Source organism: Streptomyces sp. NBC_00829, from assembly GCF_045161795.1.
Lineage (GTDB): Bacteria > Actinomycetota > Actinomycetes > Streptomycetales > Streptomycetaceae > Streptomyces.
Window position 1 is genome coordinate 6,530,756 of record NZ_CP108867.1, and the last position, 224,189, is coordinate 6,754,944.

Annotated in this window: 214 protein-coding genes, 8 tRNA genes and 3 pseudogenes (2 of these 225 running past the window's edge); 130 read left to right on the plus strand and 95 right to left on the minus strand. The window is 70.5% G+C overall.

Annotation, left to right across the window (positions count from 1 at the left end; all coding sequences use genetic code 11):
- Positions 1–464, minus strand: the 5' portion of a protein-coding gene (locus OG293_RS29110) for a glycosyltransferase family 2 protein (protein WP_406001750.1). It extends 442 nt beyond the left edge of the window; the window shows 464 of its 906 coding nt (coding positions 1–464); it begins with the start codon at positions 462–464; the stop codon falls past the left edge of the window.
- Between the two features lie 323 nt (positions 465–787).
- A complete protein-coding gene (locus OG293_RS29115; protein WP_406001751.1) occupies positions 788–1,264 on the minus strand; it encodes a hypothetical protein in 477 nt (158 codons plus the stop codon).
- 172 nt (positions 1,265–1,436) lie between these two features.
- Between OG293_RS29115 and OG293_RS29120 the strand changes: the two genes are divergently transcribed.
- Positions 1,437–2,246: an SGNH/GDSL hydrolase family protein gene (locus tag OG293_RS29120; RefSeq protein WP_406001752.1), complete on the plus strand. Its 810-nt coding sequence runs from the start codon at positions 1,437–1,439 to the stop codon at positions 2,244–2,246.
- On the opposite strand, the gene OG293_RS29125 is transcribed toward OG293_RS29120, so the two are convergent.
- The 4 genes from OG293_RS29125 to OG293_RS29140 are packed head-to-tail and all read right to left on the minus strand — an operon-like array spanning position 2,230 to position 8,475.
- Positions 2,230–3,897, minus strand: coding sequence for a protein kinase domain-containing protein (locus tag OG293_RS29125; RefSeq protein WP_406001753.1), 1,668 nt, complete (start codon positions 3,895–3,897; stop codon positions 2,230–2,232). The genes OG293_RS29120 and OG293_RS29125 overlap by 17 nt on opposite strands.
- A 42-nt stretch (positions 3,898–3,939) precedes the next feature.
- Complete coding sequence (locus tag OG293_RS29130) at positions 3,940–5,499, minus strand: nickel transporter (RefSeq protein ID WP_406001754.1); 1,560 nt, start codon at positions 5,497–5,499, stop codon at positions 3,940–3,942.
- Complete coding sequence (locus OG293_RS29135; RefSeq protein ID WP_406001755.1) at positions 5,496–6,905, minus strand: tetratricopeptide repeat protein; 1,410 nt, start codon at positions 6,903–6,905, stop codon at positions 5,496–5,498. The genes OG293_RS29130 and OG293_RS29135 overlap by 4 nt, the downstream gene beginning before the upstream one ends.
- Positions 6,906–6,942: 37 nt before the next feature.
- On the minus strand, positions 6,943–8,475 hold the full coding sequence (locus OG293_RS29140; RefSeq protein ID WP_406001756.1) for a DUF4331 domain-containing protein: 1,533 nt from the start codon (positions 8,473–8,475) through the stop codon (positions 6,943–6,945).
- Between the two features lie 280 nt (positions 8,476–8,755).
- Here OG293_RS29140 and OG293_RS29145 point away from each other — a divergent pair, with 280 nt between their 5' ends.
- A complete protein-coding gene (locus tag OG293_RS29145; RefSeq protein WP_406001757.1) occupies positions 8,756–9,019 on the plus strand; it encodes a hypothetical protein in 264 nt (87 codons plus the stop codon).
- 174 nt (positions 9,020–9,193) lie between these two features.
- Here OG293_RS29145 and OG293_RS29150 read toward each other — a convergent pair whose 3' ends face one another.
- The 4 genes from OG293_RS29150 to hmgA all read right to left on the minus strand — a co-directional run bounded on the left by OG293_RS29150 (position 9,194) and on the right by hmgA (position 13,738).
- On the minus strand, positions 9,194–10,387 hold the full coding sequence (locus tag OG293_RS29150; protein WP_406001758.1) for a CaiB/BaiF CoA transferase family protein: 1,194 nt from the start codon (positions 10,385–10,387) through the stop codon (positions 9,194–9,196).
- Positions 10,388–10,459: 72 nt separating this feature from the next.
- Positions 10,460–11,623 carry a type ISP restriction/modification enzyme gene (locus OG293_RS29155; RefSeq protein WP_406001759.1) on the minus strand — a complete coding sequence of 388 codons (1,164 nt, stop codon included), beginning with the start codon at positions 11,621–11,623 and terminating at the stop codon, positions 10,460–10,462.
- 32 nt (positions 11,624–11,655) lie between these two features.
- Complete coding sequence (locus OG293_RS29160; protein WP_406001760.1) at positions 11,656–12,405, minus strand: GntR family transcriptional regulator; 750 nt, start codon at positions 12,403–12,405, stop codon at positions 11,656–11,658.
- Between the two features lie 13 nt (positions 12,406–12,418).
- Complete coding sequence (hmgA, locus tag OG293_RS29165; RefSeq protein WP_406001761.1) at positions 12,419–13,738, minus strand: homogentisate 1,2-dioxygenase; 1,320 nt, start codon at positions 13,736–13,738, stop codon at positions 12,419–12,421.
- Positions 13,739–13,821: 83 nt separating this feature from the next.
- Here hmgA and OG293_RS29170 point away from each other — a divergent pair, with 83 nt between their 5' ends.
- The 6 genes from OG293_RS29170 (at position 13,822) to OG293_RS29195 (ending at position 22,710) form a co-directional block, all read left to right on the plus strand.
- Positions 13,822–14,436, plus strand: coding sequence for a TetR family transcriptional regulator (locus OG293_RS29170; RefSeq protein ID WP_406003745.1), 615 nt, complete (start codon positions 13,822–13,824; stop codon positions 14,434–14,436).
- Positions 14,437–14,715: 279 nt separating this feature from the next.
- Positions 14,716–16,929, plus strand: a complete 2,214-nt coding sequence (locus OG293_RS29175) for a molybdopterin oxidoreductase family protein (RefSeq protein ID WP_406001762.1) — start codon at positions 14,716–14,718, stop codon at positions 16,927–16,929.
- Between the two features lie 119 nt (positions 16,930–17,048).
- Positions 17,049–18,494, plus strand: a complete 1,446-nt coding sequence (locus OG293_RS29180) for a CitMHS family transporter (RefSeq protein ID WP_406001763.1) — start codon at positions 17,049–17,051, stop codon at positions 18,492–18,494.
- Positions 18,495–18,755: 261 nt separating this feature from the next.
- A complete protein-coding gene (locus OG293_RS29185; RefSeq protein WP_406001764.1) occupies positions 18,756–20,099 on the plus strand; it encodes an ABC transporter ATP-binding protein in 1,344 nt (447 codons plus the stop codon).
- Positions 20,100–20,215: 116 nt separating this feature from the next.
- Positions 20,216–21,610 (plus strand): aldehyde dehydrogenase family protein, encoded by a 1,395-nt coding sequence (locus tag OG293_RS29190; protein ID WP_406001765.1) that lies wholly within the window; start codon positions 20,216–20,218, stop codon positions 21,608–21,610.
- Between the two features lie 20 nt (positions 21,611–21,630).
- Positions 21,631–22,710, plus strand: a complete 1,080-nt coding sequence (locus OG293_RS29195) for a zinc-binding dehydrogenase (protein ID WP_406001766.1) — start codon at positions 21,631–21,633, stop codon at positions 22,708–22,710.
- A gap of 153 nt (positions 22,711–22,863) precedes the next feature.
- On the opposite strand, the gene OG293_RS29200 is transcribed toward OG293_RS29195, so the two are convergent.
- Positions 22,864–23,532 carry a TetR/AcrR family transcriptional regulator gene (locus OG293_RS29200; RefSeq protein WP_406001767.1) on the minus strand — a complete coding sequence of 223 codons (669 nt, stop codon included), beginning with the start codon at positions 23,530–23,532 and terminating at the stop codon, positions 22,864–22,866.
- Between the two features lie 239 nt (positions 23,533–23,771).
- Between OG293_RS29200 and OG293_RS29205 the strand changes: the two genes are divergently transcribed.
- Complete coding sequence (locus OG293_RS29205; RefSeq protein ID WP_406001768.1) at positions 23,772–24,059, plus strand: YiaA/YiaB family inner membrane protein; 288 nt, start codon at positions 23,772–23,774, stop codon at positions 24,057–24,059.
- 94 nt (positions 24,060–24,153) lie between these two features.
- Positions 24,154–24,780: a TetR/AcrR family transcriptional regulator gene (locus tag OG293_RS29210; RefSeq protein ID WP_406001769.1), complete on the plus strand. Its 627-nt coding sequence runs from the start codon at positions 24,154–24,156 to the stop codon at positions 24,778–24,780.
- 78 nt (positions 24,781–24,858) lie between these two features.
- Here the strand turns inward: OG293_RS29210 and OG293_RS29215 are convergent, their stop codons facing one another.
- Positions 24,859–25,320 (minus strand): MaoC family dehydratase, encoded by a 462-nt coding sequence (locus tag OG293_RS29215; protein ID WP_406001770.1) that lies wholly within the window; start codon positions 25,318–25,320, stop codon positions 24,859–24,861.
- Between the two features lie 110 nt (positions 25,321–25,430).
- Here OG293_RS29215 and soxR point away from each other — a divergent pair, with 110 nt between their 5' ends.
- Complete coding sequence (gene soxR / locus OG293_RS29220; RefSeq protein ID WP_406001771.1) at positions 25,431–25,913, plus strand: redox-sensitive transcriptional activator SoxR; 483 nt, start codon at positions 25,431–25,433, stop codon at positions 25,911–25,913.
- 69 nt (positions 25,914–25,982) lie between these two features.
- Here soxR and OG293_RS29225 read toward each other — a convergent pair whose 3' ends face one another.
- From OG293_RS29225 to OG293_RS29245, 5 genes are all read right to left on the minus strand, one after another.
- Positions 25,983–27,059, minus strand: a complete 1,077-nt coding sequence (locus tag OG293_RS29225; RefSeq protein ID WP_406001772.1) for an RNA ligase (ATP) — start codon at positions 27,057–27,059, stop codon at positions 25,983–25,985.
- A 14-nt stretch (positions 27,060–27,073) separates the two neighbouring features.
- Positions 27,074–27,835, minus strand: coding sequence for a 3-keto-5-aminohexanoate cleavage protein (locus OG293_RS29230; RefSeq protein ID WP_406001773.1), 762 nt, complete (start codon positions 27,833–27,835; stop codon positions 27,074–27,076).
- 179 nt (positions 27,836–28,014) lie between these two features.
- Positions 28,015–28,626 (minus strand): hypothetical protein, encoded by a 612-nt coding sequence (locus OG293_RS29235; RefSeq protein ID WP_406001774.1) that lies wholly within the window; start codon positions 28,624–28,626, stop codon positions 28,015–28,017.
- Between the two features lie 238 nt (positions 28,627–28,864).
- Positions 28,865–30,166, minus strand: coding sequence for a serine-threonine protein kinase (locus tag OG293_RS29240; protein WP_406001775.1), 1,302 nt, complete (start codon positions 30,164–30,166; stop codon positions 28,865–28,867).
- A gap of 379 nt (positions 30,167–30,545) precedes the next feature.
- On the minus strand, positions 30,546–31,784 hold the full coding sequence (locus OG293_RS29245) for an exo-beta-N-acetylmuramidase NamZ domain-containing protein (RefSeq protein ID WP_406001776.1): 1,239 nt from the start codon (positions 31,782–31,784) through the stop codon (positions 30,546–30,548).
- A gap of 205 nt (positions 31,785–31,989) precedes the next feature.
- Between OG293_RS29245 and OG293_RS29250 the strand changes: the two genes are divergently transcribed.
- The 3 genes and pseudogenes from OG293_RS29250 to OG293_RS29260 all read left to right on the plus strand — a co-directional run bounded on the left by OG293_RS29250 (position 31,990) and on the right by OG293_RS29260 (position 33,840).
- Positions 31,990–32,754: an SDR family oxidoreductase gene (locus OG293_RS29250; RefSeq protein ID WP_406001777.1), complete on the plus strand. Its 765-nt coding sequence runs from the start codon at positions 31,990–31,992 to the stop codon at positions 32,752–32,754.
- A 182-nt stretch (positions 32,755–32,936) separates the two neighbouring features.
- Positions 32,937–33,212: pseudogene (locus OG293_RS29255) on the plus strand (AMP-binding enzyme); the annotation flags it as partial.
- Positions 33,213–33,246: 34 nt separating this feature from the next.
- Complete coding sequence (locus tag OG293_RS29260) at positions 33,247–33,840, plus strand: TetR/AcrR family transcriptional regulator (RefSeq protein WP_406001778.1); 594 nt, start codon at positions 33,247–33,249, stop codon at positions 33,838–33,840.
- A 275-nt stretch (positions 33,841–34,115) separates the two neighbouring features.
- On the opposite strand, the gene OG293_RS29265 is transcribed toward OG293_RS29260, so the two are convergent.
- From OG293_RS29265 to OG293_RS29295, 7 genes are all read right to left on the minus strand, one after another.
- A complete protein-coding gene (locus tag OG293_RS29265; RefSeq protein WP_406001779.1) occupies positions 34,116–35,330 on the minus strand; it encodes an acyl-CoA dehydrogenase family protein in 1,215 nt (404 codons plus the stop codon).
- An 8-nt stretch (positions 35,331–35,338) separates the two neighbouring features.
- On the minus strand, positions 35,339–36,361 hold the full coding sequence (locus OG293_RS29270; protein ID WP_406001780.1) for a phosphotransferase family protein: 1,023 nt from the start codon (positions 36,359–36,361) through the stop codon (positions 35,339–35,341).
- 251 nt (positions 36,362–36,612) lie between these two features.
- Entirely contained in the window at positions 36,613–37,527 is a 915-nt protein-coding gene (locus OG293_RS29275) for an MBL fold metallo-hydrolase (RefSeq protein ID WP_406001781.1), read from the minus strand.
- Between the two features lie 80 nt (positions 37,528–37,607).
- Positions 37,608–37,904, minus strand: a complete 297-nt coding sequence (locus OG293_RS29280) for a hypothetical protein (RefSeq protein ID WP_406001782.1) — start codon at positions 37,902–37,904, stop codon at positions 37,608–37,610.
- Positions 37,905–38,229: 325 nt separating this feature from the next.
- Positions 38,230–38,547, minus strand: coding sequence for a DUF202 domain-containing protein (locus tag OG293_RS29285; RefSeq protein ID WP_406001783.1), 318 nt, complete (start codon positions 38,545–38,547; stop codon positions 38,230–38,232).
- Positions 38,544–38,942, minus strand: coding sequence for a YidH family protein (locus tag OG293_RS29290; RefSeq protein ID WP_406001784.1), 399 nt, complete (start codon positions 38,940–38,942; stop codon positions 38,544–38,546). Before OG293_RS29290 ends, OG293_RS29285 begins: the two co-directional genes overlap by 4 nt.
- 49 nt (positions 38,943–38,991) lie before the next feature.
- Positions 38,992–39,507: an NUDIX hydrolase gene (locus OG293_RS29295; protein ID WP_406001785.1), complete on the minus strand. Its 516-nt coding sequence runs from the start codon at positions 39,505–39,507 to the stop codon at positions 38,992–38,994.
- 116 nt (positions 39,508–39,623) lie between these two features.
- Here OG293_RS29295 and OG293_RS29300 point away from each other — a divergent pair, with 116 nt between their 5' ends.
- Positions 39,624–41,279, plus strand: a complete 1,656-nt coding sequence (locus OG293_RS29300; RefSeq protein ID WP_406001786.1) for an FAD-binding dehydrogenase — start codon at positions 39,624–39,626, stop codon at positions 41,277–41,279.
- Between the two features lie 49 nt (positions 41,280–41,328).
- On the opposite strand, the gene OG293_RS29305 is transcribed toward OG293_RS29300, so the two are convergent.
- A complete protein-coding gene (locus OG293_RS29305) occupies positions 41,329–41,784 on the minus strand; it encodes an ASCH domain-containing protein (RefSeq protein WP_406001787.1) in 456 nt (151 codons plus the stop codon).
- Between the two features lie 136 nt (positions 41,785–41,920).
- On the opposite strand from OG293_RS29305, the gene OG293_RS29310 reads away from it, so the two are divergent.
- Positions 41,921–42,586 carry a molybdopterin-dependent oxidoreductase gene (locus OG293_RS29310; RefSeq protein ID WP_406003746.1) on the plus strand — a complete coding sequence of 222 codons (666 nt, stop codon included), beginning with the start codon at positions 41,921–41,923 and terminating at the stop codon, positions 42,584–42,586.
- On the plus strand, positions 42,528–43,253 hold the full coding sequence (locus OG293_RS29315; RefSeq protein ID WP_406001788.1) for a cytochrome b/b6 domain-containing protein: 726 nt from the start codon (positions 42,528–42,530) through the stop codon (positions 43,251–43,253). The genes OG293_RS29310 and OG293_RS29315 overlap by 59 nt, the downstream gene beginning before the upstream one ends.
- On the opposite strand, the gene OG293_RS29320 is transcribed toward OG293_RS29315, so the two are convergent.
- Both OG293_RS29320 and OG293_RS29325 read right to left on the minus strand, forming a co-directional pair.
- Positions 43,239–44,636 (minus strand): gluconate:H+ symporter, encoded by a 1,398-nt coding sequence (locus tag OG293_RS29320; RefSeq protein ID WP_406001789.1) that lies wholly within the window; start codon positions 44,634–44,636, stop codon positions 43,239–43,241. The genes OG293_RS29315 and OG293_RS29320 overlap by 15 nt on opposite strands.
- Before the next feature lie 12 nt (positions 44,637–44,648).
- Entirely contained in the window at positions 44,649–45,158 is a 510-nt protein-coding gene (locus OG293_RS29325) for a gluconokinase (protein WP_406001790.1), read from the minus strand.
- A gap of 128 nt (positions 45,159–45,286) precedes the next feature.
- Here OG293_RS29325 and OG293_RS29330 point away from each other — a divergent pair, with 128 nt between their 5' ends.
- The 4 genes from OG293_RS29330 (at position 45,287) to OG293_RS29345 (ending at position 49,590) form a co-directional block, all read left to right on the plus strand.
- Positions 45,287–45,988 (plus strand): FadR/GntR family transcriptional regulator, encoded by a 702-nt coding sequence (locus tag OG293_RS29330; RefSeq protein WP_406001791.1) that lies wholly within the window; start codon positions 45,287–45,289, stop codon positions 45,986–45,988.
- Between the two features lie 242 nt (positions 45,989–46,230).
- Positions 46,231–47,691 carry an amino acid permease gene (locus OG293_RS29335; protein WP_406001792.1) on the plus strand — a complete coding sequence of 487 codons (1,461 nt, stop codon included), beginning with the start codon at positions 46,231–46,233 and terminating at the stop codon, positions 47,689–47,691.
- Positions 47,692–47,845: 154 nt separating this feature from the next.
- The gene (locus OG293_RS29340; RefSeq protein ID WP_406001793.1) at positions 47,846–48,961 is read left to right on the plus strand and encodes an S-(hydroxymethyl)mycothiol dehydrogenase; all 1,116 of its coding nucleotides are present in this window, start codon (positions 47,846–47,848) and stop codon (positions 48,959–48,961) included.
- The gene (locus OG293_RS29345; RefSeq protein ID WP_406001794.1) at positions 48,958–49,590 is read left to right on the plus strand and encodes an MBL fold metallo-hydrolase; all 633 of its coding nucleotides are present in this window, start codon (positions 48,958–48,960) and stop codon (positions 49,588–49,590) included. Before OG293_RS29340 ends, OG293_RS29345 begins: the two co-directional genes overlap by 4 nt.
- On the opposite strand, the gene OG293_RS29350 is transcribed toward OG293_RS29345, so the two are convergent.
- Together OG293_RS29350 and OG293_RS29355 are read right to left on the minus strand one after the other, a co-directional pair.
- Positions 49,575–50,504 carry an RluA family pseudouridine synthase gene (locus tag OG293_RS29350; RefSeq protein ID WP_406001795.1) on the minus strand — a complete coding sequence of 310 codons (930 nt, stop codon included), beginning with the start codon at positions 50,502–50,504 and terminating at the stop codon, positions 49,575–49,577. The genes OG293_RS29345 and OG293_RS29350 overlap by 16 nt on opposite strands.
- 77 nt (positions 50,505–50,581) lie before the next feature.
- Positions 50,582–50,669: transfer RNA gene (locus OG293_RS29355), tRNA-Leu, on the minus strand.
- A gap of 185 nt (positions 50,670–50,854) precedes the next feature.
- Between OG293_RS29355 and OG293_RS29360 the strand changes: the two genes are divergently transcribed.
- The 3 genes from OG293_RS29360 (at position 50,855) to OG293_RS29370 (ending at position 53,517) form a co-directional block, all read left to right on the plus strand.
- Complete coding sequence (locus tag OG293_RS29360) at positions 50,855–52,180, plus strand: M20/M25/M40 family metallo-hydrolase (protein ID WP_406001796.1); 1,326 nt, start codon at positions 50,855–50,857, stop codon at positions 52,178–52,180.
- A gap of 166 nt (positions 52,181–52,346) precedes the next feature.
- Positions 52,347–52,580 (plus strand): chaplin ChpH, encoded by a 234-nt coding sequence (gene chpH, locus OG293_RS29365; protein ID WP_406001797.1) that lies wholly within the window; start codon positions 52,347–52,349, stop codon positions 52,578–52,580.
- Between the two features lie 142 nt (positions 52,581–52,722).
- Complete coding sequence (locus OG293_RS29370) at positions 52,723–53,517, plus strand: chaplin family protein (RefSeq protein WP_406001798.1); 795 nt, start codon at positions 52,723–52,725, stop codon at positions 53,515–53,517.
- A gap of 102 nt (positions 53,518–53,619) precedes the next feature.
- On the opposite strand, the gene OG293_RS29375 is transcribed toward OG293_RS29370, so the two are convergent.
- Positions 53,620–53,808, minus strand: coding sequence for a DUF5703 family protein (locus OG293_RS29375; RefSeq protein WP_005319466.1), 189 nt, complete (start codon positions 53,806–53,808; stop codon positions 53,620–53,622).
- 47 nt (positions 53,809–53,855) lie between these two features.
- On the opposite strand from OG293_RS29375, the gene OG293_RS29380 reads away from it, so the two are divergent.
- On the plus strand, positions 53,856–54,500 hold the full coding sequence (locus OG293_RS29380; RefSeq protein ID WP_406001799.1) for a hypothetical protein: 645 nt from the start codon (positions 53,856–53,858) through the stop codon (positions 54,498–54,500).
- A gap of 68 nt (positions 54,501–54,568) precedes the next feature.
- Here OG293_RS29380 and OG293_RS29385 read toward each other — a convergent pair whose 3' ends face one another.
- Positions 54,569–56,902, minus strand: coding sequence for a helix-hairpin-helix domain-containing protein (locus OG293_RS29385; RefSeq protein WP_406001800.1), 2,334 nt, complete (start codon positions 56,900–56,902; stop codon positions 54,569–54,571).
- A complete protein-coding gene (locus OG293_RS29390; protein WP_406001801.1) occupies positions 56,899–57,882 on the minus strand; it encodes an aldo/keto reductase in 984 nt (327 codons plus the stop codon). Before OG293_RS29390 ends, OG293_RS29385 begins: the two co-directional genes overlap by 4 nt.
- 129 nt (positions 57,883–58,011) lie before the next feature.
- On the opposite strand from OG293_RS29390, the gene OG293_RS29395 reads away from it, so the two are divergent.
- Together OG293_RS29395 and OG293_RS29400 are read left to right on the plus strand one after the other, a co-directional pair.
- On the plus strand, positions 58,012–59,061 hold the full coding sequence (locus OG293_RS29395) for an LLM class F420-dependent oxidoreductase (protein WP_406001802.1): 1,050 nt from the start codon (positions 58,012–58,014) through the stop codon (positions 59,059–59,061).
- 241 nt (positions 59,062–59,302) lie between these two features.
- Complete coding sequence (locus OG293_RS29400; protein ID WP_406001803.1) at positions 59,303–60,088, plus strand: ferritin-like domain-containing protein; 786 nt, start codon at positions 59,303–59,305, stop codon at positions 60,086–60,088.
- 70 nt (positions 60,089–60,158) lie between these two features.
- Here the strand turns inward: OG293_RS29400 and corA are convergent, their stop codons facing one another.
- Positions 60,159–61,151, minus strand: coding sequence for a magnesium/cobalt transporter CorA (gene corA / locus OG293_RS29405; protein ID WP_406003747.1), 993 nt, complete (start codon positions 61,149–61,151; stop codon positions 60,159–60,161).
- A gap of 43 nt (positions 61,152–61,194) precedes the next feature.
- Between corA and OG293_RS29410 the strand changes: the two genes are divergently transcribed.
- From OG293_RS29410 to mshC, 4 genes are all read left to right on the plus strand, one after another.
- A complete protein-coding gene (locus tag OG293_RS29410; RefSeq protein WP_406001804.1) occupies positions 61,195–61,893 on the plus strand; it encodes a histidine phosphatase family protein in 699 nt (232 codons plus the stop codon).
- 114 nt (positions 61,894–62,007) lie between these two features.
- Positions 62,008–62,598 carry a DUF3090 domain-containing protein gene (locus OG293_RS29415; RefSeq protein WP_406001805.1) on the plus strand — a complete coding sequence of 197 codons (591 nt, stop codon included), beginning with the start codon at positions 62,008–62,010 and terminating at the stop codon, positions 62,596–62,598.
- Positions 62,562–63,380 (plus strand): SCO1664 family protein, encoded by an 819-nt coding sequence (locus OG293_RS29420; protein WP_406001806.1) that lies wholly within the window; start codon positions 62,562–62,564, stop codon positions 63,378–63,380. The genes OG293_RS29415 and OG293_RS29420 overlap by 37 nt, the downstream gene beginning before the upstream one ends.
- Positions 63,381–63,531: 151 nt before the next feature.
- Positions 63,532–64,761, plus strand: coding sequence for a cysteine--1-D-myo-inosityl 2-amino-2-deoxy-alpha-D-glucopyranoside ligase (mshC, locus tag OG293_RS29425; protein WP_406001807.1), 1,230 nt, complete (start codon positions 63,532–63,534; stop codon positions 64,759–64,761).
- A 206-nt stretch (positions 64,762–64,967) separates the two neighbouring features.
- Here mshC and OG293_RS29430 read toward each other — a convergent pair whose 3' ends face one another.
- The gene (locus OG293_RS29430) at positions 64,968–65,474 is read right to left on the minus strand and encodes a hypothetical protein (RefSeq protein ID WP_406001808.1); all 507 of its coding nucleotides are present in this window, start codon (positions 65,472–65,474) and stop codon (positions 64,968–64,970) included.
- Positions 65,475–65,516: 42 nt separating this feature from the next.
- Positions 65,517–67,292, minus strand: coding sequence for a S8 family peptidase (locus OG293_RS29435; protein WP_406001809.1), 1,776 nt, complete (start codon positions 67,290–67,292; stop codon positions 65,517–65,519).
- A 262-nt stretch (positions 67,293–67,554) separates the two neighbouring features.
- Between OG293_RS29435 and OG293_RS29440 the strand changes: the two genes are divergently transcribed.
- The gene (locus OG293_RS29440) at positions 67,555–68,082 is read left to right on the plus strand and encodes a hypothetical protein (RefSeq protein WP_406001810.1); all 528 of its coding nucleotides are present in this window, start codon (positions 67,555–67,557) and stop codon (positions 68,080–68,082) included.
- Between the two features lie 18 nt (positions 68,083–68,100).
- Complete coding sequence (locus OG293_RS29445) at positions 68,101–68,538, plus strand: hypothetical protein (RefSeq protein WP_406001811.1); 438 nt, start codon at positions 68,101–68,103, stop codon at positions 68,536–68,538.
- 97 nt (positions 68,539–68,635) lie between these two features.
- Here OG293_RS29445 and OG293_RS29450 read toward each other — a convergent pair whose 3' ends face one another.
- The gene (locus OG293_RS29450; RefSeq protein WP_406001812.1) at positions 68,636–69,640 is read right to left on the minus strand and encodes a PAC2 family protein; all 1,005 of its coding nucleotides are present in this window, start codon (positions 69,638–69,640) and stop codon (positions 68,636–68,638) included.
- 253 nt (positions 69,641–69,893) lie between these two features.
- Here OG293_RS29450 and OG293_RS29455 point away from each other — a divergent pair, with 253 nt between their 5' ends.
- Genes OG293_RS29455 through OG293_RS29475 form a run of 5 tightly spaced genes read left to right on the plus strand, consistent with a single transcriptional unit; the run spans position 69,894 to position 75,615 of the window.
- Positions 69,894–71,213, plus strand: a complete 1,320-nt coding sequence (locus OG293_RS29455; protein WP_406001813.1) for an enolase C-terminal domain-like protein — start codon at positions 69,894–69,896, stop codon at positions 71,211–71,213.
- Positions 71,210–71,986, plus strand: coding sequence for an SDR family NAD(P)-dependent oxidoreductase (locus OG293_RS29460; protein WP_406001814.1), 777 nt, complete (start codon positions 71,210–71,212; stop codon positions 71,984–71,986). The genes OG293_RS29455 and OG293_RS29460 overlap by 4 nt, the downstream gene beginning before the upstream one ends.
- 49 nt (positions 71,987–72,035) lie before the next feature.
- Positions 72,036–73,073 (plus strand): sugar ABC transporter substrate-binding protein, encoded by a 1,038-nt coding sequence (locus OG293_RS29465; RefSeq protein ID WP_406001815.1) that lies wholly within the window; start codon positions 72,036–72,038, stop codon positions 73,071–73,073.
- 2 nt (positions 73,074–73,075) lie between these two features.
- Positions 73,076–74,590, plus strand: coding sequence for a sugar ABC transporter ATP-binding protein (locus OG293_RS29470; protein ID WP_406001816.1), 1,515 nt, complete (start codon positions 73,076–73,078; stop codon positions 74,588–74,590).
- The gene (locus tag OG293_RS29475; RefSeq protein WP_406001817.1) at positions 74,587–75,615 is read left to right on the plus strand and encodes an ABC transporter permease; all 1,029 of its coding nucleotides are present in this window, start codon (positions 74,587–74,589) and stop codon (positions 75,613–75,615) included. The genes OG293_RS29470 and OG293_RS29475 overlap by 4 nt, the downstream gene beginning before the upstream one ends.
- A 96-nt stretch (positions 75,616–75,711) precedes the next feature.
- Here the strand turns inward: OG293_RS29475 and OG293_RS29480 are convergent, their stop codons facing one another.
- The 5 genes from OG293_RS29480 to OG293_RS29500 all read right to left on the minus strand — a co-directional run bounded on the left by OG293_RS29480 (position 75,712) and on the right by OG293_RS29500 (position 81,448).
- Entirely contained in the window at positions 75,712–76,383 is a 672-nt protein-coding gene (locus tag OG293_RS29480) for a FadR/GntR family transcriptional regulator (protein ID WP_406001818.1), read from the minus strand.
- Positions 76,384–76,481: 98 nt separating this feature from the next.
- Positions 76,482–78,092, minus strand: a complete 1,611-nt coding sequence (locus tag OG293_RS29485) for an FAD-dependent oxidoreductase (RefSeq protein WP_406001819.1) — start codon at positions 78,090–78,092, stop codon at positions 76,482–76,484.
- A gap of 6 nt (positions 78,093–78,098) precedes the next feature.
- A complete protein-coding gene (gene glpK, locus OG293_RS29490; protein ID WP_406001820.1) occupies positions 78,099–79,634 on the minus strand; it encodes a glycerol kinase GlpK in 1,536 nt (511 codons plus the stop codon).
- A 30-nt stretch (positions 79,635–79,664) separates the two neighbouring features.
- Positions 79,665–80,453: an MIP/aquaporin family protein gene (locus tag OG293_RS29495; protein ID WP_406001821.1), complete on the minus strand. Its 789-nt coding sequence runs from the start codon at positions 80,451–80,453 to the stop codon at positions 79,665–79,667.
- A 230-nt stretch (positions 80,454–80,683) separates the two neighbouring features.
- Positions 80,684–81,448 (minus strand): IclR family transcriptional regulator, encoded by a 765-nt coding sequence (locus OG293_RS29500; RefSeq protein WP_406003748.1) that lies wholly within the window; start codon positions 81,446–81,448, stop codon positions 80,684–80,686.
- A gap of 239 nt (positions 81,449–81,687) precedes the next feature.
- On the opposite strand from OG293_RS29500, the gene metH reads away from it, so the two are divergent.
- From metH to OG293_RS29515, 3 genes are all read left to right on the plus strand, one after another.
- Positions 81,688–85,200: a methionine synthase gene (gene metH, locus OG293_RS29505; protein ID WP_406001822.1), complete on the plus strand. Its 3,513-nt coding sequence runs from the start codon at positions 81,688–81,690 to the stop codon at positions 85,198–85,200.
- Positions 85,201–85,296: 96 nt separating this feature from the next.
- The gene (locus tag OG293_RS29510) at positions 85,297–85,998 is read left to right on the plus strand and encodes an HAD family hydrolase (RefSeq protein WP_406001823.1); all 702 of its coding nucleotides are present in this window, start codon (positions 85,297–85,299) and stop codon (positions 85,996–85,998) included.
- 503 nt (positions 85,999–86,501) lie between these two features.
- Complete coding sequence (locus tag OG293_RS29515; RefSeq protein ID WP_406001824.1) at positions 86,502–88,097, plus strand: ABC transporter substrate-binding protein; 1,596 nt, start codon at positions 86,502–86,504, stop codon at positions 88,095–88,097.
- 127 nt (positions 88,098–88,224) lie between these two features.
- Here OG293_RS29515 and OG293_RS29520 read toward each other — a convergent pair whose 3' ends face one another.
- Together OG293_RS29520 and OG293_RS29525 are read right to left on the minus strand one after the other, a co-directional pair.
- Positions 88,225–88,896 (minus strand): response regulator transcription factor, encoded by a 672-nt coding sequence (locus OG293_RS29520; protein WP_307664487.1) that lies wholly within the window; start codon positions 88,894–88,896, stop codon positions 88,225–88,227.
- 13 nt (positions 88,897–88,909) lie between these two features.
- Entirely contained in the window at positions 88,910–89,770 is an 861-nt protein-coding gene (locus OG293_RS29525; protein WP_406001825.1) for a RecB family exonuclease, read from the minus strand.
- A gap of 108 nt (positions 89,771–89,878) precedes the next feature.
- Between OG293_RS29525 and OG293_RS29530 the strand changes: the two genes are divergently transcribed.
- The 3 genes from OG293_RS29530 to OG293_RS29540 all read left to right on the plus strand — a co-directional run bounded on the left by OG293_RS29530 (position 89,879) and on the right by OG293_RS29540 (position 93,039).
- Entirely contained in the window at positions 89,879–91,132 is a 1,254-nt protein-coding gene (locus OG293_RS29530) for a site-2 protease family protein (protein ID WP_406001826.1), read from the plus strand.
- A gap of 258 nt (positions 91,133–91,390) precedes the next feature.
- Positions 91,391–92,278 carry a tRNA (adenine-N1)-methyltransferase gene (locus tag OG293_RS29535; protein ID WP_326648753.1) on the plus strand — a complete coding sequence of 296 codons (888 nt, stop codon included), beginning with the start codon at positions 91,391–91,393 and terminating at the stop codon, positions 92,276–92,278.
- A gap of 185 nt (positions 92,279–92,463) precedes the next feature.
- Entirely contained in the window at positions 92,464–93,039 is a 576-nt protein-coding gene (locus tag OG293_RS29540; RefSeq protein ID WP_406001827.1) for a hypothetical protein, read from the plus strand.
- Between the two features lie 4 nt (positions 93,040–93,043).
- On the opposite strand, the gene OG293_RS29545 is transcribed toward OG293_RS29540, so the two are convergent.
- On the minus strand, positions 93,044–93,355 hold the full coding sequence (locus tag OG293_RS29545; RefSeq protein WP_406001828.1) for a ferredoxin: 312 nt from the start codon (positions 93,353–93,355) through the stop codon (positions 93,044–93,046).
- Between the two features lie 253 nt (positions 93,356–93,608).
- On the opposite strand from OG293_RS29545, the gene arc reads away from it, so the two are divergent.
- The 5 genes from arc (at position 93,609) to prcA (ending at position 99,337) form a co-directional block, all read left to right on the plus strand.
- Complete coding sequence (gene arc / locus OG293_RS29550; RefSeq protein ID WP_406001829.1) at positions 93,609–95,375, plus strand: proteasome ATPase; 1,767 nt, start codon at positions 93,609–93,611, stop codon at positions 95,373–95,375.
- A 260-nt stretch (positions 95,376–95,635) separates the two neighbouring features.
- Positions 95,636–97,147, plus strand: coding sequence for a depupylase/deamidase Dop (dop, locus tag OG293_RS29555; RefSeq protein ID WP_406001830.1), 1,512 nt, complete (start codon positions 95,636–95,638; stop codon positions 97,145–97,147).
- A gap of 137 nt (positions 97,148–97,284) precedes the next feature.
- Positions 97,285–97,503: a ubiquitin-like protein Pup gene (locus tag OG293_RS29560; RefSeq protein ID WP_108147781.1), complete on the plus strand. Its 219-nt coding sequence runs from the start codon at positions 97,285–97,287 to the stop codon at positions 97,501–97,503.
- A 174-nt stretch (positions 97,504–97,677) separates the two neighbouring features.
- The gene (prcB, locus tag OG293_RS29565) at positions 97,678–98,523 is read left to right on the plus strand and encodes a proteasome subunit beta (protein ID WP_406001831.1); all 846 of its coding nucleotides are present in this window, start codon (positions 97,678–97,680) and stop codon (positions 98,521–98,523) included.
- Between the two features lie 49 nt (positions 98,524–98,572).
- Complete coding sequence (prcA, locus tag OG293_RS29570) at positions 98,573–99,337, plus strand: proteasome subunit alpha (protein ID WP_406001832.1); 765 nt, start codon at positions 98,573–98,575, stop codon at positions 99,335–99,337.
- A 204-nt stretch (positions 99,338–99,541) separates the two neighbouring features.
- Here prcA and OG293_RS29575 read toward each other — a convergent pair whose 3' ends face one another.
- Together OG293_RS29575 and OG293_RS29580 are read right to left on the minus strand one after the other, a co-directional pair.
- Positions 99,542–100,597, minus strand: a complete 1,056-nt coding sequence (locus OG293_RS29575; protein ID WP_406001833.1) for a hypothetical protein — start codon at positions 100,595–100,597, stop codon at positions 99,542–99,544.
- 67 nt (positions 100,598–100,664) lie between these two features.
- Entirely contained in the window at positions 100,665–101,717 is a 1,053-nt protein-coding gene (locus OG293_RS29580) for a LacI family DNA-binding transcriptional regulator (RefSeq protein ID WP_406003749.1), read from the minus strand.
- 491 nt (positions 101,718–102,208) lie between these two features.
- Here OG293_RS29580 and OG293_RS29585 point away from each other — a divergent pair, with 491 nt between their 5' ends.
- From OG293_RS29585 to OG293_RS29635, 11 genes are all read left to right on the plus strand, one after another.
- Positions 102,209–103,489, plus strand: a complete 1,281-nt coding sequence (locus OG293_RS29585) for an MFS transporter (RefSeq protein ID WP_406001834.1) — start codon at positions 102,209–102,211, stop codon at positions 103,487–103,489.
- A gap of 9 nt (positions 103,490–103,498) precedes the next feature.
- Positions 103,499–104,860 carry a Pup--protein ligase gene (gene pafA, locus OG293_RS29590; protein ID WP_406001835.1) on the plus strand — a complete coding sequence of 454 codons (1,362 nt, stop codon included), beginning with the start codon at positions 103,499–103,501 and terminating at the stop codon, positions 104,858–104,860.
- A gap of 119 nt (positions 104,861–104,979) precedes the next feature.
- Positions 104,980–105,918, plus strand: a complete 939-nt coding sequence (locus OG293_RS29595; RefSeq protein ID WP_406001836.1) for an FKBP-type peptidyl-prolyl cis-trans isomerase — start codon at positions 104,980–104,982, stop codon at positions 105,916–105,918.
- Between the two features lie 43 nt (positions 105,919–105,961).
- Positions 105,962–106,333 carry an FKBP-type peptidyl-prolyl cis-trans isomerase gene (locus tag OG293_RS29600; protein ID WP_406001837.1) on the plus strand — a complete coding sequence of 124 codons (372 nt, stop codon included), beginning with the start codon at positions 105,962–105,964 and terminating at the stop codon, positions 106,331–106,333.
- Between the two features lie 124 nt (positions 106,334–106,457).
- Entirely contained in the window at positions 106,458–107,414 is a 957-nt protein-coding gene (locus OG293_RS29605) for a helix-turn-helix transcriptional regulator (protein WP_406001838.1), read from the plus strand.
- A gap of 17 nt (positions 107,415–107,431) precedes the next feature.
- A complete protein-coding gene (locus tag OG293_RS29610) occupies positions 107,432–108,388 on the plus strand; it encodes a helix-turn-helix transcriptional regulator (protein WP_406001839.1) in 957 nt (318 codons plus the stop codon).
- A gap of 15 nt (positions 108,389–108,403) precedes the next feature.
- Positions 108,404–108,658 carry a hypothetical protein gene (locus tag OG293_RS29615; RefSeq protein WP_406001840.1) on the plus strand — a complete coding sequence of 85 codons (255 nt, stop codon included), beginning with the start codon at positions 108,404–108,406 and terminating at the stop codon, positions 108,656–108,658.
- A 20-nt stretch (positions 108,659–108,678) separates the two neighbouring features.
- A complete protein-coding gene (locus tag OG293_RS29620) occupies positions 108,679–108,876 on the plus strand; it encodes a hypothetical protein (protein ID WP_406001841.1) in 198 nt (65 codons plus the stop codon).
- A 291-nt stretch (positions 108,877–109,167) separates the two neighbouring features.
- Complete coding sequence (tatA, locus tag OG293_RS29625; protein WP_406001842.1) at positions 109,168–109,455, plus strand: Sec-independent protein translocase subunit TatA; 288 nt, start codon at positions 109,168–109,170, stop codon at positions 109,453–109,455.
- Between the two features lie 108 nt (positions 109,456–109,563).
- Positions 109,564–110,454 carry a twin-arginine translocase subunit TatC gene (tatC, locus tag OG293_RS29630; protein WP_406003750.1) on the plus strand — a complete coding sequence of 297 codons (891 nt, stop codon included), beginning with the start codon at positions 109,564–109,566 and terminating at the stop codon, positions 110,452–110,454.
- 309 nt (positions 110,455–110,763) lie between these two features.
- Positions 110,764–113,592, plus strand: a complete 2,829-nt coding sequence (locus OG293_RS29635; RefSeq protein ID WP_406003751.1) for a DEAD/DEAH box helicase — start codon at positions 110,764–110,766, stop codon at positions 113,590–113,592.
- A 91-nt stretch (positions 113,593–113,683) separates the two neighbouring features.
- On the opposite strand, the gene OG293_RS29640 is transcribed toward OG293_RS29635, so the two are convergent.
- From OG293_RS29640 to OG293_RS29650, 3 genes and pseudogenes are all read right to left on the minus strand, one after another.
- Positions 113,684–114,079 (minus strand): nuclear transport factor 2 family protein, encoded by a 396-nt coding sequence (locus tag OG293_RS29640; RefSeq protein ID WP_406001843.1) that lies wholly within the window; start codon positions 114,077–114,079, stop codon positions 113,684–113,686.
- A gap of 21 nt (positions 114,080–114,100) precedes the next feature.
- A pseudogene (locus OG293_RS29645) lies at positions 114,101–114,626 on the minus strand (hypothetical protein); the annotation flags it as partial.
- 13 nt (positions 114,627–114,639) lie between these two features.
- Positions 114,640–115,563, minus strand: a complete 924-nt coding sequence (locus OG293_RS29650) for an ADP-ribosylglycohydrolase family protein (RefSeq protein WP_406001844.1) — start codon at positions 115,561–115,563, stop codon at positions 114,640–114,642.
- Between the two features lie 450 nt (positions 115,564–116,013).
- On the opposite strand from OG293_RS29650, the gene OG293_RS29655 reads away from it, so the two are divergent.
- The 5 genes and pseudogenes from OG293_RS29655 to OG293_RS29675 all read left to right on the plus strand — a co-directional run bounded on the left by OG293_RS29655 (position 116,014) and on the right by OG293_RS29675 (position 120,563).
- Complete coding sequence (locus OG293_RS29655) at positions 116,014–117,282, plus strand: NAD(P)/FAD-dependent oxidoreductase (protein ID WP_406001845.1); 1,269 nt, start codon at positions 116,014–116,016, stop codon at positions 117,280–117,282.
- Entirely contained in the window at positions 117,279–118,010 is a 732-nt protein-coding gene (locus OG293_RS29660; protein ID WP_406001846.1) for a DUF1365 domain-containing protein, read from the plus strand. The genes OG293_RS29655 and OG293_RS29660 overlap by 4 nt, the downstream gene beginning before the upstream one ends.
- Entirely contained in the window at positions 118,007–119,272 is a 1,266-nt protein-coding gene (locus OG293_RS29665; RefSeq protein WP_406001847.1) for a class I SAM-dependent methyltransferase, read from the plus strand. The genes OG293_RS29660 and OG293_RS29665 overlap by 4 nt, the downstream gene beginning before the upstream one ends.
- A gap of 113 nt (positions 119,273–119,385) precedes the next feature.
- Positions 119,386–119,763: pseudogene (locus OG293_RS29670) on the plus strand (SAM-dependent methyltransferase); the annotation flags it as partial.
- Positions 119,760–120,563, plus strand: coding sequence for a DUF1295 domain-containing protein (locus OG293_RS29675; protein WP_406001848.1), 804 nt, complete (start codon positions 119,760–119,762; stop codon positions 120,561–120,563). The pseudogene OG293_RS29670 and the gene OG293_RS29675, both read left to right, overlap by 4 nt.
- 198 nt (positions 120,564–120,761) lie before the next feature.
- Here OG293_RS29675 and OG293_RS29680 read toward each other — a convergent pair whose 3' ends face one another.
- From OG293_RS29680 to OG293_RS29690, 3 genes are all read right to left on the minus strand, one after another.
- Positions 120,762–122,132 (minus strand): cryptochrome/photolyase family protein, encoded by a 1,371-nt coding sequence (locus OG293_RS29680; RefSeq protein ID WP_406001849.1) that lies wholly within the window; start codon positions 122,130–122,132, stop codon positions 120,762–120,764.
- Between the two features lie 72 nt (positions 122,133–122,204).
- A complete protein-coding gene (locus OG293_RS29685) occupies positions 122,205–122,951 on the minus strand; it encodes an anti-sigma factor domain-containing protein (protein ID WP_406001850.1) in 747 nt (248 codons plus the stop codon).
- Positions 122,948–123,586: a sigma-70 family RNA polymerase sigma factor gene (locus tag OG293_RS29690; RefSeq protein WP_406001851.1), complete on the minus strand. Its 639-nt coding sequence runs from the start codon at positions 123,584–123,586 to the stop codon at positions 122,948–122,950. Before OG293_RS29690 ends, OG293_RS29685 begins: the two co-directional genes overlap by 4 nt.
- Before the next feature lie 152 nt (positions 123,587–123,738).
- Here OG293_RS29690 and OG293_RS29695 point away from each other — a divergent pair, with 152 nt between their 5' ends.
- The gene (locus OG293_RS29695) at positions 123,739–124,398 is read left to right on the plus strand and encodes a PadR family transcriptional regulator (protein ID WP_406001852.1); all 660 of its coding nucleotides are present in this window, start codon (positions 123,739–123,741) and stop codon (positions 124,396–124,398) included.
- 172 nt (positions 124,399–124,570) lie between these two features.
- On the opposite strand, the gene OG293_RS29700 is transcribed toward OG293_RS29695, so the two are convergent.
- Positions 124,571–125,032 carry an ABA4-like family protein gene (locus OG293_RS29700; protein WP_406001853.1) on the minus strand — a complete coding sequence of 154 codons (462 nt, stop codon included), beginning with the start codon at positions 125,030–125,032 and terminating at the stop codon, positions 124,571–124,573.
- On the minus strand, positions 125,029–126,051 hold the full coding sequence (locus OG293_RS29705) for a hypothetical protein (protein ID WP_406003752.1): 1,023 nt from the start codon (positions 126,049–126,051) through the stop codon (positions 125,029–125,031). The genes OG293_RS29700 and OG293_RS29705 overlap by 4 nt, the downstream gene beginning before the upstream one ends.
- A 155-nt stretch (positions 126,052–126,206) precedes the next feature.
- On the opposite strand from OG293_RS29705, the gene OG293_RS29710 reads away from it, so the two are divergent.
- Complete coding sequence (locus OG293_RS29710) at positions 126,207–126,893, plus strand: MerR family transcriptional regulator (protein ID WP_406001854.1); 687 nt, start codon at positions 126,207–126,209, stop codon at positions 126,891–126,893.
- Positions 126,894–127,022: 129 nt separating this feature from the next.
- Here OG293_RS29710 and OG293_RS29715 read toward each other — a convergent pair whose 3' ends face one another.
- A complete protein-coding gene (locus tag OG293_RS29715; protein ID WP_406001855.1) occupies positions 127,023–127,865 on the minus strand; it encodes a siderophore-interacting protein in 843 nt (280 codons plus the stop codon).
- A 52-nt stretch (positions 127,866–127,917) separates the two neighbouring features.
- A complete protein-coding gene (locus OG293_RS29720) occupies positions 127,918–128,823 on the minus strand; it encodes a 5'-3' exonuclease H3TH domain-containing protein (RefSeq protein WP_406003753.1) in 906 nt (301 codons plus the stop codon).
- A 503-nt stretch (positions 128,824–129,326) separates the two neighbouring features.
- On the opposite strand from OG293_RS29720, the gene OG293_RS29725 reads away from it, so the two are divergent.
- The gene (locus OG293_RS29725; protein WP_406001856.1) at positions 129,327–129,902 is read left to right on the plus strand and encodes a helix-turn-helix domain-containing protein; all 576 of its coding nucleotides are present in this window, start codon (positions 129,327–129,329) and stop codon (positions 129,900–129,902) included.
- A 36-nt stretch (positions 129,903–129,938) separates the two neighbouring features.
- Entirely contained in the window at positions 129,939–130,655 is a 717-nt protein-coding gene (locus OG293_RS29730) for a helical backbone metal receptor (protein WP_406001857.1), read from the plus strand.
- On the opposite strand, the gene OG293_RS29735 is transcribed toward OG293_RS29730, so the two are convergent.
- Positions 130,582–131,844 carry a TDT family transporter gene (locus OG293_RS29735; protein WP_406001858.1) on the minus strand — a complete coding sequence of 421 codons (1,263 nt, stop codon included), beginning with the start codon at positions 131,842–131,844 and terminating at the stop codon, positions 130,582–130,584. The genes OG293_RS29730 and OG293_RS29735 overlap by 74 nt on opposite strands.
- A gap of 70 nt (positions 131,845–131,914) precedes the next feature.
- Between OG293_RS29735 and OG293_RS29740 the strand changes: the two genes are divergently transcribed.
- Entirely contained in the window at positions 131,915–132,841 is a 927-nt protein-coding gene (locus OG293_RS29740) for a LysR family transcriptional regulator (RefSeq protein ID WP_406001859.1), read from the plus strand.
- Between the two features lie 142 nt (positions 132,842–132,983).
- Here the strand turns inward: OG293_RS29740 and OG293_RS29745 are convergent, their stop codons facing one another.
- The 3 genes from OG293_RS29745 to OG293_RS29755 form a co-directional block, all read right to left on the minus strand.
- Complete coding sequence (locus tag OG293_RS29745) at positions 132,984–133,661, minus strand: gamma-glutamyl-gamma-aminobutyrate hydrolase family protein (RefSeq protein WP_406001860.1); 678 nt, start codon at positions 133,659–133,661, stop codon at positions 132,984–132,986.
- Positions 133,662–133,672: 11 nt separating this feature from the next.
- Entirely contained in the window at positions 133,673–135,118 is a 1,446-nt protein-coding gene (eat, locus tag OG293_RS29750) for an ethanolamine permease (protein ID WP_406001861.1), read from the minus strand.
- Between the two features lie 112 nt (positions 135,119–135,230).
- Positions 135,231–135,980 carry a FadR/GntR family transcriptional regulator gene (locus OG293_RS29755; protein WP_406001862.1) on the minus strand — a complete coding sequence of 250 codons (750 nt, stop codon included), beginning with the start codon at positions 135,978–135,980 and terminating at the stop codon, positions 135,231–135,233.
- 57 nt (positions 135,981–136,037) lie between these two features.
- Between OG293_RS29755 and OG293_RS29760 the strand changes: the two genes are divergently transcribed.
- Genes OG293_RS29760 through OG293_RS29775 form a run of 4 tightly spaced genes read left to right on the plus strand, consistent with a single transcriptional unit; the run spans position 136,038 to position 139,747 of the window.
- The gene (locus OG293_RS29760) at positions 136,038–137,402 is read left to right on the plus strand and encodes a glutamine synthetase family protein (RefSeq protein WP_406001863.1); all 1,365 of its coding nucleotides are present in this window, start codon (positions 136,038–136,040) and stop codon (positions 137,400–137,402) included.
- The gene (locus OG293_RS29765; RefSeq protein ID WP_406001864.1) at positions 137,399–138,778 is read left to right on the plus strand and encodes an aldehyde dehydrogenase family protein; all 1,380 of its coding nucleotides are present in this window, start codon (positions 137,399–137,401) and stop codon (positions 138,776–138,778) included. Before OG293_RS29760 ends, OG293_RS29765 begins: the two co-directional genes overlap by 4 nt.
- A gap of 5 nt (positions 138,779–138,783) precedes the next feature.
- Positions 138,784–139,569 (plus strand): 3-oxoacyl-ACP reductase, encoded by a 786-nt coding sequence (locus tag OG293_RS29770; protein WP_406001865.1) that lies wholly within the window; start codon positions 138,784–138,786, stop codon positions 139,567–139,569.
- A gap of 31 nt (positions 139,570–139,600) precedes the next feature.
- Positions 139,601–139,747 (plus strand): DUF2510 domain-containing protein, encoded by a 147-nt coding sequence (locus OG293_RS29775; protein WP_406001866.1) that lies wholly within the window; start codon positions 139,601–139,603, stop codon positions 139,745–139,747.
- Between the two features lie 44 nt (positions 139,748–139,791).
- On the opposite strand, the gene OG293_RS29780 is transcribed toward OG293_RS29775, so the two are convergent.
- The gene (locus OG293_RS29780; protein ID WP_406001867.1) at positions 139,792–140,994 is read right to left on the minus strand and encodes an amino acid deaminase/aldolase; all 1,203 of its coding nucleotides are present in this window, start codon (positions 140,992–140,994) and stop codon (positions 139,792–139,794) included.
- Between the two features lie 183 nt (positions 140,995–141,177).
- On the opposite strand from OG293_RS29780, the gene OG293_RS29785 reads away from it, so the two are divergent.
- Both OG293_RS29785 and mycP read left to right on the plus strand, forming a co-directional pair.
- The gene (locus tag OG293_RS29785; protein ID WP_406001868.1) at positions 141,178–143,016 is read left to right on the plus strand and encodes a hypothetical protein; all 1,839 of its coding nucleotides are present in this window, start codon (positions 141,178–141,180) and stop codon (positions 143,014–143,016) included.
- Positions 143,013–144,203, plus strand: coding sequence for a type VII secretion-associated serine protease mycosin (mycP, locus tag OG293_RS29790; RefSeq protein ID WP_406001869.1), 1,191 nt, complete (start codon positions 143,013–143,015; stop codon positions 144,201–144,203). Before OG293_RS29785 ends, mycP begins: the two co-directional genes overlap by 4 nt.
- Here the strand turns inward: mycP and OG293_RS29795 are convergent.
- Positions 144,190–144,777: a serine hydrolase gene (locus tag OG293_RS29795; RefSeq protein ID WP_406001870.1), complete on the minus strand. Its 588-nt coding sequence runs from the start codon at positions 144,775–144,777 to the stop codon at positions 144,190–144,192. The two genes, mycP and OG293_RS29795, sit on opposite strands and share 14 nt — an antisense overlap.
- Before the next feature lie 22 nt (positions 144,778–144,799).
- On the opposite strand from OG293_RS29795, the gene OG293_RS29800 reads away from it, so the two are divergent.
- Complete coding sequence (locus OG293_RS29800) at positions 144,800–145,531, plus strand: SseB family protein (RefSeq protein ID WP_406001871.1); 732 nt, start codon at positions 144,800–144,802, stop codon at positions 145,529–145,531.
- Positions 145,532–145,553: 22 nt separating this feature from the next.
- On the opposite strand, the gene OG293_RS29805 is transcribed toward OG293_RS29800, so the two are convergent.
- The gene (locus OG293_RS29805) at positions 145,554–145,916 is read right to left on the minus strand and encodes a DUF1844 domain-containing protein (RefSeq protein ID WP_406001872.1); all 363 of its coding nucleotides are present in this window, start codon (positions 145,914–145,916) and stop codon (positions 145,554–145,556) included.
- 352 nt (positions 145,917–146,268) lie between these two features.
- Between OG293_RS29805 and infC the strand changes: the two genes are divergently transcribed.
- From infC to OG293_RS29855, 10 genes are all read left to right on the plus strand, one after another.
- Positions 146,269–146,943 (plus strand): translation initiation factor IF-3, encoded by a 675-nt coding sequence (infC, locus tag OG293_RS29810; RefSeq protein ID WP_406001873.1) that lies wholly within the window; start codon positions 146,269–146,271, stop codon positions 146,941–146,943.
- Positions 146,944–147,061: 118 nt separating this feature from the next.
- Positions 147,062–147,256, plus strand: a complete 195-nt coding sequence (gene rpmI / locus OG293_RS29815) for a 50S ribosomal protein L35 (protein WP_142216133.1) — start codon at positions 147,062–147,064, stop codon at positions 147,254–147,256.
- Between the two features lie 101 nt (positions 147,257–147,357).
- Positions 147,358–147,750 (plus strand): 50S ribosomal protein L20, encoded by a 393-nt coding sequence (gene rplT, locus OG293_RS29820; RefSeq protein WP_266478373.1) that lies wholly within the window; start codon positions 147,358–147,360, stop codon positions 147,748–147,750.
- 127 nt (positions 147,751–147,877) lie between these two features.
- Entirely contained in the window at positions 147,878–148,720 is an 843-nt protein-coding gene (locus OG293_RS29825; RefSeq protein WP_406001874.1) for a TrmH family RNA methyltransferase, read from the plus strand.
- Between the two features lie 99 nt (positions 148,721–148,819).
- On the plus strand, positions 148,820–149,950 hold the full coding sequence (locus OG293_RS29830; RefSeq protein WP_406001875.1) for an ATP-binding protein: 1,131 nt from the start codon (positions 148,820–148,822) through the stop codon (positions 149,948–149,950).
- Between the two features lie 126 nt (positions 149,951–150,076).
- The gene (gene pheS / locus OG293_RS29835) at positions 150,077–151,216 is read left to right on the plus strand and encodes a phenylalanine--tRNA ligase subunit alpha (protein WP_406001876.1); all 1,140 of its coding nucleotides are present in this window, start codon (positions 150,077–150,079) and stop codon (positions 151,214–151,216) included.
- Complete coding sequence (gene pheT / locus OG293_RS29840) at positions 151,216–153,756, plus strand: phenylalanine--tRNA ligase subunit beta (RefSeq protein WP_406001877.1); 2,541 nt, start codon at positions 151,216–151,218, stop codon at positions 153,754–153,756. The genes pheS and pheT overlap by 1 nt, the downstream gene beginning before the upstream one ends.
- Before the next feature lie 133 nt (positions 153,757–153,889).
- Positions 153,890–154,156, plus strand: coding sequence for a hypothetical protein (locus OG293_RS29845; protein WP_406001878.1), 267 nt, complete (start codon positions 153,890–153,892; stop codon positions 154,154–154,156).
- 429 nt (positions 154,157–154,585) lie between these two features.
- Positions 154,586–155,926, plus strand: a complete 1,341-nt coding sequence (locus OG293_RS29850) for a transcriptional regulator (RefSeq protein WP_406001879.1) — start codon at positions 154,586–154,588, stop codon at positions 155,924–155,926.
- A 51-nt stretch (positions 155,927–155,977) separates the two neighbouring features.
- Positions 155,978–156,508: an NUDIX hydrolase gene (locus OG293_RS29855; protein ID WP_406001880.1), complete on the plus strand. Its 531-nt coding sequence runs from the start codon at positions 155,978–155,980 to the stop codon at positions 156,506–156,508.
- Positions 156,509–156,535: 27 nt separating this feature from the next.
- Here OG293_RS29855 and OG293_RS29860 read toward each other — a convergent pair whose 3' ends face one another.
- Positions 156,536–156,793: a hypothetical protein gene (locus OG293_RS29860; RefSeq protein WP_406001881.1), complete on the minus strand. Its 258-nt coding sequence runs from the start codon at positions 156,791–156,793 to the stop codon at positions 156,536–156,538.
- Positions 156,794–156,924: 131 nt separating this feature from the next.
- A complete protein-coding gene (locus OG293_RS29865; RefSeq protein WP_406001882.1) occupies positions 156,925–157,785 on the minus strand; it encodes a 3-hydroxybutyryl-CoA dehydrogenase in 861 nt (286 codons plus the stop codon).
- Between the two features lie 170 nt (positions 157,786–157,955).
- On the opposite strand from OG293_RS29865, the gene OG293_RS29870 reads away from it, so the two are divergent.
- Entirely contained in the window at positions 157,956–159,230 is a 1,275-nt protein-coding gene (locus OG293_RS29870; RefSeq protein ID WP_406001883.1) for a glycoside hydrolase family 10 protein, read from the plus strand.
- 1 nt (position 159,231) lies between these two features.
- Here the strand turns inward: OG293_RS29870 and OG293_RS29875 are convergent, their stop codons facing one another.
- Together OG293_RS29875 and OG293_RS29880 are read right to left on the minus strand one after the other, a co-directional pair.
- Entirely contained in the window at positions 159,232–159,423 is a 192-nt protein-coding gene (locus OG293_RS29875; protein WP_406001884.1) for a DUF1918 domain-containing protein, read from the minus strand.
- Positions 159,424–159,491: 68 nt separating this feature from the next.
- Complete coding sequence (locus OG293_RS29880; RefSeq protein ID WP_406001885.1) at positions 159,492–160,388, minus strand: DMT family transporter; 897 nt, start codon at positions 160,386–160,388, stop codon at positions 159,492–159,494.
- Between OG293_RS29880 and OG293_RS29885 the strand changes: the two genes are divergently transcribed.
- Together OG293_RS29885 and OG293_RS29890 are read left to right on the plus strand one after the other, a co-directional pair.
- Complete coding sequence (locus OG293_RS29885) at positions 160,387–161,823, plus strand: PLP-dependent aminotransferase family protein (protein WP_406001886.1); 1,437 nt, start codon at positions 160,387–160,389, stop codon at positions 161,821–161,823. The genes OG293_RS29880 and OG293_RS29885 overlap by 2 nt on opposite strands.
- 356 nt (positions 161,824–162,179) lie before the next feature.
- Positions 162,180–162,755: a histidine phosphatase family protein gene (locus tag OG293_RS29890; protein WP_406001887.1), complete on the plus strand. Its 576-nt coding sequence runs from the start codon at positions 162,180–162,182 to the stop codon at positions 162,753–162,755.
- A 62-nt stretch (positions 162,756–162,817) separates the two neighbouring features.
- Here the strand turns inward: OG293_RS29890 and OG293_RS29895 are convergent, their stop codons facing one another.
- From OG293_RS29895 to OG293_RS29905, 3 genes are read right to left on the minus strand one after another with little or no spacing between them, the layout of a single operon-like run.
- A complete protein-coding gene (locus tag OG293_RS29895; RefSeq protein ID WP_406001888.1) occupies positions 162,818–163,234 on the minus strand; it encodes a PPOX class F420-dependent oxidoreductase in 417 nt (138 codons plus the stop codon).
- Between the two features lie 14 nt (positions 163,235–163,248).
- The gene (locus tag OG293_RS29900; protein ID WP_406001889.1) at positions 163,249–164,469 is read right to left on the minus strand and encodes an RNA polymerase sigma factor; all 1,221 of its coding nucleotides are present in this window, start codon (positions 164,467–164,469) and stop codon (positions 163,249–163,251) included.
- An 8-nt stretch (positions 164,470–164,477) separates the two neighbouring features.
- Entirely contained in the window at positions 164,478–164,831 is a 354-nt protein-coding gene (locus tag OG293_RS29905; protein ID WP_406001890.1) for a YciI family protein, read from the minus strand.
- 243 nt (positions 164,832–165,074) lie between these two features.
- On the opposite strand from OG293_RS29905, the gene OG293_RS29910 reads away from it, so the two are divergent.
- Positions 165,075–167,294: an NADP-dependent isocitrate dehydrogenase gene (locus OG293_RS29910; RefSeq protein WP_406001891.1), complete on the plus strand. Its 2,220-nt coding sequence runs from the start codon at positions 165,075–165,077 to the stop codon at positions 167,292–167,294.
- A gap of 293 nt (positions 167,295–167,587) precedes the next feature.
- On the opposite strand, the gene OG293_RS29915 is transcribed toward OG293_RS29910, so the two are convergent.
- The gene (locus OG293_RS29915; protein ID WP_406001892.1) at positions 167,588–168,382 is read right to left on the minus strand and encodes a LysR family substrate-binding domain-containing protein; all 795 of its coding nucleotides are present in this window, start codon (positions 168,380–168,382) and stop codon (positions 167,588–167,590) included.
- Between the two features lie 58 nt (positions 168,383–168,440).
- Between OG293_RS29915 and OG293_RS29920 the strand changes: the two genes are divergently transcribed.
- Positions 168,441–168,857 carry a DUF5997 family protein gene (locus tag OG293_RS29920; protein ID WP_406001893.1) on the plus strand — a complete coding sequence of 139 codons (417 nt, stop codon included), beginning with the start codon at positions 168,441–168,443 and terminating at the stop codon, positions 168,855–168,857.
- 208 nt (positions 168,858–169,065) lie between these two features.
- Here the strand turns inward: OG293_RS29920 and OG293_RS29925 are convergent, their stop codons facing one another.
- The gene (locus OG293_RS29925) at positions 169,066–169,908 is read right to left on the minus strand and encodes a class I SAM-dependent methyltransferase (protein WP_406001894.1); all 843 of its coding nucleotides are present in this window, start codon (positions 169,906–169,908) and stop codon (positions 169,066–169,068) included.
- A 464-nt stretch (positions 169,909–170,372) separates the two neighbouring features.
- On the opposite strand from OG293_RS29925, the gene OG293_RS29930 reads away from it, so the two are divergent.
- On the plus strand, positions 170,373–171,788 hold the full coding sequence (locus OG293_RS29930) for an MFS transporter (protein WP_406001895.1): 1,416 nt from the start codon (positions 170,373–170,375) through the stop codon (positions 171,786–171,788).
- A 194-nt stretch (positions 171,789–171,982) separates the two neighbouring features.
- Here the strand turns inward: OG293_RS29930 and OG293_RS29935 are convergent, their stop codons facing one another.
- Together OG293_RS29935 and OG293_RS29940 are read right to left on the minus strand one after the other, a co-directional pair.
- Positions 171,983–173,194 carry a hypothetical protein gene (locus OG293_RS29935; RefSeq protein ID WP_406001896.1) on the minus strand — a complete coding sequence of 404 codons (1,212 nt, stop codon included), beginning with the start codon at positions 173,192–173,194 and terminating at the stop codon, positions 171,983–171,985.
- Positions 173,195–173,357: 163 nt separating this feature from the next.
- On the minus strand, positions 173,358–174,098 hold the full coding sequence (locus tag OG293_RS29940; RefSeq protein WP_406001897.1) for a VOC family protein: 741 nt from the start codon (positions 174,096–174,098) through the stop codon (positions 173,358–173,360).
- A 232-nt stretch (positions 174,099–174,330) separates the two neighbouring features.
- Here OG293_RS29940 and argC point away from each other — a divergent pair, with 232 nt between their 5' ends.
- From argC to OG293_RS29965, 5 genes are read left to right on the plus strand one after another with little or no spacing between them, the layout of a single operon-like run.
- Positions 174,331–175,359 (plus strand): N-acetyl-gamma-glutamyl-phosphate reductase, encoded by a 1,029-nt coding sequence (argC, locus tag OG293_RS29945; RefSeq protein WP_406001898.1) that lies wholly within the window; start codon positions 174,331–174,333, stop codon positions 175,357–175,359.
- Entirely contained in the window at positions 175,356–176,534 is a 1,179-nt protein-coding gene (gene argJ, locus OG293_RS29950) for a bifunctional glutamate N-acetyltransferase/amino-acid acetyltransferase ArgJ (RefSeq protein WP_406001899.1), read from the plus strand. The genes argC and argJ overlap by 4 nt, the downstream gene beginning before the upstream one ends.
- A gap of 6 nt (positions 176,535–176,540) precedes the next feature.
- Positions 176,541–177,440, plus strand: coding sequence for an acetylglutamate kinase (argB, locus tag OG293_RS29955; protein ID WP_406001900.1), 900 nt, complete (start codon positions 176,541–176,543; stop codon positions 177,438–177,440).
- Positions 177,437–178,633: an acetylornithine transaminase gene (locus OG293_RS29960; protein ID WP_406001901.1), complete on the plus strand. Its 1,197-nt coding sequence runs from the start codon at positions 177,437–177,439 to the stop codon at positions 178,631–178,633. The genes argB and OG293_RS29960 overlap by 4 nt, the downstream gene beginning before the upstream one ends.
- Positions 178,634–178,640: 7 nt before the next feature.
- On the plus strand, positions 178,641–179,177 hold the full coding sequence (locus OG293_RS29965; RefSeq protein WP_406001902.1) for an arginine repressor: 537 nt from the start codon (positions 178,641–178,643) through the stop codon (positions 179,175–179,177).
- Between the two features lie 73 nt (positions 179,178–179,250).
- Here the strand turns inward: OG293_RS29965 and OG293_RS29970 are convergent, their stop codons facing one another.
- The 5 genes from OG293_RS29970 to OG293_RS29990 form a co-directional block, all read right to left on the minus strand.
- Positions 179,251–180,024 carry an FAD:protein FMN transferase gene (locus tag OG293_RS29970; protein WP_406001903.1) on the minus strand — a complete coding sequence of 258 codons (774 nt, stop codon included), beginning with the start codon at positions 180,022–180,024 and terminating at the stop codon, positions 179,251–179,253.
- The gene (locus OG293_RS29975) at positions 180,024–180,911 is read right to left on the minus strand and encodes an FMN-binding protein (RefSeq protein WP_406001904.1); all 888 of its coding nucleotides are present in this window, start codon (positions 180,909–180,911) and stop codon (positions 180,024–180,026) included. Before OG293_RS29975 ends, OG293_RS29970 begins: the two co-directional genes overlap by 1 nt.
- An 8-nt stretch (positions 180,912–180,919) precedes the next feature.
- Positions 180,920–182,287 carry a ferric reductase-like transmembrane domain-containing protein gene (locus OG293_RS29980; RefSeq protein WP_406003754.1) on the minus strand — a complete coding sequence of 456 codons (1,368 nt, stop codon included), beginning with the start codon at positions 182,285–182,287 and terminating at the stop codon, positions 180,920–180,922.
- A gap of 111 nt (positions 182,288–182,398) precedes the next feature.
- Positions 182,399–183,106: a L,D-transpeptidase gene (locus OG293_RS29985; RefSeq protein WP_406001905.1), complete on the minus strand. Its 708-nt coding sequence runs from the start codon at positions 183,104–183,106 to the stop codon at positions 182,399–182,401.
- 203 nt (positions 183,107–183,309) lie between these two features.
- Positions 183,310–183,897, minus strand: coding sequence for a pyridoxamine 5'-phosphate oxidase family protein (locus tag OG293_RS29990; RefSeq protein WP_406001906.1), 588 nt, complete (start codon positions 183,895–183,897; stop codon positions 183,310–183,312).
- 168 nt (positions 183,898–184,065) lie between these two features.
- Here OG293_RS29990 and OG293_RS29995 point away from each other — a divergent pair, with 168 nt between their 5' ends.
- Complete coding sequence (locus tag OG293_RS29995) at positions 184,066–185,259, plus strand: argininosuccinate synthase (protein WP_406001907.1); 1,194 nt, start codon at positions 184,066–184,068, stop codon at positions 185,257–185,259.
- 147 nt (positions 185,260–185,406) lie between these two features.
- Entirely contained in the window at positions 185,407–186,834 is a 1,428-nt protein-coding gene (argH, locus tag OG293_RS30000; protein ID WP_406001908.1) for an argininosuccinate lyase, read from the plus strand.
- A gap of 12 nt (positions 186,835–186,846) precedes the next feature.
- Here argH and OG293_RS30005 read toward each other — a convergent pair whose 3' ends face one another.
- Positions 186,847–187,353 (minus strand): HAD domain-containing protein, encoded by a 507-nt coding sequence (locus tag OG293_RS30005; RefSeq protein WP_406001909.1) that lies wholly within the window; start codon positions 187,351–187,353, stop codon positions 186,847–186,849.
- An 84-nt stretch (positions 187,354–187,437) separates the two neighbouring features.
- Between OG293_RS30005 and OG293_RS30010 the strand changes: the two genes are divergently transcribed.
- Both OG293_RS30010 and OG293_RS30015 read left to right on the plus strand, forming a co-directional pair.
- A complete protein-coding gene (locus OG293_RS30010) occupies positions 187,438–187,989 on the plus strand; it encodes a TetR/AcrR family transcriptional regulator (RefSeq protein ID WP_406001910.1) in 552 nt (183 codons plus the stop codon).
- Complete coding sequence (locus OG293_RS30015) at positions 187,986–189,536, plus strand: MFS transporter (RefSeq protein WP_406001911.1); 1,551 nt, start codon at positions 187,986–187,988, stop codon at positions 189,534–189,536. Before OG293_RS30010 ends, OG293_RS30015 begins: the two co-directional genes overlap by 4 nt.
- A gap of 128 nt (positions 189,537–189,664) precedes the next feature.
- Here OG293_RS30015 and OG293_RS30020 read toward each other — a convergent pair whose 3' ends face one another.
- Positions 189,665–190,327, minus strand: a complete 663-nt coding sequence (locus tag OG293_RS30020; RefSeq protein WP_406003755.1) for a lysophospholipid acyltransferase family protein — start codon at positions 190,325–190,327, stop codon at positions 189,665–189,667.
- A gap of 248 nt (positions 190,328–190,575) precedes the next feature.
- Between OG293_RS30020 and OG293_RS30025 the strand changes: the two genes are divergently transcribed.
- From OG293_RS30025 to OG293_RS30035, 3 genes are all read left to right on the plus strand, one after another.
- Positions 190,576–191,727 (plus strand): glycerophosphodiester phosphodiesterase, encoded by a 1,152-nt coding sequence (locus tag OG293_RS30025; protein WP_406001912.1) that lies wholly within the window; start codon positions 190,576–190,578, stop codon positions 191,725–191,727.
- Positions 191,728–191,805: 78 nt separating this feature from the next.
- The gene (locus OG293_RS30030; protein WP_406001913.1) at positions 191,806–192,339 is read left to right on the plus strand and encodes an RNA polymerase sigma factor; all 534 of its coding nucleotides are present in this window, start codon (positions 191,806–191,808) and stop codon (positions 192,337–192,339) included.
- A gap of 36 nt (positions 192,340–192,375) precedes the next feature.
- Positions 192,376–192,879: a GNAT family N-acetyltransferase gene (locus OG293_RS30035; protein WP_406001914.1), complete on the plus strand. Its 504-nt coding sequence runs from the start codon at positions 192,376–192,378 to the stop codon at positions 192,877–192,879.
- 15 nt (positions 192,880–192,894) lie between these two features.
- Here OG293_RS30035 and OG293_RS30040 read toward each other — a convergent pair whose 3' ends face one another.
- A complete protein-coding gene (locus OG293_RS30040) occupies positions 192,895–193,317 on the minus strand; it encodes a hypothetical protein (RefSeq protein WP_406001915.1) in 423 nt (140 codons plus the stop codon).
- A 1-nt stretch (position 193,318) separates the two neighbouring features.
- The gene (locus OG293_RS30045) at positions 193,319–193,678 is read right to left on the minus strand and encodes a hypothetical protein (RefSeq protein WP_406001916.1); all 360 of its coding nucleotides are present in this window, start codon (positions 193,676–193,678) and stop codon (positions 193,319–193,321) included.
- Between the two features lie 71 nt (positions 193,679–193,749).
- On the opposite strand from OG293_RS30045, the gene OG293_RS30050 reads away from it, so the two are divergent.
- From OG293_RS30050 to OG293_RS30090, 9 genes are all read left to right on the plus strand, one after another.
- The gene (locus tag OG293_RS30050; protein ID WP_406001917.1) at positions 193,750–194,397 is read left to right on the plus strand and encodes an HAD family hydrolase; all 648 of its coding nucleotides are present in this window, start codon (positions 193,750–193,752) and stop codon (positions 194,395–194,397) included.
- A gap of 369 nt (positions 194,398–194,766) precedes the next feature.
- Positions 194,767–195,840: a methionine ABC transporter ATP-binding protein gene (locus OG293_RS30055; RefSeq protein WP_406001918.1), complete on the plus strand. Its 1,074-nt coding sequence runs from the start codon at positions 194,767–194,769 to the stop codon at positions 195,838–195,840.
- Complete coding sequence (locus OG293_RS30060; RefSeq protein ID WP_406001919.1) at positions 195,837–196,508, plus strand: methionine ABC transporter permease; 672 nt, start codon at positions 195,837–195,839, stop codon at positions 196,506–196,508. The genes OG293_RS30055 and OG293_RS30060 overlap by 4 nt, the downstream gene beginning before the upstream one ends.
- 76 nt (positions 196,509–196,584) lie before the next feature.
- Complete coding sequence (locus OG293_RS30065; protein WP_406001920.1) at positions 196,585–197,439, plus strand: MetQ/NlpA family ABC transporter substrate-binding protein; 855 nt, start codon at positions 196,585–196,587, stop codon at positions 197,437–197,439.
- Between the two features lie 147 nt (positions 197,440–197,586).
- Positions 197,587–198,234, plus strand: coding sequence for a GNAT family N-acetyltransferase (locus OG293_RS30070; RefSeq protein WP_406001921.1), 648 nt, complete (start codon positions 197,587–197,589; stop codon positions 198,232–198,234).
- 108 nt (positions 198,235–198,342) lie between these two features.
- Positions 198,343–199,563, plus strand: coding sequence for a precorrin-6y C5,15-methyltransferase (decarboxylating) subunit CbiE (gene cbiE / locus OG293_RS30075; RefSeq protein WP_406003756.1), 1,221 nt, complete (start codon positions 198,343–198,345; stop codon positions 199,561–199,563).
- A gap of 335 nt (positions 199,564–199,898) precedes the next feature.
- The gene (gene cobT / locus OG293_RS30080; RefSeq protein WP_406001922.1) at positions 199,899–203,363 is read left to right on the plus strand and encodes a nicotinate-nucleotide--dimethylbenzimidazole phosphoribosyltransferase; all 3,465 of its coding nucleotides are present in this window, start codon (positions 199,899–199,901) and stop codon (positions 203,361–203,363) included.
- Positions 203,364–203,680: 317 nt separating this feature from the next.
- Positions 203,681–204,916, plus strand: coding sequence for a uroporphyrinogen-III C-methyltransferase (cobA, locus tag OG293_RS30085; protein WP_406001923.1), 1,236 nt, complete (start codon positions 203,681–203,683; stop codon positions 204,914–204,916).
- Positions 204,917–205,035: 119 nt separating this feature from the next.
- Positions 205,036–205,854, plus strand: a complete 819-nt coding sequence (locus tag OG293_RS30090) for a TrmH family RNA methyltransferase (RefSeq protein ID WP_406001924.1) — start codon at positions 205,036–205,038, stop codon at positions 205,852–205,854.
- 91 nt (positions 205,855–205,945) lie between these two features.
- Here the strand turns inward: OG293_RS30090 and OG293_RS30095 are convergent, their stop codons facing one another.
- Positions 205,946–207,100, minus strand: a complete 1,155-nt coding sequence (locus OG293_RS30095; protein ID WP_406003757.1) for a serine/threonine-protein kinase — start codon at positions 207,098–207,100, stop codon at positions 205,946–205,948.
- Positions 207,101–207,304: 204 nt separating this feature from the next.
- Between OG293_RS30095 and OG293_RS30100 the strand changes: the two genes are divergently transcribed.
- From OG293_RS30100 to OG293_RS30115, 4 genes are all read left to right on the plus strand, one after another.
- A complete protein-coding gene (locus OG293_RS30100) occupies positions 207,305–207,562 on the plus strand; it encodes a hypothetical protein (RefSeq protein ID WP_406001925.1) in 258 nt (85 codons plus the stop codon).
- A 189-nt stretch (positions 207,563–207,751) separates the two neighbouring features.
- On the plus strand, positions 207,752–207,958 hold the full coding sequence (locus OG293_RS30105; RefSeq protein WP_355836245.1) for a hypothetical protein: 207 nt from the start codon (positions 207,752–207,754) through the stop codon (positions 207,956–207,958).
- Positions 207,959–208,417: 459 nt separating this feature from the next.
- On the plus strand, positions 208,418–209,389 hold the full coding sequence (locus tag OG293_RS30110; RefSeq protein ID WP_406001926.1) for a phosphotransferase family protein: 972 nt from the start codon (positions 208,418–208,420) through the stop codon (positions 209,387–209,389).
- 67 nt (positions 209,390–209,456) lie between these two features.
- Positions 209,457–209,729: a zf-TFIIB domain-containing protein gene (locus OG293_RS30115; RefSeq protein ID WP_406001927.1), complete on the plus strand. Its 273-nt coding sequence runs from the start codon at positions 209,457–209,459 to the stop codon at positions 209,727–209,729.
- 184 nt (positions 209,730–209,913) lie between these two features.
- Here the strand turns inward: OG293_RS30115 and OG293_RS30120 are convergent.
- From OG293_RS30120 to OG293_RS30140, 5 genes are all read right to left on the minus strand, one after another.
- Positions 209,914–209,988 (minus strand) — tRNA-Val (locus OG293_RS30120).
- Positions 209,989–210,030: 42 nt separating this feature from the next.
- Positions 210,031–210,102: transfer RNA gene (locus OG293_RS30125), tRNA-Val, on the minus strand.
- Positions 210,103–210,123: 21 nt separating this feature from the next.
- Positions 210,124–210,195, minus strand: a tRNA-Val gene (locus OG293_RS30130).
- Position 210,196: 1 nt separating this feature from the next.
- Positions 210,197–210,270, minus strand: a tRNA-Cys gene (locus tag OG293_RS30135).
- Positions 210,271–210,304: 34 nt separating this feature from the next.
- Positions 210,305–210,377 (minus strand) — tRNA-Gly (locus OG293_RS30140).
- 145 nt (positions 210,378–210,522) lie between these two features.
- Between OG293_RS30140 and OG293_RS30145 the strand changes: the two genes are divergently transcribed.
- The 3 genes from OG293_RS30145 to OG293_RS30155 are packed head-to-tail and all read left to right on the plus strand — an operon-like array spanning position 210,523 to position 213,291.
- Entirely contained in the window at positions 210,523–211,578 is a 1,056-nt protein-coding gene (locus tag OG293_RS30145; RefSeq protein WP_406001928.1) for a chorismate-binding protein, read from the plus strand.
- Positions 211,579–212,409, plus strand: a complete 831-nt coding sequence (locus tag OG293_RS30150) for an aminotransferase class IV (protein WP_406001929.1) — start codon at positions 211,579–211,581, stop codon at positions 212,407–212,409. It begins immediately after the preceding gene.
- Between the two features lie 42 nt (positions 212,410–212,451).
- Complete coding sequence (locus tag OG293_RS30155; protein WP_406001930.1) at positions 212,452–213,291, plus strand: GNAT family N-acetyltransferase; 840 nt, start codon at positions 212,452–212,454, stop codon at positions 213,289–213,291.
- Positions 213,292–213,319: 28 nt separating this feature from the next.
- On the opposite strand, the gene OG293_RS30160 is transcribed toward OG293_RS30155, so the two are convergent.
- Complete coding sequence (locus OG293_RS30160; protein WP_406001931.1) at positions 213,320–213,844, minus strand: DsbA family protein; 525 nt, start codon at positions 213,842–213,844, stop codon at positions 213,320–213,322.
- Between the two features lie 169 nt (positions 213,845–214,013).
- Here OG293_RS30160 and OG293_RS30165 point away from each other — a divergent pair, with 169 nt between their 5' ends.
- Both OG293_RS30165 and OG293_RS30170 read left to right on the plus strand, forming a co-directional pair.
- Positions 214,014–214,460 (plus strand): hypothetical protein, encoded by a 447-nt coding sequence (locus tag OG293_RS30165; RefSeq protein WP_406001932.1) that lies wholly within the window; start codon positions 214,014–214,016, stop codon positions 214,458–214,460.
- A 119-nt stretch (positions 214,461–214,579) separates the two neighbouring features.
- Positions 214,580–214,732, plus strand: a complete 153-nt coding sequence (locus OG293_RS30170; protein WP_406001933.1) for a hypothetical protein — start codon at positions 214,580–214,582, stop codon at positions 214,730–214,732.
- Positions 214,733–214,735: 3 nt separating this feature from the next.
- Here the strand turns inward: OG293_RS30170 and OG293_RS30175 are convergent, their stop codons facing one another.
- A complete protein-coding gene (locus OG293_RS30175; RefSeq protein ID WP_406001934.1) occupies positions 214,736–215,293 on the minus strand; it encodes a CGNR zinc finger domain-containing protein in 558 nt (185 codons plus the stop codon).
- Positions 215,294–215,484: 191 nt separating this feature from the next.
- Positions 215,485–215,898 carry an SsgA family sporulation/cell division regulator gene (locus OG293_RS30180; RefSeq protein WP_003959770.1) on the minus strand — a complete coding sequence of 138 codons (414 nt, stop codon included), beginning with the start codon at positions 215,896–215,898 and terminating at the stop codon, positions 215,485–215,487.
- Between the two features lie 190 nt (positions 215,899–216,088).
- On the opposite strand from OG293_RS30180, the gene OG293_RS30185 reads away from it, so the two are divergent.
- A complete protein-coding gene (locus OG293_RS30185) occupies positions 216,089–216,547 on the plus strand; it encodes a TIGR02611 family protein (RefSeq protein ID WP_406001935.1) in 459 nt (152 codons plus the stop codon).
- A gap of 55 nt (positions 216,548–216,602) precedes the next feature.
- Positions 216,603–216,674 (plus strand) — tRNA-Val (locus tag OG293_RS30190).
- Between the two features lie 57 nt (positions 216,675–216,731).
- On the opposite strand, the gene OG293_RS30195 is transcribed toward OG293_RS30190, so the two are convergent.
- Entirely contained in the window at positions 216,732–219,224 is a 2,493-nt protein-coding gene (locus tag OG293_RS30195; protein WP_406001936.1) for an SCO7613 C-terminal domain-containing membrane protein, read from the minus strand.
- Between the two features lie 92 nt (positions 219,225–219,316).
- Between OG293_RS30195 and OG293_RS30200 the strand changes: the two genes are divergently transcribed.
- Both OG293_RS30200 and OG293_RS30205 read left to right on the plus strand, forming a co-directional pair.
- Positions 219,317–219,763, plus strand: a complete 447-nt coding sequence (locus tag OG293_RS30200) for an SRPBCC family protein (protein WP_406001937.1) — start codon at positions 219,317–219,319, stop codon at positions 219,761–219,763.
- Positions 219,764–219,802: 39 nt separating this feature from the next.
- A tRNA-Val gene (locus OG293_RS30205) sits at positions 219,803–219,874 on the plus strand.
- Between the two features lie 87 nt (positions 219,875–219,961).
- On the opposite strand, the gene OG293_RS30210 is transcribed toward OG293_RS30205, so the two are convergent.
- Positions 219,962–220,135 (minus strand): hypothetical protein, encoded by a 174-nt coding sequence (locus OG293_RS30210; RefSeq protein WP_406001938.1) that lies wholly within the window; start codon positions 220,133–220,135, stop codon positions 219,962–219,964.
- 111 nt (positions 220,136–220,246) lie between these two features.
- Positions 220,247–220,972 carry a 3'-5' exonuclease gene (locus OG293_RS30215; RefSeq protein ID WP_406001939.1) on the minus strand — a complete coding sequence of 242 codons (726 nt, stop codon included), beginning with the start codon at positions 220,970–220,972 and terminating at the stop codon, positions 220,247–220,249.
- A gap of 171 nt (positions 220,973–221,143) precedes the next feature.
- On the opposite strand from OG293_RS30215, the gene OG293_RS30220 reads away from it, so the two are divergent.
- The 3 genes from OG293_RS30220 to thrS all read left to right on the plus strand — a co-directional run.
- Entirely contained in the window at positions 221,144–221,740 is a 597-nt protein-coding gene (locus OG293_RS30220) for a DUF4365 domain-containing protein (protein WP_406001940.1), read from the plus strand.
- A complete protein-coding gene (locus OG293_RS30225) occupies positions 221,740–222,960 on the plus strand; it encodes a hypothetical protein (RefSeq protein ID WP_406001941.1) in 1,221 nt (406 codons plus the stop codon). Before OG293_RS30220 ends, OG293_RS30225 begins: the two co-directional genes overlap by 1 nt.
- 195 nt (positions 222,961–223,155) lie before the next feature.
- Positions 223,156–224,189, plus strand: partial view of a threonine--tRNA ligase gene (thrS, locus tag OG293_RS30230; protein WP_406001942.1) — the 5' portion only. Its footprint extends 943 nt past the window's final position; only the first 1,034 of its 1,977 coding nucleotides appear in the window; its start codon is at positions 223,156–223,158; the stop codon falls past the right edge of the window.

The following is a 224,189-nucleotide window of genomic DNA, read 5'->3' on the forward strand; positions in this document are numbered from 1 at the left end:
ACATAGGAGACGATCTCCTGTCCGTCGGCCGAGCCGTCCGCGTCCACCATCACGATGATGTCGCCGGTGCAGGCGGCGAATCCGCTGATGAGGGCATCCCCCTTGCCCTTGCCGACCTGCTTCACGACCTTGACGTCCGGCCACAGTTCGCGGGCGACCTGGACGGTGTTGTCGCTGGAATTCCCGTCGACCAGCACGACTTCATGAATCCAGTCGGGCAGTGTCTTGAAGACGTACGGGAGATTTTCCGCCTCATTCATGGCGGGGATCACGACGCTCACGGGCGGAGTGATCGCGAGATGTGAGGAGATCGGCCGGTAGGCGGCTGATATTCGGCTGACCCCCTTCACCGGAACTTCCGGTTCGGGAACTGGTGCTGCGGCTGATTCGGTGCTGGTCTCACGGTGCGACGGTTCGAGATAAGGATCTTGCCCCGGAACGGCCGGGCGCAGGACTGAACTCATGAGTCTTTTCCCTCTCCACCGGTGGACCGCCCGCCCCCGGGCAGTCCGGATGAGTTTCCGGTTCGAAAGGGGGGTTGTTCTCACCCCGGCCATGACGGCATAGCGGCTCCGTGCCTGGTGGGTGAGCTGGTGAAAATGGCCGCGCGGCGTACGGCTCGGCAAGAGCGCGAAAACCGAGCACGGCACCCCCCTACCGCGCTCCGCTCCGGAACCATCGCGACGCTTGAGCCCTCCCCTAGAGTCGCCTTGCATGATGGACCGTTGCGGGTGGATGTACGACGGTATTGATGACGGGGACTCTATGGCAAGACCTGGACAAGGACTCACTTTTTTGCTTTTTTGATACCGATTCGGTGATCTGTTACGGACCGGCTTGATCGAATTCCCTTGATCCCTTTCATCAACCGGCTGGCCGGATCGATGTGTTCCGGGTTCCGCTTTCGGAGTGCCGGTGATCCGAGGAAGAGTAGGCCGGTGATCACGGCGACTGCCGTGATGCCTTGGCCGGTCGTCAGCGCGTGCGACGACGACAGCAATTGGGCGATCAGCAGGTCGATGACGACCGCGCCGGCCGCGGCCACGGCCGCACGCGCCGCCGGGTCCAGTCGCGGGAGCGCGGCGGCCAGGGCGCAGGCCGGTCCCGCGAAGAGGAAGAAGAGGATGAACGGCGCGCGCAGCGGCGACTGGACGCCGGTGAGCGCCAGACCGACGCCGACCCCCGAAACGGCGAACGCTGCCCCCGCGAGAACCGTCAGGAGATCCGTCCCGGGCGCGGGCGGCCTGTCTCTGATCGTCTGCATGACCGACTTGCCCCCCAAGGCGTCGGTTGCGTCGTTGCTGAGCCTCCATGCTCCGCAGCACGCGACGCCCCGTCAAGAAGCTCTCGCAGATTCTTCTTGGCATGGACACTTCCAGTGAAGTATGGGCTTTGCTACGAAAGTTGAGGCAGAGATCCTGCTAAAGGGAGGTTCCATGAAACTGTCCCGAATCGCGGCATTCTCATCCTCACTCCTCCTCGGCGCCGTCCTCGCTCTCACCGGAGCCGGCCAGGCACAGGCCTCGGACAGCGCCGCAGCCCTTGACTACGTGGCCCTGGGGGACTCCTACTCATCGGGACTCGGCGCAGGCGGCTACGACAGCGCAAGCGGCAACTGCAAGCGCAGCACCAAGGCCTACCCCAGGCTCTGGGCAGCCGCCCATTCACCCTCGTCGTTCGCGTTCACCGCTTGCTCGGGCGCTCGTACGGGTGATGTCACGGCCGGTCAGCTCGCCCCCCTCAGCTCGGCGACCGACCTCGTCTCGATCACCATCGGCGGCAATGACGCGGGCTTCTCCGACGTCATGACCACCTGCGTCCTGCAGTCCGAGTCCAGTTGCATCAGCCGGATCAACCAGGCAAGGAGCTACGTCGACTCGACCCTGCCCGGGAAGCTCGACTCGGTGTACTCGGCGATCAGCACCAAGGCCCCCTCGGCCCGGGTCGTCGTCATCGGCTATCCCCGCTTCTACAAGCTCGGCGGCAGCTGCATCGCCGGACTGAGCGAGAACGAACGGGCCGCGATCAACGGGGCCGCGGACTACCTCAACACCGCCATCGCGAAGCGCGCGGCCAACCACGGCTACGACTTCGCCGATGTCGTCCCCGCCTTCACCGGGCACGAGATCTGCTCCGGGTCGGCCTGGCTGCACAGCCTGAACCTGCTCAACATCGGTGAGTCGTACCACCCCACGGCCTCCGGACAGTCCGGCGGCTACCTGCCCGTCTTCACCGCTCACGCCTGAGAGCCGTGACCGCGCCGTTCGCGGTGTAGGAGGAGCCCGATCCGCTCGGGGTCCCGGGGTCACACGTGACCGAGAAGCCGATCCAGTTCGAGCGCACCTCGACCGGACTCCGGGTCTCCACCCGGATCCGGTCGTGGTACGTCCCGCCCTGCCGGTATGTCAGCTCGACATGGCTGACGTGCTTCTGCTTCGAGCCTCCGGAAGAGAATTCCAGCGTCTTCCAGCCGTCGTCGGAGCTTTCGCCGCTCTTCGTCGCCCAGCGGTAGTCGACGGTCTCCGGAGTGCGGCCCACAGTGATCGTCGCGCGGAAGGCCGGAGCCTCGGCCTCGGGCGGCGGACAGGTGCCCGAGTAACTGCCGTGCACGGTCCGGGCGTACACCTTGACCGTCTGCGGCGGGGTGTACGTACCGCTGTTGCCGCCCTCGTCCGTGCCGCCGCCCGAACCGTTGCCGCTCGAACCGTTGCCGTCCGAGTCGCCGCCGTCGGCCCCCGCGCCCGGCACTGAGGCGATGCTGCCCGGACCGGAACTCGGACGCACCGGTGCCGGGCTCGAACTGCCGGCGTTGTCGCCGCCGCCCCGGTTCCGCTCGACCAGCGCCCAGGCAAGTCCGCCGAGCGCGAGAAGCAGCACCGCCACCCCCGTCACCACCGCCAACGTCGCCCGCCGGGCGCGGTCGGGTGGGAGACCCGTCGTGTCCGTGACCACCTGGCCGGACACGGGAGCCGGAGCCGGTCCGAACGCCGGCCCCGGCCCGGCAGGTGTGGGGGATGCCGACGAGACGGTGGGGCTGTGCGGTCCCGGCGCCGCGGCCGTACCGACCGTGCCACCCGCCCCGATCACCCGCAGCCGGCGTTCGGCCTCCGCCGCGGACAGCCGTTGCGCCGGATCCTTGCGCAGCAGCTCCGCGATCACCGGTGCGAGCGCCCCGGCCCTGCGCGGTGGCGGCAGCTCCTCGTCGACGACGGCCCGCAGCGTGCTCAGCGGAGTGTTCTGGCGGAACGGGGAGTTGCCCTCGACCGACGCGTACAGCAGCACCCCGAGCGACCAGAGATCCGATTCGGGTCCCGGTGTGCGCCCCAGCGCCCGCTCGGGAGCGAGGAACTCGGGAGAGCCGATCAGCTCGCCCGTCATGGTCAGGTTGGAGGTTCCCTCGACCACGGCGATGCCGAAGTCGGAGAGCACCACGCGGCCGTCGTTGCCGATGAGGACGTTTTCCGGCTTCACGTCCCGGTGCAGCACTCCGGCCTCGTGCGCGGCGCGCAGAGCCGCGAGGATCTCCGCGCCGATGTGCGCGGCGCGCTGCGGAGTGAGCGGCCCCTCCGCGTCCAGCACGTCGGAGAGCGCGAGCCCGCGGACCAGCTCCATCACGATCCACGGCCGGCCGTCCTCGGTCGCCACGTCGTAGACGGTCACCACATTGCGGTGCGAGATACGGCCGGCGGCCCAGGCCTCACGCTCCAAGCGCGCGTAGAGACGCTGCTCGTCGGTGGTGCCGAACCCCGCCGGGGCGCGCACCTCCTTGACGGCGACCTCACGGGCGAGCACCTCGTCGCGGGCGCGCCACACCACGCCCATCCCGCCTTCGCCCAGAGGGCTCAGCAGTCGGTAGCGCCCTGCCACCAGCCGCTCATCGCCCGGAACTTCGCTCACAGCGGGCCCCCATCGGTAGCAGAGGAACTACCCCAAGTTAACTCACGCAAGAGCCGTTGCCGCCCCCCTGAGCGCCAATCCGCATCCGATCGCGAGCACCACGCAAGCCGTGCCGAGCGGCAGGGCGCGCTGCGCGGCGGAGAACAGGGGGCCCTTGCGGCGGGTCCGGTCGGCGAGCAGCCGGGTGGCGCGTTCGCCGAGCCTGACCGCGGCGAATCCCGCCGCGGCAAGGGTGAGGGCGAGTCCGGCGCCGTACGCGAGGACGAGCAGAAGCCCGAACCAGGCCCGTCCGAGAGCGGCGGCGCCGACCAGGACGACGACGGCGGAGGGGCTGGGGACGAGTCCGCCGGCGAAGCCGAGCAGGATGGTGGAGCGGAGCCCTAGGGAGCGGTGGTCGTGGGTGTGCCCGTGGCCGTGCGTGTGCCCGTGGTCGTGCCCGTGCTCTGGCTTCTGGTCGTCCCCGTGCCCGTGGGTGTGCTCGTCACCGTGACTATGGCTGTGGCCATGACTATGGCCGTGCCCGTGACCGTGGCTGTGCCCGTGTCCTGCGCCGCGGTTCCGCCACGCCCTGCGGACGAGCACGGCCCCCGCGAACGCCACCAGCGCCCCGCTCACCACGCCCAGCCACGCCACCACGGAAGGCGCGGCCGCCGACCCCACCGCGATCAGCCCGCCGAGCGCGAAGACCCCGAGCGTGTGAGTGATCGTCACCGATGCGCCCAGCGAGAGCACGTCCCGCAGGGAGTTGCGCCCGCCCGCCGCGGCTGCCGCCGCCATCACGGTCTTGCCATGGCCGGGCGCGAGCGCGTGCAGCGCGCCCAGCAGCAGCGCCGTTCCGAGGGCCAGGGCCGCGAACCCGGCGGTCAGGTCGCGCTTGGCCACCAGATCGGTCAGCGCCCGCGTCCAGCGGTCCGCGCCACGCGGCAGCACCGATGCCGGGGGCGCCGCCTCCTGCCGGTCCGCGGCCGCGGGTGCCCCGCCCGGCGTGACCGTGAGCGCCGCCTTCGTCGTATCCGGCGCCGAGTCCAGCTCGCCGCCGGGGTAGCGGGTCAGCCTCCGCGAGACCGAAGCCTTCGGTACGTCGGACGAGGTGAGGGTCATCCGGTCGCCGCCCGCGGTGATCTCCCGCCAGCCCGGTCCCTGGCCCTCGCCCGCCGCGGTGAAGCCGATCGGCTGCCGTCCGTCGGGCAGTTCGGCCGTCAGCCTGCACTCGACGCGGAGCGTCGGCAGTCCGGCCTGCCCCGGGCGGACCTCGGCACGGCTCGTGCCGGAGGCGAGTACCACCGTGCGCTGCCCGGCGGTGACCCGGCTGGCCCGGGCCGCGTCCCCGCACCGGCCGACCGCCCACTCGGAGAGCTCGCCCGGGGACATCTTCCTGTCGCCGTCGCGGTCGATCTTCGTACGGGCCTGGGCGGCGGGTATCTCCGCCAGGTCCTCGACGTGGTCGACGGTCAGCCGCCCGGGCGCGACGAGGAGCCCGTCGTAGCGGTTGACCGTGAAGTTGCCGAGGGGATGCGCCGCGGCAGTTCCCGCGGGCAGCACCGCCAGCGCGGCCCCGGCGACGAGGACCGCCGCGCCGACGGCGGTCGTACGCCTGTTCATGACGCCTCCAGAGCCTGCAGCGCGGCCCGTGCCGCGCGTGAACCGGTGGGGGAGAAACCGGGGTTGATCTTCAGCGCCGATGCGAGAGAAGCGCGGGCGGCGGCCGTCCTGCCCACAGCCCGTTCGATCATGCCGCGGTGGTAGAGGAACGCCGCGTTGCGGCAACTGCCCGGAGCCGAGGTGGCGAGCAGGGGCAGGGCCTCCTTGGAGCGGCCGTTGACGTGCAGCGCCCAAGCGAGGGCGTCCGCCGTGTGCACGGTCCTGCGCTGGGCCCACTCCGCTCGGGCGGCCCTCAGGGCTTCGGCCTTGTCACCGTGCTCGGCCAGCGCGAGAGCGGTGTCCAGATCGGTGTCCACGCCATTGGCGCGGGCCAGTTCGGTCCAGGTGCCGATGAGCTCGTACTGGGCGCGGGCATCGGCCTTGCGGCCCGTCGCCTCGTACAGCTCACCCAGCGCCACCAGCTGACCCGGCAGCGGCAGCCGGTCCACGACCGTCTGGAGCCCGGACACCGCGGATGTGAGATCACCCTGCGCCGCCTGTGTACGGGCCCGGCCCTCGATGGCGGGGAGGTAGCCGGGGTCCGCGCCCAGCGCGGTGGTGAAGTACCGCTGGGCCTGGGCGTACGCCCCCTGGCTCCACTCCAGCTGGCCCAGAGCGGTGGCCACGTACGAGGTGTCGCTGCGGGAGGACGCGGCCGAGTCGAGCGCATTGCGGAGCACCCGGCGGGCGCCCGCCGGGTCGCCCCGCAGCTCCAGGACATACGCGTAGCGGGTGAAGACCGGAATGCCCGGACGGCGGCCGTCGGCCTCCTCGGCCGCCGCCATCGCCTTGGGGTACTCGCCCAGTTCGACGAGGGCGTCGATCCGGGAGGCGAGGGGACGCTCGCCGTAGGGATTGACCTTCAGCGCCGCCTCCGACTCGCGCAGCGCGCCGCGGAAGTCGTGCCGCGCCGCCGCGAGCGCCGCACGACCCGCGAGTGCCGTGTCGTTGTCCCGCGGCTGGAGTGCCAGGGACCGGGCGAGGGCCTTGTCGGCCTGCGGATACCGGGTCGGGTCGCCGCTGGTCCTGGCCTGCTCGACATAGGCGGCGCCCAGCGTCGCCCATCCCCGCGCGTCCTTGGGCTGGGCGCGCAGATGCGCCTGGAGGCCGGTGATCCCCCGGGCGAGGTCACCGGTCCCGATCCGGTCGAACGGCGTGTCCGCCAGGGGCGCGGAGGTGCGGGCCGCCGGAGGCTCGTCGGCCGCACCTCCGCCCACGACGATGCCCACGGTCAGGGCGACGGCCAGCACCGTGGCCGGGAGTATCGCTCCCGCCAGCCGTCCTGCCCCGAACCGGGAGCCGGGCCCCCGGCTTTCCGGGTCGCGGCCGTCGGCCGCGGTCGTGTCTGTCGCCCTTCGCAGGGACATGTTCTCGACCTTTCCTATCGTCGGTGCGCCGCGCCGGTCAGACGTACGAGTTGCGGCGGCGCGTCCGCCACCAGCCGACACCGAGGCCGACGAGCAGGACACCGGCAGCAGCGGCGACCGCGGAGACGATCAGCGTGTCGTCGGCGAAGGAGCCGCTGGAGGAGGCCGTCGACGCGCCACCGCTGAGGAGATTGCCCTGGGCGTCCTTGGTGGCCGGCTTGGCGAGCGGCCCGCGGGAGCCTTCGGTCGGCACTGCCAGGTACGGGAAGGACTTCCCGAACTTCTGGTCGTTCTCGTTCACCGCGTCACCGAGGTCGTTCTTGGTTCCGACCAGTTCGCCCTCGACCGCCTGGAGCGCGATGTCCAGGACGTCGTCCGTGAGTCGGCGGCCGTTCGGGAAGCCCGCGTTGTCACCGTCCAGCACGCCCAGCCTCTTGGGCTTGGCGGTCGGCGGGATCGCCGTGTTGAGCCGCAGGGTCTCGGCGGGCTTGACCTTCGGCGGCTTGGTGAGCTTGTCGACGCCGGTCAGGAAGACCGAGACGAGGTCGTTGCGCGGTTCGGCCGGGGCCTTGATCTTGTAGATGCCCTCGATCAGCTTGGGCACCTCCGGCTCGGTGACGGACTTCAGGAAGTCACCGTCGTTCTTCGGGTGGGACGCGTTGAACTTGTCCTTGTCCTTCAGAGGTAGGACGACCTCGTTGACCAGCGGGTTGCCGAGCCGGGAGACCTGGCTCCAGTGACCGCTGGCGCTCTTGCGCTGGGTCGTCGCCCAGATGCCGACGATGGGCTGCTTCTCCGACTCACGGATGTACGCGGTCGGCACCTGCAGGGCGAGCGAGTTGACGCTGTAGCCCTTGAGCGTGTCGTTGCCGATCTCGGTGAGGTTCCCGCCGTAGAGCAGGTCGAAGACCCGCAGGTCCGCGAAGAAGGGGTCGTCGGCCTGGCCGGCGAACGACGTCGTCCCGCCGGGGAGTTTGCGCACGGCCTGGTCGCGCAGGGCCTCGTACTTCGGCATGGACGCCTTGCCCACGTTCGAGGGCGCCACCGGCACATCGTCGGCGATCTTCGTGCTGTGCTTCACACGCTGGTTCTTCAGCCGCAGCAGCTCGATGTCGTACGTCTGCGTGACGTTGAGGTCCGGGTCGTCCAGCGAGGTGACCGCGCCCGTGTTGTACAGGAACGTGTTGCCGTTCTTGATGTGGTCCTTGAAGGTCCAGCGGTAGATCAGGTCGCCCTGGGCGTCGCCGTCGCTGTCGATGTGGAGGTCGTACTGGGCGTCGTCCGCGAACTTGTAGAAGTTCGGTCCGCCGCCCGGCTCCTCGAACGGCAGCACGTTGGCCACGATGGTGGTGGTGTCCGGCTTGTCGGGGCTGACGAACGCGTACACGTCGGTGTTGTCGTACTGGGGCTGCCCGGAGATCAGCGGTGCCTCACGGTGGCTGGAGGCGCGGGCCGTGCCGGGCTCCAGGCCTGTCACGCCGGAGGCCACGAGTGTCCCGGTAGCCAGCGCCACGCCCGTAAGCGCGGCGAGCCGCCTGGGCCCCCGCCCGCTGCTGCTCGTTGCGGTCATCGAATCCGTCCTTCGCCAGTGCTGGTTCCTGCTTCGATGTCAGCCATTCGGAGCCGAGGGCGGAACGGATTGGTCGGGATCCCGAGAATTTTTGCGAGGAGGTTTTGATCACGCACTGTCCGACTCGACCAACTCGCCCTGGAATAGGTCAGATTCGGCAAAGTGGCGTCAACTCGCGTACGGGGGTGGTGAATCCCGTGACCGGGATACACGAGTGTCATGACGGGACGATAGGGTTAACCTGCCCGGGCCGGGTGCCCTCGTACGGGTGGGGAGTGACATGGAACAGATAACGGTGCGCAGCAGGCCGCGAGTGCCTGCGATCACGTGTGGGAGCAGCGCGACCAGCTCGCGTCTCGACCGCCATCTCTCGGTGCTCGGCGGCCCTGCCGTCCCGCAGCGCGAGTCGGCCGAGGCGACGTCGCTGATGCGCGAGCTCACCTCGCGTGATGTAGCGCACACCCGCAAGAGCAAGAGTGCGCGGGTCTCGCTCTTCGCGCCGCTCAAGCGGCTGCGTCGCTCACTCTTCGGCAGCCGCCGCTAGGGGGTCATCTTCCGGTCATACGAGCCGCGGAGGTCCGCGGCGGACGGTGCCCGCTCGTCGGCCGCGTCGCCGCCGCGCTCCCCGCTCCGGGCGCGACGGCGTAGCCTCCGCGCATCTTCACCCCACCCCGATCCACCGGAACCCGCTGACCCGACCGGGCCGTTCGGCCCGCGCTCAGGCGACCACCCCGTCCCGGCGAAGCGCCGCCGTCCCCGCCTCGGTCGTTCCCAGGGCCCTCAGCAGCGCGTCGGTGTGCTCACCGAGCGCGGGCACCGCCCCCATCCGTGCCTCGTCCCCGCCCGGCAGGATGATCGGCGGCAGCAGGGCCCGCAGCGGTCCGGCCGGTGAGTCCACCTCGCGCCAGCGGTCGCGTGCCGCGAGCTGCGGGTGTTCGGCCACATCCGCCACGCTGTTGAGCCGTGCGCAGGCGATGCCCGCCGCCTCCAGACGCCTGATCGCCTCGTCGCGCCTCAGGGTCGCCAGCGCCCCGGCCACCACCGCGTCGGTCTTCTGCCGGTTCGCCGTACGGGCCGTGTTGGTCGAGAAGTCCGGGGCGTCCGCCAGTTCCGGCCGGCCGATGACCTGTTCGGCCAGCCGCCGCCACTCACGGTCGTTCTGCACGGACAGCAGCACCTGGCCGCCGTCGGCCGTGGCGTAGGCGTCGTAGGGGGCGATAACGGCGTGCGCGACCCCGGTGCGCGCCGGGGACTCACCTCCATGCATCCCGTGGTTGAGCGGATGCCCCATCCACTCCGCCAGCGAGTCCAGCATCGAGATCTCCACCGGGCCGCCGAGTCCGGTGGTGCCGCGCCGCAGCAGGGCGGCCAGCACTCCCGAGAAGGCGTACATCGCCGCCGCGATGTCGGCCGCGGGGATACCCGCCTTGACGGGGTGCTCGCTGGTGCCGGTGACGGACACCAGGCCGGCCTCGCACTGCACGAGCATGTCGTACGCGCGCTTGTGGGCGTACGGACCCTCGGCGCCGTAGCCGGAGATGTCCACGGCGACCAGCCGGGGGTGCGCGGCGCAGAGGGTGGCCGCGTCCAGGCCGAGCCGGGCCGCCGCGCCCTGGGCCAGGTTCTGTACGAACACATCGGCGTCGGCGACGAGCCGGCGCACGATCTCCAGGCCGCGGCGGTCCTTCAGATTCACCGCGATGGACTCCTTGCCGCGGTTGCACCAGACGAAGTGCGAGGCGAGCCCGCGGGCGGCGGTGTCGTAACCGCGCGCGAAGTCGCCCCCGTCGGGGCGCTCGATCTTGATGACGCGGGCACCGAGGTCGGCGAGCTGGCGCGTGGCGAAGGGCGCCGAGACGGCCTGCTCGACGGCGACGACCGTGATCCCGTCGAGGGGAAGAGGGTGGCTCATGAGCCGTGCCTACCGTGTACGTACCACCTTTGTCACCCCGGACCGCCGTTGGGTGCCCCGCCGCTGCGGGTCTCAGAGCAGCGCAAACTGTCCCTCGGGACCCTCTTCGTGGTGATCGAGAACGGATGCGGGGCGCCGCGCCGCAGCGGGCGGCGGGAGCACGCCGGGCAGCTCGGTGATCTCCGCCCCCACTTTCAGCTCCCGCTGCTCCTCATGAAGTTCGCTCATGAGGGCCAGCACGGTGATGAGCTCCAACAGCTCGGAGGTCCACTCCTGGGGCCACACCGCGGGACGGACCGCCTCCAGCGAACCGGGCTCGGCCGGGGCGCTACGGCGCTCGAACCACAGTTCCAGGACGCGTACGCCGCCGACATGGAAGTCCCAGGCCGCCGCGGGCACGGGCGAGATGCGGCCGTCACCCAGGCCGAGCGTCTCCTCCTCGGCGTCGTAGGAGATCGTGCGGGGCCGGGCAGGCACGGCGGCCCGCACATAGGGCCTGCGTCCCCCGGGCAGCCGGGGCCGCTCCCCACTGTGCGCACCCCTCAGCTGGACCTCGATCATGCGCCGGCCCAACTCGACGCCGGACAGCCATACCTCGGGGTCGGCCGGAAGCGGCACCACACATCCCGCCGACGACGGCTGGGCCGCCGCGACGATCCAGGCCACGGCCTCGCCCGCATCGACCTCGTGTCCGTAGCGGCTGCCGAGTTCGGACAGCAGCCCGGGGGCGAGATTGGGATCGGCACCACCCGGCCGCCGGTAGAGCGGCCTGATCCGGCCCGGCCGTCCGGCGGGGGAGTGCCCGTCGGGCAGGGGCGCCGAGACGCTGACGGCCGGGCCGGCGGACCGGGCCACCCACCCCTGCTCCACCACGAAGATCTGGTGCCCGTCGGCCACCCGCCACAACTCCGGCCGGGCCACGTCGATGAGCCGGTGGTCGGGTATCAGCCACTGCTCGTCGAAGGCGCCGTGCGACACCCGCACCGGCGCCGGGCAGGGGCCTTCCTCGCGTGCGAACCTGCCCGTCCCGGTGGACTGACCGGGCAGCTGACTGACGGCGCCGTGCGGTGTACGGGCACGGGTGCACCCGAAGAGCGCGTCCCGCGCCGCGCCCTCGGCCCGAACCACGGCATCCCAGCGCGCCTTGAGGGTGGCGGCGTCCGGAGCCATCACCCAGGGCCGCCCCAGCCGCAGGGGTGCGGTGCCCCAGGGCATCAGCTCGTCCAGCTTCGGCATGCCGAAATGCTAGCGGCGGGCCCCGAGGGGGTTCACTCCGCGTCGACGGTGACCGTGAAGGAGAAACGGTCCCCCCGGTACCGGATCCTTGCCACGTCCACCACGCGGCCCGCCTCGTCGTAGGTCACGCCCGTGTAGTGCAGGATCGGGCTCAGCAGCGGCACCTTCAGCAGCTCCGCCGTCGCGGGGTCGGCCAGCCGTGCCTCCACCGTGTCGGTGATCCGGCTGATCCGCACCCCCACCCCGTCCCGCAGCACCTTCGTCATCGGCCACCGCTCCAGGTCGGCGAGGTCGAGCCGGGCGGCGACGTCGGGCCGTACGGCGTTCTCCGCCCAGTTGCTCGGCTCGCCGCTCTCGCCGTCCCAGCGCAGCCGCCGGTACGTGACGACCTCGGCGGCGTCCGGGAAGTACTCCGCCAGTTCGCCCGGAACCGGCTCGGGGCCGTGCCCCAGGATCGTCGTCCGCTCGCCCGACTGCTGGGCCACGATCGCGTCGATCGAGCCCAGCAGCCGCCTCGGAGCACTCCGCCGCGCCCCCGGCTCGATGAAGGTGCCGCGCCGCCGGTGCCTGCTGATCAGGCCCTCCGCCTCCAGCTCCTTGAGCGCCTGGCGCATGGTCAGCACGCTGACGCCGTAGTGCGCGGCGAGCTGCTCCTCGGTGGGCAGCCGCAGCGACGCCTCGGGCGTCCGGCCCAGTATCGAGGCGCGCAGCGACTGCGAGACCTGGTACCACAGCGGCAGCTTGCGGTTCAGGACCAGCGAGTCGGGGGCGAAGGCGGTCACGGGGTACTCCGTACTACGACCTGAAGTGGCGCTCAAGACCCTGCCACACGTCGTCGTACCCCTGCTGCAGATGGTCGGCGTTCGCCGCCTGCCCGGTCGCGGTCAGGGGCCACCGCGTCTCGAACATGAACGCCAGCCCGTCGTCGATCTTCTGGGGCTTCAGCTCGGCGGCGCTCGCGCGGTCGAAGGTCTCCCGGTCGGGGCCGTGCGCGGACATCATGTTGTGCAGCGAGCCGCCGCCCGGGACGAAGCCTTCCGCCTTGGCGTCGTACGCGCCCTCGATCAGCCCCATGTACTCGCTCATCACATTGCGGTGGAAGTACGGCGGCCGGAACGTGTTCTCGCCGACCAGCCAGCGGGGCGCGAAGACCACGAAGTCCACTCCGGCGAGGCCGGGGGTGTCGCTCGGCGACGTCAGCACGGTGAAGATCGACGGGTCCGGGTGGTCGTACGAGATCGTCCCGATCACATTGAAGCGGTGCAGGTCGTAGACGTACGGCAGATGGTTGCCGTGCCAGGCGACGACATCGAGGGGCGAGTGGTCGTACGTCGCGGCCCAGAGGTTGCCGCAGAACTTGTTGACGACCTCGACCGGGCGCTCCACATCCTCGTACGCCGCCAGGGGAGCCAGGAAGTCCCGGGCGTTGGCCAGACCGTTCGCGCCGATCGGGCCCAGGTCGGGCAGCTGGAACGGCTGCCCGTAGTTCTCGCAGACGTAGCCGCGCGCGCTCTCGTCGAGCAGCTCCACCCGGAACCGCACCCCGCGTGGGATCAGTGCCACGTCGCCGGGGCGGGCGGCGAGCAGCCCCAGCTCCGTACGGAGCAGCAGGCCCCCGCGCTCGGGAACGATCAGCAGTTCGCCGTCCGAGTCGCTGAACACCCGCTCCGTCATGGAGGAGTTGGCGTGATAGAGGTGCACGGCCATGCCGGTGCGCTGGGTCGCGTCGCCGTTGCCGCCCAGCGTCCACAGGCCCGCGAGCCAGTCCGTCCCGGGCGCGGGCTCGGGCAGGGGGTTCCAGCGCAGCCGGTTGGGGTCCGGGACGGTCTCGGTGAAGGGCGCGCTGCGTACGCCGCCGTTGTCGATGCGGACGAACGGCGGGTGGGCGGCCGAGGGACGGATGCGGTACAGCCACGACCGGCGGTTGTGGGCGCGCGGCTCGGTGAAGGCGCTGCCGCTGAGCTGCTCCGCGTACAGCCCGAGGGGGGCGCGCTGCGGGGAGTTCCGCCCGTGCGGAAGCGCGCCCGGTACGGCCTCCGAGCTGTGTTCGTTGCCGAAGCCGGCCAGGTGTCCAAGGCCCTCGGCCGTCTTCCGCGCCTGCTCGATGCCGCTCATCGTCCGCTCCCGGTGCCGAAGGAATCCTATGCATCACCGTAGGATTGCCGGACCCGCCCCGTCAACGGGGACGGGACGGCATGATGGACGGCGTGTCCCACGCCCATCTCCGCCGTACGCCCGTCCAGCAGCGCAGCGCCGAGCGGCTCACCCGGATACTGGACGCCTGCGCCGGGCTCCTCGACGAGATCGGATACGAGGAGCTCTCCACCCGCGCGGTGGCGGCCAGGGCCGGGGTGCCCATCGGTTCCGTCTACCGTTTCTTCGGCAACAAGCGAGCGCTCGCCGACGCACTGGCCCATCGCAATCTGGACAGATACGCCGAGCGCATCGGAGGCCGTCTCGCCGAGCTCCCGGCGGGCGACTGGCGGGGTCTCCTCGACGTGGCGCTGGACGAGTACCTGGCGATGCGGCGGACGGTTCCCGGCTTCGCGCTCATCGACTTCGGCCACCGCGTCCCGGTGGGTGTGCCCGCGGCCGGAGCGAACCATCAGGTCGCCGACCGTCTCGCCGCGCTGCTCGCGCGGCATCTCGGGCGCGACGCCGACGCCGAGCTGAGGCGGGCGGTCCTGGTCTCGGTCGAGGCCGCGGACGCGCTGCTGCAGCTGGCGTCACGGATGGGGCCTCAGGGGGAGGGGGAGATCGTGGGGGAGGCCAGGGAACTGCTGCGGGCGTATCTGGCGCGGGTGCTGGACTGACCGGGGCGTCCGGGGCCGGGGACCGTTCGGCGGACACCGCCCGAAGGATGGTCCGGGGGCCCGGTCCTGCAACGAGCACCCCGTACGCGGTCCCGGCCCGGTCCTGAAACGAGCACCCCGCAGCCGGTCCGGGGGCCGGTCCCGAGGCGAACCCCGCACGCGGGGCGGGGCCGGTCCTGAGACGGACACCCGTACCGCTCAGGCCCTCCCATCCGTCCGTACCGGTCGGTATGCTCGGTGGAGATCCGCGCGCCACTGCCGTCGCCCCGGGGAGGGCCCATGTCCCGCACCGCCGATACCCGTACCGCCCTGCGCGTCTGCCCCCTCTGCGAGGCCACCTGCGGGCTGACCCTCACCATCGAGGGCAGTCGCGTCACCGGCGCCCGCGGCGACCGGGAGGATGTCTTCAGCCGGGGATTCATCTGCCCCAAGGGTGCGTCCTTCGGCGAGCTCGACGCCGATCCCGACCGCCTGCGCACCCCTCTCGTACGCGAGGACGGGGAACTGCGGGACGCGACCTGGGACGAGGCCTTCGACCTGATCGCGGCCCGGATCAGGCCGCTGATCGAGGAACACGGGCCGAACGCGGTCGCAGTCGTCCTCGGCAACCCGAACGTCCACACCATGGCCGGTGCCCTCTACCCGCCCGTGCTGCTCTCGCTGCTGCGCACCCGCAACCTCTTCACCGCCAGCACCCTGGATCAGATGCCCAAGCACGTCTCCAGCGGACTGCTCTTCGGCAACCCCTTCGCGATCCCCGTCCCCGACCTGGACCGCACCGACCATCTGCTGCTGCTCGGCGCCAACCCCTTCGATTCCAACGGCAGTCTGTGCACCGCCGCCGACTTCCCCGGCAAGCTCAAGGCGCTGCGCAAACGCGGCGGCACGCTCACCGTCGTCGACCCCCGCCGTACCCGCACGGCCCAGCTCGCCGACCGGCACGTCGCCATCCGCCCCGGCGCCGACGCCCTGCTGCTCGCCGCCCTCGCCCAGGTTCTGTTCGAGGAGGAGCTCACCGACCTCGGGCCGCTCGCCGCACAGGTCGAGCAGCTGGCCGAAGTCGAGCACGCCCTACGGGAGTTCACACCCGAAGCGGTCGCCGAGGCGTGCGACATGGACGCCGAGGAGATCCGTGCCATCGCGCGCGAGCTCGCCGCCGCGCCCACCGCCGCCGTCTACGGACGCGTCGGCAGCTCCACCGTCGAGTACGGCACCCTCGCCAACTGGCTGGTCGACGTGCTCAATGTGCTCACCGGCAACCTCGACCGCACCGGGGGCGCGCTGTTCCCCCTCGCCGCCACCGACCACGCCCCCCGCCCCGCCGCACCCGGCAAGGGCTTCACACTCGGACGCTGGACCAGCAGGGTCAGCGGCCACCCCGAGGCCAAGAGCGAACTGCCCATGGCCGCGCTCGCCGAGGAGATCGACACACCGGGCGACGGACGGATCCGCGCGGTGATCTCACTGGCTGCCAACCCGGTGCTCTCGGCCCCCGACGGCGACCGGCTCGACCGCGCGCTGGACGGCCTCGACTTCATGGTCAGCGTCGACCCGTATCTCAACGAGACGTCCCGGCACGCGGATGTGGTGCTGCCCCCGCCGCCGCCCTCCCAGAGCGCGCACTTCGACTTCGCGTTCAACGCCTTCGCCGTACACAACCAGGCCCGCTACAGCCCCGCCGCAGTGCCCCTGGACGAGGGCAGACTCGGCGAGTGCGAGATCCAGGCGCGGCTGGTACTGGCCGTCGGCGGCATGCACGGCGCGCCGCCCGAGGCCGTCGACGACCTGGTCATCGAGAACACCCTCACCAAGGCCGTCGCAGACCCCCACTCGCCGGTCCACGACCAGGACGTCAAGGAGCTGACCGCTCAGCTCGGCGGCAACAGCGGACCGGAGCGACGGCTTGACATGATGCTGCGCCTCGGCCCGTACGACCTCACCCTCGACACGCTTCTCGCGCACCCGCACGGCGTGGACCTCGGGCCGCTCCGGCCCCGGCTGCCGCAGGTGCTCAAGACCCGCAGCGGTCATGTCGAACTGCTGCCGGAGCCCATCGCCGCCGACCTGCCCCGGCTGAGGAGCGCCCTCGCCGGGCGGCCCGGCTCCCTGCTGCTGGTGGGACGCCGTCATCTGCGCTCCAACAACAGCTGGATGCACAACGTCCCCACGCTGAACGGCGGCTCCAACCGCTGCACCCTTCAGGTCCACCCGGCCGACGCGGCCCGGCTGGGACTGGAGGACGGCGCTTCCGCCCGTATCACCGCGGACGGAGGCCAGGTCGAAGCGCCCGTGGAGATCACCGACGCGGTACGGACCGGAGTGGTGAGCCTTCCGCACGGATGGGGACACAGCCGGCCCGGCACCCGGATGTCGGTCGCGGCGGCGCGTCCCGGAGTCAATGTGAACCAGCTGCTCGACGGCTCGCGGCTGGACCCGCTGTCCGGCACCGCAGTGCTCAACGCATTCCCCGTCGAACTGGCACCGGTGCGATGACCTGGGGTTTTGCTCTTATTGCTCACACGTCAACATCTTGTTAACGGCTCTTGGCGGAACCTAACGTCATCCGCACCGCCGCTCCGGTGGGAGTTCAAGGATGAACGTTAGGTGTCCCCATGCTGACAGTCCTCGGCTTTGCCATGATCGCGACCTTCCTGGTCCTGATCATGATGAAGAAGATGTCGCCGATCGCGGCGCTGGTCCTCATCCCGGCCCTCTTCTGTGTGTTCGTCGGGAAGGGGGCGCACCTCGGGGACTACGTCCTCGAAGGCGTCGGCAACCTCGCCCCCACCGCGGCGATGCTGATGTTCGCGATCGTCTACTTCGGCGTGATGATCGACGTCGGTCTCTTCGACCCGGTCGTCCGCGGGATTCTGCGCTTCTGCAAGGCGGATCCGCTGCGCGTCGTGGTCGGTACGGCCGTGCTCGCCGCGATCGTCTCGCTGGACGGCGACGGCTCCACCACCTTCATGATCACTGTCTCGGCGATGTATCCGCTCTACAAGCGCCTCAAGATGAGCCTGGTCGTGATGACAGGCGTCGCGGCCACCGCCAACGGCGTGATGAACACCCTGCCGTGGGGCGGCCCGACCGCCCGTGCGGCGACCGCGCTGAAGGTGGACGCGGCCGACATCTTCATCCCGATGATCCCGGCACTCGCGGTCGGACTGCTCTTCGTCTTCGTGCTCGCCTTCGTACTCGGCAGGCGCGAGCGCAAGCGCCTCGGACACCTCTCCCTGGACGAGGTCCTGGCGCCGGAGAGCGAGACCCTCCTGGTCAAAGCAGGTGGCGGCGACGAGAGCGCGAACGCGGCCGGCGGAACCGGCGGCGCCCCGGCCACCGGCGCCGGTGCGGCTCCCGCTTCCGGCGCTGGTGCCGCTCCCGCGTCCGGCACGGGCTCAGGCTCCGATGACGAGGGCTTCCAGGGCCTCGACCCGCACCGCGCCACCCTGCGCCCGGGGCTGTACTGGTTCAACGCCGGGCTCACCGTCGCCCTGCTCACCGCCATGATCATGGAGCTTCTCCCCATCCCGGTCCTCTTCCTGATCGGCGCGGCCCTCGCCCTCACCGTCAACTTCCCGAAGATGGCCGACCAGAAGGCCCGGATCGCGGCCCACGCCGAGAACGTCCTCAACGTCGCCGGCATGGTCTTCGCCGCCGCCGTCTTCACGGGCGTCCTCACCGGCACCGGCATGGTCAAGCACATGGCGGACTGGCTCGTCGGTGCCATCCCCGAGGGCATGGGCCCCCACATGGGCCTTGTCACCGGGGTGCTGAGCCTCCCGCTGACCTACTTCATGTCCAACGATGGCTTCTACTTCGGCGTCCTGCCCGTCCTCGCCGAGGCGGGCGCCGCCCACGGCGTCTCCAACCTGGAGATCGCCCGCGCGTCCCTGGTCGGCCAGGCCCTGCACATGTCGAGCCCGCTCGTCCCCGCGGTGTACGTCCTCGTCGGCATGGCCAAGGTCGAGTTCGGCGACCACACCAGGTTCACCGTCAAATGGGCCGCGCTCACCTCGCTGGTGGTGCTCGGCGCCGGAATCCTCTTCGGCATCATCTGATGCGGTCCAGGGGCCGGCTGCTGGGCCTCGCCATCGCCTTCGGCTTCGCGCAGGCGGCGGCCCTCGCCGCCCGGCAGCCGAGCCGCCCCGACCCCGGGGGGAGTGAGTGTGACCGGGGCCGTGGGCGGCCGTGCCCGTCGGCCGAAGACGGCTCCGTACAAAAAGCCCGGCCCCAACCTTCGCGCGACTCATTCCCTGACCGGGAGTAGTCGGCTAGTTTCAGGCGTCTCAGTCGCTCCCCCTCTTCCCAGGCGGAACCCTATGAGTCGCGCCATTTCTCTGCGAAGCGTCAGCAAGAGGTACGAACGAGCACAGCGCGCCGTCGACCGGTTCTCCCTCGACATCGAGCCCGGGGAATTCGTGGTGCTGCTGGGGCCTTCGGGCTGCGGCAAGTCGACGGTGCTGCGCATGATCGCGGGTCTGGAGGAGATCAGCGAAGGGGAGTTGCTGCTGGACGGGGAGTACGCGAACCACATGTCGCCCCGCGAGCGCGACATGGCGATGGTGTTCCAGAACTTCGCGCTCTACCCGAGCATGACGAACCGCGAGAACATCGGATTTCCGCTGCGTCTGGAGAATCCGCGGCTGGACAACGGCCCGCAGATCGAGGCCACGGCCCGGATGCTCGGCATCGAGGACGTCCTGGACCGCTACCCCAGCCAGCTCTCCGGCGGCGAACGCCAGCGGGTCGCCATGGGCCGCGCCATAGCCCGGCGGCCCTCCGTCTTTCTGATGGACGAGCCGCTGTCCAACCTCGACGCCAAGCTGCGCAACCATCTGCGGGCCGAAATCGCCCAGCTCACCGCCGAGTTGGGGGTGACGACGGTGTACGTCACACACGACCAGGCCGAAGCGATGTCGCTCGGTGACCGGGTCGCGGTGATGCGCGGCGGCGTACTCCAGCAGGTGAGCACCCCGCGCGAGACCTACGCCCTGCCAGCGAACGTCTTCGTCGCCGCGTTCATCGGCACGCCGCGGATCAATCTGCTCCAGGCCGTGGTCCACGCGGCGCTGGACGGCCGGATGTCCATCGACCTCGGCAGACAGCGGCTTCCGCTCCCCGAACCGCTCAGTACCGACCACCAGTTGCTCCGTATCCAGCAGGGCAGGCAGATCATCGTCGGACTGCGTTCCGAGGCCACCCGGATCGCCCCGCGCAGCCAGGCCCGCCCCGGCGAGGTCGCGCTGACCGGGCTCGTCGAGCACATGGAGTACCAGGGGCACGAGGCACTGGTGCACTTCAACACCGGCTCGCGGCCCGCCGTCGTCGCCGACCTGGAGTCGCCCAGACCCCAGGCCCCGGCGCGCCGCCGAAGAGGCAGGAGCGGTCAGGGCGTGCTCACCCGGATCAGGGAGCGCGCGGTGGCGCATGTCCCGGGATCCGCGGTGGCGCTGGACGATCCGGAGCCAGGCCCGGCGACCGTGGCCCCCGAGCGGCCCTCCGTGGCCACGAGCGACCTGGTGGTGCGCACCGGACCCGATGTCCGGCTGCGCACCGGCGCCCAGGTGCCGCTCCTGGTCGACCTCGCGCATCTGTATGTCTTCGACCAACACGGCCGCAGGATCTGCCCCACGCCGATGGACCTCCCGGGCCTGGACGCCTGAGGGTTCCCCGTACGCTCCGAGTACCTCTGGCGTCCGCTCCGAGTACCTCTGGCGTCCCAAAATTAACACCGCTAGTTTGAGGGGCGGACGACGTCGGCAGGTTCTGGAGGAGTGCGATGAAGGCCCACGACGGGATGTACATCGGAGGTCAGTGGCGGCCCGCCGCGGGCCCGGACACGATCGCGGTGGTGAATCCGGCGGACGAACAGGTCATCGCCCATGTCCCGGCGGGTACGGCGGAGGACGTCGACGACGCCGTGCGCGCCGCGCGCGAGGCGTTCCCCGGCTGGGCGGCCACGGCTCCCGCCGAGCGCGCCGCCGGGATCTCGGCCCTGCGCGATGTGCTCGCGGCCCGCGCGGAGGAGATCGCCGAGACGGTCACCGCCGAGCTCGGGGCCCCGCTCGCCCTGTCGCAGACCGTCCACGCGGGCTTGCCGGTCCTGGTCGCCGGCTCGTACGCGGAGCTGGCCGCCTCGTACACCTTCGAGGAGAAGATCGGGAACTCCACGGTGTTCCTGGAGCCGGTCGGTGTCGTCGGCGCGATCACGCCCTGGAACTATCCGCTGCACCAGATCGTCGCCAAGGTGGCTCCGGCGCTCGCGGCGGGCTGCACCGTGGTGCTCAAGCCCGCCGAGGACACCCCGCTGACCGCGCAGCTCTTCGCCGAGGCCGTGGCGGAGGCGGGGCTGCCGGCCGGGGTGTTCAACCTGGTGACGGGCCTCGGCCCGGTCGCGGGACAGGCTCTCGCCGCGCACGAGGGAGTGGATCTGGTCTCCTTCACCGGCTCCACCGCGGTGGGCCGCCAGATCGGCGCCACGGCCGGGGCCACCGTCAAACGGGTCGCCCTGGAGCTCGGCGGCAAGTCCGCCAATGTCATCCTGCCGAGCGCCGACCTGGCCAAGGCCGTCAAGGTCGGCATTGCCAACGTCATGTCCAACTCCGGCCAGACGTGCAGCGCGTGGACCCGGATGCTCGTTCACAAGGACCAGTACGACGAGGCGGTCGCCCTCGCCGTGGATGCGGTCGCGAAGTACGTACCGGGGGACCGGGTCGGCCCGCTGGTCAACGCCAAGCAGCAGCGGCGCGTACGCGGCTACATCGAGAAGGGCGTCGCCGAGGGCGCACGGCTGGTCGCGGGCGGCCCCGACGCACCGCACGAGAGGGGCTATTACGTAAGCCCCACGGTCTTCGCCGACGTCACCGAGGAGATGGCCATCGCCCAGGAGGAGATCTTCGGCCCGGTCGTCGCCCTGATCAAGTACGAGGACGAGGAGGACGCCCTCCGTATCGCCAACGGCACGGTCTACGGCCTGGCTGGCGCGGTCTGGGCCGCCGACGACGCGGAGGCCGTCGCGTTCGCCCGCCGGATGGACACCGGACAGGTCGACATCAACGGCGGCCGGTTCAACCCGCTCGCCCCGTTCGGCGGTTACAAGCAGTCGGGTGTCGGCCGCGAGCTCGGCCCCCACGGTCTGTCCGAATACCTTCAGACCAAGTCCCTCCAGTTCTGACGCAGGAGCAACGAACCCTCATGGTCCGCGCCGCCGTACTGCCCGCCGTCGGCTCTCCGCTGGAGATCGCCGACATCGCACTGCCCGAGCCCGGCCCCGGCCAGGTGAGGGTCCGCCTGGCCGCCGCCGGGGTCTGCCACTCCGATCTGTCCCTCTCCAACGGCACCCTGCGGGTGCCCACTCCGTGCGTCCTCGGCCACGAGGGAGCGGGCACGGTCGTCTCCGTCGGCGAGGGCGTCGCACCGTTCGCCCCCGGAGCCGAGGTCATTCTCAACTGGGCACCCTCCTGCGGGAGTTGCGACTACTGCGCGATGGGCGAGGTCTGGCTGTGCGTCGATGCCCTCACCGGTGCGGCCAACGTCCACGCCATCGGCGCCGACGGGACCGAACTGCACCCCGGCCTGAACGTCGCGGCCTTCGCCGAGGAGACCGTCGTCGCGGCGAACTGCCTCCTGCCCCTCCCGGACGGAGTCCCGCTCACCGACGCGGCCCTGCTCGGCTGCGCGGTGCTCACCGGGTACGGGGCGATCCACCACTCCGCCCGGGTTCGCGACGGTGAATCGGTCGTGGTCTTCGGCGTCGGCGGGGTCGGCCTCGCCACCCTCCAGTCGGCGCGGATCGCGGGCGCGGCGACGATCGTCGCCGTCGACATCTCCCCGGAGAAGGAGTCCCTCGCGCGGGAGGCGGGCGCGACCGAGTACGTCGTCGCCTCCGACAGCACAGCCAAGGAGATCCGGAAGCTCACCGGCGGCCGGGGTGCGGACGTGGCCGTCGAATGCGTCGGGCGGGCCACGACGATCCGTACCGCCTGGGAGTCCACCCGCCGGGGCGGACGCACCACGGTCGTCGGCATCGGCGGCAGGGACCAGCAGGTCACCTTCAACGCGCTGGAGCTCTTCCACTGGGGCCGCACGCTCTCCGGCTGTGTCTACGGCAACACTCACCCGGCACGCGACCTCCCGATCCTGGCGGACCATGTGCGCGCGGGCCGCCTCGACCTGAGCGCGCTGGTGACGGACCGGATCGGGCTGGACGGGATCCCGGCGGCGTTCGACACCATGCTGGCAGGCAAGGGGGGCCGGGCGCTGGTGGTCTTCTAGGGCCACTCGTTTGGATCTTGCCGGGCTCGGCCGCGTCCGTGACGCCCGCGCCCGCGACCTGATCCAGCACCGAATCCAGCGCGGAACCCGGCACGGCCCCGACGCGGAACCCAGCACCGAACCCAGCACCGAACCCACGGCGGAATCCGACACTCACTGTTCGGCCGTCGCCGAAGCGTCCTTTCGTGCCAGGGCCGCGTACTGCACGTCCAGGCCGTCGATCAGCGCCCGCAGGCCGGTCTCGAAGGCACCCTCGTCCACCTTCTGCTGCCGGTCGGCGAGCAGATGGGCCTGGCCGAGGTGCGGATAGTCGGACGGGTCGTAGGCCGTTTCGTCGTCGACGAAGCCACGGGCGAAGGAGCCGAGGGCCGATCCGGTGATGAAGTACCGCATCAGGGCGCCGATGGAGGTTGCCTGGGCCGGCGGCCAGCCCGCCCGGACCATCGCGCCGAAGACCGCGTCGGCCACCTTGAGGCCCGCGGGGCGACGGCCCGGTCCGCGCGCGAGCATGGGGACGGTGTTGGGGTGGGCCTTGAGGGCGGCGCGGTATGAGACGGCCCAGTCGTGCAGGGCCGTGCGCCAGTCGCGGCCGTCGTCCTCCCCGAACATCGACAGATCGACCTGGGTGCTGACCGCGTCGGCGACGGCGTCGAGGATCTCGTCCTTGTTGCGGAAGTGGTTGTACAGGGAGGGCCCGCTGACGCCGAGTTCGGCGGCGAGCCTGCGGGTGGAGACGGCGTCCAGGCCCTCGGAGTCCACGAGCGCGCTCGCCGTCTCGACGATGCGTTCTCTGCTGAGGAGGGGCTTGCGCGGGCGGGCCATGCGGCACATAGTAGGGCCTGCCGAGAAGAAACTAGCACTGGTAGTTAAAAGGAGGTGTGGCGATGAGCCTGGCGATGAACCTGGAGCTCGGTGAGGAGCAGAGAGCCGTCCGCCGGCTGGTCGAGTCTCCGCCTTCTGGGCCCGCGCAGCCTTCTGGGCCGGCCCTCCCTTCCCTTTGAGTACGTCCTGAGTACACGAGCGGATGTGGCCGGGGCCACATCCCGCCGATCCTGTCCCGCATGAGTGAGACACCGGTCAAACAGCAGAACACCGCGGCCTTCTACGGACAGGCCGTCGCCTCCTTCGTCGTGGCCCTGGCTGCCGTGGGCCTCGGCATCCTTCGCCTCGACGCAAGCTCCTGGGTGCGCGGCTTCCTCGCCATCGCCGTGCTCTATCTGACGACCTCCGCCTTCACTCTGGCCAAGGTGGTCAGAGACCGCCAGGAGGCCGGGCAGATCGTCAGCCGGGTCGACCAGGCCCGGCTGGAGAAGCTGCTGGCCGAGCATGACCCCTTCCATAAACTCTGATCAGATGATCAGAGACGGCGCTCCGGCCGGAAGCGCTAAGCGCTTGCTCACCGGCGGGGTATGGTGTTCGCCTGCTGAACGGAAGGGGCGAGCGATGAGCACGGCGGAGGACACGGCCGGCGAGGACATGCCGTGGGGCGAGGTCACGCCCGAAGCGGCAAGAAAGCTGCTGGTCGCCGCCGTCGAAGCCTTCGCCGAGCGGGGCTATCACGCGACGACGACCCGGGACATCGCGGGCCGCGCCGGGATGAGCCCCGCCGCGCTCTACATCCATTACAAGACAAAGGAAGAGCTGCTCCACCGGATCAGCCGGATCGGGCACGACAGGGCCCTTGAGGTTCTGGCGGCGGCGGCCGCGGGTGAGGGCACGCCCTCCGAGCGGCTCGCCGAGGCGGTGAGCTCCTTCGTCCGCTGGCACGCGGGGCGGCACGACACCGCGCGCGTGGTGCAGTACGAACTCGACGCGCTCTCCGAGGAGCACCGGACCGAGATCATCGGGTTGCGGCGGCGCAGCGACGCCGTTGTGCGCGAGATTCTGCGCGACGGCGTGGAGTCGGGGGAGTTCGACGTCCCGGACGTGCCCGGCACCACGCTGGCCGTGTTGTCGCTCTGCATCGATGTGGCGCGCTGGTTCAACACCCAGGGGCGTCGCACGCCCGACGAGGTCGGCGCGCTCTACGCCGACCTCGTCCTGCGCATGGTCTCCGCCGAGACGAAGTAGCGGGCTCGGCAGAAGCGGCGGGCCTCGGCGGCGGCGGACCTCAGCGGAGGCAGCGGACCTCGCACGAGGCGGCGGACCTCAGAAGAAGTAGCGGGACACCGACTCGGCCACGCACACCGGCTTGTCGCCGCCCTCACGCTCCACGGTGACGAGGGCGGTCACCTGGACGCCACCGCCCGCGTCCTCCACGTTCTGCAGGACCGCCGTGGCGCGAAGCCGCGAGCCGACCGGTACGGGGGAGGGGAAGCGGACCTTGTTGGTGCCGTAGTTGAGGCCCATCTTCATGCCCTCGACGCGCAGCACCTGCGGGACGAGGACCGGCAGCAGCGACAGGGTGAGATAGCCGTGCGCGATCGTCGTCCCGAACGGGCCGCTCGCCGCCCGCTCCGGGTCCACATGGATCCACTGGTGGTCGCCGGTCGCGTCCGCGAAGAGATCGATCCGCTTCTGCTCGATCTCCAGCCAGTCGCTGTGCCCCAGTTGCTCGCCGACCCCGGCGCGCAGCTCGTCGGCGGAGGTGAAGATCCTCGGCTCGGCCATGTCCTGCTCCCTGTGTCTCGTCCCTGCCGGACATCACTGTGTCTAAGCGCTTGCTCAGCATGGTTGGACGGGCGGCGTCCTGTCAACGGACGGCCAGTAGGGTTCGAGGAGTGCCACAGATTCCAGAGAAGATTCACGAGCTCACGGTCGGCCAGCTCGCCGCGCGCAGTGGCGCCGCCGTGTCCGCCCTGCACTTCTACGAGTCCAAGGGCCTGATCAGCAGCCGCCGGACCAGCGGAAACCAGCGCCGCTACAGCAGGGACACGCTGCGGCGGGTGGCGTTCGTCCGCGCCGCGCAGCGCGTCGGCATCCCGCTCGCCACCATCAGGGAGGCGCTCGCCCAACTGCCGGAGGAGCGCACCCCCGACCGTGACGACTGGGCGCGGCTCTCCCATGCCTGGCGGGCGGGGCTCGACGAGCGCATCCAGCGGCTCGGCCGGCTCCGCGACCATCTCACCGACTGCATCGGCTGCGGCTGTCTCTCCCTGAGGACCTGCGTCCTGTCCAACCCGGACGATGTCTTCGGCGACCGGCTGACCGGCTCGCGACTGCTGCCGGAACGCCGCAGCGCCGCGAGCCCGTCCGCCGACTGAGGACGCGACCGGGAAGGCGGGGGCCCGCACCCCCGTGACAGGCCCACTGCCCTCCCGGCCGCGCCGGTCCTACTCGTACTCCGTGCCGCCCTTGCGGGTGAGATAGGCGGGGCTGACCGCCTTGGCTATCGCCCTGCCACCCACCACCGGGCTGTAACGCTCGGGCACGGGACGGATCACGACGCCCTCGCGCAGATGCAGCTCACGTCCGGACACGGTCTCCCGGCCGCTCGCCAGCTCCAGTACGCGGTCGATGTCGTACGGCCCCTCGTACAGCCGTGGGACCAGCGGCAGTTCACCCTCCAGCAGTTCGGCCGCATCCAGCCAGACGACCTGGCCGTCGATCTCCGCCGACACGTCGAAAACGGCGTAACCCAACTCCTCGGAACGGGCGTTGGCCCCGTAGGACAGGTCCTGCACGCCGGCGCCGAACACCTCGCCGAAGATCCCGACGCGGCTTGCCCCCAGCTTCTCGGCGAGGCGTGCCGCGGCCTCCGGGACGCCATGGCCGAGGACCGCGCGCCAGTACAGATTGCGCGGGTCCTCCTGGAGAGCCAGCCCCTTGGAACCGAAGCCCTTCGACGACACCTGGACCCGGCCGGGACCCTCCTCCGCGGCGGCGTACGTCAGCAGACAGGCCGAGCCGTGCAGCTTCTCGGTGAGCACCACAGGCTCCCCCGCCTCGAAGATCGCGGGAAAGCGCTGGATGTTCTCGATGTCGACCCAGGGAAGCAGACCGGGCGCCCGTTCCACATCGCCGTCCATCGTGGGCGGGATGGGCGGGCACCACTTGGCGATGGACAGCAGTTCGGCGAAGTCCGTGCCGTCGGCGGCGGCCTGCGCCAGATCCACGTCCGCGAGCGCCCGAGGCCTGCACACGATGCCCTGGGACAGCTCGCCGCGCAGCCGCACCGCCTTGACCCGGTTGGCCGCCCCTCCGGCCAGCCGCCCGGTCAGACCCAGTTCCTCGATCAACGTGTCGGGAAGCACGGCCTGTTCGGGGATGTAGAGCGCGGCGTCACCGCTGACATAGGCGCCCTTGGCGACCACGGCGCGGTACAGGCCCACCTGGGCCAGTTCGAGCGCGTCGGCGTTCGGATGCTCATGGACGGTCAGCAGTTCTGCGGTGACACGCAGCGTGGACATCGGCGTCTCCTCGGTTACGGATCTCCGCCACCACTGTGCGGGCCGTGGCCCCGTGGCGGCCACCGAATATCGAGCGGGCCACGGGCCGCGCGAACCAGTTCGGCGTTGGAGGCGGCACGCCGTCCGTCGGGGAGGAAGAGCACGTCCTCCAGCCCGATCCGGGTGTCCAGGCCCGAAGCCAGCGCGTGGCGCAGCACCGGCCACGCCCCGCCGTCCTCGCCGTGCAGCAGCACCGGCACACCACGAACCGCGGCGAGTTCGGCGAGGAGGGAGCGCGCCGACTCCTCGGCCGTGTCCGGGTCGGTGTCCATCACCTCGGCGAGCACCCGCAGGGCGCGCGGAGCCGACGTGGAGGCGAGGAAACGCCGAGGCCCGTCGGTGCCCGACCACAGCCCCGCCTCCACCGCGACACCGCGCTCCATGAGTGCTGCCGCGACCGACTCGGCTCCCGGCTCGTGCCAGTTCACCGAGGCATGGTCGGGCAGGACCGTCCAGGAGCGCACGCGGTCCACCCTGCGTCCGGGATCCGGCTCGGCCCACGCTCCGGTGGAGACACCGACGGGTACGTCGACCACGGCCCGGATCGCCGTGAGTGCCTGGGCCACGGCGCGCGGCGAGAGCGTGTCGTCACCGCAGGGGGTCTTGGGGTGTACATGCACCTCGGCCGCACCGGCGGCGACAGCGCCGGCCGCGGACTCGGCCATCGCTCCGGGGGACAGCGGCACGGCTGCGCCGTCGGCGGCCGACCGGGGCCCGTTCAGACAGACCTGGATCATGCGCTCAAGAGTGCCCGACGCCACTGACAACGCGGTACGCCTGACGGCCCGGCACGGCCCGTACGGACAACCTGCGCCGCGCCGGTGGCGCGGCGCGTCCCCCGACCGCCGGACAGGCAGCACTTCACCCCTCCGGCGATCGAGGAGCGGGCCCGGGGCGGGAGCCCCCGGCAGGGACTTCAGGCCACCGACGCCAGCGCCTTGCGTCCCGCCCGCTTGGCCGCCGCCACGGCCTCGGACGTCAGAACCGGCTGCGGCACCACGATCCCGCAGCCTGTGCAAACCGGCCCGAACCACGGCTCGTTCGCGAGGTCCTGCCGCCACACGATGTGCGTTCCCCCGCACACCGGGCAGCCTGCACCGGGCTCGGCCTCCAGTGCGGAAATCAGTTTCCGCAGCACCTCGTCGAGCGGTGCCGCCGGATGGGCGCGCGGGCGGGCGCAGCGCGCGACCCCGTAACCGCCCCAGGTCCGCCGGTGCCAGTCGTCGATGGACGCCGGCCGCCGCAGCCCTTCGTGCTTCTCCCGTTTGCGGCGGTCCGCGAAACTCTCCTCGTACGCGAGCCAGACGGCCCGCGCCTGCTCCAACTCTTCGAGCGCGGCCACCAGCCGCACAGGATCGGGCGCACGGTCCTCGGGTTCGATGCTGTGCCTCGCGCACAGATGATCCCAGGTTGCCCGGTGCCCATAAGGGGCAAATCGTTCCAGGCACTTGCGGAGCGAATAGCGCCGAAGCGCCAGATCGCACCGCGCGTCGCGCACCTGTCTCGCAAGACTCCGGAAACCGGCCATCGCACTGCCACCTCCGTCACGGGTACATCGGCGTCGAAGAATGGACGTACGAGTACCCGATCCGGCTCCATCGAATATTCGATGGGTGTCATCACTATCCGGTGGTGGCCGTCCGAGGGACGTGGCCTAAGATGCCCCGCCGTCCTCGCGGCGCGGCCCGCCGTGGGGTCCGTGGGGCGAGGCGGGCGCCGTGCCGCGATCCGGAAGAGGTGACGCATGTCGCGGACGCCCGGGAAGCTCAGCGTCCGATGCGGCCCGCCGCCAGCACCACGCGGGCCAGCTCCGTATGGCAGATGTCGCTGTGCGCACCCGAGGGCGGGCCGCCGCGCCGCACCACGGCCGCCGTGTCCACACTCACGCACCCCGAGCCCGGAATCCCGTGGACCAGCGCCTCGTCCAGGGTCAGCCTGGTCAGCGGTGCGACGGCCTGGATGCCGTCGTGGCCGATCGCCCACCACCGCTTGTCGAGGCCGACCGCGTTCGCGTCGTCCCCGGCCAGGCTGGAGGCCAGCGGATAGATCACCCCGAGGGCGCTGTCGTGCCGTGAGTAGCATGCCACGACCGGTCCGTCGACGCGGTGCTCCATGGCGCGCAGGGCACCGCCGCTGTGCGGCGCGTGCGGCAGATGCGCAGCAAACGCGTAGTGGGAGAACGCTCCCTGAAGGAGAGTCACCGACTTCACGTTGTGCACGCCGTCCGGAAGGCCGCGGAGCGCGAAGGAGACGAGCCGCGCCCCCTGACTGTGCCCGACCAGATGCACCCGCACACCGGGGGACGAGCGGCCGAGCTGCCCGAGCAGTGGCCCGAGCCCCCGCTCGCCCACTGTCCCGGCGCGCCGTTTCATCGCGTAGTACGTCGTCTGCCGCAGCAGTTCCTTCGCGCCCCTCCACACCTTCTTCAGACCCCCGCCGATGGAGAACGATGGGAGCGCCGGCTCCTTCTCCGTCACCTCCACGCTCTCCTCCAGAGCCAGTGCGAACCTGCGGCACATCGTCAGGGAGTCCTCGAACAGCACGGCGGGGGGACCCTGCTCGTCGTGCGGCACATCGTCCGTGAAGGGGCTCTCCAGACCACCGGCCGGTGCCTCCGCCAGCCGGCGCGCCAGCGCGCCGAACTCGGCGAAGGCGGCCTCCGACTCGGGCTGTTCGTCGAGCAGTCGCGCCAGCCGCTGCACGGTCGCGTCGTGCCCGGGGAAGAGTTCCACCAGGGCGTCCTGCGTCGCCGTGTCCAGCGTGAAGTCGTCCGGATCCGCGAGCGCGGACGGCCGGAAGTCGGGAACCGGCTCGTCCGTGAACTTCATCGACGGCCAGACGACCCCCACGTAGCCCAGCCGCACCCCGTCGCCGACCAGTCCGGGAAAGGGCGCGAAGAAGGACGAGTACAGCCGGCCCGCGACCGACGGCGAGTTGTTCCATCCATGCGCGAACATCACCAGATCGGTGACATCCATTTCAGCCAGACGATCGCGCTGCGCGGCGTTCACATCGCCGTCCTTGTCGAAGGTTATTTCGCGGTACGGCTCCACGCTCATTTCCGGCATGACCGGCCCTCCCCGTTTTTGTCCGCTGATGGCACAGCATCCTGCGGGAAGGGAGGAACGGCCATACCCACGGCGGTCTTCGGTCGAGGCCGGTCGAGGCCGGTCGAGGCCGGTCAGAGCCGGTCGGTGGCTTCGACACGGCGGAGACGGATCGGCACGTCGTACGTCGCTCCGAGCCGGACCGGCTCGGGCCCGGCCGGCCACGCGTTGCCGATGGTCCGGGTCTGCCTGACCACATCAAGCCAATCACGGGCCACTACGGGTGCGGAAACGCATGTCCATGGAGTAGTCGCGACGCGCGACCCGCTCCGCGCCGCGGGCACGCAGGGTCGCCTCGTTGCTGCCCCGCGTCGGCCCCCGGCCCGGGTGCGGATTGCCGTCAGTACCGCAGGTACTTCTTCCGTACGGCCCTGAACGCGGTGAGCTCGCGCTGCCAGGCCGCCACCACCTCGGCCGTCCCCGCTCCCGCGTCGATCATCGTCCGCACCCGCGTCGACCCGGTGAGCTTGTCGATCCAGTTGTCGGGCCGCCACGCGAAACCGCTCCACGCCCGCTTCGCCGTCACCAGGAGTCCGATTCCGGTCCGCACCGGGTCGTACGCCCGGCGGTCATGGACGTGTAACTGGACCCCGCCGACCGTCTTCCCCTGGAACTTCGAGAACGTCGGCGCGAAGTACGCCTCACGGAAGTGGACGCCCGGCAGCTCCAGCGCGTTCGCGGCCGACGCCCAGGCACGGTCGACACCGTCGGCGCCCAGCAGCTCGAAGGGGCGGGTCGTGCCGCGGCCCTCGGACAGATTGGTGCCCTCGAAGAGGCAGGTGCCCGAGTACACGAGCGCCGTCTCCGGTGTGGGCATGTTCGGACTGGGCGGGACCCAGGGCAGGCCCGTCTCGTCGAAGAAGTCCGACCGCTGCCAGCCCGACATCCGTACCGTCTCCAGCTCCACCGGACGGCTCAGGAACTCGCCGTTGAAGAGCAGCGCCAGCTCGGTGACCGTCATGCCGTGCGCCTGCGAGATCGGTTCGCGGCCGACGAACGTCGCGAACGCCTTGTCGAGGACGGGGCCCAGTGCCGCCCGGCCCGTCACGGGGTTGGGCCGGTCGAGGACCACGAAGCGCTTGCCCGCGAGCGCGGCCGACTCCATGCAGTCGTAGAGCGTCCAGATGTAGGTGTAGAAGCGCGCGCCGGCGTCCTGGATGTCGAAGACGACCGTGTCCACGCCCGAGGTGGTGAAGATGTCGGCCAGGGCCTGCCCGCTCTTCGTGAAGGTGTCGTACACCGGCAGGCCGGTCGCCGGGTCGTCGTAGCGGCCCTCGGAGCCGCCCGCCTGGGCCGTGCCGCGGAAGCCGTGCTCGGGCCCGAAGACGGCGACCAGGTTCACCCGGTCGTCGGCGTGCATCACATCCACGATGTGCCGCACGTCCTGGGTGATCCCGGTCGGGTTGGTGACCACCCCGACCCGTTCGCCGGTCAGGGACGAGTAGCCGCTCGCGGCCAGCCGGTCGAAACCGGTACGGACCCGGCCGCGGCCCGTGTGCGCCGCTGCCGCCGAAGACGTCGCGGCCAGCGCGCCCACCGCGCCGCCGGCGGCCAGCAGACCCCGTCTGGACAGGCTCATCGGGTTACCTCCGTGATCGCTGTCTGTCATGGCCACGCACGCTAGCGTGCACGGCGGGCGTACGGAACGATTGCGGCGGCGCGGCTCACCCCGCCGCCCCTTCCGCCGATCTCCTGGATCAGCCGCGGGTTCGCGCCCTCTTCCCCAGCGACATACCGACTGGTTAGTCTGCTATTGAGGTCGGCACGCGGAAAGGCGGAGCTTGATGAGTGCGGTGCGGGGCGCTGGCGTTGTGGTCACGGGTGCGGGAGGCGGAATAGGCGCCGCTCTTGCCCGCAGGTTCGCGGCGGAGGGCGCGCGCGTCGTCGTCAACGACATCGACCCGGACAGGACCAAGGCCGTCGCCGACGAGATCGGCGCGACGGCGGTACCCGGTGACGCCTCCACGATCGTGGAGGAGGCGCGCGACGCGCTGGGCGGCACCGTGGACGTCTACTGCGCCAACGCCGGACTCGCCTCGCCCGGGGGCCCGTTCGCCGACGAGGACGTCTGGGCCGCCGCCTGGGACGTCAACGTCATGGCCCACGTCCGAGCCGCCCGCGCCCTGCTGCCCGACTGGCTGGAGCGCGGCCGAGGCCGCTTCGTCTCCACCGTCTCGGCCGCCGGACTGCTCACCATGGTGGGCGCGGCGCCGTACAGCGTCACCAAGCACGGTGCGTACGCCTTCGCCGAATGGCTCTCGCTCACCTACCGCCACCGCGGCGTGAAGGTGCACGCCATCTGCCCGCAGGGCGTGCGGACGGACATGCTCACCGCCGCCGGATCGGCGGGCGAACTGGTCCTCGCCCCCACCGCGATCGAGCCCGAGGACGTGGCCGACGCCCTGTTCGAGGGCATCGCGGCCGACCGGTTCCTGATCCTTCCGCACCCCGAGGTCGCAAGCTTCTACCAGGCACGCGCCGCCACGCCGGAACGCTGGCTGGCCGGCATGAACCACATCCAGCAGAAGTGGGAAGAGGTGAAGCGGTGACGTCTCTGTACGCGGCTCTGTACGCGGTCAAGCCCCGGCTCGGGCAGCTCAGCGAAGCCCAGCGGGCGCCCGTCACCCCGCCCGCGAGTTTCGTGCCTCCTTCCGCGCGGCCGTCGCCCGCGCCCCGAGCACACCGCCGTGGCCCGGCAGGGACTCGGCGCGCTTCGCGCTCGCCCCGCTGTCAGCTCTGGCAGCGCGAGGCCGAGGACGTCCTCTACACCCATCCCGCGGTGCGTGAGGCGGCCGTCGTGGGCATCCCCGACGACTACCGCGGCGAGCCGGTCAAGGCGTACATCAGCCGGCAGCCGGGAGCGAGCGTGGAGCCGCGGGAGATCTCCGCCTACTGCGCGGAGCGGCTCGCGGCGTACGAATACCCGCGCTCAGTCGAGATCCTGCCGGAGCTCCCGAAGACGACAAGTGGGAAGATCCTCGGGCGGGAACCGCGTTTTCGCGGGTAGAACCAGGTTACGGAACGAAAGGCGGGTGGCGGCAATGGCCAGGACGACGGACGGGGACGGCACCCCCGTCCCGCAGAGGCTGCTGGCCGCTGCCACCCGGCTCTTCGCCGAGCATGGCTACGACCGCACCTCCGTCCAGGAGATCGTCGAGGCGGCCGGTGTCACCAAGGGAGCCCTCTACCACTACTTCGGCTCCAAGGAGGACCTGCTCCAGGAGGTCTACGCGAGGATGCTGCGGATCCAGCAGGAGCGGCTCGACGCCTTTGCGGACGCGGACGAGCCGGTGGAGCTGCGGCTGCGCGGCGCGGCGGCCGACGTGGTCGTCACGACCATCGACAACCTCGACGACGCCGCGATCTTCTTCCGCTCCATGCACCATCTGAGCCCGGAGAAGCACAAGCAGGTGCGGGCGGAGCGGCGGCGCTATCACGAGCGGTTCCGTGCGCTGGTGGAGGAGGGCCAGGAGAGCGGAGTGTTCAGCTCGGCCACGCCGGCGGACCTGGTGGTGGACTACCACTTCGGCTCGGTCCACCATCTGTCGACGTGGTACCGCCCGGACGGCCCGCTCACGCCGCAGCAGGTCGCGGACCACCTGGCGGACATGCTGCTCCGAGCGCTCCGTCCCTGAGCCCGGGGCCGGCACGGTGCTCGGGGCGTTGTTCCGCTGCCGGGCGCGCGTGTTCGTGTGCCCGGCCCGTGACTCGATCGCCGGCGCGTTTTCGCGTACGCGGGGCCGTGCATCGATCCAAGGGGCTTGTGGTGGCCGGTCTTGACCGTCGGCGCGCACCACATCGCCGGACGGGCCTGCATCCGCTCCGTCCGGCGATCGAGTACCGGTCGCGGTCGACTGAGCCCCGCGGGCGACAGACGCGCGGGGTCCCCGGGGGTGTGCCCCGGGGACGGCTACACGTACTTCTTCAGCTCGCGCCGCGCGAGCGACCGCTGGTGCACCTCGTCCGGACCGTCCGCCAGCTTCAGCGTCCTCGCCCCCGCCCACAGCTCCGCCAGCGGGAAGTCCTGGCTCACCCCGCCCGCGCCGTGCACCTGCACCGCCTTGTCGAGGATGTCCACGACCGCGCGCGGCGTTGCGATCTTGATCGCCTGGATCTCGGTGTGCGCCCCGCGGTTGCCCACCGTGTCCATCAGCCAGGCCGTCTTCAGCACCAGCAGCCGCAGCTGTTCGACCGTGACCCGCGCGTCGGCGATCCAGTTCTGCACGACGCCCTGCTGGGCGATGGCCTTGCCGAAGGCCTGCCGGGACACGGCCCGCCGGCACATCAGCTCGATGGCCCGCTCGGCCATGCCGATCAGCCGCATGCAGTGGTGGATACGGCCGGGACCCAGGCGCGCCTGGGCGATCGCGAAGCCGCCGCCCTCCTCGCCGATGAGGTTCGACGCGGGCACCCGGACGTCGTCGAAGACGACCTCGGCGTGGCCGCCGTGGCTGTGGTCCTCGTAGCCGTACACCTGCATCGCACGCCGGACCTCAAGGCCCGGAGCGTCGCGCGGGACCAGGATCATCGACTGCTGGCGGCGGATGTCCGCGCCGTCCGGGTCGGTCTTGCCCATCACGATGAGGATCTTGCAGTCGGGGTTCATCGCCCCGGAGATGTACCACTTGAGGCCGTTGACGACGTAGTGGTCGCCGTCCCGGTCGATCCGCGTCCGGATGTTCGTCGCGTCCGACGAGGCGACCTCGGGCTCGGTCATCGCGAAGGCGGACCGGATCTCCCCGGCCAGCAGCGGCTCCAGCCACTGCTTCTTCTGCTGCTCGTTGCCGAACTGCGCGAGCACCTCCATGTTCCCGGTGTCGGGAGCCGCGCAGTTCAGTGCGGTCGGCGCCAGCTGCGGGCTGCGGCCGGTGATCTCGGCGAGCGGCGCGTACTGCAGATTGGTGAGTCCCGCACCGTGCTCCGCGTCGGGCAGGAAGAGATTCCACAGACCCTGCTTGCGTGCCTCGGCCTTGAGGTCCTCCACGATCGCCGGGGTGTCCCACGGCGAGGCCAGCTGCGCGCGCTGCTCGTGCGCGGTCGCCTCGGCAGGGTAGACGTGCTCGTCCATGAAGGCGAGCAGCTTGGCCCGCAGCTCCTCGGTGCGCGCGTCGAATGCGAAGTCCATGGGTGTACTCAGCCTTCCTGGAGGGTGGTGAGGCCGTGCTCGATGACGAGGGGAACAAGTTCGCCGATCCGGTCGAAGCCGGCGCCGACGGTCTGGCCGAGGGTGTAGCGGTAGTGGATGCCCTCGAGGATCACGGCGAGCTTGAACCAGGCGAAGGCCGTGTACCAGGAGATGGCGGAGGTGTCGCGGCCGGAGAGCTCGGCGTACCGCTCGATCAGTTCGGTGGCCTCCGGGTGGCCCTTCGCCCCCGCGGTGGTGCTGATGGGCGAGTCGGGCAGGGTCAGCCTCACGCTGTACACGACCAGGAGGCCGAGGTCGGTCAGCGGGTCGCCGAGAGTCGACATCTCCCAGTCCAGCACCGCCTTGATCCGGTCGTCGGGGCCGACCAGAACGTTGTCCAGGCGGTAGTCGCCGTGGATGACGGTGGGCGCGGGGGAGTCGGGCAGCGAGCGGCCGAGCGCCGCGTGCAGCTCGTCGATCCCGGCCAGCTCGCGGTTGCGGGAGGCGTCGAGCTGCTTGCCCCAGCGGTGCAGCTGCCGGTCGAGGAAGCCCTCGGGGCGGCCGAAATCGCCGAGGCCCACCGACTCGGGGTCCACGGCATGCAGTTCGACGAGGGTGTCGACCAGAGCGAGGACGACCTCGCGGGTCCGCCGGGGGCCGAGCGGGGCGAGCTCCTCGGCCGTGCGGTACGGCGTGCCGTCCACAAAGTCCATGACGTAGAACGGCGATCCGATCACCGACTCGTCCTCGCACAGCAGCACGGTCTCGGGCACCGGCACCGCGGTCGGGCGCAGCGCGCTGATCACCCGGAACTCACGCTTCATGTCGTGTGCGGTGGCCAGTACGTGCCCGAGCGGCGGGCGCCGGACGACCCAGCGGTCGGTGCCGTCGGAGACGGCGTACGTGAGGTTGGAACGACCGCCCTGGATCAGCCGGGCGCTGAGCGGTCCGCTCACCAGACCCGGCCGCTCGCGGTCGAGATAACCGCGCAGCTGCTCGGGGTCGAGGCCTGGCGGGGGGACTGCGCTCATCGTTGGCACCTCCGGGGCGGTGGAACACATCCCGCTTATGATGACCGACCAGTCGGTATGTCGTCCAGTGCGCACCCGGGACCCGGGCAGGGATCACACTGCCCGGGTCCTGCTCGTGTGCGTGCGTCACCTGCGGAGACAGCCGCTCACGCATGGCGGGCGGCAGCCCTCACGCCTGGAGAGAGGGCCGATCGCGCACGGGGGAGGGCCCGCTCACGCCGGGGAGACGGCCCCTGTGGTCGTGGGGCGGCTCACGCGTGGCACGCCACCGGAACTCCGCCGTTCATCGCAGCCATATCCCCGAAGACCGTGACGGCGTCCAGCGGGGAGCCGTCCGGATGCCCGTCCAGCTCCGCGTACGCCCGGTGCACATTCGCCACCAGCCGCTCGCTCTCCCGCAGCTCGGCGAAGACCCCGAGATCCGCCTGGCGTGCGGTCTCCAGCGGAGTGAGTCCCTTGGCGTGCCCCTGCTCGGCCACCCGGAGGACGAACCGCAGATAGCGCTCGGTCGCGTCGTACGCGGACGGGTCGGTGAGCGGTCCGTGGCCCGGGACGACCGTCGTCGCATCGAGCGAGCGCAGCACGTCCAGGGCGCGCAGCGACCCGCTCAGGGAGCCCATCGGCACGAAGGGGGTACCGCCCTGGAAGATCAGGTCTCCGGTGAAGACAACCCGCTGCCGGGGCAGATGCATGATGGTGTCACCGAGGGTGTGCGCCACCCCGCCCGGGTGGATCAGCCGCACCTCGATGTCGCCGACGTGGACCGTGAGCCGGTCGTTGTACGTGACGGTCGGGGCGGTGATCGAGATGTCGCCGAAGTCGGTCTGCGGCCACATGAGATGGAGCTGGTGACCGGCCGCGAGCTGCTCACTGCGGCAGGAGTCGTGACCGATGACCACGGCCCCGGGTGTGAAAACCGTGTTGCCGTAGGTGTGGTCGCCGTGGTGGTGCGTATTGACGAGCGTGCGCGGGAGCGGGACGCCGGTGGCGAGGAGCGCCTCACGCAGCGCCCGCGCGCGCCGCTCGGTGGCCGCGGTGTCGACGAGGAGCGTGGACTCCCCGTCACTGACGAACCCCGCGTTGTTCAGGCACCAGCCTCCGTCCGGCTGGACATAGGCATGGACTTCCGGAGTGAGTTGGACGGTGTACGGATCCGTGGCGGACAAGCGAATTCCCTCGGTTCTGGGCCAACTGGTCAGAAGGAGAGTGCCAGTTCGCCAGGGTGCGGGGGTAGCCGGGGTGGTGGTCAGTGGTCGTCCCAGTGCCCGTCGTGCTCGGCGTGCCGGTGTCCGTCGTGGATGTAGTCGACATGGTCGCCGTGCTGGACGGCCGGATGGCCGCAGCCGGGCCCGTGATCGTGCACATGGCCGCTGTGCGAGACATGCTCGCCCGGCTCGCACTCGTCCCAGTGGCCGGAGTGGGAACGGTGGAGATGTCCGTCGTGGGCGTAGTCGACGTGGTCGCCGTGCGGGACCTCGGGGTGGCCGCAGGCCGGACCGTGGGTGTGCTCGTGCGCGGCGTGCTCATGATGGAGGACGGTCATATCGCTCACCTTTGATGGGATATGCGGCATTCTGTCGCCCATAGGGTAATCGCCAGGACCGGGCAGGGGCGGCCTCCCACGCGGATCGCGTCGGACGACCGTCGCGGTCTCTCGGGGGACAGGTCCGGACGACCGTCGCGGTCTCTCGGGGGACAGGTCCGGACGACCGTCGCGGTCTCTCGGAGAGCGCGTCCGGACGACCGTTGTGGTCTCTCGGAGGGCGCGTCCGGACGACCGTTGTGGTCTCTCGGAGGGCGCGTCCGGACGACTGTTGTGGCCCGCACACGGACGCTCCCGACACGGCCGGTGTCCCACCGGGACAGCCTCAGACGACCATCGCCACGGCGAACCCGGCCAGCGCGATCGTGCAGGTCGCAGCCGCCAGCGCGGCCCGGGGCGGCAGCGCCCGGGGCTGCGGACCCGCGTCCAGCGCGCGGACCCGGCGATGGGCGACGCGCAGAAAGCCGAGCCAGACCAGTGCGCTCAGCGCCGCCGCGACGAACCCGGCCGCACTCAGATCCCCGCCCGCCACCTGCCGTGCCGCGAGCACCGATGCCACGGTGAACGCAAGCGTGGTACGGCGCCACGCCAGCCGGGTCCGCTCGGGCTGCAGCCCCGGGTCCCGCTCCGGCGCAGCGCTCAACGCCCGCCCTCCCAGCCGAAGAGCACCACGACCACCATGGCCAGGGCGACGACCGCGACCACCAGGCTGAGCAGGGTCGGGAACCGCGAAACGGGCAGATCGTCGCCCCGCCGCATCGCCCGCTCACAGCGCACCCAGTGATTCACGGCCCGCAGCGCACACAGCACCCCCGCGCCCAGCAGCCCGAGTGCCATCCCCACCCGAATGCCATAGGCCAGGTCCGGCAGGAACTGAGCGACCGCGAACCCGCCGCCGATCAGGGCGAGCGCCGTCCGGAGCCAGGCGAGGAAGGTCCGCTCATTGGCGAGCGAGAACCGGTAGTCGGGAGTCTCGCCCTCCTCCCGCACCCGCTCGGGCGCGAGCCACAGCCGCAGTCCCTGTCCGAAGTCGCTCACGCAACGCACCCTACCTGCGGAGCTGTTCGCAACACGCGCCGGCACCGGCCTAGGTGGGCCGCCCGCGGTGCGCCAGCAGCCGTTCGTACGCCGCGAGACCGTCCGGCACCCAGTCCCACTCGCCGAGCCGCCGCTCCAGCTCCGCGTCCGTGAGGAAGGTGTGCCAGGCGACCTCCTCGGCCTGCGGGTTCACCGGCAGTTCGCAGCGGACCTCGTAGACGGCCGACCACCAGGTCTGATCACCGCTCTCGTACAGGAACTTGAAGAGCGGCGCCGGCCGGGGCAGCCCCGAGACCCCCAGCTCCTCCTCGGCCTCCCGCAGCGCCGCGGCGTCATAGCTCTCGCCCGCGCCGACGACGCCGCCCACGAACATGTCGTACATCGAGGGGAAGACGAGCTTCGTCGGTGTGCGGCGGTGGACGAAGATCCGCCCCCGCGCGTCCCTGGCCAGAATGAACACACAGCGGTGACGCATCCCGCGCGCGTATGCCTCGCCGCGCCGGGCCTGGCCGATGACCTCGTCGTTCTCGTCGACGATGTCGAGGATTTCGTCTGCGGGATCCATGGACCCATCCTTGCCCACACAGGTCATCCGGAACGGTTGACTAGTTACTCGCCCGTACAGAAGATCGGACCACCGCACTCGCCCCGACCCGCCCGGCCCGACAAGGATGGAACCCCATGGCGTACGACGCTGATGTGATCGTGATCGGGGCAGGACTCTCGGGCCTCGTGGCCACCGCCGAGCTCATCGACGCCGGACGCACGGTGATCCTGCTCGACCAGGAGCCGGAGCAGTCCATCGGCGGGCAGGCGCACTGGTCCTTCGGCGGGCTGTTCCTCGTGGACTCTCCCGAGCAGCGCCGGATGCGGATCAAGGACAGCAGGGAGCTGGCGTTCCAGGACTGGCTCGGCACGGCGGGCTTCGACCGTGACGAGGACCGGTGGCCGCGCCGGTGGGCCGAGGCGTACGTCGACTTCGCGTCCGGGGAGAAGCGGGCCTGGCTGCACGCCCGGGGGATGCGGTTCTTCCCCGTGGTGGGCTGGGCCGAGCGCGGTGGCTACGACGCCACCGGGCACGGCAACTCCGTACCGCGCTTCCACATCACCTGGGGGACCGGTCCCGGCGTCGTCGCCCCCTTTGAGCGGCGGGTCAGGGAAGGCGCCGCCCGGGGGCTCGTCCAATTGCGGTTCCGCCACCGGGTGACCGGCCTGAGCGGCAGCGCGGGCACCCTCGACACGGTCAGCGGCGAGGTGCTGGAGCCCGCGGCCGCCGAGCGCGGCACGGCGAGCACCCGTGAGGTCGCCGGCGCCTTCGAGTTCCGGGCGCAGGCGGTGATCGTCACGTCCGGAGGCATCGGCGGCAACCACGACCTGGTGCGCGCCCAGTGGCCCGACCGGCTGGGCACACCGCCTCGCAAGATGCTCTCCGGTGTCCCCGCCCATGTCGACGGGCTGATGCTCGGCATTGCCGAGCGCGCCGGCGCGAGCCACATCAACCGCGACCGGATGTGGCACTACACCGAGGGCATCGAGAACTGGAACCCGATCTGGGCCCGGCACGGCATCCGCATCCTGCCGGGGCCCTCTTCGCTCTGGCTGGACGCGCGCGGCAAGCGTCTGCCCGTCCCCCTCTTCCCGGGCTTCGACACCCTCGGAACGCTCGAACACATCATGAAGTCCGGCCACGACTACACGTGGTTCGTGCTGGACCAGAAGATCATCGGCAAGGAGTTCGCACTGTCGGGCTCGGAGCAGAATCCCGATCTGACCGGGAAGTCGATCCGGGACGTGCTGGGCCGCGCCAGGGCCGGTGTGCCGGGCCCGGTGCAGGCGTTCATGGACAACGGCGTCGACTTCGTCGTCGAGAAGGAACTCTCCGCACTCGTACGGGGCATGAACCAGCTCACCGGGGAGACGCTGATCGACGAGGCCGAGCTGCGGCGCGAAATCACCGCGCGGGACCGGGAGATCAAGAACCCGTTCACCAAGGACCTCCAGGTCACCGCGATCCGCGGGGCGCGCAACTATCTCGGCGACAAGCTCATCCGAACGGCGGCACCGCACCGCATCCTCGACCCCGCGGCCGGTCCGCTCATCGCCGTACGGCTGCACATCCTCACCCGTAAGTCGCTCGGCGGGCTGGAGACCGACCTCTCCTCGCGGGTGCTCGACGTGGACGGCGCACCGCTGGCGGGGGTGTACGCGGCGGGCGAGGCCGCGGGCTTCGGCGGCGGCGGGGTGCACGGCTACCGCTCGCTGGAGGGCACGTTCCTCGGCGGCTGCATCTTCTCGGGGCGTGCGGCAGGACGCGCGGCGGCGAAGGCCGTGGGCTAGAGCCAGGGTCTTTCGTTCGGATCAGGCCCTCCGGTGACGGCTCCGCGCCTCAGCCGCCGACCGGACCCTCCGGGACCAGCCGTTCCACCACCTTGAACCGCTCGGCCACCACCGGCGTCGAGTCGTCGACGGTGAACCCCGGATCGCCGAGCGCCTCCCGCATCTCCTCGCTGTGCCAGAACCGCTCGTGCGCCGCGCGCCACTCGGACACCGAGACGTATCCCTCACCCTCGTCCAGCGCATGCCGCAGATCGACCTCGCCGAGCGGCAGCACCCGTACCTCCGTCAGCTCCACCACCGCCACCTCGTGACCGTCCGAGTCGATCAGCGCCGACCGCTCGCCCACCGGAGGCAGCTCCTCCTTCTCGGCCTCGTACTCCGCCAGGAGCCCCGTCGTCGAGACCTTCTCGCCGCTCAGCACCGCGGCGACGAGGCGGTCGCGCAGCGGGCCGGGGTAGGCCAGCAGATGGGGCTTCAACGGTTCACGGTCTTCGCGCGTCTCCATGCGCCGAGTGTGACGGAAGTCTGACGTGCGGCCGGTTGCCCTGGCATCTGGAGTCCCATGGTGTTCGAATCGAGGGGTGACCACAGAACATCCCCACGCCGAGGGCACCCCCGTCGGGCGACGTCTGGTGCTCGGCATGCTCGGCCTCGGCGCGGCCGGAGTCGCGGCGGCGCCGTATCTCCAGCGCGGGCTCGAAGCCTTTCTCAGCTCGGCTTCGGACAAGGACCCCACCGGTCTGACGGGGCTGCTGCCCAACGGCGGCGGCTTCCGCTACTACTCGGTGGCCTCCTCCGTACCGCACAGGAGTGAGCGGAACTACCGGCTGACCGTCGACGGCCTGGTCGACCGTCCGGGGACGTACACCCTCGCCGCACTGGGCAGACTCCCCCAGACCCGTGTCGTGCGCGACGTCCAGTGCGTCACCGGCTGGCGGGTCCCGCACACCGCCTTCGAAGGGGTGAGGCTCTCGCTGCTCCTCGACGCGGCCGGGGTACGACCGGATGCCAGGGCGATCCGGTTCAGCTGCTTCGACGGCACGTACAGCGAGAGCCTCACCCTCCCGCAGGCCCGCCGCGACGACGTCCTGGTCTGCCTGCGGATGCAGGACGAGCCGCTCAGCCACTCGCACGGCGGTCCGGTCAGGCTCTATGTCGCGCCGATGTACTTCTACAAGTCGGCGAAATGGCTCTCCGGGATCACCGTCACCTCCGGCGTCCGGCCCGGCTACTGGGAGGAGCGGGGCTATGACGTCGACGCCTGGGTCGGCCGGTCCAACGGCCGTACCGACACCCCCACCGTCTGAACGGCCCGTGCGCGTCAAGCGGTTCAGCCGCGCCGAGCGCTGGGTGCACCGGACGACGGCCGCTCTGATGCTGACCTGTGTGGTGACCGCGGCGGCGCTGTACGTACCGCAGATCGCCGAACTGGTCGGCCGCCGCTATCTGGTCGTCACCGTCCACGAGTGGGCGGGGATCCTGCTGCCCGCGCCCTTCCTTCTCGGGCTGGCCTCGCCTGCCTTCCGGGCCGACCTGCGCAGGCTGAACCGCTTCGGACCGCACGACCGGACGTGGCTGCGGGCCGCGCGCCGGCGTGACCATCGGCCCGAGTCCCGCCCGGCGGGCAAGTTCAACGCCGGGCAGAAGGTGTACTCGGCCTGGATCGCGGGCGCGGTCCTGGTGATGCTGGCGACCGGACTGCTGATGTGGTTCACGCATCTGACGCCGCTGGTGTGGCGTACGGGCGCGACGTTCGTGCACGACTGGCTCTCGCTGGCCGTCGGCATCGTGCTCGCCGGACACATTGCAATGGCGCTCGCCGACCCGGAGGCACGCAGAGGCATGCGCACCGGATCGGTCGAGCGCCCGTGGGCGAATGTGGAGCATCCGTTGTGGCTGAAGGACGACCCGCAGCCCGGGAAGCGCGGCGGAGACGGCCGGCCGAAGGGCGGTAGGGCCTCAGAGGACGAGTGACAGCAGCATCACGAAGCCGATTCCGCACACGGAGATGATGGTCTCCATCACCGACCAGGTCTTGATCGTCTGGCCGATGCTCATCCCGAAGTACTCCTTCACCAGCCAGAATCCGGCGTCGTTGACATGGCTGAAGAAGAGCGATCCCGCACCGATCGCCAGGACCAGCAGGGACGCGTGCGTGGTCGACATGCCGACCGCGAGCGGAGCGACCAGGCCCGCGGCGGAGATGGTCGCCACGGTCGCCGAGCCGGTCGCCAGGCGGATCGCCACGGCGATCAGCCAGCCCAGCAGCAGGGCCGGGACCGACCAGTCCTTGGAGAAGTCCAGGATCATCCGGCCCACGCCCACGTCGATCAGCGTCTGCTTGAAGCCGCCGCCCGCACCGACGATCAGCAGGATGCCCGCGATCGGGGCGAGGGACTTCTCGACGGTCGTCGAGATCCGCTCCTTGGTGAAGCCCGCTGCCCGGCCCAGCGTGAACATGGCGACGAAGACGGCGGCGAGCAGGGCGATCAGCGGCGAGCCGATCACGTCCATGACGCGCTGGAGTGCGTTATCCGGGTTGTCGACGACGATGTCCACCAGCGCCTTGGCCAGCATCAGGACGACCGGCAGCAGCACGGTGGCCACGGTCGCGCCGAAGCCGGGACGCCGTTCCAGATCCTCCGAGGGCCGGGTGGGGATCATCCGGTCCGGCGCCTGGATGTCCACCCAGCGCGCGGCGTACCTGGAGAACACCGGACCGGCGATGATCACGGTCGGGACGGCGACCACAACGCCGAGCGCCAGCGTGACACCGAGGTTCGCACCGATGGCGTCGATGGCCACGAGCGGGCCGGGGTGCGGGGGAATCAGTCCGTGCATCACGGAGAGACCCGCCAGGGCGGGGATGCCGATCCGCATCAGCGAGTAGTGGCCACGCTTGGCGACGAGCAGTACCACCGGGATCAGCAGCACGATGCCGACCTCGAAGAAGAGCGGCAGCCCGATGACCGATGCGATGAGCACCATCGCCCAGGGCATGGCGCGCCCGCCCGCCTTGGCGAGGATCGTGTCGACTATCTGGTCCGCGCCGCCGGAGTCGGCGAGCAGCTTGCCGAGGATCGCGCCGAGCGCGATCAGCACGCCCACACCGGCGACGGTGGCGCCGAGGCCGGCCGTGAAGCCGGCGATGGTCTTGTCCAGGGGCGCGCCGGCGAACGCGCCGAGCGCGAGCGAGCCGATGGTCAGCGCGAGGAAGGCGTGGACCCTGAACCTGGTGATGAGCAGGACGATGACGGCGATGCCCGCGATGACGGCGACGCCCAGCTGTGCGTTGCCGGCCGAAGTGATCGGTTCGGTGGCGTCCGCTGCCAGCGTCTCGACGCTGAGACTGATCATGGTGGCGATTCCTCAGTTCCTGAGCCGGCGCAGCGCGGCGACGGCCCGTTCGGTGATTTCTTCGGGGGTGCCGGACACATCGACCGGCACTCCTGCCTCGTCGTCCGCCAGCGGCTGGAGCGCGACGAACTGAGAGTCCAGCAGCGCGGTGGGCATGAAGTGGCCCGTGCGCCGCGACATCCGCCGCTCGATGAGCGCGCGGTCGCCTGTGAGGTGGAGGAAGACGGCGTCCGGTGCGGCGGCCCGCAGCCGGTCCCGGTAGCCGCGCTTGAGCGCGGAGCTGGAGACGACGCCGCCGAGCCCCGCCCTGCCGTGCGCCCAGGCGCCGATCGCATCGAGCCAGGGCCACCGGTCCGCATCGTCCAGCGGGGTGCCGGCCGTCATCTTGGCGATGTTCGCGGGGGGATGGAAGTCATCGCCCTCGGCGTACGGGACGCCCAGGGCGGCGGCGAGCAGGGGGCCGATCGTGGTCTTGCCGGTCCCTGCCACGCCCATCACCACGACGACGTGGGGGGTGCTCATTACGTGCCTCGGTCTTCGTCGACATCGGTCAGTCGCGCCACTGAACCCCATTAGGTATGACGTATTCAAGACCCTGGACGTAAACGTCATACTTTTCGTCAGGAACTGTGCCCCCGTACGCTTGCCCCATGACCACAGAGGGCCAGGGGCTCCATTCGCACGTGCTGGACACCCTCGGCCTCGCGATCACCGCGGGCGAGTATCCACAGGGCAGTGTGGTGCGCACCGACGAGGTGGCCCAGCGCTTCGATGTCTCGCGCACCGTCGTGCGCGAAGTGGTCCGGGTCCTGGAGTCGATGCACCTCGTGGAGTCCCGGCGCCGGGTCGGCGTGACGGTGCGTCCCACCGAGGAGTGGAACGTCTACGACCCACGGGTGATCCGCTGGCGGCTCGCCGGCTCCGACCGTCCGCGCCAGCTCAGGTCGCTGACCGTGCTCCGCTCGGCGATCGAACCGGTCGCGGCCGGGCTCGCCGCCCGCAACGCCACCCCTGAGCAGTGCGCCGAACTCACCGAGTGCGCACTCGGTATGGTCGCCACCTCGCGCGGACACCAGCTCGAGAGGTATCTGGAGCACGACATCGCCTTCCACCGCATCGTGCTCAACGCCTCCGGAAACGAGATGTTCGCGCGGCTCGGCGATGTGGTGGCCGAGGTCCTCGCCGGACGTACGCACCATCAGGTGATGTTCGACGACCCCGATCCGGCCGCCGTGACGCTGCATGTCCAGGTCGCCGAGGCGGTACGTGAGGGCGATGCCGACCGGGCCGAAACGATCACCCGGCAGATCGCCGTCGGCGCGCTCGCGGAACTCGACGTACTGGCTCCCTGAGGCCGGCGGTCCGCGTCGGCGTGGACAGCCGCGTCGCCGCCGTGTGGTGCGATGCGAGATGACCTTGGTTTACTGTGCCGTAACCTCTGAAACACCTCAGATCTATATCTGAGTGACCTGTGCCACTGTCAGAATCCCAGGGTTGCCCTGGAGATGTGCCGTCAGGCCAGCCCCCGGGCGCGACGCCCCCACCGGCCATGGCCGGGACCGCACACCCTCCCCACACGAAGGCGAACCCTCATATGAGTGAGCGCACCACTGCGGCCGAAAGGCTCGCCGCCGGGGCACCGGCGACAAGCTCCCCCCACGTCGACGCAGGCGACGCCGGCTACAGCAAGGACCTCAAGTCCCGCCACATCAACATGATCGCGATCGGCGGAGCGATAGGCACCGGCCTGTTCCTCGGAGCAGGCGGCCGGATGGCCGGCGCGGGCCCTTCCCTCGCCATCGCCTACGCGGTCTGCGGCGTCTTCGCGTTCTTCGTCGTCCGCGCGCTCGGCGAGCTGGTCCTCTACCGGCCTTCCTCGGGCGCCTTCGTCAGCTACGCCCGTGAGTTCATGGGGGAGAAGGGCGCCTTCGCGGCCGGCTGGCTCTACTTCCTCAACTGGTCGACCACCGCCGTCGCGGACATCACCGCCGCCGCGACGTACGCCCACTTCTGGGCCATGTTCAGCGACATCCCACAGTGGGTCCTGGCCTTGATAGCGCTCGCGGTCGTCCTCACCGCCAACCTCATCTCGGTGAAGTACTTCGGCGAGATGGAGTTCTGGTTCGCGATCGTCAAGGTCGCCGCCCTGGTCGCGTTCATGCTGGTCGGCATCTATCTGGTGGTCACGCAGCACCCCGTCGACGGCCACACCCCCGGCTTCTCGACCATCACCGACAACGGCGGCATCTTCCCTACGGGCATGCTGCCGATGCTGCTGGTGATCCAGGGTGTCGTGTTCGCCTACGCCTCCGTCGAGCTGTGCGGCGTCGCAGCCGGCGAGACCGAGAGCCCCGAGAAGATCATGCCCAAGGCGATCAACTCCATCATGTGGCGGGTCGGTCTGTTCTACGTCGGCTCGGTGGTGCTGCTCGCGCTGATCCTCCCGTACACGGCGTACTCCGGGGACCAGAGCCCCTTCGTCACCGTCATGGACAAGCTCGGTGTCCCGGGCGCGGCCGGTGTGATGAACCTCGTGGTTCTCACCGCTGCCCTCTCCAGCCTCAACTCCGGCCTCTACTCCACCGGCCGCATCCTGCGCTCCATGGCACTCTCGGGCTCGGCGCCGGCGTTCACGGGCCGGATGAACAAGGGCCAGGTGCCCTACGGCGGCATCCTGCTCACCGCCGGCTTCGGCGTGCTGGGCGTCGCGCTCAACTACGTCGTGCCGGGCCAGGCCTTCGAGATCGTCCTGAACTTCGCCTCGATCGGCATCCTCGGCACCTGGGGCATGATCATGCTCTGCTCGCTGCTGTTCTGGCACCGGTCCCAGGACGGCCGGGTCACCCGCCCGTCCTACCAACTGCCCTGGGCCCCGTACACGCAGATCGTCACGCTGTTCTTCCTCGCAAGCGTCGTCGTCCTGATGTGGTGGGGCGGCGGCATCGGCCGGACGACCGTGATGTTCCTGCCGCTGATCGCGGCGGCGCTGGTCGGCGGCTGGTTCGTCGTGCGCGGCCGGGTCAACGCGATCGCGGCGGAGCGCCAGGACGCCTGACCTTTCAGCAGTGGCTGCGGCTCCCGCGGGATCTCTTCCGTGGGAGCCGCAGTCGTATGTACGACGACGTCGGCCGTGGTGAGAGCCGTGCCGGCGCCGCCCCGACGGTCCATAGTGGTGCTCGACTTCATGCGCGAAGAAGGGCAGGTTCTCGATGTCGCAGCGGGTGCAAGGCGTGATCGCACCGGGGAAGAACGAGCCGGTGAGGGTCGAGACGATCATCGTGCCCGATCCGGGGCCGGGTGAGGCGCTGGTGAAGGTGCAGGCATGCGGGGTGTGCCATACCGATCTCCACTACAAGCAGGGCGGGATCAGTGACGACTTTCCGTTCCTGCTCGGCCATGAGGCGGCGGGTGTGGTGGAGGCGGTCGGTGAGGGCGTCACCGAGGTGGGACCGGGTGACTTCGTCGTCCTGAACTGGCGTGCGGTCTGCGGCCAGTGCCGGGCCTGTCTGCGGGGCCGTCCCTGGTACTGCTTCGACACGCACAACGCCCGGCAGAAGATGACCCTCGCTGGGGGCACCTCCCTGGCCGGAGGCTCAGGGGGAGGCACTGTGCTGTCTCCGGCGCTTGGTATCGGTGCCTTCGCGGAGAAGACCCTGGTGGCTGCCGGGCAGTGCACGAAGGTCGACGAGCGTGCCTCGGCGACGGTCGCCGGTCTTCTCGGCTGTGGTGTGATGGCGGGTATCGGTGCCGCGATCAACACCGGGAAGGTGGGCCGCGGTGACTCGGTCGCCGTCATCGGCTGCGGCGGTGTGGGCGATGCCGCGGTCGTGGGAGCCCGCCTCGCGGGCGCGGCGAAGATCATCGCCGTCGACATCGACGACCGCAAACTGCAGACGGCGAAGACCATGGGCGCCACCCACACCGTCAACTCCAGACAGAGCGACCCCGTCGAGGCGATCCGCGAACTCACCGGCGGTTTCGGCGCCGACGTCGTCATCGAGGCCGTCGGACGCCCCGAGACATACCAGCAGGCCTTCCACGCCCGCGACCTGGCCGGCACCGTCGTCCTCGTCGGCGTCCCCACCCCCGAGATGAAGCTGGAACTGCCCCTCCTCGACGTCTTCGGCCGCGGCGGCGCACTCAAGTCCTCCTGGTACGGCGACTGCCTCCCCTCCCGCGACTTCCCCATGCTCATCGACCTCCACCTCCAAGGACGCCTCGACCTGGACGCATTCGTCACCGAGACCATCGCACTCGACGACATCGAAAAAGCATTCGCCCGCATGCACGAGGGCGACGTGCTGCGCTCGGTGGTGGTCCTGTGACCTCCACCGGCATCGACCACCTGGTCACCTCGGGCACCTTCTCCCTCGACGGCGGCACCTGGGACGTCGACAACAACGTCTGGATCGTCGGCGACACCTCGGAAGCGATCGTCATCGACGCCGCACACGACGCAGCCGCCATCCAGGCCGCCCTCAACGGACGAACTCTGCGCGCCATCGTCTGCACCCACGCCCACAACGACCACATCGACGCCGCCCCCGCACTCGCCGCCGCGACCGGCGCACCCATCCTGCTCCACCCCGACGACCTGCCCCTGTGGAAACAGACCCACCCCGAACGCGCCCCCGACGGCAACCTGTCCGACGGACAGACCCTCACCATCGGCGGCACCACACTCACCGTCCTCCACACCCCCGGCCACGCCCCCGGAGCCATCTGCCTCCACGCGCCCGAGCTGCGCGCCCTGTTCAGCGGCGACACCCTCTTCCGAGGCGGCCCCGGAGCGACCGGGCGGTCCTTCTCGCACTTCCCGACGATCATCGGCTCGATCCGGGACCGGCTGCTCACGCTGCCGCCCGACACCGTGGTGCGCACGGGCCACGGAGACTCGACCACCATCGGCGAGGAGGCGCCCCACCTCGACGAGTGGATTCAGCGCGGCCACTGAGACAGCCGCAGCCCGCTCTCGAAGCGGTACGGCTCTCCGGTCACCGGATCGGTGAACTCCAGCACTTTCGCGAGGAGTTGGAGCGGCCGGGAGTAGTCGTCGGGCCCCTGCTCCTGGACGACCGGATAGACGGGGTCGTTCAGGAGCGGCAGGCCGAGGCTGTTCATATGGACCCGCAACTGATGGGTGCGGCCGGTGGCAGGCAGCAGCCGGTAGCGGCCGAGACCGTCCCGGTGCTCCAGCAGCTCGATCCGGCTCTCGCTGTTCGGCTCGCCCGGCTCCTCGCGCGCGGCCATCACACCCCGCTCTTTCACGATCCTGCTGCGCACGGTCAGGGGCAGGGTGAGCGCCGGTTCGTACGGCGCCACCGCCTCGTACTCCTTGCGCACCTGCCGGTCCCGGAACAGCGTCTGGTACGCGCCCCGGTCCCCGGGCCGCACGACGAAAAGCGCGAGGCCCGCGGTCAGCCGGTCCAGCCGGTGCGCGGGCTGCAACTGCGGCAGCTCCAGATCGCGCCTCAGCCGGGCCAGTGCCGTCTCGGTGATGTGCCGGCCACGCGGGGTGGTGGCGAGGAAGTGCGGCTTGTCCGCGATCACCAGACGCTCGTCACGGTGGACGATCCCGATCTCGAAGGGCACCGGTTCCTCGGGCGCGAAGTCCCGGTGGAACCAGAGGTAGCGCCCGGGGGTGTACGGCTCGTCGGCGGTGACCGGCCCGTCCGTGGAGACGACGCGCCCCTCCCGCAACAGGGTGTCGACCTTGTCGGCCCCGATGGCGTCGCCGTACCGCTCGACGAGATGGTCGTACACCGTCGCCCACGCGCCCTCGGGATCGGCGGGCAGCCGAAGCCGCACCGGATCGATGCCGTCGCGCTGGGGGAGCGGCGCGGGGGGAGCCTTGTGTCTGCGTCTCACCGAGGTGACTTTAGGCGCAGTGCCTCGGAAGACGCCTTAACGAGAAGATCCCCACGGGCAACCCGTGGGGATCTTGCTGGTGTCCGAGGGGGGACTTGAACCCCCACGCCCGATAAAGGGCACTAGCACCTCAAGCTAGCGCGTCTGCCATTCCGCCACCCGGACAAGGTGTCTGTCTCGCGGCCCTGGGCCGTCGCGACGTGGAAAACCATAGCAAACATTCGGACGTGCCCGACCACTGCCCGATCCGTGTGAAGTGCGCATGACGGCGGACAGTCGCCCTTGGGCCCAGGGCACGCGCACGGGAGTATGTGAAGGAACCACCAGCAGCGACAGTGGGAGGAATCAGCGTGAGCGAGTCGAACACGGCCCGTACCGTCTCGGGCGAGGATGAGGTGGTCGACCTCTGCCGTGAGCTGATCCGGATCGACACCAGCAACTACGGCGACCACTCGGGGCCGGGCGAGCGGGGCGCTGCCGAGTACGTCGCCGAGAAGCTGGCCGAGGTCGGGCTCGAACCGCAGATCATCGAGTCGCACAAGGGGCGTGCCTCCACGGTCGCCCGGATCGAGGGCGAAGACCCGTCCAGGCCGGCGCTGCTCATCCACGGTCACCTCGATGTCGTACCGGCGAACGCCGACGACTGGACGCACGACCCCTTCTCCGGTGAGATCGCCGACGACTGTGTCTGGGGCCGCGGGGCGGTCGACATGAAGGACATGGACGCGATGACCCTCGCGGTCGTACGGGACAGACTGCGCAGCGGCCGGAAGCCGCCGCGCGATGTCGTGCTGGCCTTCCTCGCCGACGAGGAGGCGGGCGGCGCCTACGGCGCGCGATACCTCGTGGACAAGCACCCCGGCCTCTTCGAGGGGGTGAGCGAGGCCATCGGCGAGGTCGGCGGCTTCTCCTTCACCGTCAACGAGAACCTGCGCCTCTATCTCGTCGAGACGGCCCAGAAGGGCATGCACTGGATGCGCCTCACCGTCGAGGGCACCGCGGGGCACGGCTCGATGACCAACAATGACAACGCCATCACCGAGCTCTGCGAGGCCGTCGGCCGGGTCGGCCGGCACAGGTGGCCGGTCAGGATGACCAAGACCGTACGGTCCTTCCTGGACGAGCTCTCCGACGCGCTCGGCACCCCGCTCGACCCCGAGGACATGGACGCGACGCTCGCCAAGCTCGGCGGCATCGCGAAGATGATCGGCGCGACCCTGCGCAACTCGGCGGCCCCCACCATGCTGGGCGCCGGGTACAAGGTGAACGTCATTCCCGGACAGGCGACCGCCCATGTCGACGGGCGTTTCCTGCCGGGGTACGAGGAGGAGTTCCTCGCCGATCTCGACCGGCTGCTCGGGCCCCGGGTCAAGCGGGAGGACGTCCACGGCGACAAAGCGCTGGAGACCAGCTTCGACGGAGATCTCGTGGACGCGATGCAGGTCGCGCTCAAGGCCGAGGACCCCATCGCGCGAGCCGTGCCGTACATGCTCTCCGGCGGCACCGACGCAAAGTCCTTCGACGACCTCGGCATCCGCTGCTTCGGTTTCGCGCCGCTGAAACTTCCACCGGAGCTGGATTTCGCGGGGATGTTCCACGGCGTGGACGAGCGCGTGCCGGTCGACGGCCTGAAGTTCGGTGTGCGGGTGCTTGACCGATTCCTGGACCGTTGCTGAGCCCGCCGGGTGAAGATGTGCTGAAACGAAACTCCAATAATCGTCAGTGCGTGCGCACTTGACTGAAAAGGGTGAAAGGAGCCATCGGCTCGTAGCCCACCTGCCTCCTCCTCGTTACAGGTGGTGCGGTCCGCGGCTGGGATCGCATTGCCAACAAGGAGGAATAATGATCAAGAAGGTCGTCGCTGCTGCGGCTGCCACTGGTGGTCTGGTGCTCGCCGGCGCGGGCATGGCCATGGCCGACGCCGGTGCTCAGGGTGCCGCTGTGGGTTCCCCCGGCGCGCTCTCGGGCAACGTCGTCCAGGTGCCGATCCACGTGCCGGTGAACGTGTGCGGCAACACGGTCTCCGTGATCGGGCTGCTGAACCCCGCCTTCGGCAACTACTGCGTCAACAAGTGACGTTGTGACTCGGCCCGTGAGGGTCTGGGTTTGAACCCGGGCGGTCCCGGAGTGCGTGCCATGCACTCCGGGACCGTCGGGCTTTCCGCCCCCGGTCACGACGGCCGGGGGATTTCCTGAAGCGCGAAGGCAGGACAACCACATGCGACAGGTCACTCGCAAGGGCCTGATCACCATGGCGGCCGCGGGCGGCGTCATTGCCCTGGGCGGCAGCTACGCACAGGCGGATTCCGGAGCACATTCGGTCGCGTCGAATTCACCGGGCGTCGCGTCCGGGAATTCGATCCAGGCCCCAGTGGACATTCCCGTAAATGTCTGCGGCAACACCGTGAATGTCATCGGGCTGCTCAATCCCGTCGCCGGCAACAAGTGTGCCAACGGGTCCGGCAACCATGGCAGTGGATCGCACGGCAGTGGATCGCACGCCGGATCGCACGGCAGCGGGTCTCACGGCGGCGGTTCGAACGCCGGCGGAGCGCACGCGGGAGGCGGGACGAGCAACTCACCCGGTGTCGCCTCGGGCAACCACATTCAGGCGCCGGTCCACGTTCCCGTGAACGCCTGCGGGAACACGGTCACCATCGGTGGCCTCGGGAACCCGGCGCTGGGCAACCAGTGCGGCAACGGCACGGACGCCGGCATGCCTCCCGGTCACCCCGGTCACCCGGGGAACCCTGGTAACCCGGACACCCCCGGTACCCCAGGCAACCCCGGCAACCCGGGCACCCCTGGAACGCCCGGCAACCCCGGAACGCCTCAAACACCGGTTACCCCGGACGAGCCGAACGCCCCCGGCGCCCAGTCCGGCAACTCGTCCGTCGGTATCGACGAGCTCGCGCACACCGGCTCTGGTCCGCTCGGCATGCTGGCCCCGGCGGGTGCGGGTCTCCTGCTGGCGGGTGTGGTGCTGTACCGCCGCTCCCGTGCCTCCGCGTAACCGACCGGTCACCGAAGGGAGAGGTCGTACGAAGCTGCACGAACAGGGATGAAACGGAGCGGGTCTCGCGGTCGCGGGGCCCGCTCCTTCCCACTCAACCGCTCACCAGGTGGCGCGCACCTGACGGATGATGCGCCGACGCAGCCGCACGCGACGGCTGCCGTCCCGGTGCAGACTCAGTCGGTCCAACTCCCAGTGTCCGTACTCGGCATGGTCGGTCAGCAGACGGGTCGCTTCCTTGCGGGAGACCCCACGCGGTACGTACACGTCGACAAATTCGTATTCCGGCATCGCATCTATTGTGCGGGCAGAGGCCCTGTACGGATAGCGTCTGCACTATGTCTGATGCTGCGCAGCCCACCGCTGCCGAGGTACGTGCCGCCGCCGAGGCGGTCAAAGCCGCACTGGACCGTCACCTCGCGGCGGTCGAGAACCGCACGGGCGAGGACGACCCGGCCGTCTACGACGCGTTCAACGTCCTCGCCGCCGCGGCCGAGGCGTACGACGAACGCCTCTACGACCGCTACGACGAGGTGACCCCCTTCGAGATCCCGGGCGCGGACGACTCACTGCCTCCGTACACGGGCCCGGAGGAGCCCAACGCGCTCAGTGTGCTGATCCGTCGGGACTATGCGGTGGTCGAGCCGCAGCGGCTGCTCGCACAGGCGCAGCGCATCGCCGATCTGGACCCCGACGAGGACCGGCCCGAGAACGCCGCGGTGGTCGGCACAAGCGTGCACGCGGCGCTCGGCGTGCTCTTCGGGGAGTACGAACCGGACGAAATCGCGTCCAGGCACAAGGAGTTCGGTCTGGAGGAGGGCGACTCCACGCTCTGGGTATCGGCCGCGGACGAGCCGGTGGAGCCGGGCGAGTGGCTGAGCACCCCCTTCGACCAGGCGGACCCCGAGCGGATCGTCTGTCGCTTCGACGTGAGCTCGGTCTTCGACGAGGAGCTGGACGACCTCGACGAAGGGGAGTCCTGACCCACCCGGCGCGTGAGCGGCGCGGGCCCCGTCGCACCAACGCGGCGGGGTCCTGTCGCCTCCCACGGCTACGGTGTCGGGGCCAGCAGTCCTTCGAGCAGCGTCCGCAGCCGGGTCGTCCGCTCCTGGGACGTGATCCCGGCCACCGCACGCGGTAGCGCCTGGTCCACTCCGTGCACCACGGACAGATGGCGCTCACCGCAGCTGAACGCGGTGTAGACCCATGGCCTGCTCAGACCTTGGGCCGCGTCGCCCGGCAGCACGACGACAGCGGCGGGCCAGCGCATCCCCACGGCCTGATGGGCGGTGAGCGCCCAGCCGTGACGCACGGCCGACTCGACCCGCTCCTGCGGGACGACGACGGGCGTGCCCTCGCAGTCGAGGTGCAGGCCGTCCGCGTCGGCGAAGACGACGGCACCGGACAGTGTCCGCCCCGGCGCCGGCGTGTAGGCGACCCGGTCGCCCACGTCGAACCCGCCGAACCGGCCGGGGCCGGGGTTCAGCCGCTGCTTGACGGCGGCGTTGAGCGCGCGGGTCCCGGCCGAGCCGCCGTGCCCCACCGTGATCACCTGGGTCTGCTCGGGGGACACGCCGAAGGCACGCGGAACCGAGTCCGCGACGAGCTGGACCGTACGGTGAACCGCCTCGCCCGCGTCCCGCACCGGGACGATGACGACCTCCTTGCCCGGTGCCTCCACCTGGTTCAGCTCGCCGATGCCGATGCCGGAGACCAGCTCCCCGATCGGCCCGGGGTCCGGCGTCCGCGAGGCGATCTGCGGGCACACCCCGGCTGCCAGCACATCGGCGAACACCCGCCCGGCGCCCGCCGAGTACAGCACACCGGGGTCGCCGCTCAGCACCAGACGGCTGCCGTCCGGCAACGACTCGACCAGCATCGCCGCGGTCTCCACATCCAGCTGCGGTGCGTCCAGCACCACCAGGAGATCGAGAGCGAACGCACCGTCCGCCTCCCTGCCCGGTCCCTCCGAGCCGGAGAGCAGTCCGGCGACGGTGACCGCCGCCGCGGAGGGGCCGAGCCTTCTGACACCGTTCGCGCTGTGGACCGCGATCACCGCGCGCAGCCCGAGCGCGGCAGCGGCCTCTGCCAGCGCGACCGGTTCGGCGCGCGCCGCCTCGCCGCCGGTGTGTGCGACCAGGCCGCTCGCCGCCAGCGCACGGGTCAGCCCGGTGCGCTCCGCCGCCTCCCAGGTGGCGTCGGCGCCGCTCTTGGCGAGCCGCGCCAGGCCGTCGGCGAGGCTCTCCTCGGCCAGTGCGTACCGGTCGAGCCCCAGGAGCACCGGCACGGCGGGCCGCCCGGACTCCGCACCCTCCGCACCCTCCGCACCCTCCGCACCCTCCGCACCCTCCGCACCCTCCTCGCCCTGTTCGTTCTCCGCCGCCGGCGGGCTCTCGTCGACGCCGTCCTGGAAGACCAGCACCGCACCCTCGGCGATGGCCTGCTGAAGCGCCTCGTCCGGGTCGGGCACCGACCGCTCGGCCAGCGCGCCGCGCACGGCCGACAACTCCAGCGCCGTGTGGCCCCGCACCGCCGCGCGCTCCAGCTGCCACCTGACCAGGGCCGCCGTCCGGCGCTCGTCACCGGGTCCGCACTCCGTGCCGAGCAGCGCCCGCGCGAAGCCGTCGGCCTGCTCGGGCAGGACGCCGGGCACGGACAGCAGCCGCCAGGGGTCCTCGCGCAGGGTGTCCGCGGCCAGATCCCCGAGCGTCTCGGCGACCTGCACCGTGAGCGCCTCGGGTGCTCCGCCCTCGACGAGCACGGACCGGACGGCCGAGAGGGTCTCCGGCGCACTCGTCCGAGGCGGTCCGGCGGGCTCCGGAACCCGCGGGCGCACAGGCTCGGCCGCCGAGGGCGCGGGCCGCCTGGGCGCGGGTGCGGGTGAGTCGAAGAAGGCCGTGCCGGACTTCTCGCCGCTCTCCACGGCCCGCACGGCGGCGAGCAGATCGGCGGCCGTCCCGCTCAGCTTGGTGCCGCTCTCGATGGGTCCTTCCTTCTCGGCCTTCCGCTGCTCGATCCTGGCCCGGAGCTCCCGCTGCGCGGAGAGCTCGGCCTCGGCCTCGGACGGCTGGGCTGTCTGCCCGCTGTCAGCGGCCCCGCTCGTGGCCGGGCCCGTCTCCTCGCCTTCGGGCGTGGACTCCGCCTCCTCGCCCTCGCTCGCGGCCTTCGAGCCGTCGCCGAGGGTGGCGTCGTTGGCCCCGGGCTCCTCGGCCCCGGGCTCGTCGGGCCCGGCGCTCTCGGCGTCCGGCTCGGCCGAAGCCGACGCCTGCTCGGCGTCCGGTGCCACGTCGGCGGCCGTGTCCGCGGTGGTGCGGTCCTCGGCCGGGGGCTCGGCCGGCCGCTCAGCGGCTGACGGTGGCGGCGTCCCCTCGGAAGGCGCGGTCACAGCGTGCTCCAGTCCTGGTCGGGATATCGGTGCACGGGCGCCGACACATCGTCGAGCGCCTGGCAGATCTCGTCAGGAAGACTAAGCGTCTCCACTGACAATGCCGCCGCGAGCTGCTGGGCGTTGCGCGCGCCGACGATCGGCGCCACCACGCCCGGCCGGTCGCGCACCCACGCGAGCGCTACCTGGAGGGCCGTCGCCGCCAGCCCGTCCGCCGCCGTCGCCACGGCGTCCACGATGCTGCTCGCGGTCTCGTCGAGATAGGGCTCCACGAAGGGCGCCAACTGCTCGGAGGCGCCCCGCGAGTCCGCGGGCGTCGCATGACGGTACTTGCCGGTCAGCACCCCGCGGCCGAGCGGCGACGACGGCAGCAGCCCGACCCCCAGATCCAGGGCCGCGGGCAGCACTTCCCGCTCGACTCCCCGTTGCAGCAGGGAGTACTCCATCTGCGTGCTCGCGAGCCGGGTCCGCACGCCCGGCGCGGCCAGCTGCCAGGTCGCCGCCTTCGCGAGCTGCCAGCCGCAGAAGTTCGACACGCCCGCATAGCGGGCGCGCCCGCTTGCCACCGCGATGTCCAGTGCCTGGAGTGTCTCCTCCAGAGGAGTCCCGGGATCGAACGCGTGGACCTGCCACAGATCGACGTAGTCGGTGCCGAGGCGCTCCAGCGACGCGTCGAGGGCGGCGAGCAGATGCCCGCGCGAGCCGTCGAAGCGCCGGTCGGGATCGGGCACGCTGCCCGCCTTCGTCGCGATGACGAGATCGCGCCTCGGGACGAGCCCCTCGACGAGCTGCCCCAGGAGATACTCCGCCTCCCCGCCGCCGTACACATCTGCGGTGTCGACCAGTGTCCCGCCCGCTTCCCAGAACGCCTTCAACTGGTCGGCAGCATCATGCTCATCGGTGTCCCGGCCCCACGTCAGGGTGCCGAGTCCGATCCGGGACACGCGCAGGCCGGTGCGGCCGAGATGCCTCTGCTCCATGGGCGCTGAGATTACTGGCCAGGGGCCCACCCTGAGAGAACCTGTGGACAACCTCCCCTGCAGGACAGCCCCAACCCGCGCTAGAGTCCCCCGGAACAGGGACGTTACTGATCAGTAAAGGGAGCGGTTATGCGGCTCGGCATCAACCTCGGCTACTGGGGCGCGGGGATGGACAGCGACAATCTCGCGGTCGCCAAGGAGGCCGACACGCTCGGCTACGACGTCTGCTGGGCCGCCGAGGCGTACGGCTCCGACGCCCCCACCGTCCTCAGCTGGGTCGCCGCACAGACCGAACGCATCGACGTCGGTTCCGCGATCATGCAGATCCCGGCGCGCCAGCCCGCCATGACCGCCATGACCGCCGCCACCCTCGACTCCCTCTCCGGCGGCCGCTTCCGGCTCGGCCTCGGCGTCTCCGGTCCCCAGGTCTCCGAGGGCTGGTACGGCGTCACGTTCGACAAGCCGCTCTCCCGCACCCGTGAGTACGTCGAGATCGTCCGCAGGGCGATGACCCGCGAGCGTCTGTCCTTCCAGGGCGAGCACTGGACGCTCCCGCTCCCGGACGGGCCGGGCAAGCCGATCAAGCTCACCGTTCACCCGGAGCGCGAGCACATTCCGCTCTACATCGCCGCGATCGGCCCCAAGAACCTTGAGCAGACCGGTGAGATCGCGGACGGCGCGCTGCTGATCTTCCCCTCCGCCGACACCCTCGAGGACACCGCGATCAAGTATCTGCGGGCGGGCCGCGAGAAGGCCGGAAAGACGATGGAGGGCTTCGACGTCTGTCCGACGCTGCCGCTCGCGGTCGGTGACGACGTCAAGGGTCTGGCCGACATGTTCCGTCCGTACACCGCGCTTTACGTCGGAGGCATGGGCAGCCGCAAGCAGAACTTCTACAACCAGCTCGCGCAGCGCATGGGTTACGAGAAGGAAGCGGCGGAGATCCAGGACAAATACCTGTCCGGCGACAAGGAGGGCGCGGCGTCCGCGGTCCCGCACCAGCTCATCGACTCCACGACGCTGCTGGGCCCGGTGGAGCGGATCGCCGAGCGGATGACGGCCTACGCCGAGGCCGGTGTCACGACGCTGACCCTCGCCCCGGCCGGCTTCACGCTCGACGAGCGGCTGGCGGCGCTGCGGGCGGGTACCGAGGCCCTGGAGGCCGCGGGCCTCGCTTAGGGGGTACAGAGGGGGACCTTGTCAGGAAGTCTGCGGCCGTGGTGGGGGCTCGGGGGTCTTCCCCGCCACGGCCGTCATGCAGCACAACGCCCGAGAGGCCTTCCGGGTTACTCCCCGAAGCCCGCTTCCTGTTCACTCGCGCCCTCGTCCGTTCGGCGGAGTTGTATGACTCACCTGTTGCCTCGTCTCCAGTACCGCATTTGACTCTTTATTTGCGGACATCTTCATGGAGGTGGCAGTGATGCTTTCGGCCCGAAGTCTTTTCCAGGAAATCGTCGACAGCGACGACGCCTTCCAGCTCTTCTGCTCGATAGCTGCCAGCGGCGAGGCCCAGGGCGGCTGGGAGAACGGCCGTATCGCCGCCCTCGTCCCCGAGAGCATGCGTGGCCTCGCTCCCAAGATCACCCGGCACGGCGCCGACGAGGACAAGCACGGCAGGCTCTTCAACGCCCTGCTCAGGAAGCGCGACCTGGAGCCGGTCCCGGTCCCTCCCGAGACCGACTACACCATGCTGCTCGAACGGCAGGGCATCGGGCTCACCCACGAGAAGCTCCGCAGGGACGAGCCGCTGTCCGAGCAGGACATCGTCGTCTACCTCTCGCACAGCCGGGTCACCGAACAGCGGGCCGCCGACCAGATGGACATGCTTGTGCGGTACTTCGGGGACCATCCTGAACTGGGCAGGGCCATCAGGATGATCTGCAACGACGAGGACAACCACCTGGCCTACTGCCACGAGGAGTTGCTGAGTCTGGCCGCACAGGGACACGGCAGGACGATCCACCGGGTCCTGCGCGCCAGCGCCCTCGCCGAGATCAAGGTCTACCGCGATGTCAGTCTCGCCGTGACGGAGCACATGAGTCGCCTCCTCCACTGGCCCGCGGCCAAGTCCACGGCCCTGGCCGCGGGTATCCACGGGATGTACGCGTACGAGCGCTTCGGCGGCTGGCACCGCATGGTCAGCCTGCGGATGCCGGCGCGCAGGGGCGCGCTCGACGGACCGCCCACGCCCGCTCCGGCCTTCTGAGGGCCGGAGCACGCGAGCCCGGCAAGATCCAAACGAGAGGCCCTAGCTAGCCCTAGCTAGCCCTGTAGTACTAGAGCCAGCCGCGGCGCTTGAACAGCTTGAAGAGTCCGTACACCGCGCCCGCCATCAGCACCAGGACCGCCGGATAGCCCCACACCTGGTGGAGTTCCGGCATGTGGTCGAAGTTCATGCCGTAGATCCCCGCGACCATGGTGGGGACCGCGGCCATGGCCGCCCAGGCCGAGATCTTGCGCATGTCGTCGTTCTGACGCAGGCCCGTCTGCGCCAGGTGGGCCGACAGTACGTCCGACAGTAGTCTGTCCAAGCCCTCCACCTGCTCGTTCGCCCGGATCAGATGGTCGTTCACATCCCGGAAGAAGGGCTGCGAATGCTCATGGACGAACGGCACGCCGGCGCTCGCCAGCCGGACCATGGGTGCCGCCAGCGGCCCGCTGGCGCGGCGGAACTCCAGCACCTGCCGCTTGAAGGTGTAGATCCGCTCCGCGGTGTTCCTGGTGTCGCTTCCGGAGGGTGCGAAGACCTGCGCCTCCAGCTCCTCGAGGTCCAGCTGGAGCTCGCCGGCGACATCGATGTAGTGGTCGACGACCGCGTCGCTGATCGCGTACAGGACCGCCGTCGGGCCGTGCCTGAGGACATGGGGCTCTGCCTCCAGGCGCATGCGCACAGCGTGCAGCGGCGCGCTCTCGCCGTGCCGGACCGTCACCACGAACGAGTCGCCGATGAAGACCATCAGCTCGTCCGTGCTGACCGTGTCCGACGCCGGTTCGTACACGACCGGTTTGAGGACCATGAACAGGGAGTCGTCGTACACCTCGAGCTTGGGCCGCTGATGGGCGGTGAGCGCGTCCTCGACGGCCAGTGGATGCAGTCCAAACTCGCTTCTGACGAGGTCGAACTCCCTCTCGGTGGGCTCATGGACCCCGATCCAGAGAAAGGCGTCTCCGGCCGCCCTGGCCTCGGCCAGGGCATCGGAGAAGTCCGCGGGACCCTCCGTGCGGCGCCCGGCCCGGTAGATAGCGCAGTCCACGATCACGGCGGGCATTCTTCCCCGCATACGGCCCCGCCGCACCTTTAGGCTGGCGGGCATGGCCACGCTCATCCTCGTACGCCACGGACGCTCCACCGCGAACACCGCGGGGGTGCTCGCCGGCTGGACGCCCGGTGTCCACCTCGACGAGCGCGGCGCCGCCCAGGCGGCGGCACTGCCGGAACGACTCACCGACGTGCCGATCGACGCGGTCGTCAGCAGCCCGCTGGAGCGCTGTGTGCAGACGCTTCAGCCGCTGCTCGACGCCCGGCCCGGCCTCGACCTGGAGACCGACGAGCGGATCGGCGAGGCCCACTACGGCGACTGGTCCGGCCGCAAACTCGCCGAGCTGGCCGACGATCCGCTCATGGCGGTCGTGCAGCAGCACCCCTCGGCGGCGGTCTTCCCCGGCGGGGAATCGATGCGGGCGATGCAGGCGCGCGCCGTCGACGCCGTGCGCGACTGGAACGCGCGTGTCGAGGCGGTGCACGGCGAGGGCGCGGTGTATGTGATGTGCTCGCACGGCGACATCATCAAGTCCCTGGTCGCGGACGCGCTCGGCATGCATCTCGATCTCTTCCAGCGGGTGTCCGTCGAGCCGTGTTCCGTGACCGCGATCCGTTACACCCGCACCCGTCCCTTCCTTCTCCGCCTCGGCGACACCGGGGACTTCGGCTCGCTGGCACCGCGCGGACCCGCCGCAGGCGAGGCCGGGGGCGGGGCCGGAGTCGTCGGGGGCGGCGCTGGCGCACCGTGATCGCTCCGCGCAGTAGGGTGGACGGGCCGAAAACCCGTATGCCCGCTCGATGACCACCGTCAGCCGTCCGCAGCAGTCGAAACCGACCGCCCCCAGACCCGAGGGAGACCGAACGTGTCCCGTCAGGTGTTCCTCTACGACCCACCGGACCGCTTTGTGGCCGGTACGGTCGGGCTGCCTGGACGCCGTACGTTCTTCCTGCAGGCTTCGGCCTCAGGGCGCGTCACCAGCGTGGCCCTGGAGAAGACCCAGGTGGCCGCGCTCGCCGAGCGGATCGACGAACTGCTGGACGAGGTCGTACGCCGCACCGGGGGCAATGCGCCCGTTCCGGCCGTGGCACCCGCCGACGTCGCGGACACCGCGCCGCTGGACGCTCCCGTCGAGGAGGAGTTCCGGGTCGGCACGATGGCGCTGGCCTGGGACGGCGAGGAACAGCGCATGATCGTCGAGGCACAGGCGCTGGTGGAGCTGGACGCGGAGTCCGAGGAGGACCTCGCGGAGGCCGAGGAGCGGCTGCTCCAGGACGAGGAGAACGGGCCGCCGATGCTGCGTGTCCGGCTGACCGGATCGCAGGCCAGGGCCTTCGCCAAACGTGCGCTCGACGTGGTGAACGCCGGCCGGCCGCCGTGCCCGCTGTGCAGCCTGCCGCTCGATCCGGAAGGACACGTATGCCCGCGCCAGAACGGATACCGCCGCGGAGTCTGACGGCGCTGGACCTCCTCGCCAGGGGAGAGCTCACCGTCCGCGGACGGGTACGCGAGGCGTCCAACGCGGTGCTGTACTGCTCCGTCGCGTACGAGGGCGAAGAGGCCCACTGCGTGTACAAGCCGGTCGCCGGCGAACGGCCGCTCTGGGACTTCCCGGACGGGACGCTGGCGGCCCGCGAGGTGGCGGCGTACCGGATCTCCGAGACGACCGGGTGGGGCCTGGTCCCGCCCACCGTTCTGCGTGAGGGCCCGTACGGCGAGGGAATGGTCCAGCTCTGGGTCGAGGCCGACCCGTCGGCGTCCCTGCTCGCGCTCGTCGAGGACGAGGAGCCGGGCGAGGGCTGGAAAGCGGTCGGCTTCGCCGACATGGGCGAGGGGCGCACGGCACTGCTGGTCCACGCGGACGACGAGCGGCTGCGGCGGCTCTCGGTGCTCGACGCGGTGATCAACAACGGTGACCGCAAGGGCGGGCATCTGCTGCCGACGGCGGACGGCCATCTGTACGCGATCGACCACGGGGTCACCTTCAATGTCGAGGACAAGCTGCGGACCCTGCTGTGGGGGTGGGCGGGTGAGCCGCTCCCGGCGGAGGCGCTGACGGCACTGGCCGCGCTGGCAAAGGAGCTGTCGGACGGCGGGTCGCTCACCACCCGTTTGGCGCAACTGCTGACGGCGGCGGAGGTCGAGGCGCTGAGGGGGAGGGTGCAGGCGCTGAGGAAGGCGGGGACGCATCCGGGGCCGTCGGGGGAGTGGCCGGCGATTCCCTGGCCACCTGTCTGATGCACCGGGGGTGCCTGTCCCACCGCACCCCGCCCCTTCCCGGAACCGGGGGCCAACGCCCGGACCCCCGCCCCCACCCGGACAACCGCCCAACCGGCCGAGTGCGTGATCCGGTTCGTATGCGGAACATCCGTCCGGTTAGGCTCATGGCATGCATGCCTGGCCCGCTTCTGAGGTCCCCGCCCTGCCCGGCAAGGGCCGCGACCTCCAGATCCACGACACCGCGACCGGTGGTCCTGTGACCCTCGACCCCGGTCCTGTCGCCCGTATCTACGTCTGCGGCATCACGCCGTACGACGCGACCCACATGGGTCACGCGGCGACCTACAACGCGTTCGACCTCGTTCAGCGCGTGTGGCTCGACACCAAGCGGCAGGTTCACTACGTCCAGAACGTGACGGACGTCGACGACCCGCTCCTTGAGCGCGCCATCCGCGACGGGCACGACTGGACCGAGCTCGCCGAGCGCGAGACCGCGCTCTTCCGCGAGGACATGACAGCCCTGCGGATGCTTCCGCCGCAGCACTACATCGGCGCCGTCGAGGCCATACCCGGCATCGTGCCGCTCGTCGAGCGGCTCCGGGACGCGGGCGCCGCGTACGAGCTCGACGGGGACGTGTACTTCTCGGTGGAGGCCGATCCACACTTCGGCGGGGTCTCCCACTACGACACCGAGGTCATGAAGGCGCTCTCCGCGGAGCGCGGCGGCGACCCCGACCGGCCCGGCAAGAAGAACCCTCTCGACCCGATGCTCTGGATGGCCGCCCGTGAGGGCGAGCCGAGCTGGGACGGCGGGAGTCTTGGACCCGGGCGCCCCGGCTGGCACATCGAGTGTGTGGCCATAGCCCTCGACCACCTCGGCATGGGCTTCGACGTGCAGGGCGGGGGATCCGATCTCGCCTTCCCACACCACGAGATGGGCGCCTCGCACGCCCAGGCGCTCACCGGTGAGTACCCCTTCGCCAGGTCGTACGTCCACGCCGGCATGGTCGCGCTCAACGGCGAGAAGATGTCCAAGTCCAAGGGCAACCTCGTCTTCGTCTCCACGCTGCGACGCGACGGCGTGGACCCCGCGGCGATCCGGCTGGCGCTGCTCTCGCACCACTACCGGTCCGACTGGGAGTGGACGGACGCCGTGCTCGAAGAGGCGCGGCAGCGGCTCGGGCGATGGCGCGCGGCGGTGTCCCGCCCCGACGGGCCGTCCGCGGACGCGGTGGTCGAGGAGATCCGCGACGCCCTCGCGAACGATCTCGACGCCCCCGCCGCGCTGGCCGCCGTGGACCGCTGGGCAGCGCTCCAGCACTCCGACGGCGGTACGGACGAGGGCGCGCCGGGGCTGCTGTCCCGGGCCGTCGACGCCCTCCTCGGCGTAGCGCTCTGACGCACTGACGCTCCGGCTGCTCCTGGACGCACCGACGCCCAGGAGCAGCCGGACACACATCACGCACCGGCGTACTGCCGCTGAGCACTCGGGCGTACTCCTCCTGAGCACTCGGGCGTACTCCTCCTGAGCGCACGGGCGCCGGGCGGGCCGCTGCCCACCCGGCGCCCTTCGCAGGGGAGTTGCTGCCGCCGTCCGTCGGCCCCCTACTGCTTGTTGATCACCACGGCCTGGATCGAGCCGGTGGCCTCGTCGTACCAGGCGATGACCTGGTGCCCGAAGGCGAAGGCCTCCTGGACCTGGTCGTGCGTGATCTGGTTCGGGTTGACCAGCTGCCGCCAGGCGTTGTTGATGAACAGATAGAGGATCGACGGCTGGCCGGGGAGCGGGGTCACGACGTCCCAGTACTTCGTGGCGATGCCGCTCACGACGGCCTGGACGTCGACGGTGCTCGGCAGCACCAGGGGCAGGCCCTGCTGGTGCTGTCCGCCGAGCTGCTGGAGCAGTTGCTGGTAGGGCTGCTGCTGGCCGAGCTGCCGCATCTGCTGCGCGAGCGGGAACTGGACCTGCTGACCCTGCGCGGACATCGGGGCCGTCGTCGGGCCCTGCTGCAGATGCTGCTGCTCGTGCTGCTGTCCGAACTGCTGCTGTCCGTACTGCTGTCCGTACTGCTGTCCCATCGTGCTGGGGTTCATCTGCGGGGTGGTGCTCATACCATGTTCACCTTCCCTTTCGATTCATCCGGCGACTTCGATTCATCCGGCGACGACCAGGCCCACGACCTCGTCGTCCGAGTACCAGACGCGAACGTCCGGGCGTCCCCCCACGAAGGCGGCGTGGACCGCCTGGCGGATTTCGGGGGCGGGGTGGTTGAGGTTGCGCCACGCGCCGGCCACGAACAGCCTCAGTCGCGGCGGTAGTTCCCGGGGATACGGCATCAGCTCGTCCCAGTACCGCTCCGCCCGGCCCGAGCCGACCGACGACGGAATCAGACGGGTGACGGCCGCCTTGATGTCGGGACGGCTGCCGATCCGCTGCGAGGCGTGCCGTCCCGGGGCGTCCTGCTGCGGAGATCCGGTGGTGCGCAGCACGTCGCGCGCCCGCTCGGGAGTCATCATGGCCAGCTGCGCGGCCTGCAGGATCCCCTGCAGGCACGCCAGGGCGCCGACCACCACCGGTGATGCCGAGGAGGTTCCCGAGAAGGTGTCGGTGTACCAGGCGATCTCCTCGGCGCCGCCCTGGAGATCACCCGCCCGGTCCCAGAAACCGCCGGTCGTGGTGACCTCGCGGCCCCAGCCCTGGGCGTCGATGCGCGCTCCGTAGTTGGAGAACGCCAGCCGCGAACGGTCCGGACCGTGGTCGCGGCCGTGCGTCCCGGGCGGGGGAGCGCCCGCTCCGACGAGGATCGCTCCGGAGGACCGGTTCGACGGGTTGAAGGGGTTGCGCCACCACTCGGGGAACTCGTCCGGCCGGCGCTCGTACACCGCGTCGTCCAGACTCTCGGCTCCGTTGCCGGCGGCCTCGACGACCAGGACGCCCTTCTGCGTCGCCCAGCGGATCGCCGCGAAGTCGTCGGGCCACCATTCGAGTGCGATGTAGCCGCACTGGTCGTCGCGGTCCGCGAAGTCGAACCGCGGTCCCGGACGGTGGAGTTCGACCAGGAGGATGTCGCCCGGGGAGAGCCGGTCGGCCGCCGCGTGGATGGCCGCGGCCGAGCCGATGCCCTGGAATGAGGCGGCAGCGGTCACCGCCTCGGGGGAGATCCCGGTGATCCCCTTCTCGTCACGGTCGCCGCCGATGACGCCGAGAACGGCCGTGCCGTGGTTGCGCCAGGCGATGTCCTGGACCGGGTTGCCGACGACGACTCCGGCGAGCCTGCCCGCCAGGTCCTCGTGCCCCAGCTGCCAGGCCCCCTCCACGTCGACGACCGTGACGCCCTGTCCCGAGCCGCCGGGCCGCTGCCAGGACCAGTGCGCGTCCACGCCTTCGGGCGCAGGACCCAGATAGCCCTGGCGGCCGGTGTAGTCGGGGGTCGCGGGCGCGCCCTCCTTCAGCCGCTTGGCCTCGTCGGGCAGGGTGCCCAGGGGTGGGGAGCCTTCGGGCGCGCTCCGCGCGGGCACGGCGCCTGGTTTGACGTACGCCGTTTCGATCTCGGGGAGAGCCGCCAGCCGGGCGGTCAGCTCCTGGGTCCGGTCGCCCGCGCCCCGTACGCGATAGAAGAGTGAGAGGTCCGGTATGGAGCCCCGGTCGCCTGCCTGGCCGACGGGTGGTGCGGGCTGGGCGGAGCGGGTGCGCTCCTCATTGCCGAACACGGGCTCCAGAGCGAGCTGTTCGTCGCTGAGGAACATGCTGAGGGCGGAGATGTCCGTCCCGGAGGCCGACCGTACGCCGTCGGTGCCGGCGCGCAGCCGGGCCTCGGCCCGGGCGACGACGATCAGCTCCGGCTCGGCTCCTTGATAGGTGAATCCAGCTCCGTCGGGTCCTGGCCCCGTCGTTCCGGGGCTTCGACCTGGGAGTTTCTGATCGGTCATCGCGATGACCGCTCCCTTCGGGTGCCGTGCTCCGTGTCTGTCCGGTCTGTGCGTGTCGTGCCGTGGTCGCCCACCCTGCTACCGCTGCCGCCTGACGTCCACCCCGCTTGCGTGAACTACGTTTGAAATCAAGCTGGATGGGCAGCCCGTGCAATTCGGCTTGAAGCCGATGTCACGCATCAATTCGGCCAAACACAGCGGAGTCGCCTGCTGTGTGCTGAGGTGAGAGCGTCTGCGGAACACATGTCGGAAGGACGCACACATGCACCGTCCTTTAGCACGTAGAACACTTCTCGGGGCGTTCGCGGCGGCCGGCGGAGCGGCTCTGCTCAGCCCCCTGGAGGGGGTGGCCAGCGCGGCCGGATCCACCGATGCCCGATGGCCCACCCAAATCCCCCTGCCGAATGGCTTTCAGCCCGAGGGCATCACCATCGGGGCGAGCCCGTACGCCTATTTCGGTTCGATCGCCAACGGCGACATCTACCGAGCGAGCCTGGCCACCGGCCGCGGACGCGTCATCAGCCAGGGCGGCGGCGCCGCTCACCCCGTCATCGGGCTGAAAACCGACCGGCGCGAGCGGCTGCTGTTCCTCTGCGGTGGTCCGAGCCGGGAGATCCGGGTCGCCGGCATCCGCTCGGGGAAGCTGCTGAAGACCTTCACGGTCGGCTCGGACTCCACCTTCGTCAACGATGTGATCCTCACTCCGGGCGCCGCCTGGTTCACGGATTCCTTCGCACCGCGATCTACCGGCTTCCGCTCGACCGCCACGACGGGCCGGGCGGGATGGTGACCACCCTCCCGCTGAGCGGTGACTGGGAGCAGGGAACCGGGCTTCACGGCCAACGGGATCGAGCGCACACCGGACGGCAGCGCCCTGCTCATGGTCAACACGGTCGCCGGCGGCGGCGGTCTGATGCGGGTCGACCCACGCACCGGAGTGGCGAGGCGCGTCGACATCGGCGACACCAGACTTCCCAACGGCGACGGCCTGTTGCTGCTCGGCCGCGTCCTCTATGTCGTACAGCAGCAGCAGAACGCGGTCGATGTGCTCCTGCTCGACGACCGGGGCACCCGGGGGAGGGCGATCGCGCGGATCACCGATCCGGCGCGATTCAGGATTCCCACGACGGCCGCTGCCTGGGGCGACCGCGTCTATCTGCCCAATGCGCGCTTCGATGTGGAGCCCACTGCGGACACGACGTACGACGCGGTGGTGGTGGACCAGGTCCGCCACCCCATGAGCTGAGACACGCCACTGGGTGAGCCGATCGGTACGCGTAGGGGCCGCGCCGAACCAACAGTGTCCGACCGGCGCGGCCCCTCACCCGTTGCGCGCGGCCTCCTCAGTCGTCCGAGGAATCTTCCTCGTCGCCGGTCCCGGCCTCCGGCGCGCGATCCTCGTCCGTGTCCGGTTCCACGCGGGGCGGCATCGGCGGACGGGTCCGCCCGCTGGTGGTGTCACGCAGATACGAACTGCCTTCGCCGCCGTCGGTCGCGTGCCCCGGACCGCCGTCGCGCCGCCGCAGATACCGTTCGAATTCCCGGGCGATGGCCTCGCCCGATGCCTCGGGGAGTTCCGCGGTGTCCCGCGCCTCCTCCAGCGTCTGGACGTACTCCGCCACTTCGCTGTCCTCGGCGGCGAGTTGGTCCACACCGAGCTGCCATGCCCGGGCGTCCTCGGGCAGTTCGCCCAGCGGAATGCGCAGACCGATCAGGTCCTCGAGGCGGTTGAGCAGCGCCAGCGTGGCCTTGGGGTTGGGCGGCTGAGAGACATAGTGCGGTACCGCCGCCCACAGGCTCACCGCGGGCACGCCCGCGTGCGTGCATGCTTCCTGGAGGATGCCCACGATGCCGGTCGGTCCCTCGTACCGGGTCTCCTCCAGATCCATCGTCCTGGCCAGGTCCGGGTCCGAGGTGATCCCGCTCACCGGCACCGGCCGGGTGTGCGGAGTGTCGCCGAGCAGCGCGCCCAGGATCACCACCATTTCCACGCCCAGTTCATGGGCGAAGCCCAGGATCTCGTTGCAGAACGAGCGCCAGCGCATGGATGGCTCGATGCCGCGCACGAGCACCAGGTCGCGCGGCTTGTCGCCGCCGATGCGGACCACGGAGAGCCGGGTGGTGGGCCAGGTGATCTTCCGTACCCCGCCGTCCAGCCACACCGTGGGCCGGTTGACCTGGAAGTCGTAGTAGTCCTCGGCATCGAGCGCCGCGAACACCTCGCCCTTCCACTCCCGGTCAAGGTGTGCGACCGCGGTGGAGGCGGCGTCGCCGGCGTCGTTCCAGCCCTCGAACGCGGCCACCATGACCGGGTCGATCAGCTCGGGTACCCCCTCGAGCTCGATCACCCAGTGCCTCCTTCCGAAGTTCCCTTTCGTACGCCCCAACCTTACGGCTTATGAGGTGCCCCTCCGCAGCCCCCTGCACGGCCGGGTGAACTTCCGCTCGATAGGGCATACGTCGGAGAACCGCGGCATCCAGCCATCGATTCATCCGAGCTGTATGGGAGTAATTTCGTCAAAACCCTGGACGTTGGCGCGTGAGCGGCGCTATACATCGGATGACCGCAAGAGGTCCGATGTTCTTCTCCCAGGGGTGTGCATGAGTCAGACCGTCACGGAGTTCGAGGTTCTCGACATCCGCTTTCCCACCTCGGAACAGCTCGACGGCTCCGATGCCATGAACCCGGACCCCGACTACTCCGCCGCCTATGTGGTGATGCGCGCCGACGACGGCGCCGAGGGGCACGGATTCTGCTTCACGATCGGGCGCGGCAACGATGTCACCGCGGCCGCCATCGAGGCCCTGCGCCCCTACGTCATAGGGCGTGAGGCACCGCGCACGGCGGCCGATCTCGCCTCGCTCCACCTGGACCTCACCCACGACTCACAGCTGCGCTGGCTCGGTCCCGAGAAGGGCGTCATGCACATGGCGGCCGGCGCGGTCGTCAACGCCGCCTGGGACCTGGCGGCCAAGCGCGCGGGCCTGCCGGTCTGGGAGTTCCTCGCCTCGATGTCCCCCGAAGATCTCGTCTCGCTCGTCGACTTCCGCTACCTGACCGACGTACTCACCCGCGACGAGGCCCTCGCCCTCCTGCGTGCCGCGGAACCGGGCCGGGCCGAGCGCGCCGAACGGCTGCGCCGGCAGGGCTATCCCGCCTACACCACCTCGCCCGGCTGGCTCGGCTACTCCGACGAGAAGCTGGTCAGGCTCGCCAAGGAGGCCGTCGCCGACGGCTTCGGCCAGATCAAGCTGAAGGTCGGCGGGGACATCGACGACGACATCCGGCGTATGAAGCTCGCCCGCGCCGCCGTCGGACCCTCCATACGCATCGCCGTGGACGCCAACCAGCGCTGGGACGTGGCCGACGCGGTGCGCTGGATGACTGCGCTCGCGCCGTTCGAACCGCACTGGATCGAGGAGCCCACCAGCCCCGACGACATCCTCGGCCATGCCGCCGTGCGGGCCGGGCAACCGGTCAAGGTCGCCACCGGCGAGCATGTGGCCAACCGCGTGGTGTTCAAACAGCTGCTCCAGGCAGGAGCCGTTGACTTCGTCCAGATCGACGCCGCCCGCGTCGCCGGAGTCAACGAGAACCTCGCCGTCCTGCTGCTCGCCGCCAAGTACCAGGTTCCGGTGTGCCCGCACGCCGGAGGGGTGGGCCTGTGCGAGCTCGTCCAGCACCTGGCCATGTTCGACTATGTCGCCGTCTCCGGCAGTTGGGAGGACCGCGTCATCGAGTATGTCGACCACCTCCACGAGCACTTCACCGACCCCGCGGTGATCGTCTCCGGACGCTATGTCGCGCCCCGCGCACCGGGCTTCTCGGCCCGCATGCTTCCCGAGTCGATCACCGCCCACAGCTATCCGCAGGGTCCCGTCTGGCAGGCCCGGCGCACCATCGAGGAGGTCAACTCATGACGGGGACGAGGGACTTCGAGTCGCTGTCGGCGCTGGTCACCGGAGGCTCCTCCGGCATCGGGGCGGCCGTGGCGCGGCTGCTGCTCAGCCGAGGCGCGCGCGTCGCCGTACTCGACCGGGAGATCGCCGGAGCACCCGAAGGCACGCTTGCGCTGAAGGCCGATGTCACCGACGACGACGCCGTACGCGGCGCGGTCGACCGGGCGGCGGCCGAGTTCGGGGCCCTGCACACCCTGGTGTCCAACGCCGGCGTCGGCGCCACCGGAACCGTCGCGGACAACGACGACGACGAGTGGCTGCGCGTGCTGGACATCAATGTGATCGGTATGGTGCGGGTCGCCCGGCACGCCCTGCCCCATCTTCGCCGGGCCGCAGCCGAGCGCCCCGGCCACGTGTCCATCACCCAGACCTGCTCCATAGCCGCCACCGCCGGACTGCCGCAGCGCGCCCTCTACAGCGCCAGCAAGGGGGCGGTCCTCTCCCTCACGCTCGCCATGGCCGCCGACCATGTGCGAGAAGGCATCCGCGTCAACTGTGTCAACCCTGGCACCGCCGACACACCCTGGATCGGCCGCCTGCTGGACCGGGCCGGCGACCCCGCTGCCGAACGCGCCGCCCTGGAAGCACGCCAGCCCACCGGACGGCTCGTCTCGGCGGACGAGGTCGCCGCGGCCGTCGTCTACCTCGCCGGCCCCTCGGCTGCCGCCGTCACCGGCACTGCCCTTGCCGTCGACGGCGGAATGCAGGGGCTGCGCCTGCGCCCCTTGAACTGAGCACGCCTGAGCACCATCTGAGCCGACATCACCGAAGGACGGGACACCCATGAGAGTGCGTACGACAAGTGCCGCGGCCTGCGCGGTGCTGCTGGCCGTGACAGCCCTGGCGGGCTGCAACCGCGCATCGGACAGCGAGTCCGGTGGGGGCAAGGTGGGCATCGACCTGCCGCGCAGCGACAGCGACTTCTGGAACTCCTACCAGCAGTACATAGAGAAGGGCGTCAAGGACGGCGATGTCGACGCGCTGTCCCTGACCAACTCCCAGAACGACATCGGAAAGCTGGTCGCCAACGTCCAGACCTTCACCGACCAGGGCGCCAAGGCCGTTGTCATGGCCCCCCAGGACACCGGTGCGATTGCGGAATCGCTCCAGAGCCTTCAGGAGAAGAAGATCCCGGTCGTCAGCGTCGACACCCGCCCCGACAAGGGCAATGTCTACATGGTGGTCCGGGCCGACAACCGTGCGTACGGCGAGAAGGCCTGCACCTATCTCGGCAAGCAGCTGAAGGGCAAGGGCAAGGTCGTCGAGTTCCAGGGCGACCTGTCCTCCATCAACGGCCGCGACCGCTCCGAGGCCTTCAAGTCCTGCATGACCAAGAACTTCCCCGGCATCAGGGTCTTCGAGCTGGCCACCGACTGGAAGGGCGATGTCGCCTCCGCCAAGCTCCAGTCCACGCTCGCCGCGCACCCCGACATCAACGGCATCTACATGCAGGCCGGAGGCGTCTTCCTCCAGCCCACGCTCGCCCTGCTGGAGCAGAAGAAGCTGCTGAAGGCCCCGGGCACCCCGGGCCACATCACGATCATCTCCAACGACGGCATCCCGGAGGAGCTGGATGCCATCAAGGCCGGGAAGATCGACGCCACCGTCTCCCAGCCCGCCGATCTCTATGCCAAGTACGCGCTCTACTGGGCCAAGCAGGCACTGGACGGCAAGACCCCCAAGGAGGGGGCGACCGACCACGAGTCCACCGTCATCAAGATCCCCAACGGGTTCGAGGACCAGCTGCCCGCGCCGCTGGTGACCAAGGAGAACGTGGACGACCCGAAGCTGTGGGCCAACCAGCTGGAGAAGAAGAGCTAGCCATGGCGCACCATGTTCCGCCCGCCGCCGTCCACGCGGAAGGCATCGTCAAGCGCTTCGGTCCCACCGTGGCGCTCGACGGTGTCCGGTTGACCGTCGCCCCCGGCGAGTCGCACGCACTCGTCGGACGCAACGGCGCAGGCAAGTCCACCCTCGTCAGCGTCCTCACCGGGCTGCACAAGCCGGATGCGGGCGCGGTGACCTTCAGCGGGGAGCCCGCACCGGCCTTCGGGGACACGGCGGCCTGGCAGTCCAAGGTCGCCTGCGTCTACCAGAAGTCGATGGTCGTGCCCGATCTGACCGTTGCCGAGAACCTGTTCCTGAACCGCTTCGACACGGGCAGCCGCCTCATCAGCTGGCGGCAGCTTCGCCGCCGCGCCGAGGATCTGCTTGCCGGGTACGGAGTGAGCGTCGATCCCAAGGCCAGGGCAAAGGATCTCGCGGTCGAGCAGCGGCAGTTCGTCGAGATCGCGCGCGCCCTGTCCTTCGGCGCACGCCTGATCATTCTCGACGAGCCCACCGCACAGCTCGACGCCCGCGGCATCCAGCGCCTGTTCACCAAGCTGCGCGAACTGCAGGACCAGGGCGTGGCGTTCCTGTTCATCTCCCACCATCTGCAGGAGGTGTACGAACTGTGCACCGCCGTCACCGTCTACCGCGACGCCCGCCATGTCGTCACCGCGCGCGTGGCCGACCTCACCAAGGACGACCTGGTCGAGGCCATGACGGGTGAGTCCGGCGGCGGGTTCTCGACCTGGCACGCTCCGGCCGGCCAGGCGCGGGACGAGGAGCCCGTCCTGAGGACGGAAGGGCTCGCACTCGAAGGCGAGTTCGAGCCGATCGACCTGGAGGTCCGTCCCGGCGAGGTGCTGGGCCTGGCGGGCGCCGCCGCCAGCGGAAACACCGCCCTCGGCGAGACGTTGGCCGGGATGCGCAGGGCCGGTGCGGGACGGATCACCGTACGCGGCCGTGAGGTGAAGCCGGGCAGTGTTCCGCACGCGCTCGACGCCGGTATCGGCTACATCCCCGAGGACCGCCACCGCCAGGGGCTCGTCGCCGACCGCAGCGTCGCCGAGAACGCCACGCTCACCGTCACCGACCAGCTCGGCCCCTGGGGGACCGTACTGCCCTCTCGGACCAGGGAATTCGCCCAGTCCATGATCGCTTCGCTCGACATCAAGACACAGGGTCCCGAGCAGCCCGTCTCGGGGCTCTCCGGCGGAAATCAGCAGAAGGTCGTGGTCGCGCGCGCCCTGGCCCGCGGGCCGAGTGCGCTGGTGGCCCTGAGGCCCACGGCGGGAGTGGATGTGAAGTCCAAGGACGCTCTGCTGGGCGTCGTACGCAGGGTGGCGGACGAAGGCAGCGCGGCCGTGATCATCTCGGACGAGCTGGACGATCTGCGGGTCTGCGACCGGGTGCTCGCCCTGTTCCACGGGCGGGTGGTCCAGGAGTTCGGGAGCGGGTGGACCGACCGGGAACTGGTCGCCGCCATGGAAGGTGTGGGGGAGAGGGAATGACCGGCACGATACAACCGCTGACGGCGGACGAGACCCGGAGCGACAGCCCGCTGAACCGGCTGCGGCTCATCCGGTGGAGCGACTTCTCGCTCATCCCGGTGATCCTGGTGCTGATGGTGATCGGCTTCATCGTCTCGCCGGTGTTCCTCACCTCCAACAATCTGATCAGCGTGGTCCAGCAGTCCTCCGAGCTCAGCCTGCTGGTGCTCGGACAGGCGCTGATCCTGATCTGCGGCCGGATGGACCTGTCACTGGAGTCCACGATCGGCATCGCGCCGGTCATCGCGATGTGGCTGGTCCTCCCGGCGGAGGGGGGCCGCTTCGCGGGCCTGGACCTGCTGCCCGTCTCGATGGCGATACCCGTCTGTCTGCTGGTCGGCGCGGCCATCGGCGCGATCAACGGCTTCCTGATGCTGAAGCTGCGCGTCAACGGCTTCATCGCCACGCTCGGCATGCTCACGATGCTCCGTGGCCTCCATATCGGCATCACCGAGGGCAAGTCGATCACCGATGTCCCGGAGTCCTTCCGCTACCTCGGCAAGACCGACTGGTTCGGCGCGCCGGCCGCGGTCTGGATCTGTCTGGCGCTCTTCGCCATCGGCGGAGGGGCACTGGCCTATCTGCGCCACGGGCGCGCGCTGTACGCGATCGGCGGCAACCCGGAGGCGGCGCGGGCCGCGGGCATCCGCGTGGACCGGCTCACCTGGACGGTCCTCGCGATCGGCGGGCTGCTGGCCGCCTTCGCGGGCATCCTCTACACCGGCCACTACGGCTCGGTCGCCGCGACCCAGGGCAACGGCTGGATCTTCCAGGTGTTCGCGGCGGCGGTGATCGGCGGGATCAGCCTGAAGGGGGGCCGCGGGACACTGTTCGGTGCGCTGACGGGCGTGCTGACGCTTCAGCTGGTGGTCAATGTGATGACCCTGGGCGGGGTGCCGGCGCTGTGGAACCAGTTCCTGAACGGGGCGATCATCATTGTGGCGCTGGTGATCTCCCGCTTCGCGAGCGGGGAGAAGCAGGACTGAGCATGGCTCCGCCGGTCGGCCGCGCTCCGGGGCCGACCGGCGGAGCGTGCGGCCCGACCTGCCCGTCAGGGGCCGAGCTCCTGGGCGGAGCCCCGGTCAGAGTGTCGACCTCAGCCACTGCTCGACGCTCGCCACATGCACCGTCGCCCACGATCTCGCCGCCTCCCCGTCCCGGTCCCGCAGCGCCGACAGGATCGCCCGGTGCTCGTGCAGCGTGCGGCTGACCGCGTCCTCCTGGGTCAGGCCACGCCATACCCGGGCACGCGTCGTCGGGCCGGAGAGCCCGTCCAGCAGGGAGCAGAGCACCGAGTTGCCGGAGGCCTGCACGATCCCGCGGTGGAATTCGAGGTCCGCCGCGACCAGTTCCTCCACCGAGGGCTGCGATCCGAGCGCGTCCAACTGGGCGCTCAGGAGGTCCAGTTCGCTCTCGCTGATCCGCGCCGCGGCCATCGCCGTCGCGGCGGGCTCCAGAATGCGGCGTACGGCCAGGAACTCCAGCACCGTGTCGTCCCGGTGGAAGTCCACGACGAAGCTCAGCGCCTCCAGCAGCAACTGCGGGTCCAGGCTGGTGACGTAGGTGCCGTCGCCCTGGCGCACATCCAGGATCCGGATCAGCGACAGTGCCCGCACGGCCTCGCGCAGCGAATTGCGGGAGAGGCCGAGCTCGGCCGCGAGTTCGCTCTCCTTGGGCAGCCGATCGCCAGGGCGCAGCGCACCCGAGACGATCATGCCCTTGATCTTCTCGATGGCCTCGTCGGTCACCGCCATGACGTTCCCCCCTCGTCCCCTCAATACATCCGATGTCTGAGAGTACAACGTGGGCGGCTCCCCGGCAGCCGCCCACGTCGACGAGATTCGGGCCCGGATCAGGCCTTCTTGCCCAGCAGACCGTCGACCTTGCCACGGATCTCGTCCGTCGCGAGGCCCCGGATCGTCAGGGTCGTACGGCGGCGCAGCACATCGTCGGCCGTCTCGGCCCACTCGTGGTCGCGTGCGTACACGACCTGCGCCCAGATCTCCGGCGCGTCCGGGTGGATCCGCTCGGCCAGCGCCGGGTCGTCATTGGCCAGGCGCGCGATGTCGAACGACAGCGAGCCGTAGTGCGTGGCCAGGTGCCGTGCCGTGTCCGCGGCCATCCGCGGGCCCGGTGTGCCGCCGTCGATCAGCAGCCGGTGCGCGACCGCGTTCGGGTTCGCGATACCGGGCAGCGGGAGCTTCTTCGGCAGTCGCGAGATCGGCTCCATGTCGTCGGCCAGCGGCTGACCCGGAAGGGCGGCCAGCTTGTTCATCACCGTACGGCCGATGTGGCGGAAGGTCGTCCACTTGCCGCCGGCCACCGACAGCATGCCACCGCGGCCCTCGCTGACGACCGTCTCGCGCTTGGCCTTCGAGGTGTTGCCCGGCCCGCCCGGGAGCACCCGCAGACCGGCGAAGGAATACGTGATCAGATCGCGGGACAACTGCTGGTCCCGGATGGAGAACGCGGCCTCGTCCAGGATCTGCGTGACGTCCTTGTCGTTGACCGCGACATCCGCCGGATCGCCCTCGTACTCCTCGTCGGTCGTGCCGAGCAGCAGCATGTCCTCCCACGGGAGGGCGAAAGTGATGCGGTACTTGTCTATCGGGGTCGCGAGCGCCGCCTTCCAGGGCGAGGTGCGCTTGAGCACCAGATGCGCACCCTTGGAGAGCCGGATGGACGGAGCCGCGTTCGGGTCCTCCATCCTGCGCAGGTGGTCGACCCACGGGCCGGTGGCGTTGAGCACGAGGCGCGCGCTGACCCCGAACTCGGTGCCGTCGGCGCGGTCCTTGAGCTCCGCGCCGGTGACCCGGCCCCTGGTGAAGCGCAGGCCGGTGACCTCGGCGTGGTTGAGCACGGTGGCGCCCGAGTCGACGGCCGCGCGGACCGTCATCAGCGCCATCCGGGAGTCGTTCATCTGGTCGTCGCCATAGACGGCGACGGCCTTGAGGTTCTCCGTACGCAGCTCGGGAACGTCACGCTGCGCCTTGCCGGCGCTGATGACATGACCGACGCCGTCGCCGAACGCCGAGAGCGCCGAGTACGCGAAGACACCCGCGCCGAGCTTCGCCGCGCCGTGCGGGCCGCCCTTGTAGACCGGCAGATAGAAGGTGAGCGGGTTGGCCAGGTGGGGGGCCACCTGGCGGGAGACCGCACGCCGCTCGAAGTGGTTCTCCGCGACCAGCTTCACCGCTCCGGTCTGCAGGTAGCGCAGACCGCCGTGGAGAAGCTTGGAGGAGGCGGAGGAGGTGGCGCCGGCGAAGTCGCCGGCGTCCACCAGAGCCACCCGCAGCCCGGACTGCGCCGCATGCCAGGCGGTGGAGATGCCCAGGATGCCGCCGCCGATCACCAGGAGGTCGTATGTCGCCTTGGAAAGCTGCTCCCGAGTCGCGGCGCGGCTCGGGTGAGAGCCGGAGGCCGGGTGCGTCCCCAGGGCAGGGACGCTCTGCAGGGTGGTCATCTCGTGTTACTCCTCGTCAGCGTCGTCTTCGAGCCAGCCCATGGTCCGCTCGACGGCCTTGAGCCAGCTCTTGTACTCGCGGTCCCGCTGGTCCGCTTCCATGTGGGGGGTCCACTCGGCTGCCCTGCGCCAGTTGGCGCGCAGCGCGTCGGTGTCCGGCCAGTAACCGACGGCAAGGCCGGCGGCGTATGCAGCGCCGAGGCAGGTCGTCTCGGCGACCATCGGGCGCACCACCGGTGCGTCCAGGAAGTCCGAGAGGGTCTGCATCAGCAGGTTGTTGGAGGTCATACCGCCGTCGACCTTGAGGGCGGTGAGCTCGACGCCCGAGTCCTTGGTCATGGCGTCGCTGATCTCGCGGGTCTGCCATGCGGTGGCCTCGAGCACCGCACGGGCGATGTGCGCCTTGGTGACATAGCGCGTCAGACCGGCGATCACACCGCGGGCGTCGTCACGCCAGTACGGGGCGAAGAGACCGGAGAAGGCCGGCACGAAGTACGCGCCGCCGTTGTCCTTGACGCTCAGCGCGAGCGTCTCGATCTCGGCCGCCGAGTTGATCAGGCCCATCTGGTCGCGCATCCACTGGACGAGCGAGCCGGTGACGGCGATCGAGCCCTCAAGGGCGTAGACCGGGTCCTGGTCGCCGATCCGGTAGCCCACGGTGGTCAGCAGACCGTTGTAGGAGTTGACGGGCTCGCTGCCTGTGTTCAGCAGCATGAAGGTGCCGGTACCGTAGGTCGACTTGGCCTCGCCCTCGGAGAAACAGGTCTGGCCGAACAGGGCCGCCTGCTGGTCACCGAGCGCGGAGGCGACCGGCACACCGGCCAGCGCGCCGCCGGCCGCGGCGCCGTACACCTCGGCCGAGGAACGGATCTCCGGCAGCACCGCCGCCGGTACGCCCATCGACTCGAGGATCTTCTTGTCCCAGTCGAGGGTGCGCAGGTTCATCAGCATGGTGCGCGAGGCGTTGGTGACGTCGGTGACGTGCACGCCCCCGTTGACGCCGCCGGTCAGGTTCCAGATGACCCAGGAGTCCATGGTGCCGAAGAGGATCTCGCCGCGCTCGGCGCGCTCGCGCAGGCCCTCGACGTTGTCCAGCAGCCAGCGGATCTTCGGGCCGGCGAAGTACGAGGCCAGGGGCAGGCCTGTCTCGCGGCGGAAGCGGTCCTGGCCGACGTTGCGGCCGAGTTCCTTGCACAGGGCGTCGGTACGGGTGTCCTGCCAGACCAGGGCGTTGTGGACGGGCTCGCCGGTGTTCTTGTCCCACAGCACGGTGGTCTCGCGCTGGTTGGTGATGCCGATGGCCTTGACGTCGGCGGAGGTGATGCCCGCCTTGGCGACGGCGCCGTCGACGACTTCCTGGACGTTGGTCCAGATCTCGGCGGCGTTGTGCTCCACCCAGCCCGGCTTCGGGAAGATCTGCTCGTGCTCCTTCTGGTCGACGGAGACGATGCGTCCGTCGGTGTCGAAGACGATGCAGCGGCTGGAGGTGGTGCCCTGGTCGATGGCGGCGATGAACGGGCCGGTGGTGTGTGCGTCGGTCACGGAGTTCTCCTGCAAGGTCGGATGGTCGGCTTAGGCGAACGCGAGGTTGTAGATACCCGCTGCCAGGGCGCCGCCGATCAGCGGTCCGACAACAGGGATCCAGGCGTAGCCCCAGTCCGAGCCGCCCTTGTTGGGCAGCGGAAGCAGGGCGTGCACGATGCGCGGGCCCAGGTCGCGGGCAGGGTTGATCGCGTATCCGGTCGGGCCGCCGAGGGAGAGGCCGATGCCGACGACGACGAACGCGGTGATCAGGGCGCCGATGACGCCGAGGCCCTTGCCGCTGTCGTTGAGGCCCTGGGTGAGGACCGCGAGGACCAGCACCGTGGTGCCGATGATCTCGGTCGCCAGGTTCTGCCACACCACACGGATCTCAGGACCCGTGGAGAAGACACCGAGTACCGGGCCGGCCTTGGGAGCGGCCTGCTCGCTGACCATGCCCTCCTCGTGCGGAGCCGCGGAGATGATCTCCGGGTCCGTGAGGTGGGCCTGGAACTGTCCGTAGTAAGCGACCCAGACCAGAGCGGCACCGACCATGGCGCCGATCATCTGGCCGGCGAAGTAGACCGGAACATCGCTCCAGTCACCCGATTTGATCGCGATGCCGACCGTGACGGCCGGGTTGAGCTGAGCGCCGGACAGAGTGCCGGTCATGTAGACCGCGGTCAGGACCGCGAATCCCCACCCGAAGGTGATCGCCAGCCAGCCGGCGTTCTGTGCCTTCGAGCGCTTGAGTACGACTGCGGCAACCACGCCGCCGCCGAGCAGGATGAGTACGGCAGTACCAATGATCTCGCCGATGAAGATGTCGGAGCTGGACACCCGCGACTCCTTTGTCCTTCGTCCAGGGGAAGGCGAACCCCGGGTCCCTCCGGTGGTTCGCGCCCTCAGGTGAGGGCGTCCGGCCCTTGGCATCGCCACACCCTAACGCGTATAGCCGGTAGGTGTTCGGCAATGCCGACCGATGAACGGAAGTTTTGCCCTCCGGTTAACACGGCGTCAAGGGGTGTGTGGTCGGAAACGCGATCGTTACCGATGATGCGACAAAAGCGTCAAAAACGCCCGGCGCCGAGATCCCGGGACACGGCGCGGGCACAGTCGCGCACCGCGGCGATCAGTTCCGATCGCAGGTCGGGCCCGTCGCAGACGCGCTCCACGGCGCCCGTGATGGCCACGGCGCCCACCGGCATGCGCCGACGGTCGTGAATGGGTGCGGCCACCGAGGCCACCCCCTCCCACGTCTCCTCCACATCCGCCGCCCAGCCGCGTGCCCGGGTGTGGTCGAGCACCGACTCGAACTCCGCGAGGTCGGTCACGGTGCGCGGCGTGAAGCCCTTGCGCTCCACCTCCAGGACCTCGGTGTGCGCCACCGGGTCGTACGCCGAGAGCACCTTGCCCAGGGCGGTGGAGTGCAGTGGCTGCATGGCCCCCACCTCCAGCACCTGGCGGCTGTCGTCTGGGCGGAAGACGTGGTGGACGATGAGCACGCCGTGCTGGTGCAGCACTCCGAGGTGGACGCTCTCGCCGCTGGAGCGGGCCAGGTCGTCCGTCCAGACCAGGGCGCGGGCACGCAGCTCGTGGACATCCAGATAGCTGTTGCCGAGCCTCAGCAGCTCGGCCCCCAGCTGGTAGCGGCCCGACGCGGCGTCCTGTTCCACGAAGCCCTCGGCCTGGAGGGTGCGCAGGATTCCGTGGGCCGTGCCCTTGGCCAGATCGAGCGAGGAGGCGATGTCCGACAGGCCCAGTCGGCGCTCTCCACCGGCGAGCAGTCGCAGCATCGCCGCCGCCCGCTCGAGTGACTGGATGTTCTTCGCCATCGCCTCGGCCCTTCTCCACTGCGGTTCGACAATGCTGAACACTATCGGTCGATGCCGACCTTGGTCACCGCTGTGCGAGGCCTTGGTGGCTGGAAGCCATCGGGGACGTTCTCGACATGATGCCGTCCCGTCCCGTGGGACGGCCACGCCCTTTGCGGTCCTCCCGGCTACGCTGACTCCGTGCGCCTTCCATCCGAAGACGCAAAGCCGACAGCCGTCGCATCCCAGGGAGCACATCCATGGCCGCGTTGCCGACCCCCTCCGCTGACAGCCGGACCCGAATCGACGCTCTCCGTGAGGCGCTGGCCACGCGGGTGGTGGTGGCTGATGGTGCGATGGGCACGATGTTGCAGGCTCAGGATCCGACGCTTGAGGATTTTGAGAATCTTGAGGGCTGTAACGAGATCTTGAATGTGACGCGGCCGGATATTGTGCGTTCGGTTCATTCGGCCTATTTCGAGGTCGGTGTGGACTGTGTGGAGACGAACACGTTCGGTACGAACTTTGCGGCGTTGGCGGAGTACGACATTCCCGAGCGGGTGTTCGAGTTGTCGGAGGCGGGGGCGCGGATCGCGCGGGAGGTGGCGGACGAGTTCTCGGTGTCGACGGGGCGGCAGCGGTGGGTGCTGGGGTCGATGGGTCCTGGTACGAAGCTGCCGACGCTGGGGCATGCGCCGTATGTCACGTTGCGGGATGCGTATCAGCAGAACGCGGAGGGCATGATCGCGGGTGGTGCGGATGCTCTGCTGGTGGAGACGACGCAGGATCTGTTGCAGACGAAGGCGGCTGTTCTGGGTGCTCGTCGTGCGATGGAGGCCGTGGGTGTGTGTCTGCCGGTGATCTGTTCGGTGACGGTGGAGACGACGGGGACGATGCTGCTGGGTTCGGAGATCGGTGCGGCTTTGACTGCGTTGGAGCCGTTGGGTATCGACATGATCGGTCTCAACTGTGCGACGGGTCCGGCTGAGATGAGTGAGCATCTGCGGTATCTGGCCCGTCATGCGCGTGTTCCGTTGTCGTGTATGCCTAATGCGGGTCTGCCGGTGCTGGGCCGTGATGGTGCGCATTACCCGTTGTCGGCGGGTGAGCTTGCTGATGCGCAGGAGACGTTTGTGCGTGAGTACGGGCTGTCGTTGGTGGGTGGGTGTTGTGGTACGACGCCGGAGCATCTGCGGCAGGTGGTGGAGCGGGTGGGTGGTGTGGTTCCTGGTGGGCGGGAGCCGCGTCCGGAGCCGGGTGCGGCTTCGCTGTATCAGACGGTGCCGTTCCGGCAGGACACCTCGTTTATGGCCATTGGTGAGCGGACGAACGCGAACGGGTCGAAGAAGTTCCGGGAGGCGATGCTGGAGGGCCGCTGGGACGACTGTGTGGAGCTGGCGCGGGAGCAGATCCGTGAGGGTGCGCACATGCTCGACCTGTGTGTGGATTATGTGGGCCGGGACGGTGTGGCGGATATGGAGGAGTTGGCGGGCCGTTTCGCGACTGCTTCGACGCTGCCGATTGTTCTGGACTCGACCGAGGTGGAGGTTCTGCGGGCGGGTCTGGAGAAGCTCGGTGGCCGTGCGGTCGTCAATTCGGTGAATTATGAGGATGGGGACGGGCCGCAGTCGCGGTTTGCGAGGGTGGCTGGGCTGGCGGTTGAGCATGGTGCGGCGTTGATCGCGTTGACGATCGATGAGGAGGGGCAGGCCCGGACGGTTGAGAGCAAGGTGGCTGTCGCGGAGCGGATCATCGGTGATCTGACGGGCCGGTGGGGTGTGCTGGAGTCCGACATCCTGATCGACACGCTGACGTTCACGATCTGCACGGGTCAGGAGGAGTCCCGTGGGGATGGTGTGGCCACGATCGGGGCGATTCGTGAGCTGAAGCGGCGGCATCCGGCGGTGCAGACGACGCTGGGTCTGTCGAACATCTCCTTCGGTCTTAATCCGGCGGCGCGGGTGGTCCTGAACTCGGTGTTCCTGGATGAGTGTGTGAAGGCGGGGTTGGACTCGGCGATCGTGCATGCGTCGAAGATCGTGCCGATTGCGCGGCTGGAGGAGGAGCAGGTCAGGGTCGCTCTGGATCTGATCTATGACCGGCGCGCGGAGGGTTATGACCCGTTGCAGAGGCTCATGGAGCTTTTCGAGGGTGTCAATATGCAGTCGATGAAGGCGGGCAAGGCCGAGGAGCTTCTTGCTCTGCCGCTGGATGAGCGTCTCAAGCGGCGGATCATCGACGGTGAGAAGAACGGCCTTGACCAGGATCTGGAGGAGGCTCTGCGGGTCCGGCCCGCGCTGGAGATTGTCAACGAGACGCTGCTCGACGGTATGAAGGTCGTCGGTGAGCTGTTCGGGTCGGGGCAGATGCAGTTGCCGTTTGTGCTGCAGTCGGCCGAGGTGATGAAGAACGCGGTGGCTTTCCTGGAGCCGTATATGGAGAAGTCGGACGCGGAGGGCAAGGGCACGATCGTGCTGGCCACGGTCCGGGGTGATGTGCACGATATCGGCAAGAACCTGGTCGACATCATCTTGTCCAACAACGGTTACAACGTGGTGAATCTGGGGATCAAGCAGCCGGTTTCGGCGATCTTGGAGGCGGCGCAGGAGCACCGGGCCGATGTGATCGGTATGTCGGGGCTGCTGGTGAAGTCCACTGTGATCATGAAGGAGAACCTTCAGGAGCTGAACCAGCGCAAGATGGCCGCGGACTATCCGGTCATCCTCGGCGGGGCGGCGCTGACCCGGGCCTATGTGGAACAGGATCTCCACGAGATCTACGAGGGCGAAGTCCGCTACGCCCGGGATGCGTTCGAGGGACTGCGTCTGATGGATGCTCTGATCGCGGTCAAGCGGGGGGTTCCGGGTGCTGTGCTGCCCGAGCTTCGGCAGCGGCGGGTCCGTGCGGCTGCGGGCACGGTGGTCGAGGAGCGTCCTGAGGAGGGCGCGGTGCGGTCGGATGTGGTGGTCGACAACCGGGTGCCCCGGCCGCCGTTCTGGGGTACCCGGGTGATCAAGGGGATTCAGCTGAAGGAGTATGCGTCCTGGCTGGATGAGGGTGCGCTGTTCAAGGGGCAGTGGGGGCTGAAGCAGGCCAGGGCCGGTGACGGTCCGTCCTATGAGGAGCTGGTGGAGTCGGAGGGCCGGCCGCGGCTGCGGGGCTGGCTGGACCAGCTGCACACCCGTGGTCTGCTGGAGGCGGCCGTGGTCTACGGCTACTTCCCGTGTGTGTCCAAGGGCGACGACCTGATCCTGCTCAACGAGGACGGCTCCGAACGCACCCGTTTCTCCTTCCCCCGCCAACGCCGTGGCCGCCGCCTCTGCCTCGCCGACTTCTTCCGCCCCGAGGAGTCCGGCGAGCGGGACGTCGTCGGGCTCCAGGTGGTGACCGTCGGCTCGAAGATCGGCGAAGCCACGGCGGAACTCTTCGAGTCGGACTCGTACCGCGACTATCTCGAACTGCACGGTCTGTCGGTGCAGTTGGCGGAGGCGCTGGCGGAGTACTGGCACGCCCGGGTCCGTGCCGAGCTCGGCTTCGCGGGCGAGGACCCGGCCGACGTCGAGGACATGTTCGCCCTGAAGTACCGGGGCGCACGGTTCTCGCTCGGCTACGGCGCCTGCCCCGACCTGGAGGACCGCGCGAAGATCGCCACCCTCCTGGAACCCGAGCGGATCGGCGTCCAGCTCTCCGAGGAGTTCCAGCTCCACCCCGAACAGTCCACCGACGCCATCGTCATCCACCACCCCGAAGCGAAGTACTTCAACGCACGCTAGTCGGTCAAGTCGTACACTTGTCGGTCCAGTGCAGGCCGGTTGCCTCCCCACCTGGGAAGGCGGCCGGCCTTGTCGTCCCTAGTGGAGGTGTGCCGGATGACCAGTACGGTCCCCGCGTCCTTGACCCGTTCGGCCGAAGGGTCAGCCCTTCAGGCCGTTTTTCTCGACATGGACGGCACCCTCGTGGACACCGAAGGCTTCTGGTGGGACGCCGAGGTGGAGGTGTTCGCGGACCTCGGCCATAAGCTGCGCGAGTCATGGCGCGACGTGGTGGTCGGCGGCCCCATGACGCGCAGCGCCGGCTATCTCATCGAGGCGACCGGCGCGGACATCACGCTCGCCGAGCTGACCGTGCTGCTCAATGAGCGGTTCGAGGCCCGCATCGGACGCGGAGTCCCCCTGATGCCGGGCGCCGCCAGGCTGCTCGCCGAGCTGGCCCGCCACAATGTGCCCACCGCACTGGTCTCCGCCTCCCACCGGCGGATCATCGACCGGGTGATGTCCTCGCTCGGCCCTCAGTACTTCGCCCTCTCGGTCGCGGGCGACGAGGTGGCCCGCACCAAGCCGCACCCCGATCCGTATCTGCTGGCCGCGCGGGGCCTGGGAGCCGAGCCGGCGAGATGCGCCGTCATCGAGGACACGGCGACCGGTGTCGCCTCGGCCGAGGCCGCGGGCTGCCGGGTGGTGGCCGTCCCGTCCGTGGCGCCGATCGCCCCGGCCGACGGGCGTGTCGTCGTACGGTCGCTCGAAGAAGTGGATCTCGGTTTTCTGCGCACGCTCATCACTGCAATGAACTGATGCGTGTACTTTCCGTGCGCCTCAAATGCACTGGAAACTCTGGGCAGCCGAACGTGCCTTTTCCGTGACCGGATCCGCGCTTATAAGGTTCCAGTCATTCGGCATCCATGGAGTGATGTTCGTCACCCTGCGTACCTCTGGCGGTGATGGCGCGAACCGCTCACCACCCCATCTTGGAGGTGTATGACGCGCCGATCTGTCCGCATTGATGGAGGGGTGCACGAAACATCCATGGCCTGGCCATCTACTCTCCGGCGTAACTGATCACTGAGCGAATACGGCTCAACTCGGGCCCGTTCACGCTTTACTGGCGCTGCCCACTAATCTCATCGCGAGTACTTCGTCGCGTCATCGATGTGTCTCGGAGGCCCCTCAGCCATTGGGAACACAGTGCCGATCGCTCTGCTTCCCCGGCCCGATCGCTCCGCTCCGACCGGGCGGCGGTTGCGGAGTATCCCGAAGGCCTCGCTGTATCCCAGTGCCGGATGAGGAGAACGTCCAGGATGAACCGTAAGACTTTGGTGCTGCCGGCCGTGGTCGGCCTGCTCGCGCCCGTGCTCGTCGCATGCGGCGGGACGGACGGCGGGTCCGGCGGAGGTGATGCCATCGTCGTGGGCACCACGGACAAGTTCGTCGCCACCGAGGAGACGAAGGCTCCCCTCGACCCGGCCTACACCTACGACACCGCCAGCTGGAACGTACTGCGGCAGACCCTCCAGACGCTGATGCGCACCCCTGCCAGTGGCGGCACGCCCGTGCCCGAGGCCGCCGAGTCCTGCGGCTTCACGGACAAGGTGAGCGAGAGCTACCGCTGCAAGCTGCGGAGCGGCCTGAAGTTCTCCGACGGCACCCCCATCACCGCCGAGGACGTGAAGTTCTCCGTCCAGCGCGTGCTCGACATCCACGACGACAACGGCGTCTCCGGTCTTCTCACGAACATCGACAAGATGGAGGCCAACGGCGACGAAGTGGTCTTCCACCTCGCCACGCCGGACGCCACGTTCCCGTACAAGCTCACCACGCCTGCCGCCGCGATCGTCAGCAAGAAGAACTACGAGGGCAACAAGCTTCGCAGTGGCTTCCAGGTCGACGGCTCCGGTCCGTACACCATGAAGCCCGAGGTCAAGGACGGTCGGGTCAGCAAGATCGTCTTCACCAAGAACGACGCCTACAAGGGCGACCTCAAGCTGCGCAACGACCGGGTCGAGCTGCGGACCTTCCCGGACGCCGAGTCCATGGGCGAGGCGCTCGACTCCGGCGACATCGACATCATGAGCCGGGCGATGTCCCCCGAGCAGATCAGGAACCTCACCGAGGCGCCCAAGGAAGGCATCAGGCTCACCGAGATGCCCGGCCTGGAGATCCGCTACCTGGGCTTCAACACCAACGACCCGTCGGTGAAGGACAAGGCCGTCCGCCAGGCCATGGCCGCGGTCGTCGACCGGGGCCGTATCGCGGGCCAGGTGTACGGCTCCACCGCTGAGCCGCTGTACTCGCTCATCCCGACGAGCATCGCGGCTCACACCAACTCCTTCTTCAACAAGTACGGCGATCCGAACCGCAAGAAGGCCGCGGTACTCCTGGCCAACGCCAACATCACCACCCCCGTGAAGCTGAAGCTTCACTACACGACCGACCACTACGGCCCCGGTACCGCCAAGGAGTTCGCGAATCTCAAGGCGCAGCTGAACCAGAGCAAGCTCTTCGACGTCAGCATCGAGGGCACCGAGTGGTCGAAGTTCTCACCCGCTCAAAAGCGCGGTGAATACGCCGTGTACGGCCTCGGCTGGTTCCCCGACTTCCCGGACCCGGACAACTACATCGCCCCGTTCCTGGACAAGGACAACTTCCTCAACACTCCGTATGTGAACGCCGACATCCGGCGGCTCATACCCGAGTCCCGCCGTGCGGCCGACCGGACGTCCGCGTCCGACGCGTTCACACAGATCCAGAACATCATCGCCGCGGACGTCCCGGTGCTGCCGCTGTGGCAGGGCAAGCAGTACATCGCCTCCCGCAACGACGTGAGTGGTGTCGAGCGGATGCTGAACTCCAGCTCGGAGCTCATGCTGTGGGAGGTGAGCCGCGGCACCGCGTGACCTCCGCGGCATCCGGATGAAACAGCGGCGGCGGGCATCTGCCCGCCGCCGCCGCTCGTTGTGACGCTGTGTTTCGTGCCGGATGCCGCTTTGCGAGGTCCCGCGGGGCACGGTGAGGGGTGCGGTGCTACTGCGCGCCCGGGCGCACCAGACCGCTCTCGTACGCGTACACCGCGGCCTGCACCCGGTCGCGCAGGCCCAGCTTCGTCAGGACATGGCCCACATGCGTCTTGACGGTGGTCTCGCTGACGAACAGATCCGCCGCGATCTCGGCATTGGACAGGCCGCGCGCGACCAGCTTGAGCACCTCGACCTCGCGGTCGGTGAGCGTGTGCAGCGTGTCCGGGACCGGCTCCTCGCCGGACGGCAGATGGTCCGCGTACTTGTCGAGGAGCCTGCGGGTGATGCTCGGCGCCAGCATCGCCTCGCCCGCCGCGACCACCCTGATCGCCTGGACGAGCTCATTGGCCGGCGCGTCCTTCAGCAGGAAACCGCTCGCGCCCGCCCGCAGCGCCTCGACCACGTACTCGTCGAGGTCGAAAGTGGTCAGCACCAGCACCTTCGCCGGACCGTCGCGCCCCGGGCCGGTGATCTGACGGGTTGCTTCGACACCGTCCATCCGGGGCATCCGGATGTCCATCAGCACCACGTCGGGCTGCAGCGCCCGCACCTGGTCGAGGGCCTGGAGGCCGTCCCCGGCCTCGCCGACCACCGCGAGGTCCTGCTCCGCCTCCAGGATCATCCGGAAGCCGGTACGCAGCAGCGGCTGGTCGTCGACCAGTAGGACGCGGATAGCCACGGGTACTCCTTCTTTAGACCGGGTCCATTCTGCCCTGACCATCCTCTGCCGATTCGGCCGGGGAGACGCTCAGCGGATAAACCGGGGGAGTGCCGCCGAATTCCGGACAGACCGCCTGGTGGTCGCACCAGCCGCACAGCTTCGTCGGCCGCGGACGCCAGTCACCCGTCTCCGTCGCCGTGCTGATCGCGTCCCACAGCGCGAGCAGCTTGCGCTCCATACGCTCCAGGTCCTCGGTGGTCGGGTCGTATGTCAGCACCTCGCCGCTGCCCAGATAGACGAGCTGAAGCCGGCGCGGCACCACGTTCTTCAAACGCCAGATCACAAGCGCGTAGAACTTCATCTGGAACAGCGCGCCCTCGCTGTACTCCGGGCGCGGGGCCTTGCCCGTCTTGTAGTCGACGATCCGGACCTCGCCGGTGGGCGCCACATCCACCCGGTCGATGACGCCCCGCAGCCGCAGACCCGACTCCAGCTCCGTCTCCACGAACATCTCGCGCTCGGCCGGCTCCAGACGGGTCGGGTCCTCCAGCGAGAACCACCGCTCCACCAGTTGCTCGGCCTCGCCCAGCCAGCGCGTCAGCCGCCCGCCCCCCTCGTCCTCGGCGAACAGCTCGCTCAGCTCCGGCTTCGTCTCCAGCAGCCGGTCCCACTGGCCCGGGATCAGCGCCTTGGCACGCGGAGGCGTCCGCTCCGCCGCCGGGGCGTCGAAGAGCCGCTCCAGCACCGCATGCACCAGCGTGCCGCGGGTAGCCGCCTCGCTGGGCTTCTCGGGCAGTTTGTCGATCACCCGGAACCGGTACAGCAGAGGACACTGCATGAAGTCGCTCGCGCGCGACGGCGACAGCGATGTGGGCTGCTGACTCGTACTCATGACGCAGACCCTACGGCCCGCCACTGACAGCGAGCGGAATACCATCGACGTCAGACCCTCGCGCACTGCATGATCGAGCGAGCGAAGCATTCGCAACGAAGGGAACCCGTGAAAGAGGACGACACAAGCGGTGAGCGCGAACGGGCGCGGTCCGGGGCCGGGGGAACGAACCCCGGCGGCGGCAAACCGCGGCGCTCCGACGGCCCGGGCGGTGGCATCCTCATGGGCCGTCCCTTCGGTGTGCCGGTCTATGTCGCCCCCAGCTGGTTCATCGTCGCAGCCCTCATCACCTGGGTCTTCGGCGGTCAGCTCGACCGCGTGCTCCCCGAACTCGGCGGCGCGCGCTACCTGGTCTCGCTCTTCTTCGCGGTCGCCTTCTACGCCTCCGTACTCGTCCACGAACTGGCCCACACCGTCGCGGCACTGCGCTTCAAACTGCCGGTGCGCCGCATCCAGCTCCAGTTCTTCGGAGGCGTCTCCGAGATCGAGAAGGAGTCCGAGACCCCGGGCCGTGAATTCGTCCTCGCCTTCGTCGGACCGCTGCTCTCGCTCGTCCTGTCCGGCCTTTTCTGGCTGGGCATGCAGGCCGTCGAGCCGGGCACCGTCCCGGGTGTGCTGCTCGCCGGGCTGATGATCTCCAACCTGATCGTCGCCGCGTTCAACCTGCTTCCCGGTCTGCCGCTGGACGGCGGCCGGATGCTGCGGGCGGTGGTGTGGAAGATCACCGGCAGGCCGATGGCGGGCACCGTGGCCGCCGCCTGGGTCGGCCGGGCGCTCGCCGTCGCCGTCCTTATCGGGCTCCCCCTGCTCACCCACACCGGAGCGCTCGGCAACGCCACCGAGGACATCGGCGGCCTGGAGACGGTCACCGACGCCCTGCTCGCCGCGATCCTGGCCGCGATCATCTGGACGGGCGCCGGCAACAGCCTGCGTATGGCGCGACTGCGCGAACACCTCCCGGAGCTGGAGGCCCGCACGCTCACCCGGCGTGCCGTCCCCGTCGAGTCCGACACCCCGCTCTCCGAAGCCCTTCGCCGAGCGAACGAGGCCGGTGCGCGCGCCCTGGTCGTCGTCGACGGCCACGGGGAACCGACTGCCCTGGTCCGCGAAACGGCCATCGTCGGCGTTCCGGAGCACCGCCGTCCCTGGGTGGCCGTCAGCGGCCTCGCCCAGGAACTGACCGAGGGCATGAAGGTCCCCGCGGAACTGGCGGGTGAGGCGCTTCTGGACAAGCTCAGGGCGTCGCCGGCGACGGAGTACCTGGTGGTGGAGGAGTCGGGCGAGATCTACGGAGTGCTGTCCACGGCCGATGTGGAACGCGCCTTCGTGGCGGCGATGGCCCGCCCCGCTGCGTCGTCCTAGGGTTCTTCGTTTGGATCGGGCCGGATCGGTCGTTTGGATCGGGCCCGATCGGTGAGCGGGGGCCGGTGCCGTGGATCGCAAGGCGGCGGAGGCAGCCTTGCCGACCTTCGACAACGCGGCGAGGCGCGGTGCCGGGGCACGCGAGTGGGCAAGATCCAAACGAGAGGCCATAGGGCCGTGTACGCACACTCGGCCTCTCGGGCGGCGTCCGCGATCCGGGTGGTCTGCGTGGGCCACCGGGCCCGGTAGGCTGGTCACATGTCCGAACCGACCGGTGCCGCCCGCCGACGCGGGCCCTTCAAGGTCGGGGACCAGGTCCAGCTCACCGACCCCAAGGGACGCCACTACACGTTCACGCTCGAGGCCGGGAAGAATTTCCACACCCACAAGGGTTCCTTCCCCCACGACGAGCTGATCGGGGCTCCCGAGGGCAGTGTTGTCCGAACCACGGGAAACGTCGCCTACCTCGCGCTGCGCCCCCTGCTCCCCGACTACGTCCTGTCCATGCCCCGCGGCGCCGCCGTGGTCTACCCCAAGGACGCGGGGCAGATCCTGGCCTTCGCCGACATCTTCGCCGGCGCCCGCGTCGTCGAGGCCGGTGTGGGCTCGGGCTCGCTCAGCGCCTTCCTGCTGCGGGCCATCGGCGACCACGGCATGCTGCACTCCTACGAGCGCCGCGAGGACTTCGCCGAGATCGCCCAGCAGAACGTGGAGCGCTACTTCGGCGGGCCGCACCCCGCCTGGCAGCTCACCGTCGGCGACCTCCAGGACAACCTGACCGACGCCGACGTCGACCGCGTCATCCTGGACATGCTCGCTCCCTGGGAGTGCCTGGAGGCCGTCTCCAAGGCGCTCGTGCCCGGCGGCATCCTCTGCTGCTACGTCGCGACCACCACCCAGCTCGCGCGCACCGTCGAGTCCATCCGCGAGATCGGCTGCTTCGCCGAGCCCCAGCCGTGGGAATCGATGATCCGCAACTGGCACGTCGAGGGCCTGGCCGTCCGCCCGGACCACCGGATGATCGGCCACACCGGATTCCTTGTCACGGCCCGCCGTCTCGCCGACGGTGTGGAGCCCCCGATGCGCCGCCGCCGGCCCGCCAAGGGCGCGTACGGCGATGACTACGAAGGCCCCAACAAGGGCTGACGTCCCGTACAACGCACGCACGCCGCCGCGCAGTTCCCCAGGACCACAGGGAACTGCGCGGCGGCGTATTCGCGTTGACCCGTTCTTGACGAACACACTCGGACCCCGCTGTTCCGCGCGCGCTGTGACGTATGGCACGATGCAGGCCACCTCACCCGGCACCGCCTTCACAGGAGACATCCCGCGTGCAGACCGCCGTCGTCCCGGACCTCGCGCACACCCACGCCCGCCCGGTGCACTGGCTGGCCACGGCGACGGCGATGGCCGCGGTCGTCGCCGCCGCCGGACTGCTCCAGCCCAAGGCACAGGCGGCCTCACAGGCGGGCCCGCCGGACACCGGTACCGTCACCGCCCCGGCGCCCGCCCCCGACCCGACAGGGGTCCAGCTGCCGCTCCAGTGCGGCGGGGCGAAGAGCGTGGTGACCAAGAAGGTGTCAGGCGACCTCGACGGGGACGGCTCCCAGGAGACCGTGGCGGCGGCACGCTGCGACGCGGGCTCCGGCACCCCGCCCAGTGGCGTCTACGTGCTGACGCAGGGCCGAGGGGAGCCTCCCCGTGTCGTGGCGACGCTGGTGGAGCCCGCCCAGACGCTCAGCGTGAAGGACCTCGCCCTGCGTGACGGAGTGATCACCGCGACCCTGCTCGGCTACTCCTCGCCCGAGGTGCCGAGCTGCTGCCCCGACCAGCAGGAGACGGTCAAGTGGCAGTGGCGGGGCGGGAAGTTCGTACGGACCGCGCAGCCGGAAGCACGCGGTATGTGATCCGTCACTCAGCGTCGGGGCCGTAGACCTCGACCCTGTCCGAAACCCGGCGAACGTGGATGCAGTCGCCCGGGCACTCCTTCGCGGAGTCCACGACGTCCCGCAGCAGTGGCAGCGGCACCGGCGTTGTGGCGCCCGGGTTCTGGAGCAGTTCGTCCTCGGAGCCCTTCACGTACGCGAGCCCGTCGATGTCCAGCTCGAAGACCTCCGGGGCGTACTGCGCGCAGATGCCGTCCCCGGTGCACAGGTCCTGGTCGATCCAGACCTCGAGGGCCTCGGCGACAGCTTCCTCGGGGACGTCGTGCTGCACGGTCATATCTCCTGCCGTTTCCTTCGTCGGGTGTAGCAATGTGAAGCAAGTCGCGCCAGCCCTGACGGGTGTTGAACACTTCGACGATACCTCCGCCCGCTTTCCGATGTTGATGGGTGGGTATTCCCCTGGCGTGAGGGAGAGCGCAAGGGTGAAGATCGGACACGCCCCTACCGTCTTTGTGATCTAGGGGTTTCAATCACCACCCACCCAGGTAGGGTCAGGAAGCGTCCAGCTCCCCTTGGAGGAGGTGAGGACCGTGGCAGCCCACGACGACGACATCAACCGCGGCATCCGGCCGGGGCGGGGGTCTGAAGACCCCGCCGGCCAGGTTGCCTATCTCGAGCAGGAAATCGCCGTCCTGCGCCGCAAGCTCGCCGACTCTCCGCGTCATACGAGGATTCTCGAAGAGCGGATCGTCGAGCTGCAGACAAACCTGGCCGGCGTGTCCGCACAGAACGAGCGGCTCGCCAACACACTCCGCGAGGCCCGCGACCAGATCGTGGCCCTCAAGGAGGAGGTCGACCGGCTCGCGCAGCCGCCGGCAGGCTTCGGTGTCTTCCTGCAGGCAAATGAGGACGGCACATGTGACATCTTCACCGGGGGCCGCAAGCTCCGGGTGAATGTGAGCCCCAGCGTCGAGCTCGAAGAGCTCCGGCGCGGCCAGGAAGTCATGCTCAACGAAGCACTCAATGTGGTCGAGGCCATGGAGTTCGAGCGCGCCGGGGACATCGTCACCCTCAAGGAGATCCTCGAGGACGGCGAGCGCGCCCTGGTGGTCGGGCACACCGACGAGGAACGGGTGGTGCGGCTCGCGGAGCCGCTGCTGGACATCACCATCCGCCCCGGCGACGCCCTCCTGCTCGAGCCCCGCTCCGGCTACGTCTACGAAGTGGTTCCCAAGAGCGAGGTCGAAGAGCTCGTCCTCGAAGAGGTCCCGGACGTCGACTACGACAAGATCGGCGGTCTGGGCGGCCAGATCGAGATGATCCGCGACGCAGTCGAGCTTCCGTACCTCCACCCGGACCTCTTCAAGGAGCACGAACTGCGGCCGCCGAAGGGCATCCTGCTCTACGGCCCGCCCGGATGCGGCAAGACGCTGATCGCCAAGGCGGTCGCCAACTCCCTTGCCAAGAAGGTCGCCGAGGTGACCGGCCAGCCCGCGGGGAAGAGCTACTTCCTCAACATCAAGGGCCCCGAGCTCCTCAACAAGTACGTCGGTGAGACCGAGCGGCACATCCGCCTCGTCTTCCAGCGTGCCCGGGAGAAGGCGAGCGAGGGCACCCCCGTCATCGTCTTCTTCGACGAGATGGAATCCCTCTTCCGCACCCGTGGTTCCGGCGTCAGCTCGGACGTGGAGAACACCATCGTCCCGCAGCTGCTGGCCGAGATCGACGGTGTGGAGGGCCTGGAGAACGTCATCGTCATCGGCGCCTCCAACCGAGAGGACATGATCGACCCCGCGATCCTGCGCCCCGGCCGGCTCGATGTGAAGATCAAGATCGAGCGTCCGGACGCGGAGGCCGCGAAGGACATCTTCGCCAAGTACCTCACGGCCTCGCTGCCGCTGCACGCGGACGACCTGTCCGAGCACAGCGGCTCGAAGGACGCGGCGGCCCACGCGATGATCCAGTCCGTCGTGGAGCAGATGTACGCGGAAACCGAGGAGAACCGCTTCCTTGAGGTCACGTACGCCAATGGCGACAAGGAAGTCCTGTACTTCAAGGACTTCAACTCCGGCGCGATGATCCAGAACATTGTCGACCGTGCCAAGAAGATGGCCATCAAGGCCTTCCTCGACCACAACCAGAAGGGCCTTCGGGTCTCCCATCTCCTCCAGGCATGCGTGGACGAGTTCAAGGAGAACGAGGACCTGCCGAACACCACCAACCCGGACGACTGGGCTCGGATCTCCGGCAAGAAGGGCGAGCGGATCGTGTTCATCCGCACCCTTGTCACCGGAAAGCAGGGCGCGGACACCGGACGCTCCATCGACACGGTGGCCAACACCGGTCAGTACCTGTAGGGACGCAGACCGGCTGCGGATGCTGGGGCTCCCCGCCCATGGGAGGGGGGTCGGGCATCCGCAGCCGAACGCTTTTCCGACAGGTCCGGCCAGACCGCAGCAATGACGAAATTGATCTCCCCACCAGCGCAGAGGCGTTCTAGGCTCTTCGGTACCGCGGAGTCACACAGTGCGGGGACGGGCACCGCACACGCACCGGAGCCAGAGCGGTACTTGAGCGCCGTTCCCGCAGGGGAGCGCCGCCGGGCAAGGAGGGCCGCATGACCGTACGGCGAGTAATGGGCATCGAGACGGAGTACGGCATCTCCGTCCCGGGGCACCCGAACGCCAATGCCATGCTCACCTCGTCCCAGATCGTCAACGCCTACGCGGCGGCGATGCACAGGGCGCGGCGCGCTCGCTGGGACTTCGAGGAGGAGAATCCGCTGCGGGACGCCCGCGGCTTCGACCTCGCCCGCGAGGCCGCCGACTCCAGCCAGCTCACGGACGAGGACATCGGCCTCGCCAATGTCATCCTCACCAATGGTGCCCGGCTCTACGTCGACCACGCGCACCCGGAATACAGCTCTCCAGAGGTCACCAACCCGCGCGACGCCGTTCTGTGGGACAAGGCCGGCGAGCGGATCATGGCCGAGGCCGCCGAGCGCGCGGGCCAGCTCCCCGGTGCCCAGCCCATCCACCTGTACAAGAACAACACCGACAACAAGGGCGCGTCCTACGGCACGCACGAGAACTACCTGATGAAGCGGGAGACCGCCTTCTCGGACATCGTGCGCCATCTGACGCCGTTCTTCGTCTCCCGCCAGGTCGTCACCGGCGCGGGACGGGTCGGAATCGGCCAGGACGGCCATGAACACGGGTTCCAGATCAGCCAGCGGGCCGACTATTTCGAGGTCGAGGTCGGGCTTGAGACCACGCTGAAGCGGCCCATCATCAACACCCGCGACGAGCCCCACTCGGACGCCGAGAAGTACCGCAGGCTCCATGTGATCATCGGCGACGCGAACCTCTCGGAGATCTCGACCTACCTCAAGCTGGGCACCACCGCCCTGGTCCTGTCCATGATCGAGGACGGTTTCATCGCCGTCGACCTGGCCGTCGAGCAGCCGGTGCGCACCCTGCACCAGGTATCGCACGACCCGAGCCTCAAACGCCTGGTCACGCTCCGCAGCGGCCGGACACTCACCGCGGTCCAGCTCCAGATGGAATACTTCGAGCTCGCCCGCAAATACGTCGAGGAACGCTTCGGGGCGGACGCCGACGAACAGACCAAGGACGTCCTGGTCCGCTGGGAGGACACTCTCAACCGGCTCGAGAACGACCCGATGAGTCTCTCCGGTGAGCTGGACTGGATCGCCAAGAAGGAGCTCATGGAGGGCTACCGCAGGCGGGACGGCCTGAACTGGGACGCGGCCCGGCTGCACCTGGTGGACCTCCAGTACGCCGACGTACGCCCCGAGAAGGGCCTGTACAACCGGCTGGCGGCCCGGGGCAAGATGAAACGGCTCCTGGATGAGCGGGACGTCGTACGGGCCGGGACGAAGCCGCCTGAGGACACCAGGGCATATTTCCGCGGACGCTGCCTGGAGCAGTACGCGGACGATGTGGCCGCGGCCTCCTGGGACTCCGTGATTTTCGATCTGCCGGGGCGTGACTCGCTGCAGCGGGTGCCAACCCTGGAACCGCTACGCGGAACGCGTAATCACGTCAAGGAGCTCCTTGACCGGTGCCGGACCGCGGAAGACCTGGTCCGGGTCCTGTCCGGCGGCTGAAATGGCTCAGGTCCGGGAATCATCGAGGTAGTCCCCGGACGTTGAGGAAAGTGCGGGGCCGATGTCGGACCCTGCTTGTAGGGTCTGATCTTGACCGAACGAACTCACGTCAGGGCAAACTGAGCGGGGTGAGGGATATGGCGACCAAGGACACCGGCGGCGGACAGCAGAAGGCCACGCGTTCCACTGAGGAGGTCGAGGAGCAGGCACAGGAGGCGCAGGCTTCCGAGGACCTCAAGGAGCGCCAGGAAAAGCTGTCGGACGACGTCGACTCCGTACTCGACGAGATCGACGACGTCCTCGAGGAGAACGCCGAGGACTTCGTGCGTTCCTTCGTCCAAAAGGGCGGAGAGTAACCTCCCCCAAGTTCGTTGGGGGCACCTCCTGTTGTCCGTCCTCGGGCCGTCGGTGAAAGCCGGTGGTACCGGGGCGGATGACCGGCGACGGCGCGGGTAATGTCCGTGCACAGTTCTTCGAAACATCGGCCCGCGCCCGACATGGCGGGCCGCCGCCCATCCGGAAGGAATCGCGTGGAAGCCAACCCTCGTAGCACCGGGCGTCTGCCGGCAGCCTTCCTGACGCCCGGCTCTTCCTCGTTCATGGACTTCCTGGGCCAGCACTCCCCGGAGATGCTTCCCGGAAAGCGTGTCCTGCCTCCCGTGCAGGGCGTCATCGAGGCACCGCACGGCACGACCATCGTCGCGACGACGTTCCCCGGCGGTGTGGTGCTCGCCGGTGACCGCCGGGCGACCATGGGAAACATGATCGCTCAGCGCGACATCGAGAAGGTCTTCCCGGCCGACGAGTACTCGGCCGTGGGCATCGCCGGCACCGCCGGCCTGGCGGTGGAGATGGTCAAGCTCTTCCAGCTCGAGCTGGAGCACTTCGAAAAGGTCGAAGGCGCCCAACTCTCCCTGGAGGGCAAGGCGAACCGGCTCTCCACCATGATCCGCAGCAACCTGGGCATGGCCCTGCAGGGCCTTGCCGTCGTCCCGCTCTTCGCGGGATACGACGTCGACCGCGAGAAGGGCCGGATCTTCTCGTACGACGTCACCGGCGGCCGCTCCGAGGAGCACGGCTACGCGGCCACCGGCTCCGGCTCGATCTTCGCCCGCGGGGCGATGAAGAAGCTCTACCGTGACGATCTGACGGAGCAGCAGGCGACCACCCTGGTCATTCAGGCGCTGTACGACGCGGCCGACGACGACTCGGCGACCGGCGGCCCCGATGTGGCCCGGCGGATCTATCCGATCGTCACCGTCATCACCGACGAGGGCTTCCGCAGGCTCACCGAGGCGGAGTCCTCGGAGATCGCCCGCCAGATCCTGGAGCGCCGGCTCGAGCAGCCCGACGGCCCTCGCGCCGCGCTGCTCTGACCCCCTCTCTGGAACCGAAATGCCACTGACAGAAAGGGACGGATAGCCGGTGTCGACGCCGTTCTATGTCTCACCCCAGCAGGCCATGGCCGACCGGGCGGAATACGCCCGCAAGGGCATCGCCCGCGGTCGCAGCCTCGTTGTGCTGCAGTACGCCGACGGCATCGTCTTCGTCGGCGAGAACCCGTCCCGTGCGCTGCACAAGTTCAGCGAGATCTACGACCGGATCGGCTTCGCCGCCGCCGGTAAGTACAACGAGTACGAGAACCTCCGCATCGGCGGTGTGCGCTACGCCGATCTGCGCGGATACACCTATGACCGTGACGATGTGACGGCGCGTGGGCTCGCCAACGTCTACGCCCAGACGCTGGGCACCATTTTCTCCAGCGCTGCCGAGAAGCCGTACGAGGTGGAACTGGTCGTCGCCGAGGTCGGAGCGACTCCCGAGGGCGACCAGATCTACCGTCTGCCGCACGACGGCTCGATCGTGGACGAGCACGGCTCGGTCGCGGTAGGCGGCAGCGCCGAACAGATCAGCACCTTCCTCGACCAGCGCCACCGCGACGGGATGTCGCTGGCGGAGGCGCTGAAGCTGGCCGTCCAAGCCCTGTCCAACCAGAGCAACGGCAGCGAGCGGGAGATCCCCGCGGAGCGGCTGGAGGTCGCGGTCCTGGACCGTACGCGACCGCAGCAGCGGAAGTTCAAGCGCATCGTCGGACGGCAGCTCTCGCGGCTGCTGGAGGCGGACGGTGCCGCATCGACCCCGACGGATGCGCCGTCGGACACGGAGGAGACCGAGGACGACGGGAAGTAGTTGCTGCCCGAGCCCCGGCCGCTGACGCGCCTGCGCCCCGGACCGCCCGTGCGGACCGGGGCCAGCCGTATGCTCGGCCGCCCCTGCCCTCGGCGCCGCTGTTCCGGCCCGTCCTCCGCCCACCGGTCCTCCTGCCGCCGGTCCTCCGCCCCGCCGGCACGGGCCCGGCCACTTCGCCCCGCGCGCTGCCTCAGGGTCTGGCTCTCAGGGCAGCGTCCAGTGGTGCAGCCTCTCGCGGTCGCGGGTGAGCCAGCTTCCGTCGCCGAGCGGGGTCACATCACCGCCCACCGCCACCGGATACCGCAGCCTGCCGAGCGGGCGCAGCGTCGCCGTGTCGCACAGCCAGTGACGGACCGAGACGGGGCGGCCCGGCAGATAGATCCGTCCGGTGACCAGGACGTGCGCCGCGTCGATCAGATACGCGCCGGCGAACTCGTCGTTCTCGCGGTCGACCGCCAGCTCGCTGAGATCGAACAGCTCTGCCGGGTCGTCGGCGGCCACATCGTGCGAGGCGAGTTCGTCACGGTCGTCGTTGTGTGCGATTCCCTCGGCGCGCCGCAGGGTGAGGACCCGGCCGGCGCCGGGCAGGAAGTCGATCACCTCGCGCATCGTGGTGCCACCGCGGATGTGCAGGCCGTCGTGGCGGGGCTCGATCCACCAGGTCGACCAGCTGTACCAGGCCGTCCAGCAGGACAGGGCAAGCAGTGAGCCGTCCGGATGCCACCGCTGTGTCACGTCCGAGGAGACCGCCCCGATCGGGCGGCGGGCCAGGATCTCGCCCGACGCGGTGTCCAGCAGAAGGAGCGTGTCACGGGCATAGCGATGCCGCGGCGGGCCGTCGTGGATCAGTATGGGGGCGCGCTCGTCGGTGGCGAGTGTCGGCACGAGGACGCTGACGAGGCGGCCGTCGGGGCTCACCGCGGGTCTGCCGGGCGGGCGGGGGTCGCGGTGGCCCCCATGCCAGCGCGCGTGCGCGAGCTCCCAGCGTGTGTTGCCTTCCGGACCCAGGACGCGAACCCTCGTGCCCTCAGCCACGACGGCCCCGCCACCTGCCAGCGGGGCCGCCGTCGCGCAGGGCGGCAGGCGCAGACTCCGGGTGGGGGAGAGCGTGCCGGAGAGGAAGACCTCCGCGTCGTGGGTCTCCAGCGCCTCGTCCGTTCTGAGCGAGAGCCGTCCGCCGGGAAGGGGTGTCACGGAGCCCGCCGCCGGGGCCGTTCCGATCAGTGTCGCGTCGATCGGGGTCTCCGCCGTACTCATCATGATCGTGATCGTTCCACGGCGGGTGTCGTGGTCTCAAGGCCGCGGGGTGTGGTCCGTTCGGGTGGGTTCAGACGGCTGGGGCCGGGGCAGAGGAGCCCCGGACGACCAGCTCAACGGGGAGGTCGCCCTCCTCGGGCCGGCGGCCGTCGAGGACCGCGAGGAGCGCGGACATACCGCGCTCGCCCACGCGTTCGGCGGGCAGTCTCAGGGTGGTGAGTTCGGGCTCCACCGCGGTGGCGAGCGCGAGGTCGTCGAAACCGGTGACGGACACGTCCTCGGGCACGCTCAGGCCCAGCCTGCGGACCGCCTTGCAGGCCCCGGCGGCCATGATGTCGTCGTCGCAGACGATCGCCGTGGGACGTGGTCCGGGGAGCCCGAGCGCCCGTTCCACGGCCTCGCGCGCGCCGTCCACTTCGAGGGGCGCCGAGACGGTCCGTACGACCGCGTCGGGCACCGTGCGCAGGGCTTCCCGGAGCGCACGGGCCCGTACGTCGAAGGTCCACGAGGCCACGGCGGAGGCGAGGTGGACGAAACGGCGGTGCCCGAGGGCCAGCAGATGGTCCGTCATCTGCAGCATGCCGTCGGCGATGTCGAGATTCACATGGGCCACGGCCCCCGGATCCGCCGGATCGCTGTCGAGCATCACCAGGGGGAGATCCGTGCCGCGGATGGCGGCGAGCGCCTCCGCGGCCATCGAGGAGGCGATCACACCGTCGAGTGCCGCCCGCGCCGAGGCGAACGGGTCCCTGGCGGGGCCGACGCCCTCGGGGGAGGGGTAGAGGACCACGCCGAAGCCGTGCTCGGCGGCGAGGGACGCCGCGCCGGTGTACACGCGGGCGAAGAACTCATTGGTGAGGGCAGGCACGACGAGCAGAGCGGTACGGGTGCGACCGAGCCGCAGATTGCGCGCGGCGAGATTGGGCCGGTACCCGAGCTCCCGGGCCGCGTTCCGCACGAGCTCGGAGGTGCGCTCGGACACCCGGCCGCGCCACTTCTCGCCGAGGACGAGGGAGACGGTGGCCTGCGAGACCCCGGCGAGACGGGCCACATCCCGACTGGTCGGGCGGGCCGGTGCGGAACCCGGACCCGCATCTCCCGCCCCACGGGAGTCCCTGACCACCTCGCCGGTGCGCGGCTCTCCCGGCGTTCCCGCCTCGGAGCTCCTCCCCGCGTGCTCGGCGGGCAGCTTCCCCGCCGCCGCCCCGCCCGTCGCCCCGTCGTGGGTGCCCTGCCCCGCGCTGTCGGCCGCGGGCGGCGCCGCGTCCGTCGTGCCGCCGGAACGCGGACCTCCCCGCCCGCCGGGGCCGGAACGAGTGCCGGCGGCCCCGGCAGGGCCCGTCGCGCCCCTCGGAGGCTCCACGCGCGCGTGGCCGGGCACGGGCCCCTCGCCGTCCCGCGCGGACGAAGCGAGGCCGTCCCCCGGGGCCGTCGGAGCCCTCGGGTCGTCCTCGGGAAAGCCATGTGCCATCCGTGCCGTCCTCAACCCGATCGCCGCTCGTCGACTCGTACCGTCACGCCGCAGCCGTGGACCCGCGGACTGCCGACATGGTACGTATGTCCGAGGACGTTATACGTAAAACTCCGGGTTGCATCCCGAGAGAGGGGCTGATCATGGCGGCGGGAGCCACCGGCTACGCAGACATCCTCAAGGCGCCGCACGCCGCGCGGCTGCTCACGGGGACGCTCATAGGGCGGCTTCCCAACGCCACCGCCCCCGTGGCGATCGTCCTGTTCACCCGCGCCGAGGGCGGCAGCTACAGCCTCGCCGGAGGCCTCGCCGCCATGTACGGCATCGCCACCGCCGTGGGCCAGCCCCTCCTCGGCCGCGCCGTGGACCTGCGCGGACAGCCGCGCGTGCAGCTCCCCGCCGCCCTCGTCTCCGCGATCGGCATGGTGCTGCTCGCCGCCGTCGGAATCGGCAGCCTGCCCCTCGCGTACGCGGCCGTCGCCCTCGCGGGTGTCTTCACCCCGCCCCTCGAAGGCGGCCTGCGAGCTCTGTGGCCGAGCGTGCTGGGCCGTGAGGAGCGGGTGCACCGGGCCTACGCCATGGATGCCGTGGCCCAGGAGGTGATGTTCACGGTCGGTCCGCTGCTCGTCACCCTGCTCGTCTCGCTCTGGTCGGCCGGCGCAGCGCTCCTCGTCATCAACGCCCTCGGCGTCCTCGGGGCGCTCTCCGTCGTGGTGTCCCCGCCGTCCAGGGACTGGCGCTCCGCCCCGCGCGAGGCCCACTGGCTCGGTGCCCTGCGCTCTCCCGGACTCCTCGCGCTCCTCGGCGCCTTCTTCTTCGTCGGGCTTGCCCTCGGCTCGATCACGGTCGCCGGGGTCGCCTATGCCGACGACCACGGCAGCGAGTCGGTCTACGGCTGGCTGATGGCGGCCCTCGGCCTGGGCGCACTCCTCGGAGGCGTGGCGTACGGCGCCCGGCAGTGGGCCGGAGCCCCCGAGCGCCGGCTGCGCGCGATCGTCGCCCTGCTCGCCCTCGGCTATCTGCCGCTCGCGCTCACCCCTGGCGTGCCCGCCATGACCGCGCTCGCCGCCGTGTCCGGCATATTTCTCGCACCCGCGATCGCCTGCGCCTTCATCGTCGTCGACCGGCACGCCCCGAGCGGCACGGTCACCGAGGCGTTCTCCTGGCTTGTCACCACCTTCGGCGTCGGCGCGGCGGTCGGGACGGCCGTCGCGGGACCTGCGGTCGAGCTCGGCGGAACCGCCTGGAGTTTCGCCGTCGCGGGGGCCGGAGGCATCGCCGCGTGGCTGGTTCTGATGGTCACTCAGCGGGTCCTCGCAGTTCCCGGCCGCACCAAGGCCGTGACGGGCCCGTTCGCGGGCTCATCGGAAAATGATCGAAACGGTGCTGCCGAACCCGGTTTCAGCTCCGGCCGTGAGGCGTAATGTTCAGACATGGACCGCCGCATTTTCGGGCTGGAGAACGAGTACGGCGTCACGTGCACGTTCAGGGGACAGCGCCGACTGTCACCTGACGAAGTGGCGCGCTACCTCTTCCGCCGTGTTGTCTCATGGGGCCGCAGCAGCAATGTCTTCCTGCGGAACGGCGCCCGCCTCTACCTCGACGTGGGTTCGCATCCGGAATACGCAACGCCCGAATGCGACAACGTGACCGAATTGGTCACCCACGACAAGGCCGGCGAGCGCATTCTCGAAGGCCTGCTCGTCGACGCCGAACGCCGCCTGCACGAGGAGGGAATCGCGGGCGACGTCTATCTCTTCAAGAACAACACCGACTCGGCGGGAAACTCCTACGGTTGCCACGAGAACTATCTCGTCGCACGCCATGGAGAGTTCTCCCGGCTGGCGGACATCCTCATCCCGTTCCTGGTCACCCGTCAGCTGCTCTGCGGCGCGGGCAAGGTGCTCCAGACCCCGCGCGGCGCGGTCTACTGCGTCAGCCAGCGCGCGGAGCACATCTGGGAGGGCGTCAGCTCCGCCACCACCCGCTCCCGCCCGATCATCAACACCCGCGACGAGCCGCACGCCGACGCCGAGCGCTACCGCCGGCTGCATGTCATCGTCGGCGACTCGAACATGTCCGAGACGACCATGCTCCTCAAGGTCGGCGCGACCGACCTCGTCCTGCGCATGATCGAGGCGGGCACCGTGATGCGTGACCTGACCCTGGAGAACCCGATCCGGGCGATCCGCGAGGTCAGCCACGACATCACCGGCCAGCGCAAGGTGCGCCTCGCCAGCGGGCGCGAGGCCTCCGCCCTCGAAGTCCAGCGCGAGTACTACGAGAAGGCCGTGGACTTCGTGGACCGCCGCGGGATCCGCACCGGCACGGTCGAGCAGGTTCTCGAGCTCTGGGGCCGCACACTCGACGCGATCGAGGCGGAAGACCTCGACCGCATCGGCACCGAGATCGACTGGGTCATGAAGTACAAGCTCATCGAGCGGTACCGCGCCAGGCACAACATGACCATGTCGCATCCGCGTGTCGCCCAGATAGACCTCGCGTACCACGACATCCACCGCCGGCGAGGGCTCTACTACCTCCTGGAGCGCAAGGGTCAGGCCGCCCGCATCTGCAACGACCTGAAGATCTTCGAGGGCAAGTCCGTGCCCCCGCAGACCACCAGGGCACGGCTGCGCGGCGACTTCATCCGCCGGGCCCAGGAGCAGCGCAGGGACTTCACCGTCGACTGGGTGCACCTCAAGCTCAACGATCAGGCACAGCGCACCGTGTTGTGCAAAGACCCCTTCCGGTCCGTCGACGACCGGGTGGAAAAACTGATCGCCGGCATGTAGCCGCAGCCTGCGACGAGCCGGCGCAACGCGACTCGGGCCCCGTGCGTTCCTCGTACGGGGCCCTCGGCACGCCCTAGAGTGTCGGGGAACTACTGTGCCGTCTGAGATCTGAGGAACACGTGCGCCGACTAGCCGGCCTTCTCGTCATCCCCTTGCTGCTGCTGTCGGCAGTGGCGTGCGGCAGCGACGACAAGAGCTCCGACTCCAGTTCGAACAACGGTCTGCCCGCGATCACCGCCGGTGCCAAGTTCGGTGAGAAGCCGACCCTGGCGAAGGGCGAGGGTGATCCGCCCAAGAAGCTGAAGATCGAGGTGATCAGCGAGGGCAAGGGCGCTGAGCTGAAGAAGGGCGACCAGGCCCAGATCAACTACCTCGGCCAGATGTGGGACTCCACCAAGCCCTTCGACAACAGCTTCGACCGCGGCCAGCCCTTCTCGGTGACGATCGGCGGCGGCGGTGTCATCGAGGGCTGGCAGAAGGCCCTCGACGGCCAGAAGGTCGGCAGCCGCCTCCTCGTGTCGATCCCGCCGGACCTCGGCTACGGCGCACAGGGCCAGGGCGAGATCAAGCCCAACGCCACGCTGGTGTTCGTCATGGACATCGTGAAGGCCATTGTCGTGCCGGTCTCCGCCAAGGGCACCGATGTCGCCCAGGACAACATCGACCTGCCGAAGGTGGGCACCAACACCGACGGCAAGGCCCCCTCGGTCACCTTCCCCAAGCAGGCCGACCCGCCGACGAAGCTCGTCTCCAACTACGTGATCGAGGGCACGGGCCCGGTGCTGACGGCGAAGGACACCGTCATCGTCAAGTACGAGGCCTTCCTCTGGGCGGGGGGCAAGAAGTTCGACAGCACCTACGACGTGGGCAAGACCCAGACCTTCCCGCTGGCGCAGGTGACCCTCAAGGGTCTCAAGGACGGCATCGTCGGCAAGAAGGTCGGCAGCCGGATTCTGGTGGTCATCCCGCCGGACCAGGGCTTCGGCGCCAAGGAGGCTCAGGGCATTCCGAAGAACTCCACGCTGGTCTTCGCCATCGACCTCCTGACGAAGGTGTAAGACTGTCCGGGTTGCCCCGTTCATCATTTAGAGGAGCAGTTCAGTGAGCATCGAGAAGCCCGAGATCGACTTCCCGGGTGGCGAGCCGCCGGCCGACCTGGAGATCAAGGACATCTGGGAGGGCGACGGCCCGGTGGCCAAGGCGGGCGACACCGTCTCCGTCCACTACGTGGGCGTGGCCTTCTCCACCGGCGAGGAGTTCGACGCTTCCTGGAACCGCGGCACCCCGCTGCGTTTCAAGCTCGGTGTCGGCCAGGTCATCTCCGGCTGGGACCAGGGTGTGCAGGGCATGAAGGTCGGCGGTCGCCGCCAGCTGACCATCCCCGCGCGCCTCGCGTACGGCGACCGTGGCGCGGGCAGCGCCATCGCCCCCGGCGAGACGCTGATCTTCGTCTGCGACCTGGTATCCGTCTGATCGCATACGGACAGGAAGAGGGCCCGTGCCGGTCAGGCATGGGCCCTCGGCTTTGCCCCGACACCCCGGGGCGGTACGGTCATCGGGGCGGAAGTGACTCGATCAGAAGAGGTGCAGGGCGTCGATGGCCATTGCCAAGGCCGAGCGGCTGATGAATCTGGCGCTGTGCCTCCTCGGGACCCGACGCCCGCTCAGCAAGCGCGAACTGCGCGGCTCCATCGAGGCCTATCTCGAAGCCGGTTCCGACGACTCCTTCAACCGGATGTTCGAGCGCGACAAGGATGATCTGCGCGAACTCGGCCTGGTCATCGCGACGGTGGAGAATCTCGAAGGCGAGACCGGCTACCTCGCCCGCCGTGACTCCAACCGGCTCCCCGCCATTACCCTCGACGCCGAAGAGGCCGCGGCCCTCGGACTTGCCGCGAAGGTATGGCAGCAGGCCCGGCTCGCCGGAGCCGCCAGCGGAGCCCTGCAGAAGCTGCGCGCGGCCGGTATGCCCGAGGCCGAAAACTCCTACGAAGCCCAGCACAGCGCACTCGAACCCCGAATCCCCGTGCACGAAGCGGCCTTCGAACCGCTGATGCTGGCCTGCCGCGACCGCCGCCCCGTCGTGTTCGACTACCGCAAGGCCAACGCGGCCCGCCCCGAGCAGCGCCAGGTCGAACCCTGGACCCTCGAATGCTGGCGCGGCCACTGGTATCTGGCGGGCTGGGACCGGGACCGGGGCGCCGAACGGGTCTTCAGGCTCTCCCGTATCACCGGCCGGGTCCGCTCACGCGCCGGCTCCTTCACCGCGCCCGTTCCCGATGTCGTCACCGTCCGGGAGACCGTCGAGACCTGGGCCGGTGAGACCGCGACCCGCTCCGCCCGGATCCGGCTGCGCACCGGGTGCGGCTACCCGCTGAGGTCGAGAGCACAGTCGATTCGGGAACTGGGGGAGGGCTGGGACGAGTTGGAGATTCCGTACGGACACGGGCTGGATGCCTGGCTCGTGGAGTTCGGCCCGGACGTCGTCGTACTGGAACCCGCTGACCTGCGGGCCGATGTGGTGGACCGGCTGCGTGCCGTGGCCAAGGGCTGAGGGGGAGTCGCACGACCATGGCCGCCAACGCCATTGACCAGACCAGACGGATGCTCTCGCTGGTGACCTATCTGCGCGAGCGCCCCGGTGCGCGCGTCGGCGACGTCGCCCGTGCCTTCGGGATCACCGAGGACGAACTGATCGCCGATCTCGACGTACTGCCGATGTGCGGAACCAGCTTCCGCGGCGGCGATCTGCTCGACATCGACACCGACGGCGACCGCATCTGGTGGCACAACCCGGACGATGTCGCCGAGCCGCTGCGGCTCGCCGCCGACGAAGCGACCGCGCTGCTGGTCGCCGCCCGTGCCGTGGCCACGCTCCCGGGGCTGCGGGAGGGCGACCGCGAGGCGCTGCTGCGGGCCACCGCCAAGCTGGAGACCGCCGCCGGCGAGGCCGCCGGGGCCAGCTCCCGGCTTTCGGTGACCTTCGAGTCCGAGGGCGGCGTCTTCGCCGATGTCGACCGGGCGATCTCGGAGCGGCGCAGGCTGTGGCTGAAGTACTACTCGCCGGCACGTGACGAGCTCACCGAGCGGGAGGTCGACCCGATCCGGCTGTTCGCCGTGGGGCACACCTACATGGAGGCGTGGTGCCGTCTCTCCGAGGCGCGCCGGACCTTCCGGCTCGACCGGGTCGCGGAGATCAGACTGCTGGACGCCCCCTCGGCACCGCCGGAGATCGAGCTGCGTGATCTGTCGGAGGGGCTGGTGCAGCCGTCCGCCGACGATCCTGAGGTCGTGGTCGAGGTGGGCCCCGGCGGGCGCTGGGTGGCGGAGTACTACCCCCACGACAGTGCTGAGGAGCTGCCTGACGGGGGGCTCCGCATCACGCTGCGTACACCCGAACCCGCCTCACTGCGACGGCTCGCTCTGCGCCTGGGACAGGACGGGCGGATCGTCTCGCCCCAGGACCTGGCGGACAGTGCCCGGCTGGCGGCGCGTGAGGCGCTCTCGGCGTATGACGGTCAAGAATAAGGAGATTCGCACCGCATGTCTCTGATGTCTTCCCTTCCGGCCCAGATCGGCCCGGTCCTCTTCAAGGCCGCGTGCCCCGAGTGCCGGGCCCGCTTCGAGCTCGCGGCGGGATCGCTGCGGCTGGCGATCGGCGGCAGCAGGCGCACCACCTTCTACTCCTTCACCTGCCCCGAGTGCGACTCGGCCGTCCGCAAGCCGGCCGGTGAGCGGATCATCGAGCTTCTCACCGGCGGTGGAGTGCGGACGCTGCGCCTGCACTCCACCGTCTAGAAACGGTCTAGGCTCAGCGCATGTTCTGGCCCATGCTCGCCATCGCCCTCGGCTTTGTCGGGATCGCCGTCCTCGGCATCCTCGCAGTCCGTGTCTTCATCGAGGCCCAGCGGCTGGGCCGCGAGGTGGCCCGCACGACGGAACGCATCAATCGCGCGGCGGAGGATCTGGAGACGGCGGCGACGGGTCTGGTGCGGACGGGCGAGGCGCTGCGTTAGGGGCCTCTCGTTTGGATCTTGCCGGGCTGATCCAAACGGAAAGTCCCTGCGGGGACAGCCCTGAGGGCCCCGGCCGGTACGGGCGGGCGCTGAATACGGCTCCCCGCCGGCGGTACGCTGCTGGTCGTAGCGGCCCAGGTAGAGCGAGCCTGGGCTGCAATCATGCGTATGCACGGGCATTGCCCTGTGTTTACTCCTGCGGGTTACGATCGCAAGTAGCGCGGAGGTCGGACATTTGTCCGGCAGTCGGGCATAGACACCCTGTCGCCTCGGTGAAGAAGGTAAAAAGCTATGGGTAGGCTCGGCCCCACCGAGATCATTCTCATCCTTGTCGTCATCATTCTGCTGTTCGGTGCCAAGAAGCTTCCGGACATGGCCCGTTCACTCGGCAAGTCGGCCCGAATCCTCAAGAGTGAGGCCAAGGCCATGAAGTCGGACGACGCGCAGAGCGCCCCGGCCGACCCGCCGCAGCCGGGTGCCACCCAGGACCAGCCCGCGCCGCGCACGATCCAGGCCGCCCCCGGCGATGTGACCAGCTCACGTCCCGTGAACGAGCCGACCGACACCACCAAGCGCTGACCCTGGGCCGCGCAGGCACCGAGATCAACGGTGACGGCGTGCCGCATGAGATGAGGACGTGGGTTGCTCAAGTCTGCCCGCAAGCAGGAGAAGGACCCCGAGGGGCGTATGCCTCTCGTGGAGCACCTGCGAGAGCTTCGCAACCGGCTCGCGAAGGGGCTGCTCGCCGTCACGGCGGTCACGATCGTGGCGCTCGTCTACAGCGAGCAGCTGATGCAGTTCCTGACGAAGTCGGTGCCCAAATGCCCGCCGGGAGTGACCAGCGACGGCGGTAATTGCGCGATCGTCTCCTTCAATACGCTGATCGCGCCCTTCAGCACGACGATCCAGCTGAGCTTGACGACCGGTCTCGTAGTCGCGAGTCCGGTCTGGCTCTACCAGCTCTGGGCCTTCGTGGCACCGGGGCTGCACAAGAACGAGAAGCGGTACACCTACGCGTTCGTCGCCGCAGCCGTTCCGCTGTTCACGGCCGGTGCCTACCTCGCGTACCTCATCCTTCCCGTCAGCGTGAAGGTCCTGATCAGCCTGACGCCGAACGGCTCGGCGAACATCCTCTCGCTCGGTGACGTCCTCGACTTCACCCTGCGGATGGTGCTCGTCTTCGGACTCGCCTTCGAGCTGCCACTGGTGCTGGTGATGCTGAACCTCACCGGCGTGCTGAGCGGCCGGCGCATGGCCCGCTGGTGGCGCGGAGTCATCATGGGTGTCTTCGTCTTCGGCGCCGTGATCACCCCGACGACGGACCCCATCGGCATGCTCGCGCTGGCCGGACCGATCAGCATCCTCTACTTCATGGCTGTCGGCTTCTCGCTCCTGAACGACAAGCGCAGGCGGCGCAACAACCCGGACGCCGAGCTGGACGACGACGAGGCGTCCGACGTCGATCTGACGCCCGAGTCCGTGAGCGACGTCGAGCCCGTCCTCGCCTCGCGGAGCGTCCCGGAGCAGGCGGACGGCAGCCGGTCCGAGCGGCTCAACGGCTACGACGACGTCACATGACGCGACTGGCCCGCCACGACTGACGAAGGCCCACCAGCAAGCTGGTGGGCCTTCGTCAGTCGTGGCGGGCCAGTCGCTCCGCTCGGGTTCGTCGCGTCTCGGGCCACCCGAGGTGACCACACACCGTGTCCGGCCGATCACGCTCCAGGATCATGGGGTTGCGGCTGCGCCGACCGCGAGCCGCTCGGCCCGCTGCCGCTGACCGCCGTGTGTGTGCCCGGCGCGCTGCGGGTGCTCGTTCCTGTGCCTGCCCCGGTCGAATAAAGATCGCGCTGACTGTCAGAGGTGGCGGGTAGGCTCGTGAGCAAGATGACCGAGGACCTCTCTCCCGCTGAGCGCTACGCCGCTGCCCGTGTCCGCGCCGCTGAGGAGGCCACTGCGCTGGCCCCCTTCCGCGCGCTGTACGACTTCGACCTGGACCCGTTCCAGATCGAGGCCTGTCAGGCCCTGGAGGCGGGCAAGGGCGTGCTCGTCGCCGCGCCCACCGGTTCCGGCAAGACGATCGTCGGTGAATTCGCCGTCCATCTCGCCCTCGAACAGGGCCGCAAGTGCTTCTACACCACGCCCATCAAGGCCCTGTCCAACCAGAAGTACACGGACCTGGTCAGGCGTTACGGCGCGGACAAAGTTGGCCTGCTCACCGGCGACAACAGCGTCAACTCCGAAGCGCCCGTGGTCGTGATGACCACCGAGGTGCTGCGGAACATGCTCTACGCGGGCTCGCAGTCGCTGCTGGGCCTCGGCCATGTGGTGATGGACGAGGTGCACTACCTCTCCGACCGCTTCCGGGGCGCCGTCTGGGAGGAAGTGATCATTCACCTCCCGGAGTCGGTGACGCTCGTGTCCCTTTCGGCGACCGTCTCCAACGCCGAGGAGTTCGGTGACTGGCTGGACACCGTCCGCGGCGACACCGAGGTCATCGTCTCCGAGAGCCGTCCCGTTCCCCTGTGGCAGCACGTCATGGCAGGCCGCCGGATGTACGACCTCTTCGAGGAGGAGACCGACCACGGCGGTCGCGGCGCCGGCCGGCGTGAGGTCAACCCCGATCTCGTGCGCATGGCCCGCATGGAGAACCAGCGCACGTACAACCCCCGGGACCGCCGGCGCGGAAAGATGGTGCGCGAGGCGGACCGTGAGCGGGAGCGCAGACAGCGCAGCCGGATCTGGACGCCGGGACGGCCCGAGGTCATCGAGCGGCTCGACGCCGAAGGACTGCTGCCCGCCATCACGTTCATCTTCAGCCGTGCGGGCTGCGAGGCCGCCGTCCAGCAGTGCCTCTATGCGGGACTGAGACTGAACGGCGAGGAGTCGCGCACCAAGGTGCGCGAAATCGTCGAGGAGCGGACCGCCTCCATTCCGGCCGAGGACCTTCATGTCCTGGGCTACTACGAGTGGTTGGAGGGCCTGGAACGGGGTATCGCCGCGCACCACGCGGGCATGCTGCCGACCTTCAAGGAAGTGGTCGAGGAGCTCTTCGTCCGCGGTCTCGTGAAGGCCGTGTTCGCCACCGAGACCCTGGCGCTGGGCATCAACATGCCGGCGCGCTCCGTGGTGTTGGAGAAACTCGTCAAGTGGAACGGCGAACAGCACGCCGACATCACCCCCGGTGAGTACACCCAGCTCACCGGCCGGGCCGGACGGCGCGGCATCGACGTCGAGGGCCATGCGGTGGTGCTGTGGCAGCGGGCCATGGACCCCGGCGCGCTCGCGGGCCTCGCCGGCACACGCACGTACCCCCTGCGCTCCAGCTTCAGGCCCTCGTACAACATGGCCGTCAATCTTGTGCACCAGTTCGGACGGCACCGCTCACGCGAACTGCTGGAGACGAGCTTCGCCCAGTTCCAGGCGGACAAGTCGGTCGTCGGCATCTCCCGTCAGGTGCAGAGGAACGAAGAGGGGCTGGAGGGCTACCGCGAGGGCATGACCTGCCACCTCGGGGACTTCGAGGAGTACGCGCGGCTGCGCCGCGAGCTCAAGGACCGCGAGACGGAACTGGCCAAGCAGGGCGTGGCGCAGCGGCGTGCGGCAGCCGCCTCCTCGCTGGAGAAGCTGAAGCCGGGCGATGTCATCCATGTCCCGACGGGCAAGTTCGCGGGACTCGCGCTCGTCCTCGACCCGGGCATCCCGGCCGGACGGAGCAACGGCCACCGCGGACTTGAACACCACGACGGCCCCCGGCCGCTGGTGCTGACCGCCGAGCGGCAGGTGAAGCGTCTGGCGTCGATGGACTTCCCGGTGCCGGTCGAGGCCCTGGAGCGGATGAGGATCCCCAAGTCCTTCAATCCGCGCTCTCCCCAGTCGCGGCGTGATCTGGCCTCCGCGCTGCGGACGAAGGCCGGCCACATCGTGCCCGAGCGGCACCGCAGGGAGCGGGCCGCCGCGGCCGACGACCGTGAGATCGCGCGGCTGCGCACGGAGCTGCGCGCGCATCCCTGCCACGGCTGCGACGAGCGCGAGGATCATGCGCGCTGGGCCGAGCGCTATCACCGGCTGCAGCGGGACACCCACCAGCTGGAGCGGCGCATCGAGGGCCGGACGAACACCATCGCCCGCACCTTCGACCGGATCGTCGCGCTGCTGACCGAGCTGGACTATCTGCGCGGGGACGAGGTCACCGAGCACGGCAAGCGGCTCGCCCGGCTCTACGGCGAGCTGGACCTGCTGGCCAGCGAATGCCTGCGCGCCGGAGTGTGGGAGGGGCTCAGCCCGGCCGAACTGGCCGCGTGTGTCTCGGCATTGGTGTTCGAGTCGCGGCAGTCGGACGATGCCGTCGCCCCCAAGGTCCCGGCGGGCCAGGCCAAGGAGGCGCTCGGCGAGATGATCCACATCTGGGGCCGTCTGGACGCCCTGGAGGAAGAGTTCACGATCAACCAGGCGGAGGGTGTCGGACAGCGCGAACCTGATCTCGGCTTCGCCTGGGCCGCCTACCAATGGGCCTCCGACCGGAGTCTGGACGAGGTGCTGCGCGAGGCGGGGATGCCCGCCGGTGACTTCGTACGGTGGTCCAAGCAGGTCATCGACGTCCTCGGGCAGATCGCGGCGGCGGCTCCGCGCGAGGGCAGCACAGTCGCGAAGAACGCCCGCAAGGCGGTCGACGCGCTGTTGCGCGGAGTGGTGGCCTACAGCTCGGTCGGCTGAGGCCGACGGGACGGCACGGCAAGGGACGTGCGAGGGCCCCTGTCACCACCGGCCGGTGGTGACAGGGGCCCTCCGCCTCCCGGCCTGAAGGTCAGTTCCAGAAGTCGTCTTCCTCGTCGATGTCCTCGGTGCACTGGTCGATGTCGGTGATCTTGCCGCCGACGATGGTGAAGAAGAGCCCCTCGCGGATCTCGATGCCGCGATCACCCCGGTCGGCCCTGGCAGTATGGAAGGACATGACATGTCCGCGCCCGTCGGCCAGGACGGCTTCGAGCTCGACCAGCATCGTGCCCTTCGTCTCCACACCCAGTCGCCGATAGAGCGCGAGAACCGCGTCGCGGCCCTTGTGATGCCCGGAGAGGGGGTTGTTTCCAGGCACATGGTGAACGACATCCGTCGTCATCAAGGAGCCGAGTGTCTCCATGTCACCCGTACCGAACGCTGCGTAACCCCGGCGAATCAGGGCGCTGTCCGGGTGTTCAGCCATAGCGGTTCACACCTTCCGTCCCTATGGTCCCGTCTTGCCTCCATCCTCCGCCGGGTGCGGAAGGCTGTCCATGCACGCGTGCGCTGCCGCCTCCGGGCCCTCCGCCGCTCTCGCCGCACCTATTCCCGTACGCCCGCCACCCGCCACCCGCCACCCGCCGTACGACGTGATGTCCTCGGCATCGTCCAGGGCGGCCGGCTCGCAGAGGAAACCGGATGCGGTGGTCCCGTCGGAGCGTTCGACGCGGCCGATCGCCATGGGACGGGGGGCGCGGCGACGAGCGTGCCGAGAGCTTCCGGGAGGAGGTCCCAGACCTCCGCCTCGATCGGCCGGCCGCCCTCCTCGACACGGACCAGCCGGGCTTCGGCGGGTCGGTGCGGAGGGCGAAGAGACGGTACGCGGCTGCGGTGGTGGTTGTGGCGGCCAACCTCCCGCCGAGGGCGAGGAGTTCATGGTTGAGGGGCTGGCCGCTGAGATGGGCGCCGACGACGGCGAGCCGGGAGGGCGGGGTGAGGCCGCTCGCGATCCCGGCGAGGCGCTCGTCCGTGCACCGGGCGCGCTCACTCTGTCAGGCATTCCGCCAGTCTCGCCAGCTCGGCCGTGCGCAGCACCCTGTCGCCGTAACCGGGAAGCGGAACGTGCAGGCGTTCCAGCCATCTCGTCGGGATCGCCCCCACCCCGTACACCGCTCCCGCCAGCATCCCCGTCACCGCAGCCACCGTGTCGGTGTCGCCGCCCAGGTCGATCGCCGCTGCCAGGGACTCCTCGTACGACGCGGTCGTACGCAGCGCCCACAGTGCCGAGCCGAGGCAGGGCCATGCCGCGCCGTTGAATTCCGTCGCCGCGTCAGGGTGCCAGTCCGGGGCGAGCACTGTCGCCCAGCGGGTGCGGTGGGCCGGGGCCGTGTGAGCGAGGGCGGCGGGAACAGCGGCCACGGGGTCCTCGCCGTCGAGGGCGACGCGGACGAGGTCGTGGAGGATCGCTGTTCCCTCCCAGGCCGCGCCGTCGCCGTGGGTCAGGGCCGTGATGCGGCGGGCCGCCGCCATCGTGGCTTCGCGGCCCGCGCAGGCGTAGTGCACGGACGCTGTGGAGGCGCGCATCAGGGCACCGTTGCCCGCCGCTCGGCCGGTGATCTGGAAGTGCAGCGGTGCCGCAAGATCCCACGGCTCGCCGTTGGTGAGGACATCCTCCGTCTGGAGGCCGATGTCCTTCGGCTCGGCCGCCGCCCAGCGCTGGAACCGCCTGAACATGTCGGCTGGGTCCAAGCCGCCGAGCTCCAGCAGGGACTCGCCGACCAGGACGGCCATCTGCGTGTCGTCGGTGGCCTCCCCGGGGTCCCAGCCGCCGCCCCCGCACATCTCCCCGACGCCGTCGGGGAATTGCAGCCCGTAGACACCCGGCTCGCGGAACTCGAAGGGTGCCCCCAGCGCGTCGCCGACCGCCGATCCGACGACCGTGCCGATGACCCGTTCCCTGCGCTGCATCGGCCCAGCGTAGACGTCAGACGCACCTGACCCGCGCTCCCCGGTGACCGCCGACGAGCTGCCGGAGGCGACGGCTCGCCTGTCGACCGCCCTCGGATGCGAGCAAGCGATGCGGGAGGTGCCGGGGCTGGGTAGCAGCCCGCGGCCTTCGGCGAAGACGCGCGCGGCCGGTCATGAGCCGAATCCGGCCAGCGCGGCCGAGTCGTCGTCGCCGGACCCGGGTGCACCGGGCCGTACGTCCGAGGGTGCGGTAGCGGTCATGGCAGCCCCTGTCACTGATTCGGGCTGTTACGCCGGCGTCAGGCGGCCATGTCCGGACCGGTCACAAGTCCTCACGCCCCCCGGCCTCGTATTTCCGCCGCGAAAGATCTTCCCACCGACCAATCCGGCGACCCCATTGCGCCGAATGCGCAGTGAGGGCGGTGACGGTGCCGGCCCGGAAGGAGCGGAATGACAGCGCAACGGCGGCGTACGGCCGTGGTGGGCAGCGGCATCGCCGGGCTGACCGCCGCGTACGTACTGCAGCGCTCGCACGAGGTGTCGCTGTACGAGGCGGACGACCGGCTGGGCGGCCACGCCCACACCCACGACATACCGTCCTCCGACGGACGGGTGCACCGCGTCGACTCAGGGTTCATCGTCCACAACGAGCGCACCTATCCGCATCTGCTGCGGCTCTTCGGCGAACTCGGCGTGGCCACCCAGGAGTCGGAGATGAGCATGTCCGTACGGTGCGAGGGCTGCGGCCTCGAATACGCCGGTGCACGCGGGCCCGCGGGCCTGTTCGCACAGCGCCGAAACGCCCTGCGCATCCCCTATCTCCGCATGCTCGCCGAGGTCCCCCGCTTCCACCGCCGCGCGCGCCGGCTTCTCGACGGCCAGGGCGATGACAGCCCGACGCTCGGGGAATTCATCGCGCAGGCACGCTTCTCCCGGTACTTCACCTCCCACTTCATGACGCCGCTCGTCTCCTGCGTCTGGTCCTGCGACGCCACGACCGCACTGCGCTACCCCGTACGCCATCTCTTCCGCTTCCTCGACCACCACGGACTGCTGTCGATCAGCGGCTCACCGGTGTGGCGTACGGTCACCGGCGGCTCACGCGAGTACGTCGACCGCATCGGCAAACGGCTCTCCGCCGTGCACACCTCCACCCCCGTCCGCGCGGTCCACCGCCGTGCCCATGGCGTCGAGATCACCGCCGACGACGGCACCATCCAGCAGTACGACTCCGTGGTGATCGCCGTCCACCCCGATCAGGCGCTGCGGCTGCTCGGCGATCCGACCGACCGTGAGCGACAGGTGCTCGGTGCGTTCCGCTACTCCCGCAACACCACCCTGCTCCACACCGACACCTCCGTGCTGCCCAGCAGCCGGGGCGCGCGCGCATCGTGGAACTATCTGATGCCCACCTGCGACGCTGGCGCGGAACGCGTCCGCGTCAGCTACGACATGAACCGCCTCCAGCGCCTCGACGCCCCCGAGCCGTATCTCGTCACGCTCAACGCCTGCGACCGGATCGCCGAGGGCCGAGTGCTCGCCCGCATGGAGTACGAGCACCCCGTCTTCACCCCGGAGGCGGTGGCCGCACAAGGCCTTCTGCCCGGGCTCGGCGGCCCGGCCACCGTCTACGCGGGGGCGTACCACGGCTGGGGCTTCCACGAGGACGGCTGCCGCTCGGGCGTCGAGGCGGCGAGAGCACTGGGGGTGGCCTGGTGAGCGCCGGAGCGGCCCTGTATCTGTGCACGGTCACCCATGTGCGGACCGTTCCCTCCCGGTACGCCCTGCGTCACCGCACCTACATGTGGCTGACCGACCCCGACGCGCCGCCACGACTGCCCCGGCTTCTGCGGCCCCTCGCACGCTTCGAGGCACGCGACCACTTCGGCGGCACCCGGCCGACGATCCGCGCCGGACTGGAGGCGTTCCTCGCCGCGCGGGGAGTCGACCTCGACGGCGGACCGGTCACGATGCTCGCCCACGCGCGTGTGCTGGGCCATGTCTTCAATCCGCTGACCCTGTACTGGTGCCGCCGCCGGGACGGCAGTCCCCTCTGCGTCGTCGCCGAGGTCCACAACACCTACGGGGAGCGGCACTGCTACCTGCTGCGCCCCGACGACGCCCACCGGGCCACGGTGGACAAGGAGTTCTACGTCTCGCCGTTCTTCCCGGTCGACGGCGCCTACCGGATGCGGCTGCCCGAACCGGACCGGCGGCTCGATGTGACGGTGCATCTGGAGCGGTCGGAGCAGCGGCCCTTCACCGCGACCCTACGGGGTGAGCGCCGCCCCGCCACCGTCCGCGCTCTGCTCCGTGCGGCGCTGCACCATCCCTGGTCCACCCTCGCCGTGTCCGCCGGAATCCGGCTGCACGGCATCCGCCTGTATCTGCGCGGACTGCCCGTACAACCCCGTCCCCGTCAGCTTCCCCAGGAGGGTGTGAAATGAGCCTGTCCGTGTCCTCGGCACCCCGGCGCACCGCGTCCGTCGACGCACACACGTGGCCCGACGTGGCCAGCCTGCCCCCGTACTCACGCCTGCGGACGGCCGTCGCCGAACGCCTTGTGCGGCATGCGTTCGGCCGGCTGCCGCTGCGGGCGCGGCTCGGCGCCGGCGACCCGGTCGGCCTGGGCGGACCCCTGATGCAGATCCACGACCCGGACGCCTTCTTCCAGCGGGTCGGCGCCCGCGGCCTCATCGGCTTCGGCGAGTCGTACATGGCCCAGGAGTGGGGCTCCCGCGATCTCGTCGGTGTGCTGACCGTCCTCGCCGAGCATGCCGCCACGCTCGTTCCGGAGTCGCTTCAGCGGCTGCGCGGACTCTGGGCCCAGCGCCGGCCGGCCGAGCACCGCAACACCGACGAGGGCTCCCGCGCCAACATCAGCCACCACTACGACCTCTCCAACGACCTGTTCGCGCTCTTCCTCGACGAGACCCTGTCGTACTCCTCCGCGCTCTTCCGCGGCTTTCCGGCCGAGCAGCATCTGCTGGCCGCCGCTCAGCACCGCAAGATCGACCGGCTGCTCGACCTCGCGCAGGTGGGCAACGGCACCCAGCTCCTGGAAATCGGCACCGGCTGGGGCGAGCTGGCGATCCGGGCCGCCCGGCGCGGCGCGCGCGTGCTGACCGTCACCCTCTCGCGGGAGCAGCAGGAGCTGGCACGCGGGCGCATCCGGGCGGCGGGCCTGGAGGACCGGGTGACGGTGCTGCTGCGCGACTACCGCAGGGTCCTCGGCCGGTTCGACGCGATCGTCAGCGTGGAGATGATCGAGGCCGTCGGCGAGGAGTTCTGGCCGGAGTACTTCATGACCCTGGACCGGCTGCTCGCGCCCGGCGGACGGGCCGCCCTCCAGGCGATCACCATGCCGCACGACCGGCTGATGGCTTCCCGGGGCACCTACACCTGGATCCAGAAGTACATCTTCCCCGGCGGGCTGCTGCCCTCGACCGAGGCCATCGAACAGATCGTCACCCGCCGCACCGCGCTGCGGCTCACCGAGCGGGACGGCTTCGGCGCGCACTACGCCGAGACGCTGCGGCTGTGGCGCGAACGCTTCACCGCGCAGGCCACCGCGGTCGAGGCGCTCGGCTTCGACGAGACCTTCCGCCGGATGTGGACCTTCTACCTCGCCTACTCCGAGGCGGGCTTCCGCTCCGGTTATCTCGATGTCCAGCAGATGCTGCTGACGAAGGAGGACCCGGTCGCGTGAGAGGCATCGACCGCCGCACCCGCGGGGCCGCCCAGCGGCCGGCCTCGCTGATCGAGCAGCTGCTCGGCGGCCGACTTCCGCTGCGGCTGCGCGCCTGGGACGGCTCCGAGGCGGGCCCGGCGGGCGTGGGGGGCCGCTGCGACGCCGTCTCCACCATCGAGATGGGCGAGCACGTCGGCGACGCCGAGTACCCGGCCTTCGCCCGCACCCCGCACACCATGCTGCGCCCGCGGGGCCGGGCGCTGGTCCAGCAGATGTCCCGGTGCGCCAACGCCCCGGGCGGCGGCGCCTTCATCGAGTCGTCCATCGCGCCCGGCATGCACCTGCGCCCGCGCCGGGTCTGGCAGTTGTACCTCGTGGGCGGTCGACTGGCCTTCGAGGGACGGCGGATGGGGGTCGGCCAGATTCTCGCCGTACGGCCCACGGCATCAGGGGAGAGCGGCATGCACGCCATGCCACGGCACTGGTACGAGCACGGTGGGCCCGGGTGAACGGCTACCCATGGGGCCAGTTCGCGCAGGGGCTCGGCCTCTCGGCGCTGACCGCGCTCGCCGTCATGCTGATCACCTTCGCCGTCGCCGTGCGCCTGGGCATGCATCGGATCGTCGATGTGGCGTGGGGCATCGGCTTCACGGCCGTGGCGCTCGTCTCGTACGCGATGTCGGCGGGGGAGGGGGACAGTGGGCGGCGGCTGCTGGTCACCATGCTGACCGTGGTGTGGGGCCTGCGGCTGGCCGCGCACATCGCCCGCCGGGGGCGGGGGCACGGCGAGGACCCCCGGTACGAGGCACTGCTGGCCAAAGCCCCCGGCAGCCGCCGTCTCTACGCCCTGCGCATCGTCTATCTGCTGCAGGGCGCGCTGGTCTGGCTGATCTCGCTGCCCGTGCAGGGGGCGATGTACATCCCGGGGGCGGTCGGCGCGATCGGCTGGGCGGGCTGCGCGGTCTGGCTGACCGGGCTCTTCTTCGAAGGGGTCGGTGACTGGCAGCTCGCACGCTTCAAGTCCGATCCGGCGAACAAGGGACGGATCATGGACAGGGGCCTGTGGAGCTGGACCCGGCATCCGAACTATTTCGGGGACTTCTGTGTGTGGTGGGGTCTGTTCCTGATCGTCTGCGACGACTGGGCGGTGGCGGCGGCGACTGTGGTGAGCCCGCTGGTCATGAGCGCTCTGCTGACCAGGGGCAGCGGAAAACCCGTCCTGGAGAGGCAGATGGGGCGGCGACCCGGCTTCGCCGAGTACGCCGCCCGCACCAGCGGGTTCTTTCCGCGACCGCCCAAGAAGGCCTGACGCCCGGGAGGGGAGGGCCTCCGGCAGCGCTGAGCAGAACCCCGGAGCAAGCCCGGGGCGGGGGCGGATCAGGCCCGGGGCGGGGCGGGACAGGCCCGGGGCGGGGCGGGACAGGCCCGGGGCGGGGCGGGACAGGCCCGGGGCGGGGCGGGCACGCTGCACGCACTGCCCCCTCGCTCGGTCCGGGCCCCGGGCCGCTCAGTCCAGGCCTCGGGCATGCTCGAAGCGCGCCCTTCCCTCCGCGTGGTCCACCAGCGGATCCGGGTAGTCCAGTCTGGCCCTTTCCAGTCCGTCCAGCCTCCACGGCTGATGGACGGCGGGACCGGCCAGCTCCGCCAGCTCGGGGACCCAGCGGCGCACATAGTCCCCGTCCGGGTCGAACCGCTTGGCCTGCGCCAGTGGGTTGAGGACACGATTGGGGCGGGTGTCCGTCCCGGTACCCGCGGCCCACTGCCAGTTCAGCTGGTTGTTGGCGATGTCACCGTCGACCAGCAGCTCCAGGAAGTGCCGGGCGCCGACGCGCCAGTCCACGTACAGCGTCTTGGCGAGATAGCTCGCCGTCAGCAGCCGTGCCCGGTTGTGCATCCAGCCCTCGTGCAGCAGCTGACGCATTGCCGCGTCCACGATCGGACAGCCGGTCCTCCCCTCCTTCCAGGCGAGGATCTCCTTCTCGTCGCTGCGCCAGCGGTCGCCGCGACCGCGATAGTCGGCGCGGGAGGCGTCGGGCCGGGCAGCCAGCACCTGGTGGTGGAAGTCCCGCCAGGCCAGCTGCCGTACAAACGCTTCCGCACCCGGACCGCCCTTGGCGCGGGCCCGCTGGACCACCTCGGTGGCGGAGAGCGTGCCGAAGTGGAGGTGCGGCGAGAGCCGGGAGGTGGCGTCGCCCGGCAGATCGTCGTGCCGACGGTCGTAGGCCGCGATGCCGTGGGTCTCGTCGGCGAGCCAGCTCCGCAGCCGCCTGCGCGCTTCCGTCTCGCCACCCGGGGCGAGCCCGGGCGACACCCCGTTCACCGCGGTGCGCCGGGGCATCGGATGGCCCGCGAGCTCAGGGACGCGCACCGCGCGGGGCGCGGCCATCGGCTCACGCAGGCCGGCGGCCTCCCATCTGCGGAAGTACGGGGTGAAGACCGCGAAGTGGTCGCGGTCCGTGGGTGTCACCCGCCCCGGCGGCAGCGCGGTGACCACCCCGTCGTGGACGTGGAGGGCGCACCGGAGCGCCGCCAGTTCCTCGCGCAACCGCTCCTCCCTGCGGAGGGCGTAGGCGCTGACCCCGCCCGCGACGTGCACCGAGCGGGCGCCGCTCTCCGTCACCACCCGGCAGACCTGCTCGGTGACGTGCCCCGTACGGATCACCAGCCGGCCGCCGCGCTCTCGCAGCCCGGCGTCCAGCTCGTGCAGACAGTCGGCCAGAAAGGCACGGCGGTTGGGCGCGTCGAAACCCGCTTCCCTTACTCCCCTGTCCAGGACGAACAACGGTACGACCTCGTCGGCCTCGCTCAGCGCGGCACGCAGCGCCGGCTGGTCGTTCAGTCGCAGATCGGAGGTGAAGAGCATGACCGCAACGCTCATGCGGCGTCCTTCCTCGGACGGGACAGGGCATCGGACGTGCTTCGAAGCGGGTGTCGAACGGGCGAACGACTGTCAGGCGGGGAACTTCACCAGGGCCAGCGGGGCGGTGGTCGGCTGGGCGGAGCCGCCCGCCGGTTCGACGGTGACGCCCATGCCCGACGCCGCGTTCAGCGGTCCTTCCATCAGCACGGCGTTGTCGGTGGCGTCTGGATCCATCAGTCCGGCCGAGCGCATCTTCCCCGCGTCGGCGAACCAGAGTTGGTAGACCCTGCCCTCCGGAGGCTTCGGCAGCCCCGAGGTGAGGAAGGCCGCCTTGTTCCTGCTGTGCGAGACCACGACCGTGCCGCGTGCGCCGTCCGACAGCTTCGCGCTGCTCACCCGGGCGTCGGGCGCGGCCAGCACCGAGGCCAGCTCCTCCGCATGCTGCTGAGCCCGCTGCGCCTCCTGGCGTGCGTCCTGCGCCTCCTGGTGCTGCCAGACGGACACCCCGCCGAAGGCGGCGGCAGCGGCGACGCAGGCCGCCAGGGCGAAGCGCGACATCTTCCGGCCGCGGTGGGCGCCGCCACGGCCCTGGCGGGCGATACGCGGCGGGTCCTGGCGCTCGGCGGAGATCCGCCGCAGCACCTGCTGTTTGAGCGCGGGCGGAGGCGTCACGGCCACCGCGAGGCCCAGCTTGCCCACGGTGGCGGCCAGTTCGCGCACCTCCTGGGTGCAGGCCGGACACATCCCCAGATGCCGTTCGAACTCGGCGCGCTCCTCCGGCGCCAACGCATGCAGCACATAGGCGCCGGTCAGCGTGTGCAGATCAGCGTTGGTCATGCGCTCACCCCCAGGCAGTCGCGCAGTCGGATGAGCCCGTCGCGCAGTCGTGTCTTGACCGTGCCGAGCGGCACGGCGAGTAGTTCGGCCACTTCGCGGTAGGCCAGTCCGCGGTAGTACGCGAGCGTCACCGACTGGCGCTGGAGTTCGGTCAGGCTGCGCAGGCAGCGCCGGACCTGTTCCCGCTCCAGCCGTGCCTCGACCTGTTCGGTGACATCGTCGTAGGCCGGCGTCTGCTCCAGCAGCGCCGCCCGGCGCTCGCGGTCGGTGGCGGACTGGGCGGACCGTACCCGGTCCACGGCCCGGCGGTGCGCGAGCGTGAGGATCCAGGTCATCGCCGAGCCACGGGACGGCTGGAATCGCGCCGCGCCGCGCCACACCTCGATGAGCACTTCCTGGGTCACCTCCTCGGACTGGGCCGGGTCACGCAACACCGCGCGCACCAGCCCGAGAACCGGTCCGCTGACCGCGTCGTACAGCCGGGAGAAGGCCTCGTGGTCCCCGCGGGCTACCAGGCCGAGAAGCTCCTGCAGATCGCGTCCCGCCGAGGCGGGTCCTCCAATGGGCACGGCTTTGTTCACGCGGCTTTCCTCCACTGTGCGGGCATGTTGTCCGGACAGGATTTCACCAGGCATTCGGAGCCCGACGGGGGGTGGATTGGTCAGGATCCGCAGATGGTTGCACGTGTGGCGCACCCCGCCTCACATATTCGCGATATGTCGTGGCTGACCGTGCCGGGACTTCGCGATATATTCGGCTACGAGTATTTGCGGGCGAGGTGGTCGAGATGGTGGCAAAACGGCGCAGGCTCGGCAACCCGCTGGCGCTCGTGGTCCTGGTGCTGCTGTCCGAGCGGCCGACGCATCCGTACGAGATCGCGCAGACGATTCGTCAGCGCGGCAAGGAGAACAGCGTCAAGGTCAACCTCGGCTCGCTCTACACCGTGGTGCAGAACCTCGAGAAACACGGTCTGGTCGAGGTCACCGCTGTGCAGCGGCAGGGCAACCGGCCGGAGCGCACGCTCTACGGCATCACCGATGCCGGGCGGGAGGAGATGGCCGCGTGGCTCTCCGACCTGCTCGCCGTACCCGATCGCGAGTACCCCCTGTTCGAGACGGCGCTCTCGCTCATGGGTGTGCTGCCGCCCGACGAGGTGGTCGCCCTGCTCACCGCACGGCTGGCGACGCTGGATCTCCAGATCGCCGCCGCCCGCGGCGCGCTGCAGATGCTGCACGCCACACTGCCCCGGATCCTCGTCGTGGAGAACGAGTACCAGCTCCATATGATCGAGGCCGAGGTGGAGTGGATCCGCGGCTTCCTCAAGGAGATCGAACAGGGCACCTACGAGGGCGTCGACGGGTGGCGGATGTTCCACGCGACCGGTGAACTGCCCAAGGAGTTCACGGACCTTCAACAGACATGCGTGGGCCGCCCCACGGACACGTAGAGGGCGGCCCCACGGACACGTAACACGGGAAAGACCCCGGCGGTCGCTGTCGGAGCAGTTCCCGCCGGCCGGGGGAGCGCGGTATCCGGGAGGCGTGCGGGGAATCGCGGTTCCTGTCCTGGCGTCCGTCCTGCCGGGCGCGGTCTTCGGCGCGTTCTCCCAACGAAAGACCCTAGCGCGCCAGCGGTTGTACGGCCCGGTCGTCGGCTCCGTCGGTGGACCGGGCCTTGGCCGCGCGCAGCGCGAGGAACACCAGCAGGCCGAAGGGCGAGAGCAGGATCGTCAGTACCAGCAGTGGGCCCGTCACCAGCGGGTGGATCCCGAGCCGCCGCGCCTGGAGGAACATCCACTGGCCGATCAGCAGGTCCCAGGCGATGACCTGCGCCCAGACGGCGCCGGCGCCGTTCGCCAGGGTCGCCAGGTCCCGGAATCCGTCGAGGCTGGGGCTGCTGACGGCCGCCCACAGTTCGGGGAAGACCGACGTCGCCATGGTGAGGTAGACGACGAGGACCGGCAGGACGGTCAGCGGCGATGCGGCGATACGCGTGGTCGGCCGCCAGTTGGGCGCGAAGATCATCAAAAGCCAGACGGGGCTTGCCAGACAGAAGGTCAGGTCGAAGAGGAACTCGGTCATGGCGCATGCTCCTTCGCGGCGCTGTCGGCGGTGCTGTCGGTGTTCGGGGCGGTGCTGTCGGCAGGGCTGTCCGTGTCCGGGGCGGTGCCTTCGCGGGTGCCCCGCGCCGCGCGGTCCGCGAGGCGGTCCGGATCGGTCGGACGGTTCGGATCGGTCGGGCGGTTCGGGCGCAGGGCGGCGAACAGGCCGGCCGCGCCGGCGACGGCGACGCCGCCCGCGGCGGTGAGCGTCGCGGCGTCCGGATGGACGAGGGCCTGACCGCGCAGCGCCTGCCAGGTGACGAGCGCGACCACTGCGGCGTAGAGCCCGGCGGCCACCAGTACGAGCCGAAGGCGGACCCGCTCGTCGCGCAGCCGGGCGACTCGTGGTGCCAGGGCGGTCAGTGCCAGCAGGAAGAGCGGGATCAGCTGGAGGGCGTGCATTCCGACGAAGTGCGGGATGCGCAGATCGCCGCCGGTCGTCGACCAGCCCGTGAGCGGCATGGAGGGGCCGCCCTCGGGGACGCCGACGCTGTGTGACCCGCGGATGTCGGAGGCGCCGTCGAGGGCCCTCTGTCGCGGTGTCGGCCGCGTCATCAGATAGCCCAGACCGGCTCCCGCCAGGGCGATGACCGACCCGAGCCGCATCGCCCAGGCGGCCGGCCGGTCGGCGAGCCGGGAGCGGAACAGCAGGAACGCGATCACCATGGAGCTGATCCACAGCGTGATGATCGTGGCTCCCATGACGTTGTACAGCGCGGTGTCGAGCCCGGTCGCGTAGTTGAAGTGGCTGCGTCTGCCGCGGATCACCTGACCGGTGATGGCCACCATCTCGATCGCGCCGGCCGCTGCGACGACGGTGCCCGCCCACCGGCCCGCCCGGCGGCCACGCGTGGTGAGCGAGAGCATCCAGGCGAGCGTCAGGGAGTAGATCATCAGCGAGACCGAGAACTTGAACGGCTTGAACCAGATCGGCGAGCCCACCAGGGTCCGGTCGTCGACGATCATGCCCAGGCCGGACACCACCGTCAGTACGGCCATCGAAGCGGCGAAAGTCATGAGCGGCCGGTGCCAAGTGCGCCATGAAGGCATGGTGGACCCCCTCGTAGAATGGATAGTGACACCATCTGCTATCCGGTAGTGAAACTATCTATGATGGTGCGTGGCGTTGGCAAGGGCGGAAGGGTGAACGGACAGTGCGCATGGGCGAATTGAGTCGCAGGACCGGAGTTCCGGTGCCGACGATCAAGTACTACATAAGGGAGGGCCTGCTCCCCGCCGGGCGGCTGACCAGCCCGAACCAGGCCAGCTACGACGACTCGCACGAGCGGCGGCTGAGGCTGATCCGCGCACTGCTCGATGTGGGCGGGCTCAAAGTGGCCGCCATCGCCGACGTCCTCGCGGCGGTCGACGACCCCACCACGTCCGTGCACAAGGTGCTGGGAGTGGCGACGGATCTCGTCGTGCCCCGGTACGGCGACGCGGAGCCGGACGCCGAACTGGACACGGCGCGCAAGGAGGTCCGCGAACTGATCGCCCGGCGCGGCTGGCTCGCCGACGGCGACTCACCCGCCGCCGAGGCGCTCGCCATGGCGCTGGCCGCGCTGAAGAGGGTCGGCCACGGGGCGTTCGCGGAGGTGCTCGACGCGTACGCGGATGCCGCGGAGAAGGTCGCCGAGGCCGATCTGGCGTATGCCGCGCGCCGGGCAGGGCTGGACGATCTCGTGGAGAGCGTCGTCGTCGGCACCGTGCTCGGGGACACGCTGCTCGCTTCGCTGCGGCGACTCGCGCAGGCCGACGGCTCGGCCCGACTCTACGAGAGTGAGAGCCGCGTCGAAGCGAGGAGGGCCCGTGTGCGTGGGAACGGCAGGACCCCCGGCTGACATCGGCCGGGGGTCCGTGTGGGGCGGCGGGTGAAGTAAACGGGAGCCCGGCGTTCTGAGCAGACCCCGCGCGGCCCGCTTCCGCTCGCCCTTGGGGCCAGGTCCCTGGGGCCTGGCCCGGACCAGGCCCTAACTCGCCTGTTCCTGCTCGCGCTCCACCGCTTCGTTCCAGTCGCGCTTCACCGCGCGCCACGCCTCGTCCGTCTGGCCGAGCCGCCAGTACCCGGAGATCGACAGCTGCTCGCGCGGGATCTGCCGGTCCAGCCGCAGATGGCGGCGCAACTCCTTCACGAACGCCGCCTCGCCGTGGACGAAGGCGCAGACGGAGCCCTCGGGGAAGTCCAGCGTCCTCACCGCCTCGACGAGCGCCTCGCCCGCCGGACGGTCCCCGCGATGCAGCCAGGTGATTTCGACCCCGTCGGGAGTGACGACCTTCTGCTCCTCCTGCGGGCCCTCGATCTCGACGAAGGCATGGACCACGGCTCCCGCCGGCATCTGCTCCAGGGACGCGGCGATCGCGGGCAGCGCGCTCTCGTCGCCCACCAGCAGATGCCAGTCCGCCTCCGGCGCCGGGGCGTAACCACCGCCCGGACCCTGGATGCGCATCATGTCGCCGACCTGCGCCCGCGCCGCCCAGGGGCCCGCCAAGCCCTCGTCGCCATGGACGACGAAGTCGACAGCCAGCTCACGCTGGGACGGGTCCCAGCTGCGGACCGTGTAGGTGCGGTTGGCGGGCCACTGCTCGCGCGGGAACTCCTCACGGATCCGGTCCATGTCGAACGGCTCCGGATAGCTCACGCCCTCCGGGGCGAAGAGCAGCTTGATGTAGTGGTCGGTGAACGCGCCCAGGGTGAATCCGGCCAGACCCTCGCCGCCCAGGACGACGCGCACCATGTGCGGGGTGAGCCGCTCGGTGCGCACCACCCGCGTCTCGTACGGCTTCGGTGCCTTGCGGGCCGGTCGGTCTGCCACGACGGTCTCCTTGGGCTCATGTGTGCTGCTTAGGCTTGCCTAAGTTAACACCTCAGCCCTGAAGTGTGGACAGCAGCCGTGTCAGCGCCCCGCCGAGCCCCCAGCGCGCGGCGAGCTCGTCCAGCGTCGCCGGATCGCGCGGCTCCGACGGCAGCGCGGGGTCGAAGCCGGGCAGTGGCACGTCGGCGGCGACCCTCACCACCTTCGGCGCGACCGCGACATAGTCCCTCGCCTCGTCCAGCCGCTTGCGCTGCGAAGGCGTCAGCTTCGACCGCGGATCGTCGACGGCCGCCATGATCCCGGCCAGATCGCCGTAGGCGTCCAGCAGCTTCGCGGCGGTCTTCTCGCCGATCCCGGGCACACCGGGCAGCCCGTCGCTCGGGTCGCCCCGCAGCAGCGCCAGATCGACATAGCCGGGACCGTTCACGCCGTACTTCTCGCGCAGCCATGCCTCATCGGTCATCTGGAGCGTCCCGACGCCCTTCAGCGGATACAGCACCCGCCGGCCGCGCGCGTCGTCGACGAGCTGGAAGAGATCCCGGTCGCCGGTGACGATGTCGACCGGTCCGGTCGCCCGGCCGGTGAGCGTACCGATGACGTCGTCTGCCTCGAACCCGTCGGCGCCGACGCGGGCAATGCCCAGCGCGTCGAGCACCTCCACGATCACCGGCACCTGGGGGGAGAGTGTGTCGGGGGTCTCCTCCTCGTCCGGCCCCGTCTCCGTCTCGACGGCGACGCGGTGCGCCTTGTACGAAGAGATCAGTTCGACCCGCCAGTGCGGCCGCCAGTCGTTGTCCCAGCAGGCCACCAGATCGTCGGGGCGGTGGTCCTGGACCAGCCGTGCGATGAAGTCCAGCAGCCCGCGCACGGCATTGACCGGGGTGCCGTCGGGAGCCCGGACCGAGTCGGGGACTCCGAAGTAGGCGCGGAAGTACAGGGAAGCGGTGTCGAGGAGCATCAGGCGTCGCGTCACAACCCCGATGATGCCGCACACCACTGACAGTCTCCGCGAGTGAACTGGATCCCCATCCTGTTTGCTGCGGAGACGTGCGGAGACGTGCGGAGACGTGCGGAGACGTGCGGAGACGTGCGGAGACGTGCGGAGACGTGCGGGCAGGCGGGGCGTCGGAGTGGACCCCGTCCGATGTTCAACCGTGGCCGGACGGGCGCCGCGGGAAGAAACCGAGACGGGCAAGGGCAAGGAGCAGGACGCCGTCCGCGCCTGGTTGAACGCGCCTGGTTGAACGCGCCTGGTTGAAGCAGAACCGCGCGCGGACCGGATCGCTCCGCAGTAGCCTGCTCACCGCACAAGGGGTGATCCCCGCCATGGGCGGGGATCACCCCTTCGGGCTGTCCGGCCGTCCGCCGGGCCCGCACGCACGGGCAGCCCGGAGCTGGACGGGAAACCCGGGCCGGAAGCTGCGTAAGGTGAGACAGGACCAGGGAAGGGGAGCCCGGCAGATGGACGCGAAGGACGCGAAGGACCCGAAGGAGACAGAACCCCTTCGGGTGGGCACTGCTGTGCGCAGACGCCGTCGCGCCCTGGACCTCACCCTCGCCGCGGTGGCCGAGCGCAGCGGACTCTCCGTGCCCTTCCTCAGCCAGGTCGAGAACGAACGGGCCCGCCCCTCCATGCGCTCGCTCCAGCGGGTCGCCGACGCCCTGGAGACCACTCCCGGCCGACTGCTCGCCGCCTCCGCCGCCGCCCGCACCGTCAGCGTCGTACGCGCCGCCTCCGAGGCCGCGCGCCGGGCCTCGGGGACCCGTCGCCTGGTGCGCGGACAGCATCAGCTCCAGGCCCTGGAATTCACCGGCGAGCAGGACGCGGGACGCGAGTTCCAGCACCGCAACGACGAGGTGATGTACGTCGCCGACGGTGCGGTCGAGGTCGAGGCGGAAGGACGCGCCTACCGCCTGGGGCGGGGAGACACCCTCTTCCTCTCCGGCGGCGTACGGCACCGGTGGCGCGCGACCGCCCCGGACACCCGGATCCTGGTGGTCACGGTCTCCGACCACATCGAGACGCCGGGGCCGTAGCCGCCACGGCCGGCGCAGCAGCCGTAGGGAGCAGTCATGCGGGTCGTCTCACTGGTGCCGTCGCTCACCGAGGCGGTGGCCGTCAGCGCTCCCGGTCTGCTGGTCGGTGCCACCGACTGGTGCAGCCGTCCCGCGGGCCTCGACGTCATCCGGATCGGGGGCACCAAGAATCCCGACGTGGCGGCCGTGATGCGGCTGGCGCCCGATCTGGTGATCGCGAACGAGGAGGAGAACCGGGCACCCGACCTGGCAGCGCTGCGTGCGGCGGGCATCGAGGTCCTGGAGACCGAGATCCGCGACCTCGGCCAGGCCTTCCGCGAACTGGAGCGGGTCCTGGTGGCCGGCTGCTCGCTGACGCGGCCGCGCTGGCTGGACGACGCGGAGGCGGCGTGGTCCGCCCTCGCGCCGCCGGGAGAGGTGCCGGCGGTCGTGCCGGTCTGGCGGCGGCCGTGGATGGTCCTCGGGCGGGACACCTTCGCCGGGGATCTGCTGGCAAGGCTCGGCTTCCGCAATGTGTACGCGGGGCACGCCGAGCGCTATCCGCGGATTCCGCTGGAGGAACTGCGGGAGTGCGGAGCCCAGGTGGCGGTCCTGCCCGACGAGCCGTACCGCTTCGCGGCGAACGACGGGCCCGAGGCTTTTCCCGGGCTGCCGGCCGCGCTCGTCAGCGGCCGGCATCTCACCTGGTACGGGCCGTCACTCGCGGAGGCGCCGGCGGTACTGAACGCGGCGCTGCGGGTGGCACTTCACTAGCCGAGGCGGGCGCTTCACCGGCGGGCCCCTCACCGGACGGGACCGGAAGGGGCGGCGCGGGTGCCACGAGCAGCGATCCGGCGTACAGGCCACGCAGCGTACGGAAACCGGTCACCGCCCAGGCGGCCACCAGCAGTACGTACAGACCGGTTGCGAGCCATTCGAGGGCCACCAGGCCGGTGTGGCGCGCCAGGCTCTCCGCGGCGGTCACGCAGGTGCCGACCGGAAAGGTGAAGGCCCACCAGCCCATGGTGAACGGCATGCCCCGCCGCACCGCCCGCGTCACCATCGCGGCGGCGAGCACCAGCCACATCAGGGCGAAGCCCGTCACCGGGACGCCGTAGATCACGGCGAACGCGCCGAGGCCGTCCGCGTACGGAGCGGGGATCGCGCTCGGGGCCACGTCGGCGAGCTTGTTCACGGCGGTGGTCGACTGCCCGAGAGGGCCGAGCACCAGAAAGAGGGTCGGCGTGAGCGCGAGCGGCAGCGGGCCGTAGTGGACCAGCCGGGAGAAGACCAGCGGCAGGATGACGAACGTCGCGAGCAGGCTCACCCCGAACATCGCGTAGCAGCCCAGCAGCATGCCTTCGCGCCACTGCCCGGCCGGCAGACGAGGCACCAGCAGCGCGCCGAGGGACGCGGAGACCATCGGGGCGACGACGGGCAGCAGCCACACCGGGGATGCGGTACCCGGTGCCACGCGCTGGCGTACGACCATCAGATACGGCACGACGACGGACGCGGCGAGGCCGATGAGCGTGCCGACGCCGAAGAGAGTGCCCGCCACCGCGACCGCGGCGCTCTCACCGATCACGTCCTGGCCCACCGTCAGGGCGCCGATGCCGACGGCGAGCACCGCCATGGAGAGGCATCCGTAGAACGGCGCGACCGTGGGGTCGAAGAGATGGGCGCGGGCCTGGTCCCGGTGGTGGATCCAGTGGGCGGCGCGGGCGCTCGCCACGACGGCCAGTATCGCGGCGGACAGCGCCCACACGACGGCGCACGCGGTGGTCATGCCGGGCACGTCGACGGGGAGGCCGGCACCGGCACTCGCGACGATCGCGGTGCCCATGACGGTCGCGTACCAGTGGGGGCCGAAATGGCGGAGGGACGGCAGCCGTACGGTGGTGAGAGTGGTCGCCGACACGGACGCGGCGCAGTGAGCACGGGGCTGAACGGCTATGACCATGTTTCCACTGTCACGGCGTGTGCGGCTCCCCACCAGGGATCCTTCCCCTATGGCCCCATAAGCTGGGTTGATGAGCCACGACGAAGCTGAGCGGGTACCGCTGTCGCACCGGGTGCCGGATCTGGGTGCGATGGAACTGCTGCTCGCCGTGGCGCGGCACGGCAGCCTGGGGCGGGCCGCGCGCGAGCTCGGTATCACCCAGCCGGCCGCGAGCAGCCGCATCCGCTCGATGGAACGCCTGCTCGGGGTGGCTCTGGTCGACCGTTCCCCGCGCGGCTCCCGGCTCACCGACGCGGGGGCGCTCGTCACCGACTGGGCGCGCCGGGTGGTGGAGGCGGCGGAGGCGTTCGACGCGGGGGCGCAGGCGTTGCGAGGGCGGCGGGACTCGCGGCTGCGGGTGGCCGCATCGATGACCATCGCGGAGTACCTGCTGCCGGGCTGGCTGATCGCGCTGCGCGCCCAACGGCCGGGCACGGCGGTGTCGCTGCTGGCCGGAAACTCCGCGGCGGTGGCGCAGCGGCTGCTCTCGGGCGAGGCGGACCTGGGCTTCGTGGAGGGCCTGTCCGTGCCGGAGGGGCTGGACGGGACGGTCATCGGCCACGACCGGCTCGTGGTGGTGGCGGCGCCGAGCCATGCGTGGGCGAGGCGCCGGGCGCCGCTGTCGGCGGCGGAACTGGCGACCGCGCCGCTGATCCTGCGCGAGCGGGGCTCGGGAACGCGGCAGGTACTGGACGCGGCGCTGTCGGAGTACGGCGGTCTGGAGGAGCCGCTGCTGGAGCTGGCGTCCACGACGGCGGTGAAGGCGGCGGCGGTGAGCGGGGCGGGGCCGGCGGTGCTGAGCGAGCTGGCGGTGACGGAGGAACTGTCGGCGCGCAGGCTGACGCGGATTCCGCTGGAGGGGCTGGACCTGCGCAGGGGCCTGCGGGCGGTCTGGCCGACATCGCACAGGCCGACGGGGCCGGCGCGGGATCTGCTCGCGCTGACGAGAGGGGGGTGAGGGGGTCGGGCCGGGGGCAGAGTCCCCGGCCCGGACGAGGCGAGGGCCGGTCTGCGGGGGACTTCTCGCAGACCGGCCGCTCGCGCGGGTGGGGGTCGCCTTCGCTATCGGTTCCCGACCGGGGCCGGGCGCGGAGCCCGGCTCAGAGCGCGGCCCGCACCAGCGCCGACAGCACCCGCTCGTCCTCCCCCGCCTCCGGATGCCACTGCACCCCCAGTACGAAGCCCGCCCCCGTCCGCTCCACCGCCTCCACCGTCCCGTCCTCCGCGTGCGCGCTCGCCGTGAGCGGATCGGCGAGGCGGTCCACCGACTGGTGGTGGTAGGTGGGGACCGACGATTCCTCCGGGACGATCGAGGCGTACAGCGTCCCCGGCACCGGCTTGACGGTGTGGCGGCCGAACACACCCACACCCCCGACATGGCCGTCGAGGTGCTGCACCAGCGTCCCGCCGAGTGCGACGTTCAGCAGCTGCATGCCCCGGCAGATCCCCAGCAGCGGCGTTCCCGCCGCCAGCGCCGCGCGGATCAGGGCGAGTTCCCAGGCGTCACGGTCCCGGGCCGGCGGGCCCGTACGCGCTTCGGGGGTGGCCCCGTACCGTACGGGCTCGACGTCCGCGCCGCCCGCGACGACCAGGGCATCCAGCCGGGCCACGGCCGACTCGGCGTGGGCCGGGTCGTCCGGCGGAAGCAGTGCGGCGAGGCCGCCCGCCGCCTGGACCATGCGGGGGTAGCCGGCCGGCAGCAGCGCGGCGGGCATGTCCCACACGCCCCACCTGGCAGGCTCCAGATAGGTCGTGACGCCGATGAGCGGCTTGGACACAGTGACTCCGTTCAGTTCCGTTCGAGTTCGGCCTCGGCCGCCGCCAGTGCGGCGAACTCCTCCTCGGGAGCCCGCGCCACCAGGTGGTGGCGACTGTAGAACGCGAAGTAGGCGAGCGCGACGGCGTAGACGCCGAGCGCCATGAACGCCGCATCCTTGTCCACCAGGAACGTCGCCACAAGGGCGGACAGTGCCAGGACGAAGGCGACGGACGAGGTGAGGACGCCGCCGGGAGTGCGGTAGGGCCGGGGGAGTTCCGGCTCGCGGCGCCGCAGCACGATGTGCGACAGGGCCATCAGCGCGTACGAGATCGTCGCCCCGAAGACCGCGATGTTGAGCATCCGCGCGCCGTTCCCGGTGGCCGCGGCCAGCGCGAAACCGATGGCCCCGGGGATGAGCAGCCCGAGGTACGGAGACTTGCGGCGGCTGGTGAGGGAGAGGAAGCGGGGCAGGTAGCCGGCCCGTGAGAGCGCGAAGAGCTGGCGCGAGCCCGCGTAGATGAGGGAGAAGAAGGACGCCACCAGTCCGGCGAGGCCCGCGTAGTTGACGAAGCGGCTGAGCGGGGTCGGGTCGCCGTCGCCCTGGAGGGCGACCACCAGCGGGTTTCCGGCCTCCTGGATCGCGGCGGAGCCCCGCGCGCCGGTCGAGGCGAAGAAGGTGAGCACCGCCAGCAGGACGAGGATCCCCATCGAGATGGCGAGCGCCCGCGGCATCGAGCGCACCGGGTCCTTCGCCTCCTCCGCCGCCAGGGGAACCCCCTCGACGCCGAGGAAGAACCACATGCCGAAGGGGAACGCCGACCAGATGCCCAGCAACCCGAACGGCAGCCATGAACCCGAGCCGAACGCGTCCTTGTCGACCGCGATGTCGTCCAGGTTCCCGGCGCTGAAGTCGGTGAACGCGCCGACGGCGAAGATCAGCAGCGCCGCGACGGCGATCGCCGTGACCACCAGGCTGAAGCGCAGCGCTTCGCCGACGCCCCACAGGTGGATGCCTATGAAGATCACGAAGCAGGCGAGATAGACCGGCCAGCCCGACTCCAGGCCGAACAGCTTGAGCGATTCGACGTAGTCGCCGATGAAGATGCAGATGGCGGCGGGGGCGAGGATGTACTCGATGAGGATGGCGGTGCCGGTCAGGAAGCCGCCCCAGGTGCCGAGCGCGCGGCGGGCGAAGCCGTAGCCGCCGCCCGCGGTGGGCAGGATCGCCGACAGTTCGGCGAGTGCGAAGACGAGACAGGCGTACATCACGCCCATGAGGAGGGTGGCGATCGCGAGGCCGCCGAAGCCGCCCTTGGACAGGCCGATGTTCCAGCCGGAGAAGTCGCCGGAGACGACATAGGCGACGCCGAGTCCGGTGAGCAGCAGCCAGCCGGCGCTGCCGCGGCGCAGCGTACGGGCCTTCAGATATGCGTCGTCGGCTGGGGAGGATTCGCGCGTGGTGGTGCCTTCGGCCATGAGTCGCTCCTGGCAGAGGTCAATGGTTTGTGCGGACACCATTGCGGTAGCTGTCAGGGATGCGCAAGCCCCGTGCGTAAACCTGTGGTTACGGATGAGCCTCGGAGGGGCGTCAGGAGAGGAAGCCGCGCAGCAGCGCCGCGGTTCCCTCGCAGTGCTCCCGCATGACCTCGCGCGCGCCGTCCGCGTCGGCGTCGAGCACCGCCTCGACCAGCGCCGTGTGCTGGTGCTGGGAGTGTTCGAGGTTCCGTACGAGCAGCGGAATGCAGTCCAGCAGGTCGTTCAGCGTCGCCCGCACTGCGGCGTACTGGGCGGTCAGGGTGGGGGAGCCGGAGAGTTCCGCGATGGTCAGATGCAGGAGGGTGTCCTGGCGCCGGTACTCGGCGAGCGGCGCGTCATGGGTCGCCGCCAGCGCCGTGCGCAGCCGGTCCGCGTCCTGGTCGGTCAGGCCGTGCGCGGCGCACAGGCCGGCGGCCCCCACCTCCAGGACCTCCCGGAACCGCAGGGTGTCCTCGACGTCGACCGCCGCCACCCGCCGGCGCAGTTCGTCCTCGCCGTGGGCGTCGGGGCGCTGGAGCACGAAGGTTCCGCCGTACCGGCCGCGCCTGCTCTCCACCAGACCCTGGTCGGTGAGGACCTTCAGCACCTCGCGCAGCGTGACCCGGCTGATTCCCATCCGCTCGGCGAGCTCGCGCTCCGCCGGCAGCCGCTCGCCGCCGGGGACGAGGCCGAGGCGCAGCAGCTGAAGAATCTGTTCCAGGGCTTCTTCGAATCCGTTGCCCGCGCGCACGGGGCGCAGTACCGGTGTCAGCGGGTCGGCTGCCTCGATCTTCTTCACCACGTCGCCGTTTCCTCTTCCCATTCAATGGTCTTCAGTAATACCTTATGGCTTCCGGCTGACCCAAGGAGGCGTAATCCCGTGGCAGACCGCAAACCCCCGCTCGGGGTCGAGGAGCTTCGCGTTCTCGTAGCGAGCGGTGAGATCGACACAGTCGTCCTGGCCTTTCCCGACATGCAGGGAAGGCTCCAGGGCAAGCGGTTCGCCGCAACCTTCTTCCTGGACGAGGTCCTGGAACACGGCACCGAGGGCTGCAACTACCTCCTCGCCGTCGACACCGAGATGAACACCGTCGACGGCTACGAGATGTCCTCGTGGGAGCGCGGCTACGGCGACTTCGCCATGCACCCCGACCTCACCACACTGCGTCGCGTCCCGTGGAACCAGGGCACCGCTCTGCTCGTCGCCGACCTCGCGTGGAACGACGGCTCGCCCGTCGTCGCCGCTCCCCGCCAGGTCCTGCGCCGCCAGCTGGAGCGGCTCGCCGAGCACGGCTTCACCGCCCACGTCGGCACGGAGCTGGAGTTCATCGTCTTCAAGGACACCTACGAACAGGCCTGGGACCGCCACTACCGCGATCTCACCCCCGCCAACCAGTACAACATCGACTACTCCGTCCTCGGCACCGGCCGTATCGAACCGCTGCTGCGCCGCATCCGCAACGAGATGGCCGCGGCCGGACTGACCGTCGAGTCCGCCAAGGGCGAGTGCAACCCCGGCCAGCACGAGATCGCGTTCAAGTACGACGAGGCCCTGGTCACCTGCGACCAGCACGCCGTCTACAAGACCGGAGCGAAGGAGATCGCCTCCCAGGAGGGCGTCTCGCTCACCTTCATGGCCAAGTACAACGAGCGCGAGGGCAACTCCTGTCATATCCACCTCTCGCTCCAGGACGCCGACGGCCGCAATGTGATGGCGGGCGAAGGACCCGGCGGAATGTCGCCGGTCATGCGGCACTTCCTGGCCGGACAGCTCGCCGCGCTGCGTGACTTCTCGCTGCTGTACGCGCCCAACATCAACTCCTACAAGCGGTTCCAGCCCGGCTCCTTCGCGCCGACCGCCGTGGCCTGGGGATACGACAACCGCACCTGCTCGCTCCGGGTCGTCGGCCACGGCCGCTCGATGCGCTTCGAGAACCGGCTGCCGGGCGGCGACGTCAACCCGCACCTGGCGGTCGCGGGCCTGGTCGCCGCCGGTCTGTACGGGATCGAGCAGAAGCTCGAACTTCCCGACGAGTGCGCCGGGAACGCGTACACCGCCGGATACGCCCAGGTCCCCACGACGCTGCGCGAGGCCGCCGAACTCTGGGAGAACAGCCCCATCGCCAGGGCCGCGTTCGGCGAAGAAGTCGTGGCGCACTACCGCAACATGGCGCGGGTCGAACTCGAAGCGTTCGACGCCGCGGTGACCGACTGGGAGCTCCGCCGCTCCTTCGAACGTCTGTGAGGCACGTTGTGTCGTACGCCTACCACGAAGTGCTCAACCCGGCGACCGGGCAGGTGGTCGAGCGGGTCCGGGCGACGACGGCCGCCGAGGTCGACGAGGCCGTCGCCCTGGCCGCGCAGGCCCAGCGGGCCTGGTCGGCGGCCTCGCCCGCCGACCGGGCCAGACTGCTGCGCCGCTTCGCCGCGGTCGTCGACGGCCACCTCGAAGAACTGGCGCAGCTGGAGGTGCGGGAGGCCGGCCACACCATCGGCAACGCCCGCTGGGAAGCCGGCAACGTCCGCGACCTGCTCGACTTCGCCGCCGGGGGAGTGGAGCGCCTGAGCGGACGCCAGATCCCCGTCGCCGGCGGACTCGACATCACCATCCTCGAACCGCTCGGCGTCATCGGGGTGATCGCGCCCTGGAACTTCCCCATGCCGATCGCCGCCTGGGCAACCGCCCCGGCCCTGGCGGCGGGCAACGCGGTGCTCCTCAAGCCGGCCGAGACCACCCCGCTGACCGCGCTGCGCCTCGCCGGACTCGCCCTGGAGGCGGGGCTGCCCGAGCACCTGTTCCAGGTGCTGCCCGGCGCCGGCGGCGAAGCGGGCAACGCGCTGGTCGAACACCCGGGTGTCGCCAAGATCGTGTTCACCGGCTCCACGCGGGTCGGCAAGCAGATCATGGAGAAAAGCGCAGCGCTGGTGAAGCGCGTGACACTCGAACTCGGCGGCAAGAGTCCCAACATCGTCTTCGCCGACTCCGACCTGGAGGCCGCGGTCGCCGCGACTCCCATGTCCTTCCTGGACAACAGCGGACAGGACTGCTGCGCCCGCACCCGGATCCTCGTCCAGAGCTCCGTGTACGACCGCTTTCTCGACCTCCTCGCCCCGGCGATCGAGTCGATCGTCGTCGGCGATCCGGCGGACGAGAACACCCAGATGGGACCGCTGATCTCGCAGGCCCAACTGGATCGGGTACGGGCCTACGTCCCCGACGAGCCGAAGGGAATCCGGGGCAGCGCGCCCGACGGCCCCGGCTTCTGGTTCCCGCCGACCGTGCTCACCGATCTGGCACCGGACGCGCCGGCCGCCTGCGAAGAGGTCTTCGGCCCGGTCGCCGTCGTCCTGCCCTTCGACGATGAGGCCGACGCGATCCGGCTCGCCAACGCCACCGAGTACGGACTGTCCGGCTCGATCTGGACCCGCGACATCGGCCGCGCGATCCGCGTCTCCCGGGCCGTCGCCGCCGGCAACCTCTCCGTCAACTCCCACTCCAGCGTCCGCTACTCGACGCCGTTCGGCGGCTACAAGCAGTCCGGCCTCGGCCGCGAACTGGGCCCCGACGCCCTCACCGCTTTCACCGAAACCAAGAACGTCTTCATCAGCACGGAGGCCTGAGCACCATGACCGTTGAGACCCCCATCTGCCGCCGGCTGGTCGGCCGTACCGCAGTCATCACCGGCGCGGGCAGCGGGATCGGCCTCGCCACCGCGCGCCGCCTGGCGGCCGAGGGCGCCCGCATCGTCTGCGGCGACATCGACGAGCAGGCGGGCAAGGCCGCTGCCGACGAGGTCGGCGGCACGTTCGTCAAGGTCGACGTCACCGATCCCGAGCAGGTCGAGGCGCTGTTCAAGACGGCCTACGACACCTACGGCAGCGTCGACATCGCCTTCAACAACGCCGGCATCTCGCCGCCCGACGACGACTCCATCCTCACCACGGGCCTGGAGGCCTGGAAGCGCGTCCAAGAGGTCAACCTCACCTCCGTCTACCTGTGCTGCAAGGCGGCCATCCCCTATATGCAGCGCCAGGGTCGCGGCTCCATCATCAACACCGCGTCCTTCGTGGCGATCATGGGCGCGGCGACCTCGCAGATCTCGTACACCGCCTCCAAGGGCGGCGTGCTCGCCATGTCGCGCGAGCTCGGCGTCCAGTTCGCCCGAGAGGGGATCCGCGTCAACGCGCTGTGCCCCGGGCCGGTCAACACCCCGCTGCTCCAGGAGCTGTTCGCCAAGGACCCCGAGCGTGCCGCACGTCGGCTGGTGCACATTCCTGCCGGACGGTTCGCGGAGGCCGACGAGATCGCCGCCGCGGTGGCCTTCCTCGCCAGCGACGACTCCTCGTTCATCAACGCGACGGACTTCCTCGTCGACGGCGGCATCGCGGGCGCGTACGTCACGCCGCTGTAGAAGGCCACAACCGGGCCCACGGGCTGGCCGGATGGGCGTGACGACCCCGGCCGGCCGGTTTCCGGACCCGAGCGTGCCCGGCACCGATCGCTGGTGGGAGGGGACCGCCTGGACCGCGCACACACGCCCGGTCCAGGCGCAGGCCGCACGTTCCCCAGAGGCAGAACCTGTCCCTTGAGAGGCAAGGCCGGTCCCTAGAAACCGCCGAGGAACGTGCGGCCCTCAGAGGAACGCGCGGCCCTCACCACGGTAGGTCGGAGCCGTCCCCGTCACCCGGTCGTCCTCGATCAGCTGAAGCGTGTCGAACCGTTCGCACATCTCCCCGGCCTTGGCGTGCCGGAACCACACCTTGTCACCGATCAGCAGATCGTCGGCGGGGGAGCCCAGCAGCGGGGTCTGCACCTCACCCGGTCCCTCCTGCGCGTCGTAGCGCAGGCCCTCGGGGAGATACGGGAAGGGCAGCCTGTCCGGGCCCGCGGCGCCCGAAGCGGGATAGCCGCCGCCGAGAACGGTCACCACGCCCACGCCGGGCCTGCGGACGACGGGCTGGGCGAACAGGGCGGCCGGACGCCCGGTGAAAGAGGTGTAGTTGTCGAAGAGCCGCGGGACGTACAGGCCGGAACCGGCGGCGATCTCGGTCACCGCGTCCTCGGCGGCCGTGTGCTGGACGCTGCCGGTGCCGCCCCCGTTCACGAACTCAAGATCAGGCGATACCGCCCGTACCGCGTGCACCACCGCCGCCCGACGGGCCGCCAGCTCCTTGCGGGCCGCGCCCTGCATCAGGCGGATGGCGCGGGAGCGGACCGGACGCCCGGACAGCGCGTCGCCGACGCCCGCCACATGCCCCTCGTACGCCATCAGCCCCACCAGCCGGAAGCCTGGACGCCGCCCGATCGACCGGGCCAGCTCCGCCAGCTGGGCAGGCTCACGCAGCGGCGAACGCAGGGCCCCGATCCGTACGCGCCCGCCGAGCAGATGCAACGCCGTGTCGAGTTCCAGACAGACCCGGATCTCCTCCTTGCCACCCGCGCGCGAGCGGTCGATCAACTCCAGCTGGGCCGCGTCGTCGACCATCACCGTCACAGCGTCCGCGAGCTTGGGATCGGCCGCGAGCTCGGCGAAACCGGCCCGGTCCGCGGACGGATAGGCCAGCAGCACGTCGTCGAACCCGGCCCGGGCCAGCCACATCGACTCGTCCAGCGTGAACGACATGATCCCCGCGAATCCGTCCCGCGCCAGGACCCGCTCCAGCAGTGCGCGGCAGCGCACGGACTTGCTCGCCACCCGGATCGGCTTGCCGCCGGCTCTGCGCACCAGATCGTCGGCGTTGGCGTCGAACGCGTCGAGATCCACGATCGCGAGCGGGGCGTCGAGATGCGCGGTAGCCCGGTCGTAGCGGGCCCGGTCAGCGGCACGGGGAGTCATGGGCCGAGCTTGCCAGACCTGATTACCGCAGGGTAGGGGATGCTCTGGGCAGATCCGTCCGGACTCTCGGTCCTGTGCCGCCCGGCGCGTTCCAGCCCGTAGAGTGACGCACACGCGGTGACGAACGGGCCTGCCCCGAAAGGCGATCCGCCGGTACACGTAGACCAGGAACTGGGGGGCGGGATGAGCACGGAGGCGCACCGCCCGCCCGGTCCGCCGGCCTCCCCCCGGCCCGAGGACGGGGACGCGGCGCCCGGCACCTCACGTATCACGGACGCGCTGGTTCCGCAGGAGACCGCCCCTTCCGCGCTCCGCACCTCGGGCATCACGCAGTTCCTGCACCCGGACCCGGCGGACCAGGACTCTGCCCAGCGGCCGTCCGGACCCCCGCCCCGCCCCTGCGCACCGCCTGTCGCGGGCGCGCAGGCCGGTGACGCGGACCGCCCCGAGAGCACACCCGAGGTGCCGCCCGCGCGCGCGGGCGCGAGCCGGAGCGAGCCCTTCGCGCCCCCGCGCCGGATCACACCGCCCCCGCGCCGGGACGCACGGCCCCCGCACCCCTCCGCGGCCGACCGCTCCTCCGGCGTCGCGCCCCCCGTACCGCCGCGCCCCGACACCCCTCCTGGCCGTGCCTCCGGTACCCGCCCGGCCGCGGTCCCCGCGGGGCAGACCGGCCCTGACACCCCTCCTGGCCGTGCCTCCGGTACCCGCCCGGCCGCGGTCCCCGCGGGGCAGACCCCGGCCGCACCCCCGGCACCGTCCAGCCCTCCGCAGCGCCCGGATGCCCGCCCGGCGACGTCCGACGCCCGCCCGGCCCGTCCCGCCACGAGCCCGCGCCCGTCTGCCGACATCCCGCCCGCCCGGCCCTCCGCAGCTCCCGGCCCGGCGGGCTCCCGTCCGCCCACCACCGCCCGCCCGGCGACGTCCGCCCCCACCGAGCCGCCACGCCCCGCCGCCGGTTCTGTACCGCCCGTCGAGACCACCGCCCGCCTGCGTCCCGTCGGCGACCCCCGGTCCACCCCCGAGTACCCCGGACCCCGGTCCACCCCCGAGTACCCCGGACCCCCTCCCGCCACCGCGCCCCCGGCGCCCGAGCCACCGCCGCGGCCCCCCGTCGCGCCCACCCGGCGCAGGCCCGTCGGCTCCGTCGATCTCACCCCGCCGCCCCCCGGCTCACGCCCCGCCCACCCCGGGCCCGCGCTCCAGCACTGGGCGCCGCCGGAGACACCCGCCGAGACGACGACCCGGCTCCGTCCCGTACGGACCCGGCGCACCGCGCGCACCGTCGGCGCGCTCGCCTGTGTCGTTCTCGGACTCGGCCTGATCGGCGGCGCCGCCACCGGCAGCTGGCTGACCGGCAACTCCAGCGCGGACTCCGCCGACCGCACCGGATACACCGAAGCCCGCGCGCTGTGGCACAGCGTCCCCGTGGACACGCTGTTCCCCCGCACCCTCAAGGGCACCGGCGCGGGCCCCGGCGGCGCGGACCGGGTCTGGACCCGGATAGCGGTCGCGCCGGACGGCCCCTGCGCGCCCGCACTCGAACGACTGCTCGCCATGGTGCTCCAGCCGGTCGGCTGCGTCCGGGTGCTGCGGGCCACCTACACCGACGCGACCGCCAGCAGCGTCACCACCGTCGGAATGATCTTCACCGAGGGTGACCCGGACGCCATGCGCGCGCTGAGCACCCGCTTCTCCGAGCAAGGTCTGGACGAGCGCCCGGACCTGATGCCGCGGGCCCTTCCCGCCAGGGACACCATCGCCGCCCGCTTCGGTGACCGGCAGCGCGCGAGCTGGACCGTGAGCGTCCTGACCGAGATGCCGGTCATCGTCTACGCCGTGTCGGGCTTCGCCGACGGCCGCACCGTCACCGACCCGCAGTCCGCCGACGAAGCCAAGGCGCGGGGCGCCACGTCCGCGCCCGCGCAGGCCGGCCTCGGCCACGAGGCCCTGGGCATAGCGGACCGTATCGAGGACGGACTGCGCAGGGCGATCAGCCCGGCCACGGGGAGTCCTGAATGATCCGCCGCCACAGCCGCCGGTTCCCTCGTGGCCACCGCATCGCCGCCGCTCTCGCCGCCGTCGCCCTCGCGTTCCTGCCGGCGACGCCCGCGCACGCGGACGAGATCCGGGCCCAGCAGTGGGGGCTCGACGCCCTGCACACCGAACGGGCCTGGAACACCACCAAGGGCGAGGGCATCACCGTCGCGGTCCTGGACACCGGCGTCGACGACAGCCATCCCGACCTCGCGGGCTCGGTCCTGCCGGGCAGGGACTTCATCGGCTTGGGGGCCCGGCGCGGCGAACGTGCCTGGGCCCGCCACGGCACCGCGATAGCCGGCATCGTCGCCGCCCACGGCCACGGTCCGGGCCGCGAGGAGGGCGTCCTCGGCATCGCCCCCGAGGCGAAGATCCTCCCCGTCCGCGTCATCCTCGAAGGCACCGACAAGGCGCGGGATCAGGCCCGCAAGTCGCATGGCACGGCCCTCGCCCAGGGCATCCGCTGGGCCGCCGACCAGGGCGCCGACGTCATCAACCTCTCGCTCGGCGACGACAGCGAGTCCGCGCACCCCGTGGCGGGCGAGGACGCCGCCGTGCAGTACGCCCTGGCCAAGGGCTCCGTCGTCGTCGCGTCGGCCGGAAACGGCGGCGAGAAGGGCGACCACATCTCGTACCCCGCGGCCTACCCCGGGGTGATCGCCGTGACGGCCGTCGACCGCTACGGCACCCACGCCTCGTTCTCCACCCGCCGCTGGTACGCCACCGTCAGTGCCCCCGGCGTCGACATCGTCATAGCGGACCCCGACCGTAAGTACTACGAGGGCTGGGGAACCAGCGCGGCCTCCGCGTTCGTCTCCGGCGCGGTCGCGCTCGTCCGCGCCGCCCATCCGGAGCTCACCCCCGTCCAGATCAAGAAGCTGCTCGCCGACACCGCCCGCAACGGCCCGAGGGGCGGACGCGACGACGCCAAGGGGTACGGCACCGTGGACCCGGCCGCTGCGATCAAGGAAGGCGCCAAGCTGCGCCCCATGGATCGGAATCCCGCGTCCGCGGGCTACGGCAAGCAGTACTTCGGCGCAGGTCCCGACCCCGTCGGCAAGGAACCCGAACCGGTCGGCTGGCTCGCTCTCCTCGCGGGCGGCGTCGGCGCACTGGTGCTCGCGGGCGCGGTCGTGCTCTGGCGCGGCGGCCGTGTCAGAGGCTCCTGACCGCCTCCCGCACCGCCGCCTCGACACAAGCGACCCCGGCCTCTTTCGTCGGATGCCCGTCGGAGAGTACGGCGATCGGCAGGGCACCGGCCCGGCCCACGGAGTGCACGACCCAGAGCCCGCTCTCGCGCATCGGCATCCAGCCGTTCTTCAGCGCCCACGGTCCCCCGGCGGCCGACACCCCCCAGTCCTGCCCCTTCGCCACCTGCTCCATGAGGGACGTGAGAACCGGGTACCCGCCGCTGAACACGGCCTGCATCAGAATGAGCTGATCACTCGCGGTGGTACGGGTCAGCCCCCACGCGGTATCGGCCCGGGTCCGGGTGAGCCCGAACCGCGTATGCGCCGCGTCGAGCCCCGGCGCCCCGCCGGCCTTCTCCCAGAGCGCCGTCGCCGCGTCGTTGTCGCTCCGTACGATCATGGCCCTGGCCAGCTCCGTTTCCCGTCCGGTCAGCGGGCGCCCCTCCAGGAGCAGCGCGGCCAGGATCGAGACCTTCACGATGCTCGCCGAGGGATAGGTCCGGTGCTCGCCGTACGAGCGGCCGGGCAGGGCGACCGAGACACTGGCACTCATACGGGGAGGTTAGGCTCCTCGCGTGGCGCTCAAGAACATTCCCGACCCCGGTTTCTCCGACGACGACGGCACCGCCGACCCACGGCTGACGGCGGCACTCGCCGCCTGGGCCGTGGACCGGACGGCGCACGGCCCGGTGCTCGAAGCCCTCAAGGACGCCCGGCTGCTGGTCCCCGTCGTCGCCGTCCTCGGTGAGGTCGAGGTCCACGAGAACGGGCTGCGTCGCGAGAAGACCAGCGACATGGCCGTGCCCACGCTCACCGCGGGCGACCGCCGCGCGCTTCCGGCCTTCACCTCGATCGCCTCGCTGGCGCGCTGGAATTCCGAGGCCCGGCCCGTCGCCGTTCCGCTCCACCAGGCGCTCCGGGCCGCGGCCCACGAGAAGGCGGACACCCTGGTGCTGGACCTGGCGGGTCCGGTTCCGTACCAGCTGACCGGTCCGGCGCTGCTCGCCCTCGCCGAGGGCCGTACGAGCGCCGACCCGCTCGACGACCCGGCCGTCACGACGGCGGTACGCGACGCGGTCGCCGCCGAGCCCGCGGTGCTCCGCGCCCATCTCGGCCCGGGCAACGCGGACGGCACCCTCGCGCTGGTCCTGGCCGCGGACGCCGTCCCGGCGCAGGCCGTCCGCCGGGTCGCCGAGGCGCTGGCGGCCGACGACGTGCTGAGGGCCCGCCTGGTGCGGGGCCTCGACCTGGCACTGCTGCCTGCCGAGGCCACCCCTCCGGGCGAGCCCCTGTTCGTACGCGGGTAAAGCGACCCGTGAGCGGTTGCGGTCAGCCGTAGACGGGACCGGTGTACTTCTCGCCCGGACCCTGGCCCGGCTCGTCCGGCACCAGGGACGCCTCGCGGAAGGCCAGCTGCAGGGACTTCAGCCCGTCCCGCAGCGGTGCCGCGTGGAAGGAGCTGATCTCGGTGGCGCTCGCGTCCATCAGTCCGGCCAGGGCGTGGACCAGCTTGCGGGCCTCGTCCAGGTCCTTGTGCTCCGCGCCGTCCTCGGTCAGGCCCAGCTTCACGGCGGCGGCGCTCATCAGGTTCACCGCGACCGTGACGATCACCTCGACAGCCGGGACCTCCGCGATGTCGCGGGTCATGTCGTCGAAGTCGGGGGACTCGTGGGGCGTGGTCGCGTCACTCATGCCGCATACGATATGCCCCGCGGCGCCGGGACCCGGCCATGGCCTGAGTTAGCCCCTTCCGCCCGGAGCTGCTAACCTTGCGTAATGACCGGCCGGACATCTGTGTGCCCGGCCCACAAGTGGAGGCTCCGATCTCCCACCTGACCGTCCTCAGGACGGCGGGTCACCGGTCAGGCGGCGCCCATCGTTCCGTACGGACGATGGAAGTCGCCCGATGTGCGCCCCGCGGTTGACCGCGGCGGTGCTCCGGTATTCGAGGAGCTGCCGCCTGTGTCCCGTCCGGGGCATTTTTCACGTTCCGGTGCGGTTGGTCTTACGAAACAGACGTTACGCGGCTGCCTGCCAGACAGTCGTGTGGTGCTACTTAGGAGGATCCATCAGCGCCGAGCCCCGCATCAACGACCGGATTCGCGTTCCCGAAGTGCGACTTGTCGGTCCCAGCGGCGAGCAGGTCGGGATTGTTCCGCTTGCCAAGGCCCTCGAGCTTGCGCAGGAGTACGACCTCGACCTGGTCGAGGTCGCGGCGAACGCCCGGCCGCCCGTGTGCAAGCTCATGGACTACGGGAAGTTCAAGTACGAGTCGGCCATGAAGGCCCGTGAGGCGCGCAAGAACCAGGCGCACACGGTCATCAAGGAGATGAAGCTCCGGCCGAAGATCGATCCGCACGACTACGACACCAAGAAGGGTCACGTCGTCCGGTTCCTCAAGCAGGGTGACAAGGTCAAGATCACGATCATGTTCCGTGGTCGTGAGCAGTCCCGCCCCGAGCTTGGCTTCCGCCTGCTTCAGCGTCTCGCTTCCGACGTCGAGGACCTCGGTTTCATCGAGTCGAACCCGAAGCAGGACGGCCGGAACATGATCATGGTTCTTGGCCCGCACAAGAAGAAGACCGAGGCCATGGCCGAGGCGCGTGAGGCCCAGGCCGCCCGCAAGGCGGAGCGTCAGGGTTACACGCACGACGAAGAGTCCTCGGACGAGGCTGCGGAGGCTCCGGCCGAAGCACCCTCCGAGACCTCCGAGGCGTGATCCGAGGGGCTGCCATCCAGGCGCCCCTGGTCCCGTCCGGAACCACAAACCAAGATCTGACGCTCCCGCTGTCCGGTGCCCGCCGGGGGAGCGCCACTGACGAGGAGATAACGGCGCGATGCCGAAGAACAAGACGCACAGCGGTGCCAAGAAGCGCTTCAAGATCACCGGCTCCGGCAAGGTGCTCCGTGAGCGCGCCGGCAAGCGCCACCTGCTCGAGCACAAGTCGTCCAAGCTGACGCGTCGCCTCACCGGCAACGCCGAGATGGCCCCGGGTGACTCGAAGACCATCAAGAAGCTTCTCGGCAAGTGACGTTCGTGTCCCCTGTGACCGGGGACACACGCCGATACCGGGACCAATTCGTTTCCGGGCCGTGTGAGTCCAACCACGGCCCCGCTACAAGGAGTTAACTAGTGGCACGCGTCAAGCGGGCAGTCAACGCCCACAAGAAGCGCCGGGCAATTCTCGAGGCCGCCAGCGGTTACCGCGGTCAGCGTTCGCGCCTGTACCGCAAGGCCAAGGAGCAGGTCACCCACTCCCTGGTCTACAACTACAACGACCGCAAGAAGCGCAAGGGCGACTTCCGTCAGCTGTGGATCCAGCGCATCAACGCCGCTGCCCGCCAGAACGGCATGACGTACAACCGCCTCATCCAGGGTCTGAAGGCCGCCAACATCGAGGTGGACCGCAAGATCCTGGCCGAGCTCGCGGTCAACGACGCCAACGCGTTCGCCGCGCTCGTCGAGGTTGCGCAGAAGGCGCTGCCGAGCGACGTCAACGCGCCGAAGGCCGCGTCGGCGGCCTGACGGCCGCGTCGTACCGACCGGACCCGCAGGCCTTCTGGCCTGCGGGTCCGGCGTGTTCGGCGTGTTCGGGGTTGTTTCACATCCGTCCGGCCGAGGCCGGGCGCCGAACCAGAGAGCCACAGGCGACATGCGCACCCCTGAGCTGATCTCCCCGCGATCCCCGCGCGTGACCGCAGCCCGGCGGCTCGCCAAGCGCGCCTTCCGGGGCAAGGAGCGTCTGTTCATCGCCGAGGGCCCGCAGGCCGTGCGCGAGGCCGTCGCCCACCGCGGCCCGGGCGGCGAGCACACCCTGGTCGAGGTCTTCACCACCGTCGAGGCCGCCGAGCGCTACGCCGACATCGTCGACGCCGCCCGGGACGCCGGAGCCCGGGTGCACCACGCCTCCGACGCCGTGCTCGCCGAGGTCTCGCAGACCGTCACCCCACAGGGCCTCGTCGGCGTCTGCCGCTTCCTGGACTCGCCGTTCGAGGAGATCCTGGCGGCGAGGCCGAAGCTCGTGGCCGTACTCGCGCACGTCCGTGACCCGGGGAACGCCGGGACCGTGCTGCGCTGCGCGGACGCCGCCGGCGCCGACGCCGTCGTCCTCACCGATGCCTCGGTGGACCTCTACAACCCCAAGTCCGTACGCGCCTCGGTCGGCTCGCACTTCCATCTGCCCGTCGCCGTCGGTGTCCCCGTCGAGCAGGCGGTGCGGGGCCTGCGCGACGCAGGGGTGCGGGTGCTGGCGGCCGACGGCGCGGGCGAGGACGACCTCGACGACGAACTGGACGCTGGCACCATGGGCGGACCCACCGCCTGGATCTTCGGCAACGAGGCATGGGGGCTCCCGGAGGAGACGCGCGCGCTCGCCGATGCCGTCGTGCGCGTACCGATTCACGGAAAGGCCGAAAGTCTGAACCTGGCGACCGCCGCAGCCGTATGCCTCTATGCCTCGGCCCGCGCGCAGCGCGCGGGCAGCAGTACCGGCTGAGGCCCGAGTACTCGCTCAGGGGGTCCGTCCGGTCACTTCCAGCTAGTAGGGTGACGGGCTCGGGGGCCCACTGCGCGAGCGGAGAGGTGGGGTACGGGGATGGCTGTCGGGACGAGCAGGCCCGCGGAGACACACGGGGCGTTGCTGTGCCACTCCGGCGGTCCCGGGATGTTCGGGATAGACCCCGACGACCTTCCCGACGGGCTCGTCGTCGCCGACGAGCGGGGCCGGGTCATCTGCTTCAACGCCGCCGCCGTGAGGATCACCGCCGTGGCCGAGGCCGATGCGCTCGGACACCCCCTGGAGCGCGCGCTGCCCCTGGAGGACCTCAAGGGGCGGCGCTGGTGGACCCTGACCGATCCGTACGGAGGCCTCGCCACCCGCGTCGGCCAGCCCGAGCGCAATCTGCTGCTCCCCGGCGGCCGGGAGGTCCTCGTCTCCGCCCGCTATGTGCGCGAGTACCCCACCGGGCCGGTGCGCCGCCTCGTCGTCAGCCTGCGCGGCACCGAGGCCCGGCGCCGTACCGAGCGCAGCCACGCCGAGCTGATCGCCACCGTCGCCCATGAGCTGCGTTCGCCGCTCACCTCCGTGAAGGGCTTCACGGCCACCCTGCTCGCCAAGTGGGAGCGGTTCACGGACGACCAGAAGCGGCTGATGCTGGAGACCGTCGACGCCGACGCGAACCGGGTCACCCGGCTCATCGCCGAACTGCTCGACATCTCGCGCATCGACTCCGGACGGCTCGAAGTGCGCCGTCAGCCCGTCGATGCCGCCGCCGCCGTCGGTCGCCATGTCCAGGCCCACATAGCCAGCGGTCAGTCCCCCGACCGCTTCTTCGTCCGCATCCAGCGTCAGCTGCCCGATCTGTGGGCCGATCCCGACAAGATCGACCAGGTGCTGGGGAACCTGCTGGAAAATGCGGTGCGCCACGGCGCCGGAACGGTCACCATCGAGGTGGCGCCGGCAGCGGCGAAGGACGACGAGAAGGGTACGGCCGTCACCGTGAGCGACGAAGGCCCCGGCATCCCCGAGGAGTCGATGGGCCGCGTCTTCACCCGCTTCTGGCGGGGAAGCAAGCGCGGCGGCACGGGCCTGGGCCTCTACATCGTCAAGGGCATCGTCGAGGCGCACGGCGGAACGATCACCGTCGGCCGCGGACCCGGCGGCGGCGCCGAGTTCCGATTTATTCTGCCCGTCGGTGCCCCGGCCTACCTGAAACAGGGGGCCTGAGCAGCCCGCGGGCTCATCAGCCTCTCCACACCCCGTTAGACTCGGCCTTTGGCACCTTTGCGTCCTCGGTCCGCCGCAGGTCGACGAGCGGGGGCCCCAGCCAGCCCATCGGAAGTACGGGAAGAGATGTCCGCACCCAATAAGTCGTACGACCCTGTTGAGGTCGAGGCACTGAAACCGGAAGAGATCGAGCGCATGCGGGACGAGGCGCTCGCCGCCTTCGCCGCCACGGGCGACCTCGAAGCGCTCGCTCACGCGAAGGTCGCGCACACCGGAGGCGCCTCGCCGCTCGCGCTCGCGAACCGGGAGATCGGCGCGCTGCCGCCCCAGGCCAAGGCCGAGGCCGGCAAGCGCGTGGGCCAGGCCCGCGGCGTCGTGAGCAAGGCCCTGGCCGCACGCCAGGCCGAACTCGAGGCCGAGCGGGACGCCCGGGTGCTCATCGAGGAGGCCGTGGACGTCACGCTGCCCCACGACCGCGTCCCGGCCGGCGCCCGCCACCCGCTGACCACGCTCATGGAGCGGCTCGAGGACATCTTCGTATCCATGGGGTACGAAGTCGCCGAGGGTCCCGAGGTCGAGGCGGAGTGGTTCAACTTCGACGCCCTGAACTTCGTGCCCGACCACCCCGCGCGCCAGATGCAGGACACCTTCTTCGTCCAGGGAACCTCCTCCGACGGGAAGGCCACCACGGACGACGAGTCGGGTGTCGTGCTGCGTACGCACACCTCCCCGGTGCAGGCCCGCACACTGCTCGACCGCGAGCCGCCCGTGTACGTCGTCTGCCCCGGCCGTGTGTACCGCACCGACGAGCTGGACGCGACCCACACCCCGGTCTTCCACCAGATCGAGCTGCTCGCTGTCGACGAGGGTCTGACGATGGCCGACCTCAAGGGCACCCTGGACCACATGGTCCAGGCGCTCTTCGGCCCGGACATGAAGACCCGGCTCCGCCCGAACTTCTTCCCGTTCACCGAGCCGTCCGCCGAGATGGACATGGTCTGTTACGTCTGCCGCGGCGAGTCCGTCGGCAACCCGGACCGTCCCTGCCGCACCTGCGGCAGCGAGGGCTGGATCGAGCTCGGCGGCTGCGGCATGGTCAACCCGAAGGTGCTCATCGCCTGCGGCGTCGACCCCGAGAAGTACAGCGGATTCGCCTTCGGGTTCGGCATCGAGCGGATGCTGATGTTCCGCCACAACGTCGAAGACATGCGAGACATGGTCGAGGGTGACGTCCGGTTCACCCGGCCGTTCGGGATGGAGATCTGATGCGGGTCCCGCTTTCTTGGCTGCGGGAGTACGTCGACCTGCCGGCGACCGAGACCGGCCGTGACGTCCAGGCCAAGCTCGTCTCCGCCGGCCTCGAGGTCGAGGCCGTCGAACAACTCGGCGCCGGGCTCAAGGGCCCCCTGGTCGTCGGCAAGGTCCTCACCATCGAGGAGCTGACGGACTTCAAGAAGCCCATCCGCTTCTGCACCGTCGACGTCGGCCAGGCCGGGGGCACCTCCCAGGCCGAAGGCTCCGAGGGAGACACCGGAGAGCCGCAGGAGATCGTCTGCGGCGCCCGCAACTTCTCCGTCGGGGACAAGGTCGTCGTGGCCCTGCCGGGCGCCGTCCTGCCCGGCGACTTCGCGATCGCCGCCCGCAAGACGTACGGCAGGACATCGCACGGCATGATCTGCTCCGGCGACGAGCTCGGCATGGGTGACGACGGCAGCGGCGGCATCATCGTCCTGCCGCCCGAGCACGAGGTCGGCACCGACGCGATCGAGCTGCTGGAACTGGTCGACGAGGTCCTCGACATCGCCGTCACGCCCGACCGCGGCTACTGCCTCTCCCTGCGCGGGGTCGCCCGCGAGACCGCCATCGCCTACGGCCTGCCGCTGCGCGACCCGGCGCTGCTCGACGTGCCCGCCCCGAACTCCTTCGGCCACTCGGTCGACGTCTGCGACCCGATCGGCTGCGACCGCTTCACCGCGCGCACCGTGGTCGGTCTGGAGCCCGAGGCCCGTTCCCCGATCTGGCTGCGGCGCCGACTGCAGAAGGCCGGGATGCGTCCGATCTCGCTCGCCGTCGACATCACCAACTACGTGATGCTCGAACTCGGCCAGCCGCTGCACGCCTACGACCGCTCCCGTCTCGACGGGCCGATCGGAGTGCGCCGCGCCGCGCCGGACGAGAAGCTCACCACCCTCGACGGTGCCCAGCGGGTGCTGGACCCCCACGATCTGGTCATCACCGACAACCGCGGGGCCATCGGCCTCGCGGGTGTCATGGGCGGCGCCAACACCGAGATCGCCGATCATGACGAGGCCGGGGCCACCACCGAGGTCGTCATCGAGGCCGCGCACTTCGACCCGATCACCATCGCCCGCACCGCGCGCCGCCACAAGCTGGCCTCCGAGGCGTCCAAGCGCTTCGAACGGGGCGTCGACCCGCAGGCCGCGGCAGCCGCCGCGCAGCGCACCGTCGACCTGCTGGTGCTGCTCGCGGGCGGCACCGCCGAGGCCGGGGTCACCGAGGTCCTCGCCCCGTCCGCGCCTCGCGCGATCACCATGCCCGCGGACCACCCGGACCGTGTCGCGGGCGTGGACTACGGGCGTGAGACCGTCGTGCGCCGCCTCCAGGAGATCGGCTGCGACGTCTACGGACAGGACGAACTGGTCGTCACGGTCCCGTCCTGGCGTCCCGACCTCAACGAGCCGAACGACCTCGCCGAAGAGGTCATCCGGCTGGAGGGGTACGAGAACCTCCCCTCGACGCTGCCCACGCCCCCCTCGGGCCGCGGGCTGACCGAGCGTCAGCGACTGCACCGCCGTGTCGGCCGCGCGCTGGCCGGCGCCGGCTATGTCGAGGCGCTGAACTACCCGTTCATCGGCGAGCAGATCCTCGACCAGCTGGACATCCCCGCGGACGACCCGTGCCGCCAGGTGGTCAGGCTGGTCAACCCGCTCTCCGACGAGGAGCCCGCGCTGCGCACCGGGCTGCTGCCCGGCCTGCTCGGCGCGCTGCGCCGCAACGACGGCCGTGGCAGCCACGACCTGGCCCTGTTCGAGACCGGCCTGGTCTTCAAGGCTCCCGCCGAGGAGGGCATCGCGGTCCGGCTGCCGGTCGACCGCCGCCCGACCGACGAGGAGATCGCATCGATCAACGCCGTGCTCCCCGAGCAGCCGCGCCATGCCGCCGTCGTGCTCGCCGGTGCGCGTGAGCAGGCCGGCTGGTGGGGCAAGGGCCGTCCGGCCGACTGGGCCGACGCGGTCGAGTCCGCCCGCACGGTCGCCCGCGAGACCGGGGCCGACCTGATCGTGCGCAAGGGCCAGTACGGACCGTGGCACCCGGGCCGCTGCGCCGAACTCGCCGTGGTCGTCGACGGCGAGGAGCGGACCGTCGGCTACGCCGGTGAACTGCATCCGCGGGTCGTCAAGGCGCTGCATCTGCCGGACCGCACCTGCGCGATGGAGCTCAACCTGAACCTGCTGGAGCAGGCGTCCGGGGGCGTGCTCCAGGCGCCGAGGATCTCCGCCTTCCCGGTGGCGACCCAGGACGTCGCGCTGGTCGTGGCCGAGGGCGTCCCCGCTGCCGAGGTCGAGAGGGTTCTGACCGAGGGCGCGGGCGAACTGCTGGAGTCCATCCGGCTGTTCGATGTGTTCGTCGGGTCGCAGATCGGCGAGGGCAAGAAGTCGCTGGCGTACGCGCTGCGGTTCCGCGCTCCCGACCGGACGCTGACGGTCGAGGAGGCCTCGGCCGCCCGTGACGCCGCCGTGGCGCTCGCCGCGGAGCGTGTGGGGGCGGTCCTGCGCGGAGCCTGACGGCTCCCGGCCTGTTGAGCGACCGAGGGGCGCGCCCGGAACACCGGGCGCGCCCCCTTTCGGTCCTCGCGGCGGGCGAGGGCAGCGCGCGCCGTCGACTCACGGATGCGCCGACTGCTTACTGGCGCTTCCAGTGGCCTGGGGCGTTGCCGCCCTCGTCTGGAAGATCGCCTGGCCGCACGCGCAGCCGGAGAGTCTGAGGCGGAGGGTCGGCACGGCCGTCGTCTTCTTCGCCGTCGGCATCGCTCTGGTGCTGGGCATCAGACACGAGCTCGGCCGCGAACCGCGGCGGTTCCGCGAGATCGCCCAGGCCGCACAGCAGGTGCTCCGCGCCCGCTGCCGGCGCGCCTGGACGGGCTGGCGCTCGCCGCCGGCTCTCCGGTCTCGCCCGCCGCCGTGATCACCACCGTTCACTCGGAGTTGCTTCGGCACACCCGTGGCCGGATCGCCGACGACGTGGCGCCGCTGGTGCTGCGCAACGACCCTTCTCGGGTGCCGGCGCAGTGCGGGGACGCCACACTGCGCCGCGCCCGGCGGGAACCCTCCAATCGGTGCAGCCATCGGCAACCAAGGGATTGCCGTGCGGCCGGCGCCGCCCGCCCTGCCGCGGAGTGTCGGGCAGATCAGCAGGGCAGACGACGCGAGAAGGGGCCGCCGCACTGTACGAGGGGGAGCCGGCGGCCCGGCCGCCTCTGTGAGAGGCATCTCAGTCAACCGGCGCACACGGCACGGCGGCAGAGCGCGCGCGGCACAGATCGGGGCACTCCGTTCACACCCCGTGCGAATCGCCCTCCACTACGCTGAGCGCACCGAGGCACCGGAGGGGCACATGCAGCCCAATACCCTGCTCGACGCCCTGCTCGACGAGGCGGGCATCTCCAACGCGGGCCTCGCGGCCCGCGTCAATCAGGCGGGCCGGGCCAGGGGCCTGTCACTGCGGTACGAACACACGGCCGTGGCCCGCTGGTTGAAGGGGCAGCGCCCGCGCGGCCAGGTCCCCGATCTGATCTGCGAGGTACTCGCGGGCAGACTCCACCGGGCCGTCACACTCGGCGACATCGGTCTCGGAGTGGCCGGCGACTCGGGCATTCCGCCCGGCTCACCGCTCTCCGGCTTCGTGGAGCGCGCCACCGCGCTGTGGCGCTCCGACGAACAGCAGCGCCCCCACATCATCGAGGCGCCCGCGGTCACGGGAACCCCGGCCGTCATGCCCGTGTGGGAGTGGGAGAACCCCCCGGAGGACTCGGACGTCTCCCGCTCCGGACAGACCCGCGTCTGCATGGCCGACATCAAGATGCTGCGGGCGGCCCGGGCGCACTACGAGCTGATGTACCGCAAGGCGGGCGGGATAGCGACCCGCGCCCGTGTTGTCGGCTTTCTCAATGCCGAGACCGCGCCCCTGCTGCGCGGGGCGTACAGCGACGCGCTCGGCCGTCAGCTGCACCGTGCGACGGGCGGACTCGTGGCGGTGGCCGGCATCTGCGCCTACGACTCCGACGCGCACGGTCTCGCCCAGCGCTACTTCCATCAGGCGCTGCGGCTCGCCAAGGCCAGCGGAGACCGGGGACTTGGCGCATACGTCATCGCGCTGCTGGTCAACCAGTCGCTGTTCATGGCAGAGCACCGGCAGGCCGTCGCCTTCGCCGAGGCGGCGCTGCGGGCCGCCGGACAGCAGATCACGCCCGCGCTGGCCGCCGATCTGTACGCGATGCAGGCGAAGGCGTACGCACACCTCGGCGACGGCGGCAGCGCACTGATGTGCATCAGGCGCGCGGAGCTCGAGGCGGAGCGCATCCGGCCGGGGTACGAGCCGGACGAGACCGGATACGTCCAGCCCGGCCTGGTGAACGTCCAGGTCGCGGAAGCCCTGCTGAGCCTGGGCGACCTGTCGGCGGCGCGCACGCACGCGGCGGCGGCCGTCGGTACTCCCGCGCACGACCGCGGCCGGGTGCACCGGCTGGCCATGCTCAGCCAGATCGAGCTGCGCCAGGGTGAGGTGGACCGGGCGGCGCACACGGCGGCGGAGATGGTCGAGCGGGCGCGGGGGATGGAGTCGCAGCGCCTGAGGGACCGGCTGCGCGCGGTGCGCGAGCATCTCGTGGCGAGCGGCTGCACCGACGCCGACGAGGCGGCCGAACTCATCGACGGGGCACTGCGCGTTCCCCTGTGACCTAGCTCCTGCTGCGATATTGCCATCTACTTGTCGGAAGGTGGCAGAAAAGTGCAGTGGACGAACCTAAGCGAACAAACTGTGTATGAAAACCGCTGGTTCAGGGTCAACCTGGCCGACGTCAAGCTCCCCGACGGCCGGCACCTGGACCACTTCCTCATACGGCTCCGCCCGGTCGCCGTCGCGACGGTGGTCAACAGGGCCAACGAGGTACTGATGCTCTGGCGGCACCGCTTCATCACCAACACCTGGGGCTGGGAGCTCGCCGCGGGAGTCGTCGAGGACGGCGAGGACATCGAGGCCGCGGCCGCCCGGGAGATGGAGGAGGAGACCGGCTGGCGGCCGGGCCGCCTCCAGCACCTCATGACCGTCGAGCCGTCCAACGGCCTCACCGACGCCCGGCACCACCTCTACTGGGCCGAGGACGCCACGTACATCGGGCACCCCGAGGACGACTTCGAGTCCTCGCGCCGCGAGTGGATCCCGCTGAAACTGGTCCCCGACATGGTTGCCCGCGGTGAGATCCCGGCCGCCAACATGGCGGCCGGGCTGCTGATGCTCCATCATCTGCGGCTGGGCTGAGACCGGCAGGATCCAAAGGACAGGACCCTAGTGTCCGAGCGCCTGCCAGACCGTCACCGCCAGTGCTCCCGCCGCCGTGAGCGCGGCCACGGCGGGCAGCGGCCATCTGGCATGCTCCAGTGCCCCGACGCGCGCGGCCAGGTCGGTGAGATCTCGGTCGATCTGGTCGTTGCGCTGTGCGAGCAGTGCCAGATGCCCGTCGATGCGGGCGAGGCCGACGTCGAGACAGCGGCGCAACTCGGCGAACTCCTCGACGACCACTAAATGATCAGGGTCGGTGGTCACGGATACAGCTCCTCTTCGGAAGGTGGTACGACGGACCCTTCACGAGCGGAACCGAGTCAACTCTTCCTGGTAGGAGGGCGGGAGCGTGTGCGCACGGCATATGCGGGCACGCCCCGCACACTCCGTGTGAATCAGGAGTACGGATAGAACCCGGAGCCCGACTTGCGGCCGAGGCGGCCCGCGTCCACCATCCGCTGCAGCAGTGGGGGAGCGGCGTACAGCGGCTCCTTGAACTCCGCGTACATCGAGTCGGCGACCGAGGCGACCGTGTCCAGGCCGATCAGGTCGGAGAGCTTCAGCGGGCCCATCGGGTGCGCGCAGCCGAGCTCCATGCCGTTGTCGATGTCCTCGCGGCTGGCGAGGCCCGACTCGAACATCCGGATCGCCGAGAGCAGATACGGGATGAGCAGGGCGTTCACCACGAAGCCCGAGCGGTCCTGGGCGCGGATCGGGTGCTTGTCGAGCAGTTGCTGCACCATGGCCTCGGAGCGCTTGATCGTCTCCTCGGAGGTGGTGAGCGCCGGAATGAGCTCGACGAGCCTCTGCACCGGGGCCGGGTTGAAGAAGTGGATGCCGATGACCTGGTCCGGACGCGAGGTCGCGACGGCCAGCTTCACCAGCGGGATGGAGGAGGTGTTGGAGGCGAGAATCGCGTCCCGCCGGGTCACCACCTGGTCGAGCACCTGGAAGATCTCCGTCTTGACCTGCTCGTTCTCCACGACGGCCTCGATGACGAGATCGCGGTCGGCGAACTCCCCGAGGTCGGTGGTGAAGCTGAGCCGTGCCAGCGTCGCGTCGCGCTCGTCCTCGGTGATCTTGCCGCGTTCGGCGGCCTTCGAGAGGGAGTTGTAGAGCCGGGTACGGCCGATCTCCAGGGCCTCGCCGGTGGTCTCGGCGACCATCACATCGAGGCCGCTGCGGGCGCACACCTCCGCGATGCCTGCCCCCATCTGGCCACAGCCGACCACTCCGACGCGTGCAATGTCGGCCATTGAGTCCGTCACCTCGTGCCTTTCGCTCATTCAGTGCGGCGAGGCCCCGTATGGTTCCGGCGCCCGCCTCGACCCTTGGACGTTACTCCGGATGCGCATGCGCACGACGCCCAGGGGCGGGCATGCTGAGCCGGTACGGCCGTCCGCACGGAGAGAGCCAGAGGCGACACATGCAGCGCACAGGGAGAAGAGGGTTCGTGACCGCGGCGGCCGGAGCGCTGGCCGCACTGACGTCCCCCGGCGCCGCACCGATGTCCCCACGGGGCACGGTCGCGGCGCCCGACGCCGGAAGCGGGGGCAGCCGGCGGCATGCCGGAGGGCGGGAGTTCCGCGGGATGTGGCTCGCGACCGTGGCCAACCGCGACTGGCCGTCCAGGCCCGGCCTCGCTCCCGCCGAACAGCGCACCGAACTCCTCGCCCACCTCGACACCGCCGTGGCCCGGAAGCTGAACGCCGTCGTCCTCCAGGTCAGGCCGACCGCGGACTCCCTGTGGCCTTCACCGTACGAGCCCTGGACGCAGTACCTCACCGGGGTGCAGGGGCAGGACCCCGGCTGGGACCCGCTCGGGACCGCCGTCCGTGAAGCCCACCGGCGCGGTCTGGAGCTGCATGCCTGGTTCAACCCGTACCGCGTCGCCGGGCACACCGACCTGTCGCGGCTGGCCGAGGGGCATCCCGCACGGACGCGCCCCGAGTGGGTTCTGCCGTACGGCGGAAAGCTCTACTACAACCCCGGCATACCCGAGGTCCGCGGCTTCGTCCAGGACGCGATGATGGACGCCGTCCGCCGCTATGACGTCGACGGTGTGCACTTCGACGACTACTTCTACCCGTATCCCGTCGCCGGGCAGGTCTTCGCCGACGACGAGACCTACGCGCGGTACGGCGCGGGCTTCCCCGACAAGGCGTCCTGGCGGCGCGACAACATCGACCGGCTCGTGCGCGGGATGGCCCGCCGGATCAGACGGACGGGCAAGGACGTCCCGTTCGGGATCAGCCCTTTCGGGGTCTGGCGCAATATCGCCACCGATCCCCTCGGCTCCGACACCACCGCGGGGGTTCAGACCTACGACGATCTCCACGCGGACACCCGGAGGTGGGTCAGGGAGGGCTGGATCAACTATGTCGTCCCGCAGATCTACTGGAACATCGGCTTCGCCCCGGCGGACTACGCGAAGCTGCTCCCCTGGTGGCACGAGGTCGTACGGGACACCGGAGTCGACCTCTACATCGGTGAGGCCCTCTACAAGGCGGGGGACCCAGCGCAGCCCGCGCCCTGGCAGGACCCCGCCGAACTCTCCCGGCATCTGTCACTCGCGCGCGGCTACCGCGGTGTCCACGGCCACTGCTTCTTCTCCGCGAAAGAGGTCATGACCGATCGCGTCGGCGCGATGGCCCGGGTGGTGGCCGATCACTATCCGACCAGGGTGCGGCCCTCCGGCTGAGTCAAGGCCGCTCGATGTGGCGTACGACGGTGTCGGGGCCCGGGGACATCAGCGCCTCGTGCCCGTCGTCGAAGCGGACGCGGTACGGGGGATCGCCTTTCTGGCCCAGTACCTCGACGACTTCGGCGACCCTGTCGTGCTGTCCCACGGTCCTGCCGTGCATCAGCAGTTTGTCGCCCACGTTCGCATGCATCGGGAGTCTCCTCCTCGAAAGCGGTGGTCCGTGTTTCGAGTCTACGGCCGGGGCCGGGAGTTGCACCCTCAGCTGCGGGCACGCTGGGTCACCGCGATGCACACCAGGACCGCGACCGCCGCGACCGGGGCGGCGGGGGAGAGCCGCTCGCCCAGCAGCGACACCGACCAGACCAGGGTCAGCAGCGGCTGGGCGAGCTGAAGCTGGCTGGCCTTGGCGATGCCGATGGCGGCCATGCCCCGGTACCAGACGTAGAGACCGAGGAAGGTCGATCCGGCGGAGACCCAGAGCAGTCCGATCACGCCGTGCGCCGTCAGCCGGACCGGCTCGACGCTCAGCGAGACGGCCGCTCCCGCCACGGCGAGCGGCAGACAGAGGATCAGTGCCCAGCCGATCACCTGCCAGCCCGGCATCAGACCGGCGAGACGGCCGCCCTCGGTGTACCCGGCCGCGCAGACCAGCAGTGCGCCGAAGAGGTACAGATCGCCCCTCTGGAGCGAGCCGCCGCTCTCGCGCACGGTGAAGGCGATCACCACGGCCGCGCCCCCGAGGGCCGCCAGCCAGAAGATGCGCGAGGGGCGGCGGCCGGTGCGCAGGGCGGCGAAGGAGGCGGTCGTCAGCGGCAGCAGTCCCACGACCACAGCGGCGTGCGACGTGGTGGAGGTCTGCAGAGCCAGCGTCGTCAGCAGCGGGAACCCCACGACCACCCCGCCCGCCACGACGGCGAGGCCCGCCCAGTGGCGGCGGTCGGGCAGCGCGACGCGCAGCGCCAGGAGAAAGACACCCGCGACGAGGGCGGCGAGGGCGCTCCGCACGGCGACCAGGGACCAGGGGCCGAAACTCTCCAGGCCCCAGGCCGTGGACGGGAAGGTGAGCGAGAAGGCGACGACGCCCAGCGCGGCCAGAAGGGTTCCGCTGCTGACCGCTATCGAGATGGGGGGAGTAGCGCTATCCTGTACTGTCATGTATGAGCGTAGCAGTGTGGCGGAGCTGGCACATTCCCTGAAACGGGAGCTCGACCGCTACTCACCTGGTGGAAAGCTGCCGTCGAGTCGGGCCCTGGTCGAGCGGTACCGGGTCTCACCGGTGACCGTGTCGCGTGCGCTCGCCCAGCTCGCCGCCGAAGGTCTGGTGGTCACCCGCCCGGGAGCCGGAGCGTTCCGGGCGCAGCCCCGCGCGGACACCCCCGCGCTCGGGGACACCTCCTGGCAGGAGGTCACGCTCAGCGCGGATACCACGACCGAGCTCGTGCCGCGAGCGGTGGACGCGTCCGGGGTCCTGGTCACCCTCGCCGTACCGCCGCCGGGAGTCGTGGAGTTCAACGGCGGCTACCTCCACCACTCGCTCCAGCCCGAGCGGGCGATGGCCGCCGCCCTTGCCCGCGCCGGACGCCGGCCCGGGGCCTGGGGCAGGCCGCCGACCGACGGGCTGCCCGAACTGCGCGACTGGTTCGCCCGCGGTCTCGGCGACACCATCGGCGCCGCCGACGTCCTGGTCACGGCCGGCGGCCAGTCCGCGCTGACCACCGCCCTGCGCGCGCTCGCCCCGCCCGGCGCCCCCGTCCTCGTCGAGTCACCCACCTATCCCGGCATGCTGGCGATCGCACGGGCCGCCGGGCTGCGGCCCGTACCGGTGCCGGTGGACTCCCAGGGAGTGCGTACGGAACTGCTCGCCGCAGCCTTCAAAGCCACCGGAGCCCGTGTCTTCGTCTGCCAGCCGCTCTTCCAGAACCCGACCGGCGCCGTCCTCTCGCCCGGACGCCGGCCCGAAGTGCTGCGTATCGCCCGCGAGGCGGGAGCCTTCGTCGTCGAGGACGACTTCGCCCGCCGACTGGGCCACGAGGACGCGGGCCCCCTGCTGAGCCCGCTCGCGGCGGACGACCACGACGGAGTCGTCGTCCACGTCAGCTCGCTCACCAAGGCGACCTCGCCCAGCCTGCGGGTGGGCATGCTGGCGGCCCGCGGCCCCGTCCTGGAACGGCTGCGCGCCATCCATGTCGTCGACAACTTCTTCGTCCCCCGTCCTCTCCAGGAAGCGGCGCTGGAACTGGTCGGCTCTCCGGCCTGGAATCGTCATCTGCGCACCGTGGCAGCCGAGCTGAAGGCCCGCCGCGACACGATCGCCGCCGCCCTGCGGCTCGGCCTGCCGGAACTGTCCCTCCCGCACATCCCTTCCGGCGGCTATCACCTCTGGCTGCGCCTGCCGGACGGCACGGACGAGGCGGCCCTGGTCTCGGCTTCCCTGCGGGCGGGTGTGGCGCTTGCCCCCGGCCGTCCCTACTTCTGCGCCGAGCCCCCGGCGGCGCATGTGCGTCTGAGCTTCGCGGGCGTCGCGGGCGCAGCGGAGATCGCCGAGGGCGTGCGGCGGCTGCGGAGCGCCTGCGACGAGGTGCTGGGCTGAGGAGCGCTCACCGGCCGGGCGGCGCGGCCCCACCGGACGCTTGAACCGCCTCCCGGAGACTCTCCTGCCTGCCGGGTCGGCCTCCCCGGGACCTGACTCCTCCGTGCCGCCGGGCGCTCCGGGAGGCACTCGGGCACGAGGCCGTGCACCGGCACGGTGCGGTCTCATCGACCGGAAGGCCGAACTCCCTTGCGGACCAACGATGGTCGGCTGCCGTCGCCTCTGCCATGGTGCGAGCATCGCGGCCGCCACCGGCATCGGCTCCGTCCCTCGCCCCGCGATGCCCCGTGAGGCGTCGCGGCCGGCCGCCACGGTCACCTCTTGACCCGCGGAGGATTCGGCTCCACGATCTCGCCATGAGTGTCCGGATCACGCTGGTCGCCGCCGCCCGCTGTTCCTCCCTGCTCGCCGAGCGGTTCGACGACGACCGGCCTCTCGACCAGGCGGGGTGGCAGGAGGTGCAATTCGCCTCGCATGCCCTGGTGCCCCTCAACACCGCCGAGCTCCGGTACTGCTCGCCGACCGTCCGGAGCCGCGCGACCGCCCAGGCCCTCGGCTTCGCGCCGATGGCCCAGCCCGCCCTGCGCGACTGCGACATGGGGCGCTGGCGCGGCTTCACCTTCGCCGAGGTGACGGCGCGCGAACCGGCCGCCGTCGACGCCTGGCTGGCCGACCCCCGCTCGGCGCCGCACGGCGGTGAGCCGCTGCTCGCGTTCATAGGGCGCATAGGGGGCTGGCTGGACACGCGGCCCGTCGAGGACGGCGGCAGGATCGTCGCCGTCGCCGAACCCTCGGTCGTGCGGGCCGCTCTGGTGTACGCGCTGAATGCGCCGCCCTCGTCGTACTGGAATGTGGACGTACGTCCGTTGTCGACCATCATCCTGGCCGGGCAGGCGGGCCGCTGGAACCTGCGCCTGGAGACGGCCGCCTGAAAAGCGGCCCGTGGACCTGGCTGTGACGGCGTGACGGCGCTTCCCACGGCCCGCGGACCCGGCTACGCCTGTGTGATCGCGCTTCCCGTGACCCGCTCGGACGTGATCCGGATGACGATGCGCACGACCTCCGGCGGCAGCTCCAGATACTCCTCACCCGCACCGGACCCCTCGTACTCCTCGGCCAGTGAGGCGGCGAGTTTCCGGCCGATGTCCTCGGTGACCGTGGCCGTACCGCGCACCTCGATGTACTGGAGCGGGTCGTTGCGGTCGTACACGGTGAGGCTGACGCGCGGATCGTGCCGGACGTTCCTGTCCTTGCGCCGGCACGCCTGGGAGGAGATGACCAGATCGTCCCCGTCCCGGCCCACCCAGACGACCGACGTCTGAGGGCTGCCGTCGGCGTTGAGGGTGGCGAGGACCGCCGGGTTCGGGTCGTCGATGAGTCTGCGGGCGGCCGTTCCGAGTGTGCTGGACATGATCACGAGCCTACTCAACGTCCGCCGAGAGCCTGGCGCTTGTGCCGGAGAAAGGCTTGCTCCGCCGCGTTCTCGGTGCGCTCGATCGCCGCGTCGTACGCACGGACCGCCTCCTCCTCGCGCCCCAGACGCCGCAGCAGATCCGCCCGGATCGCATGGAAGAGGTGGTGTGTGCCGAGATCGAGGCCGTCGACCAGTTCCAGAGCCACCGCCGGGCCGTCGATCTCGGCCACCACGACCGCGCGGTTGAGCGCCACGACCGGGTTCGGGGCGAGGGCGAGCAACTGGTCGTACAGCCGCAGAACCTGCGGCCAGTCCGTCGCCGCCGCGATCGGCGCGTCGCTGTGGACCGCGTTGATCGCCGCCTGGATCTGGTACGGGCCCGGCCGGCCGCGCCTCAGACACTGCCGGACCAGTTCCTGGCCCTCGGCGACGAGGCCGCGGTCCCACAGCTCACGGTCCTGGTCGGACAGCAGCACGAGATCGCCGCCGGGGGTGGTGCGGGCCGCCCGGCGCGACTCGGTGAGCAGCATCAGCGCGAGGAGCCCCTTGACCTCCGGCTCGTCGGGCATCAAACCTGCCAGCAGCCTGCCGAGGCGGATCGCCTCGGCGCAGAGGTCCTCGCGGACCAGCCGTTCGCCCGAACTGGCCGTGTACCCCTCGTTGAAGATGAGATAGACCACGGCGAGCACGGCCCGCAGGCGGTCCGGCAGGTCGGCGTCGCGCGGGACCCGATACGGGATCCCTGCGTCCCGGATCTTGCCCTTCGCCCGGACCAGCCGCTGCGCCATGGCGGGCTCGGCGACCAGGAAGGCGTTTGCGATCTCCGCCGTGGTGAGTCCGCCCAGCAGCCGCAGGGTGAGGGCGACCCGCGACACGGGGGCGAGCGCCGGGTGGCAGCAGGTGAAGATCAGGCGCAGCCGTTCGTCACGCACGGGGCTCTCCTCGGCCGGTTCGTCACGGGCGTGCAGCAGGGCTGCCTGGGCGTGCCGGTCAGCGCGGGACGCCTCCCGGCGCAGGCGGTCGATCGCCCGGTTGCGGGCCGTGGTGATGATCCAGCCCGCCGGGCTCGGAGGCACCCCGGTCGACGGCCACCGCTGCACCGCCGCCGTGAACGCGTCCTGGACCGCCTCCTCGGCGACGTCGATGTCACCGAAGACGCGGACCAGGACGGCGACCGAGCGGCCGTACTCCTCACGGAACACGCGCTCCACCGCCGCGGGCACCTCCGGCATGCCTGACATCACCCGCCGGTTCCGTGCTCCAGCGGCCTGACCTCGATCGGGAGGGTGATCGCTCGCGCGAGCTTGCGGCCCCATTCCAGGGCGGCGTCGAGATCTTCCGCCTGGATGACCGTGAACCCGCCGATGTGCTCCTTGCCCTCCAGATAGGGGCCGTCGGTCGTGACCATGTCCTCGCCCTTCAGCCGCAGCACGGTGGCCGTGCTCGGCGGGTGCAGACCCCCGGAGAACACCCAGGCACCGGCTGCCCTGAGCTCGGCGTTCACGGCTTCGAGGTCCCGCATGATCGGATCCAGGATCTCGGGCGCGGGCGGGGGACCGTCGGGCTGGTAGATGCTGACCAGGTACATCTTCATGGTGTCGCTCCTCGTGTGCCGGCCGGCGCAGTCCCGGCCTCTCACCCTCTATACGAAGGGCTCCGCGCCGGATCGACATCGGACGCGGCCGGATCGCGAAGATTTTCCGCGGCGGTGGTCGTCCGGTTCCCCTCGTGGCCGGGAACCGTCGGACGGAAGGCAGGGCCCTGTCCGGCGGGGGTCGAACCCGGGATATCTTGATGTCGAGCAATGTTGCAGACGTGACGTGGAGCGGAGCACCCGGTGACTGACTCGACCATCATCTATACGCACACCGACGAGGCGCCGGCCCTGGCGACGTATTCGTTCCTGCCGGTGATCCAGGCCTATGCATCGACGGCCGGGGTCCGTGTGGAGACCCGTGACATCTCTCTCGCGGGACGGATCATCGCCAGTTTCCCCGAGCGTCTCGAGGAGGGCCGGCGCATCGAGGACGCACTCGCCGAGCTCGGCGAGCTGGCCAGGACCCCCGGCGCCAACATCATCAAGCTGCCGAACGTCTCGGCGTCGATTCCCCAGCTGAAGGCCGCGGTCGCCGAGCTGCAGGAGCAGGGCTACGCGCTGCCGGACTACCCGGACGACCCGAAGACCGACGAGGACAAGGACGTCCGCGCGCGCTACGACAAGATCAAGGGCAGCGCCGTCAACCCCGTCCTGCGTGAGGGCAACTCCGACCGCCGCGCCCCCGCGTCGGTCAAGAACTACGCCAAGGCGCACCCGCACCGCATGGGTGCCTGGACGCCCGAGTCGAAGACGAACGTCGCGACCATGGGCGCCGACGACTTCCGCTCCACCGAGAAGTCGGCGGTCATCGCCGACGCCGGCTCGCTGCGTATCGAATTCGCCGGCGAGGACGGCGCCACCACCGTCCTGCGCGATTCGGTACCGGTGCTCGCGGGTGAGGTCGTCGACGCGTCCGTCATGCGCGTGGCCGCGCTGCGCGAGTTCCTCGGCGCGCAGGTCACCCGTGCCAAGGCCGAGGGCGTGCTGTTCTCGGTGCACCTCAAGGCCACGATGATGAAGGTCTCCGACCCGATCGTCTTCGGTCACGTGGTGCGTGCCTTCTTCCCGAAGACGTTCGCCGAGCACGGCGCCACCCTCGCCGCGGCCGGCCTGAGCCCGAACGACGGTCTCGGCGGCATTCTCAAGGGCCTGGACGCGCTGCCCGAGGGCGCCGCGATCAAGGCGTCCTTCGAAGCCGAGCTCGCCGACGGTCCCGCGCTGGCGATGGTCGACTCCGACCGCGGCATCACCAACCTGCACGTGCCGAGCGATGTCATCGTCGACGCCTCGATGCCGGCCATGATCCGTACGTCCGGGCACATGTGGGGCCCGGACGGCCAGGAGGCCGACACCCTCGCCGTCCTCCCGGACAGCAGCTACTCCGGCGTGTACCAGGTCGTCATCGACGACTGCCGTACCCACGGCGCCTTCGACCCGTCGACGATGGGCTCGGTGCCCAACGTGGGCCTGATGGCGCAGAAGGCCGAGGAGTACGGCAGCCACGACAAGACCTTCGAGATCGCCGCCGCGGGCACCGTCCGCGTCGTCGACGGCGGCGGCAACGTCGTGCTGGAGCAGGCGGTGAACGTCGGCGACATCTTCCGCATGTGCCAGACGAAGGACCTGCCGATCCAGGACTGGGTCAAGCTCGCCGTCACCCGCGCCCGCGCGACCGGCAACCCGGCCGTGTTCTGGCTCGACGAGGGCCGTGCGCACGACGCGACCCTCATCGGGAAGGTCAGGACCTACCTCGCCGACCACGACACCGAGGGCCTGCAGATCGAGATCATGTCGCCGGTCGAGGCGACCGCGTTCTCCCTGGAGCGGATCCGCCGTGGCGAGGACACCATCTCGGTCACCGGCAATGTGCTGCGCGACTACCTGACCGATCTCTTCCCCATCCTGGAGCTCGGTACGAGCGCGAAGATGCTCTCCGTCGTCCCGCTCATGAACGGCGGCGGACTGTTCGAGACCGGCGCCGGCGGCTCCGCGCCGAAGCACGTCCAGCAGCTGGTCAAGGAGAACTACCTGCGCTGGGACAGCCTGGGTGAGTTCCTCGCGCTGGCGGTCAGCTTCGAGCACCTGGCGCAGACCACGGGCAACGCGCGCGCCCAGATCCTCGCGGACACCCTGGACCGTGCGACCGCCACGTTCCTCAACGAGGACAAGTCGCCCACCCGTCGCCTCGGCGGCATCGACAACCGGGGCAGCCACTTCTACGTGGCGCTCTACTGGGCCCAGGAGCTGGCGAAGCAGACCGACGACGCGCAGCTCGCGGAGGCGTTCGGCGCCCTTGCCAAGACGCTCACGGAGCAGGAGCAGACGATCGTCGGCGAACTGATCGCCGTGCAGGGTTCGCCCGTCGACATCGGCGGCTACTACCGGCCCGACGTGACGAAGGCGTCGGCGGTCATGCGCCCGTCGACGACCTTCAACCAGGCGCTCGAAATTCTCGCCTGAGGATCTGAGGATCTGAGGGCCTGACGGCCTGAGACAGCGGCGGGGCGGAGGGCATCGCCCTCCGCCCCGCCTGATGCGTGCCTGATCCGCCCCGGCCGGCACCTGTCCGCGCCGCGGCGGCTCCGTGTTCACGCCAAGGGGCCCGTGTGCCCCGCCTCCCGTGGGCGTTTCCCTCCACGACCGGCTGACCCGTCCGCGCGGCCCGGTCGCCGATGGCGTACCACGGGCAGCGGCGGCTTCCGTCTTCTGTGCCCGTCACAGCTTCCGGGTGGTCCGCCCGGCCGGCGCCGGGGCTACGACCGGCGGCGAGGCTTGCCGCCCTTGGCGCTCTTGCCCTTGCCGCCCTTGGGGCCGCCGGAGCCACTGCGCGGGCTCTTGCGGGTCGGTGTGCCGGCCGCGGTCGACTTGCCGGCCGCGGACTTCCGCCGTGCGCTGTCCGCCTCGGGGCGCTTGGCCTTCGACTGCGCCGGTGCCGGGGCGCGGCCACGTGTGCTGTTGACGGTCCGTCCGCGGACAATCCCGATGAAGTCCTCCACCAGGTCCGTGGTTTCGTTCTCCGGCCACGACAGCGCGACGCGTGACTCGGGGGCGTCCGAGACGGTCCGGTAGGTGAGGTCCTTTCGGTGGTGCAGGCGTGCGATGGACTGCGGGACGACGAGAAGCCCCACTCCCGCCGCCACCAACTCGATGGCGTCCGCCGTCGTGGCCGGACGCTCCAGGGCGGGCCGTCCCGGCCGGTGCTCCCAGTCGAGGGTGTCGTCGAGGGGATGCAGCACGATGTCGTCGGCCAGATCCCCGGCCGACACCTCGTCGACCGCCGCGACGATGTGGTCCTTCGGGACCACGACCACCGTCGTCTCGGTGTAGAGGGGAATCGCGCTGAGGTCAGTCCGGTCGATCGGCAACCGCAGGAGACCCGCGTCGGCACCGCCGCCCCGCAGCAGGTCGGGTGCTTCGCCGGCGGACACCGCGAGGAGCGTCAGTGGGACGTCGGGCAGCCGCTCGTTCCAGATCCGCACCCACTTGCCGGGCGTCACTCCAGGGACATACGCCAGCCGGAACGAAGGGGATGCTTCCGAGCCTGTCACCCCGCCAGGTTACCGGTCGTGGTCGGAGGTGTCGCACACGCTCGATACTCTTGACACCATGACGTCGCACCAGACCACCCAGACCATGAAGCCCGCGACCGCGGCGAAGAAACTGGGTGTGTACCTCGAGGCCACCCCCGCCGAGTTCCAGGAGGGTGTCGTCTCGCGCAGCGAGCTGAGCACGCTGCAGACCGATCCGCCCGAGTGGCTGCAGGAACTGCGACGCAACGGCCCGCACCCCCGGCCGGTGGTCGCGGCGAAGCTGGGCATCTCCATCGCCGGTCTCGCGCGCGGCGGAGTCACCGAACCCCTCACCACCGAGCAGATCGACGCGCTGAAGAAGGACCTTCCCGAGTGGCTGCAGAAGGAACGCGCCACCCAGGCCGAGGTCCGCAAGGAAGCGGTGCGCATCAAGGAGAAGAGGGACAGGGAGAAGGACACGGAGCGGGGCGACCGGCCCGACCGCTCGCGCTGACGGTTTGTGCCTGACGGTACGCCGGAAGGTTCCCCGTCCGACGGTCCGCGTCTGACGGTCGTGTGGGCCACGTACCGCTGGGCGCGTGCCCGGGCCCGCGGGCGCCGGGCGTGTGCCGGAGGCTACGAGGCGCCCGCCGGGGCTCGCCGGGCGCCGGGGGCTCCGGCCATGATCGCCTCGACGTCCTGCGTCGCGAACTCACTGCTGGTCATGGCGTGGCCTCCCCGGTCCTCCATCCCCAGGCCGTGATCATTCCGGGTGAGAGCGCGGCGCAGTCAGGCGAGTCGAGATAACGGACCGCCGCGTCGACCGTCTCGTCGTCGACCAGCCCGGTGGCCACGATCGCCTCCCTCGCCCGGTCCCAAGTCCCCGCCCAGAAGCGGCTGATGGGGCTGCCGGGAACCAGAGGCGGCACCTGGATCTCCGCGGCGACGGACGCGAGCCCCGCGGCGCGCAGCAGCCGCGGATAGTCCGGAACCCAGGAGACATCGGTGCCGATGGTGTCGCGCAGCCCCTGCCACATGGCCCGCATGACCCTGGTGTACGGCGTCGTGGGCGCGCTCGCTGTGGTCAGGTCGACGGCGTCGCTGAGGACCAGCACCCCACCGGGAGCCAGGAGTTCGCCGAGCCGGGCGATCAGACGCCGCCGTCCGGGCAGGTGCATCAGGACGAACCGGGCGTGGACCAGCTGGAATCGGCCGGGGTCGAACTCCGGGGCGGTGATGTCCGCCTCCAGGGCGTCGAGCCCGGGCAGGGGATGGGCGGTGAGGAAGCGTACGTCGCGGTCGACGGCCAGCACCGACGCGACACCGGCCTCGTCCAGCAGCCGCCGGGCGACGGTCCCGGTGCCGGCTCCCACATCGAGACAGCTCCAGCCCGGCCCGGCCCCCAGGTCCCTGAGGCGGGCCATCGTCGTGTCGTCGTAGGTCACCGCGCCGAGGTCGATGCGGTCGTCCTCGCCGGACTGCTCGGGCCGGAACACGCTCTCGCCGTAACGGGCAGCCGTGGAGAGCCCCGGCGGCTGCTCGCCGCGCCGGGCGTGTGCGCACATGCGTCGGTCACCGCCTCTGTGCCTCAGCGGGCATCGCGCGAGCGGCCCGATGCCACCCGTAGGGCGACGGTCACCGCCTGCGGCGCGTACCCCTCCATTATGGCCGGGGTGCTCCGCGCATTCCTGGCGTGGCTGCGGGCGCGGCCGAGGCGACGAACCGGCCGGTCGCGGAGTGCAGGTCGCCCGTCGGACCGGTCAGGTCCGACACGATGGCCACGAGGTCGCGGTCGGGATCCGGGTACACAGCCACGCGGCGGGACCCGGGTACACGGCCGCGCGGCGGCCCCCGGGAACACGGCCATGCGGCGGGATCCCTGGACGTCACCGCGCGGACCGCGACTATGTGCTGGTCACCGCGCGCAAGGCCGACTCAGGGACAGCGGCTCCGGCCGAGCAGCCGGCTCGGCACGCCGCAGGACCGCACAAGCCGCGGGAGGCGTTCGTCCCGGGAATACCGTGTCGCCATGGTGCACGCCGGTAGCCCCCAGGCCGATCGACCGGAGGGGCCGGCCGCTCCGGGCCGGTCCCTGGCCCCGCTTCTTGCGGTCTGCGCGGGTTACTTCATGGTCATCCTGGATGTGACCGTCATCAATGTCGCCGTCCCGGTGGTCGGGCGGGAGTTGTCGGCCTCGCTCACCGGGATCCAGTGGATCACGGACGGCTACACCCTGATCTTCGCCGGCCTGCTCCTCACCGGCGGCGCGCTGGGGGACCGGCTGGGCAACCGCCGGATCTTCTGTACCGGGGTGGTGGTGTTCACCGCCGCCTCCCTCGGCTGCGGACTCGCCCCGAGCACCGGGACCCTGGTGGCCGCCCGGCTGTTGGAAGGACTCGGCGCGGCACTGATCGTGCCCGGCTCCCTCGCCCTCCTCCAACAGGCCTATCCCTCACCCGCCGAGCGATCCAGGGCCTTCGGCCTGTGGGGCTCCATGGCGGGCATCGCCGCCTCCGCCGGGCCCCTCCTGGGCGGCCTCCTGGTCACCACCGTTGGCTGGCGCTGGGTGTTCTTCATCAATCTGCCCGTGGGGTGCGCCTGCCTGCTGCTGACACTGCGCCGCCTGCCCGCTTCGGCCCGGCACCCGGACCGACCCGTGGACTGGCCGGCCCAGTGCGCGCTGATCGCGATGGTGGCCCTGCTCATCGCCGTCCTCAACGAAGCCGGACGACGCGGCTGGACGGATCCACTGATCCTCACCGGGGCCGGCTTGTGTCTGCTGGCAGCCGTCGCGTTCGTCCTGCGTGAGCACCGGGCCCGCACCCCCGTGCTGCCCCTGCGACTGCTGCGCTCCCGCCCGATGAGCGGCGGAGCGGCCATCGGCCTGCTGTTCAACTTCGCCTTCTACGGCATGATCTTCACCGCCAGCCTGTACTTCCAGCACCAGCGCGGCCTGACCGCGCTGCGCACCGGGCTCGCCCTCTTCCCGGCCGTGGCGATGACCATGTTCGCCTCGGTCCTGTCCGGGCGACTGGCCCGCCGTACCGGACACCGCCCCCTTGTGGTCACGGGCATGCTCCTGGGAGCGGCGGGTCTGGCAGGCTGGGCCGCCGCCGGACAGAGCCCGGACTACCTCCTGCTCGTGGCGCCGATGATGGCGGCGGGCTTCGGCACGTCCTTCGCCCTCACCGGAACAACCGCCACCGTGATGTCGGCGTCTGCGGACGAGTACTCCGGGACCGCTTCCGCCCTGTTCAACACCACCCGCCAGATCGGCAGTGCCGCAGGCGTCGCGCTGGGAGGCTCACTGCTGGCCGCCGCGGCCGGCTTCACGACCGGGCTGCGGACCAGCATGGCCATCGGCGCGGCGGCGTACCTGACGGCCGCCGTACTTGCACTCTTCTGCATCCCGCGGAAGGCACTCCACCCGTCATCGGCTGAATGACGGCGGGCCAGGGCGGGCACGCCGGAGGTTCGGGACCTCTGCCGTGCCGGGAAGTCGTCGCGCCGTCCGGGCCGTCCATGAAGTCGGCGATGGAGGGTTGCGGTTGGCTGAGGCCCGGGGGCCGGACCGCCATGTGGCCGTATCCGCCGCACACCGGCTCACCGCGGCGGTTCGCGGCTTCCGCCGGCTGGGTCTCATGAGCTGGTGGACAGGCGGTCCCCGGCGGCGGCCCTGACGTCGGGCTCCTCCATCGGGTCGTCCCGCAGCCGGACGAGCCGCTGCCGGTCCAGCGGCCCGTCGGGTGCGGAGGCGATGCCCAGCAATCGGGCGTTCGATTCGCAGTCCCACAGCGACTCGGTGTACGCCCGGTCGAGTCCGGCCGGGGGGAGCGCCGCCAGGGCTTTCAGGTAGGCCGGCCGTTCGTAGGAGTGCGGGGTGCGCAGCCACAGTCGGCGCAGTACTGGAGCCGCCTCCGCGGCTGCGGGCCCGAAGCGGGACAGACCGGCGGCCAGCCGGTCGGGGCCGCACCACCGGCGTGTCTTCTCGTGAGCCGCGAGTTCGTCCACAAGCACGGGAACGTCCTGGATTTCCCCGTACTCGGCCAGAACCCGGATGCCTGTCCAGGACAACCAGGGCCGCTCGTCCGCCGCCCATCGGCGTGCCTCGGGCACAGCGAGGGCGCCGAGCCGCTCGACCGCACGCGCGAGCCCGGGAAGGGGCCGCTCGCCGTCCACGGTCCCGAGGCCGGGCACCAAGGGAATCAGCGCCGGCTCCGGCGGACGACCGGCCAAGGCGTCCAGGGCCTTGATCTTTGCACCGTCGGCCAGCAGGCACAGGAGGAGGCGACCGCTCGGACTCACGTCGACCGTGTGCATCCGTGGCCTGCGAACGGGTGCGACGGGCAGCGGCCCCGCCCCCCAGCGCACCCAGGGCTCGGACCGCCGCAGCAGCGGTTCCTCCCCCGTCAACCGGGCCCGTGCGACGTCGACCAGGTCGTCCCACCACTCGACCGGCCAGACACCTGCCACGGACTCAAGGACATCCACCCAGTGCTCGCCCTCGCGGATGTAGGCCCGCAGGGCTTCGCGGGCCTCGGCCGAACCCGACACAGCCAGTAGTTCCAACGTGAGTGTGGCTCGCTCGCAGTCGTCCTCGTCGTCGCCCAGCAGGGCGACCAGCGGATCCAGCGGGAGTCCCAGCTCCTGGATCAGCCGCGCCAGGTAGAGGTGGCGGTCGTCCACCGAGTCCCACCGCCAGTCGTCCCCGACGACGTCGTACACCAGCTCGGCGGATGTCGCAGGATCGTCCAGCGCCGGCAGCGCACCCAGCCCCCGGCCTCGTTGCAGCATTCCCTTGAGCGAGCCCGCCGACGCGTAGGCCGGGTCGCTCGTTGATTGGTCGCTCATCGATGCCGAGCCTGCCCGAGACGCACCTCTGCCACCAGGCATTTTCTCGATGGCCAGCCCGCCCCTGAGGGGCCATCGCAACGCCCGGCCCGGGTCACCCGGCCGGGGTCATGGCGCATAAGCACACAGGGCTCATGTGCCGGGGTGTCGTTAAGGCTCCGCGTCAGGACGGGGCGAGGACGCAGAACTCGTGGCCCTCCGGGTCGGCCAGGCACGTCCACGGGACCTCGCCCTGGCCGAGGTCGAGGTCGGTGGCGCCGAGGGCCCGCAGCCGGGCCACCTCTGCTGCTGTGTCGTCACCGGGGTACGGCAGCAGGTCAAGATGGACGCGGTCCGGCACGGTCCTCACGTCGGGCGTGCGGAGGAACTCGAGATACGGGCCGACTCCCTTGGCGGAGCGCAACACCGCATGATCGTCAGTCACTTCATGCAGGGTCCAGTCCACCGCCTCACCCCAGAACCGGGCCATGGCCCGCGGATCCGCGCAGTCGACCACCACCGCGGCGATCGGCCCGGTGTCCCGGTAGATCTCCCGAGGCTCCAGCACGCAGAACTCGTTGCCCTCCGGGTCGGCCAGGCACGTCCACGGGACCTCGCCCTGGCCCACCTGGGCGGGCGTCGCACCGAGAGCCCGGAGGCGCGCGACCAACTCCGCCTGATGGGCAGCAGAGGTGGTGGCGAGATCGAGGTGCACACGGTTCTTTGTCGGTGTCTTGGGTTCCGGGACGGGAACGACGTCGACGCAGACGGCGACCGGGTCCGGCCAGACCAGGCCGCCGACGGGTCCGACGTAGGTGGTCACGCCGGGGCTGTAAGCATTCCAGCCGAGCGCCTCCGCCCAGAAGCGGCCGACCGCCGAGCCATCAAGAGCCTTTATGTTCACCTGAACAGGTCGCAGTGCCATGCCGGGGATCCTATGCACCCGTTCTGCAACGACATCCGCGCCGTCGCCAAACAGCGATCAACTCGCTCACCAGCCGCAATGCTCAGCTCGCCAGGTAGAGCGCTCAGCCCCGCCAGGTGAACTGCTCACTCGCCAGATGAAGTGCCAGGTCACAACCTGCTGCGGCTCACCGACCGTCATTGCATAAAAGTGCAGAGATGCGTATAGTCATGCCATCGACAAGGAGGGTTCGATGGCGGTGCGAGCAGCAGTGGCAGGAGCGAGCGGGTACGCGGGCGGGGAACTGCTGCGGCTCCTCCTGACACACCCCGGGATCGAGATCGGAGCCCTCACCGGCAATTCCAACGCAGGCCAGAAGCTCGGCGGACTGCAGCCCCACCTGCTGCCGCTCGCCGACCGGGTGCTCGAGGCCACCACCGCCGAGGTACTCGCCGGGCACGAGGTCGTCTTTCTCGCGCTCCCGCACGGGCAGTCCGCCGCCGTCGCCGAGCAGCTCGGTGACGATGTGCTCGTCGTCGACATGGGTGCCGACTTCCGGCTCAAGGACGCCGCCGACTGGGAGGCGTTCTACGGATCGCCGCACGCCGGGACCTGGCCCTACGGCCTCCCCGAACTGCCAGGCGCCCGCGCCGCGCTGGAGGGGTCCAAGCGCATCGCGGTGCCCGGTTGCTATCCGACCGCCGTCTCGCTCGCGCTGTTTCCGGCGTACATCGCCGCTCTCGCCGAGCCCGAGGCCGTGATCACCGCCGCATCCGGAACCTCCGGTGCGGGCAAGGCACCCAAGACGCATCTGCTCGGCAGCGAGGTGATGGGGTCGATGACCCCGTACGGCGTCGGCGGCGGCCACCGGCACACGCCCGAGATGATCCAGAACCTCAGCGCGGCGGCGGGGGAGCGGGTCACCGTCTCCTTCACGCCCACCCTCGCGCCCATGGCCCGCGGCATCCTCGCCACCTGCAGCGTCAAGGCGAAGCCGGGCACGACGGCACAGGACGTGCGGGCCGCGTACGAGAAGGCCCTGGCCGACGAATCGTTCGTCCATCTCCTCCCCGAGGGTCAGTGGCCCGCGACCGCCTCCGTGTACGGATCGAACGCCGTGCAGATCCAGGTCGCCCATGACGAGGCCGCGGGCCGCATCATCGCGATCAGCGCCATCGACAACCTGACCAAGGGCACCGCGGGCGCCGCGGTGCAGAGCATGAACATCGCCCTCGGGCTCCCCGAGGACACCGGACTTTCCACGATCGGAGTGGCACCGTGAGCGTCACGGCAGCGAAGGGGTTCACGGCGGCGGGCATCGCCGCCGGGATCAAGGGGAACGGCAACCCGGACCTGGCCCTCGTGGTCAACAACGGTCCCCGCCGTGCGGCCGCGGGCGTCTTCACCTCCAACCGTGTCAAGGCCGCCCCCGTCCTGTGGTCCGAGCAGGTCCTGCGCGGCGGTGAAGTCGGCGCCGTCGTTCTCAACTCCGGCGGCGCCAACGCCTGTACGGGCCCCAAGGGCTTCCAGGACACCCACGCCACCGCCGAGAAGGTCGCCGACGTCCTGAACCACGTCCTCCACGCGGATGCGGAGGCCCACAGCGCCGGCGAGGTCGCTGTCGCATCCACCGGCCTCATCGGCATCCTGCTCCCGATGGACAAGCTCCTGCCCGGCATCGACAGGGCTGCCGCCGAGCTGAGCGAGCACGGCGGCGAGAAGGCCGCCATCGCCATCAAGACCACCGACACCGTCCACAAGACCTCTGTGGCCGCGGGGGAGGGCTGGACCGTCGGCGGCATGGCCAAGGGCGCGGGCATGCTCGCCCCCGGCCTGGCCACCATGCTCGTCGTCCTCACCACCGATGCCGACCTGGAGCCGGCGACCCTCGACAAGGCCCTGCGCGACGCCACCCGGCAGACCTTCGACCGCATCGACTCCGACGGCTGCATGTCGACCAACGACACGGTCCTGCTGCTCGCGTCCGGAGCGAGCGGGATCACGCCCCGGTACGAGGAGTTCGCCGAGGCCGTGAAGGGCGTCTGTGACGACCTCGCACGCCAGCTCATCGGCGATGCGGAGGGTGCCAGCAAGGACATCCGCATCGAAGTGATCAATGCGGCCGGTGAGGACGACGCCGTCGAGGTGGGCCGCTCCATCGCCCGTAACAACCTGCTCAAGTGCGCCATCCACGGCGAGGACCCCAACTGGGGCCGCGTCCTGTCGGCCATCGGCACCACCCAGGCGGAGTTCGACCCCGACCGGCTCAATGTCGCCATCAACGACATCTGGGTCTGCAAGAACGGCAGCGTCGGCGAGGACCGCGAGCTCGTCGACATGCGCTACCGCGAGGTCAAGATCACCGCCGACCTCGCCGCCGGATCCGCGTCCGCCGTCATCTGGGCCAACGACCTCACCGCCGACTACGTCCACGAGAACAGCGCGTACTCCTCCTGAGGACTCATGAGCACCCGTAAGCACACCGCACTGCCCAAGGCCCAGATCCTCATCGAGGCGCTGCCCTGGCTGACCCGGCACAACGGCAGGACCGTCGTGATCAAGTTCGGCGGCAACGCCATGATCGACGAGGATCTGAAGGCCGCCTTCGCCCAGGACGTCGTCTTTCTGCGCCAGGCCGGAATCAAGCCGGTCGTCGTGCACGGCGGTGGCCCGCAGATCAACGCGCAGCTCGACCGGCACGGCCTGGTCAGCGAGTTCAAGGCGGGCCTGAGGGTCACCACCCCCGAGGCGATGGACGTCGTACGGATGGTGCTCGCCGGCCAGGTCCAGCGCGAGCTGGTCGGGCTGCTCAACCAGCACGGTCCGCTCGCCGTCGGCATGACCGGCGAGGACGCCCACACCATCACGGCGACCAAGCATCAGCCGCAGATCGACGGCGAGCTCGTCGACATCGGCCGGGTCGGCGAGATCACCGAGATCGACACGGGCGCCATCCAGGCACTGCTCGACGACGGTCGCATCCCGGTCGTCTCCTCCATCGCACGCTCCGCGGACGACCACCACGTCTACAACGTCAACGCCGACACCGCGGCGGCGGCGCTCGCCGCCGCGCTGGGCGCCGAGACGCTCATGGTCCTCACCGATGTCGAGGGCCTCTACGAGGACTGGCCCGAGAGCGACGACGTGATCAGCAGGCTCACCGCGAGCGAGCTGGAGAAGCTGCTGCCCGACCTCTCCAGTGGGATGGTTCCGAAGATGGAGGGCTGTCTCTTCGCCGTACGCAACGGGGTCCGGACCGCCCGTGTGCTCGACGGCAGGGTCCCGCACTCGATCCTGCTGGAAATCTTCACCGACGAGGGCATCGGCACGATGGTGCTGCCCGACGGACAGGGGGAATCATGAGCAACCAGGAACTCACGCGGCGCTGGCAGGGCGTGATGACCGACAACTACGGCACTCCGAAGCTGTCGTTGGTGCGCGGCGAGGGCGCCACGGTGTGGGACGCGGACGGCGTCCGGTACACCGACTTCGTCGGCGGTATCGCGGTGAACGCGCTCGGTCATGCCCACCCCGCAGTCGTCGAGGCCGTCTCCCGCCAGATCGCGTCGCTCGGGCATGTGTCCAACCTCTTCGTCGCCGAGCCGCCCGTCGCGCTCGCCGAGCGGCTGATCCAGCTCGCCGGCCGCCCGGGACGTGTCTTCTTCTGCAACTCCGGCGCCGAGGCCAACGAAGCCGCCTTCAAGATCGGCCGGCTGACGGGCCGTCGGCACATGGTCGCCACGCACGGCGGCTTCCACGGCCGCACCATGGGCTCGCTCGCGCTGACCGGACAGCCGGGCAAGCAGCAGCCGTTCCTGCCGCTGCCCGGGGACGTCACGCACGTTCCGTACGGCGACGCCGAGGCGCTGCGGGCCGCGGTCACCGAAGAGACCGCGCTCGTGATCATCGAGCCGATCCAGGGCGAGAACGGCGTGGTCGTCCCTGCGAGGGGTTATCTGGAAGCCGCTCGTGCGATCACCCGGGCCACGGGCACGCTGCTCGTGCTCGACGAGGTCCAGACGGGCATCGGGCGCACCGGCCACTGGTTCGAGTACCAGGCCCACCAGGGCGTCGAGCCCGATCTCGTCACGCTGGCCAAGGGCCTGGGCGGCGGTCTTCCGATCGGCGCGACCCTCGCCTTCGGCGAGGCTGCCGGCCTTCTGAAGCCCGGTCAGCACGGCACCACCTTCGGCGGGAACCCCGTCGCCTGCGCCGCCGGACTCGCCGTGCTCGACACGCTCGCGGCGGACGGAACCCTCGACGAGGTCAAGCGGCTCGGCGAGAAACTGCGCGACGGAATAGAGTCCCTGGGCCACCCGCTGGTGTCCCATGTCCGTGGCGCGGGGCTGCTGCTGGGTATCGTGCTCAACGAGCCCCTCGCGCCGCAGGCGCAGCAGGCGGCCCAGAGCGCCGGCTTCCTGGTGAACGCGCCCGCCCCCGATGTCGTACGGCTGATGCCGCCACTGATCATCGGCGAGGCGGAGGTGGATGCGTTCCTCGGGACCCTGCCCGGCGTTCTCGACGCAGTCGACGGGGATGGACGATCCGGAGAATGAGACGACGATGACCGAGGCGCAGGACACCGAGCACGGCGGGCCCGCCGTACCCCAGACCCGTACGGCCCGCCACCGCCGGATCGTGGACATCCTCAACCGGCAGCCGGTGCGCTCGCAGAGCCAACTGGCCAAGCTCCTCGCGGACAACGGCCTGAGCGTCACCCAGGCGACGCTGTCCCGCGATCTCGACGAGCTGGGAGCGGTGAAGATCCGCAACACGGGCGGCGAGCTGATCTACGCGGTGCCCAGCGAGGGCGGCTTCCGCACCCCGCACGCCCCGCTCGGCGAGTCGGCGAAGGAGGAGCGCATGCGTCGCCTCTCCGGTGAGCTGCTGATCTCCGCCGAGGCCTCGGCCAACCTCGTGGTGCTGCGTACCCCCCCGGGCGCGGCCCAGTTCCTCGCCTCGGCCATCGACCAGGCCGAACTGCACGACATCCTGGGCACTATCGCCGGCGACGACACGCTGATGCTCATCAGCCGTGACCCGTCCGGCGGCCAGGCGCTCGCCGACCATCTGCTGCGCCTGGCCCAGAACGACCGCTGAGGCCCGGACCGCGGAGAGCCCGTACGACAGCTGAGACCCGTACGACCGCTGGGCCCGTACGACCGGACCGCCGTCAGGCGGTCAGCGCCGCCAGGTGGCGGGCGAATCCGCTGGTTCGCCAGGTGCTGCCGTCGGCGTTGACCGCGAAGCCCTCGGTGTCGGGCAGCGCCTCCAGCCAGTCGCGGGCCCGCTCACCCATGGCGTACGCCGCCGTCGCGCGGGCGTCCGCGTGCGTCAGCCCCGGGCAGACGACGGTCATCGACGCGATGCCGTCGGCGGGGGGCCTGCGGGTGTGCGGGTCGACGATGTGGCAGCCGCGTTCGGCGGGCCCCGAGGTGGCGACGGCGAGTCCTTCGGCGGCCTCGATCACCGTGACCAGTTCGCCCGGGTGCAGCGGATCGGACACGCCCACCCGCCAGGGGCCGCCGTGCAGCTGGATGTCGCCGCCTCCGTTGAGGCAGACCGCCTCCGCGCCGGACGAGGCGAGCATGCGGACCGCGCACTCCACCGCCCAGCCCTTGACCAGGCCGGTCGGGTCAAGCTCGCCGGAGTGGCGCGCGGTGAACCAGCCGTCGCTCTCGTGCTCCGCGTCCCCGCAGAGCTGGAGCACCTCGGCGACCTCGGTGACACAGTCACCGAGCGAGAGTTCACCCCGGGCGAGCCGGCTGAGCTGGCTGTCCTCGCGATAGGTCGAGAAGATCTCGTCGACGCGATGCAGACCGGCCACGGCGGCGGCGAGTCCGGCCCGCACCCTCGGATGGTCGCTGCCGGTCGCGATCCGGATGTCGAACGAGAAGACCGTGCCCATGGAGTGCTCGACATGGCGCAGCCGCTCCTGGCCGGGCATCACAGACCAGCCTTGTCGAGTGCGCTCTGGAGGGACTTGATGTATCCCTGGCTGGTGTAGCTGGCGCCGGAGACGGCGTCGATCTGAGCGCTCTGCGCGGTGATCGCGGCCTGGTTGAGCTTGGGTACGGCGTTGGCCGCGATCTGGCGGCTGTTGGGGTCGGCGCTGGGTGTCTTGACGGCGTCGGCCGCGGTGATCTTGCCGCCCCTCACGGTGATCCGCACCTGCACCGGGCCGTACTGGGTGTCGCTCACGTCGCCGAGCACGGTTTTCGCGGCCGATCCGCCACCGCCACCGCCACCGGTGCCGTCACCGGTGCCTGAGCCGGCCTCGGCGCCCGAACCGGTCTCTGCGCCGGAACCGGCCTCTGCGCCCGAGCCGGCCTCGGGGCCCGAACCGGGGCCGTCGCCCGTTCCCTGTCCGGGCTGCGCCCCGGCCGCGGAGCCCGGCGCTCCGGCGGTTCCCGCCTTGTCGAGTGCGCTCTGGAGGGACTTGATGTATCCCTGGCTGGTGTAGCTGGCGCCGGAGACCGCGTCGATCTGAGCGCTCTGCGCCGTCACCGCGGCCTGGTTGAGCTTGGGAATCGCGTCGGCGGCGATCTTCCGGCTGTTGGGGTCCGCATCGGGCGCCTTCACCGCCTGTGCCGCGGTGATTCTGCCGCCGCTGAGGGTGAGCTGGACCTGGACCGGGCCGAACTGCGTGTCGGCGGCCTCGCCGAGCACGGTCTGCCCGCTCGCGGCCGCCGATCCTGCCGGCGGCACCTGGGACCCCGCCGACGCCTCGACCACGGTGGTGCCCGGCTGCTTCAGTGCCAGCAGCAGGACGACACCGGACGCGGTGGCGGCGACGCCGATCATGATCCGCCGAAGCGGATGCTTCCTTTTCACGGACGGCCTCACATCTCGAAGGACTCGTGGTGGATCCGGCGGGACGGCACTCCTGCCTCGCGCAGTGCCTGGAACGACTCCTCGGCCAGACCGGGCGGCCCGCAGAGGTAGACGTCGTGTTTCTCGATGTCGGGCAGAAGATCCTTCAGCCGCTCGGCGGTGATTTCGGGCCGGGCCCCGTCCGGTCCGTTCACCGCGTACATCAGCTGTGCGTCGCGTTGGTCCGCGATCTTTTCCAGTTCTTCCCAGAGCACCAGGTCCTCGGTCTTGCTGGCCCGGTAGAGCAGCGTCAGGTCTCCCGGACCGCCGGGCAGCGTCTCGAAGAGCGCCCGCATCGGGGTGATCCCGGCGCCGCCAGCGATCAGCAGCACCTTGTTGCGGCTCCGGCGCCCGGCGGTCATGGCTCCGTACGGCCCCTCCGCCCAGATCCGGGTCCCCGGCTCCAGCCGGGACAGTGCCGTGCTGTGCCTGCCGACCGCCTTGACGGTGATACGCATCAGCGTGGGGCGGGGCGGTGCGGACAGCGAGTACGGATTGGCGCTCCAGCGCAGGCCCTTGGTGAGGAACCGCCAGCGGAAGAACTGACCCGCCTCGGCGCCGAGCCGGTGCAGCCGCCGCCCGGTGATCAGTACGGAGACCACACCCGGAGCCTCGTCCACGGTGGACTCGACCCGCATCCGGTGCCAGAGGTTGAGCCGGACCGGCGCCAGGACCCGGTACCAGAGCAGCAGCGCGCCGACCGTGCCGTACAGCGCGTACCAGACGGTGCGCACGGTCGGGTTCGCCACGAACTCGGAGCCGGTGGCCAGCTGGTGCCAGAAGGTCAGATACACGGCGACATAGGTGGACAGGTGCAGGTAGTACCACGTCTCGTACGGCATCCTGCGGCGGACCACCCCGGCCGAGACGAAGCCGATGAACAGCAGAATCCCGGTGCCGATCGCAGCGTTGACCATCTCGGGGAAGTCGACGACGACGGTGACGGTCTGCTCCACGACGCCGGTCTTCGCCTGGACGGCGTACCCCCACACGGTCATCACGACATGCGTGACGATCAGACTGATCGCGTAACGGCCGCTCATCGCGTGCCAGCGGGTCACCCGGTCGGATCCCACCCGCCGCTCCAGCGCCGGGACCCGCGCCATCAGCAGGACCACCAGCGCGATCAGGTAGCCGCCGAGCAGGCCGGTGATCCGACCCGCGCCGATCAGCCACTCGGAGGTCGTCATGTGGACCACTGCCGTGTTCTGCCACCACAGCGACATCACCGCCGCCGCCCCGGCCCCGGCGACGGTCAGCAGCGCCACCGCAGGATCCCGCCGGGGGCGGATCGCCCGCATGGTCAGCCGCCTTGCGGCCCGACCACTCTGCAACATCGCCACGACTGCTCCTCGGCTGTGCCTCGTTCGCGTATGTGGATACGGATGCGGGGAGGCTGGAGTTCAACAGGAGGGGCGGTTGTGGAAACTGTGACGACGCGGGACCCGTCAGTAGCGTGTGAGGGCCGTGCGACCCGATGTCGTGCCGATGGCGATGTGCGGACGCCGTGACGGCTCGGTCCAGGCCAGGATTCTCGTCATCGCGGCGGCCGGCACCGACACACAACCGGCCGTCGATCCCTTGCCGTTGACGTGCAGAAAGATGCCGGCGCCGCGGCCGCGCACCGGGCGGTCGTAGTTGAAGCCGATGACCATGGCGTGGGCGTACTGGGTGGCGTAACCGGCCAGATGCTCGGACTCCTTGGCCCGGCAGTCCCGGGGAAGACCCTCCACCCAGCGGTTGTAGGCGCGCGCGTTGTTGTCCTGACACCACCAGGAGTTCTTGGTGACCCGGCGATAGGAGTAGCCGGTCCCACGGGGAGCGGGCTCGACCCCGAAGGCGTACGGCAGGCGGTACAGCCCGGTCGGTGTGGTGGACGTGTTCTGCTTGCGCTCGGACCCCTCGGCCAGTCCCTTCGCGCCGAAGCGGGCGGCGGTGGAGCCCACGGCCGCCCACCGGCCGCCGCGTCGGCGCTGCCACCAGGTGACCGTCCCCGTGGTGGAGCCGGTCTTCGGTGCCTCGGCGGTGATCAGCTGGGAGCCGCCGCCGGTGTCGGCCATCCGCTCGGGGAGCGGGGCCGCGCGGCCGGGGACGGCCGCGACGGTGCCGGCGGCGAGGAGGAGGAGTACGGAGCCAAGTGCGAGTCCGGGGCGCATGGTTCACGACCGTACGCGGCCCGTGGGTGCCGCGCTGCCCGGACTGAGCCGGACGTGCTCCTGCGTCGCGTGCGCACGGCGCGCGGCCTGGTGCGCCGAAGCTCGGATCCGGCCCGGTGCGCCGAAGCTTGGACCCGGCCTGGCGTGGCGACGCGTGACCGGCCGGGTGTGCCGACGTCACCATGGGCCGGCCGGGGCGGGCCTCAGTCCGTACGTGCCGGCAGGGGCAGCGGCAGCGCGGGCAGCCCGTCCAGGCTCACCCCGACGTGATCCTTCTTCTCGCAGTACGCGGCGAACTCCTCGTCCGACTTCCGGCCGAAGTGCTCCGCGTGCTGGGTGCGCTCCTCCTGGTACTCCAAGAACGGCACGGCGAAACCGCAGGCGTCACTGATCCGGCGGGCGTGGACCACGATGATCGCCCGGGCGCCCGGCCCGTCGGCCTCCTTGAAGTGGGTGATCAACTCCGCCCAGCGCGGGTCGTCCCGGAAGACCGCCTCGCCGCTGCCGTGCACCCGCAGCACCTTGGGCGGTCCGGAGAAGGCGCACCACATCAGGGTGATGCGTCCGTTTCCCTCCTCGCGCAGATGAGCGATGGTCTCGGCGCCGCTGCCGCCGAAGTCGAGATAGGCGAGGGTCAGCCCGTCGATCACGACGAGGGTCCCGCTGCGGCCCTTGGGCGAGAGGTTGACGTGCCCGTCCCCGGTGAGGGGGGCCGTGGCGGTGAAGAACACGGGCTGCTGGTCGATGAAGCTGCGGATCCGGCCTTCTATTCGTTCGTAGCGCTGTCCCATGCGGGTGATTATCCGCCCCGCTCCGAGCCTGCGATGAGGCCGTCTCGGGCCCCGATACGGGCGCCGGGCCGCCTTGTGCGCCGTTTCCCGGGCGCGGACCGCATTGACAGAACATACGGAGGTCTGCATAGTTATACTCATCACCGAATGCATCGTAAGGAGAAACCCGTGACCGAGCGCGTCGTACTCGCCTACTCGGGCGGTCTGGACACCTCCGTCGCCATCGGCTGGATCGCCGAGGAGACGGGCGCCGAGGTCATCGCCGTTGCCGTGGACGTCGGCCAGGGCGGCGAGGACCTGGACGTCATCCGCAAGCGCGCGCTCGCCTGCGGTGCCGTCGAGGCCGAGGTCGCGGACGCGAAGGACGAGTTCGCCGACGAGTACTGCCTCCCGGCGATCAAGGCCAACGCCCTCTACATGGACCGCTACCCGCTCGTCTCCGCCCTCTCCCGGCCGACGATCGTCAAGCATCTCGTCGCCGCTGCCAAGAAGCACAACGCCGGCATCGTGGCCCACGGCTGCACCGGCAAGGGCAACGACCAGGTGCGGTTCGAGGCCGGAATCTCCGCGCTCGGTCCCGACCTGAAGTGCATCGCCCCGGTCCGTGACTACGCCATGACCCGGGACAAGGCGATCGCCTTCTGCGAGGAGAAGCAGCTCCCGATCGCGACCACCAAGAAGTCGCCGTACTCCATCGACCAGAACGTCTTCGGCCGGGCCGTCGAGACCGGCTTCCTCGAGGACATCTGGAACGCGCCGATCGAGGACATCTACGAGTACACCTCGAACCCGGCCCTGCCGCAGGAGGCCGACGAGGTCGTCATCTCCTTCAAGGAGGGCGTCCCGGTCGCCATCGACGGCAGGCCCGTCTCCGTCCTCCAGGCGATCCAGCAGCTCAACGAGCGGGCCGGGGCCCACGGCATCGGCCGGATCGACATGGTCGAGGACCGGCTGGTGGGCATCAAGTCGCGTGAGGTGTACGAGGCACCCGGCGCCATCGCGCTGATCACCGCCCACCAGGAGCTGGAGAACGTCACGGTCGAGCGTGAGCTGGCGCGGTACAAGCGGCAGGTCGAGCAGCGCTGGGGCGAGCTCGTCTACGACGGTCTGTGGTTCTCCCCGCTCAAGCGGGCCCTGGACGGCTTCATCGACGAGGCCAACCAGCACGTCACCGGCGACATCCGGATGACCCTGCACGGCGGTCGCGCCGTCGTCACCGGGCGCAGGTCCAGCGAGTCGCTGTACGACTTCAACCTGGCGACATACGACTCCGGCGACACGTTCGACCAGTCGAAGGCGCAGGGCTTCATCGAGATCTTCGGCCTCGCCTCGAAGATCGCGGCTAAGCGGGACCTCGCCTGACTTCCCGGGCCTGACTTCCCGGGCCTGATCTCCCGGGCCTGATCTCATAGGTACGACAGCCGCCTCCCCGTTCCTCCGCGGGGGTCCCGCCAGGGGCCCGGGGGGAGGGGAGGCGGTCGCACATCCACATCCTGAGGAGCTTCAGCTGTGAGCAGCAACAACGGTGACGTACGGCTCTGGGGCGGCCGTTTCGCCGACGGTCCCGCCGAGGCGCTGGCCAGGCTGTCGGCGTCGGTGCACTTCGACTGGCGCCTCGCGCCGTACGACATCGCCGGCTCCCGGGCGCACGCGCGCGTACTCCACAAGGCGGGCCTGCTCACCGACGACGAGCTGACGCGCATGCTCGAGGGCCTCGACCGGCTCGAAGCGGATGTGGCCGACGGCTCCTTCGTGGGCACGATCGCCGACGAGGACGTGCACACCGCTCTGGAGCGCGGTCTGCTGGAGCGGCTCGGCCCCGACCTCGGTGGCAAGCTGCGGGCGGGCCGCTCGCGGAACGACCAGGTCGCGACCCTCTTCCGCATGTATTTGCGGGACCACGCCCGGATCATCGGCGGCCTCATCGCCGAGCTCCAGGACGCGCTGGTCGCTCTGGCCGAGGCCCACGCCGATGTCGCCATGCCGGGCCGTACGCACCTCCAGCACGCCCAGCCGGTGCTCTTCGCGCACCATGTCCTCGCCCATGTCCAGTCCCTGTCGAGGGACGCGGAGCGGCTGCGCCAGTGGGACGCGCGCACGGCCGTGTCCCCCTACGGCTCGGGCGCGCTCGCCGGGTCCTCGCTCGGCCTCGACCCTGAGGCCGTCGCCGCGGACCTGGGCTTCGAGCACGGCTCGGCGGGCAATTCCATCGACGGCACGGCATCGCGCGACTTCGTCGCGGAGTTCGCGTTCATCACGGCGATGACCGGTGTGAACCTCTCGCGGATCGCGGAAGAGATCATCATCTGGAACACGAAGGAGTTCTCCTTCGTGACATTGCACGACGCGTTCTCGACCGGCTCGTCGATCATGCCGCAGAAGAAGAACCCGGACATCGCCGAGCTGGCGCGTGGCAAGTCCGGCCGGCTGATCGGCAATCTGACGGGTCTGATGGCCACGCTGAAGGCCCTGCCCCTCGCGTACAACCGCGATCTCCAGGAGGACAAGGAGCCGGTCTTCGACTCCTGCGACCAGCTGGAGGTCCTGCTGCCCGCCTTCACCGGCATGATGGCGACGCTCACCGTCAACCGCGAGCGGATGGAGGAGCTCGCCCCGGCGGGATTCTCGCTCGCGACGGACATCGCGGAATGGCTGGTGAAGCAGGGCGTGCCGTTCCGGGTGGCGCACGAGGTGGCCGGCGAGTGCGTGAAGGAGTGCGAGCGGCAGGGCATCGAGCTCGACCAGCTCACGGACGCGCAGTTCGCGAAGATCTCGGAACACCTGACCCCCGAGGTGCGGACGGTGCTGAACGTCCCCGGGGCGCTTGCCTCGCGCAACGGCCGTGGTGGTACGGCTCCTTCGGCCGTGGCGGTCCAACTGGCCGAGGTCAAGGCGGACTTGGCTGTCCAGCACGAGTGGGCTTCCGCGAAGCGGTAGGCCCCGACGGTCTCAGAGGGCCGCCGCCCAGTCGGTGAGCGCGTCGAAGTCGGGCCGGGTCAGCCCGATTCTCTCGTCGATGCGCAGCAACAGGGCGGCGGCCAGATGGCGTTGGTCCACCCATTCGCGGTCGAGCGCCGTGATGTCGTCGTCGATCCAGGCGAACGGCCGGCCCGCAGCGTACTGAAGGATGTGCTGCGTCTTCCAGAAGGTCCCGCGAGGGGCCTTTCCGTGCATCTGGGGCCAGTCGATGTACGGCAGCTCGGGCAGCCCGAGCCGCGGACCTATCCAGGCGTTGGCCTCGCCCTTCCAGGTCGTCGCCCAGACGAGCTCGTACCACTCGGCGAGCGCCAGCAACTCGCCCCCGTGTCCCGGGTTGAGCCAGACGCGCAGCGGTCTGTCTCCCGTCCAGCCCTGCGGGCGCATCCGGTGGGTGGTGTAGCCCTCTGGGCGTCGTTGGGGCTTGGCCGCGTACGGATTGAGCGGTCCGTCGACGTCGATCAGCAGCAGTGGCTTCATCAGCACATGATCCTTCCGCGCCGCCGGGAGCGGCACTGATTAAAGAGTGAGACATTCATGTCTCACGTGGGCTATCGTTGTCTCATGACCGTCGACCGCGATCACGTGCTCCGTACTGCCGCCGCCCTCCTCTCGCGCAAAGCGACCTCGACCATGGACGAGGTCGCCCGTGCCGCCGGGATCGGGCGTGCCACCCTGCATCGGCACTTCGCCGGACGGGACGCGCTGGTCAGGGCGTTGGAGCAGCTCGGCATCCAGGAGTTCGAGGCCGCGCTCGACCGCGCCCGGCTCGACGAGGGGGGCGCGGGGGACGGACTGCGGCGGCTGATCGCCGAGATGGAACCCGCCGCCGAACTGCTCGCCTTCCTCGTCACCGAGAACCAGCTCTTCGAGGGCGACCGGATCAACGAGGGCTGGGCCCGGCTCGACGCCCGCGTCTCGGCCCTGTTCCGGCGCGGTCAGGAGCAGGGCGAGTTCCGGATCGACCTCAGCCCCGCCTGGCTGACCGAGGCCCTCTACGGGCTCATCGGCACCTGCGCCTGGGCCGTCATGGACGGCCGGGTCGCCAAGAACGACTTCCAGTACATGATCGCCGAGCTGTTGCTCGGCGGAGCACGACGGAGTGTGGAGAAATGACCAGCAAGACCGTCCGGCGCACGAGCGGGACGGACGAGATCCTGTACCGCCCCGGGCGCTGGCTGGCGCTGGCCGTTCTGGTGCTGGCCGTGCTGCTCGTGGCCGTCGACGCCACCGTACTCGGCCTCGCCACGCCGTACCTCAGCGAGGACCTGGAGCCGACCGGCACCCAACTGCTGTGGATCGGCGACATCTACTCCTTCGTCATCGCCGGCCTGCTCGTCTCCATGGGCAGCCTCGGCGACCGCATCGGACGCAAGAAGCTGCTGCTCGTCGGCGCTGTCGCCTTCGGCGCGGTGTCCGTACTCAACGCCTACGCCACCAGCCCCGAGATGATGATCGCCGCACGGGCCCTCCTCGGCGTCGCCGGCGCGACCCTGATGCCGTCCACCCTCGCGCTGATCCGCAACATCTTCCACGACCCCAAGGAGCGCAGTCTCGCCATCGGCATCTGGGGCGCGATGGCGTCGGCCGGTGCCGCCGTCGGACCGGTCGTCGGCGGCTTTCTGCTGGAGCACTTCTGGTGGGGATCGGTCTTCCTCATCAACCTCCCGGTCATGGCCGTCCTCGTGCTCGTCGGCATCAAGCTGCTGCCCGAGTCGAAGAACCCGGTCGCCGGGCCCTGGGACCTGGTCAGCGTCGTCCTGTCCCTGGTCGGCGTCATCGGTGTCGTCTACGCCGTCAAGGAGTTGGCGACGGCCGGCCTGAGCCGGGAGGCGGGCGTGACGGCGCTGATCGGCCTCGGCGCGCTGCACGCCTTCGTACGCAGGCAGCACAAGCTCCCGGCACCGCTGCTCGACATGCGCCTGTTCCGGCACCGGGGCTTCTCCGGTGCGGTGCTCGCCGATCTGCTGACCATTCTCGGCCTCTCCGGCCTCGTCTTCTTCCTCTCGCAGTTCCTGCAACTGGTACAGGGACGGCAGCCGTTCGAGGCCGGTCTCGCCGAACTGCCCGCGGCTGTCGGCGCAATCGTGACCGGCCTGGTCGCCGGTCCGGTGGCGCGCCGGTTCTCCGTACGCTCTGTCGTGGCGGGCGGCCTCGCCGCTGTCGGCCTCGCCCTCGCCGCGCTGACCCTGCTCAGCCAGTCCACCGGCTATCCGCTGCTCGGCGCGGCCCTGCTCGTCGTCGGCGCCGGTGCCGGATTCTCCTTCACCGTCACCGCCGACGTCATCCTGTCGAGTGTCCCGAAGGAGCAGGCCGGCTCGGCGTCCGCGGTCTCGGAGACGGCCTACGAGCTGGGCGCGGCCCTCGGGATCGCCCTGCTCGGCTCCATCGTCACCGGCGTCTACCGAGGGTTCCCCGCCCCGGCCGGCGTCCCTTCGGCCACGGCGTCGGCGGCCCACGAGTCGCTGGGCGGAGCCGTCGAGGTGGCCGGGACGCTGCCGCGGCGCCAGAGCGCCGAGCTCATCGCGTCGGCGCAGGACGCGTTCACCGACGGACTGCGGCTGGCTTCCGGGGTGGGCGCCGCGGTGCTGCTGGCGACCGCCGTCGCGGCGTGGTTCCTGCTGCGGGGCCAGAAGCTTGAGGAGGGCCTTGAGCACCCGTAGGCCGACGAGGACCCCGCAGGACGCACGAAGCCCGACGGGCCGCTTACCGGCAGGACGAAGGGGAGTGGGCCGGGTCGGCGATCGCCGACCCGGCCCACCCCGTTGCCCGCATCAGGCCCCCGCGGCCATCACGCAGCCTTCGCCTTGGTGGCGTACATGTCGACGTACTCCTGGCCCGACAGCTCCATGACCTCGGTCATCACCGAGTCGGTGACCGCCCGCAGCACGTAGCGGTCGCGGTCCATGCCCTCGTACCGCGAGAATTCCATCGGCTCGCCGAACCGGATCGTCACCCGGCCGGGACGCGGCAGACCCGCGCCCCCCGGCTGCAGCTTGTCGGTGCCGATCACCGCGAACGGAAGCACCGGCGCGCCGGTCATCAGCGTGAGCCGGGCGATGCCCGTGCGTCCGCGGTAGAGCCGCCCGTCGGGGGAGCGGGTGCCCTCCGGGTAGATGCCGAAGATCTTGCCCTCCTCCAGCACCCGACGGCCCGTCATCAGCGCGGCCACCCCGCCGTTGGCGCTGTCGCGGTCCACCGGGATCATGCCGCAGCCGGTGAAGAACCACGCCATCGCGCGGCCTTTGAGCCCCTTGCCGGTGACGTACTCGTCCTTGCCGATGAAGTACACCGGACGGTCGCACACCAGCGGGAGAATCATCGAGTCGATGAATGTCAGATGGTTCCCGGCAAGGATCACCGGACCGGTCCCGGGGATGTTCTCCGCGCCTTCCACACGTGGACGGAACATCAGGCGCAGGATCGGTCCTAGGACTGCCTTGATGAGCGACAAGCGGGACAACGGGTCCTCCGGTGTGAGAACGGTGTCGTGGGGGCGGACGGGTGCGGGCGGCGAAGTCTGTGCAGGTGAGGACCATACTCGCGGCTCACACCTGATCGCACATCGGGTTCATGGAGTGGATACGCAGTGTTGACGTGTGTTTTCACCGCGTTAGCCCAGGGTCTGCCGCAGGTAAGGCCCGCCTGCCTACGATCGGGCGGTCGCTCGGCAGGTGCGGGACATCACATGGAGGAACCTCTATGACACAGGGTGCGGACAGAAGTCCCGGGCGTCGGACCGTCCTTGGGGCGGCGGTGCTCGGCACGGCGGCTCTCGGGGTCGGCGGCGCCGGCGCCGCCGACGCGCGGGAACGTCACAGCGGTCATGGATCCTCGTACCGGGATCTGCCCAGCCCGACGGTCATCGGCCACCGCGGCGCCAGCGGCTACCGCCCCGAGCACACCATCGGCTCCTACCAGCTCGCTCTCGACCTGGGCGCGCATGTCATCGAGCAGGACCTGGTGCCCACCAAGGACGGCCATCTCGTATGCCGTCACGAGAACGACATCACGGGCACGACGGATGTCGCCGCACACCCGGAGTTCGCCTCCCGCAAGGCCACCAAGTCCATCGACGGGGTCGGCCTGACCGGATGGTTCACCGAGGACTTCACGCTCGCCGAGCTGAAGACGCTGCGTGCCAAGGAGCGGATCCCGGCCAACCGCCAGGAGAACACCCTCTACGACGGCCGCTGGGCGATCCCGACCTTCGAGGAGGTGCTCCGCTGGGCGGAGAAGGAGGGCCGCCGCCGCGGCCGTCCCGTCTGGCTGCATGTCGAGACCAAGCACCCCACCTACTTCCGCGGGCTCGGGCTCGGCCTTGAGAAGCCGCTGGCCCGGCTGCTGCGCCGGTACGGACGCGACCGCCGCAACTCCCCGGTCTTCCTCCAGTCGTTCGAGCCGAGCAGCATCGAGCGGCTGTCCCGGCTCGTCTCCTCGCCGCGCGTGGTCCTGCTCTCGGCGGCCGGAAGCCGGCCCTGGGACTTCACGGTGGCGGGCGATCCGCGCACGGTCGCCGATCTGGTCACGCCCGCGGGCCTGAAGTGGATCGCCTCCTTCGCGCAGGGCATCGGCCCGACCCTCGACCTGGTCATCCCCAAGGACGCGAGCGGCAAGCTGGGCACGCCGACGACGCTGGTACGGGACGCGCACGCCAAGGGCCTGATCCTGCACCCGTACACCATGCGCAACGAGAACACCTTCCTGCCCGCCGAATTCCGGCGCGGCACCGACCCGAACGCCTACGGCGACGCGTTCGGCGCGTTCCAGGTCTACTTCGCGACCGGCATCGACGGCATCTTCACCGACAACGCCGACACCGGGCTGCTGGCCGCCGCGGACTTCCGCGGCTGACAGCCCCGGCCGCGCCCGTACGGGTGACAGTGCCGTCGCACGGCAACCGCCGCCGCGCGACGGCACGTCCCGCCGGGCATGAGGCTTCTCGAAGACACCTCCGCGCATCTGGTCAGGACCCTGCGCCCGCTGGTGAGCGCGGAGGCGACGGCCGAGGCCCCGGCCGCGGCGATGGAGGCAGGCGACCTCGAACAGGCGGTCTGGGTGCGGCTCCTCGAACGACTCGACGGGGACGGACCGCCCCAGGACACCGCACGCTGGGTCAAATCGGCCGTACGGGCCGAAGCGCGCCGCGCCCGGCGCACAGCCGCCCGGGAGCTGCCGTACGCCCCGGAGCCCTCCGCGGATCCGGCGGGTAGCCCGGAGTGGGCCGCGCTGTGCGCCGAACGACGGCGTGCCCTGTGGGCCGCGGTCGCCCGGACACCCGGCGACTGTCCGAAGCTGCTGGCTTCGATGATGTCGCCGGAGGACCCCACCTACCGCGAAATCGCAGGAAGGTTGGGAATCTCACAGGGCAGTCTGGGGCCCATGCGTTCCCGTTGCCTGGGATGCCTGCGCAGAATGCTGCCGATGGAGGTTGCGGCTCCTGAACCTGGGGGAAAGGAGCGGTAGACAACCGGCGGACAGGTGAGCGGGAGGCATGCGCACATGGGCATGAGCGTGACCATCTCAGCGGCAAGAGAGCAGGACGCGGAGCACATCCTCAAGCTTCAGTTCCTCTGCTACCAGAGCGAGGCGGAGCTCTACGGCGACTACGGAATCGAGCCTCTCATCCAGTCCCTCGACGATCTGCGGGCCGAAATAACGCAGGGGCACGCCCTGGTGGCGCGGCTCGGCGACGAAGTGGTCGCCTCCGTGCGCGGCCGGGTCGACGAAAGCGGCACCGCTCTGATCGCCAAACTGATCGTGCACCCGCGGATGCAGCGGCACGGACTGGGCGGCCGGCTCCTCGACGCGATCGAGGAGCGCTTCGCGGCGGAGCCGGGGGCCCAGCGGTTCCAGCTGTTCACCGGCCATCGCAGCGAGCACAATCTGCGGTTGTACCGCAGCCGCGGCTATGTGCAGGTCTCCAGTGAACAGGTCGGCCCACGGCTCACCCTGGTCACGCTGGAGAAGGAGGCAGCGGCGCGCGCGTTCGTCGCCAGCGCCTAGGGTCTTTCGTCTGGATCAGGCCTGACGGGAACGTCGCAGCCAGAGCATCCCGGTGACCGGCAGCAGCACCGGGATCAAGACGTAGCCCATGCCGTAGTGGGACCAGACCGTCGAGTCGGGGAAGGCCGACGGTTCGAGAACCGTCCAGGTCCCCACGATCAGTACGCCCGCGAGCTCGGCGGCGCAGCACACCAGCGCCGCCCTGCGGGCCTTTTCCCCGCCCCGTACCAGCGTGTACGTGATGAACGCGTACACCACGGCCGCGACGGCGGAGAGCGTGTGGGCCAGCGGCGCGGAACCGTAGTCGGTGACGATCTGGTAGACGGAGCGCGAGACCGCGCCCACCGACATCACCCCGTACAGCCAGACCAGCAGCAGTCCGGGACCCTTGACCAGCCTGGTCCGCTCCTGCCGTGCCGCGGTGGCGGGCTCGGCCATCTCAGCCTCCCCAGATGTCGTAGAGCCGCACCTGCAGCACGGCGAGCACGACGGCGCCCGCGGTGACGGTCGCCGATCCCCAGCGGGTCCGCTCCGACAGCGACAGGAAGCCGGCCGCCGGGACCGCCGCGAACGCGCCGATCAGATACGCCACGAAGATCGCGGTGCCCTCGTGTGCCTTCTCACCCCCTGCCAGCTGCACGACCCCGACCACCAACTGAGCCAGTGCCAGGACCGACACCACGGCCATGCCGATGAAGTGCCAGTCCTTGGTGGGCTGATCGCGAAAGGCGGCGAAGCCGCACCAGGCGGCGAGGGCGAGCGCGGTCACGGCGACCGCGACCGTCAGGGCGTCAAGCATGACCCCGAGCGTATTACGGGCCAAAAGGCCCGCTGCGCGCGGCCCCGCGCGGCACCGTAGGGTCGAGCACCATGAAGATCGACGCAGCAGCCCTCCTGTTCGACAACGACGGCACCCTCGTCTCCTCCATGGAGTCCGTCCGGCGCTGCTGGACCCGGTGGGCCGTCGAGTACGGGATCACGGCGGAGGACTTCGCCCGGATCGAGCTGCACGGCCGCCCGGCGGCCGAGATAGCCGCCGATCTGCTTCCGGCGGATGTCGTGGCGGAGGCCGTCGCCCGCATCGAACAGCTGGAGGTCGAGGACGTGGCCGGGGGAGTCGTGCTGCTGCCCGGCACCGCCGAACTGCTCGACCGGCTGCCCGCCGACCGCTGGGCCGTGGTCACCTCCGCCACCCGGCGGCTGGCCGAGGCCAGGCTCGAAGAGGTCGGCATCCGGCCCAAGAACCTGATCGCCGCCGACGACATCAGCCGCGGCAAGCCCGACCCGGAACCGTATCTGCTCGGCGCCCGCCGTCTGGGCGTCGACCCCGCACGCTGCGTCGTCTTCGAGGACGCCCCGGCGGGTCTGGCATCGGGGCGCGCGGCGGGTATGCGGACCGTGGCCTTGGCCACAACGCACCATCGCTCCGAACTGCTCGCCGATGTCGTCGTCAACGACCTCTCAGCCGTGTCCGCGCTGGCCACGCACCGGGGAGTGGAGATCACCGCGGGGGCCTGACGTGTCCACATAGTGTGCAGAAGCGTTCCGCTATTCGGACACTCCTGATCTCCGTGTCCCGGTGTCTGTTTTACTTGCCCGCATGACCACGACGAGCAGCCGCACCCATGCGACCGAGGCGATCACGACGCCCGGTGCTCGTTGTATGTGTCGAATGTGCGCCTTCTGAGGGCCCCTGACTGAGCCTCGCGCCCCGAAGCGAGGCCGACAGCCGCGCCGCTCCGACGCCCCGTGACAAACGCGTCGGACGAGCCTGCCCCGCGCACGCGTTGCCACGGCCACCAGCCGATCAGCCGTGCCGCGTCGGAACCGAATGCCCCGTGCCCGGCGGACATCTCGCCGTGCACTCGACAGTGACGGAAACCCCCTGTGATCACCACTACGGGCCTTACCAAGCTCTACGAGTCACGAGGCCGCAAGGTCACCGCCCTGGACGGCGTCGATCTGCATGTCCGTGAGGGCGAGGTCTTCGGAGTCATCGGCCAGAGCGGTGCCGGAAAGTCCTCGCTCATCCGCTGCGTCAACCTCCTCGAGCGCCCCACCTCCGGCACCGTCACCGTCGCCGGTCAGGACCTCACCGCCCTCGCCGGGCGAGGCCGCCGCGCCCCGATGCGGCTGCGCGAGGCGCGCAGCCGCATCGGCATGGTCTTCCAGCACTTCAACCTGCTGTCCTCACGCACGGTGAAGGACAACGTCGAGCTGCCGCTGGAGATCCTCGGTGTCTCCGGCGCCGAACGCTCCCGCAAGGCACTCGAACTGCTTGACCTGGTCGGCCTCTCCGACAAGGCGAAGGCCTACCCGGGTCAGCTCTCCGGCGGCCAGAAGCAGCGCGTCGGCATCGCCCGGGCGCTCGCCAGCGACCCGAAGGTGCTGCTCTCCGACGAGGCGACCAGCGCCCTCGACCCCGAGACCACCCGCTCGATCCTGCATCTGCTGCGCGACCTCAACCGGCAGCTGGGCCTGACCGTCCTGCTCATCACGCACGAGATGGACGTCGTCAAGACCATCTGCGACTCGGCGGCCCTGATGAAGAAGGGAAAGATCATCGAATCCGGCACCGTGAGCGAGCTGCTCGCGACCCCCGGCTCCGAGCTTGCGCAGGAGCTGTTCCCGGTCGGCGGCGAGGCATCCGGCCCCGACCGCACGGTCATCGACGTCACCTTCCGCGGTGAGGCCGCGACCCAGCCGGTCATCTCCCAGCTCTCGCGCACGTACAACATCGACATCTCGATCCTCGGCGCGGCGATGGACACCGTCGGCGGCCGGCAGATCGGCCGGATGCGTATCGAACTGCCCGGACGGTACGAGGAGAACGTCGTCCCGGTCGGCTTCCTGCGCGAACAGGGGCTCCAGGTCGACACCGTCGACCCCGATGCCCCCGCCGAGCGGATCGCCCTGCCCGCGCAGAACGCCGCCGCACTCGTCGAGGAGACTGCCAAGTGACCTGGTCGGAGATGCAGCCGCTGCTGAGCCAGGGCACCCTCGACACGCTCTACATGGTGCTCTGGTCCACGCTCGTGACCGTGGCCGGCGGACTCCCGCTCGGTGTTCTGCTGGTCCTCACCGACAAGGGCGGACTGATCCAGAACACCCCGGTGAACAGGGTCGTCGGCGTGATCGTGAACATCGGCCGCTCGCTGCCGTTCATCATCCTGCTGATCGCGCTGATCCCCGTCACCACGCTGGTCGTCGGCACCTTCATCGGCCCCACCGCGATGATCGTGCCGCTCGCCGTCGGCGCCATTCCGTTCTTCGCGAGGCTCGTCGAGACGGCGATCCGCGAGGTCGACCACGGACTGGTCGAGGCCGTCCAGTCGATGGGCGGCTCCATCCCGACGATCGTGCGCAAGGTGCTGCTGCCGCAGGCCCTGTCCTCGCTCGTCTCCGCCGTCACCACCACCGTGATCGTGCTCGTCGGCTACTCGGCGATGGCCGGCGCGGTCGGCGGCGAGGGACTCGGCTCCAAGGCCGTCACCTACGGATTCCAGCGCTTCGAGACCCAGTTCATGCTGATCACGGTCGTCATCCTGATCGCCCTGGTCACCGTCGTGCAGCTGATCGGCGACGGAGCGGTGCGGCTCCTGGCGCGCCGCAGCCGTACCGCGTCCTGACCCCCTGACCTCACCCCAAGAAGCCCGCACTCCTTGTCCGGGCAAGGTTCCGCTCCACCAGAAAGAGGCACTTTTCGTGCGTAAGAACATCAAGCTCACCGCGTCCGCCGCCGCTCTCGCCGCCCTTGGGCTCGGCCTGACCGCCTGCGGCACCGCGTCCGACCCGGCCTCGGCGTCCGGCGCCAAGGCCGATGAGTCCAAGGCGCTGGTCGTCGCCGCGTCGCCGACGCCGCACGCCGACATCCTCAACTACGTCAAGGACAACCTGGCGAAGAAGGCCGGACTGAAGCTCGAGGTCAAGGAGTTCACGGACTACGTCCTGCCGAACACCGCCACCGAGAGCGGCCAGGTCGACGCCAACTTCTTCCAGCACAAGCCCTACCTCGACGACTTCAACACGAAGAACAAGACCCACATCGTTCCGGTGGCCGACGTTCACCTGGAGCCGCTCGGCCTGTACTCCAAGAAGGTCAAGGGCCTCAAGGAACTCAAGGCCGGTCAGACGGTGGCGGTACCCAACGACACCACCAACGAGGGCCGAGCGCTCAAGCTGCTCGCCGACAACGGTCTGATCACCCTCAAGGACGGCGCGGGCACCGGCGCCAAGCTCTCCGACATCAAGGACGGCAAGGGCCTGAAGTTCAAGGAGCTGGAGGCCGCCACGCTGCCCCGAGCCCTGAACGACGTCGACGCGGCGGTCATCAACGGCAACTACGCCATCGAGGCCGACCTCAAGCCCGCCAAGGACTCCCTCGCGCTGGAGAAGGCCGACGGCAACCCGTACGCCAACTTCCTCGCCGTCAAGAAGGGCAACGAGAAGGACGTGCGCGTGCAGAAGCTCGCCAAGCTCCTCAACTCCCCCGAGGTGAAGAAGTTCATCGAGGACACGTACGCCGGCTCGGTGGTCCCCGCCTTCGGCGGCGTCAAGTAACGTCTGCCGCAAGGCCCTTGAAAAAGGCCCCGCGCACCACGACAGGTGCGCGGGGCCTTGTGCTCCTCACCACCCGGCCATGCGCATCCCCCACCCGATGCTGCATGCTGTGCCTTTACGGCTACGGCCCCTACGACGGTCTTCGGCATGGAGCTGCGCATGACTACCACCTTCCCGGACGTGTCCATCAGCACGGAGCGGTTGGTGCTGCGCCCCTTCGAAGATGCCGACATCCCGGCGCACACCGAGATGATGAACGACGAGATGGTCACCGCCTGGACCGCGGCGCCGCACCCGTACACCGCCGCGAACGCCCGGGCGTGGATCCGCAGGATCGCTCCTGCAGAGCGCACCGAAGGCCGCGGAATCGTTCTCGCCGTCACCGAGTTCCTCACCCAGCGGCTCGTCGGCATCGTCCAACTGCAGAACACCGACTGGCGCACGCTGGCCACCGAGGTCGCGTACGTCACCGCCCCCTGGGCGCGCGGCGAGGGATACGCCACCGAATCGGTGCTGGCCGTCGCCCAGTGGCTCTTTCGCATCCAGAAGTTCGAGCGTCTGGAACTGCGCACCCCCGCCGACAACACCGCCTCGCAGCAGGTCGCGCAGAAGATCGGCTGCATCAGCGAGGGTGTCCTGCGCAACGCCTGGATAGCGCGCACGCAGACGGAGGACGGCGGCTGGACCGAGATCCGTACCGATCTGATCGTCTGGAGCCTGCTGCCCGAGGACCTCGAGGGCGTCGCCGACCAGATGGCCGACGCGGGCTACGGATCCTTCACCGACTGGAACTGACCGGCACCGAGCTGATCGGGCCCGTCGACTCCGGGTAACCTCACCATGCCCGCACTCGTGCGGTGCGGGCTGCCCCCCACCTGCGACAACACCAGGAGACTGACGACGATGGCCGACCGGGTCACGGTGATCGGCTGGGACGGCTCGCCGCTCACCCCTGCGGCCGGGTCCGCCCTCGCCGCCGCCACCCTGGTGGCCGGAGCGGCTCACCACCTCGCGCTCCCCGAGGTGCCGAAGGGCGCCGAGCGGATCCGCCTCGGCAGCGTCGACCTCGCCGCCCGGCGGATCGCCGGCCACCGCGGCAGCGCCGTCGTCCTCGCCGACGGCGACCCCGGCTTCTTCGGTGTCGTACGCACCCTGCGCGCCCCGGAGCACGGCCTGGAGGTCGAGGTCGTGCCCGCCGTCTCCTCCGTCGCCACCGCCTTCGCCCGCGCCGGCATGCCCTGGGACGACGCCCAGATCGTCGTCGCCCACCGCCGTACGCTGCGCCGCGCCGTCAATGTCTGCCGGGCGCACCCCAAGGTCGCGGTCCTCACCTCCCCCGGCGCGGGGCCCGCCGAGCTCGCCCTGCTGCTCGAAGGCGTCCATCGCACCTTCGTCATCTGCGAGGAACTGGGCACCGACCGCGAGCAGGTCACCGTCCTGACCTCCGACAAGGCCGCCGACCATGTCTGGCGCGACCCCAATGTCGTCATCGTCATCGGCGGCGCGGCGAGTGCGGCACACCGCGGCGGAGGGTGGATCGCGGCCCGCGAGCCCGGCTATCCGCCGGCCGTCCGGGGGTGGGCGCTGCCCGGCGAGTCGTACGGGAAGGGGCTGGGCGAGGGCGAGTCGGTGCAGCTGCGCGCCGCGCAACTGGCCCGCCTCGGGCCCCGCATCGGGGACCTGGTCTGGGACATCGGCTGCGGCAGCGGGGCGCTCGCGGCGGAGGCGGCCCGGTTCGGGGCCGCGGTCATCGCCGTCGACGCGGACGCGGACGCCTGCGCCCGCGCCAAGGCGACCGCCCGCCGCTCGTCCGCCCAGCTCCAGGTCGTCCAGGGGCGTGCGCCGCATGTGCTGGAGCGGCTGCCCGAGCCCGATGTCGTACGGATCGGAGGCGGGGGAGTACCGGTAGTCACCGCATGCGCCGACCGGCGGCCCCAGCGCATCGTCACCCATGCCTCGACCCGCGACGAGGCCGAGGCGGTCGGAGCCGCGCTGGCGGCGGGCGGATACGACGTGGAGTGCGCCCTGCTGCAGTCCGTCGACATGGATACGGGCACGTGGGAGGAGCGGGAGCGTTCCGTCGTCTTCCTGCTCTCCGGCAGGCGCGGGGACAGCGCCCCCTGAGGTGGCCGCCGGACGGCGCGGGGTAGGCTGACCGACCGTCGTACCGCAGCCGGGCGTTCGTCGCTTCGTTCGTCAATGTCCGAAAAAAAGGGCCGCTTTGGTTCCGGTATGTGGTACGTCAGAACCTGGGGAAGCGCAACGTGGCGCAGCCCACAGCGGACCGTGGCGGTTCTCCCTGCCGCGGGGGGCGTACGGCCGCGAGAATGCTTGCTGACCGTGGGGGCATCGTGCCGCGCGGCGCACACGCTCGTTCTTGTTGACGGGCGTCGGGTGTGCCGCGATCGGGCGTCCCGGGCGACGGGCGAAGGAACACAAGCGATGGGCGAGGGGTACGCATGACTGACACCGGCCAGATCCCGGGCGAGGGGCTGCCGGAGAACGCAGGCATGGTGGAGCAGCCGGGCGTCCCCGCTCCCGGCTCGTACACCTTCCTCGACCCCTCCGAGAACGGCTCCGAAGAGGACGATCTGCTGCTGATGCCGGGTGCTCAGGGCGCGTGGAGCGACCCGCAGCCCGTGCAGCCCGTCCAGGCGGCGAATCCCGTCCACGCGATGCAGTACGTGCAGTCCGCGCAATCCGTTCAACAGAGCCCGGTGGCTCAGGTGGCCGAGCAGCAGCTCTCCGCTCCGCCGGCCGCGCCCGCGGCGATGTCCCAACCGCAGATGGCGCTCGGCGACCAGCTCGTGTCCGGCTACCAGCAGGCCGAGCCGTTCACGCATGAGGCCGGGGCCCAGGAGTCCGCCGCTCCGCAGCTGCCCGAGCCTGCGGAGTTCAGGGCCGCCTCGGAGTTCGCGGCTCCGGCTGCCGAGCCCGTGGCCCCCGCACTCACCGACGAGTACGTGGCCCCCGCCGAGCAGTCGGCGTCCCCGTCGGCGTCCGGGAACCTCGCCGAGGCGACCGAGGTGCCCGAGCCGGCCGCTCCCCTCTTCGACGGTCATGACTCCGGCGTGTTCGAGGTGGATGGGGACGAACCCCGCGTGCACGAGGCGAGCGCGCACGAGGCCGGGGGCCGTGACACCGGCTCCGTGGACCTGACCGCCGTACGCGTCCCGCCCACGTCTGCCACGCCGACGCCTCCGCCCGCGCGCCGCCCGCTGCACATGGGCCCGCCGCTGCCCGACAACTCGGGCGGCGTGGTCCGCTCGCTCGCCGACCGCGGTCCGGCCGGAGCGCCCGCGCACCCCGCGGCCGTCACCCACTCCGGGCCGCCCACCGTGGGCCCGGAGTACCTCGACATCCCGCGCGACGAGCCGGCTTCCGTGCTTCCCGGACCGCAGTTGGGCGAGATCCCGCCCCAGGCCGGAGTTCCCTGGGACCCTCAGCCCCCCCAGGCCCACACGCCCCCTCCACTGCACGCAGAATCGGTCGCCCCGGAGCCTTCGCCGATCACACCGGCCCCTTCTGTTGACGCAGAGGCCCCTGTGGCGAGACCCGGGCAGGAAGCGGACCCGGCGGCGGAGCAGGCCGCGGAGCCGGAGCCCTCGGTGTTCGTGCCCATCGACGGTCCGCTCCCCGCCGTGCCCGACCTGGCGCCCCCGCCGGTCGCCGTCATGGTGCAGGCCGAGCCCGAGGCGGTGCCCGAGTCCGAGGTCGTGCAGGAGCAGGTGCAGGACGTTCAGGACGTTGCTGTGGCGCAGGACGAGCCGCAGGCGGTGACCGAGGTACTCGTTCCCGCTCCAGGTGAGGCGCTCGCGGAGCCGCTCGCCGACGCAGCCGCCGAGGTGGTGCCCGAGCCAGCTCCTGAATCCGAGCTCTGGCCCGAACCTGTCGCCGAACCTTTTGCCGAGGCCGAGGCCGCGGAAGCGGTCACCGAGCCCGAGCCGGTCGTCGTACCCGAGCCGGTCGTCGTACCCGAGCCGGTCGTCGTACCCGAGGCCGTCGCGGAGCCCGAGCTGGTCGTCGAGACCGTCGTGGCAGACGAGGAGCTCGCCGCGGCAGAAGCCCCTGAGCCCGGACCGGAACCGGTGCCCGCGCAGGAACCCCAGCCGGAGCAGCCGCAGGACCAGCAGCCGGAGCAGGGCCAGGCGCCCGTCGCCGTGCCCGCCCCGCTGACGCCTTCGGCGCCCGGCGCGCCTGCGCCCGCCTACGACGACGCCGAGCGTGAAGCCGTCCTGCGGGTCATGCGTGAGCGCCGGGACATCCGCAACGGCTTCCGCAGCGACCCCATCCCGCACGAGGTGCTGCTGCGCGTCCTGGAGGCTGCCCACACCGCACCGAGCGTGGGCCACTCGCAGCCCTGGGACTTCGTCGTCATCCGCTCCGCCGAGACCCGGCGGACGATGCACGAACTCGCCCAGCGTCAGCGCGAGGCGTACGCCAAGTCGCTGCCCAAGGGCCGGGCCAAGCAGTTCAAGGAACTGAAGATCGAGGCGATCCTCGACACCCCGGTGAACATCGTTGTCACCGCCGACCCCACCCGCGGCGGCCGGCACACCCTCGGCCGGCACACCCAGCCGCAGATGGCGCCGTACTCCTCGGCCCTCGCCGTCGAGAACCTCTGGCTCGCCGCCCGCGCCGAGGGCCTCGGCGTGGGCTGGGTCAGTTTCTTCGACGAGCGCGAGATGGTACGGGCGCTGGGGCTGCCCGAGCACCTGGAGGTCGTGGCCTACCTGTGCGTCGGGTACGTCGACGAGTTCCCCCAGGAGCCGGAGCTGATGCAGGCGGGCTGGTCCAAGCGCCGTCCGCTGTCGTGGGTCGTCCACGAGGAGACATACGGACGCCGGGCCCTGCCCGGCGAGGAGCCGCACGACCTGCTCCAGGAGACCGTCACCAACATCCGCCCGCTGGACGCGAAGGCACTCGGCGAAGCGTGGGAGCGGCAGAAGCGCATGACCAAGCCGGCCGGCGCGCTCGGCATGCTGGAGATCATCTCCGCGCAGCTGAGCGGCCTCTCCCGGATGTGCCCGCCGCCGATCCCGGAGCCCGCGGCCGTCGCGATCTTCGCGGGCGACCACGGAGTGCACGCCCAGGGCGTCACGGCCTGGCCGCAGGAGGTCACGGCCCAGATGGTGGCCAACTTCCTCGGCGGGGGAGCGGTCTGCAACGCCTTCGCCAACCAGGTCGGCGCCGAGGTCTGTGTGATCGACGTAGGCGTGGCCGGGGACCTGCCCGCCACGCCGGGGCTGCTGCCGCGCAAGGTCCGCCCGGGCACCGCCGACTTCACGACCGGACACGCCCTGACCCGCGACGAGGTCCTCTCCGCCGTCGAGGTCGGGATCGAGACCGCCCGCGACCTGGTCGCGGCCGGCAACAAGGCACTGCTCACGGGTGAGATGGGCATCGCCAACACGACCGTCTCCGCCGCGCTGATCTGCGTGTACACCGGTATGGATCCGAGCGAGATCACCGGCCGTGGTACGGGCATCAACGACGAGATGCATGCGCGCAAGGTCGACGTGGTGCGCCGTGCGCTCGACCTGCACACACCCGATCCCGCCGACCCGATCGGCGTTCTGTCGGCGGTCGGCGGCCTGGAGCACGCGGCCCTGGTCGGATTCATCCTGGGCGGCGCCTCGCTGCGTACACCGGTGGTGCTCGACGGTGTCTCGGCGGGCGCCGCCGCCCTCGTCGCCCGGGCCATCGCCCCCGAGGCGCTGGCGGCCTGCATCGCGGGTCACCGCAGCGCGGAGCCGGGCCATGTGGCGGCGCTGAACAAGCTGGGCCTGCGTCCGCTCGTCGACCTCGACCTGCGCCTCGGCGAGGGCACGGGGGCGCTGCTGGCGCTGCCCGTGGTGCAGAGCGCGGCGCGGGCCATGCACGAGGTGGCGACGTTCGACTCGGCGGGCGTGACGGAGAAGTAGTCCGTCCGGCGCGCTGCCTGCCGACGGGCGGGCAGCGCACCGGACGCGCGGTCCGCCCGGCGCCCGTACCACGCTGCGACGCGACACACTGTCCTGGCCACGGGTCCCACGGGTCGCCGCGCCGAGGTGTGCCGACCCCCGTCTTCGGGGACGGTCGGTGTGAGGGAAATCCGCCGCCCGCGGCCCACCGCCCTGTGCCCCCCTGCGTCCCCTCACCGTAAGGTGGTCGCCAGGGTCCCGTACCCCGTCCCACCAGCCGCTTCACCGCAGCAGCGGCCCCATCACGCACTTGCCCCGCCCGAGGAGCCAGTACCGCCATGGCCGAGCACGCCGAGCACGCAGAGCACCCCGCCTACCCCGTAGGGCTTCGCCTTTCCGGACGCCGCGTCGTCGTCCTCGGCGGCGGCCAGGTCGCCCAGCGCAGGCTTCCCGCGCTGATCGCGGCCGGTGCCGACCTGGTGCTCGTGTCCCCGAGCGCGACCCCGTCCGTCGAGGCGATGGCCGCGGCCGGCGAGATCGCCTGGGAGCGGCGGCGCTACGCCGAAGGCGACCTGGCCGACGCCTGGTACGCGCTCATCGCCACCTCCGACGCCGAGGCGAACGGGCGCGCGTCCGCCGAGGCCGAGCGCACCCGCACCTGGTGCGTACGCGCCGACGACGCGGGCGCCGCCACCGCCTGGACCCCCGCCACCGGCCGGTCCGAGGGTGTGACGGTCGCCGTGCTCACGGGCCGCGACCCCCGCCGTTCCGCCGCCGTGCGCGACGCCATCGTCGAGGGTCTGCGCGACGGCAGTCTTGCCGCCCCCCACCACCGCACGCGCACACCGGGCGTCGCGCTCGTCGGCGGCGGGCCCGGGGACCCCGACCTGATCACCGTCCGCGGACGCCGTCTCCTCGCCGAGGCCGATGTCGTCATCGCGGACCGTCTCGGACCGCGCGACCTGCTCGACGAACTCCCGCCGCACGTCGAGGTGATCGACGCGGCGAAGATCCCGTACGGCCGGTTCATGGCCCAGGAGGCCATCAACAACGCCCTGATCGAGCATGCGAAGGCGGGCAAGGCCGTCGTGCGCCTCAAGGGCGGCGACCCCTTCGTCTTCGGTCGCGGCATGGAGGAGGCCGAAGCCCTCGCCGAGGCGGGCATCCCGTGCACGGTCGTTCCCGGCATCTCCAGCTCCATCAGCGTCCCCGGGGCGGTCGGTATCCCGGTCACCCACCGGGGGGTCGCCCATGAGTTCACGGTGGTCAGCGGCCATGTCGCACCCGACGACGAGCGTTCGCTGGTCGACTGGGCCTCCCTCGCGAAGCTCCGCGGCACCCTGGTCGTCCTGATGGGTGTCGACAAGATCGGTGCGATCGCGCGGGCACTGGTCGCACACGGCAAGAGCGCCGGTACTCCGGTGGCTCTGGTCCAGGAGGGGACGACCGCGTCCCAGCGCAGGGTCGACGCGACCCTGGGGACCGTCGCCGAGGTGGTCAGGGCCGAGGACGTACGCCCTCCGGCCGTCATCGTCATCGGCGACGTCGTCACGGTCGGCCCGCGCAAGCCGTAGATTCCCGCCGCGCCTGGGGGACCGGAGTGGGCGCGGGACCGTAACGGAATGCGTAACCCCCAGTAACCGATCCCCGCGCAGCCGTTGGCACCGCACCCAGGAGAAGGCAGTATCACCCTGTGGCTGATCTCATCACTGTCGAGGACCCCGACGACCCGCGCCTGCGCGACTACACCGGCCTGACCGATGTCGAACTGCGGCGCAAGCGCGAGCCCGCGGAAGGTCTGTTCATCGCCGAGGGCGAGAAGGTCATCCGGCGGGCCAAGGACGCCGGTTACGAGATGCGGTCGATGCTGCTCTCCGCCAAGTGGGTCGATGTCATGCGGGACGTCATCGACGAGCTCCCGGCCCCCGTGTACGCGGTGAGCCCCGAGCTCGCCGAGCGGGTGACGGGCTACCACGTGCACCGGGGCGCGCTCGCCTCCATGCAGCGCAAGCCCCTCCCGACGGCCGACGAACTGCTGCTGACGACCCGCCGGGTGGTCGTCATGGAGTCGGTCAACGACCACACCAACATCGGCGCCATCTTCCGCAGCGCCGCCGCCCTCGGCATGGACGCCGTGCTGCTCTCGCCGGACTGCGCCGACCCGCTCTACCGGCGTTCCGTGAAGGTCTCCATGGGCGCGGTCTTCTCCGTCCCCTACGCACGGCTCGAATCCTGGCCGAGGGGGCTGGAGTCCGTCCGGGAGGCGGGGTTCAAGCTGCTCGCGCTCACACCCGACGAGAAGGCGTCCGCGATCGACGAGGCGGCACCGCATCGGCTGGAGCGCGTCGCCCTGATGCTCGGCGCGGAGGGCGACGGGCTCTCGACGCAGGCACTGGTCGCCGCCGACGAGTGGGTGCGCATCCCGATGGCGCACGGGGTGGACTCGCTCAATGTGGGCGCTGCCGCCGCGGTGGCCTTCTACGCGGTGGCCACCGGACGCCCGGAGGCCTGAGCCCGCCGGTCCGGGAGCGTGGGTCCGGAGGTCTCAGTCCGCCGGTCCGGAATCCTGGGCCCGCAGGTCCCTGGACCTGGGCCCGGCGCCGTTACAGCTGCTGGGCCGCCGCGATCCCCAGCGCCACGATGAGCGTCACCACGACGAAGACGATGATGCGCTGGCGCAGCAGCCGCGGGTTGGCCGGCCGCCGCCCGGCCGAGGTCGGGCGGCCTCCGGGCCTGGTGCCCTGGCGGCCGTTCGTACGGGATCCGGTGCGCGACGGCTGTGGCCGCGTACCGCCGGTCCGCGGCGGCTGTGGACGCGACGAGGACGTCCCGCCCGTACGCCGCTCCATCCGCTCCGTCCGCTCCGGGTACCGCGAGGTCGCCCGCTCCTGCTCGATCCGCTCGCGCTGGGCCGGCGGACGGCCCTCGGGCAGACCCTGGGCCTCCCTGGCCGCGATCTCCTTGAGCCGCATCGACAGCTGCAGCGTGCTCGGGCGCTCCTCGGGATCCTTCGCCAGACAGGCCCGTACGAGCGGAGCGAGCGCGTCCGGAACCCCGTGGAGATGAGCCTCCTCGTGCACCACCCGGTAGAGCATGACCTCCGAACTGCCGTGCCCGAAAGGCGAGTCGGCCGTCGCCGCGTACGCCAGCGTGGCGCCGAGCGCGAAGACGTCCGTCGCGGGGGTCACCGCGGCGCCGCGCACCTGCTCCGGCGCCAGGAAGCCGGGGGAGCCCACCGCGGTGCCGACGTGGGTGAGCGTGCTCGCGCCGGTCGCCCAGGCGATGCCGAAGTCGATGATCCGGGGGCCCTTGGGCGACAGCAGGATGTTCGACGGCTTGAGGTCCCGGTGCACGACTCCGGCCTCGTGGACGGCGACGAGGCCCTCCGAGAGCGCGGCGCCGATCGCGGCCACCTCGGCGGCGGTCAGGGTGCCGTCCTCGGCCACCTTGTCGTGCAGGGAGGGCCCGGGGACGTACTGGGTGGCGAACCACGGACGGTCGGCCTCCAGGTCGGCGGCCACCAGCCGTGCCGTGCATCCGCCGCGGATCCGCCGAGCTGCGGACACCTCGCGCGCGAACCGTGATCTGAACTCCTGATCCTCAGCCAGATCCGGCCGGATCACTTTCAGCGCGACACGCTGGCCGCGGCGGTCCGAGCCCAGGTAGACGACGCCCATGCCACCCGCGCCGAGCCTTCGGTGCAGTCTGAACGAGCCGACGACACGCGGATCCTCGCGCCGGAGCCGCATCATCGCCATGTCCATCCCCGCTGCCCGGTCGTCCGTTTGACGTGGCACAGCTTACGTACCCCCGCCCCGGTGTGCTCATAGGCCGCGCCCTCGCGGCCCGATCGATTGTCAGTGCCGGGTGGGAGAATTGAAGAGTGGTCAGGGGAGGGCGAAGCGCTCTCCGCGGACCCGTGCGAGATCTCAACGGTCCGTCGCAGAAGGGGGATTGGATCAGTGAAGGGTGACCGCGTGGAGATAGTCGTGGACGCGGGGGACACGACCCGGACCTACGAAGTAGTGGCAAGCAGGGCGGGGCGCAGGGTCGAGTCGGCCGTGCGCAGGGGGGTGGTGGAAGTGAGCGAAGTCACCCGCAGCGGTTCGGTGGTGCGGACGGCCCGCTTCATGGCCACGAGGGTGCTGGCTCTGGTCGAACAGCCGGTACCACGCGAGGACTCCTCGGAGCGTCCCCTCCGGGAAGACCCCAAGGCGTAGCGCCCCGTCTCCACCCAGGGGAGTACGCCGCCCGGGCGTGGCTCATCCTCCGGGAGGCCCGGCAATCGGTACGAGGGCATGACGCCCGGGGCCCGGCGGATCCCTAATGTTGAAGTCAAGCGGCGGGTGCAGCACTCGTCCCCCGAGGTCAGACACCCGCCGCTGCCGCATACGAACAGGAGAGGGACCATGGCCGACACGGCATCGCGGACGATGATCCGCACGCAGGGACGCAAGGCATTCGCCGCGTTCGGCGGCCGCCCGTCGGGGCGTCGCCACCCGCTGGTCGCGACCGCCATGGTGCTCCCTCTCGCAGCCCTGCTCGTGGTCGCCTTCGGCGGCTGGGACGCAGTGGTCACACAAGCGTCGTCCGTGGGCGTGATGCTGGGGCGCTGAGCGGCGCCCCGGGCCCGGAAGAGCGGTCCGGGTCGGGGACATCGGGCCAACAACCCCGTGGGGACGGGGGTGCGGCGGACGGCAGCGTTTGGCCGGTCAGCTGGGGAGCTGACCGGCCATCGCGCTGTCTGCGCCCGGTGGCCGACGGGTCCCACCCTTGCGATTGGCCTCCACGGCTGGAAGTGGCCGACGGGTCCACCACCGGCGTGCGTGCGCTCTCGCCGTACGGGCTCGAGCCGAGTATCCGCCCACCGCCCGGCGCGGCCCCACTGCGGTGAACGACCGGCTCGCCCGCGCCACCGCGCAACCGCCCCGTACCCGCGAAGCCGACGCGTCCCGGATGGCCACGACGCCTCGGTGACCGGCGGCCTGCCCACGGTTCCGGGAGGGGGCGATGTTGCGGGGACCCACCGCCGCGTAGGCTCCCGCCAGGCCACCCGTACCAGCCCGAGGAAGACCGTGACCGCAGACGTCGTACGCGCGCTCGCCGCCGTCGCGCGCGACGCCGCGCACCTGGTGGTGCCCGGGCAGGTGTGCCGGGCCTGCGGGCGCGACGAGGCCGTGCTCGCCGAGCGGGACGACGGCGCCGTCGTACGCCACGGGGACGCCGTCGCCAAGGCACATGCCCCCGGCACCGACCACGACGGACACCGCGCCCGTCTCGCCGTCGCGTCCCATCCCCGCCTCTCGGGCATCCTTCTCGCCCCGGTCCCTCTCCCCGCCCCGGCCGCCTCCGTCGACGGCCGCCCCCTCACCGCCTGGCCGTACGGCACCCCCGTGGACCCCACGGACCCCGACGCCGCCCCCTGGGAGGAGGCCGCGGTCCTTCTGGCGCGGCTGCACCGCGTGGAGACGCATGGGCTGCCCCGCCCCCTCCCGCTCATGCGCGGACCCGCCAAGGCTGCCCTGGCCATGGCACGGATGGGCACGACCGCCGGGGCCCACCCCGCGGCCACCACCGTCCGGCTGGCCTGGGAGCGGCTCCCCGCCTGGGCCCGCGGCGAGGCACCCTCCCCCCGCGGCGGCACGCTCTGCCACGGCGACGTCCACCTCGGCCAGCTTGTGCGGCATCCCGCGTCCACCGGCCCCTGGCTGCTGATCGACGTCGACGACCTCGGTCTCGGCGACCCCGCCTGGGACCTGGCCCGCCCCGCCGCCTGGTACGCCGCCGGTCTGTTGTCCCCGGAGATCTGGGAGCGTTTCCTCGGCGCCTACCGCGCGGCCCAGGGCCCCGCGGTCGCCGGCGACGGCGATCCCTGGCCCCAACTCGACATCCCGGCGCGCGCCTTGACCGTCCAGACCGCCGCTCTCGCCCTCGCGAAATCCGGAGCAGAACACCGCAATACGGATGAAGTCGAACAGATCATGATCGACACCTGCGCCCGAATTGCCGCCCTCCCGCCCGAGTTGGAGTTCGAGGCCTCGTCGTAGGCTGAACTCCTCGTCACCGGGCATGCATCCCGGCGACGCCGACCGACGGCGAGGAGCTGAGCAGATCATGCAGTGTCCCAAGTGCCACGCAGCGATGCACACGTACAACCGCAATGGCGTCCAGATCGAGCAGTGCAGCGGTTGCCGGGGGATATTCCTCGACTACGGCGAGCTGGAGTCCCTCACCCGTCTCGAATCGCAGTGGACCCAGCAGGCGCCGCCGGCCCCGCAGGCGTACCCTGCCGCGCCTGCGCCCGCCTGGGGCGCCCCGCACCACGGCGGTCACCACGGCGGTCACCACGGCCACAAGGGCTTCGGCCGGATGCTCTTCTCCTCCTGAGCGGACTCCGGAAGGTCGCGGACCGGCTCCGGCTGTCCCTGAGCCGGTCCGCGACGGGCGCTGGGGGCCCGGATTCCCCGTCCCCCTGGCCCGCACCGCACGCCGTCGAGCCCCCCGCCGCCGAGCGGCAGCGCGCCCGGCAACGACAGAACCCCCGGCCGTCGATACGGCCGGGGGTTCTGGCTGGTGCGCGATACTGGGATTGAACCAGTGACCTCTTCCGTGTCAGGGAAGCGCTCTCCCGCTGAGCTAATCGCGCGGGACGATGCTGCAGGCTACTGCATGTGTGCGTGGTACGGCGTGCGCGATACTGGGATTGAACCAGTGACCTCTTCCGTGTCAGGGAAGCGCTCTCCCGCTGAGCTAATCGCGCGGAAGATCCTTGCGGATCCAGTGGACGATACTGGGATTGAACCAGTGACCTCTTCCGTGTCAGGGAAGCGCTCTCCCGCTGAGCTAATCGTCCTTGGAGGTGGAGACGGGATTTGAACCCGTGTAGACGGCTTTGCAGGCCGTTGCCTCGCCTCTCGGCCACTCCACCCGGAGTGCAGGGGTTCGGTAAGGATCCCCCATCGAGCGGACGACGAGATTCGAACTCGCGACCCTCACCTTGGCAAGGTGATGCTCTACCAACTGAGCCACGTCCGCTTGTCGGTACCGGCCCGCTTGCGCGTCCCGGCGACGTGTTGAACTCTAGCGGATTCCTGGGCCAGTACAAAAACGCGTTTCCGCAGCGTGCTGAGGTGTGTACGGGCCACAGCGGCTCATCGGCGCGCGCCATAGACTCACAGACGTGCACGACCTCGCTCCTCTGGCCCGCTTCGGGCGCCTCCTCGCCTCGGACCTCCGGGACGTCACCAGCGACCCGGAAGCACTGGACTCCACCGGTTTCTGGGCCGTCGCCGCGGACTTCGAGGGCCGTCTGACCTGCGCCCGCTTCGGCGAGGTGCGCACCGAGCCGGTGCCCGAGCCTGTGCCCGGACGTTGGAGGGGACCGGCAGCCGGTGACTGGACGTCCTCGCTGGGGAGGGACGAGTACACCGCCGGTGTGCGCCGTATCCGTGAGCACATAGCGGCGGGCGAGGTCTACCAGGCGAACCTCTGCCGCATTCTCTCCGCCCCGCTGCCCGACCCGGCCGCCGCCGACGTCGACGCGCTGACCGCGCTGCTGGCGCGCGGCAACCCCGCCCCGTACGCAGGAACGATCCGGCTGCCCGGACAGGGCGTGGAGATCGCCACCGCCTCGCCCGAGCTCTATCTGCGGCGCACCGGGACCACCGTCGAGTCCGGGCCGATCAAGGGCACCGGCCGCACGCCCGAGGACCTGCTGGAGAAGGACTGGGCCGAGAACGTGATGATCGTGGACCTGGTCCGCAACGACCTGGGCCGGGTCTGCGCCACCGGCACGGTGACCGTCCCCGCGCTCTGCGCCGTGGAGGCCCACCCCGGTCTGGTGCACCTTGTCTCCACCGTCCGCGGCGAGCTGGGGCCCAAGGCGGGCTGGAAAGAGCTTCTCGGGGCCACCTTCCCGCCCGGTTCGGTGACCGGGGCGCCCAAGTCCAGTGCGCTGAGGATCATCGCCGCGCTGGAGACCGTGCCCCGCGGGCCCTACTGCGGAGGCATCGGCTGGGTCGACGCGGACCGGGGCACCGGCGAGCTCGCCGTCGGGATACGTACCTTCTGGATCGACCGCTCACAGGCGGGGGGGCCGCTTCTCCGGTTCGGCACGGGCGCCGGGATCACCTGGGGTTCGGACCCGGACCGGGAGTGGGACGAGACCGAGCTGAAGGCGTCCCGGCTGCTCGCGGTAGCGTCGGGCGCGTACGAGGCGAGCGGAAGGACCGGTTAGATGAAGCTCTGGGTCAATGGCGCACTCACGGATGCCGAGAACGCCCGGGTGTCCGTGTTCGATCACGGACTGACCGTGGGCGACGGCATCTTCGAGACAGTCAAGGCGGTGCACGGGCAGCCCTTCGCCCTCACCAGGCACCTCGACCGGCTGACCCGCTCGGCCCTCGGCCTCGGCCTGCCCGCACCGGACCTCGACGAGGTACGGCGTGCCTGTGCGGCGGTCCTGGAAGCCAATCCGATGGAGCTCGGCCGGCTGCGCATCACCTATACCGGCGGCGTCTCCCCGCTGGGCTCCGACCGGGGCACCGCGGGACCGACCCTGGTCGTGGCGCTCGGCGAGAGCAGGCGCCGCGCGGACACCACCGCCGTGATCACCGTGCCCTGGACCCGCAACGAACGAGGGGCTCTGGCGGGGCTCAAGACGACGTCGTACGGCGAGAACGTCGTCGCCCTGGCGCGGGCGAGCGAGCAGGGCGCGACCGAGGCGCTGTTCGCCAACACGGTCGGGCAGCTCTGCGAAGGCACCGGCTCGAACGTCTTCGTGGTCCTCGACGGCGAGCTGTACACCCCGCCGCTCTCCTCCGGCTGTCTCGCGGGCATCACCCGAGCGCTCACGGTCGAGTGGACGGGGGCGACGGAGGCCGACCTTCCGTTGGACGCTCTGGAGCGGGCCGAGGAGGTCTTTCTTACGTCGACCCTGCGAGACGTCCAGGCCGTCCGGCGGGTCGACGGGCGCGTGTTCACGGACGCCCCGGGGGCGGTCACCGCCAAGGCCATGCAGATCTTCGAGGAGCGGGCGGCGGCGGACCGGGATCCGAAGGCTCCGTAAAACCCCGTGACGGGAGGCCGCGGGGCAGGTAGAACACCCCTGATGACCACCACCCTGCGGCCGACCGGGCCGCTTCAGCGCGAGTCGGACGGCGGCCAGTCGCGCCGCTACGAGGTATGCGTGAACAGCCGCCCCGTCGGCCGGGCCGAGATCGCCACGTCCCCCGCCTTCGGCGCCACCGTCGGCACCATCCGTTCGCTGGAGATCGACGAGGCGGACAGGCGCCGGGGCCGAGGGACCGTGGCCGCGCTCGCCGCCGAGGAGGCGCTGCGCGGCTGGGGCTGCAAGCAGGTCCATGTGTCCGTTCCCCCACAGGCCCGTGCGGCCGCCCGGCTGGTGACGGCACTCGGCTACACCGAGCGCGGCCGGAACATGCTCAAGGACCTGCCGGACACACCACCCGCCCTGCCGGACGGTGTCGAAGGACGCCCGCTGAGCGAGGCGGAGTTCCCGCAGTGGCTCGCCGAGGCCATCGAGAGCTATGCGCAGAACTGGATCGAGCGAGGGGTCCCGCCCGAGGAGGCGCGCGCCAAGTCGGAGGCTGACCACCGCACGAGCCTGCCCCAGGGCCTGGCCACCCCCGAGGTGTGGATCAATGTGCTGGTGCACGAGGGCACGGTCGTCGGCCGTCTCCATGTGGGCCGACGCGAGATGCACCCCGGGGAGGAGGTGGCGTACGTCTATGACGTCGCCGTCGACCAGGGGCAGCGCGGCCGGGGCCACGGGCGGTCCTTGATGCTGCTGGCCGAACGCGTCGCGCTGGACGCCGGGGACCGCCGGATCGGACTGCATGTCTTCGCGGGCAACACCCCGGCCCTCAGGCTCTATGAGTCGCTCGGCTATGTGACGACGGCCGTCAACTCCTTCAAGCAGCTCCTCTAGGAGATCCCGGAGTCCGGTCCGGCGTCGGTCAGGAGCCTGGTCCGGCGCCGGCGAGGAGCCGGTCGGCGATCTCCTCGATACGGGCCAGCAGGCCCTCTTGGCTCTGGCCACCGTCGAGCCGCTCGCCGCCGATGACATACGTCGGAGTGCCGCTCACTCCGATCGCCTTGCCCTCGGCCTGGTCGGCGTCCACGATCAGGATGTGCCGTCCGTCGATGAGGGCGGTGTCGAACTCTTCGGCGTCCAGGCCCAGTTCACCCGCGACCTCGATCAGGAACGGCTCGCCCTTCGCGCCCAGTTCCTCGGTGCGCGCCAGCACGGCCTCGGTGTACGGCCAGCCCTTGCCCTGCTCGGCCGCCTCCTCCGCGGCCTGGGCGGCGGCGAAGGCGTGCTTGTGTTTGTCGAGGGGGAAGTGCCGCAGCCGCAGCTCCAGGTTGTCGCCGTAGCGCTTGCGCAGGGCCCGCAGGTCGTCCAGGGCGCTGCGGCAGTCGGGGCACTGGAGCTCGCACCAGACGTCGAGGACGACGGGGCGGGCGGTGGTGGAGTCGCTCATGGGCCCAGTCTCCCAGCCTTCGCCCGTGTGGATCGACCGGGACCTGGGGAGGATGCCGTCCCGGAGATCTCCCTGAGGTCGTACGGGACCGTGGCCCGTTTCCCGCCGGACGGTGCACGATGGAAGGGACGAACCACCCGGATGTGCCCGCCGAAGCCTGGAGGACCGGATGCTTGCCGAGACCATTTGTTCCGCGGTGTCCGCGGCGGGCCTGGGCATCGCCGCCGTTACGGCGTACCGCAAGCGATTCCTCGCCGCGACGCGCATCGTCGCCTATTCCCTGATCCCGATCGGCCTCGTGCTCACGGGCGCGGTCGAATGGGCCGTCGACACGGCCTTCAGCCCCTCGGCATGGCTGGGCTTCGGCCTGCTGGGCGGTGCATGGCTGCTCTTCATGACCACCCGGGCCATCGAGCGGCGCGGGGGCGGCACCCGTAAGGAACGCAAGGCCGCCGCCCGGGCGGAGCAGGGCGCAGTGGTCGCCCCCGCGGCGTCGGCGCCGTCCCTCGGGCAGGCCGGCCGTCCGGCGGCCCCGGCCGCCACGAAACCGAAGGCCCCAGGTGCGGGCGAGGACTTCAGCGACATCGAAGCGATTCTCAAAAAGCACGGCATCTGACACGGGCCGACGGCATCCGGTCCCGACCGGAACGGAAACACGGGAATTGATGAACTCCCGCGATCGCGGGGCGTGTTGGTCGATCATCGCGGCCCGCGCTGCGTCATCATCACCCCGAGATGCTCGATACCTCCCGGGGCCAGCCCCCCGCACCGACCGAAGAGCCGCGTGGCTGCCTCTTCGCCCTCTCCCAGCCGCCCCTGATGATCTTCCTCGCGGTGATCGGATTCCTGCTGCTGATGGCAGCCGTGCACGATCTCTTTCTGCTGTGAGACTCAGCCGGCCGCTTCCCTGCGGCGCGCGCGGTACGCGGCGACATGCAGGCGGTTGCCGCAGGTGCGGCTGTCGCAGTAGCGGCGCGAGCGATTGCGGGAAAGATCGACGAACGCGCGCCCGCAGTCCGGCGCCTCACAACGCCGCAGCCGCTCCTGCTCGCCCGCGACGACGATGAAGGCCAGTGCCATCCCGCAGTCGGCGGCGAGATGGTCGGCCACCGACGCGCCCGGCGCGAAGTAGTGCACGTGCCAGTCGTAGTTGTCGTGGTTGGTGAGCTGGGGTGTGGTTCCGGCGGCCGCGACCAGCTCATTGACCAGATCGGCGGCCGTACGGCTGTCGGGCGCAGCGAAGATCTGGGCGAACTGTGTCCGTACGCTCTGCACCGCCTTGAGGTCCCGCTGTCCCAGCTCCCCCACGCCGCTGACGTCGTGATTCCGTACGAAGTCGTACAGCGACGCGACGTCCGCGAGTGCGTCGTCGTGTCCGCTTTCCGGCGTGGTGTTCACCAGGTCGACGACGGTGTCGAGCGCGATGCGGGTGTCGTGAGGGATCAGCACGATTTGCTCCCTGGCCTGCTGCGGGCCGGTGCCCGCCGAATTGCGCTGACTCTAGCGGTTCGTGCCGAAGACGCACCGGCGCCGTCGCCACGGTGGAGTCCGCGGTGACGGCGCCGGTGTCTGCCGTATGTGGTTGTCCGCGCGGCGCCGTCGCCCCGAGTCGGACGGCGCCGTGCAGCTCTCCGCCTGGCTCAGCTCTCCGCCAGGATGTGCGAGAGTTCCGTGTCGAGATCGAAGTGACGATGCTCGGTGCCAGGTGGCACAGCGGCGTCGGTCCGCTTCAGGAACGACTCCAGGGCCCGCGCCGGGGCCTCGAGCAGTGCTTCGCCCTCCGGGGAGCTCAGAGCGATGCAGACGACGCCCTGGCCGTGGCTGCGGGACGGCCAGACTCTGACGTCGCCGGTGCCGGTGGGCCGGTGCAGACCCTCGGCGAGAAGGTCGCGGGCGAAGACCCACTCGACCGTCTCCTCGGCTCCGGTATGGAAGGTGGCGTGCACGGCATAGGGATCGGCCGTGTCATACCGCAGGCCCGCGGGTACAGGCAGTGAAGACTCGCTCGATACAACGAGGCGCAGGTGCAGCTCGCAGCTGACCGTGGTGTTCATAAGCGCCAGGGCCTTTCGCTCAGTGTGCGCTCGGGGATTCGCACGTCGGCGAAATCGACATGCCACCTACGGTGCCGTTGTAAACCCCTCTGACCGTTTTGTGATCCTTCATGTCGCTCATACGGCCGTGCGTCACTTTGTGTTATAGGGCCATTCCGGTGACCGGCGTCGATCCGGTAGGTTTGGCTACATGAATGCGGAGAGTGACGAGCGGGATGAGGTCGTCGCAGCGGCGACCCAGAACACCGCGACGGGGGACGTGACGGGTGCGACGGAGCCTTCGCTGGGCTCGCGGGCGCCCCACTTCATCAAGCGTTCCAGGACGCTGCATGTGAGCTGGCAGGTCGGGGTCTTCCTCGTCGGCCTCGCTGTCGTCGGCGCGGGCATCGTGATGCTCCCGTTGCCCGGCCCCGGCTGGCTGGTGATCTTCGGCGGCATGGCGATCTGGGCGACGGAGTTCGTCTGGGCGCAGCTCGTGCTGCGCTGGACCAAGCGCAAGGTGACCGAGGCGGCACAGAAGGCACTCGATCCCAAGGTGCGCCGACGGAACATCATCCTCACCACGATCGGCCTGGTGATCATCGCCGTACTGGTCGGAATCTACGTCTGGAAGTTCGGCATAGTGATGCCCTGGAAGATCCACGAGTGACCCGGAAAATGGTCAGGGGGCCCCGCTGACATGGGGTAATGTTTGCGTTGCGCCCGGGCGATTAGCTCAGTGGGAGAGCGCTTCGTTCACACCGAAGAGGTCACTGGTTCGAACCCAGTATCGCCCACCCGGACCGATGGCCCCAAAGACTCCACGTCTTCGGGGCCATCGTCGTTCCCCGGGCTCAGTGCATCCGGCCCAGGGTGTCCCGCAGCCTGCGTGCGTCGCGCAGCCGCTGCTCGTAGGTCGCGCCGACGGCGAGCAGCAGCAGCCCGGCCAGAGCGGGAGGCAGCCAGCGGGGGAGCGAGCCGACGACCTGCACGACGTACGGCGCGAGCTCGTGCAGCGCGTCGAGCGACAGGACCGCGCCGCCGAGCACCAGCAGCGCCTGCAGACGCAGCCGGGCGCCCGCCAGGGTGGCCGCCAGAGCCGCGAGGCCGAGCAGCAGTGGGCGCAGCCACAGGTCGTCGCCCCAGGCCGCGAAGAGGCTCGGCAGCAGGGTCGCGGCCAGGCCGGGGCCGTACGCCGTCCAGGACGAGGCCTCCGGGTCGCGACGACGGCGCAGTACGCCGACGACGAGCGCGGGGACGGTCACGGGCAGCGTGTACGCCTCGGGGGTGCTGACGTCCGAGGCGTACAGCCGTACCCAGGTGGCGAGCACGAACAGCACCGCCGCGAGAAGGCCGGCGGCCGGGCGGCGCTCGGCCCGCACCGCGGTGCCCGCGGCGATCACCGCACAGAGGGCGAGCACCAGGGCGAGGGTGGGCCTGTCCCCGGTGGCGAGGCCGATCGCGAGCAGAGCCGTGCCCGCACCCGTGAGCTCCGTCGGGAGGGCGACAGGGTGCCGGCCGAGCCGCGCGGCGACGAGCGCGACAGTGGCGGGGACGACGAGCAGGGCGAGCGCAGCCCGGTGGGGCGGCAGCTCGGCGGCTGCCGCGACGGCGGCCACGAGCGCGGTGGCGAACACGGTCGCCGCGCAGGCGAGGACGGCGGGGACCGCCCGTCCGGCGCGGGACGCGAGCGCGGTCGCGGTCAGGGCGGCGGTCAGGACGCCGAGAACGGTGAAGGTCGCAGGACGGGTGGCCAGGGAGAGCAGCGAGACGCTCACGGCGCCCGCGAGGGCGCAGACGAGGGCGACCACCGCGCCGCCCGGTGCGTACCGGGCGAACCGTGCGGGCCGCACGGTGAACCCGAGCACGGCGAGGGTCAGCAGGAGATGGAGCGCAACGGCGGGGGTGCGACCGAGATCCAGCGCGGGCGGCACGACGAACAGCCCTGCCCAGGCAACGGCCGGCATGCTCCCGGCGATGCCGGCACGCAGGCCGCGGCCCGAGGCCGCGGACGGGTTCGCGCCGAGGAGAGAATCCGGGCCGGGCGCGGCGGCGGGTCCCGGCGTGTGCGAGCCCGTTGCCGGGGACGACGGCCACCAGCGCGAAGCCGCCGCCAGCGTCGCCGCCGTGATCAGCAGGATCAGCGGGGAGGCCGACAGCGCCGCGGCGGGCACCGGGCCGCCCAGGGCGTCCCGGGAGCCTCCCGCAGTCCCCGGCCAGATGTGGTCGAGGGTCGTCAGCGGACCCGCGAGGGTGAGCGCGAGCAGCGGGAGCGCCGAGACCGCCGCGAGGGCGTGGACCGCCCCCGCCGCCACGGCCAGGCCGGGCCGCAGGCGCTGCGGTGCGACCGTCGGCACCAGCCCCAGCAGGGCGACCGCGCACAGCAGGTATCCCAGCACCGACCATCCCTCGGGCACCGACGCCCGTGCCACGCCACCGAGCGCGGCGATCGTCGCAAGACCGGCCACGACGGCGCAGGGGGTGGCGGCCGACGGGGACCGCCAGGCCGCGAGGAGCGCCACACCCGCCGCGGCGACCAGCAGCAGAGCAGGGGCGCTCGCGTCGAGCGCAGTGTCGGCGGTCACCGACTGCGCGCCGCCGATCAGCAGCGCCCACCCGCCCGTGACACCGGCACCGGCCGCGGCGAACCCGCGCAGTACCGGCCTCGCCCACAGCGCGGCGACGACATCGAGGACGGCGGTCGCCAGCAGGGCCCACTCCAGCGGCGGCGTACCCGCGCCCGCCGTCAGCGCCCAGAGCGGAAGCGGGAGTTGCGCGGTCAGCAGAGCCACCGGCAGCGGAATCCGCAGCCGCACCACCGACAGTCCGTACGCCGACCAGAGCGCGGCCAGCGTGGCCGATGCGACGGCCGCGTAGCCCAGTCCGTCCGTGTCCGCGAGCGCCACCCGGTGCAGGGCATAGGCGTCGAGCACCATCAGCACCAGGCCGAGCCCGGCCACCGCCTCCGCCGTCGAGGCGAGCCCGCGGCGCAGCAGAGCGACGGGGGCGGCGAGCGCCGCGAGTGTGACCGCGCCGAGTACCAAGGAGCGCCCACCGATGCCGAGGTGACCCCAGCTGACCAGTGTGAACGCGATAGCCGCGATGGTCAGCAGAATCCCGCCCAGGGTGAGCAGCAGATTCTGTACGCTGCGCGGCGCCGCGTCCGGGGGAGCCGCGGCGAGGGGTCGCGGCAGGGGCGGTATCGGCGCGCTCGGCGCGACGGGCTGCCCGATCACGGTGAGCAGCCAGGCTCTGCGGGCCAGCAACTGTGCCTTGCGAGCGTCCAGTCGGATCAGCTCGCGGTCGAGGATCGCCAGTTCCTCGGCGGGTGGCGGAACGTTCTCCATGGGTCGGAGTGTGGCCGCCGCCACACTGTCCGGCATGGGTCGGGGTACTCAGATCGCGTGTGAGTACGCCTCCACCAGCACAGACTTGGCACATGGACTGGTGCCGGTACCGCTTCCGCAGCGTGTGGGATCTGACGGCCGGGCCGGCCGCCGTGTACGAGGTCCTGGAACGGGTCGAGGAGTACCCCCGATGGTGGCCGCAGGTCCGCGAGGTGATCCCGGTCGACGAGCTGACCGGGACCGCGCGCCTGCGCTCCTTCCTCCCGTACGACCTGCGTGTCACGGCCCACGCACACCGGCGCGACCCGGCGCAGGGGGTGCTCGAAGTCGGCATGGAGGGGGACCTGAAGGGCTGGGCGCGCTGGACGCTGACCGCGCTCGGCCCCGGCACCCGGGCGCTGTACGAGCAGGAAGTCGAGGTGTGCAAGCCGCTGATGAGGCGGCTGGCGGTGCCGTGCCGCCCGGTGTTCCGCGCCAACCACGCGGCGATGATGCGCGGCGGTCGGCGCGGACTGTCCGCCCACCTCGCCGGGGTTTGATGGAAACCCGCACGGGCCTGTATGGTTCAGTGCGTTCCCGGGCGATTAGCTCAGTGGGAGAGCGCTTCGTTCACACCGAAGAGGTCACTGGTTCGAACCCAGTATCGCCCACCGGGAGAGGCCGGTCCGTCAGTCGACGGACCGGCCTCACTGCGTTCAAGGCGCCATCGCGCCAGCGGCTCCCTTGCGTTCACGGTGTCACCGCAGGCCGCTGTCGAGCGCGGCGAGCAGGGCTCCGCCCGGTGTGTCGCCGGACATCTCCCAGATCATGCCGCCGAGGAGCCCCTTGGCGTCCCGGTAGACGTCGTATGCGGCGAGCCGGGTGTTGTCGGTGGCTGCGTTCCAGGCGAGGGCGACCGTGCTGGACGTCACCGCGGTCGCCGGCCGGGCCGGCCGCGGCGCTCCCCGCCGCAGCCGCCACGCTCACCGGCTGACGGTCGGCCGCCCGGCCGGGTGGCACCCCGAGCGGGGCGCCACCCGGACTCAGGCCGCGGCCGGAAGGCCCGTACGCAGGGGCCAGTGCGGGTCCACCTCTTCGGGCGTACCGCTGCGGGCGAACCACGCCTGCAGACCGCGCGCCTGCGCCGCGTGCCACACCGCCTGAAGGGTGTGCAGCTCGGACGGTGCCAGCCGTTCCATGCGCGAGGCGAATCGGCGGCCGACCGCCCGGGTGACCTCCAGCGCCGCCAGCGCGTCCGCGCCCGCGTCATGGGCCCCGTCCAGCACCACCTCGTAGTGCGCACACAGATCGGTGAGGGTGCGGCGCCCCTTGCGGTAGCGGTCCAGATGCTTGTCCAGCACCCGCGGGTCCAGCACGCACAGCGGGACGTTCTCCAGATAGCGGCCCAGCGACGAGGCGCGGTGCCGCCGCAGTTCGCGGTCGAGGATGGTCAGATCGAAGGGGGCGTTCATGACGACGAGCGGACGCGACGCGGCGCACTGCTCCGCCAGCGCCCGCGCTATCTCCTCCATCACCGGCGCCGGCCAGCGGCCGTTGCGCTGAAGGTGGTCGTCGGTGAGTCCGTGCACCTCGGTGGCGCCCGGCGGCACGGGCACTCCCGGGTTGACCAGCCAGCGGGTGACGCGTGGCCGCCCGCCTTCCATCTCCTGGACGACGACCGCGGCCGAAACGATGCGGTCCTCCTCGACGTTCACTCCGGTTGTCTCGGTGTCAAATGCGGCCAGGGGGCCGTCATACCAGCGCGTCATCCCCGAACTCCTCGCACGTGCCTGGCAGATGGCGATGGCCCCTGCCCGAATCGGTGATACCCGGGCTGTTTGCGCCGTACGCAGGGCGGTGACAACACAGATGACGGGGAGTGCAGATGACGTCCCGTCGAGGGGTCATCGATCGGCACAGCCCGGAAGGCACGAAGAGCCATGGCGCTCGCGCAGCCTGAGCCTGGGGGTACCTCCCAGACCGAAGGCCGAGGGGGAGGGCTGCTGCCCCAGCGGACCGTACCGCTGCGCGGCGCACTCGCCACCAGCGCCTGCATGGAGACACTCCAGGTGGGCTATCTCCATGCGGTTGCCGCGGCGGCCGGCTGCTCGCTGTCGCAGCCGTTTCCGGACAACGGCATCGACTGGCATGTCAGCCACAGCTCGGCCGGTCACACCGTCGACGACGAGGTGACCATCAAGGTGCAGCTGAAGTGCACGTACCAGATCCCGCCGCACCCACCGGGCCCGGCCTTCTCCTTCACCCTCGACAACGACCATCTGGTGAAGCTGGCCCGCACCCCGGTGTCCGTGCACAAGATCCTCGTCGTGATGCTCGTCCCCCGGACCCAGGGCGAGTGGCTGCGTGCCAGCCACGACCGGCTCGATCTGCGGCACTGCTGCTACTGGACCAACCTGGCCGGCCACCCGGTGACCGGCAGGCGCAGGACCACCGTGCGGATCCCGACCTCACGGATCTTCGACGACCGTGCGCTCTGCGAGATCATGAGCCGGGTCGGGGCGGGAGGGAGACCCTGATGCAGCGGCCTTTCGACGAGTCGGTACGCCCCCATCCGACGGCCGACATACCCGGCGCCTGGTACGGCGGCGGTGAACCGGACCCTGCGCTGGTCGACCCCGTCGTCCTCGGCGCGCTGCTCGGCCGGCACGGCTGGCGGCGGCGCGGGGGAGCGGCGGGGCGCTATGCCCGCTGGACGCCGCCGGAGCATGCCGCCGGGGGTACGAGTCTGCTGGTCCCGGAGAGCCGGTCGTTCCCGGACTGCGAGGACCTGCTGAGCGAGGCGCTGACGGCGCTGGCGCGCAGTGCGGCGCCCTCGGCCCGCGAGGTGCTCGTCGGGCTGACCGTGCCCAGTGACGAGATCCGGTGGTGGCGCGATGTGCCGCCGGGACCGTCGGGCGCCGCCTCCTGGACGGCGCAGGAGCAACTGCGCGGGGCCGCCCGGCAGATGCTGATGGCGGCGGCTCTCGCGGCGCGCGAACGCGCCGGGTACTACGGCGCGCGGCACCGCAGGCAGGCCCAGGCATCGCTGGAGGGGGTCCTGGTCGGACCCGCTCCCGGCGGTCGCACTCTCACCGCCTTCGTGCCCGTGCGCAGCGGGCGGGCGGTCGTGGTCACGCTGTATCACGCCGTGCAGGCTGCCAGGGAGGCTGCCGACTACCAGCGGGCGACGGGCGGGATGGAGGCGTTCGACGCGGCCGTGCAGGCGGGCGTCAGCCGGGAGCTCACCGAGGCGGTCATCGCGCTGGTGCGCGGCTCGGAGGGGGCCCGGATAGCGCTGGAGTGGTCGCCCGCGGCGGGAGTGCCTCAGGGCTGCGCGCCGAGGAACGAACCGGTGGAGTTCTCGCCCGGTGACCTGCCGGCGCTGCGCGAGGCGGGCGCCCGCTACCTCCAGGACGAGCCGTCGCTGCCCGTGCGGATCACCGGCACGGTGGTCCGGATGCGCCGCTCGGGCCCCCGGGGCGCGGGGACGGTGCGGCTGCGGGTGCTGGCGGGCGCGGAGGTGCCGCATGTCAGAGTCGCGCTGGACGAGGAGTCGTACCGCACGGCGGGCCACGCGCACCTGGTGGGGCTGCCGATCAGGGTCGTGGGGCGGCTGGAGAGCCGCGGCGGGTTCCGGCGGCTGACGGACGCGTCGAGTGTGGTGCCGGTGCAGGTGGACGAGGCGGAGAGGGACCGGCTGATGAAGTCGCTCCAGGAGAATCCGGACTTCCTTGAGGAGAGCTGCCAGGAGGACTGACCGGCCCCCGCGCCCCGGTGCTCCTCCACCGCGGTCCGGGGCTCCCGATCGCCGAGGGTCTTCTGCGGCCGGGCAGGGCCGGGCGTCCGGCCGCCGGCCGACCCAAACCGTTTCGCGGCGGACCCCACCGGCTCGGTACGATTCATAGCGCGCCCACGACGAATGCGGCGCACCCCTTACCGTCAGGAGAGACCGGTGTCAGACGTCCGTGTGATCATCCAACGCGATTCCGAGCGGGAAGAGCGCGTGGTGACGACGGGCACTACGGCAGCCGAGCTCTTCGCCGGCGAGCGTACCGTCGTCGCCGCCCGCGTCGCCGGTGAGCTGAGGGACCTCGCGTACGAGATCAAGGACGGCGAGGAGGTCGAACCCGTCCAGATCTCGTCCGAGGACGGCCTGAACATCCTGCGCCACTCCACCGCGCACGTCTTGGCGCAGGCCGTGCAGGAGCTCTTCCCCGAGGCCAAGCTCGGCATCGGCCCCCCGGTCAAGGACGGTTTCTACTACGACTTCGACGTCGAGAAGCCCTTCCACCCCGATGACCTCAAGGCCATCGAGAAGAAGATGCAGGAGATCCAGAAGCGCGGCCAGCGCTTCTCGCGGCGGGTCGTGACCGACGAGGCCGCCCGTGAGGAGCTCGCCCACGAGCCGTACAAGCTGGAGCTGATCGGGCTCAAGGGCTCGGCCTCCAGCGACGACGGAGCGGACGTCGAGGTCGGCGCCGGTGAGCTGACCATCTACGACAACCTCGACGCCAAGACCGGCGAGCTGTGCTGGAAGGACCTCTGCCGCGGTCCGCACCTGCCCACCACCCGCACCATCCCGGCGTTCAAGCTGATGCGCAACGCCGCCGCGTACTGGCGCGGCAGCGAGAAGAACCCGATGCTGCAGCGCATCTACGGCACCGCCTGGCCCTCCAAGGAAGAGCTCAAGGCCCACCTGGAGTTCCTCGCCGAGGCCGAGAAGCGCGACCACCGCAAGCTGGGCAACGAGCTGGACCTGTTCTCCATCCCGGACCAGATCGGTTCCGGTCTCGCGGTCTTCCACCCCAAGGGCGGCGTCGTCCGCCGGGTCATGGAGGACTACTCCCGCAAGCGGCACGAGGAGGAGGGGTACGAGTTCGTCTACACCCCCCACGCGACCAAGGGGAAGCTCTTCGAGACCTCGGGCCACCTGGACTGGTACGCCGACGGCATGTACCCGCCCATGCAGCTCGACGAGGGCGCGGA

What these genes read in the sequence shown, in the direction of transcription:
- OG293_RS29115 (WP_406001751.1), bottom strand. Translation starts at nt 1,264, where the DNA reads ATGCAGACGATCAGAGACAGGCCGCCCGCGCCCGGGACGGATCTCCTG.
- OG293_RS29120 (WP_406001752.1), top strand. Translation starts at nt 1,437, where the DNA reads ATGAAACTGTCCCGAATCGCGGCATTCTCATCCTCACTCCTCCTCGGC.
- OG293_RS29130 (WP_406001754.1), bottom strand. Translation starts at nt 5,499, where the DNA reads ATGAACAGGCGTACGACCGCCGTCGGCGCGGCGGTCCTCGTCGCCGGG.
- OG293_RS29135 (WP_406001755.1), bottom strand. Translation starts at nt 6,905, where the DNA reads ATGTCCCTGCGAAGGGCGACAGACACGACCGCGGCCGACGGCCGCGAC.
- OG293_RS29140 (WP_406001756.1), bottom strand. Translation starts at nt 8,475, where the DNA reads ATGACCGCAACGAGCAGCAGCGGGCGGGGGCCCAGGCGGCTCGCCGCG.
- OG293_RS29145 (WP_406001757.1), top strand. Translation starts at nt 8,756, where the DNA reads ATGGAACAGATAACGGTGCGCAGCAGGCCGCGAGTGCCTGCGATCACG.
- OG293_RS29150 (WP_406001758.1), bottom strand. Translation starts at nt 10,387, where the DNA reads ATGAGCCACCCTCTTCCCCTCGACGGGATCACGGTCGTCGCCGTCGAG.
- OG293_RS29155 (WP_406001759.1), bottom strand. Translation starts at nt 11,623, where the DNA reads ATGCCGAAGCTGGACGAGCTGATGCCCTGGGGCACCGCACCCCTGCGG.
- hmgA (WP_406001761.1), bottom strand. Translation starts at nt 13,738, where the DNA reads ATGAGCGGCATCGAGCAGGCGCGGAAGACGGCCGAGGGCCTTGGACAC.
- OG293_RS29170 (WP_406003745.1), top strand. Translation starts at nt 13,822, where the DNA reads ATGGACGGCGTGTCCCACGCCCATCTCCGCCGTACGCCCGTCCAGCAG.
- OG293_RS29175 (WP_406001762.1), top strand. Translation starts at nt 14,716, where the DNA reads ATGTCCCGCACCGCCGATACCCGTACCGCCCTGCGCGTCTGCCCCCTC.
- OG293_RS29180 (WP_406001763.1), top strand. Translation starts at nt 17,049, where the DNA reads ATGCTGACAGTCCTCGGCTTTGCCATGATCGCGACCTTCCTGGTCCTG.
- OG293_RS29185 (WP_406001764.1), top strand. Translation starts at nt 18,756, where the DNA reads ATGAGTCGCGCCATTTCTCTGCGAAGCGTCAGCAAGAGGTACGAACGA.
- OG293_RS29190 (WP_406001765.1), top strand. Translation starts at nt 20,216, where the DNA reads ATGAAGGCCCACGACGGGATGTACATCGGAGGTCAGTGGCGGCCCGCC.
- OG293_RS29195 (WP_406001766.1), top strand. Translation starts at nt 21,631, where the DNA reads ATGGTCCGCGCCGCCGTACTGCCCGCCGTCGGCTCTCCGCTGGAGATC.
- OG293_RS29200 (WP_406001767.1), bottom strand. Translation starts at nt 23,532, where the DNA reads ATGGCCCGCCCGCGCAAGCCCCTCCTCAGCAGAGAACGCATCGTCGAG.
- OG293_RS29205 (WP_406001768.1), top strand. Translation starts at nt 23,772, where the DNA reads ATGAGTGAGACACCGGTCAAACAGCAGAACACCGCGGCCTTCTACGGA.
- OG293_RS29210 (WP_406001769.1), top strand. Translation starts at nt 24,154, where the DNA reads ATGAGCACGGCGGAGGACACGGCCGGCGAGGACATGCCGTGGGGCGAG.
- OG293_RS29215 (WP_406001770.1), bottom strand. Translation starts at nt 25,320, where the DNA reads ATGGCCGAGCCGAGGATCTTCACCTCCGCCGACGAGCTGCGCGCCGGG.
- OG293_RS29225 (WP_406001772.1), bottom strand. Translation starts at nt 27,059, where the DNA reads ATGTCCACGCTGCGTGTCACCGCAGAACTGCTGACCGTCCATGAGCAT.
- OG293_RS29230 (WP_406001773.1), bottom strand. Translation starts at nt 27,835, where the DNA reads ATGATCCAGGTCTGTCTGAACGGGCCCCGGTCGGCCGCCGACGGCGCA.
- OG293_RS29235 (WP_406001774.1), bottom strand. Translation starts at nt 28,626, where the DNA reads ATGGCCGGTTTCCGGAGTCTTGCGAGACAGGTGCGCGACGCGCGGTGC.
- OG293_RS29240 (WP_406001775.1), bottom strand. Translation starts at nt 30,166, where the DNA reads ATGCCGGAAATGAGCGTGGAGCCGTACCGCGAAATAACCTTCGACAAG.
- OG293_RS29245 (WP_406001776.1), bottom strand. Translation starts at nt 31,784, where the DNA reads ATGAGCCTGTCCAGACGGGGTCTGCTGGCCGCCGGCGGCGCGGTGGGC.
- OG293_RS29250 (WP_406001777.1), top strand. Translation starts at nt 31,990, where the DNA reads ATGAGTGCGGTGCGGGGCGCTGGCGTTGTGGTCACGGGTGCGGGAGGC.
- OG293_RS29260 (WP_406001778.1), top strand. Translation starts at nt 33,247, where the DNA reads ATGGCCAGGACGACGGACGGGGACGGCACCCCCGTCCCGCAGAGGCTG.
- OG293_RS29265 (WP_406001779.1), bottom strand. Translation starts at nt 35,330, where the DNA reads ATGGACTTCGCATTCGACGCGCGCACCGAGGAGCTGCGGGCCAAGCTG.
- OG293_RS29270 (WP_406001780.1), bottom strand. Translation starts at nt 36,361, where the DNA reads ATGAGCGCAGTCCCCCCGCCAGGCCTCGACCCCGAGCAGCTGCGCGGT.
- OG293_RS29280 (WP_406001782.1), bottom strand. Translation starts at nt 37,904, where the DNA reads ATGACCGTCCTCCATCATGAGCACGCCGCGCACGAGCACACCCACGGT.
- OG293_RS29295 (WP_406001785.1), bottom strand. Translation starts at nt 39,507, where the DNA reads ATGGATCCCGCAGACGAAATCCTCGACATCGTCGACGAGAACGACGAG.
- OG293_RS29300 (WP_406001786.1), top strand. Translation starts at nt 39,624, where the DNA reads ATGGCGTACGACGCTGATGTGATCGTGATCGGGGCAGGACTCTCGGGC.
- OG293_RS29305 (WP_406001787.1), bottom strand. Translation starts at nt 41,784, where the DNA reads ATGGAGACGCGCGAAGACCGTGAACCGTTGAAGCCCCATCTGCTGGCC.
- OG293_RS29310 (WP_406003746.1), top strand. Translation starts at nt 41,921, where the DNA reads ATGCTCGGCCTCGGCGCGGCCGGAGTCGCGGCGGCGCCGTATCTCCAG.
- OG293_RS29315 (WP_406001788.1), top strand. Translation starts at nt 42,528, where the DNA reads ATGACGTCGACGCCTGGGTCGGCCGGTCCAACGGCCGTACCGACACCC.
- OG293_RS29320 (WP_406001789.1), bottom strand. Translation starts at nt 44,636, where the DNA reads ATGATCAGTCTCAGCGTCGAGACGCTGGCAGCGGACGCCACCGAACCG.
- OG293_RS29325 (WP_406001790.1), bottom strand. Translation starts at nt 45,158, where the DNA reads ATGAGCACCCCCCACGTCGTCGTGGTGATGGGCGTGGCAGGGACCGGC.
- OG293_RS29330 (WP_406001791.1), top strand. Translation starts at nt 45,287, where the DNA reads ATGACCACAGAGGGCCAGGGGCTCCATTCGCACGTGCTGGACACCCTC.
- OG293_RS29335 (WP_406001792.1), top strand. Translation starts at nt 46,231, where the DNA reads ATGAGTGAGCGCACCACTGCGGCCGAAAGGCTCGCCGCCGGGGCACCG.
- OG293_RS29340 (WP_406001793.1), top strand. Translation starts at nt 47,846, where the DNA reads ATGTCGCAGCGGGTGCAAGGCGTGATCGCACCGGGGAAGAACGAGCCG.
- chpH (WP_406001797.1), top strand. Translation starts at nt 52,347, where the DNA reads ATGATCAAGAAGGTCGTCGCTGCTGCGGCTGCCACTGGTGGTCTGGTG.
- OG293_RS29370 (WP_406001798.1), top strand. Translation starts at nt 52,723, where the DNA reads ATGCGACAGGTCACTCGCAAGGGCCTGATCACCATGGCGGCCGCGGGC.
- OG293_RS29375 (WP_005319466.1), bottom strand. Translation starts at nt 53,808, where the DNA reads ATGCCGGAATACGAATTTGTCGACGTGTACGTACCGCGTGGGGTCTCC.
- OG293_RS29380 (WP_406001799.1), top strand. Translation starts at nt 53,856, where the DNA reads ATGTCTGATGCTGCGCAGCCCACCGCTGCCGAGGTACGTGCCGCCGCC.
- OG293_RS29390 (WP_406001801.1), bottom strand. Translation starts at nt 57,882, where the DNA reads ATGGAGCAGAGGCATCTCGGCCGCACCGGCCTGCGCGTGTCCCGGATC.
- OG293_RS29395 (WP_406001802.1), top strand. Translation starts at nt 58,012, where the DNA reads ATGCGGCTCGGCATCAACCTCGGCTACTGGGGCGCGGGGATGGACAGC.
- OG293_RS29400 (WP_406001803.1), top strand. Translation starts at nt 59,303, where the DNA reads ATGCTTTCGGCCCGAAGTCTTTTCCAGGAAATCGTCGACAGCGACGAC.
- corA (WP_406003747.1), bottom strand. Translation starts at nt 61,151, where the DNA reads ATGCCCGCCGTGATCGTGGACTGCGCTATCTACCGGGCCGGGCGCCGC.
- OG293_RS29410 (WP_406001804.1), top strand. Translation starts at nt 61,195, where the DNA reads ATGGCCACGCTCATCCTCGTACGCCACGGACGCTCCACCGCGAACACC.
- OG293_RS29420 (WP_406001806.1), top strand. Translation starts at nt 62,562, where the DNA reads ATGCCCGCGCCAGAACGGATACCGCCGCGGAGTCTGACGGCGCTGGAC.
- mshC (WP_406001807.1), top strand. Translation starts at nt 63,532, where the DNA reads ATGCATGCCTGGCCCGCTTCTGAGGTCCCCGCCCTGCCCGGCAAGGGC.
- OG293_RS29430 (WP_406001808.1), bottom strand. Translation starts at nt 65,474, where the DNA reads ATGAGCACCACCCCGCAGATGAACCCCAGCACGATGGGACAGCAGTAC.
- OG293_RS29435 (WP_406001809.1), bottom strand. Translation starts at nt 67,292, where the DNA reads ATGACCGATCAGAAACTCCCAGGTCGAAGCCCCGGAACGACGGGGCCA.
- OG293_RS29440 (WP_406001810.1), top strand. Translation starts at nt 67,555, where the DNA reads ATGCACCGTCCTTTAGCACGTAGAACACTTCTCGGGGCGTTCGCGGCG.
- OG293_RS29455 (WP_406001813.1), top strand. Translation starts at nt 69,894, where the DNA reads ATGAGTCAGACCGTCACGGAGTTCGAGGTTCTCGACATCCGCTTTCCC.
- OG293_RS29460 (WP_406001814.1), top strand. Translation starts at nt 71,210, where the DNA reads ATGACGGGGACGAGGGACTTCGAGTCGCTGTCGGCGCTGGTCACCGGA.
- OG293_RS29465 (WP_406001815.1), top strand. Translation starts at nt 72,036, where the DNA reads ATGAGAGTGCGTACGACAAGTGCCGCGGCCTGCGCGGTGCTGCTGGCC.
- OG293_RS29470 (WP_406001816.1), top strand. Translation starts at nt 73,076, where the DNA reads ATGGCGCACCATGTTCCGCCCGCCGCCGTCCACGCGGAAGGCATCGTC.
- OG293_RS29475 (WP_406001817.1), top strand. Translation starts at nt 74,587, where the DNA reads ATGACCGGCACGATACAACCGCTGACGGCGGACGAGACCCGGAGCGAC.
- OG293_RS29480 (WP_406001818.1), bottom strand. Translation starts at nt 76,383, where the DNA reads ATGGCGGTGACCGACGAGGCCATCGAGAAGATCAAGGGCATGATCGTC.
- OG293_RS29485 (WP_406001819.1), bottom strand. Translation starts at nt 78,092, where the DNA reads ATGACCACCCTGCAGAGCGTCCCTGCCCTGGGGACGCACCCGGCCTCC.
- OG293_RS29500 (WP_406003748.1), bottom strand. Translation starts at nt 81,448, where the DNA reads ATGGCGAAGAACATCCAGTCACTCGAGCGGGCGGCGGCGATGCTGCGA.
- metH (WP_406001822.1), top strand. Translation starts at nt 81,688, where the DNA reads ATGGCCGCGTTGCCGACCCCCTCCGCTGACAGCCGGACCCGAATCGAC.
- OG293_RS29510 (WP_406001823.1), top strand. Translation starts at nt 85,297, where the DNA reads ATGACCAGTACGGTCCCCGCGTCCTTGACCCGTTCGGCCGAAGGGTCA.
- OG293_RS29515 (WP_406001824.1), top strand. Translation starts at nt 86,502, where the DNA reads ATGAACCGTAAGACTTTGGTGCTGCCGGCCGTGGTCGGCCTGCTCGCG.
- OG293_RS29525 (WP_406001825.1), bottom strand. Translation starts at nt 89,770, where the DNA reads ATGAGTACGAGTCAGCAGCCCACATCGCTGTCGCCGTCGCGCGCGAGC.
- OG293_RS29535 (WP_326648753.1), top strand. Translation starts at nt 91,391, where the DNA reads ATGTCCGAACCGACCGGTGCCGCCCGCCGACGCGGGCCCTTCAAGGTC.
- OG293_RS29545 (WP_406001828.1), bottom strand. Translation starts at nt 93,355, where the DNA reads ATGACCGTGCAGCACGACGTCCCCGAGGAAGCTGTCGCCGAGGCCCTC.
- dop (WP_406001830.1), top strand. Translation starts at nt 95,636, where the DNA reads ATGACCGTACGGCGAGTAATGGGCATCGAGACGGAGTACGGCATCTCC.
- OG293_RS29560 (WP_108147781.1), top strand. Translation starts at nt 97,285, where the DNA reads ATGGCGACCAAGGACACCGGCGGCGGACAGCAGAAGGCCACGCGTTCC.
- OG293_RS29575 (WP_406001833.1), bottom strand. Translation starts at nt 100,597, where the DNA reads ATGATGAGTACGGCGGAGACCCCGATCGACGCGACACTGATCGGAACG.
- OG293_RS29585 (WP_406001834.1), top strand. Translation starts at nt 102,209, where the DNA reads ATGGCGGCGGGAGCCACCGGCTACGCAGACATCCTCAAGGCGCCGCAC.
- pafA (WP_406001835.1), top strand. Translation starts at nt 103,499, where the DNA reads ATGGACCGCCGCATTTTCGGGCTGGAGAACGAGTACGGCGTCACGTGC.
- OG293_RS29605 (WP_406001838.1), top strand. Translation starts at nt 106,458, where the DNA reads ATGGCCATTGCCAAGGCCGAGCGGCTGATGAATCTGGCGCTGTGCCTC.
- OG293_RS29610 (WP_406001839.1), top strand. Translation starts at nt 107,432, where the DNA reads ATGGCCGCCAACGCCATTGACCAGACCAGACGGATGCTCTCGCTGGTG.
- OG293_RS29615 (WP_406001840.1), top strand. Translation starts at nt 108,404, where the DNA reads ATGTCTCTGATGTCTTCCCTTCCGGCCCAGATCGGCCCGGTCCTCTTC.
- OG293_RS29620 (WP_406001841.1), top strand. Translation starts at nt 108,679, where the DNA reads ATGTTCTGGCCCATGCTCGCCATCGCCCTCGGCTTTGTCGGGATCGCC.
- tatA (WP_406001842.1), top strand. Translation starts at nt 109,168, where the DNA reads ATGGGTAGGCTCGGCCCCACCGAGATCATTCTCATCCTTGTCGTCATC.
- tatC (WP_406003750.1), top strand. Translation starts at nt 109,564, where the DNA reads ATGCCTCTCGTGGAGCACCTGCGAGAGCTTCGCAACCGGCTCGCGAAG.
- OG293_RS29635 (WP_406003751.1), top strand. Translation starts at nt 110,764, where the DNA reads ATGACCGAGGACCTCTCTCCCGCTGAGCGCTACGCCGCTGCCCGTGTC.
- OG293_RS29640 (WP_406001843.1), bottom strand. Translation starts at nt 114,079, where the DNA reads ATGGCTGAACACCCGGACAGCGCCCTGATTCGCCGGGGTTACGCAGCG.
- OG293_RS29650 (WP_406001844.1), bottom strand. Translation starts at nt 115,563, where the DNA reads ATGCAGCGCAGGGAACGGGTCATCGGCACGGTCGTCGGATCGGCGGTC.
- OG293_RS29655 (WP_406001845.1), top strand. Translation starts at nt 116,014, where the DNA reads ATGACAGCGCAACGGCGGCGTACGGCCGTGGTGGGCAGCGGCATCGCC.
- OG293_RS29665 (WP_406001847.1), top strand. Translation starts at nt 118,007, where the DNA reads ATGAGCCTGTCCGTGTCCTCGGCACCCCGGCGCACCGCGTCCGTCGAC.
- OG293_RS29680 (WP_406001849.1), bottom strand. Translation starts at nt 122,132, where the DNA reads ATGAGCGTTGCGGTCATGCTCTTCACCTCCGATCTGCGACTGAACGAC.
- OG293_RS29685 (WP_406001850.1), bottom strand. Translation starts at nt 122,951, where the DNA reads ATGACCAACGCTGATCTGCACACGCTGACCGGCGCCTATGTGCTGCAT.
- OG293_RS29690 (WP_406001851.1), bottom strand. Translation starts at nt 123,586, where the DNA reads ATGCCTGGTGAAATCCTGTCCGGACAACATGCCCGCACAGTGGAGGAA.
- OG293_RS29695 (WP_406001852.1), top strand. Translation starts at nt 123,739, where the DNA reads ATGGTGGCAAAACGGCGCAGGCTCGGCAACCCGCTGGCGCTCGTGGTC.
- OG293_RS29700 (WP_406001853.1), bottom strand. Translation starts at nt 125,032, where the DNA reads ATGACCGAGTTCCTCTTCGACCTGACCTTCTGTCTGGCAAGCCCCGTC.
- OG293_RS29705 (WP_406003752.1), bottom strand. Translation starts at nt 126,051, where the DNA reads ATGGCCGTACTGACGGTGGTGTCCGGCCTGGGCATGATCGTCGACGAC.
- OG293_RS29720 (WP_406003753.1), bottom strand. Translation starts at nt 128,823, where the DNA reads ATGCTCCTCGACACCGCTTCCCTGTACTTCCGCGCCTACTTCGGAGTC.
- OG293_RS29725 (WP_406001856.1), top strand. Translation starts at nt 129,327, where the DNA reads ATGGACGCGAAGGACGCGAAGGACCCGAAGGAGACAGAACCCCTTCGG.
- OG293_RS29730 (WP_406001857.1), top strand. Translation starts at nt 129,939, where the DNA reads ATGCGGGTCGTCTCACTGGTGCCGTCGCTCACCGAGGCGGTGGCCGTC.
- OG293_RS29735 (WP_406001858.1), bottom strand. Translation starts at nt 131,844, where the DNA reads ATGGTCATAGCCGTTCAGCCCCGTGCTCACTGCGCCGCGTCCGTGTCG.
- OG293_RS29740 (WP_406001859.1), top strand. Translation starts at nt 131,915, where the DNA reads ATGAGCCACGACGAAGCTGAGCGGGTACCGCTGTCGCACCGGGTGCCG.
- eat (WP_406001861.1), bottom strand. Translation starts at nt 135,118, where the DNA reads ATGGCCGAAGGCACCACCACGCGCGAATCCTCCCCAGCCGACGACGCA.
- OG293_RS29755 (WP_406001862.1), bottom strand. Translation starts at nt 135,980, where the DNA reads ATGGGAAGAGGAAACGGCGACGTGGTGAAGAAGATCGAGGCAGCCGAC.
- OG293_RS29770 (WP_406001865.1), top strand. Translation starts at nt 138,784, where the DNA reads ATGACCGTTGAGACCCCCATCTGCCGCCGGCTGGTCGGCCGTACCGCA.
- OG293_RS29775 (WP_406001866.1), top strand. Translation starts at nt 139,601, where the DNA reads ATGGGCGTGACGACCCCGGCCGGCCGGTTTCCGGACCCGAGCGTGCCC.
- OG293_RS29780 (WP_406001867.1), bottom strand. Translation starts at nt 140,994, where the DNA reads ATGACTCCCCGTGCCGCTGACCGGGCCCGCTACGACCGGGCTACCGCG.
- OG293_RS29785 (WP_406001868.1), top strand. Translation starts at nt 141,178, where the DNA reads ATGAGCACGGAGGCGCACCGCCCGCCCGGTCCGCCGGCCTCCCCCCGG.
- mycP (WP_406001869.1), top strand. Translation starts at nt 143,013, where the DNA reads ATGATCCGCCGCCACAGCCGCCGGTTCCCTCGTGGCCACCGCATCGCC.
- OG293_RS29795 (WP_406001870.1), bottom strand. Translation starts at nt 144,777, where the DNA reads ATGAGTGCCAGTGTCTCGGTCGCCCTGCCCGGCCGCTCGTACGGCGAG.
- OG293_RS29805 (WP_406001872.1), bottom strand. Translation starts at nt 145,916, where the DNA reads ATGAGTGACGCGACCACGCCCCACGAGTCCCCCGACTTCGACGACATG.
- rpmI (WP_142216133.1), top strand. Translation starts at nt 147,062, where the DNA reads ATGCCGAAGAACAAGACGCACAGCGGTGCCAAGAAGCGCTTCAAGATC.
- OG293_RS29825 (WP_406001874.1), top strand. Translation starts at nt 147,878, where the DNA reads ATGCGCACCCCTGAGCTGATCTCCCCGCGATCCCCGCGCGTGACCGCA.
- OG293_RS29830 (WP_406001875.1), top strand. Translation starts at nt 148,820, where the DNA reads ATGGCTGTCGGGACGAGCAGGCCCGCGGAGACACACGGGGCGTTGCTG.
- pheS (WP_406001876.1), top strand. Translation starts at nt 150,077, where the DNA reads ATGTCCGCACCCAATAAGTCGTACGACCCTGTTGAGGTCGAGGCACTG.
- pheT (WP_406001877.1), top strand. Translation starts at nt 151,216, where the DNA reads ATGCGGGTCCCGCTTTCTTGGCTGCGGGAGTACGTCGACCTGCCGGCG.
- OG293_RS29850 (WP_406001879.1), top strand. Translation starts at nt 154,586, where the DNA reads ATGCAGCCCAATACCCTGCTCGACGCCCTGCTCGACGAGGCGGGCATC.
- OG293_RS29865 (WP_406001882.1), bottom strand. Translation starts at nt 157,785, where the DNA reads ATGGCCGACATTGCACGCGTCGGAGTGGTCGGCTGTGGCCAGATGGGG.
- OG293_RS29870 (WP_406001883.1), top strand. Translation starts at nt 157,956, where the DNA reads ATGCAGCGCACAGGGAGAAGAGGGTTCGTGACCGCGGCGGCCGGAGCG.
- OG293_RS29875 (WP_406001884.1), bottom strand. Translation starts at nt 159,423, where the DNA reads ATGCATGCGAACGTGGGCGACAAACTGCTGATGCACGGCAGGACCGTG.
- OG293_RS29885 (WP_406001886.1), top strand. Translation starts at nt 160,387, where the DNA reads ATGTATGAGCGTAGCAGTGTGGCGGAGCTGGCACATTCCCTGAAACGG.
- OG293_RS29880 (WP_406001885.1), bottom strand. Translation starts at nt 160,388, where the DNA reads ATGACAGTACAGGATAGCGCTACTCCCCCCATCTCGATAGCGGTCAGC.
- OG293_RS29890 (WP_406001887.1), top strand. Translation starts at nt 162,180, where the DNA reads ATGAGTGTCCGGATCACGCTGGTCGCCGCCGCCCGCTGTTCCTCCCTG.
- OG293_RS29895 (WP_406001888.1), bottom strand. Translation starts at nt 163,234, where the DNA reads ATGTCCAGCACACTCGGAACGGCCGCCCGCAGACTCATCGACGACCCG.
- OG293_RS29900 (WP_406001889.1), bottom strand. Translation starts at nt 164,469, where the DNA reads ATGCCGGAGGTGCCCGCGGCGGTGGAGCGCGTGTTCCGTGAGGAGTAC.
- OG293_RS29905 (WP_406001890.1), bottom strand. Translation starts at nt 164,831, where the DNA reads ATGAAGATGTACCTGGTCAGCATCTACCAGCCCGACGGTCCCCCGCCC.
- OG293_RS29920 (WP_406001893.1), top strand. Translation starts at nt 168,441, where the DNA reads ATGACGTCGCACCAGACCACCCAGACCATGAAGCCCGCGACCGCGGCG.
- OG293_RS29925 (WP_406001894.1), bottom strand. Translation starts at nt 169,908, where the DNA reads ATGTGCGCACACGCCCGGCGCGGCGAGCAGCCGCCGGGGCTCTCCACG.
- OG293_RS29930 (WP_406001895.1), top strand. Translation starts at nt 170,373, where the DNA reads ATGGTGCACGCCGGTAGCCCCCAGGCCGATCGACCGGAGGGGCCGGCC.
- OG293_RS29935 (WP_406001896.1), bottom strand. Translation starts at nt 173,194, where the DNA reads ATGAGCGACCAATCAACGAGCGACCCGGCCTACGCGTCGGCGGGCTCG.
- OG293_RS29940 (WP_406001897.1), bottom strand. Translation starts at nt 174,098, where the DNA reads ATGGCACTGCGACCTGTTCAGGTGAACATAAAGGCTCTTGATGGCTCG.
- argC (WP_406001898.1), top strand. Translation starts at nt 174,331, where the DNA reads ATGGCGGTGCGAGCAGCAGTGGCAGGAGCGAGCGGGTACGCGGGCGGG.
- argB (WP_406001900.1), top strand. Translation starts at nt 176,541, where the DNA reads ATGAGCACCCGTAAGCACACCGCACTGCCCAAGGCCCAGATCCTCATC.
- OG293_RS29960 (WP_406001901.1), top strand. Translation starts at nt 177,437, where the DNA reads ATGAGCAACCAGGAACTCACGCGGCGCTGGCAGGGCGTGATGACCGAC.
- OG293_RS29965 (WP_406001902.1), top strand. Translation starts at nt 178,641, where the DNA reads ATGACCGAGGCGCAGGACACCGAGCACGGCGGGCCCGCCGTACCCCAG.
- OG293_RS29970 (WP_406001903.1), bottom strand. Translation starts at nt 180,024, where the DNA reads ATGCCCGGCCAGGAGCGGCTGCGCCATGTCGAGCACTCCATGGGCACG.
- OG293_RS29980 (WP_406003754.1), bottom strand. Translation starts at nt 182,287, where the DNA reads ATGTTGCAGAGTGGTCGGGCCGCAAGGCGGCTGACCATGCGGGCGATC.
- OG293_RS29985 (WP_406001905.1), bottom strand. Translation starts at nt 183,106, where the DNA reads ATGCGCCCCGGACTCGCACTTGGCTCCGTACTCCTCCTCCTCGCCGCC.
- OG293_RS29990 (WP_406001906.1), bottom strand. Translation starts at nt 183,897, where the DNA reads ATGGGACAGCGCTACGAACGAATAGAAGGCCGGATCCGCAGCTTCATC.
- OG293_RS30005 (WP_406001909.1), bottom strand. Translation starts at nt 187,353, where the DNA reads ATGAAGCCACTGCTGCTGATCGACGTCGACGGACCGCTCAATCCGTAC.
- OG293_RS30010 (WP_406001910.1), top strand. Translation starts at nt 187,438, where the DNA reads ATGACCGTCGACCGCGATCACGTGCTCCGTACTGCCGCCGCCCTCCTC.
- OG293_RS30015 (WP_406001911.1), top strand. Translation starts at nt 187,986, where the DNA reads ATGACCAGCAAGACCGTCCGGCGCACGAGCGGGACGGACGAGATCCTG.
- OG293_RS30025 (WP_406001912.1), top strand. Translation starts at nt 190,576, where the DNA reads ATGACACAGGGTGCGGACAGAAGTCCCGGGCGTCGGACCGTCCTTGGG.
- OG293_RS30030 (WP_406001913.1), top strand. Translation starts at nt 191,806, where the DNA reads ATGAGGCTTCTCGAAGACACCTCCGCGCATCTGGTCAGGACCCTGCGC.
- OG293_RS30035 (WP_406001914.1), top strand. Translation starts at nt 192,376, where the DNA reads ATGGGCATGAGCGTGACCATCTCAGCGGCAAGAGAGCAGGACGCGGAG.
- OG293_RS30040 (WP_406001915.1), bottom strand. Translation starts at nt 193,317, where the DNA reads ATGGCCGAGCCCGCCACCGCGGCACGGCAGGAGCGGACCAGGCTGGTC.
- OG293_RS30045 (WP_406001916.1), bottom strand. Translation starts at nt 193,678, where the DNA reads ATGCTTGACGCCCTGACGGTCGCGGTCGCCGTGACCGCGCTCGCCCTC.
- OG293_RS30050 (WP_406001917.1), top strand. Translation starts at nt 193,750, where the DNA reads ATGAAGATCGACGCAGCAGCCCTCCTGTTCGACAACGACGGCACCCTC.
- OG293_RS30070 (WP_406001921.1), top strand. Translation starts at nt 197,587, where the DNA reads ATGGAGCTGCGCATGACTACCACCTTCCCGGACGTGTCCATCAGCACG.
- cbiE (WP_406003756.1), top strand. Translation starts at nt 198,343, where the DNA reads ATGGCCGACCGGGTCACGGTGATCGGCTGGGACGGCTCGCCGCTCACC.
- cobT (WP_406001922.1), top strand. Translation starts at nt 199,899, where the DNA reads ATGACTGACACCGGCCAGATCCCGGGCGAGGGGCTGCCGGAGAACGCA.
- cobA (WP_406001923.1), top strand. Translation starts at nt 203,681, where the DNA reads ATGGCCGAGCACGCCGAGCACGCAGAGCACCCCGCCTACCCCGTAGGG.
- OG293_RS30095 (WP_406003757.1), bottom strand. Translation starts at nt 207,100, where the DNA reads ATGGCGATGATGCGGCTCCGGCGCGAGGATCCGCGTGTCGTCGGCTCG.
- OG293_RS30105 (WP_355836245.1), top strand. Translation starts at nt 207,752, where the DNA reads ATGGCCGACACGGCATCGCGGACGATGATCCGCACGCAGGGACGCAAG.
- OG293_RS30115 (WP_406001927.1), top strand. Translation starts at nt 209,457, where the DNA reads ATGCAGTGTCCCAAGTGCCACGCAGCGATGCACACGTACAACCGCAAT.
- OG293_RS30150 (WP_406001929.1), top strand. Translation starts at nt 211,579, where the DNA reads ATGAAGCTCTGGGTCAATGGCGCACTCACGGATGCCGAGAACGCCCGG.
- OG293_RS30155 (WP_406001930.1), top strand. Translation starts at nt 212,452, where the DNA reads ATGACCACCACCCTGCGGCCGACCGGGCCGCTTCAGCGCGAGTCGGAC.
- OG293_RS30160 (WP_406001931.1), bottom strand. Translation starts at nt 213,844, where the DNA reads ATGAGCGACTCCACCACCGCCCGCCCCGTCGTCCTCGACGTCTGGTGC.
- OG293_RS30165 (WP_406001932.1), top strand. Translation starts at nt 214,014, where the DNA reads ATGCTTGCCGAGACCATTTGTTCCGCGGTGTCCGCGGCGGGCCTGGGC.
- OG293_RS30170 (WP_406001933.1), top strand. Translation starts at nt 214,580, where the DNA reads ATGCTCGATACCTCCCGGGGCCAGCCCCCCGCACCGACCGAAGAGCCG.
- OG293_RS30180 (WP_003959770.1), bottom strand. Translation starts at nt 215,898, where the DNA reads ATGAACACCACGGTCAGCTGCGAGCTGCACCTGCGCCTCGTTGTATCG.
- OG293_RS30185 (WP_406001935.1), top strand. Translation starts at nt 216,089, where the DNA reads ATGAATGCGGAGAGTGACGAGCGGGATGAGGTCGTCGCAGCGGCGACC.
- OG293_RS30195 (WP_406001936.1), bottom strand. Translation starts at nt 219,224, where the DNA reads ATGGAGAACGTTCCGCCACCCGCCGAGGAACTGGCGATCCTCGACCGC.
- OG293_RS30200 (WP_406001937.1), top strand. Translation starts at nt 219,317, where the DNA reads ATGGACTGGTGCCGGTACCGCTTCCGCAGCGTGTGGGATCTGACGGCC.
- OG293_RS30215 (WP_406001939.1), bottom strand. Translation starts at nt 220,972, where the DNA reads ATGACGCGCTGGTATGACGGCCCCCTGGCCGCATTTGACACCGAGACA.
- OG293_RS30220 (WP_406001940.1), top strand. Translation starts at nt 221,144, where the DNA reads ATGGCGCTCGCGCAGCCTGAGCCTGGGGGTACCTCCCAGACCGAAGGC.
- OG293_RS30225 (WP_406001941.1), top strand. Translation starts at nt 221,740, where the DNA reads ATGCAGCGGCCTTTCGACGAGTCGGTACGCCCCCATCCGACGGCCGAC.